Origin of the sequence: Aquabacterium parvum (assembly GCF_001447195.1) — a bacterium.
Classification (GTDB): Bacteria; Pseudomonadota; Gammaproteobacteria; order Burkholderiales; family Burkholderiaceae_C; genus Aquabacterium; species Aquabacterium parvum.
On sequence record NZ_LFRI01000386.1, the window covers coordinates 1 to 224,247 of the forward strand.

209 protein-coding genes, 1 other RNA gene and 2 pseudogenes (1 of these 212 only partly in view) are annotated in these 224,247 nt (G+C 66.5%); 116 read left to right on the forward strand and 96 right to left on the reverse strand.

Annotation, left to right across the window (positions count from 1 at the left end; all coding sequences use genetic code 11):
- Positions 1-215: 215 nt before the first annotated feature.
- On the forward strand, positions 216-806 hold the full coding sequence (locus tag ABG80_RS14115) for a TetR/AcrR family transcriptional regulator (protein ID WP_058088283.1): 591 nt from the start codon (positions 216-218) through the stop codon (positions 804-806).
- Between the two features lie 10 nt (positions 807-816).
- Here ABG80_RS14115 and ABG80_RS14120 read toward each other — a convergent pair whose 3' ends face one another.
- Together ABG80_RS14120 and ABG80_RS14125 are read right to left on the reverse strand one after the other, a co-directional pair.
- Complete coding sequence (locus ABG80_RS14120) at positions 817-2,079, reverse strand: putative Na+/H+ antiporter (RefSeq protein ID WP_058088284.1); 1,263 nt, start codon at positions 2,077-2,079, stop codon at positions 817-819.
- Positions 2,080-2,144: 65 nt separating this feature from the next.
- Positions 2,145-2,936, reverse strand: coding sequence for a 4-hydroxy-tetrahydrodipicolinate reductase (locus tag ABG80_RS14125; protein WP_083506119.1), 792 nt, complete (start codon positions 2,934-2,936; stop codon positions 2,145-2,147).
- 74 nt (positions 2,937-3,010) lie between these two features.
- Between ABG80_RS14125 and nhaR the strand changes: the two genes are divergently transcribed.
- Both nhaR and ABG80_RS14135 read left to right on the forward strand, forming a co-directional pair.
- The gene (gene nhaR, locus ABG80_RS14130) at positions 3,011-3,982 is read left to right on the forward strand and encodes a transcriptional activator NhaR (RefSeq protein WP_235513867.1); all 972 of its coding nucleotides are present in this window, start codon (positions 3,011-3,013) and stop codon (positions 3,980-3,982) included.
- 137 nt (positions 3,983-4,119) lie between these two features.
- On the forward strand, positions 4,120-5,403 hold the full coding sequence (locus tag ABG80_RS14135) for a pectin acetylesterase-family hydrolase (protein WP_160322551.1): 1,284 nt from the start codon (positions 4,120-4,122) through the stop codon (positions 5,401-5,403).
- Positions 5,404-5,432: 29 nt separating this feature from the next.
- Here the strand turns inward: ABG80_RS14135 and ABG80_RS14140 are convergent, their stop codons facing one another.
- The gene (locus ABG80_RS14140) at positions 5,433-6,155 is read right to left on the reverse strand and encodes a TetR/AcrR family transcriptional regulator (protein ID WP_058088286.1); all 723 of its coding nucleotides are present in this window, start codon (positions 6,153-6,155) and stop codon (positions 5,433-5,435) included.
- 329 nt (positions 6,156-6,484) lie between these two features.
- Here ABG80_RS14140 and ABG80_RS14145 point away from each other — a divergent pair, with 329 nt between their 5' ends.
- Positions 6,485-7,327 (forward strand): SDR family NAD(P)-dependent oxidoreductase, encoded by an 843-nt coding sequence (locus tag ABG80_RS14145; protein WP_058088287.1) that lies wholly within the window; start codon positions 6,485-6,487, stop codon positions 7,325-7,327.
- Positions 7,328-7,376: 49 nt separating this feature from the next.
- Complete coding sequence (locus ABG80_RS14150) at positions 7,377-8,360, forward strand: alpha/beta hydrolase (protein WP_058088288.1); 984 nt, start codon at positions 7,377-7,379, stop codon at positions 8,358-8,360.
- A gap of 532 nt (positions 8,361-8,892) precedes the next feature.
- Here the strand turns inward: ABG80_RS14150 and ABG80_RS14155 are convergent.
- A complete protein-coding gene (locus tag ABG80_RS14155) occupies positions 8,893-10,620 on the reverse strand; it encodes an AMP-binding protein (protein ID WP_058088289.1) in 1,728 nt (575 codons plus the stop codon).
- 249 nt (positions 10,621-10,869) lie between these two features.
- Between ABG80_RS14155 and ABG80_RS23840 the strand changes: the two genes are divergently transcribed.
- The 3 genes and pseudogenes from ABG80_RS23840 (at position 10,870) to ABG80_RS23845 (ending at position 12,234) form a co-directional block, all read left to right on the forward strand.
- Entirely contained in the window at positions 10,870-11,445 is a 576-nt protein-coding gene (locus tag ABG80_RS23840; protein ID WP_200964321.1) for an amidohydrolase family protein, read from the forward strand.
- Positions 11,446-11,513: 68 nt separating this feature from the next.
- Positions 11,514-11,750: pseudogene (locus ABG80_RS24085) on the forward strand (amidohydrolase family protein); the annotation flags it as partial.
- A 76-nt stretch (positions 11,751-11,826) separates the two neighbouring features.
- Positions 11,827-12,234, forward strand: a complete 408-nt coding sequence (locus ABG80_RS23845; protein WP_268760983.1) for an amidohydrolase family protein — start codon at positions 11,827-11,829, stop codon at positions 12,232-12,234.
- A 68-nt stretch (positions 12,235-12,302) separates the two neighbouring features.
- On the opposite strand, the gene ABG80_RS14165 is transcribed toward ABG80_RS23845, so the two are convergent.
- On the reverse strand, positions 12,303-14,123 hold the full coding sequence (locus tag ABG80_RS14165) for an acyl-CoA dehydrogenase C-terminal domain-containing protein (protein WP_058088290.1): 1,821 nt from the start codon (positions 14,121-14,123) through the stop codon (positions 12,303-12,305).
- A 425-nt stretch (positions 14,124-14,548) separates the two neighbouring features.
- Between ABG80_RS14165 and ABG80_RS14170 the strand changes: the two genes are divergently transcribed.
- From ABG80_RS14170 to ABG80_RS14235, 14 genes are all read left to right on the forward strand, one after another.
- A complete protein-coding gene (locus ABG80_RS14170) occupies positions 14,549-16,342 on the forward strand; it encodes a lipase family protein (RefSeq protein ID WP_058088291.1) in 1,794 nt (597 codons plus the stop codon).
- A 124-nt stretch (positions 16,343-16,466) separates the two neighbouring features.
- A complete protein-coding gene (locus tag ABG80_RS14175; protein WP_152987637.1) occupies positions 16,467-17,195 on the forward strand; it encodes a hypothetical protein in 729 nt (242 codons plus the stop codon).
- Positions 17,196-17,400: 205 nt separating this feature from the next.
- Positions 17,401-18,537, forward strand: a complete 1,137-nt coding sequence (locus ABG80_RS14180; protein ID WP_058088293.1) for a BMP family ABC transporter substrate-binding protein — start codon at positions 17,401-17,403, stop codon at positions 18,535-18,537.
- A 73-nt stretch (positions 18,538-18,610) separates the two neighbouring features.
- Positions 18,611-19,717 (forward strand): ABC transporter permease, encoded by a 1,107-nt coding sequence (locus ABG80_RS14185; RefSeq protein ID WP_152987665.1) that lies wholly within the window; start codon positions 18,611-18,613, stop codon positions 19,715-19,717.
- 38 nt (positions 19,718-19,755) lie between these two features.
- Positions 19,756-20,664 carry an ABC transporter permease gene (locus ABG80_RS14190; RefSeq protein WP_200964332.1) on the forward strand — a complete coding sequence of 303 codons (909 nt, stop codon included), beginning with the start codon at positions 19,756-19,758 and terminating at the stop codon, positions 20,662-20,664.
- A 27-nt stretch (positions 20,665-20,691) separates the two neighbouring features.
- Positions 20,692-21,762, forward strand: a complete 1,071-nt coding sequence (locus tag ABG80_RS14195) for a formamidase (protein ID WP_058088295.1) — start codon at positions 20,692-20,694, stop codon at positions 21,760-21,762.
- On the forward strand, positions 21,759-22,499 hold the full coding sequence (gene biuH / locus ABG80_RS14200) for a biuret amidohydrolase (protein ID WP_058088296.1): 741 nt from the start codon (positions 21,759-21,761) through the stop codon (positions 22,497-22,499). The genes ABG80_RS14195 and biuH overlap by 4 nt, the downstream gene beginning before the upstream one ends.
- A 78-nt stretch (positions 22,500-22,577) precedes the next feature.
- Positions 22,578-23,555, forward strand: a complete 978-nt coding sequence (locus tag ABG80_RS14205) for an ABC transporter substrate-binding protein (RefSeq protein ID WP_058088297.1) — start codon at positions 22,578-22,580, stop codon at positions 23,553-23,555.
- 4 nt (positions 23,556-23,559) lie between these two features.
- A complete protein-coding gene (locus ABG80_RS14210) occupies positions 23,560-24,339 on the forward strand; it encodes an ABC transporter permease (protein ID WP_200964323.1) in 780 nt (259 codons plus the stop codon).
- 427 nt (positions 24,340-24,766) lie between these two features.
- Complete coding sequence (locus ABG80_RS14215; RefSeq protein ID WP_058088624.1) at positions 24,767-25,564, forward strand: ABC transporter ATP-binding protein; 798 nt, start codon at positions 24,767-24,769, stop codon at positions 25,562-25,564.
- A 33-nt stretch (positions 25,565-25,597) separates the two neighbouring features.
- Positions 25,598-27,220 carry an ABC transporter ATP-binding protein gene (locus ABG80_RS14220; protein WP_058088298.1) on the forward strand — a complete coding sequence of 541 codons (1,623 nt, stop codon included), beginning with the start codon at positions 25,598-25,600 and terminating at the stop codon, positions 27,218-27,220.
- Positions 27,217-27,915 carry a cysteine hydrolase family protein gene (locus ABG80_RS14225; RefSeq protein ID WP_058088299.1) on the forward strand — a complete coding sequence of 233 codons (699 nt, stop codon included), beginning with the start codon at positions 27,217-27,219 and terminating at the stop codon, positions 27,913-27,915. The genes ABG80_RS14220 and ABG80_RS14225 overlap by 4 nt, the downstream gene beginning before the upstream one ends.
- Positions 27,916-27,985: 70 nt before the next feature.
- Complete coding sequence (hpxZ, locus tag ABG80_RS14230; RefSeq protein ID WP_058088300.1) at positions 27,986-28,411, forward strand: oxalurate catabolism protein HpxZ; 426 nt, start codon at positions 27,986-27,988, stop codon at positions 28,409-28,411.
- A gap of 7 nt (positions 28,412-28,418) precedes the next feature.
- A complete protein-coding gene (locus ABG80_RS14235) occupies positions 28,419-29,132 on the forward strand; it encodes a GntR family transcriptional regulator (protein ID WP_058088301.1) in 714 nt (237 codons plus the stop codon).
- Between the two features lie 33 nt (positions 29,133-29,165).
- Here the strand turns inward: ABG80_RS14235 and ABG80_RS14240 are convergent, their stop codons facing one another.
- The 3 genes from ABG80_RS14240 to ABG80_RS14250 form a co-directional block, all read right to left on the reverse strand.
- Positions 29,166-29,615 carry a hypothetical protein gene (locus tag ABG80_RS14240; RefSeq protein ID WP_152987638.1) on the reverse strand — a complete coding sequence of 150 codons (450 nt, stop codon included), beginning with the start codon at positions 29,613-29,615 and terminating at the stop codon, positions 29,166-29,168.
- Between the two features lie 112 nt (positions 29,616-29,727).
- Positions 29,728-31,017, reverse strand: a complete 1,290-nt coding sequence (locus ABG80_RS14245; protein ID WP_235513868.1) for an FIST signal transduction protein — start codon at positions 31,015-31,017, stop codon at positions 29,728-29,730.
- 20 nt (positions 31,018-31,037) lie between these two features.
- Entirely contained in the window at positions 31,038-31,730 is a 693-nt protein-coding gene (locus ABG80_RS14250) for a PhaM family polyhydroxyalkanoate granule multifunctional regulatory protein (RefSeq protein ID WP_235513869.1), read from the reverse strand.
- Positions 31,731-31,841: 111 nt separating this feature from the next.
- Here ABG80_RS14250 and ABG80_RS14255 point away from each other — a divergent pair, with 111 nt between their 5' ends.
- Positions 31,842-33,434: an alkaline phosphatase D family protein gene (locus ABG80_RS14255; RefSeq protein ID WP_058088304.1), complete on the forward strand. Its 1,593-nt coding sequence runs from the start codon at positions 31,842-31,844 to the stop codon at positions 33,432-33,434.
- Between the two features lie 25 nt (positions 33,435-33,459).
- Here the strand turns inward: ABG80_RS14255 and ABG80_RS14260 are convergent, their stop codons facing one another.
- Positions 33,460-34,026 (reverse strand): HNH endonuclease, encoded by a 567-nt coding sequence (locus tag ABG80_RS14260; protein WP_058088305.1) that lies wholly within the window; start codon positions 34,024-34,026, stop codon positions 33,460-33,462.
- A 289-nt stretch (positions 34,027-34,315) separates the two neighbouring features.
- Here ABG80_RS14260 and ABG80_RS14265 point away from each other — a divergent pair, with 289 nt between their 5' ends.
- The 7 genes from ABG80_RS14265 (at position 34,316) to ABG80_RS14295 (ending at position 43,223) form a co-directional block, all read left to right on the forward strand.
- Positions 34,316-34,984 (forward strand): TetR/AcrR family transcriptional regulator, encoded by a 669-nt coding sequence (locus ABG80_RS14265; RefSeq protein ID WP_058088626.1) that lies wholly within the window; start codon positions 34,316-34,318, stop codon positions 34,982-34,984.
- A 48-nt stretch (positions 34,985-35,032) separates the two neighbouring features.
- Entirely contained in the window at positions 35,033-36,823 is a 1,791-nt protein-coding gene (locus ABG80_RS14270; RefSeq protein WP_058088306.1) for an acyl-CoA dehydrogenase C-terminal domain-containing protein, read from the forward strand.
- A gap of 86 nt (positions 36,824-36,909) precedes the next feature.
- A complete protein-coding gene (locus ABG80_RS14275; RefSeq protein ID WP_058088307.1) occupies positions 36,910-39,309 on the forward strand; it encodes a 3-hydroxyacyl-CoA dehydrogenase/enoyl-CoA hydratase family protein in 2,400 nt (799 codons plus the stop codon).
- Between the two features lie 18 nt (positions 39,310-39,327).
- On the forward strand, positions 39,328-40,551 hold the full coding sequence (locus ABG80_RS14280) for an acetyl-CoA C-acyltransferase (RefSeq protein ID WP_058088308.1): 1,224 nt from the start codon (positions 39,328-39,330) through the stop codon (positions 40,549-40,551).
- A gap of 125 nt (positions 40,552-40,676) precedes the next feature.
- Entirely contained in the window at positions 40,677-41,525 is an 849-nt protein-coding gene (locus tag ABG80_RS14285; protein ID WP_058088309.1) for an alpha/beta hydrolase family protein, read from the forward strand.
- A 28-nt stretch (positions 41,526-41,553) separates the two neighbouring features.
- Positions 41,554-42,405, forward strand: a complete 852-nt coding sequence (locus tag ABG80_RS14290) for an alpha/beta hydrolase family protein (protein ID WP_058088310.1) — start codon at positions 41,554-41,556, stop codon at positions 42,403-42,405.
- A 41-nt stretch (positions 42,406-42,446) separates the two neighbouring features.
- A complete protein-coding gene (locus ABG80_RS14295) occupies positions 42,447-43,223 on the forward strand; it encodes an enoyl-CoA hydratase (RefSeq protein WP_058088311.1) in 777 nt (258 codons plus the stop codon).
- A gap of 27 nt (positions 43,224-43,250) precedes the next feature.
- On the opposite strand, the gene ABG80_RS14300 is transcribed toward ABG80_RS14295, so the two are convergent.
- Together ABG80_RS14300 and ABG80_RS14305 are read right to left on the reverse strand one after the other, a co-directional pair.
- A complete protein-coding gene (locus ABG80_RS14300) occupies positions 43,251-43,985 on the reverse strand; it encodes a 2OG-Fe dioxygenase family protein (RefSeq protein ID WP_058088312.1) in 735 nt (244 codons plus the stop codon).
- A gap of 12 nt (positions 43,986-43,997) precedes the next feature.
- A complete protein-coding gene (locus tag ABG80_RS14305) occupies positions 43,998-44,417 on the reverse strand; it encodes an acyl-CoA thioesterase (protein ID WP_058088313.1) in 420 nt (139 codons plus the stop codon).
- A gap of 90 nt (positions 44,418-44,507) precedes the next feature.
- Here ABG80_RS14305 and ABG80_RS14310 point away from each other — a divergent pair, with 90 nt between their 5' ends.
- Complete coding sequence (locus tag ABG80_RS14310) at positions 44,508-46,346, forward strand: ABCB family ABC transporter ATP-binding protein/permease (RefSeq protein WP_058088314.1); 1,839 nt, start codon at positions 44,508-44,510, stop codon at positions 46,344-46,346.
- Positions 46,347-46,388: 42 nt separating this feature from the next.
- Here the strand turns inward: ABG80_RS14310 and ABG80_RS14315 are convergent, their stop codons facing one another.
- From ABG80_RS14315 to ABG80_RS14330, 4 genes are all read right to left on the reverse strand, one after another.
- Positions 46,389-47,390: a DUF4394 domain-containing protein gene (locus ABG80_RS14315; protein WP_235513870.1), complete on the reverse strand. Its 1,002-nt coding sequence runs from the start codon at positions 47,388-47,390 to the stop codon at positions 46,389-46,391.
- Between the two features lie 61 nt (positions 47,391-47,451).
- On the reverse strand, positions 47,452-48,291 hold the full coding sequence (locus ABG80_RS14320; protein ID WP_058088315.1) for a prohibitin family protein: 840 nt from the start codon (positions 48,289-48,291) through the stop codon (positions 47,452-47,454).
- A gap of 85 nt (positions 48,292-48,376) precedes the next feature.
- Positions 48,377-48,934 (reverse strand): cohesin domain-containing protein, encoded by a 558-nt coding sequence (locus tag ABG80_RS14325; RefSeq protein ID WP_058088316.1) that lies wholly within the window; start codon positions 48,932-48,934, stop codon positions 48,377-48,379.
- Positions 48,935-48,987: 53 nt separating this feature from the next.
- Positions 48,988-51,663 (reverse strand): C25 family cysteine peptidase, encoded by a 2,676-nt coding sequence (locus ABG80_RS14330; RefSeq protein WP_160322552.1) that lies wholly within the window; start codon positions 51,661-51,663, stop codon positions 48,988-48,990.
- Between the two features lie 313 nt (positions 51,664-51,976).
- Between ABG80_RS14330 and pyrC the strand changes: the two genes are divergently transcribed.
- Positions 51,977-53,014 (forward strand): dihydroorotase, encoded by a 1,038-nt coding sequence (pyrC, locus tag ABG80_RS14335; protein ID WP_058088318.1) that lies wholly within the window; start codon positions 51,977-51,979, stop codon positions 53,012-53,014.
- A gap of 9 nt (positions 53,015-53,023) precedes the next feature.
- Here the strand turns inward: pyrC and ABG80_RS22035 are convergent, their stop codons facing one another.
- Together ABG80_RS22035 and cysK are read right to left on the reverse strand one after the other, a co-directional pair.
- Positions 53,024-53,809: an ion channel gene (locus ABG80_RS22035; RefSeq protein WP_235513871.1), complete on the reverse strand. Its 786-nt coding sequence runs from the start codon at positions 53,807-53,809 to the stop codon at positions 53,024-53,026.
- Positions 53,810-53,863: 54 nt separating this feature from the next.
- Positions 53,864-54,778 carry a cysteine synthase A gene (cysK, locus tag ABG80_RS14345; protein ID WP_058088319.1) on the reverse strand — a complete coding sequence of 305 codons (915 nt, stop codon included), beginning with the start codon at positions 54,776-54,778 and terminating at the stop codon, positions 53,864-53,866.
- Between the two features lie 170 nt (positions 54,779-54,948).
- Between cysK and dsbD the strand changes: the two genes are divergently transcribed.
- The 4 genes from dsbD to ABG80_RS14360 all read left to right on the forward strand — a co-directional run bounded on the left by dsbD (position 54,949) and on the right by ABG80_RS14360 (position 59,540).
- The gene (gene dsbD, locus ABG80_RS14350) at positions 54,949-56,613 is read left to right on the forward strand and encodes a protein-disulfide reductase DsbD (RefSeq protein WP_083506125.1); all 1,665 of its coding nucleotides are present in this window, start codon (positions 54,949-54,951) and stop codon (positions 56,611-56,613) included.
- Positions 56,614-56,616: 3 nt separating this feature from the next.
- Entirely contained in the window at positions 56,617-57,816 is a 1,200-nt protein-coding gene (locus ABG80_RS14355; RefSeq protein WP_058088321.1) for a multidrug effflux MFS transporter, read from the forward strand.
- Positions 57,817-57,825: 9 nt separating this feature from the next.
- An RNA gene (rnpB, locus tag ABG80_RS16225) (RNase P RNA component class A) lies at positions 57,826-58,263 on the forward strand.
- 119 nt (positions 58,264-58,382) lie between these two features.
- Positions 58,383-59,540 (forward strand): carbonic anhydrase family protein, encoded by a 1,158-nt coding sequence (locus ABG80_RS14360; RefSeq protein ID WP_058088322.1) that lies wholly within the window; start codon positions 58,383-58,385, stop codon positions 59,538-59,540.
- Positions 59,541-59,609: 69 nt separating this feature from the next.
- Here ABG80_RS14360 and ABG80_RS14365 read toward each other — a convergent pair whose 3' ends face one another.
- The 7 genes from ABG80_RS14365 to ABG80_RS14395 form a co-directional block, all read right to left on the reverse strand.
- A complete protein-coding gene (locus tag ABG80_RS14365; protein ID WP_058088323.1) occupies positions 59,610-60,176 on the reverse strand; it encodes a PEP-CTERM sorting domain-containing protein in 567 nt (188 codons plus the stop codon).
- A 115-nt stretch (positions 60,177-60,291) separates the two neighbouring features.
- Positions 60,292-60,846: a crossover junction endodeoxyribonuclease RuvC gene (ruvC, locus tag ABG80_RS14370; RefSeq protein ID WP_058088324.1), complete on the reverse strand. Its 555-nt coding sequence runs from the start codon at positions 60,844-60,846 to the stop codon at positions 60,292-60,294.
- A 60-nt stretch (positions 60,847-60,906) separates the two neighbouring features.
- Entirely contained in the window at positions 60,907-61,797 is an 891-nt protein-coding gene (locus tag ABG80_RS14375; protein ID WP_058088325.1) for an alpha/beta hydrolase family protein, read from the reverse strand.
- Position 61,798: 1 nt separating this feature from the next.
- A complete protein-coding gene (locus ABG80_RS14380; protein WP_058088326.1) occupies positions 61,799-62,254 on the reverse strand; it encodes a MarR family winged helix-turn-helix transcriptional regulator in 456 nt (151 codons plus the stop codon).
- 121 nt (positions 62,255-62,375) lie between these two features.
- Entirely contained in the window at positions 62,376-65,129 is a 2,754-nt protein-coding gene (metH, locus tag ABG80_RS14385) for a methionine synthase (protein ID WP_200964333.1), read from the reverse strand.
- Positions 65,130-65,368: 239 nt separating this feature from the next.
- A complete protein-coding gene (locus ABG80_RS14390; protein ID WP_058088327.1) occupies positions 65,369-65,605 on the reverse strand; it encodes a YdcH family protein in 237 nt (78 codons plus the stop codon).
- Positions 65,606-65,682: 77 nt separating this feature from the next.
- Complete coding sequence (locus ABG80_RS14395) at positions 65,683-66,816, reverse strand: patatin-like phospholipase family protein (protein WP_058088328.1); 1,134 nt, start codon at positions 66,814-66,816, stop codon at positions 65,683-65,685.
- A gap of 238 nt (positions 66,817-67,054) precedes the next feature.
- Between ABG80_RS14395 and recA the strand changes: the two genes are divergently transcribed.
- The 13 genes from recA (at position 67,055) to ABG80_RS14460 (ending at position 77,583) form a co-directional block, all read left to right on the forward strand.
- A complete protein-coding gene (gene recA / locus ABG80_RS14400) occupies positions 67,055-68,113 on the forward strand; it encodes a recombinase RecA (RefSeq protein ID WP_058088329.1) in 1,059 nt (352 codons plus the stop codon).
- A 130-nt stretch (positions 68,114-68,243) separates the two neighbouring features.
- Positions 68,244-68,702 carry a recombination regulator RecX gene (gene recX, locus ABG80_RS14405; protein WP_268760986.1) on the forward strand — a complete coding sequence of 153 codons (459 nt, stop codon included), beginning with the start codon at positions 68,244-68,246 and terminating at the stop codon, positions 68,700-68,702.
- Positions 68,703-68,896: 194 nt separating this feature from the next.
- The gene (sucC, locus tag ABG80_RS14410; RefSeq protein ID WP_058088330.1) at positions 68,897-70,057 is read left to right on the forward strand and encodes an ADP-forming succinate--CoA ligase subunit beta; all 1,161 of its coding nucleotides are present in this window, start codon (positions 68,897-68,899) and stop codon (positions 70,055-70,057) included.
- A gap of 20 nt (positions 70,058-70,077) precedes the next feature.
- Positions 70,078-70,971, forward strand: coding sequence for a succinate--CoA ligase subunit alpha (sucD, locus tag ABG80_RS14415; protein WP_058088331.1), 894 nt, complete (start codon positions 70,078-70,080; stop codon positions 70,969-70,971).
- A 115-nt stretch (positions 70,972-71,086) separates the two neighbouring features.
- Positions 71,087-71,785, forward strand: a complete 699-nt coding sequence (locus ABG80_RS14420; protein ID WP_058088332.1) for a TerC family protein — start codon at positions 71,087-71,089, stop codon at positions 71,783-71,785.
- Positions 71,786-71,800: 15 nt separating this feature from the next.
- Complete coding sequence (locus tag ABG80_RS23575; RefSeq protein WP_058088333.1) at positions 71,801-73,537, forward strand: serine/threonine-protein kinase; 1,737 nt, start codon at positions 71,801-71,803, stop codon at positions 73,535-73,537.
- 49 nt (positions 73,538-73,586) lie between these two features.
- Positions 73,587-74,387 (forward strand): Stp1/IreP family PP2C-type Ser/Thr phosphatase, encoded by an 801-nt coding sequence (locus ABG80_RS14430; protein WP_058088334.1) that lies wholly within the window; start codon positions 73,587-73,589, stop codon positions 74,385-74,387.
- Between the two features lie 42 nt (positions 74,388-74,429).
- Entirely contained in the window at positions 74,430-75,152 is a 723-nt protein-coding gene (locus ABG80_RS14435) for an FHA domain-containing protein (protein ID WP_058088335.1), read from the forward strand.
- Between the two features lie 31 nt (positions 75,153-75,183).
- Positions 75,184-75,993 carry an MBL fold metallo-hydrolase gene (locus tag ABG80_RS14440; RefSeq protein ID WP_058088336.1) on the forward strand — a complete coding sequence of 270 codons (810 nt, stop codon included), beginning with the start codon at positions 75,184-75,186 and terminating at the stop codon, positions 75,991-75,993.
- Between the two features lie 86 nt (positions 75,994-76,079).
- Entirely contained in the window at positions 76,080-76,370 is a 291-nt protein-coding gene (locus tag ABG80_RS14445; protein WP_058088337.1) for a nucleotidyltransferase family protein, read from the forward strand.
- Positions 76,367-76,738: a HepT-like ribonuclease domain-containing protein gene (locus tag ABG80_RS14450; RefSeq protein ID WP_058088338.1), complete on the forward strand. Its 372-nt coding sequence runs from the start codon at positions 76,367-76,369 to the stop codon at positions 76,736-76,738. The genes ABG80_RS14445 and ABG80_RS14450 overlap by 4 nt, the downstream gene beginning before the upstream one ends.
- A 4-nt stretch (positions 76,739-76,742) precedes the next feature.
- A complete protein-coding gene (locus tag ABG80_RS14455; RefSeq protein ID WP_160322553.1) occupies positions 76,743-77,075 on the forward strand; it encodes a hypothetical protein in 333 nt (110 codons plus the stop codon).
- Positions 77,062-77,583, forward strand: coding sequence for a DUF6036 family nucleotidyltransferase (locus ABG80_RS14460; protein ID WP_058088340.1), 522 nt, complete (start codon positions 77,062-77,064; stop codon positions 77,581-77,583). The genes ABG80_RS14455 and ABG80_RS14460 overlap by 14 nt, the downstream gene beginning before the upstream one ends.
- Positions 77,584-77,707: 124 nt before the next feature.
- Here ABG80_RS14460 and ABG80_RS14465 read toward each other — a convergent pair whose 3' ends face one another.
- On the reverse strand, positions 77,708-77,959 hold the full coding sequence (locus ABG80_RS14465; RefSeq protein ID WP_235513872.1) for a type II toxin-antitoxin system CcdA family antitoxin: 252 nt from the start codon (positions 77,957-77,959) through the stop codon (positions 77,708-77,710).
- Between the two features lie 308 nt (positions 77,960-78,267).
- On the opposite strand from ABG80_RS14465, the gene ABG80_RS23980 reads away from it, so the two are divergent.
- Positions 78,268-78,723, forward strand: a complete 456-nt coding sequence (locus tag ABG80_RS23980; RefSeq protein WP_058088341.1) for a pilin — start codon at positions 78,268-78,270, stop codon at positions 78,721-78,723.
- A gap of 60 nt (positions 78,724-78,783) precedes the next feature.
- Here ABG80_RS23980 and ABG80_RS14475 read toward each other — a convergent pair whose 3' ends face one another.
- The gene (locus ABG80_RS14475; RefSeq protein WP_058088342.1) at positions 78,784-79,839 is read right to left on the reverse strand and encodes a GSU2403 family nucleotidyltransferase fold protein; all 1,056 of its coding nucleotides are present in this window, start codon (positions 79,837-79,839) and stop codon (positions 78,784-78,786) included.
- 141 nt (positions 79,840-79,980) lie between these two features.
- Here ABG80_RS14475 and tkt point away from each other — a divergent pair, with 141 nt between their 5' ends.
- The 3 genes from tkt (at position 79,981) to ABG80_RS14490 (ending at position 85,258) form a co-directional block, all read left to right on the forward strand.
- Complete coding sequence (gene tkt / locus ABG80_RS14480; RefSeq protein WP_083506129.1) at positions 79,981-82,026, forward strand: transketolase; 2,046 nt, start codon at positions 79,981-79,983, stop codon at positions 82,024-82,026.
- 143 nt (positions 82,027-82,169) lie between these two features.
- The gene (gap, locus tag ABG80_RS14485; RefSeq protein ID WP_058088343.1) at positions 82,170-83,171 is read left to right on the forward strand and encodes a type I glyceraldehyde-3-phosphate dehydrogenase; all 1,002 of its coding nucleotides are present in this window, start codon (positions 82,170-82,172) and stop codon (positions 83,169-83,171) included.
- 227 nt (positions 83,172-83,398) lie between these two features.
- Positions 83,399-85,258 (forward strand): S8 family serine peptidase, encoded by a 1,860-nt coding sequence (locus ABG80_RS14490; RefSeq protein ID WP_152987640.1) that lies wholly within the window; start codon positions 83,399-83,401, stop codon positions 85,256-85,258.
- Here ABG80_RS14490 and ABG80_RS14495 read toward each other — a convergent pair.
- The 3 genes from ABG80_RS14495 to ABG80_RS14505 are packed head-to-tail and all read right to left on the reverse strand — an operon-like array spanning position 85,235 to position 87,536.
- A complete protein-coding gene (locus ABG80_RS14495) occupies positions 85,235-85,993 on the reverse strand; it encodes a hypothetical protein (protein WP_058088345.1) in 759 nt (252 codons plus the stop codon). The genes ABG80_RS14490 and ABG80_RS14495 overlap by 24 nt on opposite strands.
- 14 nt (positions 85,994-86,007) lie before the next feature.
- Positions 86,008-86,925 carry a biotin--[acetyl-CoA-carboxylase] ligase gene (locus ABG80_RS14500; RefSeq protein WP_058088346.1) on the reverse strand — a complete coding sequence of 306 codons (918 nt, stop codon included), beginning with the start codon at positions 86,923-86,925 and terminating at the stop codon, positions 86,008-86,010.
- 32 nt (positions 86,926-86,957) lie between these two features.
- Positions 86,958-87,536: an SET domain-containing protein gene (locus tag ABG80_RS14505; RefSeq protein ID WP_083506131.1), complete on the reverse strand. Its 579-nt coding sequence runs from the start codon at positions 87,534-87,536 to the stop codon at positions 86,958-86,960.
- Between the two features lie 140 nt (positions 87,537-87,676).
- Here ABG80_RS14505 and ABG80_RS14510 point away from each other — a divergent pair, with 140 nt between their 5' ends.
- Together ABG80_RS14510 and ABG80_RS14515 are read left to right on the forward strand one after the other, a co-directional pair.
- Positions 87,677-90,325 carry a DNA topoisomerase III gene (locus ABG80_RS14510; protein WP_058088347.1) on the forward strand — a complete coding sequence of 883 codons (2,649 nt, stop codon included), beginning with the start codon at positions 87,677-87,679 and terminating at the stop codon, positions 90,323-90,325.
- Between the two features lie 181 nt (positions 90,326-90,506).
- A complete protein-coding gene (locus ABG80_RS14515; protein WP_058088348.1) occupies positions 90,507-92,003 on the forward strand; it encodes an AMP nucleosidase in 1,497 nt (498 codons plus the stop codon).
- A gap of 142 nt (positions 92,004-92,145) precedes the next feature.
- Here ABG80_RS14515 and ABG80_RS14520 read toward each other — a convergent pair whose 3' ends face one another.
- The gene (locus ABG80_RS14520; protein ID WP_058088349.1) at positions 92,146-92,490 is read right to left on the reverse strand and encodes a HigA family addiction module antitoxin; all 345 of its coding nucleotides are present in this window, start codon (positions 92,488-92,490) and stop codon (positions 92,146-92,148) included.
- Between the two features lie 147 nt (positions 92,491-92,637).
- Here ABG80_RS14520 and ABG80_RS14525 point away from each other — a divergent pair, with 147 nt between their 5' ends.
- A complete protein-coding gene (locus ABG80_RS14525) occupies positions 92,638-93,432 on the forward strand; it encodes a Crp/Fnr family transcriptional regulator (protein ID WP_058088350.1) in 795 nt (264 codons plus the stop codon).
- Between the two features lie 48 nt (positions 93,433-93,480).
- Here the strand turns inward: ABG80_RS14525 and purT are convergent, their stop codons facing one another.
- From purT to ABG80_RS14555, 6 genes are all read right to left on the reverse strand, one after another.
- The gene (purT, locus tag ABG80_RS14530) at positions 93,481-94,713 is read right to left on the reverse strand and encodes a formate-dependent phosphoribosylglycinamide formyltransferase (protein WP_058088631.1); all 1,233 of its coding nucleotides are present in this window, start codon (positions 94,711-94,713) and stop codon (positions 93,481-93,483) included.
- A 50-nt stretch (positions 94,714-94,763) separates the two neighbouring features.
- A complete protein-coding gene (locus ABG80_RS14535; RefSeq protein WP_058088351.1) occupies positions 94,764-96,137 on the reverse strand; it encodes a sensor histidine kinase in 1,374 nt (457 codons plus the stop codon).
- Entirely contained in the window at positions 96,134-97,021 is an 888-nt protein-coding gene (locus tag ABG80_RS14540) for a helix-turn-helix domain-containing protein (protein WP_058088352.1), read from the reverse strand. The genes ABG80_RS14535 and ABG80_RS14540 overlap by 4 nt, the downstream gene beginning before the upstream one ends.
- A 320-nt stretch (positions 97,022-97,341) precedes the next feature.
- Positions 97,342-98,118 carry an ABC transporter permease gene (locus ABG80_RS14545; protein ID WP_058088353.1) on the reverse strand — a complete coding sequence of 259 codons (777 nt, stop codon included), beginning with the start codon at positions 98,116-98,118 and terminating at the stop codon, positions 97,342-97,344.
- Positions 98,115-98,951 (reverse strand): ABC transporter ATP-binding protein, encoded by an 837-nt coding sequence (locus ABG80_RS14550; RefSeq protein WP_058088354.1) that lies wholly within the window; start codon positions 98,949-98,951, stop codon positions 98,115-98,117. The genes ABG80_RS14545 and ABG80_RS14550 overlap by 4 nt, the downstream gene beginning before the upstream one ends.
- Before the next feature lie 49 nt (positions 98,952-99,000).
- Complete coding sequence (locus ABG80_RS14555; RefSeq protein WP_235513892.1) at positions 99,001-99,981, reverse strand: ABC transporter substrate-binding protein; 981 nt, start codon at positions 99,979-99,981, stop codon at positions 99,001-99,003.
- 260 nt (positions 99,982-100,241) lie between these two features.
- On the opposite strand from ABG80_RS14555, the gene ABG80_RS14560 reads away from it, so the two are divergent.
- Both ABG80_RS14560 and ABG80_RS21580 read left to right on the forward strand, forming a co-directional pair.
- The gene (locus ABG80_RS14560) at positions 100,242-101,324 is read left to right on the forward strand and encodes a porin (RefSeq protein ID WP_058088355.1); all 1,083 of its coding nucleotides are present in this window, start codon (positions 100,242-100,244) and stop codon (positions 101,322-101,324) included.
- A gap of 143 nt (positions 101,325-101,467) precedes the next feature.
- A complete protein-coding gene (locus ABG80_RS21580) occupies positions 101,468-102,193 on the forward strand; it encodes a 5'-methylthioadenosine/adenosylhomocysteine nucleosidase (RefSeq protein ID WP_235513874.1) in 726 nt (241 codons plus the stop codon).
- A 53-nt stretch (positions 102,194-102,246) separates the two neighbouring features.
- On the opposite strand, the pseudogene ABG80_RS23985 reads toward ABG80_RS21580, so the two are convergent.
- From ABG80_RS23985 to ABG80_RS14590, 5 genes and pseudogenes are all read right to left on the reverse strand, one after another.
- A pseudogene (locus ABG80_RS23985) lies at positions 102,247-102,828 on the reverse strand (response regulator transcription factor); the annotation flags it as partial.
- 36 nt (positions 102,829-102,864) lie between these two features.
- Entirely contained in the window at positions 102,865-103,620 is a 756-nt protein-coding gene (locus ABG80_RS14575) for a flagellar basal body L-ring protein FlgH (RefSeq protein WP_083506134.1), read from the reverse strand.
- A gap of 27 nt (positions 103,621-103,647) precedes the next feature.
- Positions 103,648-104,193 (reverse strand): hypothetical protein, encoded by a 546-nt coding sequence (locus tag ABG80_RS14580; RefSeq protein WP_058088358.1) that lies wholly within the window; start codon positions 104,191-104,193, stop codon positions 103,648-103,650.
- A 9-nt stretch (positions 104,194-104,202) separates the two neighbouring features.
- On the reverse strand, positions 104,203-104,613 hold the full coding sequence (locus tag ABG80_RS14585; protein ID WP_058088359.1) for a hypothetical protein: 411 nt from the start codon (positions 104,611-104,613) through the stop codon (positions 104,203-104,205).
- Positions 104,614-104,723: 110 nt separating this feature from the next.
- On the reverse strand, positions 104,724-105,380 hold the full coding sequence (locus ABG80_RS14590) for a winged helix-turn-helix domain-containing protein (RefSeq protein WP_160322554.1): 657 nt from the start codon (positions 105,378-105,380) through the stop codon (positions 104,724-104,726).
- 35 nt (positions 105,381-105,415) lie between these two features.
- Between ABG80_RS14590 and ABG80_RS14595 the strand changes: the two genes are divergently transcribed.
- On the forward strand, positions 105,416-106,549 hold the full coding sequence (locus ABG80_RS14595; RefSeq protein WP_058088361.1) for a HAMP domain-containing sensor histidine kinase: 1,134 nt from the start codon (positions 105,416-105,418) through the stop codon (positions 106,547-106,549).
- 19 nt (positions 106,550-106,568) lie between these two features.
- On the opposite strand, the gene ABG80_RS14600 is transcribed toward ABG80_RS14595, so the two are convergent.
- Together ABG80_RS14600 and ABG80_RS14605 are read right to left on the reverse strand one after the other, a co-directional pair.
- Positions 106,569-107,411, reverse strand: coding sequence for an SDR family NAD(P)-dependent oxidoreductase (locus tag ABG80_RS14600; protein WP_058088362.1), 843 nt, complete (start codon positions 107,409-107,411; stop codon positions 106,569-106,571).
- 40 nt (positions 107,412-107,451) lie between these two features.
- The gene (locus ABG80_RS14605) at positions 107,452-108,909 is read right to left on the reverse strand and encodes a flavin-containing monooxygenase (RefSeq protein ID WP_058088363.1); all 1,458 of its coding nucleotides are present in this window, start codon (positions 108,907-108,909) and stop codon (positions 107,452-107,454) included.
- Positions 108,910-108,993: 84 nt separating this feature from the next.
- Between ABG80_RS14605 and ABG80_RS14610 the strand changes: the two genes are divergently transcribed.
- Together ABG80_RS14610 and aqpZ are read left to right on the forward strand one after the other, a co-directional pair.
- Positions 108,994-109,689: a TetR/AcrR family transcriptional regulator gene (locus ABG80_RS14610; RefSeq protein ID WP_058088364.1), complete on the forward strand. Its 696-nt coding sequence runs from the start codon at positions 108,994-108,996 to the stop codon at positions 109,687-109,689.
- Positions 109,690-109,780: 91 nt separating this feature from the next.
- Positions 109,781-110,476: an aquaporin Z gene (aqpZ, locus tag ABG80_RS14615; protein ID WP_058088365.1), complete on the forward strand. Its 696-nt coding sequence runs from the start codon at positions 109,781-109,783 to the stop codon at positions 110,474-110,476.
- A gap of 99 nt (positions 110,477-110,575) precedes the next feature.
- Here the strand turns inward: aqpZ and ABG80_RS14620 are convergent, their stop codons facing one another.
- Both ABG80_RS14620 and ABG80_RS14625 read right to left on the reverse strand, forming a co-directional pair.
- Positions 110,576-111,169: an NnrU family protein gene (locus ABG80_RS14620; RefSeq protein ID WP_058088366.1), complete on the reverse strand. Its 594-nt coding sequence runs from the start codon at positions 111,167-111,169 to the stop codon at positions 110,576-110,578.
- A 34-nt stretch (positions 111,170-111,203) separates the two neighbouring features.
- A complete protein-coding gene (locus tag ABG80_RS14625) occupies positions 111,204-113,012 on the reverse strand; it encodes an ABC transporter ATP-binding protein/permease (RefSeq protein ID WP_058088367.1) in 1,809 nt (602 codons plus the stop codon).
- A 173-nt stretch (positions 113,013-113,185) separates the two neighbouring features.
- Between ABG80_RS14625 and ABG80_RS14630 the strand changes: the two genes are divergently transcribed.
- On the forward strand, positions 113,186-113,986 hold the full coding sequence (locus ABG80_RS14630) for a DUF4238 domain-containing protein (RefSeq protein WP_160322555.1): 801 nt from the start codon (positions 113,186-113,188) through the stop codon (positions 113,984-113,986).
- A gap of 234 nt (positions 113,987-114,220) precedes the next feature.
- Here ABG80_RS14630 and ABG80_RS14635 read toward each other — a convergent pair whose 3' ends face one another.
- The 5 genes from ABG80_RS14635 to gstA form a co-directional block, all read right to left on the reverse strand.
- Positions 114,221-114,829, reverse strand: a complete 609-nt coding sequence (locus ABG80_RS14635; RefSeq protein WP_058088369.1) for a DNA-3-methyladenine glycosylase I — start codon at positions 114,827-114,829, stop codon at positions 114,221-114,223.
- Positions 114,830-114,831: 2 nt separating this feature from the next.
- Positions 114,832-115,152 (reverse strand): YciI family protein, encoded by a 321-nt coding sequence (locus ABG80_RS14640; protein ID WP_200964324.1) that lies wholly within the window; start codon positions 115,150-115,152, stop codon positions 114,832-114,834.
- 11 nt (positions 115,153-115,163) lie between these two features.
- Positions 115,164-115,784 (reverse strand): TetR/AcrR family transcriptional regulator, encoded by a 621-nt coding sequence (locus tag ABG80_RS14645; protein ID WP_235513875.1) that lies wholly within the window; start codon positions 115,782-115,784, stop codon positions 115,164-115,166.
- Positions 115,781-116,881 carry an alkene reductase gene (locus ABG80_RS14650; protein WP_407638760.1) on the reverse strand — a complete coding sequence of 367 codons (1,101 nt, stop codon included), beginning with the start codon at positions 116,879-116,881 and terminating at the stop codon, positions 115,781-115,783. Before ABG80_RS14650 ends, ABG80_RS14645 begins: the two co-directional genes overlap by 4 nt.
- A gap of 366 nt (positions 116,882-117,247) precedes the next feature.
- Positions 117,248-117,805, reverse strand: coding sequence for a glutathione transferase GstA (gstA, locus tag ABG80_RS14655; RefSeq protein ID WP_235513876.1), 558 nt, complete (start codon positions 117,803-117,805; stop codon positions 117,248-117,250).
- Between the two features lie 110 nt (positions 117,806-117,915).
- Here gstA and ABG80_RS14660 point away from each other — a divergent pair, with 110 nt between their 5' ends.
- Positions 117,916-118,830, forward strand: coding sequence for a LysR family transcriptional regulator (locus ABG80_RS14660; RefSeq protein ID WP_058088370.1), 915 nt, complete (start codon positions 117,916-117,918; stop codon positions 118,828-118,830).
- A 104-nt stretch (positions 118,831-118,934) separates the two neighbouring features.
- Here ABG80_RS14660 and ssb read toward each other — a convergent pair whose 3' ends face one another.
- Complete coding sequence (gene ssb / locus ABG80_RS14665; protein WP_058088371.1) at positions 118,935-119,459, reverse strand: single-stranded DNA-binding protein; 525 nt, start codon at positions 119,457-119,459, stop codon at positions 118,935-118,937.
- 203 nt (positions 119,460-119,662) lie between these two features.
- On the opposite strand from ssb, the gene ABG80_RS14670 reads away from it, so the two are divergent.
- A complete protein-coding gene (locus ABG80_RS14670; RefSeq protein ID WP_058088372.1) occupies positions 119,663-120,418 on the forward strand; it encodes a class II glutamine amidotransferase in 756 nt (251 codons plus the stop codon).
- Between the two features lie 22 nt (positions 120,419-120,440).
- Here ABG80_RS14670 and ABG80_RS14675 read toward each other — a convergent pair whose 3' ends face one another.
- The 6 genes from ABG80_RS14675 to ABG80_RS14700 form a co-directional block, all read right to left on the reverse strand.
- A complete protein-coding gene (locus ABG80_RS14675) occupies positions 120,441-121,325 on the reverse strand; it encodes a class I SAM-dependent methyltransferase (RefSeq protein WP_058088373.1) in 885 nt (294 codons plus the stop codon).
- A 93-nt stretch (positions 121,326-121,418) separates the two neighbouring features.
- Positions 121,419-122,246 (reverse strand): MipA/OmpV family protein, encoded by an 828-nt coding sequence (locus tag ABG80_RS14680; RefSeq protein WP_058088374.1) that lies wholly within the window; start codon positions 122,244-122,246, stop codon positions 121,419-121,421.
- A gap of 92 nt (positions 122,247-122,338) precedes the next feature.
- Complete coding sequence (locus tag ABG80_RS14685; RefSeq protein ID WP_160322556.1) at positions 122,339-122,851, reverse strand: 3-hydroxyacyl-ACP dehydratase FabZ family protein; 513 nt, start codon at positions 122,849-122,851, stop codon at positions 122,339-122,341.
- Positions 122,852-122,880: 29 nt separating this feature from the next.
- Positions 122,881-123,516 carry a phosphatase PAP2 family protein gene (locus ABG80_RS14690; protein ID WP_058088376.1) on the reverse strand — a complete coding sequence of 212 codons (636 nt, stop codon included), beginning with the start codon at positions 123,514-123,516 and terminating at the stop codon, positions 122,881-122,883.
- Positions 123,516-124,784, reverse strand: a complete 1,269-nt coding sequence (locus tag ABG80_RS14695; RefSeq protein ID WP_058088377.1) for a beta-ketoacyl-[acyl-carrier-protein] synthase family protein — start codon at positions 124,782-124,784, stop codon at positions 123,516-123,518. The genes ABG80_RS14690 and ABG80_RS14695 overlap by 1 nt, the downstream gene beginning before the upstream one ends.
- The gene (locus ABG80_RS14700) at positions 124,781-125,071 is read right to left on the reverse strand and encodes an acyl carrier protein (RefSeq protein ID WP_058088378.1); all 291 of its coding nucleotides are present in this window, start codon (positions 125,069-125,071) and stop codon (positions 124,781-124,783) included. The genes ABG80_RS14695 and ABG80_RS14700 overlap by 4 nt, the downstream gene beginning before the upstream one ends.
- Before the next feature lie 215 nt (positions 125,072-125,286).
- On the opposite strand from ABG80_RS14700, the gene ABG80_RS14705 reads away from it, so the two are divergent.
- The 15 genes from ABG80_RS14705 (at position 125,287) to ABG80_RS14775 (ending at position 138,144) form a co-directional block, all read left to right on the forward strand.
- Positions 125,287-125,568, forward strand: a complete 282-nt coding sequence (locus tag ABG80_RS14705) for a phosphopantetheine-binding protein (protein ID WP_058088379.1) — start codon at positions 125,287-125,289, stop codon at positions 125,566-125,568.
- On the forward strand, positions 125,565-126,212 hold the full coding sequence (locus tag ABG80_RS14710) for a COG4648 family protein (protein WP_058088380.1): 648 nt from the start codon (positions 125,565-125,567) through the stop codon (positions 126,210-126,212). Before ABG80_RS14705 ends, ABG80_RS14710 begins: the two co-directional genes overlap by 4 nt.
- A 3-nt stretch (positions 126,213-126,215) precedes the next feature.
- Positions 126,216-127,655: an AMP-binding protein gene (locus tag ABG80_RS14715; protein WP_058088381.1), complete on the forward strand. Its 1,440-nt coding sequence runs from the start codon at positions 126,216-126,218 to the stop codon at positions 127,653-127,655.
- A gap of 1 nt (position 127,656) precedes the next feature.
- The gene (locus ABG80_RS14720) at positions 127,657-127,959 is read left to right on the forward strand and encodes a hypothetical protein (RefSeq protein ID WP_058088382.1); all 303 of its coding nucleotides are present in this window, start codon (positions 127,657-127,659) and stop codon (positions 127,957-127,959) included.
- Positions 127,956-128,885: an LpxL/LpxP family acyltransferase gene (locus ABG80_RS14725; protein WP_058088383.1), complete on the forward strand. Its 930-nt coding sequence runs from the start codon at positions 127,956-127,958 to the stop codon at positions 128,883-128,885. Before ABG80_RS14720 ends, ABG80_RS14725 begins: the two co-directional genes overlap by 4 nt.
- Positions 128,848-129,471: an outer membrane lipoprotein carrier protein LolA gene (locus ABG80_RS14730; protein WP_058088384.1), complete on the forward strand. Its 624-nt coding sequence runs from the start codon at positions 128,848-128,850 to the stop codon at positions 129,469-129,471. The genes ABG80_RS14725 and ABG80_RS14730 overlap by 38 nt, the downstream gene beginning before the upstream one ends.
- On the forward strand, positions 129,468-131,837 hold the full coding sequence (locus ABG80_RS14735) for an MMPL family transporter (RefSeq protein WP_058088385.1): 2,370 nt from the start codon (positions 129,468-129,470) through the stop codon (positions 131,835-131,837). The genes ABG80_RS14730 and ABG80_RS14735 overlap by 4 nt, the downstream gene beginning before the upstream one ends.
- A complete protein-coding gene (locus ABG80_RS14740; RefSeq protein ID WP_058088386.1) occupies positions 131,834-132,640 on the forward strand; it encodes a polysaccharide deacetylase family protein in 807 nt (268 codons plus the stop codon). Before ABG80_RS14735 ends, ABG80_RS14740 begins: the two co-directional genes overlap by 4 nt.
- 104 nt (positions 132,641-132,744) lie before the next feature.
- Positions 132,745-133,347, forward strand: a complete 603-nt coding sequence (locus ABG80_RS14745) for a class I SAM-dependent methyltransferase (protein ID WP_160322557.1) — start codon at positions 132,745-132,747, stop codon at positions 133,345-133,347.
- A 17-nt stretch (positions 133,348-133,364) separates the two neighbouring features.
- Complete coding sequence (locus ABG80_RS14750) at positions 133,365-134,591, forward strand: beta-ketoacyl-[acyl-carrier-protein] synthase family protein (protein ID WP_152987641.1); 1,227 nt, start codon at positions 133,365-133,367, stop codon at positions 134,589-134,591.
- The gene (locus ABG80_RS14755) at positions 134,588-135,445 is read left to right on the forward strand and encodes a beta-ketoacyl synthase chain length factor (protein WP_058088388.1); all 858 of its coding nucleotides are present in this window, start codon (positions 134,588-134,590) and stop codon (positions 135,443-135,445) included. Before ABG80_RS14750 ends, ABG80_RS14755 begins: the two co-directional genes overlap by 4 nt.
- Positions 135,442-135,876: a hypothetical protein gene (locus tag ABG80_RS14760; RefSeq protein ID WP_058088389.1), complete on the forward strand. Its 435-nt coding sequence runs from the start codon at positions 135,442-135,444 to the stop codon at positions 135,874-135,876. The genes ABG80_RS14755 and ABG80_RS14760 overlap by 4 nt, the downstream gene beginning before the upstream one ends.
- A 26-nt stretch (positions 135,877-135,902) precedes the next feature.
- Complete coding sequence (gene fabG, locus ABG80_RS14765) at positions 135,903-136,628, forward strand: 3-oxoacyl-ACP reductase FabG (protein ID WP_058088390.1); 726 nt, start codon at positions 135,903-135,905, stop codon at positions 136,626-136,628.
- 7 nt (positions 136,629-136,635) lie between these two features.
- Complete coding sequence (locus ABG80_RS14770) at positions 136,636-137,376, forward strand: lysophospholipid acyltransferase family protein (protein ID WP_058088391.1); 741 nt, start codon at positions 136,636-136,638, stop codon at positions 137,374-137,376.
- A gap of 3 nt (positions 137,377-137,379) precedes the next feature.
- The gene (locus tag ABG80_RS14775) at positions 137,380-138,144 is read left to right on the forward strand and encodes a glycosyltransferase family 2 protein (RefSeq protein ID WP_058088392.1); all 765 of its coding nucleotides are present in this window, start codon (positions 137,380-137,382) and stop codon (positions 138,142-138,144) included.
- Between the two features lie 16 nt (positions 138,145-138,160).
- On the opposite strand, the gene ABG80_RS14780 is transcribed toward ABG80_RS14775, so the two are convergent.
- The 7 genes from ABG80_RS14780 to ABG80_RS14810 all read right to left on the reverse strand — a co-directional run bounded on the left by ABG80_RS14780 (position 138,161) and on the right by ABG80_RS14810 (position 146,642).
- Positions 138,161-139,042 (reverse strand): metal-dependent hydrolase, encoded by an 882-nt coding sequence (locus tag ABG80_RS14780; protein ID WP_058088393.1) that lies wholly within the window; start codon positions 139,040-139,042, stop codon positions 138,161-138,163.
- A 114-nt stretch (positions 139,043-139,156) separates the two neighbouring features.
- Positions 139,157-140,335 carry an isovaleryl-CoA dehydrogenase gene (locus tag ABG80_RS14785; protein WP_058088394.1) on the reverse strand — a complete coding sequence of 393 codons (1,179 nt, stop codon included), beginning with the start codon at positions 140,333-140,335 and terminating at the stop codon, positions 139,157-139,159.
- Positions 140,336-140,386: 51 nt separating this feature from the next.
- Entirely contained in the window at positions 140,387-141,304 is a 918-nt protein-coding gene (locus tag ABG80_RS14790; protein ID WP_058088395.1) for a hydroxymethylglutaryl-CoA lyase, read from the reverse strand.
- Between the two features lie 8 nt (positions 141,305-141,312).
- On the reverse strand, positions 141,313-143,436 hold the full coding sequence (locus ABG80_RS14795) for an acetyl/propionyl/methylcrotonyl-CoA carboxylase subunit alpha (RefSeq protein WP_058088638.1): 2,124 nt from the start codon (positions 143,434-143,436) through the stop codon (positions 141,313-141,315).
- Between the two features lie 50 nt (positions 143,437-143,486).
- A complete protein-coding gene (locus tag ABG80_RS14800; RefSeq protein ID WP_058088639.1) occupies positions 143,487-144,308 on the reverse strand; it encodes an enoyl-CoA hydratase/isomerase family protein in 822 nt (273 codons plus the stop codon).
- A 10-nt stretch (positions 144,309-144,318) separates the two neighbouring features.
- Positions 144,319-145,926: a carboxyl transferase domain-containing protein gene (locus tag ABG80_RS14805; protein ID WP_058088396.1), complete on the reverse strand. Its 1,608-nt coding sequence runs from the start codon at positions 145,924-145,926 to the stop codon at positions 144,319-144,321.
- Positions 145,927-145,937: 11 nt separating this feature from the next.
- Entirely contained in the window at positions 145,938-146,642 is a 705-nt protein-coding gene (locus tag ABG80_RS14810; protein WP_058088397.1) for a TetR/AcrR family transcriptional regulator, read from the reverse strand.
- 174 nt (positions 146,643-146,816) lie between these two features.
- Between ABG80_RS14810 and ABG80_RS14815 the strand changes: the two genes are divergently transcribed.
- From ABG80_RS14815 to ABG80_RS14835, 6 genes are all read left to right on the forward strand, one after another.
- Positions 146,817-147,290 carry an acyl-CoA thioesterase gene (locus ABG80_RS14815; protein ID WP_058088398.1) on the forward strand — a complete coding sequence of 158 codons (474 nt, stop codon included), beginning with the start codon at positions 146,817-146,819 and terminating at the stop codon, positions 147,288-147,290.
- A 137-nt stretch (positions 147,291-147,427) separates the two neighbouring features.
- On the forward strand, positions 147,428-147,856 hold the full coding sequence (locus ABG80_RS21585) for a Tar ligand binding domain-containing protein (protein ID WP_083506137.1): 429 nt from the start codon (positions 147,428-147,430) through the stop codon (positions 147,854-147,856).
- Between the two features lie 24 nt (positions 147,857-147,880).
- Positions 147,881-148,996 carry a methyl-accepting chemotaxis protein gene (locus tag ABG80_RS14820; RefSeq protein WP_083506138.1) on the forward strand — a complete coding sequence of 372 codons (1,116 nt, stop codon included), beginning with the start codon at positions 147,881-147,883 and terminating at the stop codon, positions 148,994-148,996.
- A gap of 212 nt (positions 148,997-149,208) precedes the next feature.
- Positions 149,209-151,089, forward strand: a complete 1,881-nt coding sequence (recQ, locus tag ABG80_RS14825) for a DNA helicase RecQ (protein WP_407638761.1) — start codon at positions 149,209-149,211, stop codon at positions 151,087-151,089.
- Between the two features lie 239 nt (positions 151,090-151,328).
- Positions 151,329-152,357 (forward strand): porin, encoded by a 1,029-nt coding sequence (locus tag ABG80_RS14830; protein ID WP_058088399.1) that lies wholly within the window; start codon positions 151,329-151,331, stop codon positions 152,355-152,357.
- Between the two features lie 294 nt (positions 152,358-152,651).
- Entirely contained in the window at positions 152,652-153,743 is a 1,092-nt protein-coding gene (locus tag ABG80_RS14835) for a porin (RefSeq protein WP_058088400.1), read from the forward strand.
- 331 nt (positions 153,744-154,074) lie between these two features.
- Here the strand turns inward: ABG80_RS14835 and metW are convergent, their stop codons facing one another.
- Together metW and metX are read right to left on the reverse strand one after the other, a co-directional pair.
- Positions 154,075-154,680, reverse strand: coding sequence for a methionine biosynthesis protein MetW (gene metW / locus ABG80_RS14840; protein ID WP_058088401.1), 606 nt, complete (start codon positions 154,678-154,680; stop codon positions 154,075-154,077).
- Entirely contained in the window at positions 154,677-155,843 is a 1,167-nt protein-coding gene (gene metX, locus ABG80_RS14845) for a homoserine O-succinyltransferase MetX (RefSeq protein ID WP_058088402.1), read from the reverse strand. The genes metW and metX overlap by 4 nt, the downstream gene beginning before the upstream one ends.
- 317 nt (positions 155,844-156,160) lie before the next feature.
- On the opposite strand from metX, the gene ABG80_RS14850 reads away from it, so the two are divergent.
- Positions 156,161-157,816: an FMN-binding glutamate synthase family protein gene (locus ABG80_RS14850; protein WP_058088403.1), complete on the forward strand. Its 1,656-nt coding sequence runs from the start codon at positions 156,161-156,163 to the stop codon at positions 157,814-157,816.
- Between the two features lie 48 nt (positions 157,817-157,864).
- Here the strand turns inward: ABG80_RS14850 and ABG80_RS14855 are convergent, their stop codons facing one another.
- Positions 157,865-158,485 (reverse strand): glutathione S-transferase N-terminal domain-containing protein, encoded by a 621-nt coding sequence (locus tag ABG80_RS14855; RefSeq protein WP_058088404.1) that lies wholly within the window; start codon positions 158,483-158,485, stop codon positions 157,865-157,867.
- 220 nt (positions 158,486-158,705) lie between these two features.
- Here ABG80_RS14855 and ABG80_RS14860 point away from each other — a divergent pair, with 220 nt between their 5' ends.
- From ABG80_RS14860 to ABG80_RS14895, 8 genes are all read left to right on the forward strand, one after another.
- Positions 158,706-159,890, forward strand: coding sequence for a DUF898 family protein (locus ABG80_RS14860; RefSeq protein ID WP_160322558.1), 1,185 nt, complete (start codon positions 158,706-158,708; stop codon positions 159,888-159,890).
- Between the two features lie 37 nt (positions 159,891-159,927).
- Positions 159,928-161,310, forward strand: coding sequence for an adenylosuccinate lyase (purB, locus tag ABG80_RS14865; RefSeq protein WP_058088406.1), 1,383 nt, complete (start codon positions 159,928-159,930; stop codon positions 161,308-161,310).
- Between the two features lie 44 nt (positions 161,311-161,354).
- Positions 161,355-162,194, forward strand: coding sequence for an orotidine-5'-phosphate decarboxylase (pyrF, locus tag ABG80_RS14870; RefSeq protein WP_058088407.1), 840 nt, complete (start codon positions 161,355-161,357; stop codon positions 162,192-162,194).
- Between the two features lie 157 nt (positions 162,195-162,351).
- The gene (locus ABG80_RS14875) at positions 162,352-163,653 is read left to right on the forward strand and encodes an efflux RND transporter periplasmic adaptor subunit (protein WP_058088408.1); all 1,302 of its coding nucleotides are present in this window, start codon (positions 162,352-162,354) and stop codon (positions 163,651-163,653) included.
- Between the two features lie 9 nt (positions 163,654-163,662).
- A complete protein-coding gene (locus ABG80_RS14880; RefSeq protein ID WP_058088409.1) occupies positions 163,663-164,820 on the forward strand; it encodes an ABC transporter permease in 1,158 nt (385 codons plus the stop codon).
- A 149-nt stretch (positions 164,821-164,969) separates the two neighbouring features.
- Positions 164,970-167,774, forward strand: coding sequence for a parallel beta-helix domain-containing protein (locus tag ABG80_RS14885; RefSeq protein WP_058088410.1), 2,805 nt, complete (start codon positions 164,970-164,972; stop codon positions 167,772-167,774).
- Positions 167,775-167,875: 101 nt separating this feature from the next.
- On the forward strand, positions 167,876-169,054 hold the full coding sequence (locus ABG80_RS14890; RefSeq protein WP_058088411.1) for an ABC transporter permease: 1,179 nt from the start codon (positions 167,876-167,878) through the stop codon (positions 169,052-169,054).
- Positions 169,055-169,102: 48 nt separating this feature from the next.
- Complete coding sequence (locus ABG80_RS14895) at positions 169,103-169,981, forward strand: fumarylacetoacetate hydrolase family protein (protein ID WP_058088412.1); 879 nt, start codon at positions 169,103-169,105, stop codon at positions 169,979-169,981.
- A gap of 547 nt (positions 169,982-170,528) precedes the next feature.
- Here ABG80_RS14895 and ABG80_RS14900 read toward each other — a convergent pair.
- Positions 170,529-171,209: a TetR/AcrR family transcriptional regulator gene (locus tag ABG80_RS14900; protein WP_160322559.1), complete on the reverse strand. Its 681-nt coding sequence runs from the start codon at positions 171,207-171,209 to the stop codon at positions 170,529-170,531.
- 84 nt (positions 171,210-171,293) lie between these two features.
- On the opposite strand from ABG80_RS14900, the gene ABG80_RS14905 reads away from it, so the two are divergent.
- Both ABG80_RS14905 and uvrA (ABG80_RS14910) read left to right on the forward strand, forming a co-directional pair.
- A complete protein-coding gene (locus ABG80_RS14905) occupies positions 171,294-172,301 on the forward strand; it encodes an alpha/beta hydrolase (RefSeq protein ID WP_058088414.1) in 1,008 nt (335 codons plus the stop codon).
- Between the two features lie 139 nt (positions 172,302-172,440).
- Positions 172,441-175,356, forward strand: coding sequence for an excinuclease ABC subunit UvrA (uvrA, locus tag ABG80_RS14910; protein WP_083506191.1), 2,916 nt, complete (start codon positions 172,441-172,443; stop codon positions 175,354-175,356).
- A gap of 179 nt (positions 175,357-175,535) precedes the next feature.
- Here the strand turns inward: uvrA (ABG80_RS14910) and purH are convergent, their stop codons facing one another.
- The 3 genes from purH to dusB are packed head-to-tail and all read right to left on the reverse strand — an operon-like array spanning position 175,536 to position 178,478.
- Positions 175,536-177,125, reverse strand: a complete 1,590-nt coding sequence (gene purH, locus ABG80_RS14915) for a bifunctional phosphoribosylaminoimidazolecarboxamide formyltransferase/IMP cyclohydrolase (protein WP_058088415.1) — start codon at positions 177,123-177,125, stop codon at positions 175,536-175,538.
- Between the two features lie 44 nt (positions 177,126-177,169).
- Entirely contained in the window at positions 177,170-177,406 is a 237-nt protein-coding gene (locus ABG80_RS14920; protein ID WP_058088416.1) for a Fis family transcriptional regulator, read from the reverse strand.
- 7 nt (positions 177,407-177,413) lie between these two features.
- Positions 177,414-178,478 (reverse strand): tRNA dihydrouridine synthase DusB, encoded by a 1,065-nt coding sequence (gene dusB, locus ABG80_RS14925; protein ID WP_058088642.1) that lies wholly within the window; start codon positions 178,476-178,478, stop codon positions 177,414-177,416.
- 337 nt (positions 178,479-178,815) lie between these two features.
- Here dusB and ABG80_RS14930 point away from each other — a divergent pair, with 337 nt between their 5' ends.
- Both ABG80_RS14930 and ABG80_RS14935 read left to right on the forward strand, forming a co-directional pair.
- The gene (locus tag ABG80_RS14930) at positions 178,816-179,604 is read left to right on the forward strand and encodes an OmpW/AlkL family protein (protein WP_058088417.1); all 789 of its coding nucleotides are present in this window, start codon (positions 178,816-178,818) and stop codon (positions 179,602-179,604) included.
- 54 nt (positions 179,605-179,658) lie between these two features.
- Positions 179,659-180,174, forward strand: coding sequence for a YqaA family protein (locus ABG80_RS14935; protein WP_200964325.1), 516 nt, complete (start codon positions 179,659-179,661; stop codon positions 180,172-180,174).
- A 10-nt stretch (positions 180,175-180,184) separates the two neighbouring features.
- Here the strand turns inward: ABG80_RS14935 and ABG80_RS14940 are convergent, their stop codons facing one another.
- From ABG80_RS14940 to ABG80_RS14950, 3 genes are read right to left on the reverse strand one after another with little or no spacing between them, the layout of a single operon-like run.
- Positions 180,185-180,475, reverse strand: a complete 291-nt coding sequence (locus ABG80_RS14940) for a copper-binding protein (RefSeq protein WP_058088418.1) — start codon at positions 180,473-180,475, stop codon at positions 180,185-180,187.
- Positions 180,476-180,535: 60 nt separating this feature from the next.
- Entirely contained in the window at positions 180,536-182,005 is a 1,470-nt protein-coding gene (locus ABG80_RS14945; RefSeq protein WP_058088419.1) for a multicopper oxidase family protein, read from the reverse strand.
- A 1-nt stretch (position 182,006) separates the two neighbouring features.
- Positions 182,007-183,500, reverse strand: a complete 1,494-nt coding sequence (locus ABG80_RS14950; protein ID WP_160322560.1) for a TolC family protein — start codon at positions 183,498-183,500, stop codon at positions 182,007-182,009.
- A gap of 617 nt (positions 183,501-184,117) precedes the next feature.
- Here ABG80_RS14950 and argB point away from each other — a divergent pair.
- From argB to slmA, 3 genes are read left to right on the forward strand one after another with little or no spacing between them, the layout of a single operon-like run.
- The gene (gene argB, locus ABG80_RS14960) at positions 184,118-185,035 is read left to right on the forward strand and encodes an acetylglutamate kinase (protein ID WP_058088422.1); all 918 of its coding nucleotides are present in this window, start codon (positions 184,118-184,120) and stop codon (positions 185,033-185,035) included.
- Positions 185,036-185,042: 7 nt separating this feature from the next.
- The gene (locus ABG80_RS14965; protein WP_235513877.1) at positions 185,043-185,804 is read left to right on the forward strand and encodes a pyrimidine 5'-nucleotidase; all 762 of its coding nucleotides are present in this window, start codon (positions 185,043-185,045) and stop codon (positions 185,802-185,804) included.
- Positions 185,801-186,451, forward strand: coding sequence for a nucleoid occlusion factor SlmA (gene slmA, locus ABG80_RS14970; RefSeq protein ID WP_058088423.1), 651 nt, complete (start codon positions 185,801-185,803; stop codon positions 186,449-186,451). Before ABG80_RS14965 ends, slmA begins: the two co-directional genes overlap by 4 nt.
- A 57-nt stretch (positions 186,452-186,508) precedes the next feature.
- On the opposite strand, the gene ABG80_RS14975 is transcribed toward slmA, so the two are convergent.
- Positions 186,509-187,288, reverse strand: coding sequence for a PEP-CTERM sorting domain-containing protein (locus ABG80_RS14975; protein WP_058088424.1), 780 nt, complete (start codon positions 187,286-187,288; stop codon positions 186,509-186,511).
- A 177-nt stretch (positions 187,289-187,465) separates the two neighbouring features.
- On the opposite strand from ABG80_RS14975, the gene ABG80_RS14980 reads away from it, so the two are divergent.
- Both ABG80_RS14980 and ABG80_RS14985 read left to right on the forward strand, forming a co-directional pair.
- Positions 187,466-188,362, forward strand: coding sequence for an ATP-binding protein (locus tag ABG80_RS14980; RefSeq protein ID WP_058088425.1), 897 nt, complete (start codon positions 187,466-187,468; stop codon positions 188,360-188,362).
- Positions 188,355-188,828: an NUDIX domain-containing protein gene (locus ABG80_RS14985; protein ID WP_058088426.1), complete on the forward strand. Its 474-nt coding sequence runs from the start codon at positions 188,355-188,357 to the stop codon at positions 188,826-188,828. The genes ABG80_RS14980 and ABG80_RS14985 overlap by 8 nt, the downstream gene beginning before the upstream one ends.
- 42 nt (positions 188,829-188,870) lie before the next feature.
- Here the strand turns inward: ABG80_RS14985 and ABG80_RS14990 are convergent, their stop codons facing one another.
- The gene (locus tag ABG80_RS14990) at positions 188,871-189,098 is read right to left on the reverse strand and encodes a hypothetical protein (RefSeq protein ID WP_058088427.1); all 228 of its coding nucleotides are present in this window, start codon (positions 189,096-189,098) and stop codon (positions 188,871-188,873) included.
- A gap of 227 nt (positions 189,099-189,325) precedes the next feature.
- On the opposite strand from ABG80_RS14990, the gene ABG80_RS14995 reads away from it, so the two are divergent.
- On the forward strand, positions 189,326-190,204 hold the full coding sequence (locus ABG80_RS14995) for a crotonase/enoyl-CoA hydratase family protein (RefSeq protein ID WP_058088428.1): 879 nt from the start codon (positions 189,326-189,328) through the stop codon (positions 190,202-190,204).
- 149 nt (positions 190,205-190,353) lie between these two features.
- Here ABG80_RS14995 and ABG80_RS15000 read toward each other — a convergent pair whose 3' ends face one another.
- Positions 190,354-190,680: an SWIB/MDM2 domain-containing protein gene (locus ABG80_RS15000; RefSeq protein WP_058088429.1), complete on the reverse strand. Its 327-nt coding sequence runs from the start codon at positions 190,678-190,680 to the stop codon at positions 190,354-190,356.
- A 274-nt stretch (positions 190,681-190,954) separates the two neighbouring features.
- On the opposite strand from ABG80_RS15000, the gene ABG80_RS15005 reads away from it, so the two are divergent.
- Positions 190,955-192,217, forward strand: coding sequence for an NADH:flavin oxidoreductase/NADH oxidase family protein (locus ABG80_RS15005; RefSeq protein ID WP_058088645.1), 1,263 nt, complete (start codon positions 190,955-190,957; stop codon positions 192,215-192,217).
- 14 nt (positions 192,218-192,231) lie between these two features.
- On the opposite strand, the gene ABG80_RS15010 is transcribed toward ABG80_RS15005, so the two are convergent.
- From ABG80_RS15010 to ABG80_RS15075, 14 genes are all read right to left on the reverse strand, one after another.
- Positions 192,232-193,353, reverse strand: coding sequence for an alpha-hydroxy acid oxidase (locus tag ABG80_RS15010; RefSeq protein WP_058088430.1), 1,122 nt, complete (start codon positions 193,351-193,353; stop codon positions 192,232-192,234).
- 12 nt (positions 193,354-193,365) lie between these two features.
- On the reverse strand, positions 193,366-193,905 hold the full coding sequence (locus tag ABG80_RS15015) for a cytochrome b/b6 domain-containing protein (RefSeq protein ID WP_058088431.1): 540 nt from the start codon (positions 193,903-193,905) through the stop codon (positions 193,366-193,368).
- Positions 193,902-194,189: a PepSY domain-containing protein gene (locus tag ABG80_RS15020; RefSeq protein WP_160322561.1), complete on the reverse strand. Its 288-nt coding sequence runs from the start codon at positions 194,187-194,189 to the stop codon at positions 193,902-193,904. Before ABG80_RS15020 ends, ABG80_RS15015 begins: the two co-directional genes overlap by 4 nt.
- 13 nt (positions 194,190-194,202) lie before the next feature.
- Complete coding sequence (locus tag ABG80_RS15025) at positions 194,203-194,886, reverse strand: Fe2+-dependent dioxygenase (protein WP_058088432.1); 684 nt, start codon at positions 194,884-194,886, stop codon at positions 194,203-194,205.
- Between the two features lie 11 nt (positions 194,887-194,897).
- A complete protein-coding gene (locus ABG80_RS15030; protein ID WP_058088433.1) occupies positions 194,898-197,123 on the reverse strand; it encodes a TonB-dependent receptor in 2,226 nt (741 codons plus the stop codon).
- A 608-nt stretch (positions 197,124-197,731) separates the two neighbouring features.
- Entirely contained in the window at positions 197,732-198,700 is a 969-nt protein-coding gene (locus tag ABG80_RS15035; RefSeq protein ID WP_058088434.1) for a TerC family protein, read from the reverse strand.
- 261 nt (positions 198,701-198,961) lie between these two features.
- Entirely contained in the window at positions 198,962-199,768 is an 807-nt protein-coding gene (locus ABG80_RS15040; RefSeq protein WP_058088435.1) for a heme ABC transporter ATP-binding protein, read from the reverse strand.
- Between the two features lie 25 nt (positions 199,769-199,793).
- Positions 199,794-200,918, reverse strand: a complete 1,125-nt coding sequence (locus tag ABG80_RS15045; protein ID WP_058088436.1) for a FecCD family ABC transporter permease — start codon at positions 200,916-200,918, stop codon at positions 199,794-199,796.
- Positions 200,915-201,859: a heme/hemin ABC transporter substrate-binding protein gene (locus ABG80_RS15050; RefSeq protein ID WP_058088437.1), complete on the reverse strand. Its 945-nt coding sequence runs from the start codon at positions 201,857-201,859 to the stop codon at positions 200,915-200,917. The genes ABG80_RS15045 and ABG80_RS15050 overlap by 4 nt, the downstream gene beginning before the upstream one ends.
- Positions 201,856-202,983, reverse strand: coding sequence for a hemin-degrading factor (locus ABG80_RS15055; protein ID WP_058088438.1), 1,128 nt, complete (start codon positions 202,981-202,983; stop codon positions 201,856-201,858). Before ABG80_RS15055 ends, ABG80_RS15050 begins: the two co-directional genes overlap by 4 nt.
- Positions 202,984-203,019: 36 nt before the next feature.
- Positions 203,020-205,323, reverse strand: a complete 2,304-nt coding sequence (locus ABG80_RS15060; protein WP_152987644.1) for a TonB-dependent receptor plug domain-containing protein — start codon at positions 205,321-205,323, stop codon at positions 203,020-203,022.
- A 56-nt stretch (positions 205,324-205,379) separates the two neighbouring features.
- On the reverse strand, positions 205,380-206,081 hold the full coding sequence (locus tag ABG80_RS15065; protein ID WP_058088440.1) for a PEP-CTERM sorting domain-containing protein: 702 nt from the start codon (positions 206,079-206,081) through the stop codon (positions 205,380-205,382).
- 107 nt (positions 206,082-206,188) lie between these two features.
- On the reverse strand, positions 206,189-206,410 hold the full coding sequence (locus ABG80_RS15070) for a hypothetical protein (protein ID WP_058088441.1): 222 nt from the start codon (positions 206,408-206,410) through the stop codon (positions 206,189-206,191).
- 134 nt (positions 206,411-206,544) lie between these two features.
- Positions 206,545-208,221 carry a M48 family metalloprotease gene (locus ABG80_RS15075; protein ID WP_083506143.1) on the reverse strand — a complete coding sequence of 559 codons (1,677 nt, stop codon included), beginning with the start codon at positions 208,219-208,221 and terminating at the stop codon, positions 206,545-206,547.
- Between the two features lie 120 nt (positions 208,222-208,341).
- Between ABG80_RS15075 and moaC the strand changes: the two genes are divergently transcribed.
- Positions 208,342-208,827 carry a cyclic pyranopterin monophosphate synthase MoaC gene (moaC, locus tag ABG80_RS15080; RefSeq protein WP_058088442.1) on the forward strand — a complete coding sequence of 162 codons (486 nt, stop codon included), beginning with the start codon at positions 208,342-208,344 and terminating at the stop codon, positions 208,825-208,827.
- A 54-nt stretch (positions 208,828-208,881) separates the two neighbouring features.
- Here the strand turns inward: moaC and ABG80_RS15085 are convergent, their stop codons facing one another.
- The gene (locus ABG80_RS15085) at positions 208,882-210,726 is read right to left on the reverse strand and encodes a PglL family O-oligosaccharyltransferase (RefSeq protein ID WP_058088443.1); all 1,845 of its coding nucleotides are present in this window, start codon (positions 210,724-210,726) and stop codon (positions 208,882-208,884) included.
- 322 nt (positions 210,727-211,048) lie between these two features.
- On the opposite strand from ABG80_RS15085, the gene hpf reads away from it, so the two are divergent.
- The 3 genes from hpf (at position 211,049) to hprK (ending at position 213,214) form a co-directional block, all read left to right on the forward strand.
- A complete protein-coding gene (gene hpf / locus ABG80_RS15090; RefSeq protein ID WP_058088444.1) occupies positions 211,049-211,399 on the forward strand; it encodes a ribosome hibernation-promoting factor, HPF/YfiA family in 351 nt (116 codons plus the stop codon).
- Between the two features lie 305 nt (positions 211,400-211,704).
- Entirely contained in the window at positions 211,705-212,175 is a 471-nt protein-coding gene (locus ABG80_RS15095; RefSeq protein WP_058088445.1) for a PTS sugar transporter subunit IIA, read from the forward strand.
- Between the two features lie 73 nt (positions 212,176-212,248).
- Positions 212,249-213,214, forward strand: a complete 966-nt coding sequence (gene hprK / locus ABG80_RS15100) for an HPr(Ser) kinase/phosphatase (RefSeq protein ID WP_058088446.1) — start codon at positions 212,249-212,251, stop codon at positions 213,212-213,214.
- Positions 213,215-213,286: 72 nt separating this feature from the next.
- On the opposite strand, the gene fur is transcribed toward hprK, so the two are convergent.
- Positions 213,287-213,727: a ferric iron uptake transcriptional regulator gene (fur, locus tag ABG80_RS15105; protein ID WP_058088447.1), complete on the reverse strand. Its 441-nt coding sequence runs from the start codon at positions 213,725-213,727 to the stop codon at positions 213,287-213,289.
- A gap of 198 nt (positions 213,728-213,925) precedes the next feature.
- On the opposite strand from fur, the gene ABG80_RS15110 reads away from it, so the two are divergent.
- The 6 genes from ABG80_RS15110 (at position 213,926) to ABG80_RS15135 (ending at position 218,349) form a co-directional block, all read left to right on the forward strand.
- Positions 213,926-214,456, forward strand: a complete 531-nt coding sequence (locus tag ABG80_RS15110) for an outer membrane protein assembly factor BamE (RefSeq protein WP_235513878.1) — start codon at positions 213,926-213,928, stop codon at positions 214,454-214,456.
- Positions 214,457-214,530: 74 nt separating this feature from the next.
- Positions 214,531-215,361, forward strand: coding sequence for a 4-hydroxy-tetrahydrodipicolinate reductase (gene dapB, locus ABG80_RS15115; protein WP_058088449.1), 831 nt, complete (start codon positions 214,531-214,533; stop codon positions 215,359-215,361).
- Between the two features lie 14 nt (positions 215,362-215,375).
- Entirely contained in the window at positions 215,376-216,062 is a 687-nt protein-coding gene (locus ABG80_RS15120; RefSeq protein ID WP_058088450.1) for a MotA/TolQ/ExbB proton channel family protein, read from the forward strand.
- Between the two features lie 51 nt (positions 216,063-216,113).
- On the forward strand, positions 216,114-216,527 hold the full coding sequence (locus ABG80_RS15125) for an ExbD/TolR family protein (protein ID WP_321166060.1): 414 nt from the start codon (positions 216,114-216,116) through the stop codon (positions 216,525-216,527).
- 127 nt (positions 216,528-216,654) lie between these two features.
- A complete protein-coding gene (gene msrP / locus ABG80_RS15130) occupies positions 216,655-217,689 on the forward strand; it encodes a protein-methionine-sulfoxide reductase catalytic subunit MsrP (RefSeq protein WP_058088452.1) in 1,035 nt (344 codons plus the stop codon).
- A 12-nt stretch (positions 217,690-217,701) separates the two neighbouring features.
- Positions 217,702-218,349 (forward strand): protein-methionine-sulfoxide reductase heme-binding subunit MsrQ, encoded by a 648-nt coding sequence (locus ABG80_RS15135; protein ID WP_058088453.1) that lies wholly within the window; start codon positions 217,702-217,704, stop codon positions 218,347-218,349.
- A 57-nt stretch (positions 218,350-218,406) separates the two neighbouring features.
- On the opposite strand, the gene ABG80_RS15140 is transcribed toward ABG80_RS15135, so the two are convergent.
- Positions 218,407-220,467 carry a CocE/NonD family hydrolase gene (locus tag ABG80_RS15140; protein ID WP_058088454.1) on the reverse strand — a complete coding sequence of 687 codons (2,061 nt, stop codon included), beginning with the start codon at positions 220,465-220,467 and terminating at the stop codon, positions 218,407-218,409.
- A 211-nt stretch (positions 220,468-220,678) separates the two neighbouring features.
- Between ABG80_RS15140 and ABG80_RS15145 the strand changes: the two genes are divergently transcribed.
- On the forward strand, positions 220,679-221,704 hold the full coding sequence (locus ABG80_RS15145) for an AEC family transporter (RefSeq protein WP_058088455.1): 1,026 nt from the start codon (positions 220,679-220,681) through the stop codon (positions 221,702-221,704).
- On the opposite strand, the gene ABG80_RS15150 is transcribed toward ABG80_RS15145, so the two are convergent.
- Positions 221,705-222,631 (reverse strand): dioxygenase family protein, encoded by a 927-nt coding sequence (locus ABG80_RS15150; RefSeq protein ID WP_235513879.1) that lies wholly within the window; start codon positions 222,629-222,631, stop codon positions 221,705-221,707.
- Between the two features lie 108 nt (positions 222,632-222,739).
- Positions 222,740-224,247, reverse strand: partial view of an excinuclease ABC subunit UvrA gene (uvrA, locus tag ABG80_RS15155; RefSeq protein WP_058088456.1) — the end only. Its footprint extends 4,378 nt past the window's final position; only the last 1,508 of its 5,886 coding nucleotides appear in the window; its start codon lies off the right edge, out of view; it ends in the stop codon at positions 222,740-222,742.

Consider the following 224,247-nt stretch of genomic DNA (forward strand, 5'->3'; position numbering starts at 1 on the left):
ATCAGGCCGCCACCATGGCCGCCTTGAAGGTCAAAAAGCTCAGCAACGAACTCCAGTTATCCCTCCTGTAGTGGCACGCTGACTAGGTCAACCTAGTCAAATCAACCACTTACAGCATTTGGTGTCGAACTCGGGGTGCCCGCCTCACGCGTTATTGCGCAATGCAAAAATCGCGGGATGTTAGAGTTTCAGAACAAATGGTGGCTTGTCGTTAAGTGAAAAGACTGACCAGGTTTGAAAGCAAAGAACGCACGCGCTCGCTCTTACTGGAAGCGGCGCGCGCCTGCGTCGCCGAAAAAGGCTATGACGGCACCAGCGTCGCAGATATCGCCGATCGCGCCGGGTTTACCAAAGGGGCCTTCTTTTCGAACTTCGAGACCAAAGAAGATGCGTTCCTGGAGGTGTTGCGCATCGAGAAGACGCGTGACGCCGAGATGCTGCGAGAGATACTGAAAACCCCGGACCTCGCCGCGTTGTCTCAGATACTGAATGCCTACATCGATGGTTTGGGTGCAAATCGGGATTGCGCGATCCTCGACGTGGAAATGCAGTTGCATGCCTCCCGCACGCCGCATTTTCTGGAGCGCTATGAAACCCTTTCCGCAGAAATGCGGGGCACCCTTGGGCAGTTTGTGAGCAGCTTGTTCGCTCATGCCGGAAAACAGTCACCCATGCCAGATGAAGATTTGGCTGAACTGTTTTTGTCTCTTTTTCAGGGGCTCATGGTGCGAAGGGCAGCGCAGCCAGGCGAGCAGATCCGCCGGGTGCTGGATGCGTTGGTGGCAAGCGCGCCACAGCGGCCCTGAGGCGCGGCGTTCAAAGCAGCCTGAAAGCCGCCGCCGCCACACAGGTCGGCAACAGGGCGGCGGTGGCCAGCCCCAGTGCCGACACCGATTCCCCCTCGTAGTGGCGTTTGAGGATGGCGATGCCCGCCGGGTTCGGCGCGTTGGCGATGATGGTCAGGCCGCCGCCAGTGACGGCCCCGGCCACCAGGGCGAGCTTGAACTCATCGGACAGGCCGGGCACCAGCGAGCCCAGGTAGGTCAAGGCCGCGTTGTCGGTGAACGCCGTCAGCGCGGTGGCGCCATAGAACACCGCGTCGCTGCTCATGCCCATCAGCACGGGCTCGAGCCACCAGCGCTGCTGCCCGCCCAGCACCACCAGCCCGGCCAGGAAGAAGGCGACAAGCAGGCCTTCACGCAAGATGAGCCGCCCCTGGTGCTGCGGGTAGGCTGTGGCCACGCCCATGAACAGCAGGAACAGGCCCATGAACATGGCCGGGTGGTGCGCAAAAGCGACCACGCCTGCCAGCAGCAGCAAGTGAACGGCGGTCAGCGCCCAGGGCACAGGGGCTTCGTTCACCGAGCGGGCAGGGGGGCGCAAGTCGATCAGTTCCTTGCGGAACAGCAGCGTCACGCCCACGGCGTTCACCGCCACCGCGATCGCCGCCTTCCAGCCGAAGTTCTGCAGCATGAAGGGCAGGTCCCATCCCCATGCCCCGGCCACCATCAGCACAGGCGGAGCGGCATACGGCGTGAGCGTGCCCCCGATGGAGATGTTGACGAACAGCACGCCCAGCGTGGCGTATTTCAGCCGTTGGGACACGCGTTGTGACAGCACCCGCTCACCCAGGATCAAGGCGGCCAGCGTCATCGCAGCCGGCTCGGTGATGAAGGAGCCCAACAGCGGCACCAGCAGCATCACCGTGAGGTAAAAGCCCATTTCACCGGGCAGTGGCAACAGCCTGGCCACGAAGCCGATCAGGCCCTTGGCGGCCTGCAGCACCGCGCGCGTCGCCGCGATCACCATGATGGCGAAGACGAACAACGGTTCGGTGAAGTTGCGCGAGTCCACGTAGCCCACGGCCGCCTCGTGGCCGCCGAACGCGAACATGAAGCCCACCAGCACGATGGCCCAGAAGCCGAACACCACCTCGACCTCGGCCAGCAGGTGCCACACGCCTGCGTGACGCGGTCGGCTGTGGGCCAGGCGCTCGAAAAAGCCGGTGGCAAAGGTGTGGGCGATGGCCAGCGCGAACAGCGCTGCACCGATGAGTTCGATCTGGCTCGGGTGGGGCAAGTGGCGGTCTTTCTGTGGAGGGGGCGGGGGCGTGTTCGATGGCGAGGGGCGCGGTCAGGCCGGCGTCAAGCCGCCTGCAACTGTTCTCGCATCACCGTGGCGATCAGCTCTTCCATCGTGTAGAAGCCGGGGCCGCGCTGGTGCAGCTCGCGCAGCGCGAAGGCTGCGCCCGTGCCGAAGGCCTCGCGGCGGATGGAGTCGTGCGTCAGGCGCACCGTTTGGTGCGGAAAGCCGAACACCACCTCGTGGTGCCCGACGATGCCGCCCAACCGCAGCGAGGTGATGCGCGCCTCGTCGAGGTCGAGCGTGCTGGCCATGCGCCGCGCGGTGCCCGAGACCTCGGGTTTGTCACGGAAATGCTGCTCGATGATCTCGATGTCGGCCTGGGGCGCGATGGTGCGCAGCAAGCGCGCCGCCACGATCAGGAAGTTGATGCCCACGGTGATGTTGGGCGAGCACATGATGCGGCAGGCGTCGGCCAGCGAGCGGATCGCCGCCAGTTGCTCGGGCGTGTAACTGGAAACGGCGCTGACCAGCATCAGGCGATGCCGGCGCACGGCGCCAAGGTAGAGCTGCGCCGACTCAGCCGATGAAAAATCGACCAGTGCGTCGATGGGGCGTTGTGCGATCAGGGCATCCAGCGGCTCGCCACCCGTGGCGATGACGGGCACCTCGGTGCCTGGCAGCACGGTGGGGCTGCCCTGCGGCAACCGACGCCGTGCCACCCAGCGCAGGTCGATCTGCTCATCTGCCAGCAGGGCCTGGGCCACGGCCTGTCCGGCGCGGCCGTGACCGAGCAGTCCCACGCGGATGCGGTTGGGGCGGCGGCGGGGAGCAGGGTGAACTTGGGTCAGCATCCCCGCAGCTTAGGCGCTGGAGTCGATCAGGTAAAGTCGAATATACCGCTACAAATATTCGGCTGAGGTTGCGAATGGCAAGCCTGAACTTCAAGCACCTGCGCTACTTCCTGCAGGTGGCCGACACCGGCAGCATCGCGCGCGCCAGCGAACAGCTGCACATCAGTCCGCAAACCATCAGCGAGCAACTGCAGCAGCTCGGAGACCAGTTGGGCGGTGGTTTGTTCAACCGCCATGGCCGGCGCCTGGCGCTCACCGACAAAGGGCGCATGGTGCAGGGCTATGCCCGCGAGATCTTCACGCTGGGCACCGAGCTGCAGGCCAGTGCCCGCAACAAAGCCCAGGCGCAGCAGCGCATCGAGTTCCGCGTGGGGGTGGCCGACGCCGTGCCCAAATCGGTGGCCTTCAAGTTGTTGGCGCCGGTGCTGCGCATGGGTGAGCACGTGCACCTGGTCTGCCGCGAGTGGCGGCTCGACCGCCTGCTGGCGCAGCTCGCCTTGCATGAGCTCGACCTGGTCATCGCCGATGCGCCGCTGCCGCGCTCGGCCGGGGTGCGCGCCCAAAGCCACCCGGTGGGTGACGAGCCAGTGGGCTTTTTTGCCGCGCCGGCCTTGCTGGCCACCCAGGTTCGGCCCTTTCCAGATTGCCTGGACGGCGCGCCCATGCTGATGCCAGGTGAAGACGCGGTGATGGGGCACCAGCTGCGTGCCTGGTTCGACACACAGGGGGTCCACCCACGCGTGGTGGCCGAGCTCGATGACGCGGCGCTGACGCACGAGTTCGGCCGCAACGCTGAAGGCTATTTCGTGGCCCCCAGTGCCATGGCGGGCGAGCTCGCCAGTCGCCTCGGGGTGCAATGGGTCGGGCTGGCCGGGGGGGTGCGCGAGCAGTACCACGCCATCGCCGTGGCGCGACGCGTGCAGCACCCTTGCGTGGCGGTGCTGACCCGGGCGGCTCGCCCTGCTGGCGCGCAGGGGGCAGGCAAGGCCGTGCGCCCGGGCGCCGCGAAGCGAGCGCGGCCCGGGGGGCCGCCGCTCAACCCGTGACGCGACGCGATCGACCCCCGGGATCTTCCCGCCATGCATGTGGAGGGGCGCAGGGGTGCTCACCGGGTTAACGCGATTCATCCAATGGTGGGCGCGCAGGCACGATGGCGCGCAAACCAGAACATGGAGCCGCGTTCATGCGTCAAAGCTTTTTCCGCACCGCCTTGCTGGCCACCTTCGCCATGGGCTTGCCCGCACTGGCCCAGGCTGCTGTCGAGTACTACAAGTGGACCCCGGTGACCTTGCCGGTGTCGTCGGGCGCGTCCTGCGGCAACGGCACGCCTGCGCGGGTTTTCGTCAACCGCACGCCGATGACGACCAAGACGCTGGTGTATTTCGAAGGCGGTGGTGCCTGCTGGAACCAGAACGGCTGCCTGGGCAAAGGCAAGCTCACCGAGGTGGCCTCCAACCCGAATGGCGTGCCGGAGAACTACCTCAGCCAGGTCAATGCCGCCGTGTTCGGCATGGCCACGCCGCTGATCACGCGCACCGCGCTGCTCGGCAAGGTCTACACCCAGAGCTGGAACATCGTCTACGTGCCTTACTGCACGGGCGACGTGCACACCGGTGCCGCCGTGCAGACGTACAGCGACGCCGACCCGGCCAAGCCCACCGTCTACCACCACCGGGGTTACAAGAACGCCAAGGCCTTGGGCGACTGGATGGCCGCCAACATGCCTCAGCCTGAGCACCTGCTGGTGTCTGGCTCCTCGGCCGGCGGCGTGGGCGCGACGGCCAACTACGGCGTGCTGCGCCTGGCGCTCAAGCCCAAGAAGTCGGCCCTGGGTGCCGATTCCGGGCCCCTGTTCCCTGCGCCTCAGAACGGCACCTCGGCCCAGTACCCCTCGCTGCCTTTGCAGAACAAGGTGCGCAGCCTGTGGGGCGTCGACCGCCCGGACGGCGTGGCCTCCGAGCTGATCGCGATGTACCCCGAGGCAGGCGACGTATCCGACCTGTCGACGCTCAACACCGGCCTGCCCAAGGTCTTCCCCAAGGACCGCTTCGGCTACATGGCGTTCCAGGAGGACGGCATCTTCTCGGCCTTCTCCTACACGAGCTTCTACCCGGAGATCGCGGCGCTGAGCGGCAAGGCCAAGGACCAGGCCATCAACGTGCTGTGGCGCAAGGACATGGCCAACTGGCGAGCCCAGCTCGACAAGAACCCGGCAACCTCCGGCTACTACTTCCCGACCTGGCGCCCCTTCCTGAAGGCCCACACGCTGGCGCTGCTGGACTTCACCGGCACCGGCATCGAAGAGGCCAACATCATGAGCGTGGCCACCTTCTACGAGAACCTGATCGACGAGTCCAAGCCCGTCCTGCGCGTGCAGGAGCAAGACCAGGTGGGCGACCACAAGCGCGTGTTGTCGGTCAACCCACTGCAATGGCTGGTGGCGCTGCTCGAAGGCCTTTTCCTCTGATGCCTGCCCGGTGAACCCGGGCGCGGCGCTCAGGCGCTCTTGCGTGCCTTGAGCTGTGCCTGGTCCAGCTCTTCGAGCTGCACGCGGGCGTAGGCGATGCTGGCTTTGAACAGGCTCAGCAGGTTGCGCAGCACGTCTTCCAGCGGGGTGCTGCAGCGATCGGCCACCCACTGCGTGGCGATGCGGGTATTGGCGCCCACCAGGCCGTTGGACAGGATCAGGGCGTCCAGGCCCAGCTCGGACAGGCGCGGGAACATCTGCTGCATGAACCCGGCGATCAGGTGGGCGAAGTCCTTGGAGGCCTGCTCGGCCAGCATGTTCATGCCTTCGCCCGCGTTGACGGCGTCGATCAGGGCCACGCGCGCGCGGTGCGGATCGTCGCGGATGTACTCCAGGAAGGTGCGCAGCGCGGCCTCGGCGAGCTTTTCGGGCTCGGGCTGGCAGGCCGCCAGCGACAGGATCGTGGCCTGCATCAGGTTGCGGTTGACGTCGGTGTAGACGGAGCGAAAGAGGTCCTCCATGCTGCCGAAGGACTCGTAGAAATAACGCGAGGTGAGCTGGGCCTGGCGGCAGACGTCGCGCACCGTGGCCTGGTGGTAGCCGCGTTCCCCGAAAACGGCCAGGCCCGCTTCGATCAGGCGGGCGCGTCGTTGGCGCTGGCGCTCCTGCGAATCAACCCCGCCATAGCGGCGGCCCGTGGCCCCCGGGGTGGAGGGGGATTCGGGGTTAACCCTTTGTCTGGAAACGGACATTGTCAAATACCATTCTGAAATTGACGATTGTCAAAATGCGTCGATGCGAACCGTGACCCGAACCGGCCTGCGCCAGGTTCAGGCGCCACGGGTCGGGTCGGGGCAGCACCTCGGATTTTCTCATCGATGCGTGCTTGCGCGACAAAAAGGGCATCCGAGGCGACATTTTCGCTGGGAAGTGGCTTTCATGGTGCCCCAGTCCAGGGGGCGCGCCAAGGCGGAAAAGCGCCAGAGTGCGTCTGCCGAGGGCGATCAGGCGTCAGCCACGACCGATCCGACAACCAGGCGGTCCCGATGGGGCCGTTTTTTTGGGGCCACCCGAGGGCACGATGAAAGACTTCAAGAACAAGGTCGCAGCCATCACTGGCGCCGCATCCGGCATGGGCCGCACCCTGGCCCTCGAACTGGCTCGCCGCGGTTGCCACCTCGCTTTGAGCGACGTGAATGAAAAGGGCCTGGCCGAGACAGCCGCCCTGGCTGGCAAGTTCGGTGTCAAGGTCACGACCACCAAGGTCAACGTGGCCAACCGCGACGAGGTGTACGCCTGGGCCGATCAGGCCGCGCGCGACCACGGCAAGGTCAACCTGATTTTCAACAACGCCGGCGTGGCGTTGGGGGCCTTCCTCGAAACCGTCAAGGCGGAAGACTTCGAGTGGATCATGGGCATCAACTTCTGGGGCGTGGTGTGGGGCACGCAGGCCTTCCTGCCGCACCTCAAGCGCTCGGGGGATGGTCACATCATCAACACCTCGAGCCTGTTCGGCTTGCTGTCCATCCCCACCAACGGGACCTACAACGCCAGCAAGTTCGCGGTGCGCGGCTACACCGAGGCGCTGCGCCAGGAGCTCGACATGGCCGCTTGCGGCGTGAGCGCCACCTGCGTGCACCCGGGCGGCATCCGAACCAACATCGCTCGCACGGCCAAGATGGACGAGAGCATGGACCGAGCCACAGGTGGCAAGACCGAGCAGGCCCGCGCCAACTTCGACAAGCTGCTCAACACCACCACCGCCGAGAGCGCCGCGCTGCAGATCCTGCGCGCCGTGGAGGGCAACCAGCGCCGCGTGCTGGTCGGGCTGGACGCCAAGTTCCTCGACAAACTGGTGCGCGTGCTGGGCTCGTGGTATCAACCGCTGACCACGCTGTTCGCCAAGCGTGACCTGAAGGGCTGAGCGGGCGACTTGCCCGCGAGCGCTCGCCACCGCACCGCCAGGACTGCCCATGTCTGCCGTCATGAACAACGCACCCACTTCTTCGCCTTCGACCGCGCCGATTCAGCGCACCTATGAGCCGGTCCCCGGCCTGCAGGAAAGCATCGTCTCGTCGCTGATGCGCGCCAGCCTGCGCTTCCTGTTCAAGCCGGTCATCAAGCCGCCGATGCCGGTGGGCCTGCAGCGCGCCGTGCTGCACACGCTGTCGGTGTCGATGCCGCCTGGCGGTGGCGTGAAGGTCGAGCACGTGAAGGTGGGCAACATGACGGCCGAGCGCATCACGCCCAAGGCCACGCCTCAGCCGAAGCACGCCATGCTGTACCTGCACGGTGGTGCCTTCTGTGCCGGCAGCCCGCGCAGCCACCGCAGCATCACCTCGCGCCTGAGCCGCCTGGCCAACTGCGAGGTGCTGGCCATCCACTACCGGCGCGTGCCAGAGCACCCCTTCCCTGCGCAGATCGAAGATTCGGTCGAGGGCTTCAAGGACCTGCTCAAGCGCGGCTACAAGCCCGAGAACATCGCCGTGGGCGGTGACTCGGCCGGTGGCACGCTGACCTTGCTGGTCTTCAAGGCGCTGGAACTCGAAGGCCTGCCCACGCCCAAGTGCCTGGTGATGATGTCACCCGCTTTTGATGCCAAGCTCAACAGCGACAGCGTCAAGCGCTACAAGAAGCTCGACCCGATGATCAACATCGAGTGGGGCATGCAGGGCTTTGCCTGGTACCGCCCGCGTCACGACCACACGCTGGCCTTTCCCAAGCGCCAGGACCTGAGCACGCTGCCGCCAACGCTGGTGCAGGTCGGCGAGATCGAGGTGCTGCACGACGACTCGGTGTGGCTGCTGCACGCGGCCAAGCGCTTTGATCGGCACGTGGAGCTGGAGGTCTACAAGGGACGCTGGCATGTGTTCCAGATCCACGCTGGTTTGATGCCCAGTGCGACGAAGGCGCTTGAGCGGCAGGCTGCGTTCATGAAGCAGCATTGGGGTTGTTGAGTTTTGTGCGGCGGTTTGTGCGTGGTCCGGTGGGTGAGGGGCGTGTGAGCCGGCCCTGCGCGGGGCACCACCGAGCTTGACCTCGTTCACCCCTTGAACACCGACCAAGCGGTTGCCGAGCCATGACACCGCACATGTCGGGCCGGCTCAAACGCCCCTCACCCACCGAACCCGAACCACCGCGCACGGCGTGGGTGGTGGAAGAAGGGCGACGCAAAGCGTCGCCCTTCTTCCTTTCCGCATGCCACGTTGTGTCGCGGGCTGGGGGCCAGGGGGGGGCCTGCGCAGGGCCCATTCGCGGTGTCATGGCTCGGCAACCGCTTGGTCGGTGTTGAAGGGGTGAAGGTGGCGCCGCGCGGTGGTGCCCCGCGAGCGTGGTCCCGGAGCAGGCCCCCCTGGCCCCCAGCCCGTTGCTCAACCGTGGCAAATCACCCCACCCACCAACCCCAGCACCGCACCAACAAAAAAGCCACCCCGAAGGATGGCTTCTCAACCGGCTCGACGTCAGGCTGACATGAGGCCGATCAACCCATCAAGCCGCCTTCTTGCGCGCCTGAGCCGCCAGCCGCGCCAGCTCCTCGTCGCGCAGGTCCTTGCGCAGGATCTTGCCCACGTTGCTCATCGGCAGGTCCTCGCGGAACTCGATGTGCTTTGGCCGCTTGTAACCCGTGAGCTGCTCCTTGCAGTACTCGGCGATGTCGGCCTCGGACAAGCTGTAGTCCTTGCTCACCACGAACAGCTTGACCGCCTCGCCCGACTTCTCGTCCGGCACGCCGATGGCGCAGCACTCGGTCACACCCGGGTGCAGGCTCACCACTTGCTCGATCTCGTTGGGGTACACGTTGAAGCCCGAGACCAGGATCATGTCCTTCTTGCGGTCGACGATCTTGAACAGGCCGTCGGCCGACATCACGCCCACGTCGCCGGTGCGGAAGAAGCCGTCGGCCGTCATGACCTTGGCGGTCTCTTCGGGGCGCTGCCAGTAACCGGCCATCACCTGCGGGCCGCGCACCGCGATCTCGCCAGGCTCGCCTTGGGCCACGGGCTGGCCGTTGTCGTCGAGCAGGGCGATTTCGGTGGAGGGCAGCGGGTAGCCGATGGCGCCGTTGTAGCTGCGGTTGTCCAGGCGGTTGACCGTCACCACGGGCGAGGTCTCGGACAGGCCATAGCCTTCGACGATGGGCACACCGGTGATGCGCTGCCAGGCCTCGGCCGTCGACTGCTGCACGGCCATGCCGCCGCCGTTGCAAACCTTCAGGCGCGAGAAGTCGAGCTGCTCGAAATCGGGCTCTTCCACCAGCGCGTTGTAGAGCGTGTTGACCGCCGGGAACTGCGTGATCTGGAACTTCTTGAGCGTCTCGATCAGCTTGCCGATGTTGCGGGCGTTGTCGATCATGACGTTGAGCGTGCCCATGCGCGCGCTCAGGAAGAAGCACACCGTCAAGGCGAACACGTGGTAGAGCGGCAAGGCCACCACGTTGACCAGCTGGCCCTCGACTTTCGAGAGCTCAGGCTTGAACCAGGCCTCGCATTGCAGGATGTTGGCCACCAGGTTGCGGTGCGTGAGCGTGGCGCCCTTCGACACTCCGGTGGTGCCGCCGGTGTACTGCAAGAAGGAGACGTCGCTGCCGTTCAGTGCAGGGCGCTGGAAGGGCAGGGACTTGCCCTGCTTGAGCGCGGCCTTGAACGGCGTGACGCGGCAGCGGCCGTTGTCGGGCAGCTTGAAGTCGATGACGTGCTTGTCGACGTTGCGCGACTTGTAGGTGACCCAGGGGCCCTTGATGGCGCCGAACACATCGCCCAGCGAAGCCAGCAGGATGTGCTTGACCGGCGTGCGCTCAATCACTTCCTGAACGGTGGGGCCGAAGTACTCCAGCACGATGATGACCTCGGCGCCCGAATCGACCAGCTGGTGCTCGAGCTCGCGCGGGGTGTACATCGGGTTGACGTTGACCACCACGTGGCCGGCGCGCAGCACGCCGGCGATGGCCACGGCGTAGTGCGGCACGTTGGGCATCATCACCGCGACGCGGCTGCCTTTGGGCAGCTTCTGTGCTTGCAGCCAGGCGGCCAGCTGCAGCGACTGGCGGTCCACGTCGGCGAACGTCCAGCGCGAACCCAGGTAGGCCATCGAGTCGGCCTTGGCGTGGGTGCGGAAGGCTTCTTCGAGCAATTCGACCAGCGAGGGGTAGGCGTCGGGGTTGACCTCGGCCGGGACGCCTTGACCGTACTGCTGCAACCAGGGTTTGACGTTCGTCATGACACGTTTCCGAAAGAAAAGACGAGAATCTATCTGAAAACCTACCGTGTCATTTTGATGGCGGGACGGTATTTCGGCCATCCCTGGGTCGGGTGCGTTCGCGCGCGACGCTTTGTCGCTGATGCGCCCCATCGAGATTTCCCTGGTGTCAGATGAGCTGGCGCCTTGCGCGCCAGGGCCCGCCTGGGCAGACTCGGCCCTGGCGGGGCAGTTCCGCCCCGTCCTTCCTCTTCAAGAGGGACACACACGATGAACAGTCGAGCGATGTTGACGCGCGTGAGGCATGGCTTGGGTGCCTTGGCGCTGGCCGTGGTTTGCCCGGCGATGGCCGACGGCCCGGCGCCCGCGGCCCCCCCAGTCACCGCGCCGGCCACCGGCCTGCTGATCGACAACGTGCGGGTCTTCAACGGCACCGACGAGCGCCTGTCGCCACCCAGCCATGTGCTGGTGGTCGGCAACCGGGTGCGCACCATCTCCACCTCGCCGATCGCGCCACCGGCCGATGTCGCGCTCACCCGCATCGACGGCGGCGGGCGCACCTTGATGCCGGGCCTCATCGACGCCCACACCCACCTGATGTTCGCCACCGTTTCGCAGCAGGTGGCGCTGCTGGGGGACTTCGGCTTCGTGCAGATCGCGGCGGCGCGGGCCGCGCAGGACATGCTCATGCGCGGCTTCACCAGCGTGCGCGACCTGGGCGGGCCGGTGTTCGGCCTGAAGGCGGCCATCGACGCGGGCATCACCCCGGGGCCGCGCATCTGGCCATCGGGCGCCTTCATCTCGCAGACCGGCGGGCACGGTGATTTCGCCTGCCCAACGAGCTGATCGCCCGCCCCGGCGATCACTCCTACACCGAGCGCGTGGGCGCGGCGGCGATTGCCGACAACCCGGACATGGTGCGCCAGCGCACCCGCGAGCAACTGGCCCTGGGCGCTTCGCAGATCAAGCTGATGGCCGGCGGGGGCGTGTCGTCCCACTACGACCCGCTCGACGTCACCCAGTACACCGTGGCCGAGCTGCGCGCCGCGGTCGAGGCGGCCGAGAACTGGGGCACCTACGTGACGGTGCACGCCTACACGCCGCGTGCCGTGCGCCAGGCCATCGAGGCCGGCGTGAAGTGCATCGATCATGGCCAGTTGCTCGACGAGTCCACCGTCAAACTGATGGCCGACCAAGGCATCTGGTGGAGCCTGCAGCCCTTTGTCGATGACGGCCACTCGCCCCAACCGCATCAAGCAACTGGAGATGTACGGGGGCACCGACAAGGCCTACGCGCTGGCGAAAAAGCACAAGGTGAAGCTGGCCTGGGGCACCGACCTGCTGTTCAGCGCGACGAACGCCCGCCAGCAGGCCGCCAAGCTGGTGATGATGCAACGCTGGTTCACGCCGGCGCAGGTGCTGCGCATGGCCACGGCCGACAACGCGGCACTGCTGGCGCTTTCCGGCGCACGCTCGCCGTACCCGGGGCAGCTCGGTGTGGTCAAAGAGGGGGCCCTGGCCGACCTGCTGCTTGTCGATGGCGATCCGCTGAACAACCTGGGCCTGCTGGCCGATCCGGACAAGAACCTGCTGCTCATCGTCAAGGATGGGCGCATCCACAAGCGCAGCCTGTGAGCGCGGTCCTCAAAGCAAAACGCCCCCGCGTGAGGCGGGGGCGTTGAACAGGTGGACAGCGAGCTGGATCAGTTGAAGCTGAAGTGCTCGTTGTTCATCTGCATGACCGAGCTGGTCGACGACAGCATGGTCTTCTTGTGGCCGTCGGCGCGGGGCAGCAGGCGCTCGAAGTAGAACTCGGCGGTCTGCAGCTTGGCGGTGTAGAACTCCTTGGAGTCCTTGCCGCCCTTGGCCAGCTTCTCGTTGGCGGCAATCGCCTGCTTGAGCCAGAAGTGGCCCATCATCACGTAGCCCGAGTACATCAGGAAGTCGTTGCAGGCGGCCGAAACCACGTCGCGGTCCTTGTTGGCGCGCAGCATGATCTGCAGCGTCAGCCACTTCCATTGCAGGGCGCGCTTGAAGCAGGCGCGGGCCATCTTGCCAACCGGGCCGCCGTCCAGCAGGTGCGGCTTGGCCTGGGCGATCATCTCGTTGGTGAAGCTGAAGATGCACTTGCCACGCGATTGCAGCAGGGTCTTGCGGCCCAGCAGGTCGAGCGCCTGGATGCCGGTGGTGCCTTCGTACAGGGTCGAGATGCGCGCGTCACGGGCGATCTGCTCCATGCCGTGCTCCTTGATGTAGCCGTGGCCACCGAAGACCTGCATGCCGATGTTGGCGCACTCCAGGCCCAGCTCGGTGATGAAGCCCTTGAGGATCGGGGTGTAGAAGCCCAGGCGGTCGTCGTACTCTTCGTACTTGGCCTTGTTGCCCTCGGCCACACCGGCGACCATGTGGTCGGCCAGCTTGGCGGCGTGGTAGATCATGGCGCGGGCGCCTTCGGCAACGGCCTTTTGCGTCAGCAGCATGCGGCGCACGTCGGCGTGCCAGATCAGGGCGTCGTTGGGATGTTCGGCGTCCTTCTTGCCGGAGACGGCGCGCATGGAGCGACGCTCCTTGGCATAGGGCAGGGCGCCCTGGTAGGACAGCTCGGCGTGGGCCAGGCCTTGCACGGCGGTGCCGATGCGGGCGGTGTTCATGAACGTGAACATGGCTTCCAGGCCCTTGTTGGGCTCGGCGATCATGTAGGCGGTGGCCTCGTCGAAGTTCATGACGCAGGTGGCCGAGGCGCGGATGCCCATCTTGTGCTCGAGCGCGCCGGCGCGCACGGTGTTGCGCGCACCCAGGCTGCCGTCCTTGTTCACCAGGAACTTGGGCACGATGAACAGCGAGATGCCGCGGGTGCCCTTGGGGGCGTCCGGCAGGCGGGCCAGCACGATGTGGATGATGTTCTCGGCCAGGTCGTGTTCACCGGACGAGATGAAGATCTTGGTGCCGGTGAGCTTGTAGGTGCCGTCGCCAGCCGGTTCGGCCTTGGTCTTGACCTGGCCCAGGTCGGTGCCGCACTGGGGTTCGGTCAGGCACATGGTGCCGGTCCACTCGCCGCTGACCAGGGGGGGCATGTAGGTGTTCTTCTGCTCGGTGGAGCCGAACTGGAAGACGGTGTTCATGCAGCCCAGCGACAGGCCGGGGTACATGGTGAACGACCAGTTGGCCGTGCCCATCATCTCGGCCTTGAGCAGGTTCAGCGACATGGGCAGTTCCTGGCCGCCGTACTCCTTGGGGTGCGACAGGCCTTGCCAGCCACCGGCCACGTACTCCGCATAGGCTTCCTTGAAGCCCTTGGGCGTGGTGACTTCGCCGTCCTGGATGGTGCAGCCTTCCAGGTCGCCCGGCAGGTTCAGGGGCGCCAGCACTTCTTCGCAGAAGGTTGCGCAGCCTTCGAGGATGGCGTCGACCATGTCGGGCGAGGCCTCATCGCCGCCGGGCAGGCCCTTGTAGTGGCCTTCGTAGTCGAAGACTTCGTTGAGCAGGAAGCGCACGTCGCGCAAAGGGGCCTTGTACTGCGGCATATGTCACCTCGGTGTGGTCGGGGCAGGCGGCTCGTGGCCACTGCGGTCATGGATGGGAATTCGAACGATCGTTCATTTCAAACGTTCGTTTGAGACAGGCGGGTTTATACCCCAAGCCACCGAGCCTGTGTCAAGGATCTCCGTGGGGGTGGCGCGGTTTTCGCCCTTTGCGGGGGGCGTGCTCCCGTGAACAAGGGGTGTGTCGCCCTTCGTTCCCGCTTCGCGAAACGGGTTCTGCCTGGCAAAAAAGGGCGCTTTCCCAGGGCGCGCGCGCTGGAGCGGGGCGGGGTTAGCCCGTTCGTGTTGCGCACTCTCCCCATGGTGGTGAGCCGCGCCGTCTCAACAGAATGCGCCACCTGCGGATTAACGTTGAGCGTTCGATGCTCGTTCGGTTTGCGGGCCCATTCCTCAATCTGGAGAGAGACATGCAAACTGTTCCACGCTTTGTTCTTCGCGCCTTGCCCCTGGCGGCATTGGCCTGTGCCTTGGGCACGGCTTCGGCCGCCCCGGTGGAAGGCCCTGCCGACATGCGCTTTTATGACGCACCTGCGGCCCTGTCCGGCCAACATGGCGACCTGATTTCCTACCGCGGCACCTCGGTCAACCTCGGCAACGGGGCGCCTGACAACAAGGCCTGGAACGTGATGTACCAGTCCACCGACTCGCGCGGCGCGGCCAACGTGGTCACCGGCACCGTCATCGTGCCGACCACGCCCTGGACCGGTGGTGGCGAGCGCCCGGTGATCTCCTACGCCGTCGGCACCCACGGCCTGGCCCAGCGCTGCGCCCCCTCGCTGCAGCTCAGCCAGGGCAAGGACTACGAGGCCGCCAACATCTCGGCCGCGCTGAAGGCCGGCTACGCCGTGCTGGTGTCCGACTACCAGGGCTACACCAACGGCTCCACCCCGACCTACCTGGCCGGCGCGTCGCAAGGCAACGCCGTGCTCGACATCGTGCGCGCCGCCACGCAAGTGCCGCTCAGCGGCATCACCAGCTCGGCCAAAGTCGCCATCTGGGGTTACTCGCAAGGCGGCCAGAGTGCGGCCTGGGCCGCCCAGCGCCAAGCTGCCTACGCGCCCGGTGTGAAGCTCACCGCCGTGGCCGCTGGTGGCGTGCCCGCCGACTTCCCCACCACCGCTCGCTACCTCGATGGCAGCACCGGTGCCTCCTTCCTGCTCGGCGGCGTGGTGGGCCTGGCCCAGCAGTACCCGGAAGCCATCCCCCTGAGCACGCTGGCCAACGCCGACGGCCAGGCCACCATCGCTCGTGGCAAGCAGCAGTGCGTGTTCGAAGCCCTGTTCGACCTGCAGAACGACAAGCTGTCGCAGTACACCGTGGGCAACCAGTCGCTTGACCAGCTGCTGGCCGCCAAGCCCGAGATCAACGCCGTGGTGCAGGCCCAGAACCTGGGCGCCGACAAGGTCAGCGTGCCGCTGTACCAGTACCACGGCAAGGCCGACGAGTTCATCCCGCTGGCCCAGACCGTGGCGCTCAAGAAGAAGTACTGCGGCAAGTTCTCCAACGTCACGTTCGACACCTACCCCAGCGAGCACATCGCCACGCAGTTCCAGGCCGCACCGTACGTGCTGAGCTGGCTGGCCGACCGCTTTGCCGGCAAGTACACCTCGGGCACCTGCCTGACGCTCAACGCCGAGCCGAAGTCCACCGCCTACCCGCCGGGTGGCAACCTCGTGGTGGGCCTGGACAAGTGGCCGCTGACCGCCTCCGTGGGCCTCAAGACCCTGGGCCAGACGGTGAACCTGCCCAAGGAATCGACCTTCACGGCCGAAGCCGACGTGACCCAGCCGCGCCTGTCGGGCACCCTGAACGTGCCCAACTTCAAGCAGACCATCAAGATCATCGGCCTGCCCATCTCGGTGGGTTTGCAGATCACGCCGGTGGGCTCGGCCTCGGGCACGGTCAACCTCGACACCGAGGGCCAGCTGAAGATCCGTGGCAACGCACAGGCCAACATCACCATCACCTCGGTGCTGGGCATCCCGTTCGGCGAGTGCAAGACCGAGAAGCCGGTGGACTTCCCGCTGACCTTCGACGGCCCGGTCTCGTCGCTGGGCAATGGGGGCCTGACCTTCCAGGGCACGACCACCTTCCCGCAGATCAAGGGCTGCATGATCTCGGCCATCCTCTCGGCGCTGATGTCCGGCAGCGGTCAGGCCTACAGCTTCACGGTCGCACCGCCCGCACCCGTGCGTTATTGACGCGAAGGCGACAAACCCCATGCCGGTCATTCAGCTGAGTTCGGGTTTGTCGCAGAGCCCGTGGCCCCGCTCGGCGTGCACAGTGGCGCATGCCTCGGGCGGGGCCCGGGCTCAGGAGCTTGCCATGTCTCAAACCATCTCCACCGTGCGGCGCTCGGCGCCTGGGCGGATGAAGTGGCGCCTCGCCGGTGGCGCGGTGGTGGCCTTGCTGATCGGCGCCCTTTGGCGCGCCGAAGACGTCCCTCCCACGCCCAGCCACCCAGCGGTGGCCCTGACGGGTTCGGCCCCGGTCACCTTTGCCCCGCCGTCGGCGGGCACCAGCGATGGCTCGACCGACCTGACAGCCTTGAAGGCGGAGCTCGAAACGGCCGCCATGGCCATCGACCAGGCGCGTGACCTGGCGCCCGAAGGCCCGGTGCACACGCGCCCCGACTACGTCTCCCCCATGGAATGGATGGTGCTGCAAGGCGTGGCCAACCAGCACGCCAACGCCGAACGCGAACTCTCGCGCATGGTGCACTTCCTGCGATTCAACAAGCAACTCGAACGCTGGGAAGGGCTGAGCGCGGGCGGCGACCCGGCGCTGCGCCGCGCCCTGGCTTCCGCGCTCGTGACCGATTTGCCTGCCCGCGTGGGGCAGGGCGACCTCTCGGCCTCCGATGCGCGCACCTTGCTCATGCGCCTGCTGGCCGACGCCGAGCCCGATGCCACCCTGCGTGAGGCCCGAATGGGCGACACCATGGCCCGAATCGAAGCCGGCTCTCGTGCTGCCGCCCAGGCCCTGGCCGACAGCGGCAAGGCCGTCGTGCCCGTGGGTTCTGCCCCGGTCGGCGCGAACACCCCCACCCGCTGAGGCGCCTGACGCGCCTGGCGGTCCTTCCTCCTTCGTCTTTTCTCCTTCGCTGTCAGTCGGACGAGTCCGGGCTGGCCCCTGACCGAGCTCGATCAGGCACGCCTTGTGCTTGTATACCAGTCGGTACACCAAGACCGAGCGGCGCGTGCCTCGCGCCGGTGCAGTCGGGGTGACATCTGCAACTGACTGGTGCAAGGAGAAGCGCATGACCGTGGGCCAAGGCAATCGTTCGGGTTGGAATCGTCGTGACTGGATCAAGGGGGTGGGGGCTGGTGGTGCCGGCCTGGCCCTGGGCCCGCTGGGCCTGACGCAGGCTTTCGCACAGAAGCCGATCACCATCGGCATGATCTACGTCGGCCCCAAGGACGACTTCGGCTACAACCAATCGCACTACGAAGCCGCCATGGCCCTCAAGGGCTTGCCCGGCGTGAAGATCGTGGGCGAAGAGAACGTGCCCGAGACCCAGGCCGTGCAAAAGACCATGCAAGGCATGATCTCGCAAGACGGTGCCACGCTGTTGTTCCCGACCTCGTTCGGTTACTTCAACCCGCACATCCTCGAGGTCTCCAAGAAGAACCCCGACGTGCGCTTCTCGCACTGCGGCGGTCTGTGGGACGCGGCCAAGCACCCCAAGAGCGTGGGCAGCTTCTTTGGCTACATCGACGAGTGCCAGTACCTCAACGGCGTGATCGCCGGGCACATGACGAAGTCGAAAAAGATCGGCTTCATCGCGGCCAAGCCCATCCCGCAGGTGCTGCGCAACATCAACGCGTTCACGCTGGGCGCCAAATCGGTCAAGCCCGACATCACCTGCTCGGTCATCTTCACCGGTGACTGGTCGATGCCCGTGAAAGAGGCCGAGGCCACCAACAGCCTGGCCGACCAGGGTGTCGATGTCTTCACCATGCACGTCGACGGCCCCAAGGTGATCGTCGAGACGGCCGCCCGCCGTGGCAAGTTCGTCTGCGGATACCACGCCTCGCAAGCCAAGCTGGCTCCCAACGCCTACCTGACCGGCGCCGAGTGGAACTGGGTCACGCCCTACAAGCAGATCCTCGAAGCCGCCCAGACCGGCAAGCCGCACCCTAACTTCATGCGCGGTGGTTTGAAGGAAGGTTATGTGAAGACCTCGCCATACGGCTCGATGGTGCCGGAGGGCGCGCGCAAGCAGGCCGACGCCATCAAGGCCGCCATGCTGAAAGACGAGTTCGAGATCTTCAAGGGCGAGCTCAAGGACAACACCGGCAAGGTCATCATCCCCAAGGGCACCGTCATGAAGCAGACCGACGTGGCCCTGGAGGGCATGAACTACCTGGTCGAAGGCGTCATCGGCAAGATCTGAGGACGGCAAGAGCATGTCGGCACCCGCAGCTTCGGCCTCATCGTCCCACTGGGTCACGCTGTTCGACAACGTGATGCTGCCGGTGCTGGCCCTGGCCGGCAGCCTGCTGCTGTTCGGTGGCTTCGTCTGGCTGGGCGGGGCTTCGCCAGTCGAAGCGTGGGTGCTGCTGTTCAAGGGCGCCTTCGGCGACGCCTTCTCGTGGCAGAACACGCTGCAGCGCGCCGCGCCGCTGATGCTGACCGCGCTTTGCGTGGCGCTGCCTCAGCGCGCAGGACTGATGGTCATCGGTGGCGAGGGCGCCTTGGTGCTGGGTGGCCTGGCCTGCGCCGGGCTGCCTTACCTGTTCGCGGTGCCCGACAGCGCGGCGGGCACGTTGATGGTGCTGATCGCCTCGGCGCTGGCCGGTGCAGCCTGGATCGCGCTGGCGGGTGTGTTGCGGCAGTACCGCAGGGTCAATGAAACCATCAGCTCTTTGCTGTTGAGCTACCTGGCCATCGGTCTGTTCAAGCATTGGGTCGAAGGCCCGATGCGTGACCCGGCCAGCTTGAACAAACCCTCCACACAGCCGCTGTCCGAGGGCGTGCTGATGGGCTTGATCCCCGGCTACGAGGTGCACTGGGGGCTGGTGATCGGCGTGGTGGCCTGCGTGGCGGCAGGGCTGTGGTTGCATGGCTCCACGCATGGCTTTGCCACCCGCGTCGTGGGTGGCAACGCGCGCGCGGCCCGCCTGGTGGGCCTGCCCAGTCACCGATTGATCATCACGGCGTGTGCGCTCGGGGGGGCCGGGGCCGGGCTGGCCGGTGGCATCGAGGTGGTGGCTGTGCACACCTCGGCCAACGCTTCCTTGATCGTCGGCCTGGGCTACACGGGCATCCTGGTGTCCTTCGTGGCCCGTCACAGCCCCTGGGCCATCGTGCCGGTGGCCATCCTGTTCGGCGGCTTCGGTGCGGCGGGCAGTTTGCTGCAGCGCCGGCTTGATTTGCCCGATGCCTCGGTGATGGTGCTGCAGGGCTTTGCCTTCGTGCTGATCCTGGCGGCCGAAGCCTGGCGTGGTCGCCTGGGCGAATGGCTGCAGGCACGCGCCGCGATGGCGCCCAACCTGCCTGGTCACGAAACCAGCCGGCAGCGGCTGCAGCGCGAGGCCCTCAAGGCCCTGCGCCAAAACAAGGAGGCTGCATGAGCGCCGAAGTTGTCACCTTGGGGAATTCATTGGGCGGCATGTGGGGCGACGTGGCCCTGGCCGTGCTGGGCGGGGCCATCCGCGTGGGCACGCCCTTTCTGTTCGTGAGCCTGGGTGAGTGCCTCACCGAAAAATCCGGCCGCATCAACCTGGGCCTCGAAGGCGTGCTGGTGCTGTCGGCCATGACCGGCTTTGCCGGCAGCTACCTCACCGGCTCGGCCTGGCTGGGTGTGTTGCTGGCGGCTTTTGCAGGGGCGCTGCTGGCGATGTTGCACGGGCTGCTGTGCTCGCTGCCGCGCGTCAACGACATCGCAACGGGCATCGCCCTGATGTTGCTGGGCGCTGGCCTGGCTTTCTACCTGGGCAAGCCCCTGATCCAGCCGCAAGCAGCGCAACTTCCTGCGCTGGAGTGGGGCGCCTGGAGCGACTCGCCTCAGGTGCAGGCGGCGCTGCGCATCAATGCGTTGTTCCCCATCGGGGTGCTGCTGGCGGTGTTCCTGGCCTGGGCCTTGGCCAACACGCGCTGGGGCCTGATCGTGCGCATGGCCGGCGACAGCAGCGATGCCGCGCGTGCGCTGGGCTACTCGGTCAACGGCGTGCGCATCTGGGCGACGACGGCTGGGGGCTTCCTGGCCGGCATCGGTGGCGCGTCGCTGTCGCTGTACTACCCGGGCAGCTGGAACGAGGGGCTGTCGTCAGGGCAGGGCCTGATCGCCGTCGCCCTGGTCATCTTCGCGCGCTGGCGGCCGTTGGCTTGCCTGGGCGCGGCGCTGTTGTTCGGCGGGGCAGGGGCCTTGGGCCCGGCATTGCAGTCGGTGGGCATCGGCTGGGGCTACCACCTCTTCAACGCCATGCCCTATGCCTTGACCCTGCTGATCCTGATCTGGACCTGCAGCCCCAAGCGCTCGCTGCAAGGCGCGCCGATGGAGCTGGGTGTTTCTCGCTGACCTGTTGGTCAACCAAGGAGCCTGACGATGAGTGGACTCGGTGGCCTGAACAAGACGCCTTCGGGCATGGTGATGGGCCTGGTGCAACTGCAGCTGCCGGTGGTCGAGACCCCGGCGCAGCTGGCGTCGCAAACGCAACGCATCGTGGACATGGTGGGCAAGGCCCGCCGCAGCTACCCGGGCATGGACCTGGTGGTGTTCCCCGAGTACTCGCTGCACGGCCTGAGCATGAGCACGGCCGATGAGCTCATGGTCACGCTCGACGGCCCCGAGGTGGCCGCCTTCAAGGCTGCTTGCGTGGCCAACAAAATCTGGGGCTGCTTCTCGATCATGGAGAAGAACGCCGGCGGCAACCCGTACAACACGGGCCTGATCATCGACGACCAGGGCGAGCTCCAGCTCTACTACCGCAAGTACCACCCCTGGGTGCCGGTCGAGCCCTGGGAGCCCGGCAACATGGGCATCCCCGTCATAACCGGGCCCAAAGGCGTCAAGCTCGCGCTCATCATCTGCCACGACGGCATGTTCCCCGAGATGGCGCGCGAGTGCGCCTACCAGGGCGCCGAGCTGATGATCCGCACGGCCGGCTACACCGCGCCCATCCGCCACGCCTGGTCCATCACCAACCAGGCCAACGCTTTTCAGAACCTCATGGTCACGGCCAGCGTCTGCCTGTGCGGCAGCGACGGCACCTTCGACTCGATGGGCGAGGCCATGGTCTGCAACTTCGACGGCACCGTGATGGCGCAAGGCGGTGGCCGCCCTGATGAGATCGTGTGCGCCGAGGTGCGCGCCGACCTGGTCCGCGAAGCCCGTGTGCACTGGGGCGTGGAGAACAACATCCACCAGTTCTTCCACCGCGGCTACGTCGCCGTCAAAGGTGGGGCGCAGGACTGCCCCTACACCTTCATGCAGGACATGGTGGCCAGCCTCGCCCGCCTGCCTTGGGAGGACGAGGTGGTGCACACCGACGGCACGTCTTGCGGCTTTGTCGCGCCAACGCGGGTGTTCCGGGGCAGCGAGCCCAACCTGCTGTCCCCCACCGCGAAGCCTGACGTGCAACCCGACGAGCAACCCGACCTGAAGGACGCCGCATGAGCCCCACCACCTACGTCGACGCCCAGCCCTACCAGTGGCCCTACAACGGCGACCTGCGCCCCGCCAACACCGCGCTGATCATCATCGACATGCAGACCGACTTCTGTGGCGAAGGCGGCTACGTCGACAAGATGGGCTACGACATCAGCGCCACGCGCGCGCCCATCGAGCCGCTCAAGGTGTTGCTGGCCGAGGCCCGCCGCGTCGGCATGCTCGTCATCCACACCCGCGAAGGCCACCGGCCTGACCTGAGCGACCTGCCCGCCAACAAACGCTGGCGCTCGCGCCAGATCGGCACCAACGGCGTCGGCATCGGCGACGTCGGCCCGTGCGGACGCATCCTGGTGCGCGGCGAGCCGGGCTGGGACATCATCCCCGAGCTCTACCCCATCGATGGCGAGCCCATCATCGACAAGCCTGGCAAGGGCAGCTTCTACGCGACCGACCTGGAACTGGTGTTGCACACCAAAGGCATCCAGAACGTGGTGTTGACGGGCATCACCACCGACGTGTGCGTGCACACCACCATGCGCGACGCCAACGACCGCGGCTTCGAGTGCGTGATGCTGACCGACTGCACTGGCGCGACCGACCCGGGCAACCACGCCGCCGCCTTCTCGATGATCAAGATGCAGGGCGGCGTGTTCGGCGCGGTGTCGGACTCCAAAGCCCTGATTCGCGCCATGCAGGCCTGGCCATCGGTGGCGCCTGCAGCAGGCGTGGCCAGGGCGGCTTGATGGCCGTTTGGTGAGCTGCCCCACCCCGCTGAATCCTTCCTCCACGCCCCAAATCACCCCCACCCGAAAGCCGAACCCATGCGCACGTCTCGCCGTCAGTTCATCCAGACCTCCGCCGCTGCCCTGGCATTCGGTGCCAGCCTGCCTTCGGCGCGCGCGCAAGACGACAAGATCCTCATCGGCTACTGGCCCATTGCCTCGGGCCTGCCGCTGTACACGGCGCTCGAGCGCGGCTTCTTCAAGGAGGCGGGGCTGAACGTCGAGGGCGTGAAGTTCGCCAGCGCTCAGCAGGTGGCCGAAGCCATGATCGCCGGCCGCATCCATGGTTCTGCCAACGGCACGGCTTCGGCGGTGCTGGGCCTGGCCGAGATCACCTCGCCCAACCTGTTCAAGATCATCTGCTCCAACCCCTCGAATCACAAGCTGGTGCTCGACCAGTTCGTGGTGCCCAAGGACAGCCCGATCAAGTCCATCGCCGAGCTCAAGGGCAAGCGCGTGGCATCGGGCCCCGGCATCCAGAACGTGACCCTGGCCAAGATCATCCTGGAAAAGAACGGCATCCCGGATGCCAAGGTGGTCGAGCTGCCCATCGGTCAGCACGTGCCCGCGCTGGCTGCCGACCAGCTCGACGCGGTTTACACGCTGGAGCCCACAGGCACAGCCGGCCGCCTCAAGGGCCTCACGCGCGTGCTGGAGAACGGCGTGATCAGCAAGTACGTGCTGGGCGCGGCCGATGCGCCCTGGTTCGGCGGCTCGGCCAGCGTCACCACCACCTTCCTGAAAGAGCGACCGGCCGATGCCAAGAAGTACATCGCGGCCTACGCCCGTGCGGTGGACTTCGTGCGCAAGAACCCGGCTGAGGTGCGCAAGCACATCGACGGCTTCACCGCCATCGACCCGTCGCTGGTGCAGGAAGTGCCGCTGTCCGGCTTCACGCTCTACAACGAGTTCACGGCGTCCGACCTGGGCTACTTCCAGAAGTTCTTCGACATCTTCACCGAGCGCAAGATCTTCTCGCGCGCGGTGCCGGTCAAGCCCTTGATCTACGTGGGCTGAAGCCATGATCCCCAAGCCCCTGGACCGTCTGTTCGATGCTCGGCTGCTGCCGTTCATTGGCCCCTTGCTGCTGTTCGGTGTCTGGCAGCTGGTGATATCGGCCCAGTGGGTCAAGCCTGTGCTGCTGCCACCGCCCAGCGAGACCCTCGCGCACTTGTGGGAGGTGGTGGTCACCGGAGCCATCCGTGAAGACTTCATGTCGACCCTGGTGCGCACGCTCTCGGCCTTCGGCATCGCCGTGGTCATCGGTGTGCCGCTGGGTGTGATGCTGGGCAGCTCGGTCAACGCCTACCGCAGCGTCGAGTTCCTCATCGACTTCTTCCGCTCCACGCCTTCGTCGGCGCTGATCCCGCTGTTCCTGCTGATCTTCGGCATCACCGACGCGAACAAGATTGCGATCGCGGCGTTCGCGGCCGTGTTGCTGGTGCTGTTCAACAGCGCCTACGGCGTGATGAACGCCAAGAAGACCCGCGTGATGGCGGCGCAGATCATGGGTGTCTCACGCTGGCACGTGTTCAAGGACGTGATGCTGATGGAGAGCCTGGCGCAGACCTTCGTGGGTTTGCGCACGGGCGTGTCGATGTCGCTGGTGATCGTCATCGTGGCGGAGATGTTCATTGGCTCCGAGACGGGCTTGGGGCACCGCATCATCGATGCGCAGCAGGTCTTCAACGTCAAGGACATGTACACGTCGATCCTGATCACCGGTGCTTTGGGATATGCGCTCAACCTGGTTTTTTTGCTGATCGAGAAGAGGCTGGTTCACTGGAGTGGGAAAGCATGAGTGGTGCTCCGCTCGGTCCTGCCTTTGCTGTGCCGGCATTGGCGCGTGGGTGGCTGGCTCCGCTCATGTCCCCCGGGCGGGCTGCGCCCGCCCTCCTCCTTTACTTCGCTGCGCCAGCCACCCACGCGCCAATGCTGCGCGGCGCTCTGGCAGTGCCTTCGCTGCGCGAAGGCTGGGGGGTTGATTGCGGCAAACGCCGCAATCAACCCCCTTCCCACCACCTGCGCGGTGAAAGAAGCGGGCAGTGGGGTGCATGGCGCAGCGAAGTAAAGGGGGAGCCCAGGCGCAGCCTGGGCGGAGGACATGAGCGGAGCCGTGCGCCCCACTGCTCGCTTCGGTTTCACCGCCCAACCCCCAACCCAACAACAACCTCCAACCCACCCAGATCTTCTTTCAAAAGGACCACCCCATGAACGCCGCCGTCCTGATGAACGATGAACCGATGGCCCTTCATCAAGAGGCCACCAAGTCCCGCCCCCACGTCACCGTGCGCGGCCTGTGCAAATCCTTCGCCGGCGCCCCCCTCTACACCGACTTCAACCTCGACCTGCCCCGCAGCAAGATCGTCTCCATCTTCGGCCCCAACGGCTGCGGCAAGTCCACGCTGATGAACATGATCGCCGGCCTCATTCCGCTTGACGCTGGCGAAATCCTCTTCGACGGCAAGACGCTGAAAGAAACCAAGATCGGCTACGTCTTCCAGAACTACCGTGACGCGCTTTTTCCGTGGCTCACGGCCCGCGACAACATCGCCTACCCCCTGCGCAGGCAAGGCATGAAAGAGGCCGACGTGCAGGCCCGCGTGGAAGAGTTGATCAAGCTTTTCGAGATCCGATTCGACCTGTCACGCTACCCCTACGAGCTCTCCGGCGGCCAGCAGCAGACCGTGTGCATCATGCGCGCGCTCGCACCGCGCCCCGAAGTCATGTTCCTCGATGAGCCCTTCTCGGCGCTCGACTTCGAGATGACCCTCTTCATCCGCGAAAAGCTGCAGGAAGCCCACCTCGCCACCGGCACCACCATGGTCATCGTCTCGCACGACCTCGAGGACGCCGTTTTCCTCGCCGACGAGATCCTGCTGCTCACGCGCCGCCCCACCAGCATCGCCGAGATCGTGCCCTTCACACTGGCCCGACCCCGTGTGCCCGAGACCATGTCCGACCCCGAGTTCGTGCGCGTCAAGGCCCGCACCCTCGAAGTCTTCCGCCGCGAGATGGCCGCTTGAATCCACCATGAACTGAGCGAACAGGACCCGCCCATGACCGCCCCGCTCGACCCCACCCTGCAGCCCGCCCCCAAAACCGGTGCGCTGGCCTTGAGCACCTACCAGCTCACCAAGCGCTTCGGCGCCTTCACCGCACTCGACCACGTCGACATCGAGGTGCGCCCCGGCACCGTGCACGCCCTGCTCGGTGAAAACGGCGCAGGCAAATCGACGCTGGTCAAGGCCATCGTCGGCTACCACCTGCCCGACGAAGGCGCCGTGCTCATCGACGGCCGCGAACACGCCATCACCTCGCCCGTGGTGGCGCGCGAACTCGGCATCGGCATGGTCTACCAGCATTTCACCGTCGTGCCCGGCATGACCGTGGCCGAGAACCTGCTGCTGGCCAAGGGCGCACTGCCTGCCGTCATCCCGTGGAAGCAGGTGCGCGCCGAGCTCGAAGCCTTCATGTCGACCACGCCCTTCAAGCTCGACCTCGACGCCCGGCCGGTCGACCTGTCCGCCGGTGAGAAGCAAAAGCTCGAAATCCTCAAGCAGCTCTACCTCAAGCCGCGCCTGCTCATCCTCGACGAGCCCACTTCCGTGCTCACCCCGCAAGAGGCCGACGAGGTGCTGGGCGCCTTGCGCGACCGTGCGCACGCCGGCGACGTCAGCGTCATCATGATTTCGCACAAGTTCCGTGAGGTCATGGAGGTGTCGGACGACGTCAGCGTGCTGCGCCGGGGCAAGCTCATGGGCAGCCACCGCGTGGCCGACACCACGCCGCGCATGCTGGGCGCCGAGATGATGGGCCAGGCCGACTCGGCGAACTCGGGCGCCGCCATGGGCACGCTGGGCCAGGAACTCGAACGCACAGCACAACCTGCCGATGCCAGCGAACGCCTGCGCATCGAAGGCCTGCACGTTGATGGCGACCGCGGCGAACGCGCCGTGCGCGACTTCAGCCTGAGCGTCAAGGCCGGCGAAATCGTCGGCGTGGCGGGCGTCTCGGGCAACGGGCAGCGCGAGCTGATGGAAGCCCTGGTCGGCCAGCGCGACCGCGCCGGTGGACAGGTCTTCGTGGCCGGCGAGGCCTACCGCGCCACCCGCGCCCAGAACCAACGACTGAATGTGCGCAGCCTGCCCGAAGAGCCGCTGCGCAACGCCAGCGTGGGCGACCTCAGCGTGGCCATGAACATCGGCCTGCGCCGCTTCGACCAGGCCCCGGCCGCGCGCGGCGGCTGGCTGCGCGGCGGCGTGCTGCGCCAGCAAGCGCGCGAACTCATCGCCACCTACGGCATCAAGACCCAGGGCGAAAACGCCCCCATCCGATCGCTGTCGGGCGGCAACGTGCAGCGCGCCGTGCTGGCGCGCGAGCTCGACGGCCAGGTCGACGTGCTGCTCGTGGCCAACCCCGTCTTCGGCCTCGACTTCGCCGCCGTGGCCGAGATCCACTCGCGCATCATGGCTGTGCGCAACGCCGGTGGCGCCGTGCTGCTCATCAGCGAAGACCTCGACGAGTTGCTCAAACTTGCCGACCGCATCGTCGTGGTGAGCGAAGGCCAGGTGGTGCACAGTTGCGACGCGCGCGACGCCGATCGCCACGTGCTGGGCAGCTTCATGGGCGGACACCACCACGGGCCGAACGACCACGGCACACACCAGGAGGCCGCATGACCCGCACCGCAGCCCTGACCCTCAACGCCAAACCCTTCGACTTCGACTTCGACGTCGCGCACACCGCGCTCATCGTCATCGACATGCAGCGCGACTTCGTCGAGCCCGGCGGCTTCGGAGCCTCGCTGGGCAACGACGTCAATCTGCTGCGCGCCATCATCCCCACCGTGCGCCGAGTGATGGACGCCTGGCGCGCCGCCGGCGGCCTCCTCATCCACACCCGCGAAGGCCACACGCCCGACCTTTCAGACTGCCCGCCCGCCAAGCGCCTGCGCGGCTCGCCCAGCCTGCGCATCGGTGACATCGGCCCCATGGGTCGCATCCTCATCCAGGGCGAGCCAGGCCACGGCATCGTCCCCGAGCTGGCGCCGCTGCCCGGCGAGCCTGTGATCGACAAGCCTGGCAAAGGCTCCTTCCACGCCACCGGCCTGCAGGAGCTGCTCGCATCACGCGGCATCACGCACCTCATCATCATGGGCGTGACCACCGAGGTCTGCGTGCAGACCACCATGCGCGAGGCCAACGACCGCGGCTACGACTGTCTGCTGCTCGAAGATGGCACCGAAAGCTACTTCCCCGAATTCAAGGCCGCCACGCTGGCGATGATCCGCGCGCAAGGCGGCATCGTCGGCTGGACCGCACCCAGCGCCGAGTTGCTGTCGGCGCTGGCGCCGGTGGTGGCCACGCCGCTGTGAGCGGGCCGCAGGTGCCTGCCACCGGCATGACGATCACCCCCCATCTCACCACCCGTCTCCCATCGATCCCATGACCCTGCCACCCGACCAGGTCAACCGCCCCGATGTTGTCGCCGAGCTGACCGCGCTGTTCCTCGATTACGAGGCCGCGCTCATGGCCAACGATGCAGACGTGCTCAACGGCTATTTCTGGCAGCACGATGCCGTCACCCGCTACGGCATCGCCGACACGCAAAAAGGCCACGCGGCCCTGGTGGCCTACCGCGCCAGCGTGCCAGCCCCTGATTTCACGCGCGCCCTGCACGATGTGCGGATCACCACCTTCGGCGCCGACATGGCGGTGGCCATGTGCGAGTTCCGTCGCAGCGACACCCCTTTGCACGGTTTCCAGACCCAGACCTGGGTGCGCCTGCCATCGGGGTGGAAAATCGTGTCTGCTCACGTGAGCATGGTGCCCTTGGACAAAAGGGCGCCACCCGGATCTCCCCCGCGTTGAAGGCACCATGACCCTGGTTTCGGTTCTGTCTCCTGCTGACCTGCCCGCCGCCACCCTGGCCGAGCGGGCTTACGCCCAGATCAAGCAGTTGATCTTCGACTTTCACCTGCTGCCAGGTGACCGATTCTCGGAGGCCGACCTCACCCAACGCGTGCAAGTCAGCCGCACGCCTTTGCGCCAGGCCCTGCAGCGCCTGCAACGCGAAGGTTTCTTGCTCGTGTTCCCGAAAAGTGGCTGGCAGGTCGCGCCGCTGGACTTCGAGGCCTTTGACCAACTCTACGACCTGAGGATCCTGCTGGAGACCCACGCCGTGGCGCGCCTTTGCGAAGCCGAGGAGCGGCCCACGCTGCGCGAGCTGGCCGACACCTGGCTGGTCCCGGCGGAAGACCGCCTCAATCACCCGCTGCCTGTGGGGCAGATGGACGAAGAGTTCCACGCTGCCCTGGTTCGGGCGGTGGGCAACAGCGAGATGACCCGGGTGCACGCAGACATCACCGAGCGCATCCGCATCATCCGGAGGCTGGATTTCATCAAGCCTGCGCGCGTGGACCTGACCTACGACGAACACGCGCGCATCCTGAGGGCCATCACCAGGCGTCGCACCGACGAGGCGCAACGCCTGCTGCGCGCTCACGTCGAGCAAAGCAAGCTGGAGGTGCGGCACATCACGCTCGACATGCTTTACCAGGCTCGACAGCGGCTGGCCGCCGAGCTCGCCTGACCCGATGAGACCTGTGCCGATGGCGCAGCGGTCTCAGATGGACGCGGAGTGAATGCTCAGTTCGTTGAGGCGACCCAGCACCAGGCGGTCTCGGGGATCGATGGTGAGCGTGCAGCCCCGTCCTTCAAAGCGGTAGTGGTGCCCGGTGATCGATGACAGCACGCTGAGCGTGCCCTGCCCGTGGTAGACCGCGTGGCAGGACCCGCGCGGTGAGCGGGCGGCGTCGGGCGCCGCAACCGGGGCGGGCGATGCAGTGTGGTCGGGTTGGGGCTTGGCTGTGGCCAGCGAATGCTGCGGCGTGCCCGGCGTGGGGGTGCGTCCTGTGCTCGAGGTGTGGGCTGCGGCGTGCGGTGCCGCCAGCCAGCGAGAGCGCGTGCGGTGCTCGCGGCCTTCACGCGAGGCGACTGCCAGCGAGTGATCGGCCAGGGGAGGGAAGGGGGCGAATGGAATGGGGCCAGTGCGGCGAAGGGGACGGGCGATCACGGCGAACTCCTGCAGGTCGGACAACGGGCAGATGCCAGTTTCTAGATGGGAGCCTTCGCTGGAAATCCCCTTCGGTGGGGCCTTCTTTTGGGGGGAGGGTGAGGGGAAGGGCTCAGCGCCCGAACACCGTCAACACCCCTGTGTAGCCGTAAAGGTGGTGGCGGGCCACCTCACCTCCAGCGAAGAAACCGACGATGGGCAGGTTGCCCAGCGCATGCGAGACCAGTTCCATTTCCGCGTTGAGCCCGCCGAACTGTGCGCCACCACGGCCGGCGCAGCTGACGTAGATCGCCCCCACCGCTTCGCGACCGGGGTGCTCGTCGGGGTCGAACTCTTCGCGCACCTCGGCACAAGCGCGAACCAGGTCTTGCCGGGCTGCTTGCTGATGGCGCTGGCAAAAAGCCAGCTGCATCCCCTCTTCGATGTTGTCGGCCAGCGCCACACCTTGGCGCCCAGGGTCCAGTCCGATCAGGTGGCGCACGCGCGTGTCAGCGCCGAAATGTCGGCCGTGCTCCAGCAGGTCGCTGCCAGCGTCGGTCACCCCGGCGAGGGTGGCGCGCACCTTGGGCAGGGCCTGGCGCTGCCAGCCTTCGCTCGCGGTGGTGGCGGTCATGCCCAGGTCCTGGAGCAAACAAGACAGGGCGGGGCGGCCGTCGAGCTCATAGACCACGTTGCGTTCGGCTCGCGTCACCACCCGGCGGGGCCCCACCGGCGTGCAGCCCTGGCTGACGCGAGAGACCAGCCGCACGCCTGGCGAGAACGCCACACCCGACAGGCCACCGTGCCACACACCGCTGCTGGCCCATTCGGAGCCTGGCGTGGCTTCGGCAGACGCACCTGGTGACCAGGCCAGGTGCGGGCTGCCATGGCGACCGGCGCTGAGCCCGCCAAACAGGTAGCCGGTGTCGGTGCGCGCGGCCAGCTCCGTGATCAACTCGGCCAGCTCGGGGCTGCGCGCGTCGGCGTGAACCTGGGCGGTGTGGGCCCGCCAGCCGCCATGGGTTGGCAGACCGGCTGCCAAGGCTGGCAGCGGTTGGCGGCCATGAAAGAGTCTGAAATCTGCAGAGGGCAGGTTGCAGACCATCACCGCCAGCGCCGGCTCGTCCATGTATTCCACCCCGGTGGCCAGCACACCGACACCCACGGCGCCCACCCAGCTGACGCCAGGCATCCGCTCGTGCAAGGCGCGCAGCACCTCCTCGCAGCCGTGAGCCAGTTCGTCGGTCAGGTAACACCAGCCCAGCGTGGGCCCCATCTCTTCAACGCCCTGTGCGCTCAGCTGCGCCCACACGATTTCCACGGCCAGCTCGGGCAGGGGGTGGGTCGCGTGGGCGTGCAGGAAGCTCAGGGCAGAGGGGGGTGTCGCGGGGTGGGCGGGCGACGACGAGGGTGAATGGGGCACGCGGCGGCTCCGTCTGCGGCTCAGCCGGCGTCCGAGCCGCTGGCCTTGCGGGCGCTTCGAGGCTTGGCGGGGGTCTTGCGACGGGCGGCAGCCTTGCGCGCCGGCTGGCGAGCACTGGTTGATTTGGGGGGCGTGGCAGCCTGCTCGCCCATCATCTGCTCACCCATGGATTGCGCCGTCTGGGCCGTCTGCGATGCCAGGTGGGTGAACTGCTGGGTCAGGGTGTCCCACCAGCGCATGGGGTTGATCAGTTCGGCTTGTGGTGACGGCGTCTCGGTAGAGGCGGTCTCGGCCTTGGGCTCAGGGGCTGCGGGCGGCTCAGGGGCCGGGGCGGCAGCTTCGGTGGTGCGGGCCCGCAAGGCGTCGCGCACGGCGTCCATCGACACGTTCATGCCCTGCAGCGTGCTGAGGGTCATCTTCTGGACTTCCAGCCCCTGGATCGTCATGGCGATCATGCGGGCGTTCTGTTCCAGCCAGAACTGAACGGTGCGCAAATCCTGGATGCGTTTGTCGAGCTCTTGGGGGTCCAGCGTCGGCATGCTCCAGGCGGGCATGGCGCCAGACTGGGTGCTCGCGCCTTGCAGGTTGGGCAGGGCGCTGCCGGCGGCCTTGAGCCAGTCCTGGAAGAAGTCCAGGCCAGCCCCCAGGCCCGCGAAAGGTGGGCTGCTGGCGTTCGAGCCGGAGGGGTCCGGGCTGGTCGGTCGCGTGGGCATGGCCGTCTCCTTGGGGTGCCAGAGGCACCAGATGTGTTGAAACCATTGTGCACTCAAGCGCGAACGCTTGGCAGGGTGCGGACACCGCTCGCGCGCATAATCGGCGCCTCGATGCAACGCCGCGATCTCTTCCTTCACCTGACCCGCTTTGCCGCTGCCCTGGCCTGGCAGCAGGTGTTCTCGGCGGGCGCGCAAGCGCAGTCTCAGCCGGACGAGGCATGGGCGTCGCAAGACGATCCGTTTCCCTTGGGTGTGGCCAGTGGTGAGCCCTTGCCCGATGCCGTCGTGCTGTGGACCCGACTGGCGCCGCGCCCCCTGCAGGCCGATGGCGGCATGCCGCAAGCCGCGGTACCGGTGCGCTGGGAAGTGGCCGCCGACGCCCGGTTCACCCAGGTCGTGCGCCAAGGCGTGATCGTGGCCGAGCCCGCCGTGGCGCACAGCGTGCACGTGTTGGTAGAGGGGCTCGCGCCCGGCCGCACCTACCACTACCGTTTCGAGGCGGGTGGCCAGCGCAGCCCCGTGGGCCGCACCCGCACCGCGCCCGATCCGGCCGAGCCGGTCCGGCAGTTGCGCATGGCGCTGGCCTCGTGTCAGCACTATGAACACGGCTACTTCAACTCGCACCGCGAGATCGCTGCCAGCGACGTGGACCTGGTGCTGTTCGTGGGCGACTACATCTACACCACCCAGGCCCCGCACCACATCAAGGTGCGCAGCCATGTCCTCGAGATGGACCCCCACCCGGGTGGGCGCACCCTGGCCGACTACCGCATCCACCACGCCAGCTACAAGCTCGACGACGACCTGCGCGCCTGCCACGCGGCCCACCCCTGGTTGATGGTGTGGGACGACCACGAGGTCATGTCCGACTACACCGGTGACACCGCGCCGGGCGTTGACGATCAGCGCGCCTTCATCGCGGCGCGTGCGGCGGCCTACAAAGCCTACTTCGAGCACATGCCGGTGTCGCCGCGTCGCGTGCCCTTCGAAGCCAGCATGCCCATGCAGGGCCGATACCGCTGGGGCCAGTTGGCCGACCTGTGGACGCTGGACACCCGCCAGCACCGGGACGCCGCGCTGTGCAGCGAGTGGCCGCGCGCGCTCATGCACGGCAAGCTGCTTTGGCGCTGCGATGCCATCCAGGCCGATCAGCGCACGTTCCTTGGGCGGCAGCAGGAAGACTGGCTGGCCGCAGGCCTGGCGGGCAGCGACGCGAACTGGCGCTTTGTCGTGCAGACCACGCAGATCGCTCCCTGGCCGATCCGCTCACCGCTGGGGCCGCTGACCTACGCCGAAGGCTGGGACGCGTTCCCTGCCGCGCGGGCCCGCATCATGGAGGCCATCGCCCAGCCGCGGGTGCAGGACGTGGTCTTCCTGGGTGGCGATGTGCACCGTCATGTCGCCGCCAACCTGCGGCTCGATCCCCTGGACCGCTCATCGCCCATCATCGCCAGCGAAGTGGTGACCACCTCGGTCACCAGCAAGGGCATGAGCGAGGTGGCCAATGCGTGGGTGCGCGCAGGCAACCCCGATGTGCTGCACATGCGCAGCGACCAGCGCGGCCACGTGATGCTCGACGTCACGCCGCGCGAGGTGCGTTGCGTGTTCCGTGGCACGCCGCACCCGGCGCGACCGCAGTCGAAGCTGCGCACGCAGGCGACCTACGTGATCGAGCGGGGCAAGCCTGGCTTGAAAAAAGCCTGAGGCCTGGGCGGGGCCGCTCAGCGGATCAGCTCAGCTCTTGCCGCAGCCGGCTGTGCGCCGGCACGCTGGCGAGCAGGAACTCCATCTGGTCGGCCACGATGCGCCGCCCGCGCAGGATCATGTCCTCGTGCAGGCTTGGCACGTATGGCAGGTAGTACATCGACCAGCGCAGCTCGGACAGCGTGCGGTTGCCCTTGCGGCCATTGCAGCTGCGGCAGGCGGTGATGCAGTTCATCCAGGAGTCGACCCCGCCCCGTGAAACGGGCTGGATGTGCTCGCGAGTGAGGTCGTCGAGGGCGAAGTGGTGTCCGCAGTAGGCGCAGACCTGGCGGTCGCGGGCAAACAACTTGGCATTCGAGAGCGCCGGGCTTTGGCGCCACGCGCGGCTGGGAACCGCCCCATGCACCGCGACGATGGGGTGCAATTCCAGGCGCGATTGCATGCCCGTGAGGCGCTGAGTGCCTCCGCGCAGGACCATGAAGGGGTCGCCCAGCGTCCAGGCAACGCTGTCACAGGCATACAGGACCGCCGCTTCCCTGGCCGTGAGCCAGGCCTGCGGACGGCCTGACACATCAAGCTGCAGCACGTCCATTCGACCTCCACGAGGAGTGACTGCCCAAGAATAGAGCAGATTCCGTGCCGCGCTCAAGCTTTCGTGTGCACTCGCCGTGGTGCCTGACGCACGTCATCACGTCGTCACATGGTTGACCCGCAGGGCTTGGCGCGTCGGTTTGACGCCTTCCTGACAGAGTGCGCAAAAAAAATCACCCAACCCGCTACACAAGCCGCTGGATTTCTGCAAAATAGCACGACCGTTCGTTTTATTCGGAGGACCGCCCTTGTCAGATGTGCTGCCCCAGGACGCCAAACCCGCCGCCGAGGTGGCGCGCGAGCGTGGGCGCGAGCGTGGTGCACACAAGGGGCAGCAAACCCGGGCGGCCATCCTGGAGGCGGCGCTGAACCTGGCCTCGCAGATGGGCATCGAGGGCCTGTCGATCGGGGCGCTCGCCGAGGTCACCGGCATGAGCAAATCGGGCGTGTTCGCCCACTTCGGTTCGCGCGAAGAGCTTCAGATTTCGGTCATCCGCGAATACCATGAGCGGTTCGAGGAAGAAGTCTTCCGTCCCGCGATCCGGCAGCCGCGTGGCCTGCCGCGTCTGCGCGCGCTCTTTGACAACTGGGTGGCCAAAGTGGCCACTGAAATCGATTCCGGCTGCATCTACATCAGTGGTGCGGTCGAGTTCGACGACCGTCCGGGTCCTGTGCGAGATGCACTGGCCGGCATGGTGCTGTTGTGGCATGGTGCGCTGGGTCGCGCCATCCGCATGGCGGTCGAACTGGGACATTTGCGTGACGACACCGATCCCATGCAGGTGTTGTTTGAAATCCATGGCCTGATCTTGTCGCTGCACCACGACGCGCGCTTCTTGCGCTCGGCGGGGGCGGTGGATCGGGCCCGCACGGCGTTCGAGCGACTCATCCAGTACTACACGCTGGGTGCGCCGTCGTCGTCTGGACAGGTGGCGCCCGTGGGTGCGACCGCACATTGACCTTTACCTACAGTCAGTTCAACTGCTTTTTTACCGAGGAGCTTCACGATGCCTTCTTACACCCCTCCGCTGCGCGACATGCAATTCGTGATGCACGAACTGCTCGGCGCCGTTGACGAACTCAAGCAGATCCCCGCTTACGCTGATCTGGACGTCGACACCGTCAATGCCGTGCTCGAAGAGGGCGGCAAGTTCGCATCCAAGGTGCTGGCTCCCCTGAACCTGGTCGGCGACGTGCAAGGCTGCGTGCTGAACAAGGAAACCCACGAAGTCAAGACGCCCGATGGCTTCAAGGAAGCTTACAAGCAGTACACCGAAAACGGCTGGTCCGGTCTGTCGGCCGACCCCGAGTTCGGCGGCCAGGGCATGCCCCAGCTGGTCAACCAGGCCGTGTACGAAATGATGAACTCGGCCAACCAGGCCTGGACCATGTACCCCGGCCTGAGCCACGGCGCCCACGCTGCCCTGGAAGCCCACGGCACGCCCGAGCAAAAGGCCCTGTACCTGCCCAAGCTGACCAGCGGCGAGTGGACCGGCACCATGTGCCTGACCGAGCCGCACTGCGGCACCGACCTGGGCCTGCTGCGCACCAAGGCCGTCCCCCAAGCCGACGGCACCTACAAGATCACCGGCGCCAAGATCTTCATCTCGGCCGGTGAACACGACATGGCCGAGAACATCGTCCACCTGGTGCTGGCCCGCCTGCCCGACGCCCCCGAAGGCTCCAAGGGCATCTCGCTGTTCGCCGTGCCGAAGTTCAACGTGAACGCCGACGGCTCGCTGGGTTCGCGCAACGGCATCTACTGCGGTGGCCTCGAGCACAAGATGGGCATCCACGGCAACGCCACCGCCCAGATGGTGCTGGAAGACGCCGTTGGCACCCTGGTGGGCAAGCCCCACCGCGGCCTGCCCGCCATGTTCGTGATGATGAACGGCGCCCGCCTGGGCGTGGGCAACCAGTCGCTGGGCCTGACCCAAGTGGCTTACGAAAACGCCGTGAACTACGCCAAGGACCGCGTGCAGATGCGCGCCCTGTCTGGCGTCAAGCGTCCTGACCTGGCCGCCGACCCCATCATCGTGCACCCCGACGTGCGCAAGATGCTGCTGATCGCCCGTGCCTACGCCGAAGGCGCCCGCGCCCTGGTGTACTACACCGCCATCGAGCTGGACAAGGAGCACAACCACCCCGACGAGGCCGTCCGCAAGGAATCTTCCGACACCGTGGCGCTGCTGACCCCGATCGTCAAGGCCTTCATCACCGACAACGCCTGGGAAGCCACCCGCCACTGCCAGCAAGTCTTCGGTGGCCACGGCTTCATCCACGAGTGGGGCATGGAGCAGTTCGTGCGCGACGCCCGCATCAACATGATCTACGAAGGCACGAACACCGTGCAGTCGCTGGACCTGCTGGGCCGCAAGGTGCTGGGTGACGGTGGCGCCAAGCTGACCGCCTTCGGCAAGAAGATCGGCCGCTTCGTCAAGGAAAACGCCGACAACGAAGCCATGCAGGAGTTCACCAAGCCCCTGGCCGACCTGGGTCAGAAGGTGCAGGGCTTCACGATGGAAATCGGCATGAAGGGCATGCAGAACCCCGACGAAGTGGGCGCCGCCGCCGTCGACTACCTGCGCGTGGTCGGCCACCTGGTCTACGCTTACTTCTTCGCTCAGTCGGCCAAGATCGCCCTCGAGAAGCAAGGCTCCGGCGACACCTTCTACAAGGCCAAGCTGGCCACCGCCCGCTTCTACTTCGCCAAGCTGGTGCCGGAAGTCGAAACCGCCATGATCACCGCCAAGGCTGGTCTGAAGCCCCTGATGGAAATGGACGAAGCCCTGTTCTGATCGACAGGCTGTCACAGGAAGGTTGCACGCCAAGGGCAACCTTCCTTTTTTCCGTCTCCATTCACTGAGTTCCTCGAGGAGAGAACATGAGTCAATTCAATGTGCGCAAGGTGGCCGTGCTCGGCGCCGGCGTGATGGGTGCCCAGATCGCCGCCCACCTGGTCAACTGCAAGGTGCCGGTCGTCCTGTTCGACCTGCCCGCCAAGGAAGGCCCCAAGAACGGCATCGTCACCAAGGCCGTCGAAAACCTCAAGAAGATGAAGCCGTCGCCCCTGGGCGTGGCCGAAGACGCGGCGCTGATCCAGCAAGCCAACTACGAAGAACACCTCGAGGAACTGCGTGGCTGCGACCTGATCATCGAAGCCATCGCTGAGCGCCTGGACTGGAAGGAAGATCTCTACAAGAAGATCGCTCCCTTCGTGAACGACAAGGCCATCCTGGCCACCAACACCTCCGGTCTGTCCATCACGGCCATGGCCAACGTGCTGCCCGAGCAACTGCGTTCGCGCTTCCTGGGCATCCACTTCTTCAACCCCCCGCGCTACATGACGCTGCTGGAGCTGATCCCCACGCAGTACACCGCGCCGGCCGTGGTTGACCAGCTGGAAACGTTCTCGACCTCCGTGGTCGGCAAGAACGCCCTGCGCGCCTACGACACCCCCAACTTCATCGCCAACCGCGTGGGCGTGGCCGGCATGCTGCTGACCTTCCGCGAAGTCGAGCGTTCGGGCCTGGGCTACGACATCGTCGACGACCTGACCGGCAAGAAGCTGGGTCGCGCTTCGTCGGCCACCTTCCGCACCGCCGACGTGGTCGGTCTGGACACGATGGCCCACGTCATCAAGACCCTGCAGAACGGTGCCAAGGACGACCCCTTCAACGGCGCCTTCGAGACCCCCGTTTCGCTGACCAAGCTGCTGGAAAAGGGCAACTTCGGCCAGAAGACCAAGGCCGGCTACTTCAAGAAGGAAGGCAAGACCATCCTTCAGTTCAACGCTGAAACCGGCGAGTACGTGCCCGCTGGCGGCAAGGCCGACAAGGAAGTCACCGACATCCTCAAGAAGCCCGCAGCCGAGCGCCTGAAGGCCCTGCGTGAGTCGAGCAACCCGCAAGCCCAGTTCGTGTGGGCCATCCTGCGCAACGCCTTCCACTACGCCGCCGTGACGCTGGAATCGATCGCCGAGTCCGCTCGCGACATCGACTTCGCCATGCGCTGGGGCTTCGGCGCCAAACAAGGCCCCTTCGAGATCTGGCAAGAAGCCGGCTGGAAGCAAGTGGCTGAATGGGTCAAGGCCGACATCGACGCAGGCAAGGCCCTGTCGTCGACCCCGCTGCCCGCCTGGGTGTTCGACGGCCGCGACGGCGTCCACACTTCGGAAGGCTCCTGGGCCCCGAAGGCTGGCAAGTACGTGCCCGTGCGCGACCTGCCCGTCTACAAGCGCCAGTTCTTCCGCGAGAACGTGCTGGGCTCGAACGCTGCCACCGGTGCCACCGCTGGCAAGACCCTGTTCGAAGACGCCGCCATCCGCCTGTGGACCCTGGACGACGAAGTGGTCATCGCTTCGATCAAGTCCAAGATGCACACGATCTCGGCCGAAGTCACCGCTGGCCTGACCAAGGGCCTGGAGCTGGCCGAAGCCGGCTACAAGGGCCTGGTGATCTGGTCGCAAGACGGCCCGTTCTCGGCTGGCGCCGACCTGCAGTCCATGATGCCCGCCTTCATGGCTGGCGGCGGCAAGGCCATCGCCCCGTTCGAGAAGCAGCTGCAGGACTTCATGCTGTCGCTGCGCTACTCCAACGTCCCGACCGTCGCTGCCATGCACGGCCTGGCCCTGGGTGGCGGCTGTGAACTGGCTGTGCACGCCGCCAAGCGCGTGGCCGCCATGGAAACCTACGTCGGTCTGGTCGAAGTCGGCGTGGGCCTGATCCCCGGCGGCGGTGGCCTGGCTTACCAGGCTCGCCGTGCCGCTGAGCTGCTGGAAACTTCCAAGGGCGTGTCGGGCTCGACCCCGGTCGACCTGATGGCTTACGTCAAGGAGTACTTCCAGGCTTCCGCCATGGCCAAGGTCGCCACCTCGGCCATCGAAGCGCGCAAGTTCGGCTACCTGCTCGACAGCGACATCATCGTCCCCAACAAGGACGAGCTGCTGTATGTCGCCATCGCTCAGGCCAAGGCCATGTTCGAGTCGGGCTACCGCGCCCCGGCCAAGAAGCTCTTCCCCGTGGCGGGCCGCAGCGTCAAGGCCACGCTGCAGTCGTCGCTCATCAACATGCGTGACGGTGGCTTCATCTCGCAGCACGACTACCACATCAGCTCGTGCATCGCCGACGTGCTGACCGGTGGTGACGTCGACGCCGGCACCCTGGTGAGCGAGGAATACCTGCACGCCCTGGAGCGCAAGCACTTCTGCTCGCTGCTGGACAACCCCAAGACGCAAGAGCGCATCATGGGCATGCTGTCGACCGGCAAGCCTGTCCGCAACTGATCGATCGGAGACAAACACATGTCCAAGCAACTCCGCGACGTTTACGTCGTTGCCGCCACCCGCACCCCGATCGGCAAGTCTGGCCGCGGCGTGTTCAAGAACACCCGTCCTGACGACCTGCTGGTCGCCACCATCAAGAACGCCCTCAAGCAGGTTCCCACGCTGGACCCGGCTGCCATCGAAGACGCCATCGTTGGCTGCGCGATGCCCGAAGGCGAACAAGGCATGAACGTGGCCAAGATCGCCGCGCTGCTGTCGGGCCTGCCCAAGACCGTGGCCGGTGCCACCGTCAACCGTTTCTGCGCGGCTGGCATCACCGCCGTGTCGATGGCCGCCGACCGCATCCGCGTCGGCGAAGCCGAAGTCATGATCGCCGGTGGTGTGGAATCGATGTCCATGGTCCCCATGGGCGGCGCCAAGCCTTCGTTCAACCCCGATGTGGTCAACATCGACGAGAACTTCGGCATCGCCTACGGCATGGGCATGACGGCTGAGAAGGTCGCCCAGCAATGGCAAGTGACCCGCGAAGAACAAGACGCCTTCGCGACCGAATCGCACCGCCGTGCCATCGCCGCCCAGCAAGCTGGCTTCTTCGACGCTGAAACCACGCCGATCGAAATCGAAGTGCGCACGCCGAACCTGGAAACGGGCGAAGTGACGATCACCAAGAAGACGATCACCCGTGACGAAGGCGCCCGTCCTGACACCTCGGTGGAAGGCCTGGCCAAGCTGCGCCCGGTGTTCGCCGCCAAGGGTTCGGTCACCGCTGGCAACTCGTCGCAAACGTCCGACGGCGCTGGCTGCCTGATCCTGGCTTCGAAGGAAGCCTGCGAGAAGTATGGTCTGAAGCCGCTGGCCAAGTTCGTGGCCTTCGCGGTCAAGGGCGTGCCGCCCGAGATCATGGGCATCGGCCCGATCGAAGCCATCCCCAAGGCCCTCGAATACGCTGGCCTGAAGGCCTCCGACATGGACTGGGTCGAGCTGAACGAAGCGTTCGCTGCGCAATCCCTGGCCGTGCTGAAGGATCTGGACAGCAAGGGCCACGTGCTGGACCGTGCCAAGGTCAACCCGATGGGCGGCGCCATCGCCCTGGGTCACCCCCTGGGCGCCACCGGTGCCATCCGCGCTGCAACGGTCGTTCACGGCCTGCGTCGCACGGGCGGCAAGTACGGCATGGTGACGATGTGCATCGGCTCCGGCCAGGGTGCCGCTGGCATCTTCGAGCGCGTCGACAGCCTGTGATCGGCTGACGCCAGCGTTTGACGATTGAAAAAGCCCGCCACCGTGCGGGCTTTTTCTTCGGCCTTCGCCGATCTTGTCGCAGCCTTTTGATCACCTTTGCCTCAACCGACTCCAGGCCTGTTTCGATGGAATCGTTCCGCGTCCTCACCGCCGATGGCCACAGCCTGGCCGCACGTTGCTTCAAGCCGCAAGGCGGCGCGGCGCGGCGCGCGGTCATCATCGCGTGCGCCCTGGGCGTGCCGCAAAGCTTCTACACCCGCTACGCCACCTGGCTGACCCAGCAAGGCTGCGCGGTCTACACCTTCGACTGGCGCGGCATGGGCGAGTCCGCGCCCGACAACCTGCGCCAGTACCGGGCCAAGCTGATCGACTGGGCGCTGCATGATGCGCCCGCCATGATGGAGCTGGTCGCCCAGCGCCACCCGAGCCTGCCCATCAGCTGGTTCGGTCACAGCATGGGCGGCATCCTGTTCGGCGCCATGCCGCAGCACCCGCAGATCGACCACGTGGTCACGCTGGGCAGTGGCAGCGGCTACGTCATGCACCTGGCCAAGCCCTTGCGCTATGTCATCGGCGCGTTCTGGCACGTGATCGTGCCGCTGAGCGTGGCGCGCCATGGGTACTACGCCGGCAGCCGCATCAAGGCCGTGGGCGACCTGCCGCGCGGCATCGTGGCGCAATGGAAGCGCTGGTGCGCTTCGCCCAAGTTCGTGCTCAGCGAAGGCGAGCACATCCGCCAGGCCTATGCCGGCGTGAAGCTGCCCATCACGGCGGTGCTGTTCGCCGACGACACCATGGCCAGCCCGGACGGCATCGGCGCCGTGCACCAGGCCTACACCGGCACGAAGGTGGACTACGTTTTCCTGCGCCCGAACGATGTGGGGGCCGCCAGCGTGGGGCACTTCAACTTCTTCCATGGTCGCACCGGCCCTCAGGGCTGGCGCCACAGCCTGCCCTGGCTGGGCATGGCCTGATCCCCTCGGACACGGTCTCCCCGAAGCCATGAGCGAAGCCTTCGAGCCCCTGACGCTGCGAACCCCCGATGGCCATGAGCTGGCCGCGCGCGCCTACGTGCCTGCAGGCGAGGTGCGCCGCGCGGTGCTGATCGGCGCAGCCATGGGCGTGCCCCAGCGCTTTTATCAGGCCTTCGCTACCTGGCTGGCCACTCAAGGCGTGGCCGTGCTGACCTTTGACTGGCGTGGCACGGGCGAGTCCGCCCCGCGCAGCTTGCGTGGCTTCAAGGCCAGCATCACCGACTGGGCCACGCAAGACCTGCCCGCCGCCGCAGATGCCTTGTGCGCGCGCTGGCCCGATGCGCCGCGCACCTTCCTGGGCCACAGCCTGGGCGGCCAACTGTTCGGCTGGCTGGCTCAGCCCGAGCGCTTCGAGCGCGTGCTGACGGTGGCCAGTGGCAACGGCTACTGGCGCATGAACGCGCCGGCCGTGCGTCGCAAGGCACCGCTGCTGTGGTGGGTGCTCGCGCCCGTGGGCATCGCGCTGGCTGGCTACTTCCCGGGCAAGCGCCTGGGCGCCGTGGGCGACCTGCCAGCTGCGGCCATGTGGCAGTGGCGCCGATGGTGCCTGCACCCTGACTACGTGGGCTCCGAAGGGTCGGCGCTGCGCGAGCGCTACGCCAGCATTCGCCACCCCATCACCGTCGTGCTCATGGAGGACGACGAGCTGATCAGCCCCGAAGGCATTCGCGCGCTGTATCGCCTGTACGCTGGTGCCCAGCTTCGTTTCGAGTCCCTGCACCCCCATGCCCACGGGCTGAAACGGTTGGGCCATTTCGGCCTGTTCCAGCCCCATGCTTCGAAGCTGTGGCCGCAGGCGCTGCGCTGGCTCGAAGCCTGACCCCCTTTTGTCCCACTGCCTTTCACAACGAGGAGACACCCATGTCCAACGACATCCTGGCCCACCGCGAAGGCGGCATCCTGACGCTGACCTTCAACCGCCTCGACAAGAAGAACGCCATCACCACGGTGATGTACACCCGCCTGGCGCAAGAGCTGGAGCAGGCTTGCGAAGACGACGCGGTGCGCGTGGCCGTGATCCAGGGCGACGTGAGCTGCTTCACCGCCGGCAACGACTTGGCCGACTTCCTGAACAACCCGCCGAACATGGCCGCTGACGCAGAGCCGGCACCGGTGGTTCGCTTCCTCAACGTCCTGCGCACCTTCCCCAAGCCCATCATCGCCGCTGTGGCCGGCCCGGCCGTGGGCATCGGCACCACGCTGCTGCTGCATTGCGACCTGGTCTACGCGGGCGACAACGCCGCCTTCAGCCTGCCCTTCGTGAACCTGGGCCTGTGCCCCGAAGCCGGCTCGGCCCTGCTGCTGCCTTCGCTGGTGGGCTACCCGCGCGCCGCCGAGAAGCTGATGCTGGGCGAAGCCTTCTACGCCGAAGAGGCCGTGGAGATGGGCATCGTCAACCGCATCCTGCCGCCGCAGGAGGTCAACGCCTACGCGCAAGGCCAGGCCACCAAGCTGGCCGCCAAGCCGCTGGCCGCGCTGCGCGCCACCAAGGCCGTCATGAAGATGGGACAGGTGGGCTTGAAGGCCATCATGGACGAGGAGCTCAAGCTCTTCGGTGCGCTGCTGCGCGGCCCCGCCGCCAAGGAGGCCATCAGCGCCGTGATGGAAAAGCGCAAGCCCAACTTCCAGGGCATGTGACGAGCCCGGGGCCTGAGCCGGACAAGCTCAAGGCCCCTGAAAGCCGCCCTGGCGGAACGTCAGCACCAGGGTGTCGCGCCAGCCATGCTCGCCCAGCGGCTGGATGGGCGTGGACTCGTGGATCACGCGCTCGTCGTCGAGCAGCAGCGTGCTCCAGGGCTGGTCGAGCGTGAAGCGCACGCCTTGCGGGCCATCGGCCTCGAACACGCGCGTCTCGCCACCCTTGATGCCCTGGCGACCCAGCATGATCACGGCCACGAAGTCGACGCCATCGCGGTGCGCGCCTTCGGGCGTCGGGCGGCCGATGCCACCGGTGGTGTCGACTCGGAACTGGTGCGCCTCGATGTACCAGGCGGGCACGGGCTTGACGCCGGCCAGGAAGCCGCCGAGCTTGCTCAGCAGGGCTCGCCACATCGGGTGCTGCGCGATGCCGTCGGGCACGGGCTCGAACCAGCGCTCGAAACCGCCGTGCAGGGCGTTGTAAGTCACCGGTTGCCAGTGGGCCCGGTGCGGCGTCTGTGTGAGCGTTTGGGCCGCCGTGTCGTACACGAAGCAGCTGTGACGACGGAAGCGGTAGTGCCCGCCGTCGCGCAGGTGCGTGTCGGGCGGCAGGTCGTTCCAGCTGGCGTGCAGGGCCTCGGCTTGTGCCGCGTCAGCGGGCAGCCAGGGGTAGAGCAGCGTGGTGGGCAGCAGGGCCCAACCTTCGGCGGTCAAGGACGAAGAAACCTCGCCGAGGCTGGCGGGGGCAGCGATGGTGCGCATGGGCAAATGGGATCAGGCGGGCTGGGCCGGGCGAGGGCGCCCGTCGCGGTCGATGGCCACGTAGGTGACGTTGGCCTCGGTGACCTTCACCAGGATCGGGTCGGACGGGCGGCGTTCGGCCCAGACCTCGACGTGCACGGTGATGGAGGTGCGGCCGATCTTCTCGACGCGGGCGTAAAAACTCAGCAGGTCACCCACCGACACCGCATTGCGGAACACGAACTCGTTGACAGCGATGGTGGCCACGCGGCCGCGCGAGATGCGCGCGGGCAGCACGCAGGCGGCGAGGTCGACCTGCGCCATGATCCAGCCGCCGAAGATGTCGCCGTTGCCGTTGGCGTCTTTGGGCATGGGCATGACGCGCATGACCAGCTCCATCTCGGGATGCAGGTCGGGCGGGGTCATCAGGGCGGGGCTGGTCGGTTGGGTCATGGGCGTGCCAAAACTGGGTGGGCCAAAGCGGGGTGAGCCAAAGCCGTCGACAATGGACGGTCTCGTTTGTTGGTACGCCATTGTTCCAGAATGCGCCGATTCGCACAGGCTTCAAGTCAAACCCCTGTCACCTCAGGTCCCAACCCGGGGCCCGTCCGCAGTGACCGCGACACGCTCGCCCGGCTGTGGCCCTACCTGTGGGCCTACAAGTGGCGAGTGGTGGCGGCGCTGGCCTTCATGGTGGGCGCCAAGCTGGCCAACGTGGGCGTGCCCGTGTTGCTCAAGGACCTGGTCGACACGCTGGCGCCCAAGGCGGGCAGCGCCGAGGCCCTGTTGGCGGTGCCTGTGGGTTTGCTGCTGGCGTATGGTCTGCTGCGCCTGTCCACTTCGGTGTTCGCCGAGTTGCGCGAGCTGGTCTTTGCCAAGGCCACCGAAGGCGCGGCGCGCAGCATCTCGCTGCAGGTCTTCGGGCACCTGCACGCCATGAGCCTGCGCTTTCACCTCGAGCGCCAGACCGGGGGCATGACCCGCGACATCGAGCGCGGCACGCGCGCCGTGCACTCGCTGATCTCGTACTCGCTCTACAGCATCATCCCCACGCTGATCGAGGTCACGCTGGTGCTCTCGCTGCTGGCCATCAAGTTCGACATGGCTTTTGCGTGGATCACGCTGGCGGCGCTGGTGTTCTACGTGGTCTTCACGGTGACGCTGACGCAGTGGCGCACGCGTTTTCGGCGCGAGATGAACGAGCTGGACTCCAAAGCCCACACACGCGCCATCGACTCGCTGCTGAACTACGAAACCGTCAAGTACTTCAACAACGAAGCCTTTGAAGCGCGGCGCTACGACGAGGCGCTCGAACGCCTGCGCCGCGCCGGTGTCAAGTCGCAGCAGACGCTGTCGCTGCTCAACGCGGGCCAGCAGACCATCATCGCCATCGGCCTGATCGCCATGCTGTGGCGCGCCACCCAGGGCGTGGTCGAAGGGCGCATGACGGTGGGTGACCTGGTCATGGTCAACGCCTTCATGATCCAGCTCTACATCCCGCTGAACTTCCTGGGCGTGATCTACCGCGAGATCAAGCAGTCGCTGACCGACCTCGACAAGATGTTCACGCTGCTCGAGCGCGAGCGCGAGGTGGCCGATGCGCCCGATGCGCGGCCGCTGCTGCTCAAGGGCCCGCCGTCTGTGCGCTTTGATCACGTCGATTTCGCCTATGACCCCGAGCGGGCCATCTTGCACGACGTGAGCTTCGAGATCCCGGCGGGCAAGACGGTGGCGGTGGTCGGCCCATCGGGCTCTGGCAAGTCGACGCTGGCGCGATTGCTCTACCGCTTCTACGACGTGCAGGGTGGGCGCGTCACCATCAACGGCCACGACCTCACCAGCATCACGCAGGACAGCCTCAGGCGCGCCATCGGCATCGTGCCGCAGGACACCGTGCTGTTCAACGACACCGTGGCCTACAACATCGCTTATGGCCGGCCCGAGGCCTCGCAGGACGAGGTGATCCAGGCCGCGCAGGCGGCGCACATCCACGGCTTCATCGCGGCCACGCCCAAGGGCTACGACACCATCGTCGGCGAACGAGGCTTGAAGCTCTCCGGAGGCGAGAAACAGCGCGTGGCCATCGCGCGCACGCTGCTCAAGGACCCGCCCATCCTGGTGTTCGACGAGGCGACCTCGGCGCTGGACTCGGCCAACGAGCGCGCCATCCAGGCCGAGCTGGCGGCGGTGGGCGAGGGCAAGACGGTGCTGGTGATCGCGCACCGCCTCTCGACCATCGTGAACGCGCACGAGATCCTGGTGATGGAGGCAGGGCGCGTCATCGAGCGGGGCACCCACCCGGTGCTGCTCGCGGCCAACGGACGTTATGCGCAGATGTGGCGCTTGCAGCAGGCCTCGGGTGATGCAGCAGGGGCGGTTTGAGCTCAGCCCTGTGCGCGCGCAGGTGCTGTGCGCCGCCTTGGCTCACGGTTGAATGGCCATGCCCAGCACGGTGCCCAGGCGGTCGCGCTCGCGCGCGGGGCCGATCAGGCAGATGAGCTTGGCTTGCCCCGTCTTCAGGTCGATGGTGTAGAGGCGCGAGGTGGTCGAGCCGATGCGCCCGGTCACCAGGTAGGCGTTGTTCTTGACGTCGTCTATGTCCAGCGAGGCGTGGTCGAACGAATGCACGCCCAACGGGCCCACCGTGCGCAGCTCGCCCGTGTTGGGCGAGACCACCGGGGTGGCGCCCTCCGGTGAGCCCTGCATGACCAGGTGGCCTGCCCGCGCGTCGATGGCGTAGTTGGTGGTGATCTTTTCGTTGTCCTTGTTGTAGGTGTAGCCGGCTGCCACGATGCGAGGGGCGCTGCCGGCTTGCTCGTCGCCATCGGCGTAGCGCAGGGCCCCGTCAGGTTGCACGCCGTCCACGTCGGGCTGGCCATCGACCTGTGCACCCGTGTCTGGGTGCAGGCGCAGGTTGTCGCCCCGGTCGCCGACCACGCGGATGCGGTCCACCGTCGGGTTGAAGTCGAAGCCGAAGGTGCGTGCCTGCGGCAGCTTCACGCCCGACCCAATGGCCTGGACCTCGCCGCTGTCCGGGTTGATTCGCAGCAGGCGCCCACGCGTGCTCAGGGCAAACAGCTCTCCGCGTGCGACCCGGAAGTCCATGCCCAGGATGCTCTCGCCGGGCAGCAGGCCTGTCAGGGGCACGCGGCTGAGCAACTCTTCGGGGCGATCGGCCTGGAAGCTGATCAGGCGGTGGCTGGCGGTGATGGCAAGCAGTCGCTCCTGGCGGGGGGTGGCATCGGCCCGGACTTCTTGAGGCTGCTGGGCCTGGGCGCGGGCGGAGGGCTCTGCAGGCTCGCCTTGAAGCCAGCTGGGCAACCATGCGCAGCCACCCAGGCACAGCGTGCCCAGCAAGCTGGCGGTGATCATCAGCGCACGAGCGCGAGGGTGTGGCTGAAACGGTGTTGGCGACAGATCATGCATGGTGTTCCTCGATGAGGTGGGCATCGGCGGTGTGGCGATCAGGCGGCGATGCCTTCGGCCTTCAGGGCTTGGCCGGGTTCAGCTGGATGAAGGGCGTGGCCCCACCTGTGACCTGCGGCAAGTTGCCATCCCATTTGCGGATGGCCTCGCGTTCGTTCTCGATCTTGCGCAGGGCCAACAGGTCGGGCGTGATCTGCTGGCGTTGCAGGGCCAGGGCGTCTGCTTCGGCCTTGGCGCTGGCAACCTTCTGTTTGGCCTCGACCTCGATGCGCTGCAGGTCGCGTTCGGCCTTGAGCTTTTCCTGCTCGGCCTTGACCTTGGCCTCGATGGCTTCCGAGAACGAGCGCGAGAAGGCGAAGTTGACGATGGCGAATTCGTCGAGCACCAGGCCGTGGCGGATCATTTTTTCGCGCAACAGCGCACCGATGGCGTCACGCACCTCGGTGCGGCGCGTGACCAGCTCTTCGGCGGTGAAGCGCGCCGTGACGGCTTTGACGGCCTCTTGCGCAGCCGGGATGATGATGCGGTCGGCCGCGATGTCGGTGGTCGGTCCGATGTTGCGAAAGACCTCGACCGCGTGCTTGGGGTCGAGGTGGTAGTTGATGGCGATGCGGGTGTGCACCGACTGCAGGTCGCGCGAAGCGGCATCGCCTTCGCCCTCGCCTTTTTGCAGGCGCACGTCCATCACGTGCATGGTCTGAGCCAGCGGCACCTTGAAGTGGATGCCGGGCTCGTAGACGGCGTCATCGGCTTTGCCGAAGGTGGTCTTGATGCCGCGCTCACCGGCGGAGATGACGGTGATCGGGTTGAGGGCCGACAGCAGCACCACGGCGGCAACGCCGAGCACCGCGAACTTGATGACCCGCGACGCACCGGACGCGGGTTGGCCGAAACTGGACATGGATCCTCCCGGGGAACATGGCTTGTGCGGCCATGCTACCCCAGGGGATCCGGCGCCGGATGCCCGGCAACCAGGCGCTTGTGACTCAGCTGCGACGCGAGCGCAGGCGGGTCATGGCCAGGCAGCCAGCCAGCATCAGCGCCAGGGCGCCGGGCTCCGGCACGGCCACGGTCACGGTGGCGAACTTGTAGGCCGGCAGGGTGACCTCCAGGGCGCCGTCTTCAACGAAGGGCTGCAGCGTGTTGGCCAGGGGCGTGACCAGGCTCTGGCCCACGTTGAGCGCGGTGAAGTTCAGCGTGGCCAGCTTGACGTCCCCAGGCACCGGGTTGTTGGTGGCGAAGTAGGCGTCGCTGAGCGTGCCCGAGGCGTTGTCGATCAAGCCGCCGTTGCGGGCGAACTCCCAGCTGGCCGGGATGACGACGCTGTCCAGGCGCAGCACGGCCGGATCGAAGCTCAGGCCGAAGCCCCCGCCCAGAACGGCCTCGGTGAAGCCCGATGCCATGAGGTTGAGCGAGAACGTTTCGCCCGGCGCCACGGTCAGGGCGTCGAGGTCGAACGACACACTCTGGGCCTGGGCGGTGCTGCAAGCCAGTGCGACGCACAAGGTGGACGCGGCGGTGGCGATGGAACGGATGGCGGTCATGTGGACTCCTGATGGTGTGGTTGAACGTGTGAAAGAGGGTGGCATTGGTGGGTTCAGCGACCGCTGGTGTGCCAGGCCGAGGGGCCGGGGCGCGTGGCAAAGAGGCGGCGCACGGCGCTCAGGTCCAGGCTGTTGACGATGCCGTCGCCGTTCTGGTCGCCGGCTCGCCCGCTGGTGCCGAAGTCGCGCCGAACGATGGACATGTCGATGGTGTTGACGATGCCGTCGTTGTTGAGGTCGGCATCACAGGCATCGCCATAGCCGTCGAGGTCGGTGTCGCGCTGGTTGGCGTTCTTGACGCTGACGCAGTTGTCGCGGCTGTCGGCCACGCCGTCGCCATCGGTGTCTGTTTCGGTGCTGGCTACCTGGTCTGCCGTGCCCTCGCCGGCCGCAGCGCGCACGATCACGTTCTTGGGTGGGTTGTCCCCCAGGTCGATGCTGGCGTTGCCGCCTTCATCGGCCACCCCGCGACCAACCACCGTGCCCTTGACCGGGTCGATGGCGACGACCGTGACCCAGTCACCCTCTGGAATCGGCCGGTCGTTCGGCTTGAGTCGCACACGCAAGAACTTGCCTTCCAGAACAGCCTGGCTGATGCCCACAGGCCAGGGCAGCAGGCCTTGTGGGCTGACGCGCAGCTTGACGGTCGGGTCGCCCAGCAGGTTGTAGATGTTGAGCTCGTGGCGCAGGGTGGCCACACCGGGCTGGGTGCCGCTCGAGTTCAGCGGGTGGCTGTTGGCCGCCGAGCCCGCTGCGACCTGCTTGATGTAGGTCTTGGCGTAGTTCAGCAGGTCGCCCAGGCGCTTGGACGGCGCTGCGCTGCCATAGGGAAGCAGGCCGGGGAAGATGCCATCGAACAAGCCCAGCGTCATGTGGTTGTTGGCCGTGGTGCTGCTGATGCGGGTGTCACCGATGACGGCCAGCGCCCCGTCCGACTTGCGCAGCAGCGCTTCGGCGAAGTAGGTGCTGAGCATGCTCGGGCCATAGCCGGGGGCGACGAACTGCGGCGCCAGGTCCACCGTTTCGTTGTCGAAGATGCCCGAGGCGCAGTTGATGCTCAGCACCACCGGGAAGCGGTTGCCGGTGACGGACACCGAGGCCACGTCGGTGGTGCTGAAGCCCGGGTGCGACCAGCCTGTCCACCAGCCGTGGTCGCGGTGGTAGACCAGGGCGCTGCCGGCGTTGATGCTGGCCACCACATCGGCGCTGTTGGCGTTCCAGGGGAAGCCGGGCTTGCGCAGGGCGGCAGGGATGGCGGCGCCGCTGTTGTAGAAGCGCGGGTCGGAGCCGTTGGGGGCCCAGTACAGGCGTGCCACGTTGTAGCCCAGCGAGTTGGCGTGGTTGCGCACGATCTCGCTGGTCTCGACGAACCAGCGCTCGTCCTTGATGCCGCTGTCATCGGCCTGAAAGTGCGAGGCGAAGGTCAGCCGGTTGTAGAAGTCCGAGCCGATGATCGGGTTGACCGGCGGGAACAGCTCGTAGGACTTGACCTTGGAGACGATGGTCTGGGCCTGTGCCAGCGTGTCCACCGGCAGGCGCCCGATGCCGAAGGGCGGCACGGTGAACGCGTCCGAACCCGGCGCGAACTGGCCGTACCACATGTCGCCAGCGCTGCGGGCGTGCTCCGGGAAGACCGGGTCGGCGGAGAAGGGGCTGATCTCGTCGTAGTTGGTCGGAATGAATTCCGCGTCACCCATGAACAGCACCCACTTGGGCCGCACGATGTGGGAGTTGTAGAAGTTGGCGATCCAGTTGCGGATCTGGGTGCGCGTGGCCGTCGGGCTGGCGCCAGTGATCTCGCTGGTGGTCACCACGCGGGTCGAGATGCCAAGTGCCTGCTTGTGGGCCTTGAGGTCGTTGGCCGCGTCCAGGAAGTTGGGGTGCGTGACGATGAGAAAGCGCGCGCCGAAGAAGTTCGGGTTCAGCGTCAGGCCCGGCGGCACGCAACGCAGCTCGGCCGCGATCTGCTTGTTGAGCGCGAAGCGCATGGCCGGTTGCGGCAGCGCCTCGATGCGCTGGTCGATCGGGTCGAACCCCTTTTCCTGGCGCGTGGTGACCCATTCCTTGTTGAGCAGGCGGTCGTAGGTGAAGCAGCGGCCCGGGTGCTTGATGGTGACGAGGTAACTGGGGTACCAGCTCAGCACCTGGTTGGACGGGTCGTAGCCATACGGGGCCAGGCGAAAGCCCTCGACGCGCACGTCGCCCTGGCCGATGGGCAGGTTGCCGCGCGACTGTCCGGGCTTGAACACGCCCTTGCCCCAGGTGTCGGGGTTGAAGACGAAGGGGATCTTGGCGTCTTCTTCTTTCTCGCGCGAGTGCTCGGGCGGCTGCACCGGGTAGATGCGCGCGCTCAGGCGTTGGATGCCGCCCTCGGGCACGATGCTGACGTCGGGCGACTCCTTGAGGTCAAGCGGCAAAGCGGCCGAGAAGCCGCCTGCTGGCAGCTCGGGCAGGCCAGGTTGGCTGTTGTCGACCGCGAAGCCACCTTCACGCAAGGAAAAGCGCTGGAAGGCACCCGAGTCGGTCTGCACGGTCTCGAGCACGGGTTTGGGCACGGTGATCCGCACCACAGTCTGGTCGGCGTTGCTGGAAATCAGCTGCACCAGCGAAGCGGTCTGGGCGTGGGCGGCCCAGGGCAGGGCCAGGCTGGCGGCCAGGGCGATGGGGCGCCAGGTCAGCGCACGTTGGTGGCGGCGGCTCGAGCGGGCCGACTGAGAGGGGCTGGGCATCATGAGGTCCTCGTCTGCGTTGGGTGGACCCGGCCGAGAGGGGGGCGGCGGGTGTGTGCAGACTAGGGCTTCATCCTTTTGGCTGATAGCCCCTGCTCCCTAGCCCTTGGGGTGCGAATTCGCTTCGACTGACGGACCTAGGGGGGCCGAATGGGGGAGGTTTGGCGCGTTGGGTCTTTTCTGGGATTGAGGCCGTGTCCACGACGGGCCATCGCCAGGCACCTCGCTTGCGGCGAAAATCGGGGATTCCTGGCCTCTGGCACCCAACGTGTCAGCGCCCTTGCTTTTTGGCTCCCCCTTGTTCCCCACGACCATGACGAACCTCGCCCAGCTCACCCTGACCCGCCCCGACGACTGGCACCTGCACCTGCGCGATGGCGCCGCCATGGCCTCGGTGGTGCCCGCCACCGCCAAACAGTTCGGCCGGGCCATCGTCATGCCCAACCTGCGCCCGCCCGTGACCACCGCCGAGCAGGCCGTGGCCTACCGCGACCGCATCCGCGCGGCCGTGCCCGCCGGCGTGAAGTTCGAGCCGTTGATGGTCCTGTACCTGACCGACAACACGCCCGTGGACGAGGTCAAGCGAGCCAAGGATGCGGGTGTGGTGGCGTTCAAGCTCTACCCTGCAGGCGCCACCACCAACAGCGATGCCGGCGTGACCGACCTGCGCAAGACGCACCAGGTGCTCGAGGCCATGCAGCGCGAGGGCCTGGTGTTCTGCGTGCACGGCGAGGTCACCGACAGCGAGGTCGATGTCTTCGACCGCGAGAAGGCCTTCATCGACGACAAGCTGATCCCACTGCGCCGCGACTTCCCCGAGCTGAAGGTGGCGTTCGAGCACATCACCACCAAGGAAGCCGCGCAGTACGTGACCGAGGCCGACCGCTTCGTGGGCGCCACCATCACCCCGCAGCATTTGCTCTACAACCGCAACGCCATCTTCATGGGCGGCGTGCGCCCGCACTACTACTGCCTGCCCATCCTCAAGCGCGAAGAGCACCGCGTGGCGCTGGTCAAGGCGGCCACCAGCGGCTCGTCCAAGTTCTTCCTGGGCACCGACAGCGCGCCGCACGCCTCGCACCTCAAGGAGCACGCCTCGGGGTGCGCGGGTTGCTACACCGCGCCTTGTGCGCTGGAGCTGTACGCCGAAGCATTCGAAGCCGCAGGTGCGCTCGACAAGTTCGAAGCCTTCGCCAGCTTCCACGGCCCCGACTACTACGGCCTGCCTCGCAACACCGACACCGTCACGCTGGTGCGCGAGGACTGGGTCGTGCCCGAAGAACTGCCCTTTGGCGAGACCGTCATCAAGCCGCTGCGGGGCGGTGAGACGCTGCGCTGGAAGATGCGCTGAGTCCTGCGGTCACTCGGAGCGATCGCTGGCAGATGCCTGGATGGAGGTGGTCGTCTCCTCGTCACCATCCCGGCCTCGTCGGTCTGCTCGCAGCTCCTGCCGCAACTTGTCGATCTCCTGCCGCAGGGACTGCATCTCGCGGTGCATGTCGCGCAGGATCTCGCGCTCGACCTTGCGCTCCTGGGAGCCGACGAACATCGCAGCCACCGATGCCGTCACCAGCGACAGCAGGCCATAGCCCAGCAGCACCACGAACACGGCGAAGATCCGCGACGCGGTGGACGTGGGCACCATGTCACCGTAGCCCACGGTGGCGGCCGTGGAGAACGCCAGCCACAGCCCATCGTGCAGGGTCTTGACTCCGGGGTCGAGCCAGTAAAAGCCGATCCCGCACAGCACCAGCACGCTGGCGCCCATGGCCAGCAGGCGAGCCAGACCGGTTTCGGTGAAGTGCGGCTGGCTGATCTTGAGCAGGCGGTAGAGCATCAGCACCGCGATGACCAGCCGCCAGATCAGCGCCGGCTCCGACTCGTTGCTCTGAGGCAGCACGGCATTGGCCAGCAGGGCCGCGCCCAGGAACCAGTCCAGCTTGAGCTGCATGGGGTGCTCGCCCCAACTGCCGGAATGGGCCCGGCTCGGCTCGTGGGCACGTTGGTGCAGGCTGCGCTGCACCCGCCAGGCCGATGCCAGCAGCACCAGTCCGCTGACCAGGTACATCCACGTCGCCCACGTGGCGGGCGTGGGCATCATCGAGTCGTAGAAGGCCGGCACGCTGGCAACCAGCGCGATCAACATGGGCCAAGGCGAGTTCGCGGCGTCTGAGTGACGGTGCCTCATGCGCTGTGAGCCTCAGGCGGGCAGGTAGCCTTCGACCGACAGGTAGCGCTCGCCCGTGTCGTAGCAGAAGCCCAGCACGCGGCTGCCGGCGGGCAGCTCGGGCAGCTTCTGCGCGATGGCGGCCAGCGTGGCGCCCGACGAGATGCCGACCAGCATGCCTTCTTCGCGTGCGGCGCGGCGGCCGAACTCGCGCGCGTCTTCGGCGTCGACCTGGATCACGCCGTCGAGCAAGTCGGTGTGCAGGTTGGCCGGCACGAAGCCGGCGCCGATGCCCTGGATGGGGTGGGGCGCCGGGCTGCCGCCCGAGATCACCGGCGAGGCCTTGGGCTCGACCGCGTACACCTTGAGCTGCGGCCACTTCGCCTTGAGCACCTTGGCGCAACCCGTGAGGTGACCACCGGTGCCCACGCCGGTGATCAGCACGTCCAACCCTTCAGGGAAGTCGGCGAGGATTTCCTGCGCCGTGGTGCGCTCGTGCACCGCGATGTTGGCCGGGTTCTCGAACTGCTGCGGGATCCAGGCGCCGGGGGTTTGTGCGGCCAACTCTTGCGCGCGGGCGATCGCGCCCTTCATGCCCTTCTCGCGCGGGGTCAGGTCGAAGGTGGCGCCATAGGCCAGCATCAGGCGGCGGCGCTCGATCGACATGCTGTCGGGCATCACCAGCACCAACTTGTAGCCCTTGACCGCGGCCACCATGGCCAGGCCCACGCCGGTGTTGCCAGACGTCGGCTCGATGATGGTGCCACCCGGCTTGAGCACCCCGCTGCGCTCGGCGTCTTCGATCATGGACAGGGCGATGCGGTCCTTGATGGAGCCGCCAGGGTTCGCGCGCTCGGCCTTGATCCACACCTCTGCCGAGCCGAACAGGCGGTTCATGCGGACGTGCGGGGTCTGGCCGATGGTCTCGAGGATGTTCTGGGCTTTCATGTCTGGATTCCGGTTTGACGCAGAGGAAGATCGTCGAAATGGGCTCGAATCAGCAAGGATACGCCGCCCCGGGTCAGAATAGCCGGATGACGCTGAACAACTCCAACAAGCTTGCATGGACTGCCCGACCGCATGCTCGGGCAGACAGATCGCCAACCGCTTGGCGGTTCATGGCGATGGCCTGGTTGATGCTGTGCACCCTGGTCGCCTTGTTGCTGAGCACGCTGGCACAGGCCCAGACCTTCCTGCCGCCTGACCAGGCGTTCAGGGTCGAGGTGCAAGCCTCGGGCCCCCGGTCCGTAGAGGTGCGTTTCACGCTGGCGCGGGACGTCTACCTGTACCGAGAGCAGATGAAGGCCTCGCTGCAACCCGCAGGGGGCGTCGAGCAGCCCCTGACCTGGGACCTGCCGCCTGGCGAGACCAAGTACGACCCGACGTTCGACAAGGAGCTCGAGGTCTACCACGCTGACGTGGCCGGCGGCTTGAGCCTGCCTGCCGGGATCCAGGGCGAGGCCGTGCTGACCATCGGCTACCAAGGCTGTGCCGATGCGGGCTTGTGTTACCCGCCGCAGGCGCGACGCCTGCGTGTGGTGATCGATGACGCGGGGGCCATCGCCAGCATCGAACCCCTGGCGGGCGCTGGAACCGGTCAAGCCGGTCAGGGCGGTGTGGCGCTCGGTGGGGCCTCATCCATTGGTGGCCTGGACGCCGCAGCCGGCTCCGACCGAATCCGCCAGGCCCTGGACTCGGGGCAGCTCTGGACGGTGGTGGGCGTGTTCTTCCTCGCGGGCGTGCTGCTGTCGCTGACGCCTTGTGTGCTGCCCATGGTGCCCATCCTGTCGTCGATCATCGTCGGCCAGAAGGACCGCGTCACCCGGGGGCGGGGCTTTTTGCTGGCGCTGTCCTACTCGCAAGGCATGGCCCTGGTCTACACCTGCCTGGGCGTGGCCGCAGGCCTGCTGGGGCAAGGCCTGGCCGCCTACCTGCAACACCCCTGGGTGGTGCTCGCGTTCGCGGCGCTGATGGTGCTGCTGGCGCTGTCGATGTTCGGCCTGTACGAGCTGCGCCTGCCTGTGGCCGTGCAGAGCTGGCTGGGCGAGGGCAGCAACCGCCTGCCTGGCGGTAAGTTCGTCAGCGTGTTCGCCATGGGCGTGGTCTCGGCCCTGATCGTCAGTCCCTGCGTGTCGGCGCCGCTGGCCGGGGCCCTGCTCTACATCAGCCAGACCCGCGACGTGGTGCTGGGCGCAAGCGCCTTGTACGCCATGGCCTGGGGCATGAGCCTGCCCCTGCTGCTGGTGGGCGTGTCGGCGGGCAGCCTGCTGCCGCGCGCCGGTGCCTGGATGACGGCGGTCAAGGCCCTGTTCGGCGTGCTGATGCTGGGCATGGCCGTGTACGTGGCCCAGCCCGCGTGGCCCTACCTCAAGACCCAGGTGCTGGGGCTGGAGGCCTCGGCCTCGGCGCACCGCAGCGTGCTGCCGTTCAAGCGCGTGCGTTCGGTGGCCGAGCTCGACGCAGCCCTGGCCCAGGCCCGAGCCGACGGCCGCGCCGTGATGCTCGACTTCTATGCCGACTGGTGCGTCTCATGCATCGAGATGGAGCAGGGCACCTTCACCGACGCGCTGGTTCAGTCGCGCCTCAAGGGCGTGGTGCTGCTGCAGGCCGACGTGACCCTGAACTCGGCCGACGACCGCGCTTTGATGGCGCGCTTTGGCCTCTTCGGGCCGCCCGGCATCCTGTTCTTCAACCCGCAGGGGCAGGAGCAAGCGGGCGCGCGCGTCATCGGCTATCAGAACGCCCAGGACTTCCTCAAAAGCCTGCAGAAAGCGGGGCTCTGAGCCGTGCACCCGCAAGCCGATCAGCTCTGGAAGGGGCCGCGCTGGACCATGTCCGTGTTGCTGGCGGCGCTCGGCATGCTCGGGCCCTTTGCCATCGACACCTACTTGCCGGCGTTCTCCGGCATCGCCGCCGACCTGCGCGCCACGCCGATCGAAATCCAGCAGACGCTGTCGGCCTACCTGTTTGCCTTCGCCTTCATGAGCCTGTTCCACGGCTCCTTGTCGGACAGCTTCGGGCGCCGCCCGGTGGTGCTCACGGGCATCGTGGTGTTCACCATCGCCTCGGCCGGGTGCGCGCTGTCGCAGACCATCGGCCAGCTGGTGTTCTTCCGTGCGCTGCAGGGCTTGTCGACCGGGGCGGGCATCGTGGTCTCGCGCGCCGTCATCCGCGACCTCTACCCGCCGGCTCAGGCCCAGCGCGTGATGTCGCAGGTGACGCTGTTCTTCGGGGTGGCACCGGCGGTGGCGCCCATCATCGGCGGCTTCCTGTTCGTGCACGCGAACTGGCACGCGGTGTTCTGGTTCCTCACGGGCGTGGGGGTGGTGCTGCTGGCGGCCAACGCCTGGTTGTTGCCCGAGACGCTGCACCCCTCTCAGCGCCAGCCTTTCGAGCTCAAGCACCTGATGCGCGGCTACTGGCAACTGGGTTCCAACCCGCGGTTTTTGCTGCTGGCGCTGGCCAGCGGCGTGCCTTTCAACGGCATGTTCCTGTACGTGCTGTCGGCGCCGTCTTTCCTGGGTGACATCCTGCACCTGGCGCCCACGCAGTTCTTCTGGTTCTTTGTCTGCACCATTGGCGGCATCATGGGCGGCGCGTGGATCAGCGGGCGCCTGGCCGCCAGCATCGAGCCGGCGCGGCAGATCCGCATCGGCTTCACCGTGATGCTGGTGGTCTCGGTTCTCAACTTGCTGGCCAACGTGTTCTTCACCGCGCACGTGAGCTGGGCACTCTTTCCCATCGGGCTTTACGCCCTGGGCTGGGCCATGATGACCCCGGTCGTCACGCTCATGGTGCTGGACATCGACCCGGCGCGCCGGGGCATGGCCGCATCCATGCAGGCCTTCGTGGGCAGCGCTTCCAACGGTGTCGTTGCAGGTGTGCTGGCGCCGATGGTGATGCACGGCGCCGTCAGCCTGGCGGTGGCCTCGCTGTTGCTGATGCTGGTGGGCCTGTTCGCCTGGGCCTGGCTGCAGCGGCGATAATGGCGCCGTGAAGTCAGCCAGACCGCCGCTGGTGCAAGGCCCGAAAGGGCGCACTGGAGGAAGGTCCGGACTGCACAGGACGGCGCAGGAGGTAACACCTCTCCACCGCGAGGTGAGGATCAGAGCAACAGAGACGAGTTCGGCCGGGTCCGGTCGGGGTGCTCAGCGAAGCGTCGGCGCAAGCCGACGGCCCATGCGAAAGCAGGGGCTCGCGCGAAAGCGCGAACTGAGCTGCACCTCGGGCGGGCAAAGCCCGGCCGAGGTGAAACGGGCAATCTCTGCGCGCAGCAACACCAAATAGGCACACGTTGACCTGGTTCCGGGGAGTGTGCGGGTAGGTGGCACCGAGCCGCTCTGGCGACAGGCGGCCCAGAGGAATGGCGGTCACGGCTTGGCGTCGCAAGGCGCGGGGCTGCACAGAATCCGGCCTATCGGCTGACTTCACACTTTTCATCGGCCCTGCATGCCGCGGGGCCTGCTGCGCCCTCGCGGGCGACGGCGCACGCCTGAAAGGGTCAAGTTTTTCGCATCGTGGCCGATGAGGTGGGTTGATGCGGAGACCGACCATGACCCTGCCCCCCTTCCCCTTGTTTGCAAGCTGCCTGGTTTTGGGCCTGGGCCTCGCCCTGGGGCCTGCCATGGCCTCGGATCCGCCAGCCAAGGCCGAAAGCAAAACCGACAGCAAGACCGAGGGCAAGGGTGAGATCAAGATCGACCTCAAGCCAGACCTGAGCAAGGCCAAGGTCGAGCGCCGGACCGAACCTGAACCGGAGGCCGAGCCCAAGGGCAAAGCCAAAGCGGAAGCAAAGGCCGGTCCCAAGCCTGAGCCCAAGGCAGAGCGAAAGCCGGAACAGAAGCTGGAGCCCAAGCCCGAGTCATCCGCTGAGCCCAAGCAGCCCGTCTCGATGGGTGAGTTGCGCGACATGATCGAGAGCAAGATCAGCGAGGTGCGCGCCACCCGAGGCCCAGCTCCCGTGGTTCGCGTTCAGGCCAAGGGGGGCACACGGCAGGCTGGCAAGGCCCAGGACAAGCACGCCAAGGCGGCAGGGCACGGCCATTGGTCATACCAAGGCGACACCGGCCCGCAGCACTGGCACGAGCTCAATCCGGAGTTCAAGCAGTGCGGCCTGGGCGAGCGCCAGAGCCCGATCGACATCCGCGAGGGCATCCCAGTGGAGCTCGACCCCATCCAGTTCGACTACAAGCTGTCAGCGTTCCGCGTCATCGACAACGGACACACGGTCCAGGTCAACGTCGAGCCGGGCAACCGCATCGTCGTCAATGGCCGGCGCTACGAGCTGGTGCAGTTCCACTTTCACCGCCCCAGCGAAGAGCGGCTCAACGGCCGACAGTTCGAGATGGTGGCCCACCTGGTACACAAGGACCTCGAGGGCAAGCTGGCCGTGGTGGCCGTGCTGATCGAGGAGGGAAAGGGGCACCCGATCGTCCAGCAGGTCTGGAACAACCTGCCCCTGGAAAAGCGCGTTGAACAAGCCGGTTTGCAGGGCCTGGACCTCCTGCAGCTCTTGCCGGAGGACCGCCGCTACGTGACCTACATGGGGTCGCTCACCACGCCGCCTTGCACCGAGGGCGTCTTGTGGATGGTGCTGAAAAAGCCGGTGAGCGTCTCAGCCCAGCAAATTGCCATCTTCTCGCGCCTCTACCCCATGAATGCGCGCCCCGTCCAGCCCCAGCGCGATCGGCTGATCAAGGACGGACAATGAAAAAGACCAGCCGAAGCTGGTCTTTGTTCTGGCCGCCAACACGTGGCGGCTGCGAGATCGCTTGAGCGATCAGGCCTTGCGGCTGCGACGGGCGGCAACGCCACCGACCACGGCCAAGCCGGCCAGCGCCAGGGCGAAGGATTCGGCTTCCGGCACAGGCGACAGCACGGCCGACACGTCAGGGGTGTTGCCAACCTTGGCAAAGGTACCGGTGTAGGTGCCGCCAGTGGTCACGGCGGTGACGGTTGCACCGATGAAGTCCAGGCCCGTGGCGCCGTAGGAGCCGCTGATGGCCGAGTCCGGATCCCACTTGAACTTGAAGGTGTCAAACGTGTTGAAACCGGTGAAGTTGAAGCCGAACACTGCGCCGCTGCCGAAGAACGTGGCGGTGCCGCCTGCGGGGGCGGTGATGCTCAGGGGCGAGCCGTCGATGACGATGTTGCTGGCGTCAACGGTGGTGGTGCCGGAGAAGTCGAAGGTCAGCTGCGTGATGTCGTAGCTGGAGCCGTTGAAGGCCAGGGTTTCGATGTTGAAACCATCGACACCGGGTTCGGTGATGATGATCGAGGCGAAAGCCGAAGCCTGGGCACCGAGGGCCAGGGCTGCGGCGAGGGCTGCTTTGCGGAATTGCTTCATGGTTTGTCCTGCTTGAATTGGGCGGCGGCCGGAACGAGCCACACTCACTGACACATTAGTGACTTTGTTCGCATCCGGCAACCGTGTGTCGGCTTGCTTCCCCAATTCAAGGGGGTCAATAAACGCGACCGGCCTTGATTTGGGCATGTGTGCGACGGTTCAGCTCGGTTTTTTTGGCAATTTGCGCCATCAAGCTGCCCGCGTGGGCGTGGCAGATGGCCAACCCCAGCGCGTCGGATGCGTCGTTGTTGGGCTCGCGAGGCAGCTCCAGCAGGCGCATCACCATCTGGCGAATCTGTGCCTTGGCGGCGTGACCATGTCCCACCACGGCTTTTTTCATCTGAAGCGCGGTGTATTCACTCACGTGTGGCGAGGTGCTCAGCGACAGCAGCCCGGCGATCGCGGCGCCGCGCGCCTGCCCCAGCAGCAGCGTCGACTGCGGGTTCACGTTGACGAACACGATCTCGACCGAGGCCTCCTGAGGCTCGTAGCGGGTGACCACCTCGCGCACGCCTTCGTAGATGATTTTCAGCCGCGTGGGCAGGTCACCTTGCGCGGCTTCGCGGGTCTTGATGGTGCCGCTGGCCACGTAGTGCAGGCGCGGGCCATCGGTTTCGATGACGCCAAAGCCGGTGGTCTGCAGACCGGGGTCGATGCCTAGGATGCGCATCCCCGAGAGGATACCCGGCGCCTGCGCTGCCAACGGCGTCGGCTGCGGCCGCCGGCGGTTTCAGGTTGGCTCGCGCAGGGCCTGTGCCAGCAGGGGCCACAGCGCCTGGTGCGAGCTGCGGAACCAATCGATGTGGCCAATGGACTTGAGCCCGTGTTCGCCTGGCGCGATGTGGCGCACCTGCTTGCGCGCGGCGGGGAAGGTGCGCATCAGGTCGGCCACGGTGGTGGGGGTGGCGATGTCGTCGTCGGTGGCATGGAAGACGGTGATGGGGATGCGGATGTCACCATGAAAGTCCAGCTGCGGCCTGCCTTTGACGGCGTTGGTCGCGTAACCGCCAGCCGTGCACCACTGGCCCCATTGCCGGGCAACGGCCGCTGGCAAGTCTTCGCCCAGGCCAACGGCCGCCGTTGGCGCGTAACCCTTGATGAGCGTGCCCAGCGGCACCAGGCAGCGCAGGCCCAGCCGAGCCTTGAGGCGAAAGCTCGGCTTCATGCCGCGGAACCAACCGGTCGACGCGGCCACGCCCACAAGTCGGCTGACGTGGCGGTGGTTGGGCAGCAGGCCGATCATCTGGCCGCCAGCACTGTGACCGATGAGCAGGACCTGATCGTGGCCCGTGTGGCGCACCAGCCAGTCGAGCGCGGCAACCTGGTCCTGTTGGCCCCATTCGGCCAGCGTGGCACGGCTGTCTTGGAGCTTGCCCTGCAGCGACAGGCCGATGCCACGGTAGTCAAAGACCAGCACGTCGTGGCCCTGGGCGGCCAGCCAGGTGGCAAAGCGCAGGTAGAAGTGTTGCTTCACGCCCGTGGCTGGGCACAGCAGAACCGGGGCGTGCGTGGCCGCCTGCACACCTGCGTGCGCGGGCAGGAAGTGGCCCTTGAGCAGGGTGCCGTCCTGGCAGGTGATGTCGATGGCCTGCATCGCATCCGTCGGGGTGTGGGTGGACATCTCAGGTTTCCGGTTGATCGATTTGGTCGAGTCGCTGAACGTGGGTGAGCCAGCGAGCGACCGTCTGCAGTTCGGCCTCGGTGAAGCCTTGCGCGAGGCGTGCATTGATGCGGCTGGTGGCCTGCCGGAGCAAGGGCATGAGCTGTTGTCCTGAGGGGCGCAGCCAGACGCGCTGCGTGCGACCGTCATCCGGGCAGGGGTGGCGGGCCACCCAGTCGAGCGCTTCCATGCGCTGGATGAGGCCTGACACCGCCGAGGGCGCGAGATCGAGCGCCTGAGCGAGTTCGCCCATGGTGGCGCCATCGGCCTTGGCCAGGGCGAAGAGCACACCACTTTGCGTTGGCGTGGGGGCTTGCCGATCCGGGTGGCTCGCGGCCTCGGTTTGCTGGGCCATCCACTGCTGCAAGTGGCGCTGGGCGCTGTTGAGCAGGAAGATCAGGCGTGGTTTGTTTTGCATGCGAAACAGTTTACCGCATTTGCTTCGTGTGTGAAATAAATGATGGCCAGGTTTCAGCGCATGGCAGGCGCAAAAAAAGCGCTCCATCGGGAGCGCTTCCAGGGGCCGAGCTGATCAGGCGTCAGAGCAAAGGCGCCAGCGCCCGTTCGGCATCGGTGAGGCTCAAGCCGGTGCGCTGCGCCCAGTCTTCCAACTGGTCGCCCGCGATCTTGCCCACGTTGAAGTAGGCCGCCTGCGGGTGCGCCAGGTAGAAGCCGCTCACGCTGGCCGCCGGCATCATCGCCAGGCTCTCGGTCAGGTGCATGTGGATGTCGTGGGCCTCCAGCACCTTGAACATGTCGCGCTTGACGGTGTGGTCGGGGCAGGCCGGGTAGCCCGGTGCCGGGCGGATGCCACGGTACTGCTCCTTGATGAGTTGGGCGTTGTCGAGTGATTCGGCCTCGGCGTAGCCCCAGAACTCCTTGCGCACGCGCTCGTGCATGCGTTCGGCGAAGGCCTCGGCCAGGCGGTCGGCCAGGGCCTTGAGCATGATGGCCGAGTAGTCGTCATGGTGGGCCATGAACTCGGCTTCCTTCTTCTCGATGTTCAGGCCCGCGGTCACGGCAAACATGCCGACGTAGTCCTTCTTGCCGCCCGCATCGGGGCGCGGGGCCACGAAGTCGGCCAGCGAGCGGTTGGGGCGCTTGGCCCCATCGACCACCGGGCGCTCGGTCTGCATGCGCAGCGGGTGCCAGCGCAGCAGTTCGCTCGTGCGCGATTCATCGGCATAAAGCACGATGGCGTCGTCGTCCACCGTGTTGGCCGGGTACAGGCCGATCACGCCGTTGGCCACCAGCCAGCGGCCTTCGACGATCTTCTTGAGCATGGCCTGGGCGTCGGCGTAGACCTTCTTGGCCTCCTCTCCCACCACGGCATCGTCCAGGATGGCGGGGAAGGCGCCGTGCAGGTCCCAGGTCTGGAAGAACGGCGCCCAGTCGATGTAGGCGGCCAGCTCACCCAGGTCGTAGTTCTTGAACACGCGCCGGCCGATGAACTTGGGCGCATCGGGCGGGTGGCTGTCGAAGTCGACCACGGCCTTGTTGGCGCGTGCTTCGGCCAGCGTCACCATCGGCGTGGCCTTCTTGTTGGCGTGCAGCTGGCGCACCTTCTCGTAGTCGGCGTTGAGCTCGGCGATGTAGGCGGCTTGGCGCTCCGTGCTCAGCAGCTCCGAGCACACGCCCACGGCGCGCGAGGCATCGGGCACGTAGACCACCGGGCCGCTGAAGTTCGGCGCGATCTTGACGGCGGTGTGCACGCGCGAGCAGGTGGCGCCGCCAATCAGCAGCGGCGTCTGGCGGCTGCGGAAGTACTCGTCGCGCTCCATCTCGGCGGCCACGTACTGCATCTCTTCCAGCGAAGGCGTGATCAGGCCCGACAGGCCGATGATGTCCGCACCTTCTTCCTTGGCCTTGTCGAGGATGTCCTTGCACGGGACCATCACGCCCATGTTGACCACCTCGAAGTTGTTGCACTGCAGGACCACGGTGACGATGTTCTTGCCGATGTCGTGCACGTCGCCCTTGACGGTGGCGATCACGATCTTGCCCTTGCTGCGCACGTCGCCGCCGGCCAGCTCCAGCAGGCGCTTTTCTTCTTCGATGTAGGGCAGCAGGTGGGCCACGGCCTGTTTCATCACGCGGGCGCTCTTGACCACCTGCGGCAGGAACATCTTGCCCGCGCCGAACAGGTCGCCCACGGTGTTCATGCCGGCCATCAGCGGGCCTTCGATCACGTGCAGCGGGCGCCCGCCTCCAGCCTTGATCTTCTGCCAGCACTCTTCGGTGTCGGCGGTGATGAAGTCGGTGATGCCGTGCACCAGGGCGTGGCTCAGGCGCGCTTCCACCGTGGCGGGCTGCTCGGCCGTGCCGCGCCAGGCCAGCTTGGCGCTGTCGTCCTTGGCGGTGCCCTTGACCTGCTCGGCGATCGCCAGCAGGCGCTCGGTCGGCGTCAGGCTGGTGTCTTCACCTTCTTTGTAGGCGGGCTTGCGGTTGAGCACCACGTCTTCGACCAGCTCGCGCAAGTGCGGATCGAGGTTGTCGTACACGCCGACCATGCCGGCGTTGACGATGCCCATGTCCATGCCCGCCTGGATGGCGTGGTAGAGGAACACGGTGTGGATGGCCTCGCGAACCGGCTCGTTGCCGCGGAAGCTGAACGACACGTTCGACACGCCGCCGCTGATCTTGGCGCCTGGCAGGTTCTGCTTGATCCAGCGCGTGGCCTCGATGAAATCGACCGCGTAGTTGTCGTGCTCCTCGATGCCGGTGGCCACCGCGAAGATGTTGGGGTCGAAGATGATGTCTTCCGGCGGGAAGCCGATCTCGTCGACCAGGAAGCGGTAGGCGCGCTCGCAGATCTCGATCTTGCGCGCGAAGGTGTCGGCCTGGCCCTTCTCGTCAAAAGCCATCACCACGGCGGCGGCGCCGTAGCGCTTGACCAGCTTGGCCTGGTGGCGGAAGTTGTCCTCGCCTTCTTTGAGCGAGATCGAGTTGACGATGCCCTTGCCCTGGATGCACTTGAGCCCGGCTTCGATGACTTCCCACTTGGAGGAGTCGATCATGATCGGCACGCGCGCGATCTCGGGCTCACCGGCGATCAGGTTCAAGAAGCGCACCATCGACGCCTTGGCGTCGAGCATGGCCTCGTCCATGTTGATGTCGATGACCTGGGCACCGTTTTCGACCTGCTGGCGCGCCACCGACAGCGCGTCCTCGAAGCGACCTTCGAGGATCATGCGCGCAAAGGCCTTCGAGCCCGTCACGTTGGTGCGTTCGCCGACGTTGACGAACAACGTGCCTTCGCCAATGAGCACCGGCTCCAGGCCGGACAGGCGCATGGGGGCGACGTGGTAGGCGGAGGCTGGCGTGGTGGTGGCGGGAGGCTGGGAAGGGGAGGTCATCCCGCCATTTTAGTTGGCCGGCCACCTCGTGCCGGGCTGGGGCCAAGGTGGGTGACCGACGGCCACAATAGGAAAGGGCCCGGCGCTTGTGGTGCAGGGCCCCGAGGCGCAGACGCCGCACCCAGGTCAGGGTGAGCGCTGCAATGCCTTGCTCGGTGGTGTGGGGGACGAAGGCCTCAGGCCTTGAGCAGCGCGTAGAGCTCGTCCTTGAGGCTCACGCGGCGCTGCTTCTTGCCTTCCAGGTCGGCAGATGAAGCGTGTTCGACGCCGGTTTCCAGCCGCACGATCTCCTTGTCGAGATCTTCGTACTCCCGCTCCAGGCGCACGAAATGCGCGCTGCTGGTCTTGAGTGCGTGGATGCGGTCCTTCAGCTCGGGGAAGTCCTTGGCCAGCGGGTGGTGTTCTTGGATCATGCGGCTCCTCTCAGTGCTCAACGGGTCTTTCAGGACTTCATGTTGACGCCGATCGGGGCTCGCGGCCTTGCGTCAGATCAAGCCTGCCGTTTGCGCCCCAGGAAGCTTTCCTCGATGTGCAAGCTGCTGCGCACCCCCACGTCGGCGCGGTGGTCCTTCAGCCAGCGGTCTGCCGCAGCACGCCCGAGGTCTCGCAACTGCTCCAGGAAGACCCATTCGGTGTTGAACTTGGTCGAAGGGCCAAAGCCGTTCATGCCTTCGTCGTCGGAGACCATGTGCATGTGCAGCTGCTTGTAGCGCCCCGGGTCCAGCTTGTTCTCGCGCAACAGGCGGCCCACGAAGGCGATGGCCCGCATCTCGCCGATCAGGCTGGCATTGAAGGTGATTTCGCTGAGCCGGTCCATGATGTCCACGCTGCGCGTCGGGGTGCCCTCGCGCTCCAGCGGGTTCAGTCGCACCAGCAGGATGTCGTTGAGCTCGGTGCGGTAGATCAGCGGATACAGCGCCGGGTTGCCGGTGTAGCCGCCATCCCAGAAGGGTTCATCGTCGATCTGCACAGCCTGGAACAGGAAGGGCAGGCAGGCCGAGGCCAGCAAGGCGTCGATGCTCAGTTCCTCGGCGCTGAAGACGCGCGCCTGGCCGGTGCGCACCGAGGTGGCAGTCACGAACAGGGGGATGCCGCAGCGTGCGCAGCCCTCGTGCAGCGACTCGACCCGCACGTGCTTGGCCAGCACGTCCTTGAGTGGGTTGAGGTTCAGCGGGTTGAACTCGTAGGGGCTGAACGAGCGGGTCAGCAGGTTCCCCCACTGCATCAATGCACTGGTGCCCAGGCCAAACGGGCCCAGCATGGCGTCCAGCCCTTGTGTGCCGAAAGGGTTGCTGAACGGGTTGCTCAATGGGCTGAACAGCGAGCCGTGGTGACTGACATCGCGCCAGAAATCGTGCAAGGCCTGCTGGGCCTGGCGTCGGGCCTGTTGGGGCCCGCCTGCTTCGTGCCCATCCACGTAACCCGACAGCGCGACCGCGCCATTGAGGGCCCCGGCGCTGGTGCCGGAGATGCCCGAGATGTCCACGCCATCGTCGTCGAGCAGCCGATCGAGCACGCCCCAGGTGAAAGCCCCGTGAGAGCCGCCGCCTTGCAGCGCCAGGTTGAGTCGGGGGCGGGCGGCGGGGCGGGGGCGCGATTTGGCGCGGGGGCGGGCGGCGGTCATGCGATCCAGTCTAGATGATTTTTGCTGCAGCGCAGCATGGGTGCGGCGGTGTGGCTGTCATCAGCGGGTCCCACCTTGCTCGTTCAGGATGGGCTGCAGGGCCGGCACGACGACCCACCTCAGGGGGCGTGAATCAGGGGGGCGAAAATTTGCGAGCAGGGTACTGTACAAACATCCAGTCTTTGCCATAATCACGGCATTCACTGTCATCACACAGGCCCCGCGCCGGAGATCACCCATGGAACCCAAGTCGACCCTCAGCACCGAAAAGGCCAAGGCTCTGCAGGCCGCCCTCGCCCAGATCGAAAAGCAGTTCGGCAAGGGCTCCATCATGCGTCTCGGTGAAGGCGAGGCCATCGAAGACATCCAGGTCGTCTCCACCGGTTCCCTGGGCCTGGACATCGCCCTGGGCGTTGGCGGCTTGCCCCGTGGCCGTGTCATCGAAATCTACGGCCCTGAATCTTCCGGCAAGACCACGCTGACCCTGCAGGTGGTCTCCGAAATGCAGAAAATTGGCGGTGTTTGCGCCTTCATCGACGCCGAACACGCGCTGGACGCCCAATACGCGCAAAAGCTCGGCGTCAACCTGCAAGACCTGCTGATCTCCCAGCCCGACACCGGCGAGCAGGCCCTCGAAATCGTCGACGCCCTGGTGCGCTCTGGCTCGGTCGACCTGATCATCGTCGACTCGGTGGCTGCGCTCACGCCCAAGGCCGAACTCGAAGGCGAAATGGGCGACGCCCTGCCGGGCTTGCAGGCCCGCCTGATGAGCCAGGCCCTGCGCAAGCTCACGGCCAACATCAAGAAGACCAACTGCACCGTCATCTTCATCAACCAGATCCGCATGAAGATCGGCGTGATGTTCGGTTCGCCCGAAACCACCACCGGCGGCAACGCCCTGAAGTTCTACGCCTCGGTGCGCCTGGACATCCGCCGCACCGGCTCCATCAAGCGCGGTGACGAGGTGGTCGGCAACGAAACCAAGGTCAAGGTTGTCAAGAACAAGGTCTCGCCCCCCTTCAAGACCGCCGAGTTCGACATCCTCTACGGCGAAGGCATCAGCCGCGAAGGCGAAGTCATCGACCTGGGTGTCACCGCCAAGGTGGTCGACAAATCAGGCGCCTGGTACGCCTACAGCGGTGAAAAAATCGGCCAAGGCAAGGACAACGCACGCGAATTCCTGCGTGAGAACCCCGACCTGGCGCGCGAAATCGAAAACAAGATTCGCGACTCCCTGGGTGTGGCCCAGCGCCCGCCCGCAGCCGCCAACGACGAGTACGACGACAAGGCCGCTTGATCCGCCTTGGTGACGTCGTTCCACACTGACTGAGCTTTGCGGGTGCCCCATGACGGACGAAGATGATTTTTCGCCCGATCTCCCGCAAGCGGCCGAAGCAGGTGGGGCGGCTCGCCGAGGCCGCCCGGGTTTGTCTCTGAAAGGGCGGGCCCTCAAGCTGCTCTCCATGCGCGAACACTCCCGTGTGGAGTTGCGCCGCAAGCTGGCGCCGCACGCGGAGTCGCCCGAGCAACTGGAAGCCGTGCTCGATGACATGGCGGCCAGGCGCTTTCTGTGCCTGGAGCGGTTCGCCGAATCAGTCGTGCATCGCAAGGCCGCGCGATTTGGCTCGGCCCGCATCAAAGCCGAGTTGGCGCAGCACCAGTTGCCCTGCCACGTGGCCGAGGCCGTGGTGCGCAGCCTGCGGGACACCGAGCTGGAGCGAGCCCACGAGCTGTGGGCTCGGCGTTTCGGCGAAGTGGCTGCAAGCCCGCAAGAGCAAGCCCGCCAGGCCCGGTTCCTCATGGCCCGGGGATTTGCCGGAGACGTCGTTCGAAGGGTCGTCCGAGGCGACGGGTTCCCGGACCCCGACGAAGAGTCGCTCGGCTGACGCCTCATCTCCGTGCAAACCCGAGTCTTGCCGAGGGGGCACCCCACCGCATCCGAGGGGTGGCGGTGCTATGCTGACTGCTGCAGTGCAACCAGGCCCAACCGGCCCCGCGCTTGCACCCGCCACTGCCCGATCGGCGGTGGTGGGTTCTGTCATGTTCGACCCGAACGCATCACCCACATCGCGAGATCCCCATGAAGATTCATGAGTACCAAGGCAAAGAGATCCTGAGCCGTTTTGGTGTGCCGGTCCCAAGAGGCATTCCGGCGTTTACCGTAGAAGAAGCCGTCGCAGCGGCTGAGAAACTCGGCGGCCCCGTCTGGGTCGTCAAGGCCCAGATCCACGCCGGTGGCCGTGGCAAGGGCGGCGGCGTCAAAGTGGCCAAGAGCCTGGACGACGTCAAGAAGCTGGCTGGCCAGATCCTGGGCATGCAGCTCAAGACCCACCAGACCGGCCCCGAAGGCCAGAAGGTCAACCGCATCTACATCGAAGACGGCGCCGACATTCAGAAGGAATACTACGTGTCCGTGGTCACCGACCGCGGCACCCAGAAGATCGCCTTCATCGCCTCCAGCGAAGGCGGCATGGACATCGAAGAAGTCGCCCACAGCACGCCCGAGAAGATCATCACCGTCTTCATCGACCCGCTGGCCGGCCTGACCGACGCGCAAGCCCAGCAGATCGCCGACGGCATCGGCATGCCCGCTGATTCGCAAGCCCAGGCCAAGGACATCTTCAAGAAGCTGTACCAGTGCTACATGGAGACCGACGCGTCGCTGGTCGAGATCAACCCGCTGAACCGCGACAGCAAGGGCAACGTCATCGCCCTGGACGCCAAGTTCAACTTCGACAGCAACGCGCTGTTCCGCCACCCTGAAATCGTCGCCTATCGCGACCTGGACGAAGAAGACCCAGCCGAAGTCGAGGCCTCGAAGTTCGACCTCGCCTACATCCAGCTCGACGGCAACATCGGCTGCCTGGTCAACGGCGCCGGCCTGGCCATGGCCACCATGGACACCATCAAGCTGTTCGGCGGCGAGCCGGCCAACTTCCTGGACGTGGGCGGCGGCGCCACGGCAGAGAAGGTCACCGAAGCCTTCAAGATCATGCTCAAGAACCCCGACGTCAAGGGCATCCTGGTCAACATCTTCGGCGGCATCATGAAGTGCGACACCATCGCCGATGGCGTCATCACCGCCTGCAAGGCCGTGAACCTGAACGTGCCGTTGGTGGTCCGCATGAAGGGCACCAACGAAGACCTGGGCAAGAAGATGCTGGCGGACTCCGGTCTGCCCATCATCAGCGTCGACACGATGGCCGAAGCGGCCACCAAGATCGTCGCCGCCGTCAAGTAACGCCCCAGGAAAGAGACATCATGAGCATCCTCATCAACAAGGACACCAAGGTCATCACCCAGGGCATCACGGGCAAGACCGGTCAGTTCCACACCCTCGGCTGCCAGGCCTACGCCAACGGCAAGAACGCTTTCGTGGCGGGCGTGAACCCCAAGAAAGCCGGCGAGAAGTTCTCCGACATCCCCATCTACGCCTCCGTCAAGGAAGCCTCGCAGCAAACCGGCGCCACCGTGTCCGTCATTTACGTGCCGCCCGCTGGCGCCGCTGACGCCATCTGGGAGGCCGTTGAAGCCGACCTGGACCTGGTGATCGCCATCACCGAAGGCATCCCCGTGCGCGACATGCTGATGGTGCGCAACAAGATGAAGGCCAAGGAAGCGGCTGGTGGCAAGAAGACCTTGCTGCTGGGCCCCAACTGCCCCGGCCTGATCACCCCCGAAGAGATCAAGATCGGCATCATGCCCGGTCACATCCACCGCAAGGGCCGCATCGGCGTGGTCTCGCGCTCCGGCACGCTGACGTACGAAGCCGTGGCGCAGCTGACCGAGCTCGGCCTGGGCCAGTCCAGCGCCGTGGGCATCGGCGGTGACCCGATCAACGGCCTCAAGCACATCGACGTGATGCGCGCCTTCAACGACGACCCGGACACCGACGCCGTCATCATGATCGGCGAGATCGGTGGCCCGGACGAAGCCGAAGCCGCACAATGGTGCAAGGCTCACATGAAGAAGCCCATCGTCGGCTTCATCGCAGGCGTCACCGCCCCCCCGGGCAAGCGCATGGGCCACGCCGGCGCGCTGATCTCCGGCGGTGCCGACACGGCCGACGCCAAGCTGGCCATCATGGAAGAGTGCGGTTTCAAGGTCACGCGCAACCCGTCCGAGATGGGGCGCATCCTGAAGTCACTCATCTGACGCGAACCTGAACTGCGTGAACACCCGTGTGCCTGCGCGCACACGGTGCCACTCGAAGGCCCCCCGGGGCCGCCTCTCAGCCCCTACACTCAGGGGCTGATTCCTTTTTTGAGACATGGAAGCTTTCCTGACCCCCGAGTTCTGGCTCGCCGTCGGCCAGATCATCATGATCGACATCCTGCTGGGTGGTGACAACGCCATCGTCATCGCACTGGCTTGTCGCAACCTGCCGCCCGAGCTGCGCCGCAAGGGCATCCTCTGGGGCACGGCAGGCGCCATCGTGCTGCGGGTGATCCTGATCTTCTTTGCCATGTCTTTGCTGGCGCTGCCCTACCTCAAGCTGGTGGGGGCCGCCTTGCTGATCTGGATCGGCATCAAGCTGCTGGTGCCCGAAGACGATGAACACGGCGACCTCCAGGCCAGCGACAAGCTGCTGGGCGCCATCAAGACCATCATCGTGGCCGACTTCGTCATGAGCGTGGACAACGTCATCGGCATCGCCGGGGCGGCCCAGACGGCTGGCCACGAAGGCCACCAGATGCCGCTGGTCATCTTTGGCCTGCTGGTGAGCATCCCCATCATCGTGTGGGGCAGCAGCGTGGTGCTCAAGCTCATGGACCGCTTCCCGGTCATCATCGTCGCGGGCGGCGCCCTGTTGGGCTGGATCGCTGGCACGCTCGCGGTGGGTGACCCGGCCATTCAGGGTTACCTGCCCGCAGGTGACTCGCTGCGTTACCTCGCCGGTGGGCTGTGTGCCCTGCTGGTGGTGGCGGTGGGCAAGGCCCTGGCGGCCCGGGCCCCCCAGGCAAGCTGAGGCGGAGGCCGAACGATGTCGCCGGTGGTCGGATGGATCCTCCTGCTGGCGGTCTGCGTGATGGGCGCAGGCTGGTGGTTCACGCGCCGCCGCAACGGTGGCCGTGGGGGTGATCGCTCCGCTGGCGGTGCGCGCAGCACCCAATGGGCCGATTTTTCCGACACCTCACCCCTGGCCGACAGCGCAGCCGAGCTGCAGCGGCGCAAACGCCAGGCCTTGCAGGACTTCGTCGACTCGCGCGACGACAACCGCCCCCCCTCTCGGTTTGCCGACACCAGCCCGGTCGCGTTCCACCCGCGCTTTCAGCGCTCCGGCCCGGTGCCCTTGTCTTCCGCGCCCGAGGTGGTGCCCATCGCCTCCATGCCGGCGCCCACGCCGCCCAAGGCCCCTGCGGTGACCATCCAGTTGCCCTCTGACCCGGGTCGCCCGAGCGGGCGACCACCGCTGGACAGCTGGTTCGACGACATGACGGCGCCGGCCTCCATCACGTCGCCGCTGAACACCTTGCCAGGCGACGTGGTGTCGGCCCTGGGCGCCGAGGCCGCCGCCGCAGACGACCCGGTTGCCGACCCCAACGCCGAGCGCATCCACCGCGCCTTGCTGACCCTGGGCGATGGGCCCGTGGACCAGGCGTGGGAGGCCCTGCGCGGACACCTGCCCCCCGAGGGGCTGAAGGTCGCCACGCTGGAAACCTGTGACTTGATCGCGGCCGCTTTCGAGGCGGAGCAACGGTTCGATGCCGCCCGCAACGTGTATGAGCACATGGCCGACCTCGACCCATACTGGCGCGACGTGCGCCAGCGCCTGAGCCGCGCACGTGGCAAAGCGCAGGTCCAGGCGGTCGAGTCCTGGGGCTCGGTCGAAGCGCGGCCTGCGGCACATGGCGGCCTGTCGATGCTGGGCAAGTTCGTGCTCGACAAGCAACTGGGCCAGGGCGCGATGGGCGCCGTCTACCTGGCGCACGATCCCGCCACGGGTCAGCACGTGGCCATCAAGACCATGGCCCTGGCGCGCGAGTTCACGGGCGACGACCTGGTCGACGCCCGCAGCCGATTCCTGCGTGAAGCCGACATGGCCGGTCGCCTGCAGCACCCCGACATCGTTCAGATCCTCGATGCGGGCGAAACCGATGGCCTGGCCTGGATTGCCATGGAGCTGATCGATGGCACCGACCTGGGGCAGCACACCCAGCCGAACCGCCTGCTGCCGCTGCCCGTGGTGCTGCGAGCCATCGCCCGGGTGGCCGATGCCCTGGCTTATGCCCACACCCGAGGCGTCACGCATCGCGACATCAAGCCCGAGAACATCATGATCGACCTGCCCCGCGAGGGCGTGAAGGTGATGGACTTCGGCGTGGCGCGCCTGGCCGACGCCTCGCGCACCCGCACGGGTGTCATCCTGGGCACGCCCACCTACATGTCGCCCGAGCAGCTCTCCGGTCAGCACGTCGACGGCCGCACCGACCTGTATTCCCTGGGCGTGACCCTCTTTCAGCTGCTGACCGGCCGCCTGCCCTGCGAGGCCGACTCGCTCGGCGCCCTGATGCGCGCCATCGCACGTGAAACGCCGCCCAATGTGTGCGAGCTGCGCCCCGAGTTGCCCCCTGCGCTGGGCGACGTCGTGGCCCTGGCGCTGCAGAAACACCCGGCCACCCGCTACAGCTCGGGCGAGCAGATGGCCGAAGACTTGCGTGCGGTCTTGAAGATGCTGCCTGATGCTGGGTCCCCCGGCGTCGACATCTCCCTGGCCTGACGACATCCCTGTGCCCGCCCCCTGACCAACCCGGCGACAATTTCCCCCCATGGAGTTCGAGTTCTACAGCCAGACCGACACCGGTCGCGTCCGCAGCAACAACGAGGACAACGTCGCCATCGACACGTCCTGCTCGCTGGCGGTGCTCGCTGACGGCATGGGCGGTTACGCGGCCGGCGAAGTCGCCAGCGGCATGGCCTGCGAGTTCATCAGCGCCGAGCTGGGTCGCTGGCTGAACGAGGCCGCGCCCCAGGCCAGCGACGGCGACGTGCGCCGCGCCATGGACATCTGCGTCGACAACGCCAACCGCGCCATCTTCGGTGCGGCCAACTCCAACCCGATGTACGCCGGCATGGGAACGACCCTGGTGCTGGGCGTCTTCCGCTCGGGCCGGCTGTTGCTGGGGCACATCGGCGACTCGCGCGGCTACCGGCTTCGCGCGGGGGTGTTGCAGCAGGTCACGAAAGACCATTCGTTACTGCAAGAGCAGATCGACGCTGGCATGCTGACACCCGAGCAGGCGCAATTTGCCGCCAACAAAAACCTCGTCACCCGCGCCCTGGGCGTCGAGGACATGGCTCAGCTCGAAACCCACCAGCACGAAATCCAGTCGGGCGACATCTACCTGATGTGTTCGGACGGCCTGTCCGACATGCTCCGAGACCACCAGATCGCCGAAGTCATGGCCCAGCATCAAACGCTCCCCGAGATGGGCGCCGCCCTGGTCGCGGCCGCCAACGAGGCGGGCGGGCGGGATAATATTGCGGTCGTGCTGGTGCGCGCCCAGGGAGTGGCGGATCCTGCACCCAGATCCTGGTGGCCTTTCAGGCGCTTTGCTGGGCTGGGCTGAACGTCTCAACACACACACAAGATCCATAAGCAGAGGTTCCGCATGGGAAAACTGGTCGTCTCACTCGATGGCGTGGTGATCAAGGAGGTCCAGGTCACGAAGGACCGCACCACCCTCGGTCGTCGCCCGTACAACGACATCGTGATCGACAACCTGGCCGTCAGTGGTGAGCACGCCGTGTTGCAGCTGCTCAGCGGCAGCGTTTTCATCGAAGACCTCAACAGCACCAACGGCACCTACATCAACGGCAAGGCCGTCAAGAAGCAGCTGCTGCAGCACAACGACACGGTCGAGATCGGCAAGTACAAGATCAAGTTCCTGGCGGACGAAGGCTCCGACTACGAAAAGACGATGATCATGCGGCCGGGCACGCCGCTGCCGACGGCGCTGGGCGCGCAAGCCCACGCGGCTGCAGCCACCCCGACCGGCCCTTCCACCACGCCGGGCGCTTTCGGTGCTGCCATGGCCCAGGGCCCCAGCGGCTTCGGCAGCCTGCCCAGCCAGAGCCCGGCCTCCATCAAGGTGCTCAACGGTGCCGCAGCCGGCCGCGAGGTCGCACTGACCAAGGTCGTCACCACGGTGGGCAAGCCTGGCGTGCAGGTGGCCTCCATCACCAAGCGCCCGGGTGGCTACGTCTTCGCCCACGTCGAAGGCTCGGCCCGTCCCACGGTCAACGGCGCGCCCGTGGCGGCCGACCCCGTCCACCTCAAGAGTGGTGACGTGATCGAGCTGGCCGGTACCCAGATGCAGTTCGTTCAGGCCTGAACGAACGGGCTCAACCCCACGAGCCAGCACCATGATCCGCGTCCTCGGCTGCTTCGGCTCGATCGCGGCGCGCTGCCACACCACCGCCTTTCTGCTCGACGACGACATCCTCATCGACGCGGGCAGCGGCGTGGGCGAGTTGCGCCTGGACGAGCTCGCCCGCATCGACCACGTCCTGATCACGCACAGCCACCTGGACCACGTGCTCAGCATCCCGCTGCTGGCTGACACGGTCATCAAGCTGCGCATGGGCGCGGGCCTGAGCAGCTTGCGGCCCATCCACGTCCATGCCCTGCCCGAGACGCTGGCCGCGCTGCGCGGCCACATCTTCAATGGCGTGATCTGGCCGGACTTCACGCGCCTGCCCAGCGCCCAGCACCCGATCCTGGTCTTCCACGAGTTCGCGGTGGGCGAGGTGCTGCGCTTTCCGGCGCGTGGCGGCGTGGACGACCGGCTGGTGCACGTGCTGCCGGCGGCGCACACGGTGCCAGCGGTGGGCTTTGGCATCGAGACGCCGCAGGGCTGGTGGGTGTTCACGGGTGACACGGGCCCCAACCCGGCCTTGTGGCAGGCGCTGCAGGGTGAGCGCATTGCTCAGTTGGTGATCGAGACCGCCTTTGGCAACGAAGAGGCGCACCTGGCCAACATCAGCGGGCACCTGTCGCCGCAGACGCTGGCGCAAGAGCTGGCGCAGCTAGACGGTGAGGTGAGTGTCTACATCACCCACCCCAAGCCCGGCGAAGTGCCGGCGGTGCTGTCGCAGGTGAGGGCGCTGGACAGCCGGCACCGGATCGAGCCGCTGCGCGAGGGCTTGCGGTTTCATGCGCCGGCGGAGGATTGAGGCGTTCCGTTTGCCCTCCCCCGGGGTTTTCGTCGTTGGCCCCTGGGTCGTATCATGGACACGAGATCCGATGTGAAAGGAAAGCCATGCGACCGTCCATTGCGCTCGATATGAAGCGAAACGCTGTGCGCGAAGCGGTGAACCGTTTCCGCGCGGCAAACCCTCGCATTTTTGGATCGGTGCTGCATGGCACTGATCAGGACGGCAGTGACCTTGATCTGCTGGTTGACGCGCTGCCTGGCGCCACGCTGCTGGACTTGGGCGATTTGGAAGCAGAGCTGAAATCGCTGCTTGGCGTGGACGTTGATTTGCTGACACCCGGCGACCTGCCGCCAAAATTCCGCGCCAAGGTGCTCGCGGAGGCTCGTCCGGTATGAGGGCGAACCGATTGCCGGACTACGTGGGCCACATTCAACAGGCTGCGACTGATGCGTGCAGCTTCGTGGAAGGGATGGACAAGGATGACTTCCTGGCTGACAGGCGCACTCAGCAGGCCGTCATCATGAGTTTGATCGTCATTGGTGAGGCCGCTACAAAGGTGATGGATTCGAGTGCCGGCTTTACCCAGGCGCATGCGGAAATACCGTGGCGCAGCATGCGTAACATGCGCAATCGCATGGCCCATGGGTATTTCGACATCAACCTTGATGTGGTTTGGGAAACGGTTCAAGAATGGTTGCCAGAACTGCTCAAGCAACTGCCCGCCGCGAGACAGGATGCTGAACACTTGGACTGCTCGGACTGAAACCATGCCTTTGCAGCATTCAGACCTAGACCGTCGCAGCTTGGCCATGCACCGGCTGGCCGTGGAAAAGCTTGAGCGTGAACCGGCGCTGCTGGAGCGCGCGCGCGCGATTCTGGCTCGCTGGCGCGCAGCTTCGTCTGCGCGCACGGCCCCCGCTCTGGATGAGTGGCAACACCTGCTGGACGCCGACGGTGGCCGGGGCGGGCTGGCGGTGGCCCTGGAGGACACCGAGCGTGCAGCCTGGCTGCGCCAGAGTTCGCCCCTTGCCTGCCTGCTGACTTCGCAGGAACGGTTTGCGATCATCAAGCAATGGCGGATTTCGCATGCAAAGGCATGAGTTGGAGCACCTGATCCGGGCGGCGTCAGCCATCACCAACGACTATGAGGTGGTCGTGGTGGGCAGCCAGTCGATTCTCGGTGCAGTACCCAATCCGCCCGATTCGCTGACGGTCTCGATGGAGGCCGACATCTACCCGGCCAACATGCCTGAGCTGGCGGATTTGATCGATGGCGCCATCGGCGAAGGCTCGCCATTTCACGAACGCTTTGGCTACTACGCTCAGGGCGTGGGGCCGGAAACCGCTGTGCTGCCTGACGGCTGGCAAGGGCGCTTGGTCCGACTGCAGAACCAGAACACCGACTTGAAAGTCGGGTTGTGCCTGGACCCAGCTGATTTGTGCGCGGCCAAGCTGGCTGCTGGGCGCGACAAGGACTGGGTGTTCGTGCGTGAGGCCATGAAGCACGGCATCGTGAATGCTGAAACCTTGGCAGCGCGGGTTCGCGCATTGCCGATCGAACCCGGCCAGCAAACGCGCTTGCTGGCGTGGGTGTCGGCGCAAGGCTGATCAAACCTCCTGGAACAGGCAATCGAGCGCAGCGACCACGTGTTAAGAGCGGTGAGCAGGTTGGGCCGCACGTCCATCAGGTAGCCGGGGCCTTCCGGGTTGGCTTAGACCGAAAACCGGGCCATCAGAACTGCCTGTGCCGGGCGAGGGGCAGCCTGTTGCGTTCCACGTGGGCGTTGGAACTCTCAAGCGCTTCGAGGTTGGCCTGCAGCCACAACTCGGCGCGTTTGGCGGCCACCGCCTGACTCAGGCCCGCTTCCGCCGCCTGGGAAATGTTGATGCGCAGCGCCTTGGCTTCGGCCAGCAGGTTGGCGCCCAAAGAGACGTTGGTGGCCTTGCGGGTGGATGGGGGTGAATCAACAACGGTCATGCGCATGATGTGTCTCCATGAAGCATGCGCAAATGTTAGCGGGGGTGCGCTTGATGGGCAAGCCTCAGCAAAGATGACGAAAATTGTCAGCTCAGACCTTTGGGTGACGTTTTTGGGCTGACGCCTTGAAACACATCCGACCAAGCGTGTTGGTTGGGTGGGGTGGGTCGAGGGAAACCGAGCAGGAAATCACGTTTTTTCGGGCTCTGAAAGCTGGCACGCAGGCTGCACCATGTCTGGCGTGCGGTCGGCGAAGTCGGTCGCTGACTGCAAACCGTTTTTACCAGTGGCCCCGTGAGGCCGAGGAGTTCAACATGAAGCGCGTTCAACAAGGTTTCACCCTGATCGAACTGATGATCGTCGTGGCGATCATTGGTATTTTGGCGGCTGTGGCGATTCCGCAGTATCAAAACTACATTCGTCGCGCCGCATATACCGAAGTGATCGCAGCCGCTGCGCCCTACAAGGCTTCCATTGAAGAATGCTTCCAAACGACTTCAGACCTTCAGCTTTGCGGTGCTTCCACTGCCGTCGTGCCAACTGATGTCCCGGCCGTGCCTGCGGCAACGACGACGGGCGCTTTCAACAGCATGGCGATCGCAGCCGCAGCCGCAGCCGCTGGCCCGATCAACATCGTGTTGACGCCTAACGCCTACAAGGGCATCCTGGCGGCGGACACATGCACCATGGCCGGCGCGCCTGATGTGTCGGGCCGATTGACTTGGGCGTACTCCGGCGTGTGCGTGACCAAGGGTTTCGTCAAGAATTGATAGTTGAACATCGTCTGAATGGGGCGCATTGCGCCCCATTTTCATTGCGCTCGGATTGGTTTATCTCTCTTCAGTTGTATCGAGCATGTGAGCGATGTTTGGTGCCACGTGCTCAAGCGCCTTGCGTCCCTCCAACGCCCGCTTCCGCCACCCCGGCCCCCTGCTCAACGCATCGGCCCATGCCTCCTGCAAGGCCTCCGGGTCGTTGGCCGCAAAGTAGCTCATCAAGGCCGCCGCCTGCGCCAGGTCTTTGCTGATCTTGGCCTTGAACGCCCCAGCGCGCTCGCCGATGATCAGCAACTTGTGCACGGCGTAGCGCTCGGGTGCCGGCAGGTTGACCACCACGCAGCGCCCAGTCGAGTCGAACAGCGTGGTTTGCTGAACGCCTTCCAGTGAATACTCCATGAACCGCAGCGGCTGCAAGGCCACGTCGAGGTTGTCGATGTGAATGGGCTCTTCGCTGTCGGAGGTTCGCGTCGTCAGGAAGTCAACCTGAAACTCGGGCTCGTCTTTGTGCTTGTACGACGCGCCTGCGCTGCCTCGGTACTGCACCAGTGGCAAGAAGCCGCCTTCCATCGTGGTGAGCGCCGAGTGGGGTTGAGCGTCAATCGTGGCGGGCAAGGCAATCGACACATTGCGCCCTGCATGGGCAAAGTCGATGTCCGAGGTCTGGTCGGGGCTGTTCCAGCGCACACCCAACTGGTTGGCGTGGGCCAAGAAGGCATGTGTGCCGATGAGCACGCCGCCTGCCCTGAAGAAACCAAACTCGTTGAGCCGCAGGATGACGCTGAGGTGTTTGCGTTGGATGGGCGCACAGCCCAAGGCCAGCGCGGATTTGGCCAGTGGCTTGAGTTTTTCGAGCGGGGCTTGCTGGCGCGCTCTCTCGATCACGTGCTGCACTTCTTCGTTGTCCGGCCCCACGTAGATCTGCCTGACCGAGTGGGTGTTCTCGCGGTAAGCGAAGTACCACTGCCGGGTCCCTTTCACCACCTTGGTCGAAAAGCTGCCTTGCAGGTGCGAAACGTCTCGGGCCAGTTCAGCCGCCATGGCGGCGGTTTGCAGTTGTGCGAACGCCGTGGCGGCGGAGACGGGCAGGTCGGTGAAGTGCTCAGGCATGCGGAGTTATACAACATTTTTATTTTTGTTGTATAGGCCGCATCAGGAAAGCCTGCCAACCGTTTGGCAGGCCCAGCCATGTCGTCGTCCACACCAAGCTAAAATCCAAGGTTTCCCGCAGCCCAACCCCCTCTGCCCGCCATGTCCCACTCCACCAAAAACATCACCGCCATGGCCAACGCCATCCGTGCGCTGGCCATGGACGCCGTCCAGCAAGCCAATTCCGGTCACCCTGGTGCACCGATGGGCATGGCGGACATGGCCGTGGCCCTGTGGAGCCGCCACCTGCGCCACCACCCGGCGCAGCCGAACTGGTTCGACCGCGACCGCTTCGTGCTGTCCAACGGTCACGCTTCGATGCTGATCTACGCCCTGCTGAACCTGTCGGGCTACGACCTGTCCATCGACGACCTCAAGGCCTTCCGCCAGATGCACAGCAAGACCCCGGGTCACCCCGAGGTCGGCATCACCCCGGGCGTCGAGACCACCACCGGCCCGCTGGGTCAGGGCATCACCAACGCCGTGGGCATGGCGCTGGCTGAAAAGCTGCTGGCCGCCGAGTTCAACCGCCCCGGCCACGACATCGTCAACCACCACACCTACGCCTTCCTGGGCGACGGCTGCCTGATGGAGGGCATCAGCCACGAGGCCGTGGCCCTGGCTGGCGCCTGGAAGCTGGGCAAGCTGATCGCCCTGTACGACGACAACGGCATCTCGATCGACGGCCAGGTCGCGCCCTGGTTCATCGACAACACGCCCCAGCGCTTCGAGGCCTGCGGCTGGAACGTCATCGGCCCGGTCGATGGCCACGATGTGGATGCCGTCGATGGCGCCATCGTCAAGGCCAAGCTGTCTGCTGACAAGCCGACCCTGATCGTCTGCAAGACCCACATCGGCAAGGGCTCGCCCAACCGCGCCAACACGGCCAAGGCCCACGGCGAGCCGCTGGGTGGCGACGAGATCAAGCTGACGCGCGAAGCCATCGGCTGGTCGCACGAAGCCTTCGTGATCCCCGAAGAAGTCCGCGCCGACTGGGACGCCCGCGCCGACGGCGAGCTGCTGGTGGCCGACTGGAACCAGCGCTTCGAGGCCTACAAGGCCCTTTTCCCCGCTGAAGCCGCCGAGTTCGAGCGCCGCATGAAGGGCGAGCTGCCCGCCAACTTCGCCGAGATCGCCGTGCAGGCCGTGGCCTCTGCCCACGACAAGGCCGAGACCGTGGCCAGCCGCAAGGCCAGCCAGATCGCGCTGGAGTTCTTCACCGCCGCCTTGCCCGAAATGCTGGGCGGCTCGGCCGACCTGACCGGCTCGAACCTGACCAACACCAAGAGCACGCTGGCCTTCCGCGTGGGCGACGACGGCAAAGTGGTCACCACCGATGGCAAGCCCGGCCGCCACATCAACTACGGTGTGCGCGAGTTCGGCATGGCCGCGATCATGAACGGCGTGGCCCTGCACGGTGGCTACATCCCCTACGCCGGCACCTTCCTGACCTTCAGCGACTACAGCCGCAACGCCATCCGCATGGCCGCGCTGATGAAGCAGCGCGTGATCCACGTGTTCACGCACGACTCCATCGGCCTGGGTGAAGACGGCCCGACCCACCAGTCCGTCGAGCACGCCGCCAGCCTGCGCCTGATCCCGGGTCTCGACGTCTGGCGCCCGGCCGACACGACCGAAACGGCCGTGGCCTGGTCCATGGCCCTGGCCAACAAGAACCGCCCGTCGGCCCTGCTGCTGTCGCGCCAGAACCTGCCCTACGCGCCCAAGTCGGACGCCGACGTGATCACCCAGGGTGCTTACGTGCTGGCCGAGCCGTCGGAAGTGGGCCTGAAGAAAAAGGCCGTGGCCGTGATCGTGGCCACCGGCTCCGAGGTGCAGCTGGCCCTGCACGCGCAGCAAAAGCTGGCCGAGATGGGCGTGCCCGTGCGCGTGGTCTCCATGCCTTCGACCACCGTGTTCGACCGCCAGGACGTGGCCTACAAGAAGTCCGTGCTGCCGGCCAACCTGCCTCGCGTGGCGGTGGAGGCCGGCGTCACCGATTTCTGGTGGAAGTACGGCGTGGACGCGGTCGTCGGCATCGACACTTACGGCGAGTCGGCCCCGGCCGGCGTGCTCTTCAAGCACTTTGGCTTCACCCCCGAGAACGTGGTGGCCACCGTGCTGAAGGTGCTCAAGAACCGCGCCTGAAGCCTAAAATCACGGGCTGCCCGCCGCGCCTGGGTCACCACCTGGGCGCCGCACAGGCCGGGCCTGCCCCGCCACACCCGCTGAGCAGACTTCGTTTCCAGCCTTTTCAAACCTCTTAAACCTTCACAAAAGGTCTTTCCATCATGGCGATCAAGATCGGTATCAACGGCTTCGGCCGCATCGGCCGCATGGTGTTCCGTGCAGCAGTCCAGAACTTTGCCAACGACGTCGAAATCGTCGGCATCAACGACCTGCTCGAGCCCGACTACCTGGCCTACATGCTGAAGTACGACAGCGTGCACGGTCGTTTCAAGGGTGAAGTCGCCGTCGAAGGCACCAACCTGATCGTCAACGGCAAGAAGATCCGCCTGACCGCCGTCAAGAGCCCGGCCGAGCTGAAGTGGGACGAAGTCGGCGCCGACGTCGTCATCGAGTCCACCGGCCTGTTCCTGACCAAGGAAACCGCCGAAGCCCACATCAAGGCGGGTGCCAAGAAGGTGATCATGTCGGCCCCCTCGAAGGACGACACCCCGATGTTCGTCTACGGCGTCAACGACAAGACCTACGCCGGCCAGACCATCATCTCCAACGCTTCGTGCACCACGAACTGCCTGGCCCCCGTGGCCAAGGTGCTCAACGACACATTCGGCATCAAGCGCGGCCTGATGACCACCGTGCACGCCGCCACCGCCACGCAAAAGACCGTGGACGGCCCGTCGAACAAGGACTGGCGCGGCGGCCGTGGCATCCTGGAAAACATCATCCCCTCGAGCACGGGCGCCGCCAAGGCCGTGGGCGTGGTGATCCCCGAGCTGAACAAGAAGCTGACCGGCATGGCCTTCCGCGTGCCCACCTCTGACGTGTCCGTCGTTGACCTGACCGTCGAGCTGAACAAGGAAGCTTCGTACGAAGACATCTGCAAGGCCATGAAGGCCGCTTCGCAAGGCGCCATGAAGGGCGTGCTGGGCTACACCGAAGACAAGGTCGTGGCCACCGACTTCCGTGGCGAAGTCTGCACCTCGGTGTTCGACGCCGAGGCCGGTCTGGCCCTGGACAGCACCTTCGTGAAGGTCGTGTCCTGGTACGACAACGAGTGGGGCTACTCCAACAAGTGCCTGGAAATGGCGCGCGTCATCGCCAAGTGATCGCTGCCGCCATGGCGTGACCTTTTTCACGTCAGGTCGGTGGCTTCGGTGGTTTTGTCTCCCGGATCCGTCGACTTGTGCCGCTCAAGGCCCCTTCATGGGGCCTTTTTCATTTGATCCGATGTGCAACAGTGCCGACAACAGGTTGCTGAGTTCGTCTTGTCGCTGCGGTGCCGGGGTGGCGTCGAACCATAATCACTTTTCCGGATCTGGTGCAGGAGCACGGCGTGAACGCTTACAAGAAGGCGATTGATCAAGCTCATCGGGCATCGCGGCTCGTTCGATTCACACGCAGCCTTGCGTCTGCAGGTCTAGGCATTGCCTTGGTCGGCGGTGCGTCGGCAGCCAATCAGCAGCCAGACTTGGCTCTCGGTTTGATAGTCAAACTCAAGGAATCCACCCCACAGTCTGTGGTGCGTCTCTCTGCCAGCGTTCGACCGTCGGACGGCGAGCGCGCACAGCGGCAACGTTTGTACAGCGCTTCTGCCAGGATGCGGGTAGGTTTCACGTCACAAAAGCAAACGGCTTTCGGTGCGCATGTGATCCATTCCGGCCGGATTACCACATTGGCAGAGGCTGAGGCAGAAGCCGAGCGATTGCGCCAAGACCCGGATGTGGAATGGGTGGTCGTCAACCAATTTGAGAGACCCGCTGCCGTGGCGCGGGTTGACTCGGTGACTCCGTCGATCAATGCGGCGTATGGTGACCAGTTCTGGCTCAAGGACAAGGTCACGGGTGGAGACGGGGTGGCTGGCTTCAAGACCGCCTGGGATGCGATCAACGCCTCCGGGCGGAAGCTGGGTGCCGTGGTGACGGCTGTACTGGATACGGGGGTCTTGTCGGCAGCACCGGAGATTCAGAACCGTCTGGTTTCCCCGGGTTTTGACTTTGTCTCGCAGGTTAGCAGCTCCAATGACAACGACGGTGTTGATCCGGATCCCTCCGACCCGGGCGACTACAACACCAACGCTGCGGCCTGTGATGTGGAGAACAGCTCCTGGCACGGCACCATGGTGACCACGATCTTGACCTCTCCAGCCAACAACAACCGATTTGGCCCAGGGGTCTTGTCTGTGTTGCCGGGAGAGGTTGTTCTGCCCGTTCGAATTGGCGGTGCTTGTGGCGCAGTGGTCAGTGACATTGTCGAGGGGATGCTTTGGGCGGGAGGGGTTGACTATCAAGGTGCTCCTTCAACGCAAAACACGCATCCGGCTAGGGTGATCAACTTGAGTTTCGGCGGCCGAAACAGTTGTGATGCATCCACTTCAACGGGGGCGTTGTATCGCAACACCATTGCCGTGCTGAAACAAAAAGGCGCAGTGGTGGTCGGATCCGCTGGGAACGGGACCGGTCTGCCAGGCACCGTTGGCTACACAACGCCCAGTCGGCCGGCTAACTGCGAGGGCGCGGTGGCCGTCACAGCCTTGCGGGCCAATGGCACCAAGGCAACGTACGCTAACTTGGTAAATGGGAACGTTGGCAGTGCTGGCTACGTAGGATTGGCCGTTGCCGGTGGCGACTCGGATGCGTGGATGCGGGTGCTGGCCAACACCGGCACCACGACACCAACGGCATCGTTTCAGCTGTACCTGGAAGGCGGGACCAGTTTTGCTGCGCCTCAGGTTTCTGGCTTGATCGCGCTGATGTTTGCCATCGATCCCAGTCTGACTGCGGATCAAGCAGTTAACCTTGTTAGGAACAACGTCACGGCGTTCCCGAATCCCGGTGGTTTGCCCGCTTGCTCAGCAGACACCGCAAACTGCGTTTGCGATCAAAACACATGCGGTGCGGGGGTTGTCGATGCAGGAGCCGCGGTCGCTGCTGCCCTCGCTGGTGTCAGCGGCCGAGTTGACACGGACACTTCCTTGGATTTCATTCCCCCCGCGCTGTACGCTGGTTTCTTCACGCCGGATCGGGTCTTGTATGCCGAGCGGGAGCGTCGCGGCAGTGGTGGTGGTGGCGCCAGTGACGTGGGCATGCTGGCACTGTTGGCCGCCCTAGCCGGCTGGATGCTGGGGGCGGCGATGTGGCCTTGCCTTAAGATCCGTTATGCCAACGTGCAGTCAAGACCGGCAAGCGGTGAATGACTTGCCTTGGGGCAGCTTGAGCCCCGAGAGCGTCACCTGCATCGACTCGTTGGCTTGTGCCACGCGCAGGTAATGCACTTGACCGGCCGGGCGGATCGTCACCACGCGGGCGGTGCGGATGCCGCGTTGTTTGAGGCCACCCAAGCGGGTTTCGGCATCGGCTTCGCTGGCAAAGCGGCCCAATGACAGGCCGCGCGCGTAGGTGCCGTTGCGCACTTCGTCAAAGTTCAGCCCCTTGATGCGCTTGAGCTCCGTGACCTTGCGGTCATACAGCTCTTCGTCGTTGTAGGGGCCCATGTAGACCATCCACTGCCCGCCGATGGCGATGCTCTGGCGCGTCCAGCTGCCTGTCTGCAGCAAGGGCCGCAGGGTCTTGTCGACGGCGGCGGCGTCTTCCGGGTTGAACGGGCCGGCCTCGACGCACAGGGCCGGGGTGGCTGCAGCCTGCTGCGCGGTGGCGCTGGATGCCGCAGAGGTGGCTTCGGCCGCGCTCGCTGCGCTGTCCGGGGTCGATGCGGCTTCGGCTGGCGGCGTGCGGCGGCGCAGCGCGTGGTTTTGCGCTGTGTCACCCGGCTGCAGCACCTCGATTTGCTCGGCGTGCAGCTGCGCGCTCAGGCGCTGAGGCTCGCGTTGCCCCTCGGCGGGCATGCCTGCCCAGGCCTTCAGCCAGCCGTGGGTCCAGGCAAAAAAGCCAAGGTTGACGATCAACAGGGCGAGCACCAGGGAGCGGAGCATGGGGCGTGCAGGGGTCAGGTGAGGGGGGCTGCAAGGGCAGGGCGCACGCTGACTTCACCACTGCTCCAGCGTTGCAGGCCGCCTGCAGTATGCACGAGCAGTGCACCCGACTCGTCCACGCCTTGGGCCGTGCCGCTGGCGTCGGGGGGCGTCTGGGCGTCGGGCAGGTGGCCGGGCCGGGTCCACAGCGACACCTCCTGGCCTTTGAGCACATCGCGGTCAGACCAGGCCGTCAGCAAGGGGGCGAAGCCCGTGGTCTCAAAGCGGTGCACGGTGTCCAGCAGGTCGGGCAGGACCCATGACCAGGCTTCGCCAACGCCGAGCGGGTCGTCTGCGTTGCGGGACAGCCATGCCGAGCCTGCGGGTGCCTGGCCTGGCCGCACGTTGATCCCCACGCCGATGACGACCCAGCGGCTGCCGTCGGCGTCGTCTTTACCGCCCGGCAGGCCCGGAGCGGGTGTGGCCTCGATGAGGATGCCGCCCAGCTTGCGGGACCCGAGCCACAGGTCATTGGGCCATTTCAGGCCGATGGGGGGCAGGGCGGTGCCCAGGCCACTGGCGTGACGCGCTTGCAGGGCGCGGTCGAGCGATTGGGCCAGGCTCAGGCCCACGGCCAGCGACAAGGCGCTGCCACCTCCGGGCACGCCGCCGAGTTGCAAGGGCAGGCCCAGCGAGAAGGTGAGGGTGTCGCCAGGGTGGGCGGTCCAGCTGCGGCCTCGGCGTCCCCGGCCGGCGGTTTGGCTGGCGGCGACCAGCGCCGTCGGCCAGGTCTGACCGCGACGGCCGCGTTCCATGAGCTCGGTGTTGGTCGAGCCCACCTCGGGCAGCACGTCCAGGCTCAAGTCGGGCCAGCGGGGGGAGCAGGCCTCCCAGATGCGCTCGGCCGCAGCGTTCAGGTCGGCCAGGACCGGATCGATCGGGGGCGTCTGCATCCCGGGCCTTGTCGGTGAGTCGAGCGAAGGCTTCAGCGGCCTCGGCCCTTGGGCGCCAGCATGGTGCCTCGGCAGCTCGCCGCACCGCACCAGCACGCGTATTCCTTCTTGAGCTTGGCGGTCATGCGCTCGTCGATGACCAGGCCGTAGTCGAAGAAGAGCTCTTCTTCGGGCTCGATGTCGCGCAGGGCCATCAGGAAGACACGCTTGCCCACCTGCTCGGCTTCGAGGTTGGGCTCGCAGCTGTGGTTGATCCACTTGGCCGAGTTGCCCTGGTGCTTGCCGTCGATGACATGGCCGTCGTCGAGGTGGAAGTAAAAGGTGTGGTTGGGCTGGCTGGGGTCGTGCGGGTGGCGGCGCAACGCTTCCTTCCAGGTGATGATCTCGCCCTTGTACTCCAGCACCTTGTCGCCGGCGCGCAGCGGGCGGATGGCGTAGACGCCCTTGCCGTGCACGCCCGATTCACGCACCTGGGTGCGGCGGCCGCTGCTGGGTGCTTCGGCGTGGGGGCGGGCAGTGCGCACAGCCGGGCCGTGTGACGATGAGGGGACCGGGGCCGACTTCGGTGAAGCTGGGGCGGAAGTCCGGGTTTTCTTGGCGGCTTGCGTCATCGGCCAGTTTGGGTACATTGAATTGGTGGGCGCGCGCGTGTGCGTGTGCGCACCCGTGTGCACGCATGTGTGTGCGCGCGAGAGGCCGATTGTAGTGACGAACCCGGCCAACCTTTTCGACAAGACATCAAACATCGCTCATGAGCAAAGCCCTGGTCATCGCAGAGAAGCCCTCCGTGGCCCAAGACATCGTCCGCGCCCTGACGCCCGTCGATGGCAAGTTCGAGAAGCACGACGAATACTTCGAGTCCGAGCACTACGTGGTCAGCTCGGCAGTCGGCCACCTGGTCGAGATCAAGGCCCCCGACGAGTTCGACGTCAAGCGCGGCAAGTGGAGCTTCAACAACCTGCCCGTCATCCCGCCGCACTTCGACCTCAACCCGATCGACAAGAGCAAGGGCAGGCTCAACGCCCTGGTCAAGCTCATCAAGCGCAAGGACGTCGAGACCCTGATCAACGCGTGTGACGCGGGGCGCGAGGGTGAACTGATCTTCCGCCTGATCGTGCAGTACGCGGCCGACAGCACGGCCACGACGCGCGCCAAGGGCCTGGGCAAGGGCGTCAAGCGCCTGTGGCTGCAGAGCATGACGCCTGCGGCCATCCGCGACGGCTTCGAGCAGCTGCGTTCCGATGAGCAGATGACGCCGCTGGCTTCGGCGGCACGTTGCCGCTCCGAAGCAGACTGGCTGGTGGGCATCAATGGCACGCGAGCCATGACGGCGTTCAACTCGCGCGATGGCGGGTTCTTTTTGACCACCGTGGGCCGGGTGCAGACGCCGACGCTGTCCATCGTGGTCGAGCGCGAAGAGAAGATCCGCAAGCACGTCTTCCGCGACTACTGGGAGGTGCGCGGCACCTTCGGCGCGCAGGCCGGCTCGTACGAAGGCAAGTGGTTCGATCCGAACTTCAAGAAGGACAAGAACGCTGCCGAAGGCTCGGCCGAGGCCGAGTTCAAGGCCGACCGCATCTGGTCGGCCGCCGAGGCGCAGGCGATTGCCGACGCGGTGCAGGGCAAGCAGGGCACGGTCACCGAAGAATCCAAGCCCAGCACGCAGGCCAGCCCGCTGCTGTATGACCTGACCACGTTGCAGCGCGAGGCCAACTCGCGCTTTGGTTTTTCTGCCAAGACCACGCTGGGCCTGGCCCAGGCTTTGTATGAAAAGCACAAGGTCCTGACCTACCCCCGTACCGACTCGCGCGCGCTGCCCGAGGACTACATCCCCGTGGTCAAGCAGACCATGGAGATGATCGCCGATGACGACCTGCCCGGGCCGCTGCGCGAGTTGTCGCAGCACGCGCGCAAGGCGGTCAACGACGGCTACGTCAAGCCGACCAAGCGCGTGTTCGACAACACCAAGGTGTCGGACCACTTCGCCATCATCCCGACGCTGCAGGCGCCGCGCAGCCTGACCGAGGCCGAGGCCAAGCTCTACGACATGGTGGTCAAGCGCTTCATCGCGGTGTTCTACCCCTCGGCCGAGTTCCAGGTCACCACGCGCATCACCAAGGTACCCGCCGCCGGCAAGGAACACTGCTTCCAGACCAACGGCAAGGTGCTGGTCAAGCCGGGCTGGCTGGCCGTCTATGGCAAGGAAGCGGCCGAAGAGGGCGATGACGCCCACCTGGTGCCCGTGGAAGCCGGCGAGTCGGTGGCCAACGAAGACATCGCGGTGTCGGCCCACAAGACCAAGCCGCCCGCCCGCTACACCGAAGCCACGCTGCTCAGCGCCATGGAAGGCGCCGGCAAGCTCATCGACGACGAAGAGCTAAAGGCCGCGATGCAGGAAAAGGGCCTGGGCACGCCAGCCACGCGCGCGGCCATCATCGAAGGCCTGCTGACCGAGAAGTACATGCTGCGCGAAGGCCGCGAGCTGATCCCCACGGCCAAGGCCTTCCAGCTGATGACGCTGCTGCGCGGCCTGGGCGTGGTCGAGCTGACCAAGCCCGAGCTGACCGGCAACTGGGAGCACCAGCTGTCGGAAATGGAGAAGGGCCGCCTGAGCCGCGAGGCCTTCATGGCCGAGATCGCCGCGATGACGCAGCGCGTGGTGCAAAAGGCCAAGGAGTACGACCGCGACACCATCCCTGGTGACTACGCGACCCTGAAGACGCCCTGCCCGAACTGCGGTGGCGTGGTGAAAGAAAACTACCGCCGCTACACCTGCACCGGCTCGGACGGCCAGGGCGAAGGCTGCGGCTTCAGCATGACCAAGATCCCCGCAGGCCGCAGCTTCGAGCTGGGCGAAGTCGAGACGCTGCTGAGCAAGCACAAGCTCGGCCCGCTGGAGGGCTTCCGCTCGAAGGCGGGTTGGCCCTTCACTGCTGAGCTCAAGATGGTCAAGGACGCCGAGCTCAACAACTGGAAGATGGAATTCGATTTCGGCGAAGACGCCAAGAAGGACGAAGAATCCGGCGAGGCGGTGGACTTCAGCAACGCGACCACGCTGGGCGCCTGCCCCAAGTGCGGCGGCAGCGTCTACGAGCATGGCGCGAACTACGTGTGCGAGCACACGCTGGGCGCGGGCAAGGCCAAGTGCGACTTCAAGAGCGGCAAGATCATCTTGCAGCAGGCGATCACGCCCGAGCAGTTCGGCAAGCTGCTGGAGACCGGCAAGACCGACCTGCTCGATGGCTTCGTGTCCAACAAGACGCGGCGCAAGTTCAAGGCCTTCCTGAGCTGGGACGTCAAGGCGGGCAAGGTGGGCTTCGAGTTCGAGCCTCGGGCGCCCAAGGCTCCGGCTGCCAAGAAGGCTTCCGCGAAGAAGGTGGCTGCCAAGAAGGCGGCTTGACATCGGTCGGGTGCGTGAGCGGGCGCACATCCGTGCACCGCTTGCTTCCCTGCCCGATGCGCGAGGGTGGCCAAAGCCCAGAACAAGGGGCCTGACGCGGCATGGATGCGACAGCGCCCCCCTGGCAATGGGCGCACAATGGTTTGCAAGCTGACTGCCGGCAGACTTGCCCAGACCTCACATGGCCGCCCCGAAGTTCACCACCCAGCGTTTCGACCAGGCCGACGCGGCCCTCGCGTACGTCACCCAGCTCTACGACACGAACATCGCGTACCTGCGAGACAGCTTGCAGCGCTTCGTGGCCGGCGAGAACTTCCGTCACCCGGTGCGCGCCAAGTACCCCTTCGTGCGCGTGCACACCGAAACCGTGGCCCGGGCCGATTCGCGCCTGTCCTACGGCTTTGTCGCGGGCCCTGGCACCTACGAGACCACGCTGACGCGGCCCGACCTCTACGCCGACTACTACCGCGACCAGTTCCAGCTGCTGCTGGACAACCACGGCGTGGCGCTGGAGATCGGCCTGGGTGGCGAGCCCATCCCTGTGCACTTCAGCCTGGACGAGCACCAGCACCTCGAAGGCCAGCTCACGCCCGAACGCCGCATGCTGCTGCCCGACTTCTTCGACCTGCCTGACCTGGCGCGCATGGACGACGGCATCGCCAACGGAACCTACGAAACGCGTGGCGGTTCGCGACCGCTGGCGCTGTTCACGGCGCCGCGCGTGGACTACTCGCTGCACCGCCTGCGTCACTACACCGGCACCACGCCCGCGCACTTCCAGAACTTCGTGCTGTTCACGAACTACCAGTTCTACATCGACGAGTTCGTGCGCATGGGCCACGAGCTGATGCAGCGCGCGCCCGACCCGGCCAACCCGCGTGACGACGACGACTGCATCGCCTTCGTCGAGCCAGGCAACGTGGTCACGCGGCGCGTGGGCCAGAGCGCCGAGCCGCTCGACGCCCTGGGTGCCGTGCCGCCGCGCCTGCCGCAGATGCCGGCCTATCACCTCATCAGGAAGGACCGCACGGGCGTGACGATGGTCAACATCGGCGTGGGCCCGGCCAATGCCAAGACCATCACCGACCACATCGCGGTGCTGCGCCCGCACGCCTGGATCATGCTGGGCCACTGCGCTGGCCTGCGCAATTCGCAACAGCTGGGCGACTACGTGCTGGCCCACGGCTATGTGCGCGAAGACCACGTGCTCGACGAAGACCTGCCGCTGTGGGTGCCGATCCCTCCGCTGGCCGAAATCCAGCTGGCGCTCGAGGGCGCTGTGGCCGAGGTGACCCAGCTGCACGGCTACGAGCTCAAGCGCATCATGCGCACGGGCACGGTCGCGTCGACCGACAACCGCAACTGGGAGCTGCTGCCCCAGCGCGAGCCCGAGCGGCGCTTCAGCCAGAGCCGCGCCGTGGCGCTGGACATGGAAAGCGCGACCATCGCGGCCAACGGTTTCCGATTCCGGGTGCCTTACGGCACGCTGCTGTGCGTGAGCGACAAGCCGCTGCATGGCGAGCTCAAGCTGCCGGGCATGGCCAATCAGTTCTATCGCGAGCGCGTGGACCAGCACCTGCGCATCGGGTTGTGCGCCATCGAGCGCTTGCGCAGCAATGTGCAGGGCCAGTTGCACAGCCGCAAGCTGCGCAGCTTCGCCGAAGTGGCCTTCCAGTGACCTGCCAAGGCAGGTGTCTGAGCGGGCGCAAGGAATGTTGAACGCCAATCAGTGATCGGCTGGCGTCTTACCCTTGTGGGGGGTGGGTCGGGCGGACGCAATCAGGCGAATCGGACACGCCTGTGTCCACCCGGGATGTGCTTCAGGCTGCCGCCAGCACCGGTGTGGAGGCCGCAGTGCCCGCCTTCGGGGGCAAGGATTGCAGCGTGGCGATCTCGCGGCGGATCTGTTCACCCGCTTGCTCTTCGGCCACGCGCAGGTCGTAGGCCGTTTGCAGGTCCATCCAGTACTGGGCGGTGGTGCCGAAGAATCGGGCCAGACGCAAGGCAGAATCGGGGCTGATGCCACGGCGCTCGCGCACGATGTCGTTCACGCGGGGGGCGGGCACGTGCAGGCGGATGGCCAGGCCACTCGCCGACAGGCCGTTGCGTTCCATGAACTGGGTGCGCAGGATGGCGCCGGGATGGACTGCTTGGCTCGAGCTCATAGGACGATGTGGGTTGTCGTGAACAATGTCCGAATCGTAGGACGTGTGCGGCCATGATATTGTCAACAAACAGACAGTTGTACGTGCCGCATCTAACCCATGTGGGGGGTGTCGCCCCTTGCTGCCTTATTTTTTGCCCGATGACACATGTCCCGTCGCGTTGACGCCACCCCAGCAGCCCTCCTGCCAGCCCTGCGCACCCACGTCTGGTTTGGCGCTTGTCCGACCGTCATGCAGGAGGCGCTGGTGGAGCGCGCCCGCTTGATTCACCTCGCCGCCGGGGAGCCGCTGCGCGACGACGCGCAGGACGGGCTGTGCTGCGTCATCGCCGGGGCCCTGTGCATGGGCTCGACCCACCCCGAGCACGGCACACAGCGCCTGACCTGGTATGTCGAGCCATATCACTGGTTCGGCGAGGTCAGCCTGATCGACCGCATCCCCCGGGGCATGGCGGCCGTGGCCGACACCGACAGCACCGTGATGAGCGTGCCCCGCTCGCTCATCGAGCCCTGGCTGGATGCCAACCCGGTCCATTGGCGCGACCTGGCTCGGCTGGCTTGCGGTCAGTTGAGGGTGGTCACGACCGCTTTGGAGGACAGCGCTTCGCTCACCCTGCAGCAACGTTTGTCGCGCAGGCTCTTGTTCGCGGCGGTGAACTACGGGCAAAGCGCCAAATCAGGGCTGCGCAGGCGCTTGCGGCTGCCCCAGGACTACCTGGCGCAGATGCTGGGGGTGTCGAGGCAGACGGTGAACAAGGCGCTGCGCGACCTCGAGCGTGAGCAGGTGCTGTCGCTGCACTACGCGGAAATCGAGCTGCTCTCGCTGGAAGGGTTGCTCGCCCGCGCGGGCCGGCTCGATGCGCAGTTGCGCTTCATGCTGGCGGGCACCGCCCCGATCCTGCTGGCCGCCCACAACGAAGCGCAGGCCGGCGGCGGGACTTGAGCTGCGCCAGTGTGGCCGTTCGGGGCGGTCCAGGGCGGTTCAGGGCCCTCAGCTGCGGGCGCGCACCGTCACCTTCGCTGCGGCCTCGCGAGCCTTGGCGCGTGCGCTGTCGACGTCGGTGCTGGTGGCCACGGCCACGCCCATGCGGCGCTTGACGAAGCTCTCGGGCTTGCCGAACAGGCGCAGGTCGGTGCCGGGCTCGGACAGGGCCTCGGCCACGCCTTCGAACCGCACGTCCTGCGTGTCGACGCCACCGTAGATCACGGCCGAAGCACCCACCTGGCGCAGCGTGGTGTCCACCGGCAGGCCCAGGATGGCGCGCGCGTGCAGCTCGAACTCGCTTTGCACCTGGGTGCTCAAGGTGACCAGGCCGGTGTCGTGCGGGCGAGGGCTGACCTCGCTGAACCACACCATGTCGCCCTTGACGAAGAGCTCCACACCAAAGAGGCCCTGACCGCCCAGGTTGTCGGTGACGGCCTTGGCGATCTCGCGTGAGCGCTGCAGCGCCACTTGTGACATGGGTTGGGGCTGCCAGCTCTCGACGTAGTCGCCGCTGACCTGCTTGTGACCGATGGGTTCGCAGAACTGGGTGACCACCTCGCCCAGCTGGGCACCCTGGCCGGCTGCGCGCACGGTCAGCTGCGTGATCTCGTAGTCGAAGTCGATGAAGCCTTCGACGATGACGCGACCATGGCTGACGCGGCCACCTTCCATCGCAAAAGCCCAGGCCTTGGCGACGTCGGCGGGGCCGTCGATCTTGCTTTGGCCCTTGCCCGATGAGCTCATCACCGGCTTGACGATGCAGGGGTAGCCGATGCCTGCGTCGATGGCGGCTTGCAGCTCGGCCAGCGAGTCGCAGAAACGATAGGGGCTGGTGGGCAGGCCGAGTGTTTCGGCGGCGAGGCGGCGGATGCCTTCGCGGTCCATGGTCAGGCGTGCAGCGCGCGCCGTGGGGATGACGCGCACGACACCAGCGGCCTCGAGCTCTTCGAGCACGGGCGTGGCGATGGCCTCGATCTCGGGCACGACGAGGTGGGGCTTTTCGGCTTCGATGAGGGCGCGCAATTGGGCCGCATCGCTCATCGTGATCGTGCGGCTGTGGTGCGCCACCTGCTGGCCCGGGGCGTTCTCGTAGCGGTCGACGGCGATGGTCTCGACGCCCAGGCGCTGCAGGGCGATCAGCACTTCTTTGCCCAGCTCACCCGAGCCCAGCAGCATGACGCGCAAGGCCGATGGCGACAGGGGGGTGCCGAGGGTGAGGGTCTGGACGGGGGTGCTCATGTTGGCCTGCAGGTGGGGGGGCGAGTGGGGTGGGTGGGGCGTGGCAGCGCTCATTGTGGCGCGGTCTGCGAGGGGCTTGCCTGTGGGCCCGATCCAGGTGTAGGGGGCGGAGGTTGCACGGGCAGCCTGACCAGGAAGCGCGAGCCTCGGTCCGGGGCGCTCTCAACGGCCATCTCGCCACCCAGGCGGTCGACCAGGCGGCGGACCACGGCCAAGCCCAGGCCGCTGCCTTCGGTGCGGGGGAGTTTGCGGTCTTCCAGGCGCACATAGGGCTCGAAGATGTGCGGCATGGCCTCGGTGGCGATGCCCACGCCGGTGTCGATCACCTCCAGCTCCAGCCACGAAGGCTGCAGCGGGGTGGCTGCATCGTGTGATTCGGACCGGGACGCCAGCCGCACGGTGATCTGGCCCTGAGGCGTGTACTTCAGGGCGTTGTTGAGCAGGTTGTCGAGCACCTGGCGCACCCTTTGGGGATCGATCTCGACCTCGCGCAAGTGGGGGCTGTCGTCGATCTCGACCACGAGGTTGAGTCCTTTGGCGCGGATGCGCGGCAGGTGCTCGTCGCAGATGTCTTCCACCAGGCTGGCCAGGTCGATCCACTCTGGCTGCAGGCGCCAAGCCGGGTTGTCCATGCGGGCGTACTCGGTCAGGTCGCGCAGGTGAGCGGTGAGCTGGTTGGCGATCTGGCGCAGGCGGTCGACGGCGCGCCGCTCGCCACCACCATGCACGCGCAAATCGAGCAGGTCGATGGAGCCCAGCATGCCTTGCAGCGGTGTGCGGATTTCGTGCGAGAGCATGGCCAGGAAGCGCTCGCGCGAGGTGTGCACCTCGACCTCGGCGCTGTTGAGCCGCGTGTGCAGCACGCTGACGTAAGACAGCGCCAGGATGAAGATCGGGTGGGTGATCAGCAGCATGAACCAGAAGTGCCCGATGTGGTCACCACCTGGTGCGCCATCGGCCCCATACAGCCACAGGTAGGACAAGGCGGTGGCGACGTAGGTCAACCAGCTCAGCCGCGCCGCGCCCCGCGTCATGGTGACGAAGGCACTCAGGTAGAGCAGGGGCATGAACTGCGCGTTGGAGGCCACCTCGTACAAGCCGTCCGGCCCGCCAGCTTCTGTGGTGGTGATCAGCGAGCCGATGAAATAGGTTGCCACCGAGGCATTGCACAGCGCCGCAGCCTGGTTGTGCCGGTGAGGGCGAAGCCAGATCACGAGACCGCCCAGCACCAACCCGGCGGCGATGATCGGCACGGCGACCGTTGCCCAGGCGCTGTTGAGGCCATGGGAGCCGTCGTACCACCACACCAGCATGCAGGCGATGGCCGACAGCGCGGCCAGCCACAGCGTGAGCCGCCGGCGCGTGGCTTGGAGGGCCGAGAAGGGCTCGGTCTCTTCCGGTGGCGGGACACGGTAGAGGCTCATGCCGCCGGCTTGAGCTGATCCAGGCTGTTCTGGATCGCGGCGGTGATCATGACCGGGCGGACCGGTTTTTCGAAGAAGGTGACGCGGTGGGTGCGCAGCAGCGCGGCCAGCGTGCTTTCGGATGCTTTGCCGTCGCGCAATTGCCCCGTCAAAAGGACAATGGGGGCGTCAGGTTGCTGACGCCGGATGCGCTCGACCATCGCCTGCGAGGTCTGGCCGCCTGAGAGCACGAGGTCGAGCACGTAAGCGTCGAAGCCTTGGGGCAGGTCTTGTTCCAGCGACTCGGCTCGGGTGTAGCCCTGCGCGAAGTAGCCGAGTTGCTCGAACCAGTCGACCAGCGCTTGAGCCGCCGATTCGTCGTCGTCGAGCACGGCGATGCGGGCGGCGGCCGGAGGCTCGGGTGGGGTGGTCTGCAGCAGCTCGACCAGGTGGCGCGTGCCGGTGGCACCGAGGGCGTCCAGGCGCGCGGCGGTGCCGACCAGCCAGCGTTCACCCACGCGGGTGGTCAGCAACGCCGAGGCTTCGCCCGAGGCAGGCGGGCAGATGGCGCCGGCGCGAACCTGGCAGGGCAACTCCAGGCCGTCGATGAGCAGCACGCCGGCTTGCCCCGGTGCGCCAGGGCCGTGCTCGGTGCCGAAAACCGCTTCGAGCGACTCGCCGTGGTGGCGGCACAAGGCCAGCACCTCGTTGAACAGCCAGACGGCGCCGCGCAGTTTGCGCCGGGCTTGGCTGACAGAAATCGCGCAAATTTGCGCGATTGCAGTGGCTTGGTGGCGTGGCGGGACCCCATGGCGCGACATCAGGCTGGCGACGCAGGCGGCCACCCACGAGCCGCTGGCGTCGTAGGGGATGCTGTCATCATCCTGTGAAAAAGAGGCGTCCATGGAGCGCAATCAATCGGGGAGAGTGGGGGCGAGTAGAGACCCGTCTCAAATCGTAACAACGGGTCATATTTGATCGTCCGTGCAATTATGCACGTTACAATCTGTCGGTGCGCTCGATCCGTGTCAACGGATTGTCCAACCAACATCACTCCGCGCCGCTCAGGGATTTCTTCACTCAAGCAGCGATGTCGTTTTGCGGCATCGCACAACCGCCGGTCTTGAGCCGGTGGTTGGTGCCGCAAGGCTTTACCAAACCACCCCCCGGGGTGGTTTGTTTTTGGTGGGTGCCGAGGGCGTGTTGACAGGGGCTCGGCAAGGACTCAATGCCCCTGGCTGCCGCGGTGGGCCCAAACGGTGGTGCGCTTCTTGATGACCGAGAACAACTCGTACATCACCATGGCCATGGCGCCCACGACCACGAGGCCGCCAAAGGCCAGCCCCATCTGCATGGACGAGCCAGCGCTGATGAGCAGGTAGCCGATGCCTTCGTTCGAGGCCGTCATCTCCGACACCGTGGTGCCGACGAAGGCCAGCGTGATGGCGACTTTCAGCGAGCCGTAGAAATAGGGCATGGAGCGCGGCAGGCCGACCTTCACCAGCACGTCCCAGCGCTTGGCGCCGAGCACGCGCAGCACGTCTTCGAGCTCGGGCTCCAGCGTGGCCAGGCCGGTGGCGATGTTGACCGTGATCGGGAAGAAGCTGATGAGGAAGGCCGTGAGCACGGCCGGCCCCACACCGATGCCGAACCACACCACCAGGATCGGGATGAAGGCGGCTTTGGGCAAGGCGTTGAAGGCCGTCATCAAGGGGTAGATGGCCGCGTAGGCCAGGCGTGAGCTGCCGATCAGGAAGCCCAGCAGCACGCCCACCACGATCGCGATGCCAAAACCCACCATCGTCACCCACAGCGTGCGCCAGGCGTGCTTGAGGATCTCGGCGTGGAACTCCACCAGTTGCTCGGCGATGCGGGCCGGGCTGGGGAAGATGTACTCGCTGACGTTGAAGGCGCTGCAGACGGCCTGCCAGATCAGGATGACCAGCAGCAGCAGGCCCCAGGGGGCCCAGCGTTCGAGGTGCTTGGTGTGGCTCGTGCTCATTGGGCGATCTCCACGGGGGCGCCCAGCGTGGTGGGCTTGCGCAGCGCACCGATGTGGCCGCGCAGCTCGTGCACGACGGCGGTGAACTCGGGGGTGTAGGTGACTTCGAGGTCGCGCGGGCGGGGCAGTTCGGCCTCGCTGATTTCTCGGCGCGCGAGGATGCGGCCCGGGCTCTTGCTCATCACGTAGACGGTGTCTGCCAGGAACACCGCTTCGCGCAGGTCGTGCGTGACGAGGATGACGTTGAAGCCGCGCGCGGCCTGCAGGTCGCGCAGCGCGCACCAGAGTTCTTCGCGCGTGAAGGCGTCGAGCGCGCCGAAGGGCTCGTCGAGCAGCAGCATCTGCGGCTCGTGGATGAGGGCGCGGCAGATGGAGGCGCGCTGCTGCATGCCTCCGGAGAGCTGCCAGGGGAACTTGTCCTCGTAGCCGCCCAGGCCGACGCTTTGCAGCAGGGCGCGCGCCTTGGCTTCGTACTCGGCGCGCTTGGCCTTGAAGGTGGAGCGGTAGGGCTCGACGATCTCCAGCGGCAGCAGCACGTTGTCGACCGTGGTGCGCCAGGGCAGCAGCGACGGGGCCTGGAAGGCCATGCCGGTGATCTTCAAGGGGCCGGTCACGGGCTGGCCGGCGATGGTCACCTTGCCTTTGGAAGGCATCTTCAGCCCGGTGGTGAGCTTCATGAAGGTGGACTTGCCGCAGCCCGAAGGCCCGACGATGGCGACGAATTCGCCCTGGCGCATGGTCAGGCTCAGGTCTTCGACGGCGAACTGCCCATTGGTGAGCAGCTCGTCGTTGTAGGCCAGCCAGACGCCCTGGAAGTCGACGTAGGCATCCATGGTGTGGTGTTCCTCAGCGGTGGTGGGTCTCAGCGTGTGCGTTGCCGATTCACTTGGCGGGCGGCAGCACGTTGAGTTCGGCCGCCGTTGGCAGGAAGCTGCCGTTCCACACCGCGCTCGGGTTGATGCGGGTCTTGGTGGCGTAGGCGTCCGACACCTGCGAAGCCATCAACGACAGGCGGCCGGCGTTGACCTGGCCAAAGCCTTCGGCGCGCGCGTCCGGGCTGGCGACCACTTGCTCGATGGCCATCTTCAGGCGGCGGGTTTCGAGGTCGACGTTGATGATGCCGTCGCGCGCCTTGACCGCGGCGATGCCGACGGCGGGCTGGGCCAGCACTTCCTTGGCGCCCTTGGCGAAGGCCTTCAGAAAGGCCTTGACCGCTTCGGGGTTCTCCTTGAGCAGCTTGGGCGAGGCGATGATGGCGTTGCCGTAGAGCTTCACGCCGAACTGGGCGTAGGGGAACATCACCACGTCGGCCGGCTTGGCGCCGCGCGCTTCGAGGTTGAGCAGCGAAGTGAACGAGAAGCCGGTGATGCCATCGACGTCGCCTCGAACGGCCATGGTCTCGCGCAGCGGCGGGTCCATGCTGACCCAGGTGACGGGGCCGATCTTGTTGGCCTTGGCAAACAGCGTCCAGGCCTTGCGACCGGCGTCGAACACGGGGGCGCCCATCTTCTTGCCGGTGAAGTCGGCCGGGGTCTTGATGCCGCTGGACTTGAGCGCGAAGGCCGCAGCCGGCGTGTTGTTGTAGACCATCATGATGGCCACGGGCTTGTTGGGCGCGTCGGGGTTGTTGGCGTGGAACTCCATCAACGCGGCCATGTCGGCAAAGCCCAGGTCGTAGGTGCCCGAGGCAACGCGCGTGACGGTGCCGCCCGAGCCGCTGCCGGCGTCCAGCGTGACGTCCAGGCCGGCCTGCGTGAAGTAGCCCTTGGCGATGGGGTGCAAAAAGAGACCGGCCGGGCCTTCGAAGCGCCAGTCGAGCTGGAACTTGATGGGCGTGGCGGCGTGCACCGACATGGGGGTCATGGCGCACAGGGACAAGGCGGTGGCGGCGGCGATGCGCGCGAAAACGGTGCGGCGGGTGGGCTTCTTGGGAGGCATTTGGGTGGACATGCGAGCGGGCTCCTGTTGCAAAACTGTATGCAAATCAGCTGTAAAACTGTATGCAGTATTGCAATGAACGCAAGAAGCGTGCGCGCTTGAAAAGGGCGGTGTGGGCATGGAACCTGCAATCGAGGGCCGCTGTTTTCAACAACAGGTGCCGATGCACCAAACCTGGAGTGCCCATGTCCATTCGCAATTTCGCACTGTCTGTGCTGGCGCTGTCCGCTGCAGCCGCCGCGCAGGCCCAATCCAGCTACAACGTCTATGGCGTCATCGACCTGAGCGTCGGTTCGATGCAGTTGAGCGGCCTGCCCACCGCGGCCGCCAACAAGCGCATCACCAAGGTCGATGGCAACAACATGGTGAACAGCTACCTGGGCTTCAAAGGCCTGGAAGACCTCGGCGGTGGCCTCAAGGCCGGCTTCGTGCTGGAAGCGTTCCTGCGTCCTGACACGGGCGCCTCGGGTCGCAGCGATGCGAACGGCGCGGTACCGGCTGACAACTTCTGGGGCCGTGCCGCCAACGTCTACCTGCAGAACGACTTCGGCAAGCTGACCATCGGTCGCCAGGGTAACCTGCTATTCTCGCACGTGGTGTCGTACAACCCGTTCGCAGGTTCCTTCGGCCTGTCGCCCGCCGTGCGCCTGACCTTCCAGCCGGCGTGGGGCAACGACCGCGGAGATTCGGGCTGGAGCAATGCCATCACCTACGCCACGCCTAACCTGGCTGGCTTCACCGGCTCGGTTTCTTACCAGGCTGGTGAGGACACCACCCAGTCCGAGCGCAACAGCTACGCCCTGAGCCTGAACTACGCCAACGGCCCCTTCGCCGTGGGCGGTGCCTGGCAGACCGTTCGTTCGGCCGAGGCCCCCAAGGTCAACCTGACCCAAGGCCAGCGCCAGAACTTCGGCATGGTCAGCACCAGCTATGACTTCGGCGTGGTCAAGCTGTTCGGTCAGTACGGCGAGTTCGCCAACAGCGGTTACGCCGCCGGCCTGCGCATCGACACCAAGCTGTACCAACTGGGTGCTTCGGTGCCGGTCACCAAGGTCAGCAAGGTGCTGCTGTCGTACGGCGAGAGCAAGGAATCGCCAGTGCAAGGCGGCACCACGCCAGTGACCAAGCACCGCATCACCACGCTGGCCTACGATCACTTCCTGTCCAAGCGCACCGACGTGTACGCGGCCGTGATGGTGGACAAGGAGCAACTGGCCAACTTCGAGTCGGGCACCAGCGTGGTGTTCGGCCTGCGCCACGCGTTCTGAGCCCAGGCGCTGGGCGTCGGTGGGATGATGGCGGGATGTGCCCCGCTTCATCCCTCGACGCTGTGGTGTCACCGGTCTCCTCGAGCCGGTCTCATCGCGCAACCGACCCAGGCCCTGTCGGGCCGATCGGCCTGATGGCCGCCATGCCGCAGGAACTGCAGGCCCTCATCGACTTGATGCCCGATGAGACCTCGGTTCGCTGCGGCGCTCGCGTTTTCTGGCGAGGCCACCTGCATGGGCGCGAGGTGGTGGTGACCCTCTCAGGCATCGGCAAGGTGGCGGCAGCCATCACGGCCACCTTGCTGGCCGATGCTTTCGGGGTCTCGCAGATCTGGTTCACCGGGGTGGCCGGTGGCCTGGGAGCCGAGGTGCGCGTGGGCGATGTGGTGGTGGCCGACGCCCTGGTCCAGCACGACATGGATGCGTCGCCGCTGTTTCCTCGGCACGAGCTGCCAGGGCTGGGGCGCAGTCGCCTGCACCCGCCTGCCGAGTTGACCGAGTGGGTGCACCAGGGCGTTGAGCGAGCGCTCGTCGACGTGCACCAGCACGTTCCCTTGCGTGCACTGGGGCTGCCCCAGCCCCGTGTGCACCGGGGGCTGATCGCCAGTGGCGATCAGTTTGTGGCCTCGGCGTCGGATGCCGAGACCTTGCGCCATCACCTGCCCGACGTGTTGGCCGTGGAGATGGAAGGGGCGGCGGTGGCCCAGGTCTGCGATGCGTTCGGTCTGCCCTTTGTGGTGCTTCGCACCATCTCGGACCGAGCCGATGCGTCGGCGCACCTGGACTTCACGCGTTTTGTGGAGCAAGTGGCCAGCCCGTATTCGCTGGCCATCGTTTCGGCGCTGCTCAAGGGCGCCGCCCAGCGGTAACCGCGACCCCGCTCCGTCAGCAGGGGCACCCGCGTCACACCGGCGTCGTGCAGCTTGCGCCGCAGTCGTGACACGGCCAGGTCCACCACATTGAGGTGGCAGCCCTGCTGACCCAGCTTCGAGCGAGCCATCAGCTCGGCTCGAGACATCACTGCGCCTGGCTGCGCCATCAAGGCCTGCAGCACCAGGCTTTCGCTGCGCGAGAGTGGCACGCTCAAGGGGCCGTGTTGCAGGCGTTGCGCGGACTCGTCCAGCTCCCATTGGCGTTGGTTGCCATGCGTGGGTTTCCTCCTGAGCAGCGCTCGCAGGCGCGCTTCGAGCTCTCGTTCGCTGATGTGATGGGGGTCGACCACGGCGTCGGCGCCCCAGGTCAGGGCCAGCACCTGGTCAACCGCCTCAGGCTTGTCCATGAAAACCACCACGCGGGCGTTCCAGGCCTGGCGGGCCGCTTCGCACACCTGAAGCTGTTCGCGATCGGCATGGCGCACACGCGCGAGGACCAGGTCCACGCCCGGGCCGGCGAGCACGGCGGGCAGGCGGCTGGTGCGGGCCACAGACAGGGACAGCCTTTGCAGGCTGCGCGCGATGGCCTCGTGCAGGTGGCCTTCGGGGTCGATGATCAGGCAGTCACTCATGGTGGCGCTTTAGGTTGGGGAGGGGGCGCAAGGGCTTCACCAGACGGTCAGGGTTTTGGTCAAAACGCCTTGCAACCACGAGCGCGAAGCGGCTTCGGAGATGTCGCCTTCGCCGGCCGTCTCCAGCCGAGCGTTGACCACGTCGGACGAGGCCACGAGGTTGCCGGCACGGATGTCGCTCGGGCTGACCACGCCTGAAAAACGCATGCGCGTCACGCCCCGGTTGAAGGCCACCGCGCGCTCGCCGGCGATGACGAGGTGTCCGTTGGGCAGCACGTTGATGACTTGCACGGCGATCTGGCCGGTGAACTTGTTCGACTGTTCGGTGTTGCCATCGCCCTTGAAGCCGTCGCTGCCTGCGGCGCTGGCGTTGAGGTCGAGCAGCTCGCCGAAGAAGCCCCCCACCGACTTCGCGCCTTGCCCGGGGCCTTTGCTGGCCACGGCGTTCTCGCGGCTGTGATCGGTGGCGACCTTGCTCTGGCTGGCGAAGGACTCGGCGATGTCGACCTTGAGTTTGTCTCCCACTTGCCTGGCCAGCTTCTGACCCGAAAACAACGAGGCGACGGGCGCATCGGGCTGGAACAGCGAGCCCGGATTGGTGCGCTCTAGGTAGCTGGGGGGCATGACAGGCGGCACGCTGAGCGGCCCTTGCACGATGCTGGGCGGGGTGTTGCAGCCAGCCAGGCTCAGCCAGCAGGCCAGTTGGGTGGTGAGCGCGATCGAACGTGCGGCGCCGCGTGGCGCGCGCGCGGCGTGCTGACCATGCCTTGGAGATGAAGCGGTGGCTTTCATGAATCGTGTCCTCCTTGGGATGGCGCGTCAGCCACCGAAGCCAGTCAGCAGGGCCTGAACCACCGGCGAGAGCTTGTCCTGCGTGGTGGCCCATTTGCTCGACTCGAAAAGCCCATCGATGCCATAGGCGCTGTTGGCCAGCACCTCGCCGTGCATCGAGCGAAGCGTCAACTGGGCCGATGCCAGGTAGGCGCGTTGTTCGCTGCGAAACGGTGGTGCGTCCCAGGTGACGGTGCCGCTGTAGAGCAGCCAGACGGGACAGGCCAGCGGTGTGGTGTCGGCGGCGTAGACGCGGCTGCTGACACCCGCTTGCGCCAAGGCGGTTTGCAAGGCGGGCACCACCTCGCTGGACGGCACCATGGGGTTGTGCGAGATGCACACCGCACTGGGGCGCGGCCCCGAGTGGTGCACGGTGTCGCTGGCGCGGCCTGGGGCCGTCGAGACCACGTGGCTGACCGCCAGGCCGCCGGCTTTGACCAGCTCCATCGCGGGCTCAAAGCTGAACAGCGCGCAAGCGCTCAGCGCCTGGCTGAGGCCAACCGCGGTCAGCAGGGGCAAGGTGCGGGCGTGCATGGCTTGGCCTCACAGCAAGGAGGCGATGGTCTGCGCGCCGGCTGTGAGCCCCGAGCGCACGCTGTCTGCGGCGTCGCTCAAGGCGTCACCCACCTGGTCGATCGCGTCGTCGGCCAGCTGGGCGCCCTGGTTCGCATAGCGCGCACCAGCCTGGATGAGTTGGCTGATGTCATCGACCACGTCACCCACGGCTTCGACGCCTTCTTGTGCGGTGCTGCCCAGGCTGGAGAGGGCCTGGCCACCTGCCGATGCGGCATCAGTGATCACGTCGGTGGCCGCGTCGGCGATGCCGATGACCGATGCGGCCACGGGCCCGAAGGCCGCCGAGTTCTTCTCAAACTGACTGCGCGGTGCTTGTTGACACAGCTTGCGATCGATCGCGTGGTGGCTTGAAGCGCTGGGAATACCGATGTTGCTCATGGTGGACCTTTCGGAGATGGTGTGAGCCCATCGTAGGCAGGCCGGTCGCTGGTCATGACCCCGAAGATCGCGACTGAATCGGCCTTGCAAGCCTGTCCCGGTTTGATCGTTCATGTCGGCTGTGTGTCGATGGCCGACAGGTCGAGCCGATACCCTCGCCCGCGCACCGTCTGGATCAGGGGCTGAAAGGGGTTGCGGGCGTGCAGCTTGTGTCTCAAACGCGAGACCAACAGGTCCACGGCCCGGCTGTCGGTGGCACGATCGCGCAGGGGCAAGGCCGCCGTGAGGTCCGCGCGTGAGAGCAGTCGGCCGGGTTGGCTCAGCAAGGCCTGAAGCAAGCGGCACTCGGCCCGTGTCAGCGGCACCGGGGGCTCGCCATGCGCTTGCAACTGCTGTCGCAATGCATCGAACTCCCAATGACCGAGGCGAGCTTGATGGCGAGGTGCCGGGCTGGGTGGTCGCATGCGCCGGATGGCGGCGCGGATGCGCGCGGCGACCTCGCGCGCGTCCGATGACTCGTCCACGCAATCGTCGGCGCCACTCTCCAGCGCCAGGTTGCGGGTGGTGTCGTCGCCGTTCGGGGTCAGGGCCAGGATGGCCGTTTGCCCCTGCTCATGCAGCCAGCGGCACATCCGCAGCACAGGCTCGCAGGCATCGAAGCTGGCAATGAGCACCGCAGCCACGTCGTGTTCTCGCACGGCCACTTCGAGTTCATGTTCTCGGACAAGGCAACGCAGGTCGATGCCATGCCGGGGCAGTTGCGCCACCACCCCCTTGGCCTGGCACCCTGCCTTCGGTCCCGATGGTGGTCCCTGGTGAGGCCCCGGGTGCGGCATCGGGCATGGCCTCGAGCGGGCCTGCGAGTGCCACGTCCGTCGCCCCTGATGCGCCCGGCACCCATTGGCCATCGCCCGGCGTGCGGCCCAGGCCGCCTGGCCCACCGCCACCAGGCCCGGGCAGCCGCTACTTCTTCCTGGTGCCCATCGTCTCTGGCGTGGTCAGCAGCCTGCTGGCCAGCCTGGCGCTGGCCTGGTACCTGACCAAACCTTTGCGCCAGCTGCACTGGGGCGTGGACCGCGTGGCCGCTGGCCGATTTGACACCCGCATCCGCACGCTGATGGGCCGTCGCAGCGACGAGATCGTTGACCTCGCCGATCGCTTCGACCGCATGACCGAGCAGCTGCAGCAGCTCACCGAAGCGCGCACGCGCCTGTTTCACGACCTGTCACACGAACTGCGCTCGCCGCTGGGGCGCATGCGCGCAGCCATGGGCCTGCTGCGCCAGGACCCGAGCGAGGCGGGCGCCATGGTCGAGCGCATCGACCGAGAAATCGAGCGGCTCGATGGCCTGGTCAACGAACTGCTGACGCTGCACCGCTTGGAGGCCGGCGCCAGCCATCAGCGCAACGACCACATCGACCTGATCGAGCTGCTGCAAGGCATTGCCGAGGACGCCAGCTTCGAAGCGGCCTCGGCTGGCAGGCGCCTGGTGCTGCAAGCACCAGGGCGCTTTGTGGCGCAGGTGGATGGCGAACTGCTCTACCGTGCCTTTGAAAACGTGGTCCGCAACGCCATCAAGTTCACCGCACCTGACACGGCGGTCGAGGTCAGCGCCAGCGCCTGCACAGACGAGACCGGGCGGCGCCTGAAGGTGAGCGTGGCCGACCGAGGGCCGGGCGCATCGGATGCCCTGCTCAAGGCCATGTTCGACCCCTTTGTGCGCGGCGACAACGGCACCCAGGGCGTGGGCCATGGCCTGGGCCTGGCCATTGCGCGGCGGGCGGTGCGTGCACACGGTGGCGACATCGCCGCGCGCCGCCGAGAGGGCGGTGGGCTGGTGATCGACATCGTGCTGCCGCAAAGCATCAGCGGCCACGACCCTGGCGACCAGTCAGGCTCAACCGGGGGCACCGGCGTGCCGCCTCAGCCCGCCTGAGCCAGCGCCACGCCCTGCTTCAGCCCTTCATCAACTTGGCCGACAGCCACACCGAGCCCGGTTGGTACCACGAGCCCAGCAAGCGCACGAAGAAGTCCATGATCTTCGCGTCAGGGCCCACCAGCACGCGGCGCTGGTTGCCCTCGACTGCGCGCAGGATCTGCAGCGCCGCGCTCTCGGCGGTCGTCACGTTGAGCATCTTGTCAAAGCGCGAACGCGCGGCTTCGGCCTGACCGCCGGTGGCCTTGTTCATGCTGTCGTCCATCTTGGCCGCGCGCGCGATGTTCGTGCGGATGCCGCCCGGGTGCACGCAGGTGGCGCTCACGCCGCAGGCGGCCATGTCGAGCTCTTGTCGCAACGCTTCGGTGTAGCCGCGCACCGCGAACTTGCTGGCGTTGTAAGTGCCTTGCGTGGGCGAAGCCAGCAGGCCGAACAGGCTGGACGTGTTGACGATGTGGCCCTCACCGGCGCGCTTGAGGTGCGGCAGGAAGGCCTGCGTGCCCCACACCACGCCCCAGAAGTTGATGCCCATGATCCACTCGAAGTCTTCGGGTTTGACGGTCTCGACGAAGGCACCCAGCGCCACCCCCGCGTTGTTGAAGATCAGGTTGACCTTGCCGTGGTCGCGCACCACCTCGTCGGCCCAGGCGAAGACGGCTTCGCGGTTGGCCACGTCCAGCTTCTTGGTCGTCACCTTCACGCCCAGCTTGGTCGCCAGCTGCGCTGTCTCGGCCAGGCCCTTCTCGTTGACGTCGCTGATGGCCAGGTGGCAACCACGGCGCGCCAGTTCCACCGCCAGCGTGCGGCCCATGCCCGATGCGGCGCCCGTGATGGCCGCGACCTTGTTCTGGAAGTCCTTCATGCTTGTCTCCTCGTTCTGCTTGTGTGTCGATCAGGTCGCTTCAGCTGAAGCGGTGGTGGCCCGGCTTGAAGGCCTTGGCCATCTGGCGGAAGGTGAATGAAAAGCCAGGGAACATGGCGATCACGTGGCCGCTCTTGCTCTGGTACCAGCTGTGGCAGCCACCCGATTGCCACACCGTCTGCTTCATCTCGCGGTGGATCATGCCGGTGTAGTCGGCCTCTGCTTCGGACTTGACCTCGATGGCCTTGGCGCCTTGCTTCTGCGTGGCCGAGATGGCGCGGCGGATGTACTCCATCTGCGCCTCGATCACGAAGATGGCCGAGGTGTGGCCAATGCCGGTGTTCGGCCCGGTGACCACGAACAGGTTGGGGAAGCCCGGCATGGTCGTGCCCAGGTAGGCGCGCGGGAACTCGGCCCAGATGTCCTGCACCGACTTGCCTCCCTTGCCGATGACCGGGTAGGAGATCACGCCGTCGGTGGCGTCATAGCCCGTCGAGTACACGATGCAGTCCAGGTCGACCTGCTCGCCCTTGGCGGTGAGGATGCCGCGCTCGTTGATCTCGGCGATGCCATCGTCCTTGGGGTGCAGCTTCACGTTGGGCCGGCACAGGGCCGGGTACAGCGTGCTCGACAGGATGATGCGCTTGCAGCCGATGGTGTAGTCGGGCGTGACGGCGGCGCGCAGCTTCGGGTCGGCGATCTGCTTCTTGATGTGGTGCTCGGCCTCGCGCTGCGCCACCAGCTTGAGCATGGTCTGTGAGTACTTGAAGCCGATCACGCGGCTCTCCAGGCCCCAGTAGATGGCCGTGCGCAGCAGCTTGTAGAGCAGCTTGGACTTGAGCAGCGCGCGCTGGAAAGGCGTGAACTTGCGGTCGGGGCGCGGCAGCACCCAGTGCGGTGTGCGCTGGAACACGTGCAGCTGCTTCACATCGGGTGCGATGGCCGGGATGACCTGCGCCGCGCTGGCCCCGCTGCCGATGATGGCCACGCGCTTGCCGGCGTGCTGGTAGTTGTGGTCCCAGCTGTTGGTGTGGAAGGTCTTGCCCTGGAAGGTGTCGCGGCCCTTGAAGTTGGGGATGACCGGCGTGCTCAACGGGCCCGAGGCGTTGATCAGGTACTTGGCCAGCAGCGTGTCACCGCCTTCGAGGCTGACCTGCCAGAGCTGGCGTGCCTCGTCCCACTGCACCTTGGTCACGTTGGCGTTGAGCCGCGTCTGCTCGCGCAGGCGGTACTTGGCCAGCACGTGGTTGGTGTACTCGACCAGCTCGTCCTGCTCGGCGAACATCTGCGACCAGGGGTAGGGCTCGAAAGACAGCGAGTACAGCGGCGACTGCACGTCCACCGCAGCGCCGGGGTAGCTGTTCTGGCTCCAGGTGCCGCCCATCCAGGGGCGACGCTCCAGGATCAGGAAGTCGTCGATGCCGATGCGCCGGAGGTTGACGGCGGCGGCCTGACCGCCGAAGCCGCTGCCGATGATGATTGCGGTGAACTGCTGCATGGTGGAGGGGAACGCCTGTGGCGCACCAAGTGAAGATGGTTGTCGTCAGTTTGCAAGTGAAGACGATTGTCGTCAAATACGGGGATGACCCGATCCTTTTCCGAACTCGCCGACGCCGGCGCACCTGCCTCGGGTGGTGCCCCGGCTGGCCGCGCCTACGCGGGCGAAAGCCAGCTCGAACGCGTCGCCCGGCGCCGACTGCAGTTCCTGGACGCCGGCCTGCAGGTGTTCGGCACCACCGGCTACCGAACCGCGACCGTGCGGCAACTGTGCCGCCAGGCCGAGCTGACCGACCGATATTTCTACGAGTCCTTCGAGAACACCGAAGACCTGCTGGTGGCCGTCTACGAGCGCGAGTTCGACCACCTGCAGCAGGCGGTGCTGGCCGCCCTGGCCGATGAGGCCGCGCTGCGCGACCCCATGGTGGCCGTCGAGCGCGCCTTGAACGCCGTCTTCGAGATGGCGTCCGAGCCCCGCGTGGCCCGGGTGTGCTGGTTGGAGGTGCTCGGCGTGAGCGACCGCGTCAACAGCGTCTACACCCGCAACATCGAGCGCTTTGCGGCCATGGTGGTGGCCTTTGCGCGTCGGCAATTCAGCACCGAAGAGATCGACGAGACCGAGTCGCGCATGCTGGGCATCGCGATGATCGGTGCGGTCAGCCAGCCGATCGCGCACTGGCTGCTGGGTGGTTACCGCGAAGACCGCGCCAAGCTGGTGGCCGCCACGTCGAGGGTGTTCCGGGGCGTCATCGACGGCTTGCCCTCCGAGCCAGGCGTTTGATCCGTCGGGTTGACACCCGCGTGACGCGTGCCAAGAATGCGTCACACCCGCATGCGAACATGCGGCATCAAAACGATGGGAGCGTCGATCCATGAAAGCGTCATTGGCTGAATTCCTGGGCACCTTCTGGCTGGTGCTGGGCGGTTGTGGCAGTGCCGTGCTGGCGGCCGCATTCCCAGGCGTGGGCATCGGCCTGCTCGGCGTGTCGCTGGCCTTTGGCCTGTCGGTGCTGACCATGGCTTACGCCGTGGGGCCGATCTCGGGTGGGCACTTCAACCCGGCCGTGTCGGTGGGCCTGTGGGTGGGCGGGCGCTTTCCCGCCGCCAAGCTGCCTGTCTACGTGGTGGCGCAGGTGCTCGGTGCGGTGACCGCCGGCGGCGTGCTTTACGTCATTGCGTCGGGTGCCCCGGGTTTCGAGCTTGCCAAGGGCTTTGCTTCCAATGGTTATGGGCCGCACTCGCCCGGTGGCTACAGCATGCTGGCCGGCGTCATCACCGAGGTCGTGATGACCGCGTTCTTCCTGATCATCATCCTGGGCGCCACGGCGGCCTACGCGCCCAAAGGCTTTGCCCCGATCGCCATTGGCTTGGCGCTCACCCTCATCCACCTGGTCAGCATCCCCGTGACCAACACCTCGGTGAACCCGGCGCGCAGCACCGGTGTGGCCGTTTACGTGGGTGGCTGGGCCATGTCCCAGTTGTGGGTGTTCTGGGTGGCGCCGATGGTGGGCGCGGTGCTGGGGGCTGCGGCCTACAAGTTCATGGGCCGAGATCAAGCACCGGTTTGACATCGCTTCGCCACAGAGACCTGCTCATGCGCACCTGACGCACCTGGACCGTTTCAGCCTGCCTGCTCGCGCAAGCACGTGCGCATCTGGTGAGCTGGCTCAAGCCCCAGCAGCAGGCGTCATCGCGAAGGGCCGCACACCGATGAGGGCCGCGTGGCCCCACATCGCGAACGCGGCCCAGGCGCTCAGGCCGATGGCCACGGTCAAGGCGGTGGCCAGGGGTGAAGCTGGCCCCGCCGCAGGTGCCACCTCACGGCGCCGGGCCGAGCGGAAGCTCAAGATCGCCCAGGCCAGGAAGCTGCCGAACAAGACCACGTCGGCCAGCGTGCCATTGGCCAGCAGGTGAGCCAGGGCCCACACCTTCACGCCCAGCACCATGGGGTGCTTGAGGCGCAGCTTGATCGCGTTGCCGGGCACGTACGCTGCGGTCAACAGCACAAAGGAAAACAGCGTGAGCAAGGCCGCCAGGTGCGCCGCCCAAGTCGGGCTGACCCACAGCAGCGTGGGCGACAGGCGAGCCTCGCCGTAGCCCTTGACGATCAGCACCAGCCCGATCAGCGACACCACCGAGTAAACGCCCTTCCAGGCCAGCTCACCCATGGCGGCCAGGCGCGCGTTGCGCCAGCCCTCGGCAAAGATGCGGACGGAGTGAACGCCCAGGAAGATCGCCAGGCCAAGGATCAGGAGTTGCATGGGGTGCGCTCGGGTGTGGGGAGGTGCCGGCATCTTAGCCAATGGGCGCAGCCGAGTGGGCAGGTGTGGCTTGCACCTCCCAGGCGCGCTGGCGTGATGGGTCGCCGCTGAGTTGCCATTGCCACTCATGGAAGGCCGCCACACCCGGGCGGTGCGCGATCGAGATCAGCGCGCCGTTCTGCGCGGCCACCAGCTCACGCAAGCGCTGGTACAGCACGCGCTCGGCCTCTTCGTCGAGCGCGCTGCTGGCCTCGTCCACGAACAGCCAGCGCGGCTGCTTGAGCAAGGCCCGCGCGATGGCCAGGCGCTGCTGCTCGCCGCCCGAGAGCTTCTGGCCCCAGGCGTCCTCGCGATCGAGTTGCTCAACCAGTTGCGGCAGCAGGGCGTCGCGCAGGGCCTGCTGCATCTGCGCCTCGGTGTAGCGGTCGGGCGTGGCGGGGTAGGCCAGGGCCTCGCGCAGCGAGCCGTTGGGGAAGTAGGGCCGCTGCGGCAGGAACATGGCGCGCTGCTCGAAGTCGGCCGGGCGGGCCAGCTTGGCGCGTGCCCACGGCCAGATGCCCGCCAGCGTGCGGAACAGCGTCGACTTGCCCGAGCCCGACGGGCCCTTGACCAGCACGTGCTGACCGGCGTGCAGCACCAAGCCCTGGACGTGGATCAGCGGTGTGCCGTCGGGCAGGTTGATCTCGGCTGAGTCGATCAACACCGAGTCGGCATCGGGGCTGGGGTGCCACTCGGTGGTGCCGCCCGCATGCCGAGCCAGCGCCGTGAAGCTCTCTTCGAAACTGGTCAGGCGGTCGGTGGTGGCGCGCCAGGCGGCCAGGCTGTCGTAGTTCTCGACGAACCAGGACAGCGAGTCCTGCACCCGGCCAAAAGCCGAGGCCACCTGCATCAGCTCACCCAGTTGAATCGCACCGCTGAAGAACCTGGGCGCCGCCACGATGAAGGGAAACACCACCGCCGCCTGCCCGTAGCCCACGGTGAACCAGGTCAGCGCCTTCTGCCGCTTGAGCAACTGAAGGTAGTTGGCCAGCACCTCGCCAAAGCGCAGCCCGATCTGCTGGCGCTCCACCGGCTCGCCCTGGTCCAGCGCGATCGACTCGCTGTACTCGCGCACCCGCACCATGTGGTGGCGGAAGTCGGCCTCGACGCGCTGCTGGCGGAAGTTCAGCCCGATCAGCGAGCGGCCCACGTAATGCGCGATCACGCTGCCGGCCAGCGCGTAGGCCACCGCCATCCACACCATGAAGCCGGGGATGACGTACGCCTGCCCGTCGAAGTGAAAGCCGAAGCTGCCCGACAGCGACCACAAGATGCCCACGAAGCTCGCCAGCGTGACCACGGCGTTGAGCAGGCCCATGGTCAGCGTCACCGAGTAGCTGGTGAACTGGTTGACGTCTTCGGCGATGCGCTGGTCGGGGTTGTCGGGGATGGCGCCGTCGTGCCGGGAAAAGCGCGCCAGCTCCAGGTGGTAGAAGGCCTTGTTGGCCAGCCAGCGGTCGAGGTAGTGCGCCGTCATCCAGGCGCGCCAGCGCACCTGCAAAAGCTGCGTCAGGTAGAAGCGGTAGACCGCGATGACGATGAAGCCGAACGCCAGGTAGGTGAAGCGCCCCAGCTCGTGCCAGAAAACCTTGGCGTCCTTGTTCTGCAGCGCGTCGTAGAAGACGCGGTTCCAGTCATTGATGAGCACCAGCATGTAGACCGCGCCCAGGTTGAGCGCCACGATGGCGGCCAGCAGGGCCCGGGCCTTCCATTTCTCTTCAGAGCGGAAGTAGGGCAGGGCCAGCGCGGCCACTTTGCGCACGAAGAGCTGGAAGCTGCGGAGTTTGGAGGTGGGTGCGGTCATGGTGGGGGCCCTGGTGTGACCACTGATCTTATCGGGGTGGCTTGGAGGTTTTGGGGGCCGGTTGGCGGCGGGTTTGCAGCGATGGCAAAAGCGCAGCGGCGAAGCTCGGATCGTCTGATCGTGCGACCATGCACGTTGTATCGTCACCTCCCCCCTCACCAGCCCGACACCTCATGAGTGGACTCACCCGCCGACAGCACTATGTACCTCGTGTCTACTTGGGCCGCTGGGCACCTGATAAGACAAATCTGCTGGTCACCGACAAAGAATCGGGGGACACCAAGCAGATGAGCATACGAGATTCAATGGTGCAAAGCTGGTACTACGAGAATCCCAACGAAGAGCGCAACAACGAGCTGGAGAGGGCGTTTCATGAGTACGAAGGCCCATTTGCTAGCGTCATGAACCTGTGGGATTTCGTTCTGGGAAACACCGCCCAGCTTCAACAAGATCCGGTGGAGACCATGACAAGCATGCTCACGGCGCTTGAGGCTCGGCGTGAGCAGCTCGCCCGATTCGCGGCAACTCTCTATTTCCGAACGCCGGGTGCGCTGGAGGCCAAGCGGCGCGAGGTGCAAGCAGCGAGCACATCTCTTCCGGGCCTTGGCGCCGCTGTGCGGAACGCCTACGAGTTCAATATGGAAGGTTTTAACTCGACGATCATCGCTCGGCTGATGGCGATGAGACTGAGCCTGATCCACAGTGCCACAGGGTTCATCACATCCGATCGTCCCTGCTTCGACCTCGAGCGTCGGCTTGCTCGCGTTCCACGTCTAGGAGATGAAATCGGCGTCCATGAAGACGTGGTCTGCTTGATGCCGCTCACTCCGCAATGGTTGGCCTTGTTTATCCCCGTGCACAGTGAAGGGGGAGGCGAGTCCGTCCGCGGCATGCAACTTGATGCTCCGCAGACTCAAGCCTTCAATGAACTCATCCGAGAAAACGCGCACCGCTGGATAGTCGAGCTCCCATGATGTAGCCCATGTGGTGAGCATCAGGCGCCCGCGCGGACGCCTGCTCTGCAGCGGGTGCGGCCTATCGGCGAGCTATCCACGAGAGTCCTCTCTCGGCCAGGAGCAGTCGTCTACAGGCGGCAGCTTTCGGGGTATCTGCAGGTGACGGAGCGTCAGCCCCGCATCTCGGCCTAGATCCGGCAGAGGGGCGCGCCCGCGCGGGCCATTGTCTGCGTCCGGGTCGATAGGAGCAGCCTAGTCTGGGACCTGGAAGGCCCTGCGCGCTTGAGCCACGCGGTTCGCCACCATGCAGCCGACGACATGGTCGTTGACCAGGCCCATGGCCTGCATGAAGGCGTAGGCTGTTGTTGGCCCGACGAACTTCCAACCGCGTATCTTCAGATCCCTTGACAAGGCCACGGCCTCGGGTGCGGACGACACCGTCTGGGGCCGTGCGGCATGGGCCGGATCCACTTCGAATTGCCAGAAGTAGGCCGCAAACGATCCGACCTCGGCTTGCAGGGCGATGGCCCGGCCTGCGTTGTGGATGACGGCTTCGATCTTGCCTCGGTGGCGGACGATGCCATCATCCCGCATCAGGCGTTCGACCTGCTTCTCGTTGAAGCGCGCCACGCGGTGAAAGTCGAAGCCGGCGAAGGCCCGCCGAAAGTTTTCGCGCTTGGCCAGAATGGTCCGCCAGCTCAGGCCAGACTGGAAACTCTCCAGACAGAGCTTCTCGAACAGGCGGACATCATCGGCAACCGGGAAGCCCCATTCCAGGTCGTGATAGGCCTCGAATTCAGGCGCGGCTGCGCACCAGCGGCAGCGAGGCTGGCCGTCACTTCCGATCACCGTCTGGTCCATGCTCACAACGCGTTCTGCCCAGCCTGGCTGCGCCGCATCAGCGACGCCAAGTCCTCTGACATCAGCGACGGGGCGACGGCATGGACTTCAGCAGACACGACGCCGTGAATCACGAAGGGGTCTTGTGCGACCCTCGCATGGAGCGCGTTGCTATCCTGACCTGCGGCGATCACCACGCCGCCCTGGGCATTGTCGAGCGAGCCCGCCATCAGGAAGCTCCCGTCGGCGATGCCATCTTGTATCCACTGCTTGTGCCCGGCCATCCACTGGCCAGCTTGGGATCGATTCGGACCGAACCTTAGGAAGACAAAAAACAGGGTCATACCGGTGTGAGTCATGGGGTGTTCCTTCGACGCAGTCGCTGCGCAACGACCGCCTTTGGAGCGAGTGAGACCAGCCAAGTACCAATCAGATCGACTTCACGGCGGATGAAGGATTCGTCGTGAAAGGCATGGGCCAGCGCGGCGATGCCCTGGCTGCGCGAAAGAAGGTGCATCGCCAGGGTGTCAGCTTGCTCGCCCTGGCCCATGGACTCGAACTGGGCACGCAGCCACTCCCGGAACTGGCCGAAGATCATGCTGGCGCCCCCTTGAGCGGGGTGATTCAACTTGGCAAGTTCGGCGCACAGCGTCCCCACTGGGCAGCCGTAGCGTTGGATCTCCTGGCGGTTCTGGATGAGCATCTCTGCAAAGCACTGCAGTCTCGCCATCGGCGTAGTGGCGTTACGCGCCCATGCCTCCAACATTGACTGCGTGCGCGCAGCCCGAAGGGCTATCACCGCAGCGAGGATGGCATCCTTGGTCTTAAAGTGGTAGTAGAAGTTGCCCCGCGAAAGTTGGACGGCATCAGCAATGTCTGCGAACGAGGTCTTCTCAAAGCCCTGTTGGTAGAACAAGGCATCCGCAGCTTCGACGATACGGTCACGCGTGCTGGGCTCGGCCACAGGATTTGTCATGTTGTATGCGCATTGGCAGCTTCATGGATGGCGTAGTCGGTGTATCCGGTCTCGCCACCGACGTAGAAGGTTTGGCCATCCGGTGCGGTCAATGGCCAGTCGTTCCGAAGGCGATCGACCAGATCCGGGTTGGCGATGAAGGCCGTACCAAACGCGATCAGATCGGCATCGCCGCTGCCCAGCGCAGCGTTGGCACGGGCTTTGTCATAGCCGTTGTTGGCGATATAGATCCCACCGTAGCGCCGGCGCAGCGCTGCGTAGTCCACTGCGCTGGTACGGGTCATCATGTCGCCCTCCAACACATGCAGGTAACCCAGACGGGCACGCCTCAGCTCAGCGGCAAACCCACCGAAGTGGACCGCCGGGTCGCTGTCCGCCATGTCGTTGAAGCGGTTCTCCGGGCTAAGCCGAACGCCGATACGATCCCGAGGCCAGACCTCGGCAACGGCATCGATGACCTCCATCAACAGCTTCAGCCGCTTCATTGGCGAGCCCCCATAGGTGTCCGAACGATGGTTGCTCCCATCGCGTAGGAACTGGTCGATCAGGTAGCCGTTGGCGCCGTGAATCTCCACGCCGTCGAAACCCGCCGCCTTCGCCTGCCGTGCGGCGTACCGGAACTGATCGACCACGACCACAATCTCTTCCGGCTGCAAGGCACGAGGCGTGACGAAGTCCTGCATGCCCGCGTAGGTGACGGCCTGTCCAGCCGGGCGGATCGCCGACGGTGCGACCGGCAGCTGACCGTCGGGTTGAAGACTGGGATGCGATATCCGGCCACAGTGCTGCAGTTGGGCAAAGATGCGCCCTTCTCTGGTGTGAACAGCCTCTGTCACCAACCGCCAACCGAGCATCTGACGCTGCTCGTGTAGCCCCGGTGTGCATGGGTACCCCACGGCTTGGGCAGAGATCGGTGCGGACTCTGACACGATCAAGCCTGCGCCGGCCCGCTGGCCGTAGTAGCTCGCCATCAGGGCTGTCGCGACTCCTTGGTTGTCAGCGCGATTGCGTGTCATCGGCGCCATGACGACGCGGCTGGAAAGCAGTAGATCGCCAAGGGTCAGCGGGTCGAAAAGTTGAGTCACAGAGATGTCCAATGCTGATTAGGTCAATCGTCCTAAGTAGTATAGGACGCTTGACCTATCGTTGGCAACTGCTCTCGTGTTGACGTTTGCACCTGTGCCATTGAAGGCTGGCACCATTCCCGCGGCTGTCTCTTGCATGGCCACTGGGCTGGCGGGATCGCCTGTGCCCGAGCGCTGAAGGTCAGCTCCTCGGGAACGAAATCAGGTTGGCGTATGTCGGTTCAGGGTCGATTGCAGGCGCTCGTTGCGCCTGACCTTTCGGATTGCTCCCAGCCTGAAAGGCCCATCCAGCCCACACCACTCACCCCCTGAACACCCGAACCTCCTCATCCCAGTGAAAAACCTTGGCAATGACCTGCCAGCGACCATCCACGTGAATCAGGGCGTGAGGAAGGCCTGCAGGTGCGTCAGGTGCGCGATGTCGAGCTTCACGAATCGGGCCCAGCCCAGCACGACAAACAGGTAGGCGTCGGCAGCGGTGAAGGCCTCGCCGGTGAGGTAGGGGCCGCGCGCCAGCTGCCCGTCAAGCCAGGTCAGCTTTTTGATCAGCACGGCAGCCAGGGCTTGCTTGGCGTTCGCGTCGACGTCGTCGTGAAACAGCGGTGTGAAGGACTTGTGCAATTCGCTGGCGATGTGGTTTTGCCAGGCCATCACTCGGTAGCGCGCCAGGGTGCCGGCTGGGGGCATCAGCGAGCTGGCACCCGCCTTGTCAGAGATGTACTGCGCGATCACAGGCCCTTCGGTCAGGCGCTCGCCGTCATCGAGTTCGAGCACGGGCACCTGGCCCTTCGGGTTCACTGCGTAGAAGTCACCACCATCGGCCGTGAGGTGGCGGTGGGTGTCGACCTTGGCGAGTTCAAAGGTCAGGCCTGCTTCGCGCAACACGATGTGTGGTGCGAGCGAGCATGCAGCGGGGGCGTAGTAGAGCTTCATCATCGGGAGTCCTCTGGCGCGGAGCGCGTGTTGGGGTTCGATGGAATTTATTGAGGATGTGAAGCGCAATAAACTGGCTGTCGTTCAATTCATTGTTTACATGGAAGTAGCCAATGCCCCGCCAGTTCAGCGACCTGCAGCTCGGCAGCATCGAGTTGTTCTGCCTCACGGTGCAACACGGTGGCTTCACGGCCGCTGCCAAAGCCGCGGGCCTGACCGCAGCGGCCGTGAGCCGCTCGGTGGCCAGGCTGGAGACGCGTCTGGGTGTGCAACTGTTGATGCGCACCACGCGTCACGTGCGGCTCACCGATGCGGGCCAGCGTTACCACGAGCAGTGCCGCCAGGCCTTGGGTCAGTTGATCGAGGCTGAGCGGGAAGCTTCGGGCCAGCAGCAAACACCGTCGGGACAGGTTCGCGTCAGCCTGCCCACGTCATACGGTCACCACCGCGTGTTGCCCTTGCTGCCAGCGTTCGCCAGGAAGTACCCCGCCATCGAGCTGGATTTGCAGCTGACCAACCGCAACGTCGATTTCACCGCAGAGGGCTTCGACTTGGCTGTGCGCGCCCGCACACCACCCGACTCGGGGCTGGTGGCCCGCAAGCTCGAAGACGCAGCGTTGGTGATCGTGGCGTCGCCCGCTTACCTGCGCGGCCGGCGCAAGCCTCGAACTGCCGAGGACCTGAAGCTGCACGAGTGCCTTCCCTTCGTGCAGCCCAACACCGGTCAGCCTGTGCCCTGGTTGGTTTGCCAGGATGGCCAGATCGTCGAATTGGCGATCACCGGCAGGCTGCGCTGCACGGACGACGTCCTGGGTCCGGTCACGCTGGCCCGCGCAGGCGCAGGCGTGTTGCAGACCTACCGGTTCCTTGTCGAGGACGATCTGCGTGAAGGCCGCCTGGTGGAGCTGTTGCCAGAGTGGAGCGGGCCATCGAGGCCGTTCTCGCTGCTGTATTCTGCCGACCGCCACAAACCCCTGCGGGTGCGCGTGCTGATCGAGTACCTGGTGGCGAAGCTGTCGACCCGGTGAGGCATTGCTTCGTCACAGCCCCCGCGTTCGGCAGAAAAAAAGCCCCAAGGCGACATGCGCTTGGGGCTTTTCTTTCTCCTGAGTCACCTCAGGAAGCATTCAGATCAAAACGGAATGTCGTCATCCATGTCATCAAAGCCGGTGGCGGACTTCGGTGCCGGGGCCGGAGCAGGCCGCGGAGCCGGTGCGGGGCGCGGTGCCGCAGCACGCGGGGCGGCTGAGCGGGCTGCCGGAGCTTCACCGAATTCGTCGCCACCAGCGGGGGCGCCGTAGCCACCACCGCCGCCGCCACCTTCGCGGCCACCCAGCAGTTGCATCTGCTCGGCCACGATTTCGGTGGTGTAGGTGTCCTTGCCGTCCTTGTCTTGCCACTTGCGGGTCTTCAGGCGGCCTTCAACGTAAACCGAGCGGCCCTTCTTGAGGTACTCGCCAGCGATTTCGGCCAGGCGGTCATAGAAGACGACGCGGTGCCATTCGGTTTCTTCGACCTTGTCGCCCGAGTTCTTGTCCTTCCAGTTGCGCGTGGTGGCAACGGACACGTTGCAGACGGCGGCGCCGTTGGGCGTGTAGCGGACTTCGGGGTCGCGGCCCAGGTTGCCGATGAGGGTGACTTTGTTGACGGAGGCCATGGCAGGGTTCCAGAAAAAGAGATGGTTGGTTAAAAAGGGTGCCGTTTGTTAGCGGTAGCGATTATGACCTCCGCCAACCCGGCCGGCCAGCCGCCTGAACCCCCATCGCGAACGCCTCCTCCCGGGGGATGAAACCCGCCCGGCGCCTACACTCGGGGGCTGCGTGCTCGGACCTTTTCGGCGCAGCCTTTGCGGAGTTTTCCATGTGCCAGCTGTTGGGCATGAGCGGCAACCAGCCCACCGACATCGTTTTCTCGTTCTCCGGTTTTGCCACGCGCTCGGCCGAACACGCCGACGGCTTCGGCATCGCGTTTTTCGAGGGCCGGGGCCTGCGTCATTTTGTCGACCACCTGCCTGCGGCCGAGTCGCCTGTGGCCGACCTGGTCAAGCGCTACCCGATCAAGAGCAAGCAGGTGATCGCGCACATCCGCAAGGCCACGCAGGGCGAGGTGCGGCTGGAGAACTGCCACCCCTTCGTGCGCGAGCTGTGGGGGCGCTACTGGGTGTTCGCGCACAACGGCAACCTGGTCGACTTCAACCCGAAGCTGCACGCGGCCTTCAGGCCCGTGGGCGACACCGACAGCGAACGTGCCTTTTGCTGGCTGATGCAGGAGCTGGCCAAGAGCCACGCCAGCCTGCCCGATGTGGACGAGCTCACGCGCACCCTGGGCGAGCTGGTGCCCCAGGTGGCGAAGCACGGCACCTTCAACTTCCTGCTCAGCCAGGGTGACGCGCTGTGGGCGCATTGCAGCACGCACCTGCACCACCTGGTGCGCCAGCACCCCTTTGGCGTGGCGCGCCTGCAGGACCAAGATGTGGAGGTCGATTTCGCCGAGCAGACGCAGCCGGGTGACCGTGTGGTCGTCATCGCCACGCAGCCGCTGACGCATGGTGAGCCCTGGGTGGCGATGGCGCCCGGCCAGTTGCTGGCTTTCGTCGACGGCTTGCCGCGCGGTTGAGCGAGCAGGCCCACGGGCCCATTCAGCGGCGCAGCGACATCGGCAGGGGCAGCCCCGCCGCCTGGAACCAGTTGGCCAGGGCCAGCAGGTCACGCTGGTGCGAATCAGACATGGCATGGAAGGCCTGCCGGATGGCGTTCATCGTGCGGGCGCGCGAGGTTTCATCGCTGATCCGCCTGCGCAGGATCACCATGAATGGCGCGAGCGCCGTGACATGGGTCAGCACGTTGCGGCCCAGGCTGGAGGTGGCCTGCTCCAGCTCACGCAGGCTGAAAGCCGCCTTCAGCGAGTTCATGTAGTCCTGCGTGAACAAGGGGCTCTGCTCAGACTCCCGGTCGTGCACGAGGAAGTCCAGCGTGGCCTGGCGCCGCAGGCGTCCGAAGTCGGCGAGGAAGACGCCGCCGTCCGCCCGCAGCACCCGGCTTGCCGAGCGGGTGGCCTGGCGCAGGTCTTCCACGGTTGGCAGGTGATGCAGCGACAGCGTCGAGAAGACGCCATCGAAACTGGCGTCATCGAAGCCTTCGAGCATGCGCATGTCGCCCTGGATGAGCTGCACATTGCGCACGCCTTGCTGGTCCAGTGTGTGGCGGGCCTGGTGGAGCATGGTCTCGGACAAGTCCAGCCCGATGAATTCCGTCTCGGGGTGCAGGCGCGCCAGCAGCGACAGCTGGTTGCACGGACCGCAGGCCAAGTCCAGCACGCGGCCACCCCGGCGGATGGTGCAGGATGCCTGCATCGCCAGGTACAGGTAGATCGGCATCAGCGGGCCGTTGTCCGCGCCGGAGCTGGCGAACGCCAGCACTTGCGTCGGTTCGTCCATGACCAGGTCGGGCTCGGGTTGCCGCGCCCGTTCGCGCGGCGTCAGCCGATCCAGCAGCATGTGCATCACCATGCGTGGCGCGGACATGCGGTGGCCCTTTCCTTCTCTGCGTGGTGGTTGCGCATGGCTTGCGTATGGACTGCGTTCTGACTGCGTCTCAGGTCGCGTCCATGGCTGCCGTCAGCGCATCAGATCCTGCGGGACCATCTCCTGGGACTTCTGGAAGACCCAGAACAGGGCGATCCCGCCGAAGAAGTTCTGCTTGCGTTCGACCAACGGGCTGTCGATGAACCGCGCCCCTTGCAACTGCGCGGTGCCCACGAAAGCGCCCGCCACGATCTGGTCGAAGCGCGCCAGCAGGCCCGTGCTGATCGTGGTTCCCGCGTAACCTGCGCCGGTGCGGTAAGCGGGGCGCGTGGCGGTCGCTTCGTCGCTGCGAACCTGGTAGTAGTAATTGTTGAAGGTCGCGCTCTGGAACTTCACGCCCACATCGAGCCCGAAGTCGACGCGGACCCCACCGATGTGCATCGGCTCGATGATGCGCAGGGTCGGGTCGCTGATCCAGCCGGCCTGCTCCATGCCATGGCGGTCGACGCCCATCGCATGCCTGATCGGCCAATGCAGGCCCCAGTAGCGGCCGTTCTCGCGGATGAGGCGGTACTTGAGCGCGGGCCCGAATTCGACGATGGGAGGCAGGTCGCGCATGCCTTCGCGCGCGGTGCCGGAAGACTTCACCGGCAGCACGCCGTTGAGCGATAGGTCGAGGCGCAGCTTGTCGGTGTCGATGAGGCCGAGGCCCACGCCTTCACGGTTCGCGCGCAGGCGCTCGCCCCGGTAGATGAAGTAGGGCAGGGGCGCCACGTGGGTGCGTTGCACCGACGAGCCGAGGTAGGCCGGCGCATGCACGACGCCGACGCCCAGCCCCCATTCCCAGCGTGGCAGCTCCGTCGGGGCGGCCTCATTGGCTTCATCGGCCTGGGCGGCGCTGGCACTGGCACAGGCCAGCATGGCCGCGCCAGCGCAAACAGAGACGCATGAAGCGCGGCTGAAAATGCGGCGGGGAAGGCTGCCGGCAACGCGGCCTGGAACTGCGGATCGCATCATGGTTGGGGGTTTCCTTCCTGTTCTTGCAATTGCTTGAGCACGTCCTCGCGCGGCAGGTTGACGACCAGTATCTCGATGGACGCGATCTCCTTGCCGTCGACGCGCAATTCGGCGCTCACCTGGGCGGCGGTGGGCGACATCTGCCTGGACTTGACCTCGACGTCGACCCACTGTTCGGGCCGCACGGGCAGCTTGAACGAGCACTTGCGGATGCCCGCGAGCATGCCGATGTGGTCGGCACCCATGCTGCGGGCATACGGGTCTCCGGCGAACATGCCCGCGCCCGCCACCTGCGCGGTGGCTTCGACCAGCAGCGCACCGGGCACGACCGGCATGCCGGGGAAGTGGCCTTGCAGGATCGCCAGGTCTCGGCGCCACCTGACGCAGCCGATGTAGTGGTTGTGCGCGAGAACCCGCACGCTGTGCACGAACTGGATCTCACCCCGGTGGGGCATCAGCGCCAGGATGTCCGACCGCTGGAGCTCGAAGGGGTAGGTCAGGTCGTTCATGGAATCGGCGGGTGCTGGCATGGCGGAGGTCAGCCTCTCAACAGCTGCCTGGGGCGCGTCAGCCAGGCGATGGCCAGGCCCAGGCCGGCGCCAGCACAAACATCGATGAAGACATGCTGTCGCGTGCTGACCGTCGAGTACGCGATGGCGATGCACCAGGCCACGCTGGCCAGACGCCAGGGCCAGCCGCCGCCCGTCCAGGGCGTCATCCAGTGCAGCCAGATGCCGGAGAACACGGCGGTGGCGACGTGCAGCGAAGGGCAGGCATTGCCTGCCGCATCCACGCCCTTGAGGATGCCCATGCCCGGATGCTGTGACCAGTCCACGTGCGTGGGCGGCACGGCGGTGGGCCAGACCAGGAAGGTGCCCAGGCCCAGCAGGCACAGCGCCCCGATGCTCAGCCCGTAGCGGACAATGTCTTCGCGCGAGGTCATCAGCGCCACGGGCAGCGAGACGTACACCCACAGCGAGACGTAGACCCACACCGTCCACGGTTGCAGCGGGATCCATGCATCGACCGGCGTGAGCGGCATCTCGGTGACCGCGCCGCTCGGGTTCTTCAGGATGTGGAGGTAGGCCGTGAAGAACAGGCTCATGAAGGCGGTCGAGCTCACCGCCTTGAACCAGAAATGTGGCCAGAAGCGGGCCAGGCCTCGTGCCGACATCAGGGGGCGGCCCGCCGCGCGATGAGGCAGGCATTGCTGCCGCCGAAGGCGAAGGAGTTGGACATCACCGCGTCGAGGTGCTGCCCGGTGCGGGCGGTCAGGGCCACGTGATCGAGCTGGCAGCGCGGATCAGGCTGGTGCAGGTTGGCCGTGGGCGGGATGCTGCCCTGCTGCATGGCCATGATCGCCATGCCGAATTCCACCGCGCCACCGGCGCCGATGAGGTGGCCGTGGACGGCCTTGGTGGAGCAGACGGGCAGCGAGTCGGCTGCATCGCCGAAGACGGCGCGGATCGACTCGGCTTCGGTCACGTCGCCCGCATCGGTGGCGGTGCCGTGCGCGTTGATGTGGTGGATGTCGGAGGGCGCCATGCCGGCGTGCGCCAGGGCTTGGCGCATGGCTGCGACCTGCCCGCCCACCGCCGGGGCCGTGAGGTGGTGGGCGTCGCTGCTGGTGCCGTAGCCGGCCAGTTCGGCCAGCGCGGGCGGGGCCTGGCGACGGCGTGCGTGAGCTTCGCTTTCGAGCACGAGGGCGGCGGCACCTTCGCCCAACACGAAGCCATTGCGTTCAACCGAGAAGGGCTTGCAGCTCGCGGCCGGGTCTGCAGGGTCGGGGCGCGCCATCACGCGCAGGGCGTTCCAGGCCACCATGCAACCCGCCGTGAGCATCGACTCGGTGCCAACCACGAGGACGGCATCAAGGTGGCCGTGGGCGATCGCGCGGGCGGCCTCACCCAGCGCGATGGCCGAAGAAGCGCAGGCCACGGCGTAGGTGTTGGTGGCGCCGCGCAGCCCGTGCCGCATCGACAGCGCCGCAGCGGGGGCGTTGGCCATCATGCGCGGCACCGAGAGCGGGTGCATGACGGTGGCGCTGCGCCCGGTTTTCTCGGCGTTGGCCAAGGCCTGGAAGTAGCGCGAGTACATGGCGTCGAGCGTGTGGGCCCCTGCGAAGCCAACGCCCGCGTGCACGCCAAAGCGCAGTGGGTCGGGCACCTGCGTGCCATGGCCCAGGCCAGCCTGGGCCATGGCTTCCTGGGCGGCCACGAGGGCGAGCAGGGTGGCGCGGTCCAGCCCGGCGAACTGGCGATCCAGCAGGCTGAGCGGGTCGGTGTCGATGCTGGCCGTCAGCAGGTTCGGCAGGCCCGCGCAGATCTCGGCGGCAGCGGGGCGGACGGCGCTTCGGGCGGCCAAAGCGGCCGCGAAGGTGGTGTCGCGGTCAAGGCCCAGAGGGGTGATCATCCCCAGGCCGGTGACGAACACCTTGTTCATGCCTGGCCAGCGGTCAGGCCCATGCTGCTGAGGTCAGGCATCTGCCCGCCATGGTGTTCGCGGATCTCGGCCTCGATGGCGGCGACCATGTCGGAAAATCCCATCTCGCGAAAACGCATGGGGTCTTCGATCTGGAAACCGCAGCGGTCCTCGATCTCGAACAGCATTTCAACCAGACCCAGCGAGTCCAGAGAGAGGTCGGCCACCTTGAGATCGGCCTGTTCGAAAAGCGCGGGATCAGCTTTGGCGTTTTGGATCAGGTAGTCGCGGATGAGGGTGCTCAGCATGGCCAGCCCTGCCGGGTCTGCAAAAAATCGAACTGAAAATCGTAGCACATGCCCTGGGTGAGGGGGGCGGTTTCGAAGGCCGATGCCCCCATTGAAGGGGCTGCGCAAGCCTTCTCGCCGATACAATCGTGCGTTTGACACCGGTTCGCCCAGGGAGGCGAGCGCGAACCGTCTCCGGCGCCCCTGCGCTGCGGTTCCACCCGATTCATCACACCATGACAGCAGAGCAAGCCGCCTTTGACCTCGCTTTGGAAGCCGAGGTCGCCAGCCTGATCGTTTCCTCGCTCAACCTGGAGGTGTCGGCCCAGGACATCGACCCCCTGGCCCCCTTGTATGGGGAAGGCCTGGGTCTGGACTCCATCGACATCCTGGAGATCGCGCTCGTGATCTCCAAGAAATACGGCTTGCAGATCAAGGCGGGTGACAAGGACAACGTCCGCATCTTTGCTTCCTTGCGCAACCTGGCCGTGCACATCTCGCAGCATCGCCAGCCATGATCATCACCGGCAAGGGGGTGGCTTGGGTGGCGGGCGGTGCCGTGGCGACGGCCTACCTGTACCTGTGCTTCCTCGTTGCCGCCGCCCCCCAGCCGCCTGGCTGGGCGGTGCTGATCGGCTTGTTGCCCATGGCCGCGTTGATGTTGCTGCAGGCCTGGCACGTGCGTTGGCGATGGCTGGCCCTGGCCGGCTGCGCGGCCTTGTTCGTGGGGGCCTTCATCGGCTGGGAGATGGTCCGCTCGCACGTGGCCTGGGTGTACTTGGCGCAGCACGTGGGGGCCATGGGCGCGCTCGGGCTGATGTTCGGCATGACGCTCATGGGCCGACATGCCGACGCCTTCTGCTCGCGCATCGCGGCCTTCATCACGCCTGAGCCGCTCGATGCGGCCTACCTGCGCTACACGTGGCGGGTCACGCTGGCCTGGACGGTCTTTTTCTTGCTCATGTTGTTGTCCTCGTTGCTGCTGTTTTTCTGGGGGCCCATCACCTGGTGGTCTTTCCTGGCCAACCTGCTGACGCCGGTGCTGACGGGCGCGATGTTCGTTGCCGAGTACCTGGTGCGCATCCGCGTGCTGCCCGGCCGCCCGCACATGAGCGTGGCCGGCACGATCCAGGCGTATCAGCGTTTCCGCCAGGGGTCCTGAACGATGTGCACCGAGGTGAACCTGCCGCTGCTGCCGGACCGGGGCGCGTCGCACGTCGTCGCCTGGCGCGATGGCCGCGCCGTGAGCCAGGCCGAATTGCTGCGCGATGTCCTGGCCCTGTCTCAGGCGCTGTCACGGGTGCTTTCACCAGCCCTGCCGCCCGCCTCGGCCGACGCGCCCGCCGCCATCAACCTCTGCCTTGATCGGTATTGGTTCGCCGTGGCGTTCCTGGCTTGTGCGCACCGGGGCGTGGTCAACCTCCTGCCGAGCTCCAACGCGCCTTTGCACCTGGCCCAGTTGGTCGAGCACAACCCGGGTGTCATCGCCCTGGGAGACCAGCCCGAGGCCTTGATGGGCGGTTGCCCCTGGCTGGATGTGGCCCAGGTCGTGTCCAGCGAGCTGGCGTTGGTGGGCGAGGCGGGGCGCGATGTGGCGCCCGATGCGGCTGTTGCTTCCCTGCATGAGATGCCCACGGTGTCGGCTGAGCGGGTGGTCGCGCGATTCCACACCTCGGGCTCAACCGGGGCGCCGCAGGCTTGCGACAAGCGCTTCGGCCTGCTGTTCGCGGGGCACCAGGCGGCGGCATCGGCCATCCTGGCGGTGACCGGCGGGTCATGTCCCGTGGTTGGCACTTCGAGCTTTCGGCACATGTTCGGCTTCGAGGCGACCGTGTTGCTGCCCCTGTGGGCGGGCGGCTCGCTCACGGGTGGGACCCCCTTTTTTCCGGCTGACGTGGCCAGCGACCTCGCGGCCCAGCCTTCGCCCGCGCTGCTGGTGACCACGCCGTATCACCTGCGCAAGATGCTGGAGGCGGACATTGAGTTTCCCGCCTGCGCGGGCGTGTTGTCCGCCACGGCGCCGCTCTCGCCGGATCTGGCGAAGGCCGCCGAGGCGCGGTTGCGCGCGCCCCTGCTGGAGATCTACGGGGCGACCGAACTCGGCATGCTGGCCACCCGCCGCACGAGCGAGTCCGCCACCTGGACGCTGTTGCCCGGCTTCAGTCTGGCCTCTGAGGAAGGCGGTTTCATCGCGAGCGGGCCGTCGCTGGCCCAGCCTCAAGCCTTGCACGACCTGGTCGAGCCCCAGGGTGAAGCCTGCTTCAGGCTCATCGACCGCAGCAGCAACCTGATCAACGTGGTGGGCAAGCGCAGTTCGCTGGGCTTCCTCAACCAGGTGCTGCAAAGCCTGCCTGGCGTGCACGACGGCGTGTTCTGCGTGCCGCCCGATGTGGCCCACCACGATGTCACGCGGCTGGCGGCCTTCGTCGTGGCGCCCGGCCTGACGTCTGCCGACGTGCTCGCGGGACTTCGGCCGCACATCGATCCGGTGTTCCTGCCGAGGCCCATCGTGATGCTCGACGCCCTGCCGCGCGACGCCAACGCCAAGCTGCCGGCGGCCGCCCTGCGGGCCCTCCAGGCGGAGCACCTGCAACGCAAGGGATGACATGAACAGGCTGCCCCTTGTCATCGCCGTGGACCACCCTGCCTTCGCCGGCCACTTCCCGGGTCGGCCGATCGTGCCCGGGGTGGTCTTGCTCGACCTTGCGCAGTGCGCCATCGAGGCGGCGGCGCAGGTCCGCATCACCGGCGTGGCGGTGGGGAAGTTCCTCAGCCCGGTGAGCCCGGGTGAACCGCTTGAACTTGCCTTCGAGTGGGTGGATGCAGGGGTTCGCTTCCAAATTCAGTCGGGCGGGCGGCCCGTGGCCAACGGGCGTTTCGCCATCGAGGCATCGGGAGCGGTGTCATGAGCGACGTGAGCGAGGTGAGCCCAGCGGGCGCCGCGCCGGTCTGGCTGCAACGCAAGGAGCGCGGCAGCATGTGGCTGATGCGCCTGATGTCGTGGTTGTCGCTGACGCTGGGCCGGCGGCTGACCCGCGTGATCGTGCATGCGATCGCGCTGTATTTTTTGCTGGCCGTGCCCGCGTCCCGCCGGGCTTCGCGCGCTTACCTCGCGCGTTGTCTGGGCCGCCGCCCGAGCTGGCTCGACCTCTACCGGCACATGCTGACCTTCGCCACGACGGTTCACGACAGGCTTTACCTGCTCAACGACCGGTTCGACCTGTTCGACGTGCGCTTCGAGGGCGAGGTGCCGGGGCAGGGGGCGGAAGAAGGTGCCTTCCTGTTCGGCGCGCACCTGGGCAGCTTCGAGGTCTTGCGCACGCTGGCGCGCAAGCAGGCCACGGGTCGCGTCTGCGTGGCCATGTACCCCGACAACGCGCGCCAGATCAACGCCATCCTTGCGGCGATCAACCCATCGGCGGTGGCCGACATCATCGCCCTGGGAGAGATCGACTCGATTTTCCAGATCCACGAGCGCATCGAGCATGGTGACATGGTGGGCATCCTGGCCGACCGCGCGATCAGGGATGAGCGGCAGGTGGCCATGCCCTTCCTGGGCGCGCCCGCCGATTTCCCCCAGGGGCCTTTCCGGCTCGCGGTGGCGATGCGGCATCCGGTCTACTTCATGAGTGGGCTCTACCTGGGGCATGGGCGCTACGAGCTGCGATTCGAGCGGCTCACCGATGGCGGCGCGGCGACGCGGGATCGGCAGGCCTGCGTCGAGGACTTGATGCAAAAATACGTTGATGCACTGGAGCGCCACTGCCGACGCGCACCCTACAACTGGTTCAATTTCTATGACTTCTGGCAAACCCGAAGCAAGGCATCCGCGTGAGCGCCTGAGGCGTTGGGGCTGGCTGGCCGGTGTGGTGTGCGGCCTGTGCATCGCCTTGCCGGGGCAGGCCCTGGCCTGGGGGCTGCCCGAGCTCATGCAGGCCCTGTCGCAAACCCGCTCGGCCAAGGCCACCTTCGTCGAGAAGAAGTACATCGGCTTCATCGATCAGCCTGTCGAGTCCTCCGGCGAGCTGAGCTTCACCGCGCCGGACCGCCTGGAAAAGCGCACCCTCAAGCCACAGCCCGAGCTCGTGCGCCTGACGGGCACGCGCCTGATCGTGGAGCAGCCCGGTCGGCGCCAGATGGCGCTGGAGCTGGGCGGCCGGCCCGATGCCATGGCCTTCATCGAGAGCATCCGTGGCACGCTGGCCGGTGACCGGGAGGCCCTGGAGCGCTATTACGTTCTGGAACTGCAAGGCCGCCCCGAGGCCTGGAAGCTGACGCTCACGCCCCGCTTCGACAACATGAGCAAGGTGGTCACCCGCATCCGCATGGAAGGCAGCCAGTCCGTGGTCACCCTCGTCGCGTTCGACCAGGCGGACGGCGACCGCTCAGAGATGCGCATCACGCGCCTGCCTTCGCCGTGAACGGGCGCCGCGTCCTGGCGCTGGCGGCCTGGCTGGTTTCGCTGTGCGCATGCCTCTTCGTTGTCTGGCGCACGCCGGTGATCGCAGACCTGTCGGCCTTCATGCCGAAGATGCCGACCGCGCGCCAGCAACTGCTGGTCGACCAGTTCAAGGACGGCATCATCGCGCGCTTGATCATGGTCGGCATCGAGGGGGGCGATGAGTCGGAACGCGCGCGCCTGTCGACCGGGCTGGCGCGCCAGTTGAGACAGGACAGCGCCTTCCTCACCGTGCAGAACGGCGATGCGGAAACCGGTGAACGCGACCAGGCGCATTTCTTCGAGCAGCGCTACCTCTTGAGTCCCGAAGTGCGGGCCGAGCGCTTCACGGCGGAGGGCCTGCGTGGCGCCATCGACCAGGCCGTGCAGGGCCTGTCGGGCAGCGCGGGGCTGATGCTCAAGAAGCTGTTCCTGCGCGACCCCACGGGCGAAACGCTGGCGATGCTCGACATGTTCACGGGCGACAGCCAGCCTGCGCAGGTCGACGGAGTGTGGGCCTCGAAGGACGGCAGCCGTGCCATCTTGCTGCTGCAGACGCGCGCGCCGGGCTCCGACACCGACGCGCAGGCCGTTGCGATCGAGCGCATCCGTGGGGTCTTCGCCAGTTTGCGAGATCAGCGCCATGACACGCGCCTGGTGATGAGCGGCACGGGGGTGTTCTCGGTGTCGTCGCGGGCGGTCATCGAGCACGAAGTGAAGGTGCTGGCCACGGCCAGCACGGTGCTGGTGGCCGGCATGCTGCTGCTGGTGTACCGCTCGCTCTCGCTGCTGTTGCTGGGGCTGGTGCCTGTCGTTTCGGCAGCGCTTGCGGGTGTGGCGGCGGTGGGCCTGTGGTTCGGCCATGTGCATGGGCTGACCCTGGCCTTCGGCACAACACTGGTCGGCGAGGCGGTTGACTACGCGATCTTCCTGTTCATGCAGCGGGCCTCTGGCGAGCCTTCGGTGCATTTCTGGCGCACCGTTCGCCTGGGCGTGCTGACCTCCCTGGCCGGCTTCGCGGTGTTGATGGCCTCGGGCTTTCCGGGGCTGGCGCAATTGGGCGTGTACTCCGTGGCGGGGCTGATCGTGGCAGCGCTGGTGACGCGCTTCGTGTTGCCGCTGTTGTTGCCGGCCCGGCTCGCGGTGCGTGACCTCAGCCGGGTCAACGCCGGGCTGGATCGCCTGATTTCAGCAGGTCGGCGCCTGTGGTTCGTGCCTGCCTTGCTCTCCGTGCTGGCGCTGGCCTGGCTTAGCTGGCACCACGATGGCATCTGGAGCCGCCAGCTCTCGGCGCTCAACCCCGTCTCCAAGGCCGATCAGGAGCTCGATGTCTCGCTGCGCAACGACCTGGGCGCGCCCGACATGCGCTACATCGCCAGCATGACGGCGCCCGATGCCGAGTCGGCCCTGCGCCGCGCCGAGCAGGTGGCCCTCGTGCTGCGGCAGGCGGTGCGCGACGGCGAACTGGGTGGGTTCAAGTCACCCGCGATGGTGCTGCCCAGCGAGGCGACACAGCGTTCACGCCAGGCCGCCTTGCCAGAGGCCGGCGTGCTGCGTTCGCGCCTTCAGTCGGCGCTCGAAGGGGGCGTGGTCAAGCCCGATCGCCTCGATGGCTTCGTGGCGGATGTCGAGCGGGCAAGGGGCGCACCGCTGCTGACCCGGGCCAGCCTGGAGGGCACATCCGCAGCGATGCTGGTCGATTCTCTGCTGATCCCCCGCGCCCACGACCACCTGGTCCTGATGCCCTTGAAGGCGCCCGGCTCCGGGCCGCATCCCGACGAAATCGACACCGAGTCCCTGCACAAGCGCCTGCGTGCCGCAGGACTGGCGGACGTGACCGTGATCGACATCCTGAGCGAGACGACCTCGGTGTTCGACAGCTACCTGCGCGAGGCGCTGACGCTGTCGGGTGCTGGCGCGCTGGCCGTGACGTTGCTGCTGGCCGCCAGCCTGAGGTTGGCGCGGCGGACCTGGCGGGTGCTGGCGCCGCTGGCGGCGGCGGTGCTGTGCGTGATGGCGGGCCTGGTGGCCCTCGGCCATGAGCTGACCATCTTGCACGTGGTGGGGCTGCTGTTGGTGGTGGCCGTGGGCTCGAACTACGCCCTGTTCTTCGACGCGGCCATGGCGGGGCGGCCGCAGGCCGAGCGGTTGCGCACGCAGGGCTCGCTGGTGCTGGCCAACCTGTCCACGGTGGGCACCTACGGCATGCTGGGCCTGTCGACCATCCCGGTGCTGTCGGCCATCGGGGGCACCGTCGCGGTGGGCACTTTCCTGTCGCTGCTGTTCGCGGCCTGGATGGCGCCCGCGCCGGTGCCCGCCCCCATGACGGAGCCAGGAGCTCAGACGTGAAGAAGCCCTGGCGCCCGTCCGCGTTGATCGTGGCCAGCCTGGCTTGCCATGCGCTGGCCTTGCCCGTGGTGTGGCTGGATCCGACCACCTGGCCGGTGGTGCTGGCTTGCCTGGCGGCCAACCACCTGCTGGTCATGGGCCTGAGCCTGTGGCCGCGCAGCCAGGTGCTGGGGCCCAACCTGTCGCGGCTGCCCGAGGCGGCGGTGTCGCGGGGTGAAGTGGCCATCACCATCGACGATGGCCCCGACCCCGAGGTCACGCCCCAGGTCTTGCGCGTGCTCGCGGCGCAAGGTGTGCCGGCCACGTTCTTCTGCATTGGAGAGCGCGCCCGCGCGCACCCCGATTTGTGCCGGCAGGCGTGCGCCGAAGGCCACGATGTCGAGAACCATGGCCAGCGGCACCCTGTGCTCGCGTCGCTGATGGGGCCGGGCGGCTGGCGTCAGGAAGTGGGGGGCGGTGCGCTCACGCTCGAAGCCATCACCGGGCGTCGCCCCCGTTTCTACCGGGCCGTGGCCGGCTTGCGCAACCCCTGGCTGGACCCCGTGCTGCATCGCCTGGGGCTGAAGCTCGCGAGCTGGACGCGCCGGGGCTTCGACACCCGCGCGCAGGACCCGGACGTGGTGCTGCGCCGCCTCACCACGAACCTTCAAGCGGGTGACATCCTCTTGCTGCACGATGGGCACGCGGCTCGCACGCGCGATGGCCTGCCTGTCATCGTCGAGGTGCTGCCGCGCCTGATCACCGCCATCCGTGCGCAAGGACTCACCCCCGTCACCTTGTCTCAAGCATGCAAGCAGCGCTGAAAAAAAGGATCCTCCAGGCCGCCTGTGCCCCCTACCGCCCTGTTGGCATTGCCCATCACCAGTGGGCGCGCGGCAAGATGGGCTTCGACCCCGTTTTCGCCGGGATGTTGACCCATGCCCTCATCCCCGATCAGTCCGTGGTGCTGGACCTGGGCTGCGGCCGGGGCTTCATGGCCTCCTGGCTGCTGAGCGCCGAGCAGGTGGCTGCCCAGGGTTCATGGCGAGGCGCAGGCGCGCCGCCGCGTGGCATGCGTTTCCATGGTGTCGAGCTGGTCGCCGACGAAGTGGAGGCCGGCAACCGGGCTTTGCGCCCCCTGCATGGCGACCGCGTGAGCCTGGTGGCCGGTGACATGCGCACCGCCGAGATCCCCGCCGACGTGAACGTGGTGACGATGTTCGACGTGTTACATTACGTGCCCCACGCCGACCAGGATCGACTGCTGGATCGCATCCGCCACGGGCTTGCGCGAGGAGGGCTCTTCATCACGCGGGTGGGAGATGCGCAAGGCGGCATGCGCTTTCGCATCAGCCAGGTCGTGGATCGATTCGCCTCTTTCGTTCAGGGGCACCGCCTCCCGAAGATGTGGTGCCGCCCGCTGCCGCAGTGGGTTCAAGCGCTCGAAAGCCGAGGTTTCGTGGTTCGAGCGCTGCCCATGAACGAGGGCACCCCCTTTGCCAACGTGCTCCTGGTGGCACGCGTGCCGTGAACCCAGGAGCCCGAGCCGTGACCCCTCCGCGACTTGCCCCCCTGCTCATCCGAGCATCGACGTTGACCAGCGCCTTGGGCGCGGGCTCGTTTGCCCACTTGCAGGCATTGCGTGAACGCCGCAGCGGCGTCCGCCCGATGAGCTGGGAAACCGTTTCGGACCTGCCGACCTGCCTGGGCGAGGTCGATGGCGTCGATGAACAAAAACTGCCCGAGCCGCTGGCGCGTTTCGATTGCCGCAACAACCGCCTGGCCTGGCTCGCCATGCAGCAGGACGGCTTCATGCAGCAGGTGCGCGGCGCCGTCGAACGGCATGGTCCGGCGCGCGTGGGTGTCTTCATGGGCACGAGCACCTCGGGCATCCTCACCACCGAGCAGGCTTATCGGCGCCGTGACCCTGCAACGGGTGCGCTGCCCGCGAACTTCGATTACCGCCACACTCACAACAGCTTCTCGCTGGCTGACTTCGTGCGGACCGGCTTTGGCCTGCAAGGCCCGGCCAGCGTGGTGTCGACCGCGTGTTCGTCGAGTGCCAAGGTGTTTGGTGTGGCGCAGCGGATGATCGCCGCCGGCCTGATCGACGCAGCGGTGGTGGGTGGCGTCGATTCGTTGTGCCTGACCACCCTCTATGGGTTCAACTCGCTGCAATTGCTCTCAGGCCAACCTTGCCGGCCTTTCGATGTCGAGCGCTGCGGCATCAACATCGGCGAGGCGGCGGGGTTCGCGCTGGTCGAGCGGCTGGATGGCGGGCAAGGCAGCCATCCTGAGCCGGGCGACATCCTGGTGTCTGGGGTGGGCGAGTCGAGCGACGCGCACCACATGTCGGCGCCGCATCCGCAAGGCCTGGGTGCTCGCCTGGCCATGGGGCAGGCGCTCACCCAGGCGGGCCTGACGCCGCAGGACATCGGCCACGTGGTGCTGCATGGCACCTCCACGCCAAGCAACGACGCGGCCGAGAGCCTGGCCGTGGAGGCGCTCTTTGGCCTGGAGACACCGTGCAGTTCCATCAAGGGCCACACCGGCCACACCCTGGGCGCGGCGGGCGTGCTCAACGCGTTGGTGGGTGAGCTGGCCTTGCGGCATGATTTCGCGCCAGCCGGCGTGGGCACGCAGGTGGTGGACCCGGCGCTGCGTTGCCGCTACCTCACCGAGAACCTGCCTCGGCCCATGCGCCACGTGATGAGCAACGCGTTCGGGTTCGGCGGCAGCAACTGCAGCCTGGTCTTGTCGAAGGTGATGCCATGAGCCTCTTGCGTCCCTCGCATTCCTTGGTGGTGCACGTGCAAGGCGTGGGCGTGTTCGGCCCGGGCCTGTCTGGCTGGGAGCACGCATCCGCCGTCTTGCGCGGTGAGCAGGACTGGAGCGCCGCACCGCTGCAACTGCCTGCGCCCGAGGCTTTGCCGCCGGCCGAGCGCCGCCGCGTCGGCCTGGCCTTGAAGCTGTCGATGGCGGTGGGCTTCGATGCCGTGCGGCAGGCGGACCTCGATCCGGCGTCGCTGGCCACGGTCTTTTCCTCGACCGGGGGCGACTGCGACAACTGCCATCAGATCCTGGAGACGCTGGCCTCAGACGACCGCGCCGTCTCGCCCACGCGCTTCCACAACTCGGTGCACAACATGCCTGCGGGCTACTGGAGCATCGCCACCGCCTGCATGGCGCCATCCACCAGCCTGTGCGCCCACGACGCGACCTTCACGGCTGGCCTGCTGGAGGCGGCCACGCAGGTGGTGTGCCATCGGCAGGAGACCTTGCTTGTGGCCTTTGACACCTTCTACCCCGAGCCGCTGAGGGCGCACCGGCCCATTCCCCACGCCATGGGCGTCGGGCTTGTGCTGACGCCTGAACGCACGGCCCGCACCCTCGCGAGCCTGGCGCTGTCCCTCACGGCACAGGCCCCCGACACGCTCAGCGACCCGGCGCTCGAGGGCTTGCGCCAGTCGGTGCCAGCTGCGCGCGCGCTGCCTTTGCTGAGGCTGTTGGCGGCGGGGCGCACCGGAGCATCGACGGCATCAGCCTGCGCAGTCGGGTTGGCCGAGGCAGCCCGGGTGGTGCTCGAGCAATTCGACGGTGCCCACCTGGCCGTGGCGGTGCAGGCATGACGACGCACGACCGCGACTGGATCGCCGCACACATCCCGCACCGGGGCGACATGTGCCTGCTCGATGGCGTGCTGCATGCCGACGAGCAGCGCATCGTCTGTCGCGCGCTCAGTCACCGGGATGCGAGCCACCCCTTGCGCCACGCCGGGCGCCTGGGCATCGCCGTGGGCATCGAGTACGCGGCCCAGGCGATGGCCGTGCATGGCGCCATCCTCTGTGGCGGAGAGCCCGGGCGCAGCGGCTACCTCACCAGCGTGCGCGAGGCGAGCTGGTGCGTGAGCCGGCTCGATGACCTGCCAGGGCCGCTCGAGGTGCATGCCGAGCGCCTCTCCGGCACCGACAACAACGTCCTGTATGCGTTCAGCCTGCGGGACGGCGAGCGGGAGTTGATGGGCGGTCGCGCCACCGTCATCCTCAACACCGATCATTGACCCTTTCCCTCCTATCCTGAACGACCATGTCGAAACGACGCGCGCTCATCACCGGGGGCAGCGGGGCCATCGGTGCGGCCATCTGTCGCCAGTTGGCGGCCGACGGCTGCCATGTCATCGTCCACGCCAACAGCGGCATCGCCCGTGCCGAGGCGCTGTGCGCAGCGCTGCTGGCCGATGGGTTCAGTGCCGAGGCCGTCCAGTTCGACGTGACCGATGCGCAGGCCACTTCGGCGGCGCTGGAGCGCCTGCTGGAAGGCGGCGCCATCCAGGTGGTGGTCAACAACGCCGGCATCCACGATGACGCGGCCTTCCCGGGCATGTCGGCCGAGCAGTGGCACCGCGTCATCGACGTGTCGCTGCATGGCTTCTTCAACGTCACCCAGCCGCTGACCATGCCGATGGTGCGCACGCGCTGGGGCCGCATCATCACCATCTCGTCGGTCGCCGCGATCATGGGCAACCGGGGCCAGGCCAATTACGCAGCGGCCAAGGGCGCTTTGCACGCTGCCACCAAGACCTTGTCGATCGAGCTTGCCAGCAGGGGGATCACGGTCAACGCCGTGGCGCCAGGCATCATCGAGTCGGAGATGAGCGAAGGCGTGTTCGACGCCCAGCACATCGCCCAGGTGGTGCCCGTCAAGCGGGCGGGGCGCCCCGAAGAGGTCGCCAGCCTGGTGGCCTTCCTGGCTTCCGAAGGCGCCAGCTACATCAGCGGTCAGGTGATCGCTGTCAACGGTGGCATGTTCTGAGCTGGCCATGAAGCGGCTCGGGCAGATCCTGTGCTTCTACCTGATGCTGCTGTGGCTCGGGGCCATGCTGCTGCTGGGCAATGTCGCCAGCCTGCCGCTGTGGCTGCTGCCCAGGCGCTGGCGCGAGCCCTTCATGCGCGACATGATGGGTCGCACCTTTCACCTCTTCCTCAGCGGCTGCGAGCTGTGCGGGTTGATAGAACTCGACCTGCGCGAACTGGATGCGCTCCAAGGCCAGCGTGGGCTGGTGATCGTGGCCAACCACCCGAGCATGATCGACGTGTTCCTCGTGGTTTCGCGGGTGCGGCAGGTGCTGTGCCTGATGAAGTCGAGCCTGGCGGGCAACCTGTTCCTGGCGGTGGGGGCGCGCCTGGCCGGCTACATCCCCAACCGGCACATCGATGTGATGATCCGGCAGGCGGCCCAGGCCGTGGCGCAGGGGCAGATGCTGCTGGTCTTCCCCGAAGGCACGCGCACCGAGGTGCACCCCCTCAACGAGCTCAAGAGCGGCGCGATGCTGGTGGCGCGGCGCGCGCACGCGCCCTTGCAGGTGGTGGTGCTCGAAGCCAGCTCCGCGTACCTGGGCAAGGGCTGGCCGATCTGGCGACCGCCCGCTTTCCCGATGCGCTACCGCGCGCGCCTGGGCCCCAGGCTCCAGGTCACCGGCTCGCTGCCCGAGACGGCGACCGCCCTCCAACAGACTTTCATGCAGGAGCTGCGCGACGTGCCGGCTCCTTCGCAGCGTTGATCCATGAGCTTCTCTCCTTCTCCCTCCGCCACGCACCTCGTCCTCATCCCCAGCTACAACCCGGGGCCGAAGGTGTTCGAGACCGTCGCGGCCGCGCGTGCTCGCTGGGCGCCTGTGTGGGTGGTGGTCGATGGCAGCACCGATGGCACGCCCGAGGCGCTGCGCAAGATGGCCAAGGAGGACGCCCAGCTGAAGGTGCTGGTGCTGCCCGAGAACCAGGGCAAGGGGGCTGCGGTGCTGCATGGCATGGACGAAGCGGCGAAAGCCGGTTTCACGCATGTGCTGTGCATGGACTCGGACGGCCAGCACCCGGCCGACCTGATTCCGTACTTCATGGCCGCTTCGGCGCGGCAGCCCGAGGCCATGGTGCTGGGCGTGCCCGTGTTCGACGAACATGCGCCCGCCTTGCGCGTCAAAGGCCGCAAGATCTCGAACTGGTGGGCCAATCTGGAGACCCTCTGGGTGGGCATCGGGGACTCGCTGTATGGCTTTCGCGTCTACCCGATCGAGCCGTTGCGCCGCATCATGCATGCCCAGCGCTGGATGCGCCGCTTCGACTTCGACCCCGAGGCCGTGGTGCGCCTGGCCTGGTCAGGCGTGAAGCCGGTGAACGTGCCCGCCCCCGTGCGCTACCTGAAGGCAGAAGAGGGCGGGGTCTCGCACTTCAACTACCTGCGCGACAACAAGCTGCTGACCTGGATGCACATCCGCCTGATGTTCGGCTTCGGACTGCGGCTGCCGATGCTTTTGTGGCGCAAGCTGGCGTGAAAAGCGCCCTTCGCCGTCAGTGCGCAGCCTGGTACAGCGCGGCGCCTGCCACCATCGGGTCGCCCGTGCGGTCGTAGGCTTCGACCCAGGCGTCGTAGTTGTGGATGGCTTCTTGCTGCCAGGGGTGGAACCCGGGCTTGAAGTAGGCCAGCAGCGTGCCCAGGTGGCTGGAGAGCACGCCCTTGTAGCCGAACAGCCACCAGCGCGACTTGGCCATCATCCACATGCGTTGACCGAACGAGAAGCCGTCGTTCTTGAGCAGGCGGTTGGTGAAGCGCATGGTCAGCAGGCTCAGGAACAGGATGACGTGCACCATGGCCGCGCAACGCTTGAAGTAGCCCACCTTGGCGACCTGCTGCATCACGTCGTAGGCCACGGCCTTGTGCTCCATCTCTTCGACCGCGTGCCAGGCCATCATGGCGCGCAGCTTGGGATCAGCGTTGGCCATGGTTTCCTTCTTGACGAAGAAGATCTCGGCCAGCATGGCGGTGAAGTGCTCGAAGGCGGCGGTCAGCGCCAGGTTGTATTCCTTGGAGAAATACTTGGTGTGGAACGCGTTGTTGTCGTTGATGAAGTCGACGATGGCGTCGATGTCCATGCCCTGCTCGCGCAGGCGCTGGTTGTACTTGGAGTGCACGATGCCGTGCTGGCCTTCCTGGCGGATGAAGGTCTTGATCTCGGCCAGCAGCTTGGGGTCGGAGGTTTGCTCGCGGAAGGCGCGCACGCACGAGATGAAATAGCGCTCGCCATCGGGGAAGGCCGCTTGCAGGGCGTCGATCAGGCGCGACTTGTAGGGGCTGTTTTCGTACCACCAGCGGGGCAGGTCACCGTCGAGGCCGAAGTCGAGTTTCTCGCGGGCAACCAGTTCCTTGGCGTTGTGCAGGGCTTGTTGGCTCATGTCTGTCTCCGTGTCGCGGACCCGTTGTGGGTGCCAGATTTGATCTGGGTCGGATCCTAGGGGGTTGCGGGGCACCCGGAGGGCACCCTGCGCGACAGGAAGGCAGCCAAGGCGTCATGAAGTGGCATTGAACAGCTCTCGGCCGATCAACATGCGTCGGATTTCGCTGGTGCCGGCCCCGATTTCGTAGAGTTTGGCGTCGCGCCACAGGCGCCCGAGCGGGTAGTCGTTGATGTAGCCGTTACCCCCGAAAATCTGGATGCCTTCGCCGGCCATCCAGGTGGCTTTTTCGGCCGTCCACAGGATGAGGGCGGCGCAGTCCTTGCGCACGTGGCGGGCATGCTGGCTGCCCATGGCGTCGAGGTTCTTGGCCACGGTGTAGGCCAGCGCACGACCGGCCTGCTGCACGGTGTACATGTCGGCGAGCTTGCCCTGCAGCAGTTGGAACTCGCCGATGGCTTGGCCGAACTGCTTGCGCTCGTGGACGTAGGGGATCACGTGGTCCATCACGGATTGCATGATGCCCAGCGGGCCGCCCGAGAGCACGGCGCGCTCGTAGTCCAGGCCGCTCATGAGCACCTTGGCGCCGTTGCCTTCGCCGCCCAGCACGTTGTCAACAGGCACCTCGCAGTCCTCGAAGAACAGCGGGTAGGTGTTGGAGCCGCGCATGCCCAGCTTGTCGAGGTGTTGGCCTTTGCTGAAGCCCTTCATGCCCTTTTCGATGAGGAAGGCGGTCATGCCTTTGGCGCCGGCATCGGGCTCGGTCTTGGCGTAGACCACGAGCACGTCGGCGTCACCGCCATTGGTGATCCACATCTTGCTGCCGTTGAGCACGTAGCGGTCACCCTTCTTGTCGGCGCGCAGCTTCATGCTCACCACGTCGGAGCCGGCGTTGGGCTCGCTCATGGCCAGCGCCCCGACGAAGTCGCCGCTGATGAGCTGGGGCAGGTATTGGCGCTTTTGCGCTTCGCTGCCGTTGCGGTGGATCTGGTTGACGCACAGGTTGGAGTGCGCGCCATAGCTCAGGCCCACCGAGGCGCTGCCGCGGCTGACCTCTTCCATGGCCACCATGTGGGCCAGGTAGCCCAGGTTGGTGCCGCCGTATTCTTCGGACACCGTCAGGCCGTGCAGGCCGAGGTCGCCCAGCTTCTTCCACATGTCGGCGGGGAAGAGGTTGTCGCGGTCGATGTCGGCGGCGCGGGGCGCGAGCTCTTTGTCGACGAAGGCGCGAACGGCTTCGCGCAAGGCATCGATGTCTTCACCCAGGTGGTGGTTCAGGCCGGGCAGGGTCATGGTGGGTCTCCTCGGTTTCTTCGAACGGTGATCGGTCTGCGATGGGTGGGGTCAGGCGGCGCGTGCGCGCTTGGCCAAGGTGGCGCGGGCCACGCGCGAGGCCGTGGGCCGGCCCAGCGCCTGCGAGATGAACGCACCCGCGTCCACCAGCTTGTCCAGATCGATGCCGGTCTGAATGCCCAGCCCGTGCAGCAGGTAGACCACGTCTTCGGTGGCCACGTTGCCGGTGGCGCCCTTGGCGTAGGGGCAGCCGCCCAGGCCGGCCACGCTGGCATCGAAGGTGTGCACGCCCAGTTGCAGGCAGGCCAAGATGTTGGCCAGCGCCTGGCCGTAGGTGTCGTGGAAGTGGCCGCTGAGCTCGGCCAGGGGCACGCGCTTCAAGGCGGCTTCCATCACGCGCTGAACCTGGCCGGCCGTGCCCACGCCGATGGTGTCGGCGATGCCGATGTGGTGGCTGCCAATGTCTTGCAGGCGTTGCACGACGTCGTCCACCGCCTCGATGCTGACTTCGCCCTGGTAGGGGCAGCCCAAAGCGCACGACACCGCCGCACGCACCTTCATGCCGTTGGCACGTGCGGCCTCGGCCACGGGGCGAAAGCGCTCGATGGATTCGGCGATCGTGCAGTTGATGTTGCGCTGGCTGAAGGCCTCGCTGGCGGCCGCGAAGATGACGACTTCATCTGCCTTGGCGGCCAGTGCGCCTTCGAAGCCTTTCATGTTGGGCGTGAGCACGCTGTAGCGCACGCCGGCCTGGCGCGTGATGCCGGCCATGACCTCGGCGTTGTCGCCCATCTGCGGCACCCACTTGGGGCTCACGAAGCTGGTGACCTCGATCTCGCGCAGGCCGGCCGATTGCAGGCGGTGAACGAGCTCGATCTTGGTGGCCGCGGGCACGGGTTGGGCTTCGTTTTGCAGGCCGTCGCGCGGGCCGACATCGACGAGGGTGACGTGGGTGGGCAAGGTGCTCATGGCGGTTTTCAGTCGGATTCGATGCGCAGCAGCTCGGCGCCTTCGGGCACCTGGTCGCCGACGCGGCACAGCAGCTCGGCCACGCGGCCGTCGCGCGGGGCCGTGAGGGTGTGTTCCATTTTCATGGCCTCGGTGACGACCAGTGGCTGGCCCGCTTTGACCTCGTCGCCGATGTTGACGAGCAGGGCCACCACCTTGCCGGGCATGGGCGCGGTGACCTGGCCCGCGTGGGCGGCGTTGTCATCTTGTTGCTGCAGCGGGTCGAGCCAGCGCAGCGTGGCGTGGCCATGCGCGGTGAAGGTGTCGAAGGTGTTGCCGTGGCGATCGACGTTGGCTTGCCAGCGTGGGGCATCGGCCGGGTTGAACGTGTCTGCGCTGTTGGACGCAGGGCGGGCTGCGTGCCGACCGCCGTTGCGCTCCAGTGTGATGAGGTGCGGGCGCTGCGGGTCGGGGCGCAGATGCCCCAGCTCGCGTGCATGCTTCAGCGCAGCGGGCGCTTCGTGCCAGCGCAGTGACAGCTGGCCGCCTCGCTGCTGCGTGATCGACACCGTGGCGGTTTCATCGCCGAGCTCCCAGCGGAGCAAGCGGGCCTGCGTGCCGTGCAAGGCCCACCCATCTGCGCGCGACCACGGCTCAGGGTGCGATGTTTGCGATGCGGCAACGTGGTCCTGCCACCAACGCAGGCTGGCTGCAGTGAGGGCATCCAGTCGCGTGGCATCGGCATGGTGAGGCGCTGCGCCGAACAGCACCCCGTGCTCGCGCTCGATCAACGCGGTGTCCAGCCGAGCCAGGCTGAACGAGTCGGTGCGCACGAGCTTGCGCAGGAAGGCCACGTTGTGGTGCAGCCCGGTGATCTGCAGCTCGGCCAGCGCCTGGCTCATTCGGGCCAGCGCCTGCTGGCGATCGGCGCCGTGCACGATCAGCTTGGCGATCATCGAGTCGTAATGCGGCGAGATGGCGTCACCCTCGGCCACGCCGCTGTCGATGCGCACCGGTGCGATGCCGAAACGCGCGGCATCGGGTGTGCGCAGCGTGCGCAGGGTGCCGATCGCGGGCAGGAAGCCGGCTTCGGGTTGTTCGGCGCAGATGCGCGCCTCGATCGCGTGGCCGGTGAACTTGATCTGATCCTGCTTGAGCGGCAGGGGCTCGCCAGACGCCACCCGCAGTTGCCACTCGACCAGGTCCAGGCCGGTGATGGCCTCGGTCACCGGGTGCTCGACCTGCAGGCGCGTGTTCATCTCCATGAAATAGAAGGCCGAGACGCCTGCACCACCCACGCCGGCGCCACCCGCTTGTTCACAGATGAACTCGACCGTGCCCGCGCCCACATAGCCCACGCTCTGGGCGGCGGCCACGGCGGCGGCGCCCATTTGTGCGCGCAGCTCGGGCGTCATGCCGGGGGCCGGTGCCTCTTCCAGCACCTTCTGGTGGCGGCGCTGCACCGAGCAGTCGCGCTCACCCAGGTGCACCACGTTGCCGTGTGCGTCGGCGAAGACCTGGATCTCGATGTGCCTGGGCTGCGTGACGTAGCGCTCGATCAGCACGTGCTGGTCGCCGAAGCTGGCTTGGGCTTCACGTTGGCACGAAGCCAGCGCAGCCGCGAACTCATCGGCCTGCCGCACGATGCGCATGCCCTTGCCACCACCGCCCGCGCTGGCCTTGATCAGCACCGGAAAGCCGATGGATTGGGCCTGTGCGAGCAGGAAGTCGCTGTCTTGCCTGTCACCGTGGTAGCCGGGCACCAGGGGCACGCCGGCCTTTTCCATCAGGGCCTTGGCGGCCGACTTGCTGCCCATGGCCGCGATGGCCGAAGGCGGCGGGCCGATGAAGGCGATGCTGGCGTTGGCGCAAGCTTGGGCGAAGCCTTCGTTCTCCGAGAGGAAGCCGTAGCCGGGGTGCACGGCCTGTGCGCCGGTGGCTTGGGCCACTTCGAGGATGCGGTCGGCGCGCAGGTAGCTCTCGCGTGGGCTGGCCGGGCCGATGCAGACGGCTTCATCGCAGGCCAACACATGGCGCGCGTGGGCGTCGGCCTCGGAGTGGACGGCAACGGTGCGGATGCCCAGGCGGCGTGCGGTCGCGGCCACTCGGCATGCGATTTCGCCTCGGTTGGCGATGAGGATTTTGGTGAACATGGTGCCTCGGGCTCGGTCGTGCGGGGTGGGCGTCGGCGCGGGAGTGGTGTTCACTTCGCCTCAGGCGCCACCACCCACGGCGGCGTGCCGCGCGTGAGGAAGGCGTTCAACCCTGCCTTGCCCTCGTCGCTGGCGCGCACGTCGGCGATGCGGCGGGCGGTCACGTCGCGCAGCTCGTGCGTGATCGGGCGGCTGCCGATCTCGCGCACCAGCGTCTTGCACTCGCGCACGGCGTTCGGGCCGTTGCGCAAGATGGCGTCGACGATGCCTTGCGTGGTCGCGCTCAAGGCATCTGGCGCCACCACCTCGTGCACCATGCCCATGGCCTGCGCTCGCTCGGCCGAGAAGCGCTCTGCCGTCACGAAGTAGCGCCGCGCGGCCCGCTCGCCAATCGCGTGGATCACGTAGGGGCTGATGGTGGCCGGGATCAGGCCCAGCTTGGCTTCCGACAGGCAGAACTGAGCGGACTCGGCCGCCACCACCACGTCGCAGCAAGACACCAGGCCCACGCCGCCGCCGTAGCAGTCGCCCTGCACCTCGGCGATCACGGGCACGGGGCAGCAGGTCAGCGTCCACAGCATGTTGGCCAGGCGCGAGGCGTCGCGGTGGTTGTCCACCCAGCTGTAGTCGGCGGTCTGGCGCATCCAGTTCAGGTCGGCGCCCGAGCAAAAGGCCACGCCCGTCGAGCCCAGCACCACGGCGCGCAGCTCGGCATCGTCCTGGAACGAGGCGAAGACCCGCGTGAGCTCGGCCACCGTGTCGGCGTGGAAGGCGTTGCGCACATCCGGGCGGTTGAGCCGGACGGTGGCCATGGGACCCTGGCGGTGAACGTCCAGGTGCTGCAGCGACGAAACATCCAATGAAGCGCTCATGCGCATCTCCTCACATGCGGAAGACGCCGAAACGCGTCTCGGGGATGGGGGCGTTCAGGCTGGCGCTCAAGGCCAGGGCCAGCACGCGGCGGGTGTCAGTGGGGCGGATCAGGCCATCGTCCCACAGGCGGGCGGTGGCGTAGTAGGGGTGGCCTTGCGCTTCGTACTGTTCGCGGATCGGGGCTTTGAAAGCGGCTTCTTCGTCGGCGCTCCACTGCCCGCCCTTGGCCTCGATGCCATCGCGCTTGACGGTGGCCAGCACCGACGCGGCCTGCTCGCCACCCATCACGCTGATGCGCGCGTTCGGCCACATCCACACGAAGCGCGGGTTGAAGGCGCGGCCGCACATGCCGTAGTTGCCCGCGCCGAAGCTGCCACCGATGACGACGGTGAACTTCGGCACCTGCGCACACGACACGGCCGTCACCATCTTGGCGCCGGCCCGAGCGATGCCCTCGTTCTCGACCTTTCGGCCCACCATGAAGCCGGTGATGTTCTGCAAGAAGACGAGGGGCACCTTGCGCTGGCAGCACAGCTCGATGAAGTGCGCGCCCTTGTTGGCCGACTCCGAAAACAGGATGCCGTTGTTGGCCACGATGCCCACGGGCATGCCTTCGATGTGGGCGAAGCCGCAGACCAGGGTGGGGCCGTAGCGGGCCTTGAACTCGTCGAACTCGGAGCCGTCCACCAGGCGGCCGATCACCTCGCGCACGTCAAAAGGCTTGCGCGTGTCCGTCGGGATCACGCCCATCAGCTCGGCGGGGTCGAGCAGGGGCGGGCGGGGCGTGACCAGCGACAACTCGGGCACCTTGCGCCAGTTCAGACGCGCCACGCATTGCCGAGCGATGGCCAGCGCGTGCTCGTCGTCGCGCGCCAGGTGATCGGCCACGCCCGACAGCCGCGTGTGCACGTCGCCGCCACCCAGGTCCTCGGCCGTGACCTCTTCGCCCGTGGCGGCTTTGACCAGGGGCGGCCCGCCCAGGAAGATCGTGCCCTGGTTGGCAACGATGATGGTCTCGTCGCTCATGGCCGGCATGTAGGCGCCACCGGCCGTGCACGAGCCCATCACCACCGCGATCTGAGGGATGCCGGCCGCGCTCATGTTGGCCTGGTTGTAGAAGATGCGGCCGAAGTGGTCGCGATCCGGAAAGACCTCGTCCTGGTTCGGCAGGTTGGCACCGCCCGAGTCGACCAGGTAGATGCAGGGCAGGCGGTTCTGCTGTGCGATCTCTTGAGCGCGCAGGTGCTTCTTGACGGTGAGTGGGTAGTAGGTGCCGCCTTTGACGGTGGCGTCGTTGCACACCACCATGCATTCCACGCCAGCCACCCGGCCGATGCCAGCGATCACGCCCGCGCAGGGCGCCGCGTTGTCGTACACGTTCAAGGCGGCCAGCGGGGCCACTTCCAGGAAGGGCGATCCGGCGTCGAGCAGCTGCGCCACGCGGTCGCGCGGCAACAGCTTGCCCCGGGCCAGGTGCTTGGCGCGCGGGGCCTCACCGCCGCCCAGGGTGACGACGTCCAGTTGGCGTTCCAGGTCCTCGACGAGGGCCTGCATCGCGGCGGCGTTGGCCAGGTGGGCCTCGCTGCGCGGGTTGAGCTGGGTGTTCAGCACGGGCATGGGGTCTCCGTTCAGCGTGTGGACGGCGGGGTTTCGGTTTGTCGCAAGGCCGCCGCCACCTCGTCGCGCAGGCGCCGCAGGGCTTCCAGCGAGGTGTCGCGCGGCATCACGGCCGACCAGATCAGCTCGGTCAGCTGCTCGGCCGTGGTGTCGATGCGCGGGCGCTTCTGGGTGGTGATGGCGTCCCAGAGCACGTGCTCCATCGAGCCGTAGACCAGGTCGCGCAGCAGGCGCAGCGGCATGTCGGCTCGCACGTCGCCCGAGGCCTGGCCTTCTGCCAGGGCCTGCATCAGCGGTGCGGTGTAGCGGCGGCGGCACTCGGCCAGCACGGCGGCGAGTTCGGGGTCGGCGGCGCGGCCCTCGCTGAGCACCAGGGCGCACAGCCCCGAGCCATCGGCCAGCAGGGTCACCAGGTGGGCGCGCACCACGTGGGCCAGCTTGGCGTGCACGCCTTGCAGCTGGGGCAGGTCGCGCTCGAGCTCGGTGCTGATCTCGTCATACCACTCGGTGATGACCTGGATGCACAGCTCTCGCTTGCCCGGGAAGTAGGTGAAGACGGTGGCCTCGGACACCCCGGCCAGCTCGGCGATGTGGGCCATGGTCGCGCGCTGGAAGCCCTGCGCCGAAAACACCTGGCGGGCGGCAGAAAGGATGGCCTGCACGCGGTGGGCGGAGCGGGCCTGTCGGGGTTGGTGGCGTTGCAGCGTGGCGCTCATGTTGAGTCCGACTCAAGAATGGCGCCATCATGCCACCCGAATGGCCAGACGTGAGTCGGGTGTTCTCAGGGTTTGACCGGATGATTTGTCAAGTTCAACTCAAGATGTTGGCCGGGTGGGGCGCATCGCGGTGGCATCATCGGCCCCTGCCACCCCAACCGCGATCCGCGCCACATGTCTGCCAACGACCTGAGCACCTTGAGCAACCTGCCCTGGGACCGCCCGAACCCGCACACCCTGGTGGTGACGGTGTCGCCCGAGCACATCGACCTCATGCGCCACACCAACAACGTGGTCTACCTGCAGTGGCTCGAAGACATCGCCTGGGCGCATTCCACCGCGCTGGGCCTGGGCCCGGCCGAGTACGAGGCCCTGGGGCACGGCATGGTGGTGCGGCAGCACGAGCTCAACTACATCCAGGCCACCCGCCTGGGCGAGCGCATCGTGCTGGGCACCTGGTTGACCGGGGCCGACAAACTCACCTTGCAGCGCCACTACCAGTTCATCCGAATCGACGATGGCCAAACGGCTTTTCGGGGCCGCAGCGAGTTCGTTTGTGTCGACATCGCTCAGGGCAAGGTGCGCCGCATGCCCCCCGCTTTTGTGCAGGCCTACACGAATGCAGTGGTGCCAGCCCAGGCAAACTGAGACCAGTTGATCCGTTCGGCCCCTCAAGCCGAGGGGTCTTCATGCCGAAAAGCTGACATCCCCTTTGCCGGGGCGGCGCAGCAGGATCGCGGCCGGGGGCCGGCATCGATTGCCGAGCCTGTCCACCGGAGGGATCCATGTCGCTCAACCAAATCTCCATCGGCGCGCGCATCGCCGCGCTCGCCGCCTTGCTGCTGCTCATCACCTTGCTGGTGGGCGGGCTGGGCTGGATGGCGATGCGCAACAGCACGCACCACATCGAACAAGCCCACGCGATGTCGCAGGAGCACGCCCGCGCCATCGACCTCGCCCGCAGCGCTCAGGTCAGCTTCAAGATCCAGATCCAGGAGTGGAAGAACCTGCTGCTGCGAAGCCACCAGGCCGAAGCGCATGACAAATACCGCAAGGCCTTTGAAAAGGAGGGCGGCGAAGTGGCTGCCCGCCTGACCGACTTGGAGGCGCTCTATGGCCAGATGGGCCTGGACACGGCGCCGGTCAAGGCCTCGCGCGAGTCGCTCGCCGCCTTGCAGCAGACCTACCTCGCGGCCTTGCAGGCGTTTGACTAGGCGGACCCCTCGGGCAGCGCCCAGGTGGTCGACAAGGCCGTCAAGGGCAAGGACCGCGAGCCCACCGCGCAGCTGGACAAACTGGTTGCCGCCGTCTTCGAGCTCAGTCAGCAAAGGGAGTTGGCTGCCCAGGAGCGCGCGCAGGCTGCGTCCTCGCAGGTGCTCTCAGGCATTGCCTTGCTGCTGGCCATCGGGCTGGCGGTGGGGGCGGCGGCCAGTTGGCTGATCCTGCGCAGCATCACCCGCCCGCTGAGCGAGGTGCTGCACGCCGCCGCCGACGTGGCCGCCGGCCGGCTCGATCGCCAGCTCAATGCTCAGGGTCGCGACGAGCTCAGCCACCTCGTGTCCACCGTCATCCGCATGAACGAAAGCCTTCGCGGCGTGGTCTCGCAGGTGCGCACCTCGGCTGAAACCGTGGCGCACGCGTCCACCGAGATCGCCGTGGGCAACCAGGACCTGTCCTTGCGAACCGAGCAACAGGCTTCACGCCTGCAGGAAACCGCCGCCTCGGTCGAGCAGCTCAGCGCGGGCGTGCAGCAGTCGGCCAGCCACGCCGCCCAGGCAGGACAGCTGGCCGATCAGGCCACCGTGGTCGCCGAGCGGGGTGGTGCGGTCGTCGGCCAGGTGGTCGAGACCATGGGCGCCATCCACGCCAGCTCGCGCAAGATCGCCGACATCATCAGCGTGATCGACGGCATTGCCTTCCAGACCAACATCCTGGCTTTGAACGCCGCAGTGGAGGCAGCCCGCGCAGGCGAGAACGGCCGTGGTTTTGCGGTCGTGGCCTCTGAAGTGCGAGCTTTGGCGCAACGCAGCGCCACCGCTGCGCGCGAAATCAAGGACCTGATCCAGGGCAGCGTCAGCAACGTCGAGCGTGGCAATGGCCTGGTGGCCGAAGCCGGCCAGACCATCCAGGACGCCGTCGAGGCGGTGCGCCGCGTGCAGCAGGTCGTCGCCGAGATCACCTCTTCGGCGCGCGAGCAGGCCACCGGCATCGGCCAGATCAGCGAAGCCGTCAGCGCCATCGACGAGACCATGCAGCAAAACGCCGCCATGGTCGAAGAGGCGGCTGCGGCGGCGGCCTCCTTGCGGCAGCAGTCGGAGAGCTTGCGCGGGGCGGTGGCCTTCTTCCAGGTCTGATCAGGGCCTGCCTTTCGAGGATGAGGTCGGCGCCCCTCCGCGGGTTGGGCGCTTGCGGGCCACATCCCCCCACGGCGCGCCTTCTGACGAGGGAAGGCAGGCCCGTGCGCCAGGGGGCGCACAGCGGCGACAATCGGGGGTCTGTCTGAAGCAGGCCCGCCGTGGCCGCTGGTGTGCGGACAGCCCCTTGTCTGCCTGTTTGTCCTGTCCGCGTGTCCGCCCTGCCCGAATCCCTCTCAGCCTCCCCGTCGGCCACCTTGTCCGCAGACCCCTTGCGCATCCTGCAAGAGGTCTTCGGCTACCCGGCTTTCCGAGGCCAGCAAGCCGCCGTCGTCGAGCGGGTGGCTTCGGGTGGCGACGCCCTGGTGCTCATGCCCACGGGTGGCGGCAAGAGCCTTTGTTATCAGGTGCCGGCCATTTCCCGCCACCGCCGGGGGCTGGGCGTCACCGTCGTCGTCTCGCCGCTGATCGCGCTCATGCATGACCAGGTCGGCGCCCTCGAAGAAGTCGGCGTGCACGCGGCCTTCCTCAACAGCACCCTGAGCAACGACGAGGCCCAGCACATCGAGCGCGAGATGATGTCTGGCCGCCTGGTGATGCTCTACGTGGCACCCGAGCGGGTCACCCACCCGCGTTTTCAGGCCCAGCTGGCCAGCCTGCACGAGCGCGGCCTGCTCAGCCTGTTCGCCATCGACGAGGCCCACTGCGTCAGCCAGTGGGGCCATGACTTCCGCGAAGACTACCTGCAGCTGAGCCTGCTGCACGAGCGCTACCCCGACGTGCCGCGCGTGGCGCTGACCGCCACCGCCGACGACCAGACCCGCGCCGACATGGTCACGCGCCTGGACCTGCACGCCGCCAGCGTCTTCCTCAGCAGCTTCGACCGCCCCAACATCCGCTACGCCCTGGTCGAGAAGGACAACCCCCGTCAGCAGCTGCTGCGCTTCATCCGCGACGAGCACGAGGGCGAGGCCGGCATCGTCTACTGCCAAAGCCGCAAGAAGGTCGAAGACACCGCCGAGTGGCTCAAAGAGCAGGGCATCTCGGCCCTGCCGTACCACGCAGGCCTGGATTCGGCCGTGCGCCAGCGCCATCAAGACCGCTTCCTGCGCGAAGACGGCCTGGTCATGGTGGCCACGGTGGCCTTCGGCATGGGCATCGACAAGCCCGATGTGCGCTTCGTGGCCCACCTCGACCTGCCCAAGAACATCGAGGCCTACTACCAGGAGACGGGTCGTGCCGGCCGCGACGGCGCCGAGGCCGAAGCTTGGCTGGCCTATGGCCTGGCCGACGTGGTCAACCAGCGCCGCATGATCGACGAAAGCCCGGCGCACGACGATTTCAAGCGCGTGCAGCGCGCCAAGCTCGACGCCCTGCTGGCCCTGGCCGAGGCCCACGACTGCCGCCGCGTGCGCCTGCTGGCCTACTTCGGCGAAGCCAGCCAGCCCTGCGGCAACTGCGACAACTGCCTGCACCCGCCCCAGACCTGGGACGGCACCGAGGCCGCCCGCAAGCTGCTCAGCGGCATCTACCGCTTCTGGCAGCACGGCCAGCAGCGTTTTGGTGCCGGCCACCTGATCGACGTGCTGCGCGGCCGCCGCACCGACAAGGTGGCGCAATACGGCCACGAATCGCTCAGCACCTTCGGCATCGGCGCCGACCTGTCGGAGGCGCAATGGCGCGCCGTGCTGCGCCAGCTCATCGCCCTGGGTCACGTCGTGGCCGAGGGTGAGTTCAACACCCTGGGCCTGAGCGCCAGCGCCCGCGCGGTGCTCAAAGGTGAGGTCGGCATCGTGCTCAAGCAGGCGGCCGAGCCGGGTTCGCGCAGCAAACCGGCGCGGGGCAAGGCCTCGGCCCCGCCCATCCCGCTCGACGGCGACGCGCTGGCCCGCTACGAACTCCTCAAGGCCTGGCGCGCCCAGGTCGCGCGCGAGCACAACCTGCCGGCCTACGTCGTTTTCCACGACGCCACGCTGGCCGAGATGGCCCGCCTGGCGCCCACCTCTCTGGGCGAGTTGGCCACGATCAGTGGGGTGGGGGCCAAGAAGCTCGAGGCCTACGGAGAGCAGATCCTGGCCGTGTGGGCTCGTTGAGCTTGTCCGGAATCTTTCGGGTGCCCCAGTGTGGTGTGTCCGCAACTATTTTGGTGCGAATGCACCCCATAAGGGGGTAAACCTTCGTTTCTCTTGAGGTTTCGTCCTGAGTTTTGCCCGCTGATCCAACACAATCGGCAGCAGCTCGGCGATGTACCGCCTGACTTTCCGGACGCCTGACGGCGTTTGGTTGTCCTGGATGCACATTGTTGGTGCAAAAACCCTGAAGGAGAATCTGAATGAAAAAGCACTTGATCGCTCTGGCCGCTCTGGCTGCCGCCACCTCCGCCTTTGCCCAATCGTCCGTGACCCTGTACGGCAACCTGGACGTGTCCATCGGACGCGACCAAAACAAGCCCTACGGCGCCCAGTCGAGCACCGTCACCAACATCGAATCGGGTCGCATGACCGAGTCGTACTTCGGCCTGCGTGGCACCGAAGACCTGGGTGGTGGCCTGAAGGCTGTCTTCAAGCTGGAATCTGAAATCGCCGTGGACAGCGGTGCTGCCTCGGGCGGTTCCTCGAACTTCTTCGGTCGCAACGCCTACGTTGGCCTCGCTGGTGACTTCGGTGCCGTGCACGCTGGCCGCCGTGAAAGCCTGTTCAAGGAAGAAACCACCAAGTTCAACCCCTTCGGCATCTCTGGTGACTTCGCTTTCCTGAGCGTTGGCAGCGACAGCTGGTCCAACAGCCTGACCTACGTCTCGCCCAGCCTGTCCGGCCTGACCCTGTCGGCTCAAACCAGCCTGAAGGAAGCCAACGGCTCCACCGCCACCAACTACCGCTCGGGCGGCAACGCCGTGTCGGCCAACTACACCAACGGCCCCCTGGCCGCTTCGCTGGTGTATGGCGACGTGCGCAACACCCAAGGTGCTGCCACCAACCAGAAGCAAACCGGCTACCTGCTGGGCGCCAGCTATGACCTGACCGTGGCCAAGGTGTTCGCTCAGTACCAGAACGCCAAGATCTCGGTCAAGAACATCGACGGCGACGCCAAGACCCGTGACTTCCAACTGGGCGTGTCCGTGCCTGTTTCGGCCAACGGCGCTGTCCTGGCTTCGTTCGGTTCCGGCAAGCTGACCGTCGATGACACCGAAGGTGCAGACAAGTCCCGTCAGTACTCGCTGGGCTACACCCACAGCCTGTCCAAGCGCACCAGCGCTTACGCTGCCTACACCCGCGAGACCTACAAGGAAGGCATCGCCATCAACCCTGACCAAAAGTCCAGCCGCAACCTGCTGGCCGTTGGCCTGCGTCACGCTTTCTGAAGCATGACACCTGACCGCTGAACGCGGTCACCTTGTTTGAACCAGACTTGAAAGCGCCCCCTCGGGGGCGCTTTTTTTTGCCTCAAAACACCTGGCCTGGAGCTTGCTTATTGGCAGCCGGTCGTCCGGCCTCGCAAGTTGCGTAGATGCAACACACGGGGGTTCAAGTGAGCATGATTCTTGCTTAAATGATCGGCGAGGACAGTTTGTCCCAACAAGTTCCTCGGCACAGCTTGGCCTCGATTGCCTGCGGTGCAGAGATAACAACCTTCTTCCCATTGCTAGGAGAACCTGATGTTTGCAAAGAAGAACCTGGTGGCCGCCGCCGCCCTGCTGGCCCTGGTTGGCGCCGCCCAAGCCCAGTCCAGCGTCAAGCTGTACGGCTCGCTGGACGTTTCTTTTGGCTCTTACAAGCCCGTTGACATCGTCAACAACGAGCCCAAGTCGACGACCCGCGTTCAAAGCGGCGACATGATGACCAGCTTCATCGGCTTCTCCGGCGTGGAAGACCTGGGCGGTGGCCTGAAGGCCGAGTTCGCCCTGGAGTCCTTCATCGGTGTCGACAGCGGTTCGAACGTTCCCAACCAGGCTGGTCAGTTCTGGAGCCGTGCCTCGTGGGTCGGCCTGAGCGGTGGTTTCGGTAAGGTCATCCTGGGTCAGTACGACAACGCCATCTTCACCTCGGGCCTGCTGTACAACCCGTTCGGTAGCTCCATGACCTTCTCGCCCACCATGCGTCATTTCTATGACCTGGGCTCGACCAGCAGCGGCCTCAACAATGGCGTGTTCATCAACAGCAACTACACCGACACGGGCTTGGTGAACTCCATCACCTACGAAACCCCGGTGTTCGCTGGCTTCAGCGGTTTGCTGCAGTACTCGCCCAAGGAAAGCGCCGCCGCCGGCACCTCCAACAGCTACACCGTCTCGCTGGCCTACAACAATGGTCCCCTGAGCGCCATGGTGGTGTACCTCGACGGTGGCGTGACGCCCGCTGCGGCTTCTGCTTACCCTGGCGAATACAAGGCCATCAACTTCGGCGCCAGCTACGACTTCGGCGTGCTGAAGGCCTTTGGCCAGTACACCAACTTCAAGTACGAAGACACCAGCCTGCTGCTGGGCGCATTCGACAAGTCTGACGTGCTGCAAGTCGGCGTGTCCGTGCCTGTTTCCGCCTCCGGCTCCATCCTGGCTTCCTACGGCCAAGCCAAGTGGAAGCTCGCCGACATCTTCGTGGGTGACGACGCCAAGAGCCGCATCTTCAGCCTGGGCTACGACCACTACATCAGCAAGCGCACCGACGTGTACGTCGCCTTCTCCAGCGAAAAGCTGTCCGACCTGAAGGGCGGTCGCACCTTCGCAGTGGGCGTCAAGCACGCTTTCTGATCGGGCTCGAGCGGGGGCTGCATCGCCAGTCCCTCGCACCGGACCACACAAGGCGCCTTCGGGCGCCTTTTTCATGTGCGTGCCATCTGTGCCCGATGCGCATGACCCGCATCAAGCAAGCTGGCACGCCAAATGCATATCCTCATGCGGGTTCGCTGATTGGTTCTCTCAGCTGGCGCCCGCCAGACACGAGCCAGGCAGCACGAGGGGCCTGCGGCTTTCGAGCCGTTTGTTTGACCAGAGCGTTTGGGCGATCCCTTGGCGGGGAGCGCCCCTTTTTTTGCCCGTTCAGGGCCCGTGAGCGATCGGTGAATGGCCCGATCGCAGCCGCTCAGGCTCGCTCGAACTGGAACACCGCCGAGCTGGCCATCAGGTTGGGCCAGGTGCGCACCACTTCGCCCTCGTGCAGCCCGAACGACTCCACGATGCGCAAGCCGTTGCGGCGCGCCAGCACCTCGAAATCGGCAAACGTGGCCACGCGGATGTTGGGCGTGTCGTACCACTGGTAGGGCAGTGCACGCGTGACGGGCATGCGCCCGCGCAACACACTGAGTCGGTGCGGCCAGTGCGCAAAATTGGGGAAGCTGACCAGGCCCACGCGGCCGATGCGCGCGGTCTCGCGCAGCATGGCCTCGGTGTTGCGCAGGTGCTGGAGCGTGTCGAGCTGCAGCACCACGTCGAAGCTGTTGTCCTCGAACAGGGCCAGGCCTTCTTCGAGGTTGTGCTGGATGACGTTGATGCCGCGCGCCACGCAGGCCATCACCTGGGCGTCGTCGAGCTCGATGCCGTAGCCGCTGCAGCCGCGTTCGTCGCGCAGCAGGGCCAGCAGCTCACCGCTGCCGCAGCCCAGGTCGAGCACGCGCGAGCCTTTGGGGATCAGATCGGCGATGGTGCGGTGAAAGCGTTGGCGCGAGGCCTGCAATTGCACGGCGTTCATGCGCGCACTCCTTGGACTTCCTGCGCAATGCGCTCGAAGTAGGCGCGCACCACCCCGTGGTAGCGCGGGTCGTCGAGCAGGAAGGCGTCGTGGCCGTGCGGCGCGTCGATCTCGGCGTAGCTCACGTCGTGGCGGTTGTCGACCAGGGCCTTGACGATCTCGCGCGAGCGCGCCGGCGAGAAGCGCCAGTCGGTGGTGAAGCTGATGACCAGGAACTTGGCCAGCGCTTTGGCCATGGCCGCCGCCAGCTTGCCGCCATGCGTGCGGGCCGGGTCGAAGTAGTCCAGCGCGCGCGTGATCAGCAGGTAGGTGTTGGCGTCGAAGTAGTCGCTGAACTTGTCGCCCTGGTAGCGCAGGTAGCTCTCGACCTGGAACTCGATGTCCTGGGTGCTGTAGCTGGGCGCGTCGCCGATGGCGCGGCCCACCATTTCGCGGCCGAACTTCTCTTCCATCACGTCGTCAGACAAGTAGGTGATGTGGCCGATCATGCGGGCCACGCGCAGGCCGCGGCGCGGCACCACGCCATGCTCGTAGAAGTGGCCGCCGTGGAAGTCGGGGTCGGTGACGATGGCGCGGCGCGCCACCTCGTTGAAGGCGATGTTCTGTGCCGAGAGCTTCGGGGCCGTGGCCACGGCCACGCAATGGCGCACGCGATCGGGGTGCTGCAGCGTCCAGCTCAGGGCCTGCATGCCGCCCAGGCTGCCGCCCAGCACCGCCGCCAGTTGCCTGACGCCCAAGGCATCGAGCACGCGCGCCTGGGCGTTGACCCAGTCTTCCACCGTCACGACGGGGAAGTCGGCGCCGTAGGGCTTGCCCGTGTCCGGGTTCGTGTGCATCGGGCCGGTCGAGCCAAAGCAGGAGCCGGGGTTGTTGATGCCGATGACGAAGAACTTGTTGGTGTCGACGGGTTTGCCCGGGCCGATCATGTTGTCCCACCAGCCCTGGCTTTTGGGCAGAGGCTGACCATCGGGGCCCGCGTGCAGGCCGGCGACGTGGTGCGAGGCGTTGAGCGCATGGCACACCAGCACGGCGTTGCTGGCGTCGGCGTTGAGCTGGCCGTGGGTTTCGTAGGCGAGGGAGTAGTCGCGCAGCTGCGCACCGCTTTGCAGGTGCAGCGGTTCGCTGAAGTGCAGCGTGGCAGGCGTGACGATGCCAAGTGACATGGAGCAGGGCCCAGGAAAAACAAAACCGGCCGCGCAAGAAGCAGGGGCCGGTGGCAGCGACCTCTTTAGCGGCATTTTTAAAGCGCCCGCAATTCGGAACCGTCGTGAGCCCGGAGACATCGCTCCTGGCCAGGACAAATCGGCGCTGGTCAAAAGTGTAGCCGCATTTCGCCCGCTTGGCCAAGGCGATGCATGTGCCGTTCATCCCTGGGGCTGCTCCCCGAAACCCGGTCTTTCTTCTCGAATGCCTTGCCGTCGATTGGCTAGAGTGCTTGTGTCGAGGTTGCGCGCCCCGTGCAAACAGGCCGGAGGAGACCATGCCACGCTGGTTGATTCGACTCAATGAACACGTGCCCATCCGCTACGGTGTGTGGGCGTTTGCCTGGTTCCTGTTCGCTTGGGGCCTGTGCCGCTGGGCGCGGGTGCCTGGTTGGAGCGCGGCCTTCCTGAGTGCCGCAGGTGGCGGGCTGGTGCTGCTGGGCTTGAACGATGTCCGGCAGACTTCGCGCTCGGTGCTGCGCAACTACCCGGTCATCGGTCACCTGCGCTACCTGCTGGAGTTCATCCGGCCGGAGCTGCGCCAGTACTTCATCGAGAGCGACAACGAGGCGGCGCCGTTCTCGCGTCAGCAGCGCTCGCTCGTCTACCAACGCGCCAAGGGTGAGCCCGACAAGCGCCCCTTCGGCACACAAAAAGACGTCGGTGCCAATGGCTACGAATGGCTCAGCCACTCGGTCAGCCCGACGCACCTGCCTTCGCACGATTTCCGCGTGACGATCGGTGCCGGCGGCTCGTCCTGCACCCAGCCGTACAGCGCCAGCCTGTTCAACATCTCGGCGATGAGTTTCGGTGCCCTGAGCGCCAACGCGATCCTGGCGCTCAACACGGGCGCCAAGCGCGGGGGCTTTGCGCACGACACCGGCGAGGGCTCCATCAGTCGCTATCACCGGGGGCCTGGTGGTGACCTGATCTGGGAGATCGGCTCGGGCTACTTCGGTTGCCGCAGCGCCGATGGCCGTTTTGACGAGGCGCGTTTTGCCGCCAACGCGAGCGAGCCGCAGGTCAAGCTCATCGAGCTCAAGGTCAGCCAGGGGGCCAAGCCCGGGCACGGCGGCGTGTTGCCGGGCCCGAAGGTCACGCCCGAGATCGCCGAGGCGCGCGAGGTGCCGGTGGGCCAGGACTGTGTCTCGCCAGCCAGCCACAGCGCGTTCTCCACGCCGATCGAGATGATGCAGTTCATCGAGAAGCTGCGCCAGCTCTCCGGTGGCAAGCCGGTGGGATTCAAGTTCTGCATGGGCCACCCCTGGGAGTGGTTCGCCATGGTCAAGGCCATGCAGAAGACCGGTCTTTGGCCGGACTTCATCGTGGTCGACGGGGCCGAAGGCGGCACGGGCGCGGCGCCGCTGGAGTTCACGGACCACGTGGGTGCGCCGCTGCAGGAGGGCCTGCTGCTGGTTCACAACACGCTGGTGGGCCTGGGTGAGCGGCACCGCGTCAAGATCGGCTGCGCTGGCAAGGTCATCAGCTCCTTTGACATCGCGCGCATGATGGCGCTGGGCGCCGACTGGTGCAATTCGGCGCGGGGCTTCATGTTCGCGCTGGGTTGCATCCAGGCGCAGGCCTGCCACACCGGGCATTGTCCAACGGGCGTGACCACACAGGACCCGATGCGCCAGCGCGCGCTGGTGGTGCCAGACAAAGCCGAGCGTGTGCTGCGTTATCACCGCAACACCTTGCATGCCCTGCAGGAGCTGGTTCAAGCGGCAGGCCTGAGGCACCCCAACGAGATCACCGCCGACCACATCGTGCGGCGGGTGTCAGGGGTGGAGGTCAAGCGGCTGTCGAACCTGCTGCCCTACATGAAGGCCGGAGAGCTGCTGGCCGCCGAGCGCGGTGCCGTGCCATGGAGCCAGCCTGTGTTCGAGCAGTACTGGTTGCGCGCTCGCGCCGAGTCGTTCGAGCTGACCGACTGAGCCGAGCGCCAGATCAAGCGGCCCCGTGCGAGTCACGGGGCCGGGTGTTCAAGCCTTGGGCGGCGCCGTGTCGGCGAAGCCGGGGCGTTGCGCCAGCTTCTCGAACAGGCGGGCCAGGTTGGGGTGGTCAGCGCGCCAGTCGATTTCCGGGAAGCGGAAGTCGAGGTAGCCCAGCGCGCAGCCGACGCAGATGTCGGCCAGGCTGTGGTGGATGCCGGTGCACCAGGCGCGGTCGCCCAGGCCCTGGCTCATGGCCTTGAGGCTGGTGTGCACCTTGCTGAGTTGGCGGTCGATCCAGGCCTGGCTGCGTTGGGCTTCCGTGCGGCCAACCCAGGTGGCTTCCATGCGGGCCAGGATGGCGGCGTCGAGCATGCCGTCGGCCAGGGCTTCCCAGGTGCGCACTTCCACGCGCTCGCGGCCGCTCAGGGGGATGAGCTTGCCCACGGGCGAGAGGGTGTCGACGTATTCGACGATCACGCGTGAGTCGAAGACGGCCTCACCGCCTTCCATCACCAGGCAGGGCACCTTGCCCAGCGGGTTGGACGTGGCGATGGTGGTGTCGGCGGCCCACACGTCCTCCACCTCGAACTTGTAGTCGAGCTTTTTCTCGGCCAGCACGATGCGTACCTTGCGGACGAAGGGGCTGGTCAGGGATCCGATCAGTTTCATTCTGTGTCGCGATGTGTGTTTGCGTCGGATTTTATCTGCCGAGTGACCGCCTGTCCGGAACCCCTTTGAACTCCCCAGGGAACCCGCCCAAGAGGGGGGCTCCAGCGAGGCTGCGAGAATCAACCCATTACATTTGTCGCAGTTGAGAACATCCTGGCGTTGCCCTTGCTGGGAGCCTGTTCACCGTTTCGATCCCAAGGGGCCTTCGTTGTCTGCCGCCTTGTCGCCTTTTTCCGAGTCAGAGACCTCGACCGCGCCCTCTTCGTCGGTGGTGGGGCTGCGGCGTGGCCTGCCTCGCCTGCCCAAGCGTGGCGTTGACACCTGGCCGGTGCAGTTCACCTCCCACGCCGACGACTACGCGTCGACCTGGCTGCAGGGTGCGCTGTTCACCCTGTTCACGCTGAGCCTGGGCCTGCCTTGGGCGCGCTTGCGTTGTCGTCGCCACCTGCTGCAGCACACGCAACTGGGAGGGCAGGGGCTCGATGATCACGCTTCGCCCTGGGCGATGCTGGTGCGCCAGCTGTTGGTCATGGCCCTGCTGTTGGGCGGCGGGCTGGCAGCGCTCGACAGCCCCTGGGCGGGCCTGGCGGGTCTGACCATCGCGGTGATGAGCTGGCCCATGTTGTGGCTGGCCGCCGTGTCACACCGCGTCAACCGCATGAGCTGGGGGCGCCGTCCCCTGGCCTGGCAGGGCCGGGTGTCAGAGGCGTGGCGGGCGGCGGCCGCGCCCTTGGTGTGGCTGCTGGGCAGCGTCTGGCTGGTGGCGGCCTGGCTGGCACTGGGGCGCCCGCCGAAGGTGACTTGGGCGGTGGGTGGCGTTGCCTGGGCCTTGTTGGGGGTGTTGCTGCTGTCCGAAGGTGCCTGGCGTCTGGCCGGGCTTCGGCAGTCGGGCGCCAGGGTGGGGCCTTTGCGGCTGCGTTGGCAGGCCCGCCGTGCCGAGGTCCGCCAGGCTTGCCTGAGGCAGTGGGTGCAGACCGCCTGGCTGGGGGCTGCCCTGGGTGGACTGGCGCTGGTCGCTGTGTGGGCGGTGCAGGCCTTGTCGCCCGCCTGGGGGCAGATGGGTGCGGTGCTGGTGGGTGGGGCGATCGCCCTGGTCTGGGTCCTGACGAGCTGGTGGCAATGGCAGGCTCGTTTGTTCTGCCTGGTGTGGGATCAGACGGGCAACCGCAGCCTGCGCTTTCGGTGTGTGCTCTCGGCCCGGTCCTTGTTGGGTGAGCACCTGCTGCAGGCTTGCCTGGTTGTGGGCACCGGCGGCATCTACCTGCCATGGGCCCAGCACCGTGCTTGGGCGCTTCGCGCCCGGTCGGTCACCCTGCGCTCGAGGGTGGCGTTGCACAGCGTGATGCGTCATTGGCCGGCTCGTCACGCCCGGGTGGAGGTGGCCATGGAGTGGGGCAGCAGGTAAAATCGCGGGTTTGCCTGATGTCACCTGGGACCGAGCCATGAACCCCTCTGCACTTTCCGCCTTGACCGCCCTCTCGCCGCTGGACGGCCGCTATGCGCCCAAGGTCGCAGCCCTGCGCCCGCTGCTGTCCGAGTTCGGCCTGATGCACCGCCGCGTGCAGGTGGAAATCGCGTGGTTCATCGCCCTGTCTGACGCCGGCCTGCCCGAGCTGGCACCGCTGTCCGAGGCCGCACGCGGCTTCCTGCGCGGCCTGGTGGCGCGTTTCGCCGAGGCCGATGCCCAGGCCATCAAGGACATCGAAAAGACGACCAACCACGACGTCAAAGCCGTCGAGTACTGGATCAAGCAGCGCTTTGCCGGGCAGCCCGAGCTGGAGAAGGCCGGTGAGTTCGTGCACTTTGCCTGCACGTCTGAAGACATCAACAACACCAGCCACGGCTTGATGCTCAAGGCCGCACGCGAGCAGGTGGTCCTGCCGGCCATCGACGGCCTGATCGGCACGCTCAGCGGCATGGCGCACCAGTTCGCTGCCATCCCCATGCTCAGCCGCACCCACGGCCAGACCGCCTCGCCCACCACCGTGGGCAAGGAGATCGCCAACGTGGTGGCCCGCCTGGCGACCGCCCGTGAGCGCATCGCCGACGTCAAGCTGCTGGCCAAGATGAACGGCGCCGTGGGCAACTACAACGCCCACCTCTCGGCCTACCCCGAGAAGGACTGGGAAGCCTTCAGCCAGTCGGTGATCGAGAACCAGCTGGGCCTGACCTTCAACCCCTACACCATCCAGATCGAGCCGCACGACTACATGGCCGAGCTGTTCGACGCCGTCACGCGCACGAACACCATCCTGATCGACTTCTCGCGCGACGTGTGGGGCTACATCAGCCTGGGCTACTTCAAGCAAAAGACCAAGGCTGGCGAAATCGGTTCGTCGACCATGCCGCACAAGGTCAACCCGATCGACTTCGAGAACGCCGAAGGCAACCTGGGCCTGGCCAACGCGGTGCTGACCCACCTGAGCCAGAAGCTGCCCATCAGCCGCTGGCAACGTGACCTGACCGACTCGACCGTGCTGCGCAACATGGGTGTGGCGCTGGGTTACGCCCTGCTGGCCTACGACAGCCTGGCACGTGGCCTGGGCAAGCTCGAAGTCAACCCGCAAGCGCTGGCCGACGACCTCGACAGCTCCTGGGAAGTGCTGGCCGAGCCCATCCAGACCGTGATGCGCCGCCATGCCCTGCCCAACCCGTACGAGCGCCTGAAGGAACTCACACGCGGCAAGGCCATCACGAAGGAGTCCATCCTGGCCTTCATCGAGACGCTGGAGCTGCCCGAGGAAGAGAAGGCCCGCCTGCGCGCCATGACCCCGGGCAATTACATCGGCAAGGCCGTGGAATTGGCTCAACGCATCGGCAAGTGAGCGCCGTTCAGGCAGCACCCGGTCGCACCAGACGAGGCCCCCGCATGATCTTCACCGAGCAACTGCTGCGCGCGCAGCAACTCAACGACTCCCTGCTTTGCGTGGGCCTGGACCCCGAGCCCTCGAAGTTCCCGGGTGCCTGGAAGGGCCAGCCCGACCGGATCTACGACTTCTGCGCGGCCATCGTGGACGCCACGAAGGACCTGGTCTGTGCCTTCAAGCCGCAGATCGCTTACTTCGCGGCCCACCGCGCCGAAGACCAGCTCGAACGCCTGATGGCGCACATGCGCCGCGCGGCGCCCAACGTGCCCGTCATCCTCGACGCCAAGCGCGGCGACATCGGCTCGACCGCCGACCAGTACGCGCACGAGGCCTTCACGCGCTACCAGGCCGATGCCGTGACGCTGTCGCCTTTCATGGGCTTCGACACGATGGAGCCCTTCCTGAAATACCCGGGCAAGGGCGTGATCCTGCTGTGCCGCACCTCCAACCCGGGTGGCTCCGACCTGCAGAACCTGCGCCTGGCCGACATCGAAGGTCAGCCGCGCGTGTACGAGCACATCGCAAGCCAAGCGCAAGGCCCCTGGAACACCAATGGCCAGATGGGCCTGGTGGTGGGCGCGACCTTCCCCGAAGAGATCGCGCGGGTGCGCGAGCTGGCACCGACGCTGCCTTTGCTGATCCCCGGTGTGGGCGCACAAGGCGGTGACGCCGTCGCCACCGTCAAGGCGGGCCTCAAGACCGATGCGAGTGGCGCCATCACCGGCACCATCGTGGTCAACAGCTCTCGCGCCGTGCTGTATGCCAGCAGCGGCGACGACTTCGCCAGCGCTGCGCGCCGCGTGGCCCAGCAGACGCGCGACGCGCTCAACGCCGCACGCTGAGGCACAGCGCAAGGCCTCGGGGGTGTCTCCGGATCGCCTTTGTGTCGGCGGCGACGTGGGAGCCGTCCAGGTCGGGCGCTCGCCAAAAGCCGATGGATGGTGGCGAGTGGGCATGCGCCACAATGCGTGATCCTTCCGACACAGGACCACGCCCGCCATGTCCGCCGCGCCCGAACCCTCTCCTGACACCGCCAAGCCTTCGGTCAGCGCACTGAGCCAGCTGCGCATCGACCGGGGCCACAACGGGGCCGCCGCACCGCGCCGCAACTGGTGGCCGGTGGCGCTGGCCGCCGTGGTGCTGGTGGGCGGTGTCGCCTGGTGGCTGGCGCCCAAGCCCGTTGCGGTGCAAACGGCCGCCGTGGTCACCAGCACGCCGTCGCAGCAGTTCGTGCAGCTCACGGCCTCGGGCTACGTGGTGGCGCAACGCCGTGCGGCGGTGGCGTCCAAGGCCACGGGTCGCTTGATCGAGCTGAACGTGCGCGAGGGCTCGGTGGTCAAGCAAGGTGCGCTCCTTGCGAGGCTGGACGCGAGCGACGTGCGCGCAGCCATCGTGGCGGCGCAAGCGGGCGTGCGCCAGGCCGAAGCCGGGGTGCGCCAGGCCGAGGTCGAGCTGGCCAACGCCGAGGCCGAGCTGGTGCGCAGCCAGGGCTTGCAGGCGCAAGGCTTCATCTCGCCGCAGGCGGTCGATGCCGTGCAGACCCGCGCCAAGGCAGCGCGCGCTGCGGTGTCGTCGGCCAAGGCCACGCTGGAAGTCGCGCGAGCGCAGGTGGGCGTGCAGCGCGTGGCCGAAGATTTCACCGAGATCCGCGCGCCCTTTGACGGCGTGGTGCTGGTCAAGAACGCCAACGTGGGCGACATCATCACGCCGCTGTCGAGTGCGGCCGGCACGCAGGGCGCGGTGGTCACCATGGCCGACATGCGCACGCTGGAGGTCGAGGCCGATGTGTCCGAAGGCAGCCTGTCGAAGGCCCGCGTTGGCCAGCCCGTCGAGATCATGCTCGACGCCTTGCCGGGTGTGCGCTTCATGGGCGAGGTGGGTGGCCTGGTGCCCACGGTGGACCGCGCCAAGGCCACGGTGACGGTGAAGGTGCGCTTTGCCAAGCTCGATGAACGCATCCTGCCCGAGATGAGCGCGAAGGTGAACTTCCTGTCGCAAGCCATCACGGTGGCCGATCAGCAACCGGTGCTGGCGGTGCCGACCAAGGCCTTGCACGAGGTCGGGGGGCGCACGGTGTTGTGGCGCGTGAAGGCCGCTTCGCCCGAAGGCGGCTCGGCCGGTTCGCTGCAACTTGAAGCCGTGGCGGTCAAGGCAGGGCGCACCTTGGGCGATGTGCGCGAGGTGCTGCCGGCAGAGCCTGCCGCGTCGTCGGCCGCTTTGAAAGCCGGTGACAAGGTGGTGACCGGGGCGCCGCGTGCTTTGAAGGCAGGAGACTGGGTCAAGGCCGCCGAGGGCGAGTGAGGCGAACGCATGTTCCTGCTGCGCCTGCTGCTCAAAAACGCCTTCCGGCACCGCCTGCGCACCCTGCTCACCATGGTGGGCCTGGTCGTGGCCATCTCGGCGTTCGGCCTGCTGCGCACCATCGTCGATGCCTGGTACGCGGGCGTGGACGCCACCTCGAGCACGCGCCTGATCACGCGCAGCGCCATCTCGCTGACCTTTCCGCTGCCGCTGAACTACGCCGAGCGCATCCGATCGGTCGAGGGCGTCAGCGGTATCTCCTGGGCCAACTGGTTCGGCGGCATCTACATCACCGAGCGCAACTTCTTTGCGCAGTTCGCGGTGGACCCGCCCAGTTACCTGGCGCTGTACCCCGAGTTCAAGCTCACCGATGCCGAGAAGCAGGCCTTCTTCCGTGATCGGCAAGGCGCCGTGGTGGGGCGCAAGCTGGCCGCCAAGTTCGGCTGGAAACTGGGCGACACCGTGACCCTGCGCGGCACCATCTACTCGGGCAACTGGCGCTTCACCATCCGTGGCATCTACCAGGGCGCCGACGCCAAGACCGACGAGCAGCAGATGTTCATCCACTGGCAGCGCGTGGCCGATTCGGTGCGCGCGAGGCTGGGCAACAAGGCCGACTTCGTGGGCGTTTACATCGCACGCATCCACGACCCCGATCAGGCGCCGCAGGTGTCGCAACGCATCGATGCGCTGTTCGCCAACTCGCTCGCCGAGACGCTGACCGAGACCGAGAAGGCCTTTCAGCTGAGCTTCGTGTCGATGAGCGAGGCCATCTTGCTGGCCGTGCAGGCCGTCAGCTTCATCATCATCCTGATCATCATGGCCGTGATGGCCAACACCATGACGATGACCGCGCGCGAGCGCCTGGCCGAGTACGCCACGCTCAAGGCCCTGGGCTTTCGGCCCGGCTTCGTGGTCAAGCTCTTGTTCGGCGAGAGCCTGCTGATCGCGCTGATCGGTGGGGGCCTGGGCATCGCGCTGACCTTCCCCATGGCCGAGGCCTTCGTGAAGGCGGCTGGCACGCTGTTCCCGATTTTCCGGGTCTCGGAGCTGACGGTGGCGATGCAGGTGCTGGCGGCGCTGGTGGTCGGCGGCGTGTCTGCCGCCTGGCCTGCGTGGAAGATGTCGCGCATCGACATCGTGCAAGGGCTGCGCCACGTGGCGTGATGCGTCAGCCTGTTCGGGGCTGAACCCCCCGGTGTTTGCAGGATTACCCGGGTCTGTCGTGCAGCCGACAGTTGTCCTTTGCCTTGCCTCCTAGCCTGCAGGTCCCAGCAGGGGTGTCCGCCCTGCATTCAGGACCCAGGAGGAAACCGATGACCCACCCTTGCTCCCTGGCCTTGCAGGCCTGTCGATGGGCGATGGCCTGTCTGTTGATGGCACTGGCCTGTGTGCAAGTGGCCCATGCTGCGGCACCCAAGGTGTTTCGCATCGAGCCCGGCGCCAACGCCGCAGCCGAAACGCTCAAGGCCATCTTCTACGCCAGCGAGGGGGACACGGTCGAGTTCGCGGCGGGGACCTTCAACTTTCCCAGCGGCCTGATCATCCACGGCAAGCGCGGTTTGACCATCCGTGGCGCCGGCAAGGACAAGACCCGGCTGAGCTTCCTGAACAGCAACACGGCCGAGGGCATCAACGCTTCGCATTGCGAGGGCATCACGGTCGAGGACCTGGAGGTCATCGACACCCCGGGCAACGGCATCCGCATCTACCGCTCGAAGTACGTGACGTTGCGGCGCATCAAGGCCGGCTGGAGCGATGCGGACCCGGTCGCGGCGGGCTACCAGGTCAAGCCGAGCAATGGCTTCTACGCCATCTACCCGGTGATGGTTCAGCAGCTGCTGGTCGAGGACACCTACTCATACGGCTCGGTCGACGCGGGCCTGTACGTGGGTCAGTCCAGCGATGTGATCGTGCGCCGCAATGAGGCCCGCTACAACGTGATCGGCATCGAGCTGGAGAACGTGCAGCGCGGCCTGGTCGAGCAGAACCTGGCCACCGAGAACACCGCGGGCTTCCTGGCCTACGACCTCGAAGGCTTGTCGCAGTACGGCGATGGCAACGTGGTGCGCCACAACCGCTTCATCAACAACAACACCAAGAACTTCGGGGCGGCTGGTTTCGTCAAGGACGCGCCGCCGGGCACAGGCGCCATCATCGCCGCGCAGGACAACCTCGAGTTCTACGGCAACGAGATCGCCGACAACCGCACCTCGGGCCTGCTGGTGGTGAACTACGGCTTCGTCAACTTCAAGGCCACCGACAAGAAGCTGGACTGGTTCAACGAAGCGCTCAACATCCACCACAACACCTTCCGCCACAACGGCTACAAGCCGCCGATGCTCGACATCAACGACGCGTCCACCACGATCACGGCGCTGATCTGGCTCAAGGGCGGCGGCATCTCGGCGCACATCCTGACCGATGGCCAGGTCGACAAGCTGGGCGACTGCGGCGCCTACCCGGTCGACAAGGACGGCATCTCGCTCAAACTCGCCAACCCCGGCGAGAAGGACCGCGTGAACCCGCGCCAGACCACGCTGGGCGGCCCGAACTACGGGCTCAGTGACCCCATGCCCGGTTGCCACCACACCGACTGGAAGTTCAACATCAGCTACAACTGGCTGCTGGGCAAGCAGGGCGCGCTGCGCGACGAGCTGCGCGTGTGCATCACCGACAACCAGTTCGACCTGTCGACGCTGCCTTACCTGAACGCCAACGTGAAGAACAGCGACTTCACCGACCTGGCCAACTTCAAGCTCGGTGACCGCAACCTGTTGCGCCACCAGTGCAAGCTCAAGAGCGTGCCGCTGCCTGTGCTCAAACTGCCCTACGTGCTGCCGGGTGATGCGGTGACACAGCCCACGCAGGAAGAATCCCAGCAGGCTTGCGCCGCCTCGCCCAAGACGGCGGTGAACTTCGAGCTGGCCGGGCGCCACAACTGCCCGACGCTGGACGCTTACGGCCTGTTCAGCAACGAGCAGGATCCGCGTGACCAGCCGCGTGGCAATGGCATGCACTACGAGCTGACCTCGACGCTGTTCACCAATCACGCGAGCAAGTACCGCTTCATCTTCATCCCACCCGGCAAGGCCGCGCAGTACCGCGACGGCAAAACCGGCTTCAAGACCACGCAGCCTGCGGGCGCCGGCACGGGCAACTGGTACCCCGCCGCCGACGTGCCGGCCGAGAGCCTGGCCACGCTGGCCTTCCCCACCGGCACCATCATCGCCAAGACCTTCACCTTCCGGCGCGAGGACGCCGCGGGCAAGCTGTTGGCCGAGGACATCCTCGAGACCCGCCTGCTCATCAAGCGCGAAGGCCCTGATGGCCCCTTCTGGATGGGCCTGCCGTATGTTTGGGAGAAGGACACGAGCGGGCGCATGGTGGCCAAGCTGACGCCACAGGGGCGCGAGCTCTCCGGTCGCTACGACTACCTCGATCAAGACCCCGATGTCCGAGACGCCAAGGGTCAGCGCGTGCGCTACACGGGCGACGTGCCGCAGTACAGCGTGCCCTCGGCCATGGCCTGCGTGGTCTGCCACGGCTCCGACCGCTCGGGTGAGGGCGGGGCGGTGCCCATCGGTCCCAAGGTCCGCTTCCTCAACCGCCTGAACCCGCGCCTGGGCAACCAGAACCAGCTGCAGTACATGAAGGCACAGGGCTTCTTGACCGGCCTGCCCAGCTCGATGGCGGCGGTCGAGCGCGCGCCGAAGTGGAACGTGCCGGGTGACAGCGGCCAGCCAGCGGGCACCGCGGCCGACATCCAGGCCCGTGCGCGTTCGTACCTCGAAGCCAACTGCGCGTCCTGCCACAACCCCGGAGGCGAAGCCGCCAACTCGGGCCTCTTCCTGCAGCTTTCTGGGCCGCTGACCCAGCAAAGCGGGGTCTGCAAGAAGCCGGTGGCCGCAGGTCGGGGCGCGGGTGGCATCCAGCACGACCTGGTGCCGGGCAAGCCGGAGGCGTCCATCCTGCTGTACCGCATGGCCTCCAGCGAGAACGGCGTGCGCATGCCGACGCTGGGGCGCTCCATCCAGCACGCCGAAGCGGTCACCTTCATCAGCGAATGGATCAAGGTCATGCAGGTGGAGGACGCGGCCCTTGCCAAATCGTGTCAATGACCTGCTGAGCGAGGCCAGGCGGCGTTGACCAGCGCACTTGGCCCATCAGCCAGGTCCGCAGCCGCGGGCTTGGTGCGCGCGGGCTGGCGCACAATGCCGCCATGCCCGCCCTGCGCAACCTGCCCCTGAGCTACATCGCCCGCAACCTCTGGGTGCGGCGCGTGACCACCTTGCTCACGGCGGGCGGCATGGCGCTGGTGGTGTATGTGTTCGCCACGGTGTTGATGATGAGCGAGGGCATTCGCGCCACGCTGGTGGCCACCGGTCAGCCCGACAACGTCATGGTGCTGCGCAAGGGGGCCGGGGCCGAGATCAACTCCGGCATCACGCGCGCCCAGGCTGCCATCGTCGCCAGCCTGCCGGGCCTGGCCACCGACGGGCAGGGCCGGGCGCTGATCAGCCGCGAGCCGGTGGTGCTCAACACCTTGCCCAAGCGGGACAGCGGCAAGCCCAGCAACGTCACCGTGCGTGGCACGTCCGACATCGGCCTGATGCTGCGCCCGCAGGTCAAGCTGCTGAAAGGGCGCATGTTCACGCCAGGCACTTCGGAGATCGTCACCGGCACGGCCGTGGCCAAGGGCTTCGCCGGTGCGGGCCTGGGCGAGACGCTGCGCTTTGCCGGACGCGATTGGCGCGTGGTCGGCGTGTTCGATGGGGCGGGCAGCGCCTTCGACTCCGAGATCTGGGGCGACAGCGAGCAGATGATGCAGGCCTTTCGCCGCCAGAACTATTCCAGCGTGGTGCTGCGCCTGGCCGATGCCGAAGGCTTTGACACGCTGCGCGCCGGCATCGAAGACGACCCGCGCCTGACGCTCGAAGCCAAGCGCGAGGTGCGCTTCTACGCCGAGCAGTCCGAAGCTCTGGCCACCTTCATCCGCTTGCTCGGCCTGGCGCTTTCGATCATCTTTTCCATTGGCGCCATCGTGGGCGCGATGATCACCATGTTCGCCTCCGTGGCCTCGCGAACGGGCGAAATCGGCACCTTGCGTGCCCTGGGTTTCCGGCGCAGCGCGGTGCTCACGGCCTTCTTGGGCGAGGCCTTGCTGCTGGCGCTGGTGGGCGGCATCATGGGGCTGGCGGGCGCCTCTCTGATGCAGTCGGTGGACATCTCCACCGTCAACTTCCAGACGTTTTCGGAGCTGGCTTTCCGCTTTCGCTTGACGCCGGCCATCGCGGTTCAGTCCATCGCTTTCGCGCTGCTGATGGGCCTGGTCGGTGGCTTCATCCCGGCCTGGCGCGCTGCGCGCATGAAGATCGTCGATTGCCTGCGCGCTGCCTGATGCCCGCGCTGTCTGTTCAAACCTTCGCACCCTTCAAGGATTGCATCGATGCACCTCTGCACCTTTGACCAACAAGGCATCACCCACGTGGCCCTGGTGCGTGGCAAGGACCTTGTCACGCTCGACGACAAGCTGGGGCTGGCCGCCCACCAACCGATGATCGACCTGATCACGCGCTGGTCCGAGCTCAGGCCCCAGGTGCAAATGCTCGCCGATGCACCGGCCGATGCCTCGCTCGACGAGGTTCACTTGCAAGCGCCGGTGCCACGCCCGGGCAAGGCCCTGGCCATCGGCTTGAACTACCTCGATCACGTGCAGGAAAGCATCGTGGGCGAGGCGCGCACCGTGCCCGACCATCAGGTGTGGTTCCCCAAATTGCCCAATGCCATCCACAGCCCGTTTGACGACATCGTGCTGCCGCGTGTGTCGCAGATGACCGACTACGAGGGCGAGATGGTGGCCATCATTGGCCAGCGCTGCCGGCATGTGCCGGCCGAGCGTGCGCACGAGGTGGTGTTCGGCTACGCGGTGGGCAACGACGTGTCGGTGCGCGACATCCAGAAGCGAACCTCGCAGTGGACGCTGGGCAAGGGCTTTGACACCCACGCGCCTCTCGGGCCGTGGATCACGACGGCCGATGAGGTCGATGACCCGCACGCGCTGGAGCTGCGCTGCTGGGTCAATGGCGAGCTGCGTCAGCACAGCAACACGAAGCTGATGATCCACAACGTCTGGGCGCAGATCGCGCAGCTCACGCAGGTGATGACGCTGGAGCCTGGGGATGTGATCTTCACGGGCACGTGCGCGGGCGTGGGCGCAGCGTTTTCTCCGCCGAAGTTCCTGCGCGATGGGGACGTTGTTCGCATCGAGATCGAGGGCCTGGGGGCGATCGTGGCGCATTGCGTGGACGAGGCGCCGTTGGCCTGAGTTTTTTGCTTGCTGCCTGCCTGCGCATCCGTTGATGTTGTGGAGCAGGAGTGGCTCGGTTTTGGGGTGTTGCCACGGTTGAGCAACGTTCAGGGGGCGAGGGGGGCCTGCTCCGGGACCACGCTCGCGGGGCACCACCGAGCGCTGCATTCGTCCCCCCTTGAACACCAGCCAAGTGGTTGCCGAGTCAGGACACCGCGAATGGGCCCTGCGCAGGCCCCCCTCGCCCCCTGACCGCGACGCAACGTGGCAGGCTGAGATGCAAGAAAGAAGGCGACGCTTGCGTCGCCTTCTTTCTTGCGCCCCTCTAGCCCGTGCGCGGTGGTTCGGGTTCGGTGGGTGGGGTGGGTGTGAGCCGGCCCGACATGTGCGGTGTCCTGACTCGGTAACCACTTGGTCGGTGTTCAAGGGGGGACCGCAGCGAAGCTCGGTGGTGCCCCGCGCAGGGCCGGATCACACCCACCCCACCCGCCGGACCACGCACCACCCGACGCACACCACACCAACCAACACCACCCCGCACAAAGCGTTTGAGCCCAGCCAGTGCTCAGCCCACCGCCACATCCGGCATCAACGACTGCAACACCGCCCTCACGAACTCGCTGATGGTCGGCTGAAGCTCGACCAACCGGTCCGCCCGGTCCTCCTCGATGGCCTGCACGATCAGTTCGTTGATGCCGCCCACCGTGGCCGTGGCCAGCGCCGGTGACAGCGGCCGCTTGCCCGGCTCCTTCAGCCTCGACAGCTCCACCTGCATCATCAGAAACTGCGTGAAGCGCTCGCTGATGCGGCGCCGCATGGCCAGGCCTGCGGGCCCCAGTGTCAGCATCTCCAGGTAGAGCGCTCGCACCAGGGCAGGCCGCTGCTGCAGGTTTTGCAGGTAGGCGGAGGTGATCTTCTCGAGCTCCTGCACCCAATCGCCCTCGGGGTCGTAGCCGGTGGCGATCAAGGCCAGCACTTCTTCGCTCAGGCGCTCGCACAGGGCCAGCAGGCAGGCGTCCTTGCCGTCGAAGTGTTCATAGAACGTGCGGCGTGACACGCGGGCGGCCGCCACCACGTCGGCGATGGTCAGGTCGGCGTAGGCGCGCTCACCCAGCACCTGGGCCAGGCCGTCAAGCAGCCGCTGGCGGGGGGCGCGTTGGTGCACGGAGCCGGTCTCGGTGGGCGTGGGGGACACGTGATTGAAGGGGGGAGACAAGGGTTGGTACTTGACAGTACCGGTGCGCAAGTCTAATCTCCGCTCCGCTGGTACTTGAAAGTACCAACTGAAATTGATTGACATCAGATTCGGCTTGAACCGAGGAGACATCTCATGACCCGCCACCTCGTTGCCGCCGCTGCGGCACTCCTGTCTGTCCAGATGCTGGCGCTGGCCCTGGCGCCAGGTGGCGCCACCGCTGCGCCCGTGGTCACCGCCGCCGCCGTCGGCACCGTGCAGCCCGTGACCTTCGCCTGCCAGCAGGTCACTTGCGACGGCGAGCTCTGGTTGCCCGCCGCCCGCGCCGACGGCAAGAAGCCGCCGGTCATCGTGATGGCCCACGGCTTCGGCGGCCTGCGCGACTGGGGCCTGGGGCCCTTCGCCGAGCGCTTCGTCAAGGCCGGCTTCGCCGTGCTGCGCTTTGACTACCGTGGCTTCGGCAAAAGCGGTGGCCAACCCCGCCGCGTGGTCGATGGCAAAGAGCACGTCAAGGACTGGCTGTCGGCGCTGGACGCCGTGGCCAAGCGCAGCGACATCGACCCGCAGCGCATCGGCATCTGGGGCACGTCCTACAGCGGCGGGCAGGTGCTGGTGGTGGGCGCCGAGCGGCCTCAGCAGGTCAAGGCGGTGAGCGCCCAGGTGCCTTTCGTCAGCGGCCTCTCCAGTGGTTTGCAGTTCCCCCTCAAGTACCAGCCGCTGGCCACCTGGTATGCCCTGCGTGACCTGATGCGTGGCGATGACGAAGAGCCGGTTTACGTGCCCACCATCGCGCCCAATGCCTTCTCGGCCCTGGTTTGCGCCGAGTGCAACGAGGGCTACAACAAGCTCGTGCCAGCCGGTCAGGAAGATCAGAACAAGGTGGCCGCCCGTGTGTTCCTGAGCCTGCCGTTCTGGTTCCCGGGCGACAGCGCGCCCAAGGTGCAGGCGCCTGCGCTGGTCATCGCGGCCGCCAAGGATGGCCTGATCCCGGTGGCCAAGGTTCGCGATGTGGCCAAGTCTCTGCCCAAGGGCGAGTACCTCGAGTTGCCCGATGCCGATCACTTCTCGCCCTACAGCGGCCCGGCCTTCGAGCAGGTGGTGAGCAGGCAGACGGCGTTTTTCGTCAAGCACCTGAAGCCTTGACCGCCTGGCGCCATCTGCGGGGCGCTGGTGCCCTGAGCTCCCCCTGGACACAGGAGGCCCCCGGTCAGGAAACTGGCGCAGGCGGCCCCTGGCGACGTATCATGGTCGATTGTCCTGATCGCGCCAGATGTCCCGCCAGATGCCTCCCCCGAACGAGTTGACCGCTCCCACCGCCGTGGCCCAGGCCACCGCCCGGGCGGTCAGCGACCCATCGCTGATTCAGATCCGCGGGGCCCGCACCCACAACCTCAAGGACATCGACCTCGACCTGCCGCGCAACCAGCTGGTGGTCATCACCGGGCTGTCGGGTTCGGGCAAGTCCAGCCTGGCTTTTGACACGCTGTACGCCGAGGGCCAGCGACGCTACGTCGAGAGCCTGAGCGCCTACGCGCGGCAGTTCCTGCAGCTCATGGACAAGCCCGACGTCGACCTGATCGCAGGCTTGTCGCCGGCCATCAGCATCGAGCAGAAGGCCACCAGCCACAACCCGCGTTCCACCGTCGGCACCGTCACCGAAATCCACGACTACCTGCGCCTGCTCTACGCCCGCGCCGGCACCCCGTTCTGCCCCGACCACCACCTGCCGCTGCGCGCCCAGAGCGTGAGCCAGATGGTCGATGCCGCCCTGGCCCTGCCAGAAGACACCAAGCTGATGATCCTCGCGCCCGTGGTGCGCGACCGCAAGGGCGAGTTCGCCGACCTGTTTGCCGACATGCAGGCCCAGGGCTACGTGCGCTTTCGCATCAACGGCGAGGTGGTCGAGGTCGCCGACCTCAAGCCGCTGACCAAGAACGAGAAGCACGACATCGACGTGGTGGTCGACCGCCTGAAGGTGCGCCCCGACATGCAGCAGCGCCTGGCCGAGAGCTTCGAGACCGCGCTGCGCCTGGCCGACGAACGTGCCATCGCGCTCGAAATGGACTCGGGCGAAGAGCACCTGTTCTCGGCGCGCTTCGCCTGCCCGGTGTGCAGCTACTCGCTGTCCGAACTCGAGCCGCGCCTGTTCTCGTTCAACTCGCCGGTGGGCGCCTGCCCGACCTGCGACGGCCTGGGCCACGTCATCGCGTTCGATCCGCAGCGCGTGGTGGCCTTTCCCTCACTGAGCCTGGGCAGCGGTGCCGTCAAGGGCTGGGACCGGCGCAACCCTTACACCTACAGCCTGATCGAATCCCTCGGCAAGCACTACGACGTCGACATCGAGCAGCCCTTTGAAGAGTTGCCTGAGCGGGTGCAACAGGTGCTGCTGTACGGCTCGGGCGACGAAGAGATCGAGTTCGTCTACGAGTCGGATGGGCCTGCCGGCAAGAAGCGCAAGGTCAAGCGCTCGCACCCCTTCGAAGGCATCATCCCCAACTTCGAGCGCCGCTTCAAAGAGACCGACTCCGCCGCCGTGCGCGAAGAACTCGGCCGTTACCAGCAGCCCCGCGCCTGCCCCGACTGCCACGGCACCCGCCTGCGTCGTGAGGCCCGGCACGTCAAGCTGCACGACGCCGTCACGGGTGACACCCGCGCCATCTTCGAGATTGGCCACGCCACGCTGGCCGAGGCCCATGCCTACTTCGAGCAACTGCAGCTGCAAGGCGCCAAGGCCGAGATCGCGGCCAAGGTGGTCAACGAGATCCGTTCGCGCCTGCGCTTCCTCAACGACGTGGGCTTGAGCTACCTCAGCCTCGACCGCAGCGCCGACACGCTCTCGGGCGGCGAGGCGCAGCGCATCCGCCTGGCCTCGCAGATCGGCTCGGGCCTCACGGGCGTGATGTACGTGCTCGACGAGCCCAGCATTGGCCTGCACCAGCGCGACAACGACCGCCTCATCGGCACGCTGCAGCACCTGCGCGACCTGGGCAACAGCGTCATCGTGGTCGAGCACGACGAAGACATGATCCGCGCCGCCGACCACGTGGTCGACATGGGGCCGGGCGCCGGCGTGCACGGTGGCCGCGTGATGGCGCAAGGCACGCCCGCCGAAGTCACCGCCTCACCCGACAGCCTGACGGGGCGCTACCTCGCCCAGGCCCTGCGCATCGAGGTGCCCACGCAGCGCCGCGCCTTCAACGATGAAACACCGCGCCTGCGCGTGGTCAACGCGCGCGGCCACAACCTCAAGGGCGTGACGGCCGAGTTCCCCGTCGGCCTGCTCACCTGCGTGACGGGCGTCTCGGGCTCGGGCAAGTCCACGCTCGTCAACGACACGCTGTACGCGGCCGTGGCCCGCAAGCTCTACCAGGCCCACCTCGACCCCGAACCGCACGACGAGATCGAAGGCCTGGAGCTGTTCGACAAGGTCATCAACGTCGACCAGTCGCCCATTGGCCGCACGCCGCGCTCCAACCCCGCCACGTACACCGGCCTGTTCACGCCGATTCGCGAGCTGATGGCCGACGTGCCAGCGGCGCGCGAGCGCGGCTACAACGCCGGCCGCTTTTCTTTCAACGTGGCCGGTGGCCGCTGCGAGGCCTGCCAGGGCGACGGGGTCATCAAGGTCGAGATGCACTTCCTGCCCGACGTGTACGTGCCCTGCGACGTCTGCCAGGGCAAGCGCTACAACCGCGAGACGCTGGAGGTGCTCTACAAGGGCAAGAACATCCACGAGGTGCTCGACCTCACCGTTGAGGATGCGCTGGCCTTCTTCCAGGCCGTGCCCAGCATCGCGCGCAAGCTGCAGACGCTGATGGACGTGGGCCTGGGCTACATCCGACTGGGTCAGAGCGCGACCACGCTGTCAGGCGGTGAAGCGCAACGCGTGAAGCTGGCCCTGGAGCTGAGCAAACGCGACACCGGTCGCACGCTCTACATCCTCGACGAGCCGACCACGGGCCTGCACTTCCACGACATCGCCTTGCTGCTCAAGGTGCTGCACCAGTTGCGCGAAGCGGGCAACACCATCGTCGTCATCGAGCACAACCTCGACGTCATCAAGACAGCCGACTGGCTCATCGACATGGGCCCCGAAGGTGGCTCGGGCGGTGGGCAGGTGCTGATCGCCGGCACGCCCGAAGACATCGCCGCCTGCGAGGACAGCCACACGGGGCGTTACCTCAAGCCGCTGCTGTGATGGCGTGGCGTTGAACTGATCGGGACGGCGCGAAAGGCCCCGTGCGAGCGGCGTGCGCCTTGAATCCGCGGGGGCGCCACGCTGCCTGACCGCGGTCAAGGCACATGAAAAAGGGGCTCCGCAGGGAGCCCCTTTTGTCTGGCATCGGCATCACCTCGTCAGAGGCAACGCCCACCACATCAGTGACGGAAGTGGCGCGTGCCGGTGAACACCATGGCGATGCCACGTTCGTCGGCCGCAGCGATGACCTCGTCGTCGCGCATCGAGCCACCCGGGTGGATGACGCAGGTCGCACCCGCATCGACGACCACATCCAGGCCATCGCGGAACGGGAAGAAGGCGTCAGACGCCACGGCCGTGCCTTGCAGCGTCAGGCCAGCGTGACCGGCCTTGATCGAGGCGATGCGGGCCGAGTCCAGGCGGCTCATCTGGCCGGCGCCCACGCCCATGGTCATGCCGTCCTTGCAGAACACGATGGCGTTGCTCTTGACGAAGCGGGCCACCGTCCAGGCGAACAGCAGGTCTTGCATCTGCTGGGCAGTGGGTTGCAGCTTGGAGACCACCTTCACATCACCGACGATGTCGATGTTGTCGGCCGATTGCAGCAGCATGCCGCCGCCCACGCGCTTGAAGTCCAGCGCGTTGCCCAGCTTGCGCGAAGCCTCGTCCAGCGGCACTTCCAGCAGGCGCACGTTCTGCTTGGCGGCGTAGGCGGCGCGCGCGGCGTCGGTGAACTTCGGCGCGATCACGACTTCCACGAACTGCTTGTTGGCGTTGATGGCTTCGATCACGTCGGCGTCGACCACGCGGTTGAAGGCCATGATGCCGCCGAAGGCGCTGGTCGGGTCGGTCTTGAGGGCCTTGGTGTAGGCCTCGAGCGGGCCGGCGCCCACGGCCACGCCGCAGGGGTTGGCGTGCTTGATGATCACGCAGGCAGGGGCTTCGAAGGCCTTGACGCATTCCCAGGCGGCGTCGGCGTCGGCAATGTTGTTGAAGCTCAGCTCCTTGCCTTGGATCTGGGTCCAGTTGGCCAGGGTGCTGACCACGGGCTTGGCTTCGCGGTAGAAGGCGGCCGACTGGTGCGGGTTCTCGCCGTAGCGCATGCCCTGCACCTTGTGCAGCTGCAGGTTGTAGACGGCGGGGTACTCTGCCTTGGCGGGCACGGATTCGGTTTCGAGTTCCGAGCCGGCTTCCAGGCTGGTCAGGTAGTTGGTGATCATGCCGTCGTAGGCGGCGGTGTGGGCGAACACCTTTTTGGCCAGCATGAACTTGGTCGTGCGCGTGATGGCGCCGGCCTTCATTTCCGACAGCACCTGTTCGTAGTCCACCGGGTCGATGATCACGGCGACGTCCTGCCAGTTCTTGGCGGCCGAGCGCAGCATCGTTGGGCCGCCGATGTCGATGTTCTCGATGGCGTTGGCCAGGGTGCAGTCGGCCTTGGCCGTGGCTTGCGCGAAGGGGTAGAGGTTGACCACCAGCAGGTCGATGGTGTCGATGCCGTGTTCCTTCAGCGCGGCCATGTGTTCGGGCAGGTCGCGGCGGGCCAGGATGCCGCCATGCACGCGCGGGTGCAGGGTCTTGACGCGGCCGTCGAGCATTTCCGGGAAGCCGGTGATCTCGGCGACTTCGGTGACCGGCAGGCCCTTGTCTGCCAGCAGCTTGGCGGTGCCGCCCGTGGACAGCAGGCGCACGCCTTGTGCATGCAGGGCTTGCGCGAATTCAACGATGCCGGTCTTGTCGGACACGGACAGCAGGGCGGTCAGGGCCATGGGGTCTTCCTTCAGTTCAAAGATCGAGGGTGTTCAAAACAGGTTCACTTGATGAGCTTGTGCTCGAGCAGCTTGCGGCGCAGGGTGTTGCGGTTGATGCCCAGCCACTCGGCGGCCTTGGACTGGTTGCCTTCGGCGCGGTGCATCACGACTTCGAGCATGGGGCGCTCGACGGCGCTCACGACCATGTCGTAGACCGCGTGCGGCTCGGCGCCGCGCAGGTCGTGGAAATAGCCTTCGAGGTTGTCCTTGATGCAGTCCTGGATGGTCTTCTTGCTCATGGGTGTGTCAGTTCGCCATGCAGGAGTGCGGCTCCTGCTCGGCGGTGTCGGTGTCATCCAGCTCGCGTGCGTCTGCCTCGGGCAGGCGGTCGTGGGTCTGGCTGAGTTGTTCAAAAAAATCGCTCACGGCCCGCACCTGTTCATCGATGCGGTCCAGGGTGTTCATGTGCTGGCGAAAGGCCTCGCCGCCGGGCAGGGCGCGCACGGCCCAGCCGATGTGCTTGCGCGCGGTGCGCACGCCCGCGAATTCGCCGTACAGGCTGTGGTGGTCGTGCAGGTGCTCGATCAGCCACTGGCGTGCCTGCAGCGTCAGCGGCCGGGCACGGCGCTGGCCGTGGGTCACGTAATGCGCGATGTCGCCGAAGATCCAGGGCTGGCCCTGGGCGGCGCGGCCGATCATCACAGCGTCGGCACCCGTCAGTCGCATCACCTCGACGGCTTTTTCGGGGCTGGTGATGTCGCCGTTGGCCACCACCGGCACGCGCACCGCGGCCTTGACGGCGGCGATGGTGTCGTATTCGGCGTGGCCCTTGTAGCCCTGCTCGCGGGTGCGGCCGTGCACGGTCAGCATGGCGATGCCGGCCGATTCAGCGGCGCGCGCGATGTGTTCGGCGTTTTTGTTCTGCTGGCTCCAGCCGGTGCGCATCTTCAGCGTCACGGGCACGTTGTGCGGCGCGCAGGCGGCCACCACGGCCTCGATGATCTCCAGCGCCAGGGGCTCGTCCTGCATCAGCGCCGAGCCTGCCCACTTGTTGCAGACCTTCTTGGCCGGGCACCCCATGTTGATGTCGATGATCTGGGCGCCACGGTCGATGTTGTAGGCGGCGGCCTCGGCCATCATGGCCGCGTCGGTGCCGGCGATCTGCACCGAAATCGGCGCGGTCTCGCCATCGTGGTTGGCGCGGCGCGAGGTTTTCAGGCTGTGCCAGAGGTCTTTGCGCGAGGTCACCATCTCACTGACCGCGTAGCCCGCGCCCAGCTGCTTGCACAGCATGCGGAACGGGCGGTCCGTCACCCCGGCCATGGGCGCCACGAAGAGGCGATTGGGCACCGTGTGGGGGCCAATCGCCATCGGGGTCGCCAGGGTGCTGGCCAGGGGGTGAAAAGGGGACATGCGGACCGCGCGTCAGGCTGCAAAAGACAGAACAGCCCCGAGCGACGCGTCGTTCAGGGCTGCTTAAAAAGGAGGCAGAGTATAGCCCCGGGGTGGCCGCCTGGGTAGGCCCAAGTCGGGCATTTTTTGACGCGGATCGCGACCAGGGCGGGCAGCGGGTCTTCTTTTGTCATGCGCAAAACCCTCTGACTGCGGTGGGTCGTTCGAGACCCGAAAGTTCAGCAATGTAACCGTTGCAGTTACACTGCAATCGTTACGCGCTGGTGCGTCTCTTGATCTTTTCTGTCATCCCGCCATGTCTGCCCGCTACGCCCTGATCACCTCCCTGGTCTCCTTCGCCGCACTCGGCGCATCCTCTGCCGCCCAGGCGCAATACACCATCAAGCTCGGTGGCGCCCACATCAACCCGCATGCGACCAGCGAGCCCCTGCGCGGTGGCGTGGCCGTGCCTTCGCCCCTGAGCGGCAACCTGGTGCTCAACGACGGCGTGGCGCTGCAGGTGCAATCCAAGAGCACCCTCATCTTCACGATCGAGCGCGCGCTGGACGAGCGCTGGAGCGTCGAGTTCGTGCTGGGCGCGCCCCCCAAGCACGACGTGACCCTGAAGGTGGACAACCCGCAGATCGACGCCTCGCGCGTGTCGCCTTCCGTCGCGCAGACCGCCGCCACCAACGGCTTGAAGGCCAAGCTGGCGGCTCAGAACGGTCAGGTCATCTCCACCGTTCGCCAGTGGGCCCCGACTGTGTTCTTCAATTACAAGTTCCTGGAGCCTTCGTCGGCGTTCCGCCCCTTCGTGGGCCTGGGCATCAACGTCACACGTTTCAAGGCCCGCACCACGGCCGCCGGCGACACGCTGTACGCCGACGGCGCCAAGCCCGAGATCAGCCTGTCCGACTCGATCGGCCCGGCCATCCAGCTGGGTGCCTCCTACAAGCTGGACCAGCACTGGTCGATCAACGCCAGCGTGGCCACGGCCAAGGTCAACAACAAGCTGACCATCGTGACCAAGTCCGGCCTGCGCCAGGAGTCGGCTTTCCGCTTCAACCCGACGGCCTTGACGGCCACGGTGGGCTACAGCTTCTGAGCTGATTGAGCCTGCGGGCCCGTGGCGGTGACTGGAGCCGCCACAATCTCGGTCATGGACGTCAATTGGATGGCGGGCGTGAACGCCCTTCTCGGTTGGCTGGCCCTGCCCGAGATCGGGCTCGGAGCAGTCTTCATCGTGTCGCTGGTGTCGGCGACTTTGCTGCCCATGGGCTCGGAGCCCGCGGTGTTCGGCCTGGTCACCTTGCGACCCGACCTGTTCTGGCCGGCCGTGCTGGTGGCCACCGCCGGCAACACCATCGGCGGCGGCATCAGCTGGTGGATGGGCTACGGTGCCCACTCGGCCGCCAACCGCATTCGCCACACCCGTCGGGAAGACGAGTCAGCGGACCCCGAACACGCCACGCGCGCCGACCAGCGCGCACTGAACTGGTTGCGCCGCTTCGGCGCCAAGGCCTGCCTGCTGTCGTGGCTGCCCGTCGTGGGTGACCCGCTGTGCGCCGTGGCCGGGTGGTTGCGCCTGCCTTTCTGGCCATGCGTGTTCTACATGGCCATCGGCAAGTTCGCACGCTACGTGACGATGACGGCGTTCCTGGTCTGGGTGACCTGATCGCGCCGGCTCACTTGACCACAGTGATGGCCGTGACCGTGAACTGGCCATTGACCTTGGCCGCATCGAACTTGACCTTGTCGCCAACCTGCAGGGTTTGCAGCCACTTGGGGTCGGCCACGCGGAAGGCCATCTTCATCGGGGGCATGTCGATGCTCTTGATCTCGCCGTGGCGCAGCGTGACCTTGCCGGCTTCGGCGTCGATCTTCTCGACGGTGCCGTCAACGCTCTGGGCGACGGCCGATACGCTCAGCAGCAGGCCGGCGGCGAAGGTGGTCAGGGATTTCAAAGTGGTGTTCATGAGGGTCTCCTTGTTTCGATGAGGCGGGCGCTCAGGCGAGCACGCCGAACGCCCAGGGGCTCAGTGCTGGCCGTGGTCCATGTGGCCATGATGACCGGGTTTGCGAACCGTCAGCTCGACCTCGCCTCCAACAAGGGGGGCGTGGCCGGTGTGCGGTGAGGCGGGGGCGCGGGTGGCATCGGGCAAGGTTTCTCCTTCACCGATCAAACGCGCCAGCGTGCCTTTGGGATGACGATGCCAGCCCGGGTCCTTGTGGCCGCCGGGGTGCGAGGCAGGCGGCTGGTCTTTGCGAACCTTTACCGTGGTGAACATGCCGCCCATGCCGATGGGGCCGAAGGGGCCCGTGCCGGTCATCATCGGCAGGGTGTTGTCGGGCAGGTCCATCTCCATCTCGGCCATCTCGTGCATGCCGGTTTCGCCCATGGCCATGTAGCCGGGCACCAGGCGGTTGATCTCGCGCGCCAGGTCGTCCTGCTTGACGCCGATCATGTTGGGCACGTCGTGGCCCATGGCGTTCATGGTGTGGTGGCTCTTGTGGCAATGGAAGGCCCAGTCGCCCAGCTCGTCGGCGATGAACTCGACCTGGCGCATCTGGCCCACGGCGATGTCGGTGGTGACCTCGGGCCAGCGCGCTGACCTGGGCACCGGCCCGCCATCCGTGCCCGTGACCTCGAACTCGTGGCCATGGATGTGGATCGGGTGGTTGGTCATGGTGAGGTTGCCGATGCGCAGGCGCACGCGGTCGCCTTGTCGCACGTTGATGCTGTCGATGCCGGGGAAGGCGCGGCTGTTCCAGGTCCACAGGTTGAAGTCCAGCATGGTGTTGACCTTGGGGGTGCTGGCGCCGGGCTCGATGTCGTAGGCGTTGAGCAAAAAGCAGATGTCGCGGTCCACCTGCGCGATGTGCGGGTGGGGCTGCTTCGGGTGCGTGACCCAGAAACCCATCATGCCCATGGCCATCTGCACCATCTCGTCGGCGTGCGGGTGGTACATGAAGGTGCCGGGGCGGCGCGCCACGAACTCGTAGACACAGGTTTGCCCGACGGGGATGGCGGGCTGCGTGAGGCCCGAGACACCGTCCATGCCGTTGGGCAGGCGCTGGCCGTGCCAGTGCACGCTGGTGACTTCGGGCAGCTTGTTGGTGACGTAGATGCGCACGCGGTCGCCTTCGACGACCTCGATGGTGGGGTCGGGGCTCTGGCCGTTGTAGCCCCACAGGCGGGCCTTCATGCCGGGCGCGATCTCGCGCACCACGGGCTCGGCAACGAGGTGGAACTCCTTGACGCCGTCTTTCATGCGCCAGGGCAGGGTCCAGCCGTTGAGCGTGAGCACGGGGCGGTAGGGACGGCCGTTGGGCGGCGTGAGCGGGGCCTGGGTGTCGGGCGTGCTTTGCAGCACGGGCTCGGGCAGGCCGAGCAGGCTGCCGGGGCGCACGCGTTCGGCGGCCAGCGCCGCATGAGTCGCGGCGTTGGTGGCGGTGAGGGCGGCGCCACCCAGGGCGCCGCGCAAAAAGAGTCGACGGGTGCTCATGTCAGTGGCTCGCTTCGGTGTTGGTGGGGGCGTTGCTCGATGAGCGATTGGCGCCTGCATCGGGGCCATCCAGCCCGTCGATGGCGGCGACCAGCGCGGCATCGGCCAGCCAGAAGTCGCGTTGCGCGTCGAGCGCGGTGAGCACGGCGGCCACGTGTGCACGGGCTTCGTCGATGAGCTCGAAGGGGCCGATGAGCATGCCGTTGTATTGCTTGAGGCGCTCGTCCAGCAGGCGCTTGCGAACGGGACCCAGCACCTTGGCGGCCTGCTGGGCGGTGGCCAGCGTGGCCTGGTGGTCGGCGAAGCGCTCGCGCAGTTGCGACTCGGCGTGCAGGCTGGCTTGCTGCCATTCGGCCAGCGCGGCTTGTTCGTCCAGGCGCGTGGCCTGGCGCCGCGCGGCACCGAAGTCGATGGACACCAGGCGGATGCCCAACTCGGGGCCTTGCTTGACGGGAGCTTCGTTGGAGGTGTCGCGTCGGTAGGCGGCTTCGAGGTCGATGACGCTGCGGAAGGTGCCATCTCGGCGATCGCCTTGGGCGGCTTGCCAGCGGGCCTCGGCCAGGCGCACATCGAGCCTGCGCTGGCGTGCTGCTTCTTCGACGCTCTGGGGCGTCCATGCCGAGGCTTCGGGCACGGGTGGCAGGCGATCGGGCAGTTGCAGGCGAGCGGCTTCTTCTCGGTTCAGTCCGAGCAGGCGCACCAGGGCTTCGCGCGCGGCGAGGGCCTGGCGCTGGGCCTGTGCCTGGGCCAGCCGGGCTTCGACCTCGTTGGCTTCATGCCGAGCGGTTTGCGCGGCGCTGAAGTGACCGGCCTGCTGCATGCGGCGGGCCAGCTCGCCCGCGGTGGTGCCGGCGCGCAGCACGTCGGCCTGGTAGGCCAGCCGCTGCTGGGCGGCCACGGCCTGCACCCATTGCGCGCGCACGTTCTGCACGTGCTGCAAAACCTGGCGCGCGAGGCGCTGCTGCTCGGCGTCGATGCGGCGTTCGGCCGCCTGGTGGCGCCAGGGCCAGCTCAGCAGGTCGAACAGGCCCAGGCTCCAGGTGCGGCCGATCTCGACCTCGTCGCCCTGGTTCAGGCGCTCGATCGAAAAGCCGATGAAGCCGGGGCGGGCCTGGCTGCGTTCTCGTGCCGCCTGGGCTTCGCTGCGCGCCAGCAAGGCGGCGAGCGACGGGCTGCGCTGCAGCGAGAGGGCGACGGATTGGTCCTGGCCAAGGGGGCCGTTGGGCAGGGTGAAAGAGGTGGTGCCGGGGGAAGGGTGGGCCGGACTGGCCATTGCGGGGGCACTGGCGTCCGAGGCGCCCGGCCACGGCAGGCTGGGTGCATCGGGCACGCGCTCTTTCAGCCAGGTGTTGGCGGGGTGCGGGTCTTGTGCGGTGGTGGTGGCGGCGCAGCCGGCCAGCGCGATCGCAGGCATCAGTGCGAGCCAGGAGGGCAGTCGCCAGGTCAGGACGGCATGCAGCCGCCCCGGGCGTTGGCCTGGGCGTGGTTTGATCATGGTGTGGTGCGTCGGCCAGTTCATGGCGACGGATCTCGTTGGCAAGGCCCTGTGCCGGCGCATGGTGCGCAGGCGAGGGGTGTCAGGGGGAGATCAGGCCCGAGGTGGACGGAACAGGCCGTCGATGTCGTCGCGGCCGTGGGGCGTGTTCACGGCCCAGCTGGGCGGCGAAACCGGTGGCGCATCGTGAAACCAAGCCCAGCTTGGTGGCGACATGACACCGGCGTGGCAGAGGTCGCACAGGGAGCAGGTGTGGGTGGGTGTGGGGGTGTGGCCGGCGCTTCCCTGGTCCGGGTCAACCGAGGCTTGGGGGCCATGGCAGGGCGCCGAGTGTTCGGCTGATTGCTCAAACGAGGCGGCAGCAGGTGCGTGAGCGCTGTGCAGGGCGTGCGGGGTGGCCTGGCCGGACGCGATGCGGGCATCGTGATCCGGCACCGGCATGGGCATGACCGCCAAGCCCAGCCGCGCAGGGGCAGCAGGGCGATGAGCAGGGTCAGCAATGCGACACGCCAGAATCGGGTCATGCGGTGAAGTGTAGCGGCTGCTCTTTTAGAATGCAGCCTGCCAGAAGCCTGGCGCACCCCTTCGCGCTCCTTTCTACCCACACCCCGCCTGCCATGCCCCACTCTCCCGCTCCGGCCGATGCCGATCCCGTTGCCCACATCGCACCGCGTGACAAGGCAGAAATCCTGGCTCAGGCGCTGCCCTACATCCGGCGCTTTCACGGCAAGACCATCGTCATCAAGTACGGCGGCAACGCCATGACCGACCCCGAGCTGCAGGCCGACTTCGCCGAAGACGTGGTGCTGCTCAAGCTCGTGGGCCTGAACCCGGTGGTGGTGCACGGTGGCGGCCCCCAGATCGACGCCGCGCTGAACAAGGTCGGCAAGAAAGGCCAGTTCATCCAGGGCATGCGCGTGACCGACGAAGAGACCATGGAAGTGGTGGAGTGGGTGCTTGCCGGTGAGGTGCAACAAGACATCGTCGGCCTGATCAACGCCGCCGGTGGCAAGGCCGTGGGCCTGACCGGTCGCGATGGCGGGCTGATCCGCGCGCGCAAGCTCAAGCTGCTCGACCTGGCCGACCCCAGCAAGGAACACGACGTGGGCCAGGTCGGCGAGATCGAGTCGATCGACCCCAGCGTGGTCAAGGCCCTGCAGGACGACCAGTTCATCCCCGTCATCAGCCCGATCGGTTTCGGCTCCAAGAACGAGAGCTACAACATCAACGCCGACCTGGTGGCCTCCAAGCTGGCCCAAGTGCTCAATGCCGAGAAACTGGTGCTGCTGACCAACATCAAGGGCGTGCTCGACAAGCAAGGTGCGCTGCTGACCGACCTGACCGCCCGCCAGATCGACGAGCTGATCGAGGACGGCACCATCAGCGGCGGCATGATTCCCAAGATCGAAGGTGCCATCGACGCGGCCAAGAGCGGTGTCAACGCCGTGCACATCGTCGATGGCCGCGTGCCCCACGCCATGCTGCTGGAGATCCTGACCGATCAGGCCTACGGCACCATGATCCGCAGCCACTGACCGCAACGTGCGCCCCCCAGCTCGTCGCTGCGCGCCTTCGCAGCCCCCCGAGGGGGAGGCGGCCGACCTTGGGGCAGCCCGGCGGCAGGACCCTCCGATCTGGCTGTTCGACCTCGACAACACGCTGCACGACGCCAGCCGGGCCGTTTTCTGGCGCCTCAATGGCGCGATGACGGACTACATCGAGGCCGAACTCCAGGTCAGCCGCGAAGAGGCCGACGCCCTGCGCCTGCATTACTGGCGGCGCTACGGGGCCACGCTGATGGGCCTGGAGCGGCACCACGGCATCCGCGCCGCGCATTTCCTGGCCCAGACGCACACGCTGCCCGGCCTGGAGCGCGACCTGCACATGCCGCCTTCGCACCGCGCTGCGCTCAAGCGCCTGCGCGGGCGCAAGATCCTGCTGACCAACGCGCCAGCCGAGTACGCCAAGCGCGTGCTGACCGCGCTTGACCTGAGTGACTGCTTTGAGGCCGTGGTGTCCATCGAAGGCATGCGCGTTTTCGGCGAGCTGCGCCCCAAGCCCGATGCGCGCAGCCTGCGCGTGGTGCTGGCGCGCCTGAAGCTGCCGTCGCACCGCTGCGTGCTGGTCGAAGACACCGTGGCCAACCTGCGCAGCGCGCGCCGCCTGCGCATGCGCACGGTCTGGATGCAGCACTACCTCAAGGACAACCCGCACGGGCCAGAAGCCGGCCTGGCGTTGCATGGCAAGCCCAGTTGGGTGTGTGCCAGAATCAGGTCACTGCGGTCGCTGCACGCCTGGACATGACGACACCACAAGCCCCGGATCTCGTTGCCGACCCCGCAGCCGCAGCAGCGGCAACCAAGCGCACGCGCCCCAAGCCGGGCGAGCGCCGCATCCAGATCCTGCAGGCCCTGGCGGCCATGCTCGAGTCACCCGCCAGCGAACGCGTCACCACCGCAGCCCTGGCCGCCAAGCTCGATGTCAGCGAGGCCGCGCTCTACCGTCACTTCGCCAGCAAGGCGCAGATGTTCGAGGGCCTCATCGGCTTCATCGAAGACAGCCTGTTCACGCTGGCCAACCAGGTCATCGAGCGCGAAGCCGATCCAGCTTCGCAGATCGCTCGCATCGTCGCGGCGGTGCTGCAGTTCGCCGAGAAGAACCCGGGCATGGGCCGGGTCATGGTGGGCGATGCGCTGGTGCATGAGCACGAGCGGCTGCACGCGCGCATGAACCAGCTTTTCGATCGATTGGAGTCGACCTTGCGCCAGCCCGCCCGCAAGCTGGCTGAGTCTCGGGGTTCGCCAACGCCGACGGTGGACGCGCAAGCCCTGGCTTCAGCGGCCATCAGCCTGGTGCTCGGGCGACTGCACCGCCATGCACGCACAGGCTTTCAACGTCAACCCACCGAGCACCTGGATGCGACCTTGCGGATCCTGCTCCAGGGGGGATGACCGGCTGGCCTGAAGGCGCGCTGGCCCGCCCGAGTGGGTGGCCAGGGGTGACGTGCCTCAGCCTCGAGCGCGACGTCGAAGCCATCCCAGTGCGCCACAGGCGATCAGGCCCGACAACCCCAGTCCCCACGTCGTGGGTTCGGGCACGGGCGTCACCGTCACGCCCTGGATGGCCAGGGCCGTCGAGGTTGACGTGTCGCCGCGATCGACCACGCCCACGGCCAACTCGATGTGGTTGAGCGCCAGCGGCCCGGCGTCATCGGCGAAGGTGTGCGTGAAGGTGAGCCAGCCGCTGCCATGCTGAAAGCCGCCAAAGCCCTGCAGGTCGGCGATGCGGGGCGTGCCCAGCTCGAACAAGCGACCACCGATGGTGGCGAACGCCAGGTCGGGCAGGCCTGCAACCGGGTCTTCGTTGCTCAACAGCTGCCAGCGAAAGCTCAGCGTGTCGCCCGCGCGGACCGACACGGTGCGCGATGCGACCGAGCCTTCCAGCGCCTGAAGCAGCGCGCCATCGGCGCTGGTGTCGAGTGCACCGATGTTCAGCCCGGCCAGCTCTTCCACGCCACGTGGCTGTTGCGCCGCGATCGCTCCGCTGCCCACCACGGCCGAGCCAGCGATGTCGTCCGAAGCATCGAAAGCGGTGGTCAGCAGCAAGATGGTGTCGCTGGGTGCCGATGCATCGCCAGAGACGCTCCAGCCGTCAAAGGCCGGTGAAACGGGCTGCACGCCAACGATCGTCAACTCGGCAGCTTGGGTGACGATGACCGATGCCTGGGCGGTTGCCGACAGGGTGGCCCCCAGGGCCAGGGCAGCAAGTGATGGAGCGATGCGATGCATGTCGAAGTTCCGGCAGGTGGGGCGATGACGATGGACGCACTCTATGGATGTGCGATGACACCCCTGCGTGCCAGTTGGCCTGGGCTTGAGGTCTGATCGGATCAGGGTTGACGAACCTGCGTCGTTCGAAGCCCGTTCGCCATGCGGGCCAAGTGCTGCCGCGTAAACTCCGCTCCCATGCAAGCCCCCGATCTGCCTTCCTTCCTGCGGCGTGCCGAGCGCACGCTGGACCTGCTGGACAACTGGCTCAGCCCGCACCTGGCCGCCCCCGACTGGTCGGCCGCCGTGGCTTGGCGTTATCGGCGTCGTGCTGCAGGGCAGCGCTCGCTGGACCCCATCGCGAGGTTGGACCCCATTGCCTACGATGACCTCAAAGAGGTCGACACGCAGAAAGGCCGTTTCGCGCGCAACCTCGCGCAGTTCGTGGCGGGCCGCACCGCCAACAACGTGCTGCTGTCGGGTGCGCGTGGCACGGGCAAGTCCTCGCTGGTCAAGGCGGGCTTGCACGCACACGCATCGCAAGGCTTGTGTCTCATCGAGGTCGACAAGGCCGACCTGGTGGACCTGCCCGATCTGGTCGAGCTGGTGAGCGAGCGCCCCGAGCGCTTCATCATCTTCTGCGATGACCTCAGCTTCGATGAGGGGGAGCCCGGCTACAAGGCGCTGAAGTCGGTGCTCGACGGCACCGTGGCTGCGCACGGCGACAACGTGCTGGTGGTTGCCACCTCCAACCGCCGGCACCTGCTGCCCGAGTACCACTCGGACAACAAAAGCTACTCGCGTGGCGACGATGGCGAGCTGCACCCCGGCGAGGTGGTGGAAGAAAAAATCTCGCTGTCCGAGCGTTTCGGACTGTGGGTCAGCTTCTACCCGTTCAGCCAGGACGAGTACCTGGCCATCGTGGCGCAGTGGTTGCGGCACCTGGGCCTGAACGACGAGGCCATTGAGGCCGCCCGTCCTGAAGCGCTGGTGTGGGCCATTGAGCGCGGTTCACGCTCGGGTCGCGTGGCGCAGCAGTTCGCACGCGACCACGCTGGCCGCGTGGCCGGGCAAGGCGAGGCAGGTCATGTCTGAGCGCAAGTCCTATCACGTGATGGACGCGACCGACCGCGTGCCGGTGGACGTGGCCGTGGGCGTGCTCATCGAGCGCGATGAGAGCGGGCACGAAGGCCGCTTCCTGTTGACCTCGCGTCCGCAGGGCAAGGTCTACGCGGGCCACTGGGAATTCCCGGGCGGCAAGTTGGAGCAGGGTGAGACGGTGGAGCAGGCGCTGCGCCGCGAACTGCACGAAGAAATCGGCATCACCATCGCGGCAGCCGAGCCCTGGAAGGTCGAGCTGATGGACTACCCCCACGCACGCGTGCGCCTGCACTTCTGCAAGGTGTTTGCGTGGGAGGGAGAATTCGAGATGCGCGAGGGCCAGCAGATGGCGTGGCAGTCGCTGCCGGTGCAGGCTCAGCCGGTGCTGCCCGGCACCATCCCGGTGCTGCAGTGGCTGGCTCAGGAGCGAGGCCACACGGGCCTCACTCACCTGGGTTGATGCGAGGGCCGGCCGCGCGATGCGACCTGGGCCCTTTTCACCTCACTGCGAAGCGCCGCTGGCGGCTTCAGACGCGGCAGCAGCCACCGGCGCGGCTTCGCTGGCGGGCAGGCTGGCGGCGGGCGCGGGTGCACTGCCGTGCGCTTCTTCGGTGTGGCCGGCATCGATGCCGTGCTTTTCTCCGCTCATGTCGATGTCACCGCCGCTTTTCATCAGCACGAACATCGCGAGGGCCGCGAAAGCCACGAAGGCCACAACAATCTTCCACATGGGGATCTCCAGTCGGGATGTGAACAAACAAGGCGCCTGTTGGACGCCATCGAGCCGGCACGGGTGGCGCGGCGCAGGCATCGTAGGCGCGAATGGGCATGCTGCCCCCTCCGGACTGACCCGAGGTTGATGCAAAGCAGCTCCCGCCCGTGTCGGATCTGACGGACACGCTGCGTTATGCTGAGCCGCGTTCCGACACCCCCAGACCCACACAGAGCGAGACAACCATGAGCTACCAGACCCTGAGTTACGCCGTCGGTGACGACGGCGTGCTGCTGCTGACCCTCAATCGCCCCGAGCAACTCAACGCCTTCACGGTCGAGATGGCCAACGAGCTGGTCGATGCCTTCACCCGTGCCAGCGACGACGACGCCGTGCGCGCCATCGTCGTCACCGGGGCTGGCAAGGCGTTTTGTGCCGGCATGGACCTCAGCGTGGGCGGCAACGTCTTCGGCCTCGACGAGTCTCAGCAGCCCACGCTGGCCGACATGCGCGAGCGCCTGACGGACAAGGCCATCCACGAGGGTGTGCGCGACACGGGCGGGCGCGTGGTGCTGTCCATCTTCAACTGCAAGAAGCCGGTGATCGGCGCCATCAACGGCGCGGCCGTGGGCATTGGCGCCACCATGACGCTGCCCATGGACATCCGCATCGCGTCAGAGAAGGCGCGCATCGGCTTCGTGTTCGGGCGCATCGGCATCGTGCCCGAGGCCTGCTCGAGCTGGTTCCTGCCGCGCATCGTGGGCATCTCGCAAGCGCTGGAGTGGACCTACATGGCCGACATCTTCGATGGCCACGAGGCCCAACGGGGCGGGCTGGTCAAGTGCGTGGTGCCGCCTGAGCAGTTGCTGGAAGAAGCGATGAAGATCGCGCGGCGCATCGCGTCGGAGCGCTCGGCCGTGGGCATCGCGCTGACGCGCCAGATGATGTACCGCAACTCGGCGCAGCCGCACCCGCTGGCCGCGCACGAGGTCGATTCGCTGGCGATGTTCTACACCAGCATTGGCGACGGCAAGGAAGGCGTGCAGGCCTTCCTCGACAAGCGGCCTGCCCAGTTCAAGGGTAAGGCCTCGGAGATGCCGCCGTTTTACCCCTGGTGGGAATGAGCGCGGGGCTCGGCGGCATCCCGCCCCGAGCCTTTGCCTGAGCCCGGCAGCAAAGGAGAGGCCCGGCCATGAAAAAGCCCGGCACAAAGGCCGGGCTGTCGAGGTCCTGTGGCTTGCTGTTCGTCAACAGCAGGCTCGGGACGTGAGCATCAGCTCAGGTGTTCGCTCACGAGCTTGGTCAGCTCGAACATCGTGACCTGCGGCTTCTTGAAGATGGGCTTCAATTTGTCGTCGGCGTTGATGTTGCGCTTGTTGGCGGCGTCCTGCAGGTTGTGCTTCTTGATGTACTCCCAGATTTTCTTGGTCACCTCGGTGCGAGGTGCCGGTGCGGCGCCGATCACGGCGGCCAGCACGGGGCTGGGGGTCAGCGGCTTGGCGAAAGCCGCGTTGGGGGCGCGCTTGGCAGCGGCCTTCTTGGCTGCAGGGGCCTTGGTGGCCGCGGCCTTGGTGGCCGGGGCTTTCTTCGCAGTTGCCATGTGAATTCACTCCAGAAGTCAGTCAGATCTGATGCGGTTGTGGGCGTTCGATGTGTCCCGAACGTCTCGCGTCAACCGACAGCACGCATGGTACTGCTTTCTCTAGCGCAAAACCATGGCCTTGCAAGACCTTTTGTGAGGGGATGTCGCCCGATGGCATCGCGCAAGGCCCTGTGTTGGCGCCATCTGCATGAGGGCTGACACCAAGTGCCGTGCAAGGTGAGGGTGCTTTGGTGTCCAATGCCCGCTTGTGTCTGCTTTGATGGAGCTGTGGATGTCGCCTCAAGCCGTGTTGGCCCAACCCTTCACCCTGCCCGCCGGGGCCGTGGTCAAGAACCGCCTTTTCAAGTCCGCGATGAGCGAAGCGCTGGGCACCCGTGAAGGTGCTGCGACGCCGGAACTCGTGCGCCTCTATGGTGCATGGGCCGATGGCGGCATCGGCTTGTGCATCACCGGCAACGTGATGGTGGACCGCCGCGCCTTGGGCGAGCCGGGCAACGTCGTCATCGAAAGCGATCGCTTCCTGGCCGAGCTCACGGCCTGGGCGCAGGCGGCCACGCGCAATGGCACGCAATGCTGGGTGCAGCTCAACCACCCCGGCAAGCAGGCGCCCAAGGGCCTGAACAAAGAGAACATCGCGCCATCGGCCGTGCCCTTCCGCGCCGAGATGCAGGCGTTCTTTCCGACCCCGCGTGAGATGACCGAGGCCGAAATCAAGGAGGTCATCGAGCGCTTTGCGCGCGCGGCCGAACTGGTCAAGCGCGCGGGCTTCACGGGCGTGCAGATCCACGGTGCGCACGGCTACCTGGTCAGCCAGTTCCTGTCGCCGCACCACAACCGCCGCACCGACGACTGGGGCGGCACGCCCGAGAAGCGCCGTCGCTTCGTGCTGAGCGTGCTGGCCGCCATGCGCGAGAAGGTGGGCCCCGGCTTTCCGATCGGCATCAAGCTGAACTCGGCCGACTTCCAGCGCGGTGGCTTCACCGAAGAAGAGTCGCTCGACACCATCCGCGCCTTGTCGGATGCCGGCATCGACCTGATTGAAATTTCCGGTGGCACTTATGAGGCCCCGGCCATGACAGGCGTGAAGAACAAGGCCGAGCCGGCGAAGGCGAGCACGAAGCAGCGCGAGGCCTACTTCCTGGAGTTCGCCGAGAAAGCGCGCAAGGCCGTCAAGACACCCCTGGTGGTCACCGGTGGCTTCCGTTCGCTGCAGGGCATGGCCGACGCCATCACCTCGGGGTCGGTGGACTTTGTCGGCGTGGCGCGGGTGCTGGCGATCGAGCCCGATGCACCCAACCGCCTGCTGTCTGGTCAGCAGACGCGCCACCAGGTGCGCCCGCTCAAGACCGGCATCGGCTACATCGACAAGATGGGCATGATGGAGGTGGTCTGGTACACGGGCCAGCTCAAGCGCATTGGCCGTGGTGAGCCGCCCAAGCCGGGCGAGATGCCGCTGTGGGTGTTCGTCAAGTACATCGCCAAGCAGGCGGGGCTGGGGCGCAAGAAGGGGCCGGCGAAGTTGCGGGCGAGTTGAGGACGGCGCCTCGCTCAATCATCGGCGAGCAGCGCCGGGCCGATGTCGGCCAGCGTGGCGCAGCCGGTCAGGGCCATGGCGGCCTCGAGTTCGTCGCGCAACAAGCGGATGGCGTGCGCCACACCCAGGGCACCGGCCGTGGCCAGCGCGTGAACCGCAGGTCGGCCGATCAGCACGGCTCGCGCGCCCAGCGCCAGGGCTTTGAGGACGTCGGTGCCGCGTCGGATGCCGCCATCCACCAAGACAGGCACGCCGGGTCCGACGGCCTCCACGATGGGCGGCAAGGCCCTGGCCGTGGTGATCGTGGTGTCCAGGGTGCGCCCCCCATGGTTGGAGACGATGATGCCTTGCACACCTGCCTGGACCGCGAGGCGAGCGTCATCCGGGTGAAGCACGCCTTTGAGAAGGATGGGCAGTCGGGTCACCTGTTTGAGCCAGGCGATGTCGTCCCAGGTGGGGGCGTGGTGCAGCAAGCCATCAAAGAGCGCGCTTTGCTCCGGCGACAGCGTTGGTGACGGTGGGGTGCTCATGCCCCGCAGGTTGACGGCCGAGACGCCTTCAGGCAGCCGAAAGCCTGCGCGCCTCTCGCGGTCGCGAACGCCGCTGGTGGGGGCATCAACGGTGAGCACCAGGGCTTCGTAGCCAGCCGCCTCCGCGCGCTTGATCAGCAGCCGAGTGAACTCGCGGTCGGGCTGAAGATAGAGCTGCATCCACAAGGGGCCGCGCAGGTGATCGAGAGCGGTCGCGTCGGCGATGTCTTCAAGGGCGGTGCTCGATTGGGTGCTCAAGACGTAGCCAGCCTCCTGGGCGGCTGCCGCCAGCGCCGAGCCGATTTCACCTTCGGGGTGTGCAAGCAGCTGGTAGGCGATCGGCGCCAGCATGAGAGGGTGGGCCATGGTACGGCCGAATAGCTCGGTTCGCGTGTGGCCACCAGCTGTGCGCCTGAGCACACGCGGCACGAGTGAGATGGCTTGCCAAGCGCGTGCGTTGGCCTGCAGCGTGTGCTCGTCCGCGGCACCACCTTGCAGGTAAGCCCAGGCGCCGGCCGGCATGTTGTGCGAAGCATGCCGTTCGTAATCGGCGAGGCTGAAAACGTCGGGCGGGATGGCGTGCAGGTCAGGGGATGGGGTTTGCATGGGCAGGCGAGCTCAATCGATGTCGCCTTCAGCGGGAGGTCGCTTGCGGCCATGGATCATCGAATGCACGAGATTCTCGCGCTGATGCACGCTGGTCAGCAACACACCCACCACATGCAGCCCGATCAGTGGCAGCAGGGCCCAGGCCAGCGTGGTGTGCACGACCTCCAACGTTTCGGAGCCCCAGTAACGATCGGTGGTCTGCAGCCAGCCCACGAAAGTCAGGCTGGCCACGGTCAGCAGCAGGCTGAGCACCATCCAGGCCCCCAAGGGGTTGTGACCGATGTGCCGAGGCGCCTGACCGCGCACCACCTGGCTGGCGTAGGACCAGGTTGATCGGGCGCCTCTGATGAAAGAGGCGAAGCGGGCGTGTCGGGGGCCGACGAAGCCCCACAGCAGACGCAGCGCCACGCAAGCCATGGCGACAAAGCCGGCCGTCTCGTGCCAGCTGCCTGGCACACCCATGTGCAGCGTGCTGGTCCAGGCGATGGTGATCGCACCAAGCAAGGTCCAGTGCAGCGTGCGCACGAGGGGGTCCCAGACGCGGGTCATTTCTGGCCGGCGTCGCCGATCAGCTCCAGCGTTCTCGGGTTGAAGTAGGCCTCGCGGCGCTTGCCTTTGCCGTCAAAGCCGTAGACCTCGTAGCAGCCGTTGTCGATCTTGATTTTGCGCACGTCCCAGCCATCCGCCTGGAGTTTGTCGGAAAGGTCTTCGCGCAGTTTCCATTCCTTGCTGGGTTCGTTGCACTTGAAGTCACCATGGGCCATGGCGACCTGGTTGGCCAGGCCCATGCCGAGGCAAAGGCAGATCATCTGGAGGGTTTGACGGAATTGCATGGTGTGTCGGGGCTCAGACGTCGGCCCACATTCGCAAGAGGTTGTGATACGTGCCAGTGAGCGCGACCAGAGCGTCATCGTGATCGTGTTGTTCGCGCAATTTGGTCAGGTTGGTGTCGAGGTCGAACAACAGGCGGCGCTGTTCATCGCTGCGAACCATGCTCTCGACCCAGAAGAAGCTGGCAAGGCGGTGGCCTTTCGTCACAGGCTCGACGCGGTGCACGCTGGTACCAGGGTAGATGACCATGTCGCCTGCGGCGAGCTTGACGCGCTTTTCACCGTAGGTGTCTTCGATCACGAGGTCGCCGCCATCGTATTCGTGTGGCTCGGCCAGGAACAAGGTGGCCGAGATGTCGGTGCGCACGCGTTGACCGATTTCGTTGTTGACGCGGATGGCGTTGTCGACGTGGTTGCCGTATTGGGTGTGAGTGCCCCCGTATCGGTTGAACAGCGGTGGAACGATGCGCCGCGGCAGCGCGGCGGAGAAGAACAGCGTGTTGCGGTCCAGCGCCGGCAGGATCAGGGCCCGCAGGCGCTTGGCGTGTTCACCTTGCTGCGCCAGTTGCTCGTTGTCTTTGACCAGGGCGGCTTGGCGCCCGGCGGTGACCTGACCGAGCACCCAGGGTGCATCGGCCAGGACCTCGCGGGCTTGTCGCAGCTCTTCAGGCGTGAGGACCTGAGGGATGTGCAGCAGCATGGCGATGTGGCTCAGAACTTCGCTGTCAGCGTGACTTGCACCAGTCGACCTGCACCCGGCACGTAGTGGCCACGATAGACCTGATCGGCGTAGAGCTTGTTGGCGATGTTGGTGACGTTGGCCTTGATCGAATAGGCCTGGCTGGGTGTGTATTCGGCCATCAGGTCCACGGTGCCGTAGCCCGGCGCATAGAACTGTTGTCCGCCGTTGGCCGTGCCGACGTCTGCCGGCGATTGCTTGGTGCGGAAGTTCACGCCCAGACCGGCGCGCCACTTGGGCAGGAACTTGTAGGTGTTCCAGATGGTGCCGCTGTGGCGAGGCGTCAGGCCAGGGCGGTCGCCCTTGCGGTTGCCGAAGGACGTGGCGGACTTCTCGTCCACTTCTGCTTCAGGGATCCAGGTGTAGGAGCCGTAGATTTCCCATTCGTCGGTGATCTGGCCGGTGATGTCCATGTCAAAGCCCATGGCGTGGCGCTTGCCGGAGAGTTCGAACTGCGTGGCGGCGCTGTCGACGTCGGTGTTGCGCTCATGAAGCTTGGTGGCGCGGAACAGGGCCAGTCGGGTGCTCATGCGGCCATCTTCGGAGTCGAGCTTGGCGCCCAATTCGAGGTTCTGGCTGGACTCTGGCGGCACGTTGACGCTCAGGGGCGAGTACGAATAGGTGTCGCCCGAGGTGTTGAACGAGGTGCCGTAAGAGAAGTGATACGACTGCAGGGCATTAGGCTGGAACAGGACGCCCAGGCGCTTGCTGAGCTTGTCGATGCTCTGCTTGTACTTGGCGCTTGGCAGGTTCGCGGCGTTGCTGGTGTTGTAGACGGTGTAGTTGCCGTTGAAGTAGTCGTAGCGCAGGCCGCCCAGCAGCTTCCACATCGGCGCGATGTGGACGAGGTCCTGCACGTAGACGCCCAGGCCTTCGGCGGTGAATTCGTTGCCGCGACGCAGGATGCGGCGGCTCTCGTCGATCCAGGCGCCATCGTCCGGGTTGCCCGCGGTGATGTTCGGCTTGCCGAGGGTGATGCCACCGTTGTTGCCGTTCGGTGCGGCCGTCACCTGGCGCTTCTCGCGCGAGAAGTCCACGCCGGTGGTGATCTCGTTCTTCAGGCCCAGGATCTGGTGCTTGCCGGTGTAGTCGCTCTGTGCCTGCAGCACGTCGACCTTCTGGATCTTCAACACGCTGCCGCGGGTGAACACCGTGTTGTTGCTGAAATTGCCCAGGTCCGTCCCCGACCCGTTGGGGAACCGGATCGTGCTGGCGCGCTGGTCGCGTTCGAATTCACCTCGGCGGATCACGCTCTTGAGCTCCGAGCCTCCGCCCAGCTTCAGCGTGTTGGTGTAGCTCAGCACCTTGCCTTGGCTCTGCGCAAAGTCGCTGGCCGTGCCGTAGTAGCGGGCCGGGTCCAGCTTGTCGTTGACCGTGTTGTAGGCGGCGGACTGGCTGGCGCTGGGCTTGATCCAGGGCAGGCCGTAGTTGATGCCGTTGTCGTTGTTGATGTAGTACAGGCTCACCAGGTGTTCGACCTTCTTGCCGATGCCTGCACGGTAGGCCAGGGCCAGGCCTTCTTTGTCGATGCTGGAGCCCGCACCGTTGTTGTTGGCGGTGGTGCGCATGGCGTTGATGCGCAAGGCCGAGTCCTCACCGGTCACGATGTTGAAGTCTCCGGTGCCGCGCACGTAGGAGTGGCTGCCCGCCGTGAGCGAGACCTCGTTGGACTTTTCCAGGAAGGGGGTCTTGGTGACCTGGTTGACGGCGCCTCCGGTGGAGCCGCGCCCGAACAGCATCGAGGCGGAGCCGCGCAGCAGCTCGAGCCGGTCGAGGTTGAAGGTGTCGCGGTCGTAGATGGCCGGGTCGCGAACGCCGTCCAGGAAGATGTCGCCGGTTTGCTGCAGCGAGAAGCCGCGCAGGCGGATGTCTTCCTCGCCGCCCTCGGCTGCCATGAAGGTGATGCCCGCAGTCTGGCGAAGCACATCTTTCATCGTGTCGAGGTTGCGGTCAACGATCAGCTTTTCGGTGACCACCGTGATCGATTGCGGGATGTCGCGCAGGGCTTGCTTGCCCTTGCCGATGGTGGTGGTGGTGGCCTGGTAGGTGCTTTTGGCTTCGGGCTTGGGGTCTGCCTTGCCCGTCACAGAAACGGCTGGCAGCGTGGCTTCCGGCGTGGGTGCGCCCTGGTTCTGAGCCACCGAGACCGAGCTCAACAGGCTCAACCCCATGCCTGCGGCGAGGGCGCCCAGCGGCATCACCACGGGGCGAGCTGCGGCTGGTTTGGAGGGGGGGGGACGATCGGGACATGGACGGCTCCGGAAAGGGCGATGCCTGCTTGGGCGGGCAACTGACATGGTTGTTGTGGCAGGTGCGATGGCGCACTCAATAATCTAAATGATAACAATTCGCGATAGCATTGTTAGGGGGTGTTGCTGGCAGCCACCAGAACGCGGGGTTCGGCGCCTGTTGGTCAGGCGAGCACAAGAAGGGGACTGAAAGCGAAACAGGCGCGACCTCTCCCGAAGCCGCGCCTGTCCTTTTCTGTGGTTCAAACAAAAAAGCGTTTGCCGCCAGACCCTGTCTGCCACCTTCTCGGCCCCCACAGCCAATCAGGCGACATCCCCACCACGGTCTGCCCGGCAGGCCTCAGGTCCCGCCGGCTTGTCAGACAAGGTCTGTGCGACAAACGCGTAGCCATATTAACGATAATCATTCGCATTAGCAAGATGCCATGAAGCGCTCATGGGCATGACGGGAACGGGGCTCGCAAGCACGGGGCGAGGCTGTGTGCCGCGCCCACGAAAAAGGGCTCCCCGCAGGGAGCCCTTGTCGCGGCCGAGGCCGCTGGCGCAACGCGCTGGTGTCAGCCGGCGGTCTTGCTGGCGCCGATCTTGGGCGCGGTCTTGACGCTCCAGATCATCGTGATGGCCAGGATGCCGATCACCACACCCAGCGACACCATCACCGGGATCTTGTAGATGTCGATCAGCATCATCTTCGTGCCGATGAACACCAGGATCACGGCCAGGCCGTAGCTCAGCAGGTGGAACTTGGCGGCCATGGCAGCGAGCAGGAAGTACATCGCACGCAGGCCCAGGATGGCGAAGATGTTCGACGTCAGCACGATGAAGGGGTCGGACGTGATGGCGTAGATGGCGGGGATGGAGTCGACCGCGAAGATCACGTCGGTGAAGCCCACCAGGGCGACGACCAGCAGCAGCGGGGTGGCGACCTTCACGCCGTTCTGCACGGTCCAGAAGTTCTCGCCGTCGAAGTTCTTGCTCACGGGCATGACCTTGCGCAGGAACTTCAGGGCCGGGTTGCCTTCGAGGTCGGGCTCCTTGTCAGCCGCCCACCACATCTTGACGCCGGTGAAGAACAGGAATGCGCCGAAGACGTAGAGGATCCAGTGGAACTGGCTGATCAGCCAGCCGCCCACCAGGATCATCACCGTGCGCAGCACGATGGCGCCGATGATGCCGATCATCAGCACGCGCTTCTGGTAGGCCGGGGGCACCGCGAAGTACGTGAAGATCATCAGGAAGACGAAGATGTTGTCCACCGCCAGCGACTTCTCGATGAGGTAGCCTGTGAGGAACTCGAGCGCCTTGGTGTTGGCCACCGCCGTGCCCAGCTCTTGCTGGTAGGCCCACCACAGCAGGCCGTTGAAGGCGAACGACAAGGCCACCCAGATGGCGGACCACTTGATGGCTTCGGGGACGGTGACCTCGTGGGCGCCCTGTTTTTTCAGGACGACGAAGTCGACGAAGAGCGCCACGATGACGATGGCGACAAAGATGACCCACAGCCAGGTGGGAACGGTGCTGAACATGCAGTTGACTCCGGTGAACAAACATCACGCGGCCCTGGACGAGGGCCGCGCGCCTGTGCACCGAAAGGTCTTGCGAGGCGGGCCTGGCGGCCTGCCGTGTCACCCGGGTCAGGGACCATTGCGGCCCCCGCCGTACTGACGGGTCGACACCAACCGGGTGAGCGGAGAGCTACTCCCCCTTCGGACCTGCGAAGTTTACACAGGCCGAGCAAGCCCTGGCGAGTTTTGTGGGCATTGAGGTGAAGGGAGAGGCGATCGTGCTCAATCCGTCACGGCCGAGGCCATGGCGGACAGCGCCAGCCAGCTGCCAGGCTGACCGGGGCGGGGCAGGCGTTCGCACAGCACGCCCCAAATGCGCTGGATCAGCGTGGGTTGCAGCACCTCGTCGCAGCGCCCCATGGTGTCGAGTCGGCCGTCGCGCAGCACCAGGGCCTGGTCGGCGTAGGCCTCGGCCAGGTTGAGGTCGTGCAGCACGACGAGCACGCCGTGTCCCTGTGCTGCCAGCTGACGCATCAGCCTCATCACGCTGTGCTGGTGGGCCAGGTCGAGCGCGGCGGTGGGTTCATCCAGCATCAGCCAGCGGGGCGTGTTGTCATCTGGGTGCGGCGTGACCTGGGCCAGCACGCGTGCCAGCTGCACACGCGCCTTTTCGCCGCCAGACAGGCCCGCGTGCAGGCGGTCGATCAGGTGCAGGGCACCGACGGTGTCCAGGCATTGCTCGACCAGCTCGCCTTCGAGCGGATGCGGGCAATGGGCATGCGGGTGGCGGCCCATGCGCACGATGTCACGCACGCTGAAGTCAAAAGGCACCTGAAGCTCTTGAGAGAGCAAGGCGCGGTGGCGGGCGAGCTCGACCGTGTCCCATTCGGACAGCAGCCGGCCGTTCAGGTGCACGCGCCTGGCGCTGCCGCCTTCCAGCCCGCAAAGGGCGTGCATGAAGGTGGACTTGCCCGCGCCATTGGGGCCGAGCACGGCGTGCACCAGGCCGGCTTGCAGTTGCACGAAGGGCACGTCGAGCACGCGGCGATCGCCGTGGCGCACCAGCAGGTCGTGGGCAGACAGGCTCATCTCAGGCTCCTTGTGTCAGGCGATTTCAAAACGAAGCAGAACGGTGGGCGCGCCCCCGCAGCAACCACAGGAAGGTGGGCGCACCAATCAAGCCGGTGAGCACGCCCAGTGGCATCTCGGCCGGCGCCAGCGCCGTGCGCGCGGCGGTGTCGGCCAGCAGCACCAGGCTGGCACCCAGCAAGGCCGAGCCCGGCAGCACCGCGCGGTGCGATGGGCCGCACAGCAGCCGCACCAGGTGCGGCGCGAGCAGCCCGATGAAGCCCACCATGCCGATGACCGCGGTGACGGCGGCCACGGCCAGCGCGGCCAGGGTCACGCAGCGGCGCTGCAGCGAGGCCACGTTGACGCCCGACAGCGTGGCCTGCGCTTCACCGAGCGACAGCGCGTCGAGCGGTGCGGCCAGGCGGGGAGCCAGCACACATGCCCCCAGCACCGCCGGCAGCACGCAGGCCACGGCCAGCCAGTGGCTGGGCGCCAGGCTGCCCAGCATCCAGAAGGTCAGGGCGCGCAATTGGGTGTCGGTGGCGAAGTGGGTCAGCAGGCCCAGCGCCGAGCCCGCCAGGGCGTTGACGGCCACACCCACCAGCAGCAAGCGCGTGACGGCGACATGGCCATGCTGGCGTGCCAGCCGCCAGACGATGGCGGTGGTCAGCAGGGCCAGCGCGAAGGCGCCCAGCATGGTGCCGCTCACGCCCAACCAGCCCGTGTGAAAGCCCGCCACCGTCCAGCCTGCCAGCGGCAGCAGCACGATGAAAGCGGCGGCCCCCAGCGCGGCACCGGCCTGCACACCGATGAGGCCCGGGTCGGCCAGCGGGTTGCGGAACAGGCCCTGCACCATGGCGCCCGAGACGCCCAGCGCCGCGCCGGCCAGCAGGCCCATGGCCAGGCGCGGGGCGCGGATGTGCCAGAACACCTCGGTACCCGAGACATCGCCCACCTGGCCGCTGCCCCACTGCAGCGCGTCGCGCCAGCCCAGTGCAAAGGGGCCGTTGCTGGCGGCCACGAGCAGGCTGATCAAGAGCAGCGTGCCCGCGCTCAACAGCGTCATGTGGGCGGACAGCAAACGGCCCGGTGCCGCACGCCAGCGCCGGGCCACTTGCCCGGTTGCCGAAGGCGCGCTGGCGGGTGTCGACGGCAGCACGGCGCTCATGCCAACCCCTGCTGCAACGCTTGCAGCGTTTCAGGCATGCGCGGCCCGAAGCCCAGCAGCGCCATGGTGTCGAAGCTGAGCACGCGTTGCTGGCGGCCGGCCGGTGTCAGGGCCAGGCCGGGCAGTTGCCAGAATTTTTGCAGGCCACCCAATGCGCTCACCGATTCCTGCGTGGTCACGATCCAGTCCGGGCGCGCCTGCACGGCGCTTTCGGCGTTGAGTGAGCGCCAGCCTTGCACCTCGGCCATGGTGTTGCGAGCGCCGGCGTAGGCCAGCATGGCGTGGGCACCGGTGTCGGCTCCCGCCAGCATCGCAGCCGGTCCGTGGGCCATGATGAACAGCACACGCGGACCGGTGCTGCCGGAAGCTGCGGCATTGCGACGCGCGACCCTTTGCTGCGTTGCCTGCCAGCGGTTTTGCAGGTCGGCCGTCAAGGCTTGCGCAGCAGATGGCCGCCGCGTGGCTTCACCCACCAGCTTGACCTTCTCGATCAGGTCCTCGAATCGGTGCTTGACGCTCACCAGCTGCAGCGGCACCCCGGCCTGTCGCAGCTGCGCCAGCACCGCAGGTGGGCCGGCCTCGTCGGTGCCGAGCACGGCGTTCGGCTTGAGCGACAGCAGGCCCTCGGCCGAGAGTTGGCGCAGGTAGCCGACCTTGGGTGTTTGGCTGGCTGCAGCCGGGTGGGTGCTCGTGGTGTCGGTGCCCACCAGCATGTGCTGGGCTCCCAGCAGGTAGACCACCTCGGTCAGGCTGCCGTGGATGCAGACCAGGCGCGGCTCGGCGGATGCCTCACGTGGTGGTGTTGCCGCGAAGGCCTGTCCCGTCACGCCCCAAGGCATGGGCAGTGTCGCGATCCCGCCCAGCCCACCGATGGCTTGCAGCAGGCGGCGACGGTGCATGCCTTCCTCCACACGAGATGGTTGGTCGTCGCGGTGGTTCATGCGGCTTCCTTGTGCGAGCCGGCCGAGCCCAGTGGGCGTTGCGTGTTGGGTGGCGTGCCCCCCACCAGCGAATGCGCCAGCTCGCGCCAGGCTGGCAGCTCAGGCTTGCCCGGTTTGCGTTCGCCAAAGAACATGGCGATGAGTTCGCCGCTTTCATCGAACAGCTCGATCGAAGTCACCGGGCCGTCGTCCGTTGGTTTGCTCACCAGCCAGCTTTCGTGCACGGCGTCGCCGCGCAGGTGCAGGTTGAAGCCTTCGTCGAGCACGTTCAGCCAAGGACCCATGGGCTCGATGCGTTGCACCGCGCCGGTGTGGATCTGGATGCAGCCCGGGTTGCCCACGAAGACCATGATCGGCAGGCCCGAGGTGGCTGCTTCGTTGAGCAGCCAGTCCACCGCCAGCAGCGGCGTGCGGCGCGTGTGCACGCCTTCCATCAGGCGCAGGGCCTGGCGGCGACCGACCTGAAAGCGCTTGAGCAGCTCGAAGAACTCGTGCGTGTCGTGCATGGCCGACCAGGCTTCACCCAGGCCCAGGCAGTCGATCTCGCTGTCGGGTCGGTCGGTGGGCGGCGTGACGCGGCCGGGTGTGAAGCTCACGTCGCGCGCTGGGTCGGCGTGGCGCTGCACCAGGTCTTCGAGGGCGGGCAGAGATGTTTGCGCTCGGGCATGGACCTTGTGAACGGCCTGGCCATGGCGGTCGAAGAACTGCAGGCTGTGCTGTTCGCCCTTGTCCGTGCGCTCGACGACGTGAAAGCCGGCATGCCAGTGGTTCAGGAACAGGCGCAGGTCGATCTCGGGCCCGATGGCCAGGCCCACCGGGCCCCTGGCACTGACGTTGCGGTACACGCCGACCTTCTCATGCACGATGTGCTCGTTGCGCGTGAGGGCCATGACCGGGCCCACGGCTTCGAGGCCTTGCAGGATGGCGACCCAGTCACCGTTCAGTGGCACGGTGGCGAGCAGGCTGTCGGCGCCGGCCTGTGGCGACATCTGGCTCACAGCATGGGCAGCCAGCACCTCGCCTTCCGAGAGTTTGAGGCGTGCCGCGGCGTCGCGTGCCCGCAAGCCTTGAGCGCGAAGCTCGGCGAAGGACGAGCGCAAGGGGTTGAGAGAGGTCTTGGTCATCTTTGGGCTCCATGTCGGTTGCAGGGGAGGGTGGTTTCAGTGGCGTGCCGAGATGGACACGCGCAGGTTGCGGCCAGCACCTTCGACGCCTTCGCTGGCGAAGCCGTTGTCCAGTCGGTAGGTTTCGTTGGCCAGGTTCTCGGCCGCGAGGTCGAGGGTGATGTGCTGGTTGATGCGCCATTGCGCCCAGGCACCCAGCAGTCGGTGGCTGGGTTGACGGCCCGTGCGGGTATGCGTGTTGTCTTGGAAGTACTTGCGTGCCCAGACTTGTTGCCACCGCAGACCGATCTCGCCCCAGGTCTGACGCCAGCCCAGGCTGAGTTGCAGGCGGTCGGCGGGAACGGTCAGCAGGTCGCGTTCGCTCAGGCCGTTGAAGGTGCGGCCTTGCATGCGGTGGCCGCTGAAACGGGCCTGCCAGTCGTGCCATTGCAGGCCACCCTCGAGCTCCAGGCCCCAACGGTGCTCGGTGCCGGGTTGCACGAGCTCACCACTGCCGTCGGTCGAGGCCATCAGGGTTTCGAGCAATTGCTCGGTTCGGTCGTTGAAGGCCGTGAGCTTGGCGTCGAAGGCACTGCGGGCACCCAGCCCGAGCACACCGCGCTGGTGGGTCTGCACGCCTGCTTGAACGGAGCGAGACAGCTCTGGCTCGTAGAAGTTGGCGCAGATGCCGCTGCTGGGGGCCACGCGGGCGGTGGCGCTGTAGCCGGGAACGCGGACCCCGTCTCCGTTTGTGCGCAACAGGCTGAGGTTGTTGCAACGGCCATAGCTGGATTTGGCGAAGGCCTCGTCGAGCAAGGGCGGGCGGAATGCGCGAGCCACCGTGCCGAACACGGTCCAGCCTTGCGGGGCCCAGCTGTGCGAGAGGGTGAAACTGGGCGAAGCCCTCTGCGCGGTGATCGTGTCGGGCTGCCCTGCCGCGAGCAAGGCCGTGGCGTTGGCGCCGACCACGCGGGTCGTGAAGCGGTCCCAGCGGATGCCTGGCAAGGCTTGCCAACCGCCTCGTTTCACGTCGAGCTGCAGGTAGCCACCGATGCGATCTTGTGAGCCGGACGGCTGGGCGGGGTTGTAGCCATCGGCGTACTGAGGGTTGGCGTTGCTGGTGGCGCGGCGCGAGGTGCGTTCGCTGTTGCCACCTTGCAAGCCCATGTGCAGGCTCATGCGCCATGGGTTCGTGTCGGTGGAATCAGTCCCCGCAGCGGATGCCGCATCGCCTGACAGGGGCGGGCCCATCAAAGGCAGGGTGGCGCGCGTGTCGTAGGTGGTGTGCTGGTGATCGACGTCGTCATCGACCGTGCCCAAAGCGCTGAAGACGGACCACTTTTCCTCCATGTGATCGCGCACGCGTGTCTGGCTGCGGCCCAAGGTGGCCTGCCATTGAGCGCCACTGGCTTCGTCGGCCCACTTCGTCTGCACAGAGATGGTGTCGTCGTCGATGCGGCGTTGCACCTTGCCGAATGCGCCCGGGTCGCCGCCCGTTGTGTCATAAGGTTGCAGACCCTGATCCTGGTAGCGAACCCAGCTCAGCGCGGCCTTCCACTGGTCGGTCAGCCACCAGCTGCTTTTGACGAGGCTGCTGCCGGCATCGGTGTCGGAGAGTTCAAGCCGCTCGCCATCAGGGCGGCGGATGTCGTTGCTCTGGCGGCGCGATTGCGCGACCACGAGGTCGGTGCGTTCGCTGGGGCGACCATAGACGGCCACGAAGGCCTGCGTCTCGTCGTTGTTGCTGGCGTGGCCGATGCGCGTGCGTGCGCCCCATCGCTGGCCGGGTCGAAGCAGGTCGGCGGCATCTCGCGTCTGAGCGCTCACGGTGCCGCCCAGAGCGCCTGCCGGGCTCTCGACCTGGGCGCCTCGGCGGACCTCGATGGACTTGAGCAGCTCCGGCTCGATGAAGGTGCCGCCGAAGCGGTATTTCTCGAAGCCTTTGCCGACGCCGTCGAGCTCGATGCGCACGTCCTCGCCGTCGGTGTAGCCGCGGATGTTGAAGCCCATGCCGCTGCTGCGCGGCCCGCCTTGCACGGCCACGCCGGGCACCTCGTCGAGCACCTCGAACACCGAATCAGGCTGGCGCTGGCGCAGCACCGACTCCCCGATCGTCGTTGTCGATCGCGTGGTGTCGGCCTGCACAGCGGGCCGCTGACGCGTGGCTTGCACGCGCACTTCGGGCAACACGGTCATGTCGGACTCGAACTTGGGCTCAGGGAGTTGGGCGGGCGCAGGGGGCGCGGGCGCGGCGCCGTCCTCGGCTGCGAGGGCCGCGCCGCACAAGGCGAGCAACCAGCAACCGGTGGCGGCGACCGCCGACCGGCGCTGGCGCCAGGAACGGGGGGTACTGCAAGGCATGGCCAATCACAGGCCGCGTCGGCGCGACCTGTGTCCTTCATTGCTGTGTCACGTGGTCAGCGGACCTGACGGCGGCGGCGAACCATGGCCATGGCACCCAGGCCGGCGCCGAGCAAGGCCCAGGCCTGGGGTTCGGGCACGGCGGTCTGCACCGCGTAAACCGCCACCTGGTCCAGGCTCATGTGAGCGGCCGTGGCACCGAAGTTGAAGACCCAGTCGCCTGTGCCGGCCAGGGTCCACTTCCACAGGCTTTCCTGCTCGGCGCCACCAAAGCCGCCGGTGATGGCGTTGTCGTAGGTCAGCACGCGGGTGGCGCTCACGCCGTTGAGCGTGGCCTCTTCCAACGCGATCGAGCCTTGGGTGCCCACGCGCAGGTAGACCTCCCACAGGCCGGTGGTCGAGCCAGCCAGGTCAACCTGGAAGCTGGTCGGGCCGCCCAGGCCATAGATGTTGCCGCCGCTGGTCGGGAAGGCGCCGCCGGTCAGCTCGGTCAGCGTGCCAGCGCCGGCGATGTCGGGCGTGTTGTCCGTCGGGTAGCTCAGGATCACGTTCCACTCGGCGTAGCTGCTGCCGGCGTCGGGGGTGGCGATCCAGGCGTTGGCGCTGTTGCTGCCGTTGCCGCTGTGACCCAATGCGGCGGAGTCCCAGACACCAGCGGTGGCGTGGGCGCTGCCTTGTGCGGCCATCAAGGCCATGGCGGCGAGGGCCAGCGAGCGCAAGGACGAAGGGATGGACTGGGAGAAGTGAGAAAGGTGCATGTCAACCTCGGAGGGAGGAAATCAACAGCGTTCCTTCCCCACGAAGGCAACACGTCAGGATGGCGATGATTCAGTCGGGGACGGGCCCCACCCAGGACGCCTTGTCCTCAGGCAGCTTCGTGCGCGCCCGGGCTCGAACCCGGGTGGTTCACCACGAAGCGGTACTGCTTGCCGCAATCGACGATGACCTCTTTCTGGCCTTTCTTGAGCAGCCGCACATCCACCTTGATCGAGCCGTAGCCATCGTGGGCGATCACCTCGTCCAGCAACTGGAGCAGGCGGGCCTTGACGGGGGCAACGGACGGGGTAGAAGGGCTGCGATCGGACATGGAGGCTTTTCGTTTGCGACAGTCAGCATCTTAATGAGAATTATTCGCAAATGAATGATGCCCCCTTCAAACCCGGGGGCTTGCCGCCTGATCGGTTCTGCAGGGCCGACTGCACCGCCAGGTGCCGCGTCGACTCAGCGGCCGCCGTCTTCGCGCATGTCCTCGCGCAACTGGCGCTGCCAATCCTTGAGCCGCGCGTCGAGCACGCTCAGCTCGACGATGGCCGCCGCATCCGGTTGGCGGAAACGTTTGCGCCCGCCTTCTGCTCGGTCGATGGCGCCGGGCAGGTCGCCCTCCGCTGCGGCGGCCTCGGCTTCGGCGCGCACCGCGCGAATCGGCTGGCCGAGTTGTTGCCACAGGCTGGCCAGCAGCGACCAGGCCGTGCTGTCGTGCGGGTGCACGCTCAGGTGCGTCTGCAGGCGAGCGGCGGCGTCTGACCAGGCGGCGTTGCGTTCGCTCGATGGTGGCAAGGCCAGCGCCAGGCGCGACGCGTAGATGAGTTCCGGGCGCGCCGACAGCTTCACGACCGATGGCCGACCTGGGCCCATCAGCTCACGCAGGCTGGCGGCCGCAGCGTCGTGCTGCTGGGCCAGCAATTGACCTTCGATGGCGCTGATGAGCAGCACGCGTTGCGCCAGAGCCTGTTGACCAGCGGGCAGCTGCGGCAGCAGCGAGCGGGCTTCACTCAGCGCTTGAGCCGCTCGCGCATGACCGTTGCTGCGCTGCCAGGTCACGGCGCGCGTGTAGTGGGCGGCGATGGCATCGAGCGGTGAGGCGTCAGGAGGCGGGCGCAGGTTGCCGAGTGCCTCCAGCGCCACGCTGCGCGTGTCCATCAGGACCCTGGCGCGCGCCGCCATTAGCACATGCCAGGCCCATTGTTCGCTGGCGTCGGGTCGCAGCGCAGCACGCGTGTCCCATGATTTCGCCCCCAGGCGGGCGCGCGCCTCGCCGATGCGCTCGGTGGTCAGGGGGTGGGTTCGCAGGTAGGGAAAACTGCCGTCGTCATTGAGGCGCGAGGCTTGCTGCAGCGTCTCGAACATCAAAGCCATGCCGCTGTCGCGAAAGCCGGCCTCCGACAGCAGGCCAAAACCAACGCGGTCGGCCTCGCGCTCCATGTCCCGCGAGAAGTTGAGCTGGCCCTGGATGGCTGCCGCCTGTCCCCCGTAGATCAGCGCTTGCGCTGCGGCCGGGTTGGCACTGGCGGCCAGCACGCCGAGCAACAAGCTGGCGATGCCGATCCAGGAGGTGCGGCTTTGTTGCCCGATCATGCGCGCGATGTGCCGCTGCGTCACGTGCGACAGCTCGTGCGCCAGCACCGATGCGAGCTCGTCCGGCGTGCGCGTGACGGCCAACAGGCCCAGGTGCACCCCGATGTAGCCGCCCGGCAGCGCGAAGGCGTTGACGCTTCGGTCCTTGACCAGGAACGCGTCCCAGGCCAGCACCTGATCGAGCTCGGCTGTGATCTCGCCCCGCTGCCGAGCGGCCAGCAGCAAGCGCTGCCAGACCTGGTCGATGTACTCGAGCACCAGCGGATCGTCGATCACCGCCGGGTCGCCCAGGATGGCGCGCATGATGCGATCACCCAGTTTGCGTTCGGCCGCAGGCGAGAGCGCCTGCGCGCTGCTGTCACCCAGCGCTGGCAGCGAGATGACGGGGGCTGGCGTGTAAGGCTCGGTGTGGGCGAATCCGGGGGGGGGCGCGAGCAGGCTGGCGCACACCGCCGAAAGGATCAGCCGACGGCCATGGGCCGACCAAGTTGAAAAGGCCTTCGGGGCGGCCTTCGAGCGCGAGGGCTTCGGGGACAATCGCACGGTCTCTCAAGATCACGGTGAGCGAGGCGCACAGTATGCGTCCGTGCGCGCGCCAGCCCGGCGCCTTCACCCAACTTGACACCCCTGTCACCGCCTCGTCACCTGTCAGGCCCCGACCCCATGAGCGAACTCACCCACTTCGATGCCCACGGCCAGGCCCACATGGTCGATGTCTCAGCCAAGGTGCCCACCGTGCGCGTGGCGGTGGCCGAAGGCCGAATCCGGATGCAGCCCGGTACCCTGGCCCTCATCAAAGAAGGGCGTGCTGGCAAGGGCGATGTGCTGGGCGTGGCCCGCATCGCGGCCATCCAGGGCGCCAAGCGCACCTCGGACCTCATCCCCTTGTGCCACCCTCTGCCGCTGTCGAAGGTGGCTGTCGAGTTCGAACTCGAAGAGGCTGCATCCGCCGTGCGGTGCCAGGTGACAGTGCAGACCCTGGGACCCACCGGTGTCGAAATGGAGGCCCTGACCGCTGTGCAGGTGGGCCTGCTGACCATCTACGACATGTGCAAGGCCGCTGAAAAAGGCATGCGCATCACGGACGTGCGTCTGCTGGAAAAGCTGGGCGGCAAGTCCGGCCCCTGGCGCGCCGATGCCGCTGACTGACCAGGCCGCCTGACAACGCCGGCTGGCAGCGGCCTTCTTTCGCGCGCGAGTGGCTCAGGGCTCCATGTCCCGCCAGGTGTAGCGACCTTGTGGCGCATCGCACTGGAAGGGCAGTGGCTCGCCCTTGGTCGCTTCCGCCTCGCACACCTGGAACCACGGTTTGGCTCGGGCGTTGCGGAACTCGCTCAGGCGCTGCGCCACGTAACGCGCGTGGTCCACGCGACCGTGCTCGGCCAGCGAGCGCGCATACGCCATCATCAGCCGGGCGTCGAGCAGGACGTGCGTGGTTCGGCGGAAGGCTTCGGGCGGCAGGCTGGGCTCGTCGTCGTCGGGCAGGTTCACCCAGGCGTAGTCGGCCTGGTGTCCCCACCATGGCATTTGCCGACCGAAATCGATGCGTTCGCGCAGGCCCGCCGGGCAGATGCGGCTCAGCCATTGGGGTTGGTTCGCCGAGGCCTGGGCGCACGGCCTGGGCGCGTAGATGTTGGCTGCCGACTGGTAGTCCAGGGCACACCAAATGCCCAGCGCGGCCATGAGCAGGCCCGCCAGTGCGCCAACGGACGAGGGTTGGTTTGTGCCCGAGCTGGATTCGATCGACGCGGAGGCCCCCGAGCTCGCAGGCTCGGCCCGAGTCGACAGCCCCAGCCCGAAAGCAAAGGCCGTCGGCAGCAGAAAATAGGCGTACCAAAGCGGGTACTCCAGCAGGCTGTGCAGGCCGGCCGCTGCCACCATCACCGCCGCGGCCCCAGCCAGCCCCACCTGGTCGTCAGCCACAGCTCGGTTTGGGCGCACCAGCGTCACGAAGGCCGCCAGGCTCAGCAGCAACAGCAAAACGGCCAGCGGCAGACCGAACTCCACCGCCCACTGCAGCAGGATGTTGTGGGTGTGATCGAAGAAGGCCACCGGTCGGCCAGGGAAGGGCGTCATCGTCCAGGCGAAGTTGAAGCGCCCGTAGCCCACGCCGCTCCACGGTTGCTGCGCGATCAGGCTCAGCACGTTCGACCAGATCCCGAAGCGCGAGCTGGAGATGTCGCTGCCGTCATGCAGGCGGGCCTCGGCCGCGAACGCCACCGACTGATCGGCGTGCGACCACAGCCACATGCCGCCCCAAGCCAGGCCGTACAACACGGGAGCGCCCACCAGGGTCAGGCGCAAGCGCGTGGGCAGCCGCCGATCGAACACGCCCCAGGCGCTCAGCAGCAGCATGGCCAGCATGCCGGTGCGCGACGCCGTGAGCACGATCACGCCGATGAAGGCCGCCAGCCCGGCGCTGGCCAGGCCCACTGACAAGCGCCCCCGCGCGCCCAGCCAGGCCACGCCGACACAGGCGAAAACCATCAGGGTGCTGAAGTGGTTGGGTTGCCTCAGGTTGCCCACCGCGCGGCCGGCCATGGTCGGGATGGCGACCCAGCGGCCGTCTGCCCAACCCGGGTGAAAGACCTGCACCAGCGCCAGCAAGGTGCCAGCGACGCCGGCCACGGCCAAGCCGCCAAAGAAGAAGGCCGACAGCGTGTCGCGCTCGGGGCTGCCGCCGGCCCGCCAGCCTGACCAGGCCGCCAAGGCCGCGGCCAAGGCCATGCCGCCGCCCATCAGACCCAGTCCCAAGGGCAAGGGGCTGAACACGCCCGCCCACAACGCCATGCCTGCCTGGGTGAGCAGCACCGCACAGAGTGCTTGTAAAGCGGTGCGACCTGGCCCCTGCAGCGGGGCATTCGGGCGTCCGCCCAGCCAGCTCAGCCACAGGCCCCAGCCGAGCACGGCCAGCGCCTGGTTGTAGAAGGTCACGGAGGGCGGGTCGTGCGGTGCGACGAGTGTCGGGGCCGCCAGGGCCAGCAGGGCCAGGGCCCAACCACCCACCGGCCAGGTGCCCACGTTGCGGGCAGGGGAAATCGTTGTCATGGCTCGTATTGTCGTGCCATCAAGGGCGCGCATTCGGCCGGGCGCCCAGAGGTGGCTCAGGGTGCAACAACGGCGTTTGACAACAGGCTGATCGGCGAAATTCTGACCTGTTTCAAAGCTTTGTTCACACCCCGTGGAAGCCCGATGTAAAAGCTGGTGTCACGCCCTTGTCACATCGGCCGGATGGGCGCACACTGGTCTTCCGGTTGACGATTTTGGAGGCCTCGGTGCCCCGTCTCAGACAGCCAGCAGCGAGTGTCCCTTGCGCCCACCGGATGTGCTTGAAGTGTGTGCAACGTTTCTGCTCTCGAAAGGAGGCAGTATGAATGTGACGATCAGTGGCCATCACCTGGAAGTGACCCCCTCGCTGCGTGAGTATGTGCTCACAAAGCTGGAGCGAATCACCCGCCATTTTGATCAGGTCGTGGACATCACGGTCTTGCTCAGCGTTGAAAAGCAAAAGGAAAAGGACCGTCGCCAGAAGGCCGAAGTCAACCTCCACGTCAAGGGCAAGGACATCTTCGTTGAAACCTCCCACGAAGACCTTTACGCCGCCATCGATCAACTGATGGACAAGCTCGATCGACAAGTCTGCCGCCACAAGGACCGCGTGCAGAACCACCAACATGACTCACTCAAGCGTGCCTCGGGCGCCTGGGACATGGCGTCCTGAAGTCCCTCGCCAGCAAACCGCGTCGGTGCACTCGGCACCGAAGCCCCTCGGTCGATCCTGATTGCGGGTCGCCAGCGCAGGCAAAACCGAGTTGACGGCCCTTCGGGGCCGTTTTTCATGGGAACAAATGCCGCCTGATCGGCGAAAGTTGGCGCCATGCCCCTTTGTGTGGCGCGCCAGCGAGGCATCGGTCATTCAGGGTCTTGCTGCGGTGCAGCAGAGGGTGCAGAATCTCCGAAGGTCCCTATAATCCGCCCTCTGCCCGCCCGGTGGGTGGCGTCCCGACAGTCGCTTTGCGTCACACCATGAACCGTCTCTCAGCCATCCTTCCCGCCAGCCAGGTGCTGGTGGACGTGGACGCCAGCAGCAAGAAGCGCGTCTTCGAGCACGCGGGTTTGCTGTTCGAGAACCACCACGCCATCGCGCGCGCCACGGTGACGGACAACCTCTTCGCGCGTGAGCGGCTCGGCTCCACCGGCCTGGGGCATGGCGTGGCCATTCCCCATGGCCGCATCAAGGGTTTGAAGAACCCGCTGGCTGCGGTCATCCGCCTGAGCCAGCCCATCCCCTTCGATGCGCCCGACGAAGAGCCCGTCGGCCTGCTCATCTTCCTGCTGGTGCCCGAAGCAGCCACCCAGCGCCACCTCGAAATCCTCTCCGAGATCGCCGAGTTGCTGTCCGACCGCGAATTGCGCGAGCGGCTCAAGACCGAAGGCTCGGCCGCCGAGGTCCACGAGTTGATCGAGCGCTGGCAGCCACTGAAGTCGGTGGCTTGAGCGCCAGGGCGGTTCCGCCTTCAGGCATGATGTCCGGAAATCGCCTGCCACCGCACCTGCTGCCGCACCGTCTGTGAGCCTCAAAGACCTCGCCATCATCAGCGCCGAAGCGCTGTTCGAGTCCAACCGCGCTGCTTTGCGCTGGGAATGGATCGCCGGCCACGCCAACCCCGAGCGCCATTTCGACGAAGAGGCCGTCAAGTCGGCTCAGTCGGCTGCCGACCTGGTGGGCTACCTGAACTACATCCACCCCTACCGGGTGCAGATCGTGGGGCGCCGCGAGTCGGCCTATTTCACCAACTCGACGCCCGAGGACCAGGAGCGCCGCATCCAGCGCATCGTGACGCTGGAGCCGCCGGTGGTGGTGGTCGCCGATGGCGTGCCGCCTTCGGACAAGCTGGTGGCCATGTGCGGCCGCGCCGGCATCCCGCTGTTCGTGACGGCCGAATCGGCCGGCCACGTCATCGACGTGCTGCGCAGCTACCTGACGCAGCACTTCGCCGAGCGCATCACCCGCCACGGCGTGTTCATGGACATCCTGGGGCTGGGCGTGCTGCTGACGGGCGAGTCGGGCCTGGGCAAGAGCGAACTCGGCCTGGAGCTGATTTCACGGGGCCATGGCCTGGTGGCCGATGACGCGGTCGATCTGTACCGCGTCTCGCGCACGGCCATCGAAGGCCGCTGCCCCGAGCTGCTGCAGAACCTGCTGGAAGTGCGCGGCATCGGTCTGCTCGACATCAAGGCCATCTTTGGCGAGACGGCCGTGCGACGCAAGATGCGCCTCAAGCTCATCGTGCACCTGGTGCGCAAGGAAACCATGGAGCGCGAGTTCGAGCGCCTGCCCTACGAGCCCCTGTTCGAAGAGGTCATGGGCGTGCCGATTCGCAAGGCGGTGATCGCGGTGGACGCCGGCCGCAACCTGGCCGTGCTGGTCGAAGCCGCCGTGCGCAACACCGTGCTGCAGCTGCGCGGCATCGACACCTACCGCGAGTTCATCGAACGCCACCAGCGCGCGATGGAACGCGGCGGCGGGCACTGAAAACAAAAGCCGGCTTCGGTAAGCCGGCTTGTTGGGTGGGCGCCGAGCGCCGAACGGCGCGCAGGCTTGCGGTCAGCCCTTGTGCCCTGCAGCCTTGCCTGAGCAGCCCTCGCGGTTGCACACCACGTACAGCGACAGCGCGTGATCGTGCAGCTTGTAGCCGCGCTCGGCGGCGATCTGTTGCTGGCGCTTCTCGATTTCGGCGTCAAAGAACTCTTCCACCCGGCCACAGCTGATGCACACCAGGTGGTCGTGGTGCTTGCCTTCGTTGAGCTCGAAGACGGCCTTGCCTGCCTCGAAATGGTTGCGCGCCAGGATGCCCGCCTGCTCGAACTGCATCAGGACGCGGTAGACGGTGGCCAGGCCGATGTCCGATCCTTCGGTCAGCAGCAGCTTGTAGACGTCTTCAGCCGTCAGGTGGCGCTGGGTAGACTGCTGGAACAGCTCCAGGATCTTGATGCGTGGCAGGGTGGCCTTGAGCCCGCTGCTTTTGAGTTCTTCGACATTGGTCATGGAGGCTCCACAGTGCGAACAGGCTCGTGCGGCCGCCGCTAGAATGCCCAATGATAATGAGTTGGCGCCTTGATCGCACCTGACCGGGGGTACACCCCTGCTGTCTGGCGGCCCATTCCTGACGCCACTGACGCCAAACCCGAGCTCGCGCTCTGTTCAACGACCCGACACCTCCGTGGTGTTCAACCTCTGCCCATGATGCCGACCCCGATTCGCCGTGCTGCCCTGGTCCTGGCCTCCGCAACCTTGCTGTCGGGCTGCGGCAGCCTGAGCAACCCGGAAACGCTTTTTGGCCTGCTGACGCCTTACCGCATCGACGTGGTCCAGGGCAACGTCGTCACCCAGGAGGTGATGGCGCAGGTCCAGCCTGGCCTGGGCCGGCTGCAGGTGCGCGAGATCCTGGGCACGCCGTTGCTGGCCGATCCGTTTCACGCCGATCGCTGGGACTACGCTTTCACCATCCGCCGCCAGGGTGTGCCGGATCAGCAGCGCCGCGTGACGGTGTTCTTCCGCAATGACGTGGTCGAGCGCTTTGAAACCGATGCCTTGCCCTCCGAGCGCGAATTCGTCGCGGCCATCGACCGCCCCCTGGGTGGCAACGAGCCCAAGCTGCAAATGACGCCCGAGCAGGTCGCTGCGCTGCCTGTGCCGCCCAAGACCGAGGTGATTCGCAAAGCACCTCAAGGCGCCGCCCGCGACTACCCCCCGCTGGAAGCTGGCAGCCGCTGAGCCCGCCTGCCCGCTTGCCCGCCCGAGCGGCTGGCCTTGTCACCGAACCTGAACTTCTGCCACTGGATTTCTGCATGAGCGCCACCCCGACTTCCGCCTCCGAGCCCCTTGCCATCGCCATCGCCGGGGCATCCGGCCGCATGGGCCGCATGCTGATCGAGGCGGTCCTGCAGTCGCCCGATACCCGCCTCGCGGGCGCGCTCGACATCGCGGGCAGCCCTGCACTGGGCATCGATGCCACGGCCTACATGGGTTCGCGCAGCGGCGTGGTCATCACCGATGACCTGCATGTCGGCCTGAAGGACGCGAAGTACCTGATCGATTTCACCCGCCCTGAGGGCACGCTGGCGCACCTGAAGGTCTGCCGCGAGCTCGGTGTCAAGGCCATCATCGGCACCACCGGTTTCACGCCCGAGCAGAAGGCCGAGATCGAAGACGCCGCGCGCGACATCGCCATCGTCCTGTCGCCCAACATGGCCGTGGGCGTGAACGTCGTCTTCAAGCTGCTGGCCCAGGCCGCCAAGGCCCTCAAGGACGGCTACGACATCGAGATCATCGAGGCCCACCACCGCCACAAGGTCGATGCCCCCAGCGGCACCGCCCTGAAGATGGGCGAGGTGGTGGCCGAGGCCGTCGGGCGTGACCTCAAGACCTGCGCCGTCTACGGCCGAGAAGGCGTGACAGGCGAGCGCGACCCCAACACCATCGGTTTCGCCACCGTGCGCGGCGGCGACGTGGTGGGCGACCACACGGTGCTGTTCGCCGGCATCGGTGAGCGCATCGAGATCACGCACAAGTCTTCCAGCCGCGTGCACTACGCGCAGGGCAGCCTGCGTGCCGCGCGTTTCCTGGCGCGTCAGCCGCACGGGCTGTTCGGCATGGACGACGTGCTGGGTCTGAAGTGAGCCGCTGAAGCACCATGGACAGCCTGATTCAGTACTGGGTGCAAGGCGACGCCATCGGTCGTGCGGTGGCCGTCATGCTGCTGATCATGTCGATCGGCGCCTGGGTGGTCATCTTCTGGAAGGGCTGGATGCTCACGCGAGCCAGGCGTGACCTGGTGCTGGGCGCGCAGGCTTTCTGGCGTGCCGCCGACCTGCCCTCTGCGCGTCTGGCGCTCAAGGACGTGGACCGCGAGCAGGTGCTGCTGCCCCTGGTCGAAGCCGCAGCCGAGCCCGTGGCCGCTGGCACGATGGAGGCACGCGCCTTGCCCGAGGCCCAGCTCACGCGCCGCCTGCGCGACAGCCTGCACGAAGTCATGCAGCGGCTCAAGGCAGGGCAGGTGTTGCTGGCGTCGGTGGGCTCGGTCTCGCCTTTCGTGGGCCTGTTCGGCACCGTCTGGGGCATCTACCACGCGATGATGGGCATCGCCAACGAAGGCTCGGTGAGCATCGACAAGGTGGCCGGCCCGGTGGGCGAGGCGCTGATCATGACGGCCGCTGGCCTGGCCGTGGCCATACCGGCGGTGCTGGCCTACAACGTGTTCGGCAAGCTGGTGTCGGCCTGTGAAGCCGACCTCGAGGGTTTTGCGCACGACCTGCGTGAGGCGCTGATGGGTGCGCGATCGCCTGAGTCGCGTGGTCAGCGCGACCACCAGGAAGGCTGAGGCAGCACGATGGCGTTTGGTCGGCTGGAGCGTCCACAGGGCAGCGAGCCCATGAGCGACATCAACATGACGCCGCTGATCGACGTCATGCTGGTGTTGCTGATCATTTTCATGATCACGGCGCCGATGATGACCTCGCGCTTGAAGCTCGACCTGCCGCGCGCCGAAACCCAGGCCCCTCCGCCGGTGCCGCCTGCGGTGATCACGATCGCGCTGACGGCCGATGGGCGCACGCACCTGGACGACCTTGCTGTGGACGCGGCCGCGCTTGAGGCACAGGTCCAGGCGCAAGCCAAGTCCAAGCCCGACACCGAGGTGCAGCTGCGTGCCGACCGGGTCGTGCCTTATGAGCGCGTGGCGCAGCTGATCGGTGTTCTGCAGAAGGCGGGGCTGACGCGCATCGCTTTCGTGACCGAGGCTTCGGAGGCCTCGGGTGCACCGGCAGCTCCCGCCGGCCAGCCCTGAGCTGGCTCCCAGAATGACCTGCTTCGCCCACGGGGCAGGCGGGCTCCCGCAAAATCTTTGCTTTGGAACCTGTCAGGTTCCACCAGCCTGATGCGACACAAGGGCACTCAGCCCCACGGAGCCCGACATGGCCTTCATCCGCACTTCTCGCCACACGCTTCACCCCGACAGCGGTTTGATCCTGCCGGAGCACGAGGTCACCCCTCGGGCCGTGTACGAGGACCGCCGCAACCTGCTCAAGGGCCTGGCAACGGGTGCCGCCGGTCTGGCCGCCACAGGCCTGGGCCATGGGTTGGCATTTGCCCAGCCCAGCCAACAGGCAGGCCTGGTGCAGCGCCCTGGCAAGCTCGCAGCCCTGCCCGCCACGCGCAGCACGGTGCCTGGCGCCTACGTGATGGACAAGCTCACGCCCTACGGTGACGTGACCACGTACAACAACTTCTACGAGTTCGGCACCGACAAGTCGGACCCGGCCGAAAACGCCCACACGCTCAAACCCCGCCCCTGGACGCTGGTGATCGATGGCGAGGTTGGCAAGCCTCAGAAGCTGGGCCTCGATGACCTGCTCAAGGTGGCGCCAATGGAAGAGCGCATCTACCGGATGCGTTGCGTCGAAGGCTGGTCGATGGTGATCCCGTGGGTGGGCTGTTCGCTCTCGGCCCTGATCAAGCGGGCCGAGCCCACAGGCAAGGCCAAGTACGTCGAGTTCGTCTCCCTGGCCGACCCCAAGCAGATGCCCGGCGTGCGCTCGTCGGTGCTCGACTGGCCCTATGTGGAAGGCCTGCGACTGGACGAGGCCATGCACCCGCTCACGCTGATGGCCTTTGGGCTGTACGGCGAGGTGTTGCCCAACCAGAACGGCGCGCCGCTGCGCCTGGTGGTGCCCTGGAAGTACGGCTTCAAGAGCGCCAAGTCCATCGTGCGCATTCGCCTGCTGGAAAAGCCCAACACCCCGAGCTGGGTCAAGGCGGGGCCGCAGGAATACGGCTACTTTTCCAATGTGAACCCGAAGGTGGACCACCCGCGCTGGAGCCAGGCCACCGAGCGCCGCATTGGCGAAGGCGGGTTCTTCGCGCCCAAAAAGCCCACCCTGATGTTCAACGGCTATGAGGCCCAGGTGGGGCAACTCTATGCAGGCATGGACCTGCGCAAGTTTTTCTGAACCACAACACCCATGAGCACCGCATCCGATCTCGCCAACACCCTCAACAGCTGGCTGATGAAGCCTTGGGCCAAGCCCCTGTCCTGGTTGGTGTGCTCGGTGCCGCTGCTGGTGTTGGTGGCCGCTGCAGCGGCGGACAGGCTGGGCGCCAACCCGGTCGATCACTTCATCAAGGAGACCGGCGAGTGGTCCTTGCGTTTCCTGTGGCTGACGCTGGTGATCACGCCCTTGCGAGACCTGGCCGGGTTGCCAGGCTTGCTCAAGCACCGGCGTGCGCTGGGTGTCACCGCCTTCACCTATGCGCTGGTGCATGCGTTGACTTACGCGTGGCTGGATCAGGGCTGGGTGATCGACGACATCGTGGCCGATGTGCTCAAGCGCAACTTCATCCTCGTGGGCTTCATTGCCTTGGTGGTGATGTTGCCGCTGGCGCTGACTTCGTTCAACGCAGCGATCAGGGCCATCGGCGGGCGCCGCTGGCAGGCGCTGCACAAGCTGGTCTACGCCGTGGCTTTGCTGGGCCTGTTGCACTTCTACCTGAAGAAGGCCGCCAAGAACGACCTGGCGGAGGTTGGCGTTTACGCGGCCATCCTGGCGGCTTTGCTGGGTTGGCGCGTCATGCGCAAGGGCGGGGTGTTGGCGATGCTGCGGGTGCGCTGAGCACTTGTGGTTTGCCTGTCGGGCAGGGAAGGCGTCGCCCCCCGCTGCCCGAGCTCATCACTTGAGCGCACTGCGCGGCACCACCGGCAGCACGATGCTGCTGGGGTAGGCCTGGCTGCTCAGGATGGTGCTGACGTTGCCATCGGCTTCGGCCTGGCGGTCGAGCGACCAGATGCCTTGGGCCTGGTTGCTGGCGCTGATGGCCACGCGCAGCTTCTGGCCGGCGCGGATCAGCGCAGCGGTCGGGAACACCTCCACCGGCACCAGCATGGGCTGGCCGGGCACCACAGGCTGGATCGACGCCTGGGTGAACGGGTGCCAAGGCTGGATCATCACGCCGTTGACATACCGCGATCGGCTCGTGTCCACCGCGCGGAAGGCGGCCGACTGCAGGCCGTTGGTCAGCGGCTTGACCGTGCCGGCCGACGGGTCCACCACGTCCACGCGCACCGACACGGCGGCTTGCGTCTTCGAGGCGCGCATCCACACATCGGCCTGGATGGGGCCGTTGAGGTACATGTCGCTGGTCAGCGGGGCGCTCTCGTAGACGATCGAGCCCTGGGCATCTTCGACCTGGCGGCTGTCCTTTTGGCAGTCCTTGGGCAGCAGGCCGCTGATGCCCAGCGTCCACTGTGCATGGCTGTTGGAGCAGTCGGTGCTGTCGCGCAGCGTGACCTTGGCCTGGGCCACGGTGCCGCCCAGGATGGTGGATTTGGTGACCGTGGGCGCCGGCGGCTCGATGACGATCTGGTTCTGGTCTGCAGCAGCCGGGGCATCCTGGCGCAGCACGCGGTCGCCACGCAGGTACCAGCGCTGCGGGTTCATCTGCGGGTGGGGCCAGTCGGTCGAGATGGCGTAGCGCGACTTGCCGTTCTCGCCGTAGCCATCGACGTGCTGGGTCACGTTGGGCAGATTGTCGGCGCCGGCGGGCAGGCCCATCACGTGCTGATCGAACCACTGAAGCAGCAGGGCGGCCGATCCGGGCGAGCCCTGTTCGGTGGCGTTGTTGTGGTCCTTGGTGGCTGTCAGCACCGACTGCAGGTGGTAGCCGGGGAGCACGACCAGCTTGGTGGCGACGTTGCGCTTGAGCTGCTCGTAGATCAGCGGCTCGTCCCGCTGGAAGATGTCGGCGCTGGCGCCGATCACGAAGGTGGGCACCTTGATCTGCGGCGTCTTCTCGATGGGCGAGCGCACCGACCAGAAGCTGCCGTCGTCGGTGGCGATGCCGACCTTGCCGGCCAGGCCCGCGTCGATGGTCGGGAAGTACCAGGCGTTGATGGCGGCGACGTGGTCCTTGGTGGCCTTGCCGATTTGCGTGGCGTGCTGCGGGTGCAGCAGTTGGGCGGGCTGGTTGGTGACCGACAGCGTCTGCGTCAGCGGCAGCCAGGTGGCCAGGAACTGCGCGTTGAGCAGACCGCCCGTGCCCACGGTGCCGCGGAAGGCATCGCCCATCGGCACCTCGGCGAACGCGGCCTTGATGGCGGGGTGGCCCTGGCCGGCGGTCAGCAGCGAGGTGATGCCCAGGTACGAGGTGCCGGCCACGCCGATGCTGCCGTTGAACCAGGGCTGCTTGGTGATCCAGTTGACGGTTTCGCCGTAGGCCTTTTGCTCCTCTTCGCCGAGCAGCTCGGTCACGCCCTCGGACATGCCGGTGCCGTACGAGTCAACGGCCACGGTGATGTAGCCGCGCTTGACCATGAACTTGTCCAGGCCGCCGATGAGCAAGGTGGTGTCACCCGGCGAGACCACGCCCATGAGCTGCGACATGTCGATGCGGTAGGCGGTCTGCGTGAGCACGACGGGGAACTTGCCCGAGGCCGCCATGCCCAGGGCGTTGGCCGGCAGCGAGACGTACACGCCCAGCTTCTTGCCGCTGCTCAGGGTGATGAATTGAAGTGGCAGGGTCTTCGCGCCTGCGTACCGCTCTGCGCGGGTGTAGGCCTGCCAGGTGGCGTCGCCATTGCTGGTGATGGCCGGGTTGGGCTGGCTGGTCAGGCCGCGCGTGCCCAGCGTGGTGGTCTGGGCGTGGGCGGCGCCGAAGGTGGTCAGGGCCAGGCCGATGGCCACGGCGCATGGGGCCATGCGGTGGAGGCGGTGGGGCAAGGTGAGCGTGGACATCGGTGTCTCCGGGTGTTTGGAATGGGGGGAGCGGTGCGGGCCATCGTAGGCAGCGGCGTCCAAATGAGGATTGGCAGCACTGACCACTTTGTTGTCCGAACGCGCACCCCACCGGGTAAACCACGGGGCGTTCTCAAGACGCGGGCCCCGTGCTTACCCGTTTGCGCGGCCCGTTCGCGGCAACGGCGTCCCGGGGCGAGAATCCCGTCCCATGACCGATCTGTTGTGGCTGTTTGTTCCCTTTTTCCTGCTGGTGCTGTGTGGCTGGGGAGCGGTGCGCGCCGGCCTGGTGGACCCGGGCGGCATCGGCGCGCTCAATGGCTTCGTGCTGTTCTTCGGGCTGCCGGCGATGCTGTTTCGGCTTGGGGCCAGCGGGGCGCTGGTGCAGCCGGGTTTGCCGGGCCTGCTGCTGGCCTATGGCGTGGGTGGCGCCACCGTCACGGCGCTGGCGCTGTGGCTGGGGCGGCGCTCGCGCTGGTCGCACCGCGACACGGGGCTGGTGGCGCTGGCGGCGGCTTTTCCGAACACGGGCTTTTTGGGGCTGCCCTTGCTGACGGGCTTGCTGGGCGCGCAGGCGGCCGGGCCGGTGGCGGCCACGCTCATCATCGACGTGCTGCTGCTGAGCTCGCTGTGCCTGGCCTGGGCGCACCGGGGTGCGTCGGGCTCGTGGTGGGGGCTGTGGGTGGCGCCGCTCAAAGGCGCCTTGCGCAACCCGCTGCTGTGGTCGATGGCCTTGGGCGTGGCGTGGTGGGCCAGTGGCTGGCAGATGGTGCGTGCGTTCGATGACACGCTGCGGCTGCTGGCCTTGGCCGCGTCACCGGCGGCGCTGTTCACGCTGGGGGCCATCCTGGCGCGGGCGCAGTTGAAGGCGGGGGCAAGGGTGGCAGGTGGTTCACCCCTTGCTGCGCAAGGCGCCAGCCCCGGTGTCGCGCACGGTGCTGGGCACGGGTCGCTGTCCGTCCTGGTCGTGGCCAAGCTGCTGCTGCACCCGTTGCTGGTGCTGGCGGCGGGCGAGCTGGTCCACGCCCTGGGCTGGCCACTTTCTGGCCTGGGCTTGAGCACGCTGGTGATGGCCGCGGCCCTGCCATCGGCGAGCAACGTGTCGATGCTGGCCGAGCGCGAAGGCGCCGACACCACGCGCGTGGCGCGCCTGATCATGTGGACGACGGCGCTCTCCTGGCTCACGCTGGCGGCCTGGGCCGCTTGGCGTGGTGCCGCGCTGCCCGCCTCGGGCTGATCAGACCGACATGCCCACCGTGATGGTGGCCACGTAGCCGCTGCCGACGTCGCCGGTGATGCTCAGCATCTGCGAGTCGTGGCCATCGGAGAAGACGTTGTCGCTGGCGAAGCTGATCTGCGCCAGATTGTTGACGCTGGCGCTGTAGCCGCCGGCCGTGTCGTAGACCGCCTCGCACACCTCGGTGGGGAAGGCCATCTGCGAGGTCAGCAGCTTGTTGTCGGCGCTGGTCGCCGTGTTGACGCTGCGGTAGACCTCGAAGTGGATGTGCGGCATGCGCCCGCTGTAGCACCCCGGGAAGATGGTGGTGAAGGTGGCCGTGCCGCTGCTGTCGGTGGCCTGCACACCGCGCAAGTAGTTCTCGCCGGTGACGCCGCTGGAGTAGAGCGAGTACTTGCCGTCGCGCGTGCAGTGCCACAGGTAGATGGCCCAGCCCTCCAGCGTGGCGCAGCTGGCGTTGACGTTGACCAGGCGCACGCGCAAGGTGAGCGGCACGCCGGCCGCGGTGCCCGACGCCGAGCCCACGCTGGTGCGGATGTCGCTGCGCACGATGCCCGAGAGCATCAGCGCGTTGACGATGCTGCCGTTGGCGCTGTTGGAGCCGTCGCCGGGGTAGGGGCCTTGTGTTTCTGTGGGGATGACGCTGCAGACCTCGCCGCTGGAGCTGGTGGCCGTCACGGTGCTGCTGCCGTTGGTGCTGCTGGAGGTGGCGGCGTCGCCACCGCCTCCGCAAGCGGCCAGGCCGGTGGTGCCGAACAGGGCGCTGCCGCCCAGGGCACCGAGCCAGCCGAGGGTGCGGCGGCGGTCGGTGCGCTGTTGTTCAACCATGCGCTGGGCGTCGGCCTGCAGGCCTGCGCTGCCGAAATCGGTGTCGCCCAGGTGATGGGGGTGATCGGCGTGGTGGGTGTCTTGGGTGTCGTGGGGCATGGCGGTCGGCGAGCTGGGTCGCGAGCGGTGTTGGTCACCGCATGCTGCTCGCCGTGCCTTGCTGGGCTGCGACCCCGCCGTATCAGCGGCCGACAGGAACGATTTGTTTCATCGTGTCAGCACGCCCTTCAAGGCCACGCCGGTGTGCGTGCCCTTTTCCACCAGCTTCTCGGGCGGGCCTTCGGCCACCACCTTGCCACCGCCCGAGCCGCCTTCCGGCCCCATGTCGATGACCCAGTCGGACTCGGCGATGAGGTCGAGGTCGTGCTCGATGACGACGACGCTGTGGCCACCATCGACCAGGCGGTGCAGCACGCGGATGAGCTTTTCGACGTCGGCCAGGTGCAGGCCCACGGTGGGCTCGTCGAGCACGTACAGCGTGTGCGGGGCCTTCTGGCCGCGGCGGGTGATGTCGTCGCGCACCTTGCTGAGTTCGGTCACCAGCTTGATGCGTTGCGCTTCACCACCCGACAGCGTCGGCGATGGCTGGCCGAGCGTGAGGTAGCCCAGGCCGACGTCCTGCAGCAGTTGCAGCGGGTGCGCGATGGAGGGCATGGAGCCGAAGAACTCGACGGCTTCGTCGATCTCCATCTTGAGCACGTCGCCGATGTGCTTGCCGCGCCAGGTGGCGGCCAGCGTCTCGCGGTTGAAGCGCATGCCGTTGCAGGCGTCGCAGTGCACCTTCACATCCGGCAGGAAGGCCATCTCGATGGTGCGGATGCCCTGGCCTTCGCACTCGGGGCAGCGGCCTTCGCCGGTGTTGAAGCTGAAGCGGCCTGCGCCCCAGCCGCGCGCACGGGCTTCAAGCGTGTCGGCGAACAGCTTGCGGATGGTGTCCCAAAAGCCGATGTAGGTGGCCGGGCACGAGCGCGGCGTCTTGCCGATGGGCGTCTGGTCGACTTCGAGCACGCGATCGACGGCGCCCCAGCCTTCGAGGCTTTCGCAGCCATGCCAACTGGGCGTGGTGTTGGCGCGTTCCTTGAACGGGATGGCCACGGCCGCCTGCACGTTGGCCAGCAGCACGTCGCGCGCCAGCGTGGACTTGCCCGAGCCCGACACGCCGGTCACGCCCACCAGCCTTTGCAGCGGCACCTTGACGTTGACGCCCTGCAGGTTGTGCAGCTTCGCGCCTTGCAATTGCAGCTGTGGCGTGTTCTTGTCCACCTTGCGTCGGCCAATGGGCTTGCCATCGTCGTCCACGCGCAGCGGGTGCTGCATGGGTGAGCGCAGGCAGCGGCCGGTGACCGATGCTTCGCTGGCCATCACGTCGGCCACCGTGCCTTCGGCCACCACGGTGCCACCGCGCACGCCGGCGCCGGGGCCGATGTCGATGACGTGCTCGGCGCGGCGGATGGTGTCCTCGTCGTGCTCGACCACCACCAGCGTGTTGCCCGACTGGCCCAGCGTGTGCAGGGCGTCGAGCAGCAGCTGGTTGTCGCGCGGGTGCAGGCCGATGGTGGGCTCGTCGAGCACGTAGCAAACGCCTTGCAGGTTGCTGCCGAGCTGCGCGGCCAGGCGGATGCGCTGGGCTTCACCGCCGGACAAGGTCGGCGCGGCGCGGTCCAGGCTGAGGTAGCCCAGGCCCACCTGTTCCATGAAGGCCAGGCGCGACTTGA

Coding starts and splice junctions, on each gene's coding strand:
- ABG80_RS14720 (WP_058088382.1), top strand. CDS start 127,657: ATGAACAGGCTGCCCCTTGTCATCGCCGTGGACCACCCTGCCTTCGCC.
- ABG80_RS14635 (WP_058088369.1), bottom strand. CDS start 114,829: ATGGACCAGACGGTGATCGGAAGTGACGGCCAGCCTCGCTGCCGCTGG.
- tkt (WP_083506129.1), top strand. CDS start 79,981: ATGTCCCACTCCACCAAAAACATCACCGCCATGGCCAACGCCATCCGT.
- ABG80_RS14515 (WP_058088348.1), top strand. CDS start 90,507: ATGGCCGCCCCGAAGTTCACCACCCAGCGTTTCGACCAGGCCGACGCG.
- ABG80_RS15065 (WP_058088440.1), bottom strand. CDS start 206,081: ATGCACCTTTCTCACTTCTCCCAGTCCATCCCTTCGTCCTTGCGCTCG.
- ABG80_RS15025 (WP_058088432.1), bottom strand. CDS start 194,886: ATGCTGCTGCACATCCCTCAGGTCCTCACGCCTGAAGAGCTGCGACAA.
- metH (WP_200964333.1), bottom strand. CDS start 65,129: ATGCGCCTGTCCGGCCTGGAGCCGGTGCTCATTGGCGAAGGCACGTTG.
- ABG80_RS14540 (WP_058088352.1), bottom strand. CDS start 97,021: ATGGACGCCTCTTTTTCACAGGATGATGACAGCATCCCCTACGACGCC.
- aqpZ (WP_058088365.1), top strand. CDS start 109,781: ATGAAAGCGTCATTGGCTGAATTCCTGGGCACCTTCTGGCTGGTGCTG.
- hpf (WP_058088444.1), top strand. CDS start 211,049: ATGAATGTGACGATCAGTGGCCATCACCTGGAAGTGACCCCCTCGCTG.
- ABG80_RS14685 (WP_160322556.1), bottom strand. CDS start 122,851: ATGAACGACCTGACCTACCCCTTCGAGCTCCAGCGGTCGGACATCCTG.
- ABG80_RS14835 (WP_058088400.1), top strand. CDS start 152,652: ATGTTTGCAAAGAAGAACCTGGTGGCCGCCGCCGCCCTGCTGGCCCTG.
- ABG80_RS15055 (WP_058088438.1), bottom strand. CDS start 202,983: ATGACCAAGACCTCTCTCAACCCCTTGCGCTCGTCCTTCGCCGAGCTT.
- ABG80_RS14140 (WP_058088286.1), bottom strand. CDS start 6,155: ATGTCCGTTTCCAGACAAAGGGTTAACCCCGAATCCCCCTCCACCCCG.
- ABG80_RS14945 (WP_058088419.1), bottom strand. CDS start 182,005: ATGAGCACCCGTCGACTCTTTTTGCGCGGCGCCCTGGGTGGCGCCGCC.
- ABG80_RS15095 (WP_058088445.1), top strand. CDS start 211,705: ATGAACCGTCTCTCAGCCATCCTTCCCGCCAGCCAGGTGCTGGTGGAC.
- ABG80_RS14890 (WP_058088411.1), top strand. CDS start 167,876: ATGCCCGCCCTGCGCAACCTGCCCCTGAGCTACATCGCCCGCAACCTC.
- ABG80_RS15140 (WP_058088454.1), bottom strand. CDS start 220,467: ATGTCCACGCTCACCTTGCCCCACCGCCTCCACCGCATGGCCCCATGC.
- ABG80_RS14850 (WP_058088403.1), top strand. CDS start 156,161: ATGCCACGCTGGTTGATTCGACTCAATGAACACGTGCCCATCCGCTAC.
- nhaR (WP_235513867.1), top strand. CDS start 3,011: ATGGCAAGCCTGAACTTCAAGCACCTGCGCTACTTCCTGCAGGTGGCC.
- ABG80_RS14175 (WP_152987637.1), top strand. CDS start 16,467: ATGTCTCAAACCATCTCCACCGTGCGGCGCTCGGCGCCTGGGCGGATG.
- ABG80_RS14795 (WP_058088638.1), bottom strand. CDS start 143,436: ATGTTCACCAAAATCCTCATCGCCAACCGAGGCGAAATCGCATGCCGA.
- ABG80_RS23575 (WP_058088333.1), top strand. CDS start 71,801: ATGTCGCCGGTGGTCGGATGGATCCTCCTGCTGGCGGTCTGCGTGATG.
- ABG80_RS14520 (WP_058088349.1), bottom strand. CDS start 92,490: ATGAGCTCGAGCCAAGCAGTCCATCCCGGCGCCATCCTGCGCACCCAG.
- ABG80_RS14805 (WP_058088396.1), bottom strand. CDS start 145,926: ATGCCCGTGCTGAACACCCAGCTCAACCCGCGCAGCGAGGCCCACCTG.
- ABG80_RS15005 (WP_058088645.1), top strand. CDS start 190,955: ATGTCGCCTCAAGCCGTGTTGGCCCAACCCTTCACCCTGCCCGCCGGG.
- ABG80_RS14435 (WP_058088335.1), top strand. CDS start 74,430: ATGGGAAAACTGGTCGTCTCACTCGATGGCGTGGTGATCAAGGAGGTC.
- ABG80_RS15000 (WP_058088429.1), bottom strand. CDS start 190,680: ATGGCAACTGCGAAGAAAGCCCCGGCCACCAAGGCCGCGGCCACCAAG.
- ABG80_RS14770 (WP_058088391.1), top strand. CDS start 136,636: ATGAAGCGGCTCGGGCAGATCCTGTGCTTCTACCTGATGCTGCTGTGG.
- ABG80_RS14790 (WP_058088395.1), bottom strand. CDS start 141,304: ATGAGCACCTTGCCCACCCACGTCACCCTCGTCGATGTCGGCCCGCGC.
- ABG80_RS14560 (WP_058088355.1), top strand. CDS start 100,242: ATGTCCATTCGCAATTTCGCACTGTCTGTGCTGGCGCTGTCCGCTGCA.
- ABG80_RS15110 (WP_235513878.1), top strand. CDS start 213,926: ATGCCGACCCCGATTCGCCGTGCTGCCCTGGTCCTGGCCTCCGCAACC.
- ABG80_RS15060 (WP_152987644.1), bottom strand. CDS start 205,323: ATGCCTTGCAGTACCCCCCGTTCCTGGCGCCAGCGCCGGTCGGCGGTC.
- ABG80_RS14475 (WP_058088342.1), bottom strand. CDS start 79,839: ATGCCTGAGCACTTCACCGACCTGCCCGTCTCCGCCGCCACGGCGTTC.
- ABG80_RS14855 (WP_058088404.1), bottom strand. CDS start 158,485: ATGAAACTGATCGGATCCCTGACCAGCCCCTTCGTCCGCAAGGTACGC.
- ABG80_RS14365 (WP_058088323.1), bottom strand. CDS start 60,176: ATGAAGCAATTCCGCAAAGCAGCCCTCGCCGCAGCCCTGGCCCTCGGT.
- ABG80_RS14695 (WP_058088377.1), bottom strand. CDS start 124,784: ATGAACAAGGTGTTCGTCACCGGCCTGGGGATGATCACCCCTCTGGGC.
- ABG80_RS14575 (WP_083506134.1), bottom strand. CDS start 103,620: ATGAAAGCCACCGCTTCATCTCCAAGGCATGGTCAGCACGCCGCGCGC.
- dusB (WP_058088642.1), bottom strand. CDS start 178,478: ATGGCGATTGGCCCCCACACGGTGCCCAATCGCCTCTTCGTGGCGCCC.
- ABG80_RS14390 (WP_058088327.1), bottom strand. CDS start 65,605: ATGATCCAAGAACACCACCCGCTGGCCAAGGACTTCCCCGAGCTGAAG.
- ABG80_RS15070 (WP_058088441.1), bottom strand. CDS start 206,410: ATGTCCGATCGCAGCCCTTCTACCCCGTCCGTTGCCCCCGTCAAGGCC.
- ABG80_RS14395 (WP_058088328.1), bottom strand. CDS start 66,816: ATGACCGCCGCCCGCCCCCGCGCCAAATCGCGCCCCCGCCCCGCCGCC.
- ABG80_RS14300 (WP_058088312.1), bottom strand. CDS start 43,985: ATGCGCACCATCGCTGCCCCCGCCAGCCTCGGCGAGGTTTCTTCGTCC.
- ABG80_RS14940 (WP_058088418.1), bottom strand. CDS start 180,475: ATGAACACCACTTTGAAATCCCTGACCACCTTCGCCGCCGGCCTGCTG.
- ABG80_RS14330 (WP_160322552.1), bottom strand. CDS start 51,663: ATGCCCAGCCCCTCTCAGTCGGCCCGCTCGAGCCGCCGCCACCAACGT.
- ABG80_RS14150 (WP_058088288.1), top strand. CDS start 7,377: ATGTCTGCCGTCATGAACAACGCACCCACTTCTTCGCCTTCGACCGCG.
- ABG80_RS14775 (WP_058088392.1), top strand. CDS start 137,380: ATGAGCTTCTCTCCTTCTCCCTCCGCCACGCACCTCGTCCTCATCCCC.
- ABG80_RS14280 (WP_058088308.1), top strand. CDS start 39,328: ATGTCCAAGCAACTCCGCGACGTTTACGTCGTTGCCGCCACCCGCACC.
- ABG80_RS22035 (WP_235513871.1), bottom strand. CDS start 53,809: ATGTTGATCGCGCTGGTTGCCAGCGTGCCGGCCTTCTACGACTCGATG.
- ABG80_RS14710 (WP_058088380.1), top strand. CDS start 125,565: ATGATCATCACCGGCAAGGGGGTGGCTTGGGTGGCGGGCGGTGCCGTG.
- ABG80_RS14325 (WP_058088316.1), bottom strand. CDS start 48,934: ATGACCGCCATCCGTTCCATCGCCACCGCCGCGTCCACCTTGTGCGTC.
- ABG80_RS14455 (WP_160322553.1), top strand. CDS start 76,743: ATGCCTTTGCAGCATTCAGACCTAGACCGTCGCAGCTTGGCCATGCAC.
- ABG80_RS15120 (WP_058088450.1), top strand. CDS start 215,376: ATGGACAGCCTGATTCAGTACTGGGTGCAAGGCGACGCCATCGGTCGT.
- ABG80_RS14935 (WP_200964325.1), top strand. CDS start 179,659: ATGGACGTCAATTGGATGGCGGGCGTGAACGCCCTTCTCGGTTGGCTG.
- ABG80_RS14465 (WP_235513872.1), bottom strand. CDS start 77,959: ATGCGCATGACCGTTGTTGATTCACCCCCATCCACCCGCAAGGCCACC.
- ABG80_RS14705 (WP_058088379.1), top strand. CDS start 125,287: ATGACAGCAGAGCAAGCCGCCTTTGACCTCGCTTTGGAAGCCGAGGTC.
- ABG80_RS14190 (WP_200964332.1), top strand. CDS start 19,756: ATGTGGGGCGACGTGGCCCTGGCCGTGCTGGGCGGGGCCATCCGCGTG.
- ABG80_RS14800 (WP_058088639.1), bottom strand. CDS start 144,308: ATGAGCGCTTCATTGGATGTTTCGTCGCTGCAGCACCTGGACGTTCAC.
- ABG80_RS21580 (WP_235513874.1), top strand. CDS start 101,468: ATGCCGCAGGAACTGCAGGCCCTCATCGACTTGATGCCCGATGAGACC.
- sucC (WP_058088330.1), top strand. CDS start 68,897: ATGAAGATTCATGAGTACCAAGGCAAAGAGATCCTGAGCCGTTTTGGT.
- pyrF (WP_058088407.1), top strand. CDS start 161,355: ATGATCTTCACCGAGCAACTGCTGCGCGCGCAGCAACTCAACGACTCC.
- metX (WP_058088402.1), bottom strand. CDS start 155,843: ATGTCACTTGGCATCGTCACGCCTGCCACGCTGCACTTCAGCGAACCG.
- ABG80_RS14275 (WP_058088307.1), top strand. CDS start 36,910: ATGAGTCAATTCAATGTGCGCAAGGTGGCCGTGCTCGGCGCCGGCGTG.
- ABG80_RS14660 (WP_058088370.1), top strand. CDS start 117,916: ATGCCCCGCCAGTTCAGCGACCTGCAGCTCGGCAGCATCGAGTTGTTC.
- ABG80_RS15040 (WP_058088435.1), bottom strand. CDS start 199,768: ATGAGCCTGTCTGCCCACGACCTGCTGGTGCGCCACGGCGATCGCCGC.
- ABG80_RS14580 (WP_058088358.1), bottom strand. CDS start 104,193: ATGCACGCCCGCACCTTGCCCCTGCTGACCGCGGTTGGCCTCAGCCAG.
- ABG80_RS14375 (WP_058088325.1), bottom strand. CDS start 61,797: ATGTCCACCCACACCCCGACGGATGCGATGCAGGCCATCGACATCACC.
- ABG80_RS14205 (WP_058088297.1), top strand. CDS start 22,578: ATGCGCACGTCTCGCCGTCAGTTCATCCAGACCTCCGCCGCTGCCCTG.
- ABG80_RS14895 (WP_058088412.1), top strand. CDS start 169,103: ATGCACCTCTGCACCTTTGACCAACAAGGCATCACCCACGTGGCCCTG.
- ABG80_RS15035 (WP_058088434.1), bottom strand. CDS start 198,700: ATGTTCAGCACCGTTCCCACCTGGCTGTGGGTCATCTTTGTCGCCATC.
- dsbD (WP_083506125.1), top strand. CDS start 54,949: ATGGCGATGGCCTGGTTGATGCTGTGCACCCTGGTCGCCTTGTTGCTG.
- ABG80_RS14255 (WP_058088304.1), top strand. CDS start 31,842: ATGCAACGCCGCGATCTCTTCCTTCACCTGACCCGCTTTGCCGCTGCC.
- ABG80_RS14595 (WP_058088361.1), top strand. CDS start 105,416: ATGGTGGTCCCTGGTGAGGCCCCGGGTGCGGCATCGGGCATGGCCTCG.
- ABG80_RS14195 (WP_058088295.1), top strand. CDS start 20,692: ATGAGTGGACTCGGTGGCCTGAACAAGACGCCTTCGGGCATGGTGATG.
- ABG80_RS14270 (WP_058088306.1), top strand. CDS start 35,033: ATGCCTTCTTACACCCCTCCGCTGCGCGACATGCAATTCGTGATGCAC.
- purB (WP_058088406.1), top strand. CDS start 159,928: ATGAACCCCTCTGCACTTTCCGCCTTGACCGCCCTCTCGCCGCTGGAC.
- ABG80_RS14670 (WP_058088372.1), top strand. CDS start 119,663: ATGTGCCAGCTGTTGGGCATGAGCGGCAACCAGCCCACCGACATCGTT.
- ABG80_RS14545 (WP_058088353.1), bottom strand. CDS start 98,118: ATGAGCACGAGCCACACCAAGCACCTCGAACGCTGGGCCCCCTGGGGC.
- ABG80_RS15030 (WP_058088433.1), bottom strand. CDS start 197,123: ATGCCGCTGGGCGCCCTCGCCGCAGGCATGGGGTTGAGCCTGTTGAGC.
- ABG80_RS23980 (WP_058088341.1), top strand. CDS start 78,268: ATGAAGCGCGTTCAACAAGGTTTCACCCTGATCGAACTGATGATCGTC.
- recA (WP_058088329.1), top strand. CDS start 67,055: ATGGAACCCAAGTCGACCCTCAGCACCGAAAAGGCCAAGGCTCTGCAG.
- ABG80_RS14305 (WP_058088313.1), bottom strand. CDS start 44,417: ATGACCCAACCGACCAGCCCCGCCCTGATGACCCCGCCCGACCTGCAT.
- ABG80_RS21585 (WP_083506137.1), top strand. CDS start 147,428: ATGTCGCTCAACCAAATCTCCATCGGCGCGCGCATCGCCGCGCTCGCC.
- ABG80_RS14135 (WP_160322551.1), top strand. CDS start 4,120: ATGCGTCAAAGCTTTTTCCGCACCGCCTTGCTGGCCACCTTCGCCATG.
- ABG80_RS14420 (WP_058088332.1), top strand. CDS start 71,087: ATGGAAGCTTTCCTGACCCCCGAGTTCTGGCTCGCCGTCGGCCAGATC.
- slmA (WP_058088423.1), top strand. CDS start 185,801: ATGACGACACCACAAGCCCCGGATCTCGTTGCCGACCCCGCAGCCGCA.
- ABG80_RS14755 (WP_058088388.1), top strand. CDS start 134,588: ATGAGCCTCTTGCGTCCCTCGCATTCCTTGGTGGTGCACGTGCAAGGC.
- ABG80_RS14290 (WP_058088310.1), top strand. CDS start 41,554: ATGAGCGAAGCCTTCGAGCCCCTGACGCTGCGAACCCCCGATGGCCAT.
- ABG80_RS14610 (WP_058088364.1), top strand. CDS start 108,994: ATGACCCGATCCTTTTCCGAACTCGCCGACGCCGGCGCACCTGCCTCG.
- ABG80_RS14640 (WP_200964324.1), bottom strand. CDS start 115,152: ATGACCCTGTTTTTTGTCTTCCTAAGGTTCGGTCCGAATCGATCCCAA.
- ssb (WP_058088371.1), bottom strand. CDS start 119,459: ATGGCCTCCGTCAACAAAGTCACCCTCATCGGCAACCTGGGCCGCGAC.
- ABG80_RS14225 (WP_058088299.1), top strand. CDS start 27,217: ATGACCCGCACCGCAGCCCTGACCCTCAACGCCAAACCCTTCGACTTC.
- uvrA (WP_083506191.1), top strand. CDS start 172,441: ATGCCTCCCCCGAACGAGTTGACCGCTCCCACCGCCGTGGCCCAGGCC.
- ABG80_RS14920 (WP_058088416.1), bottom strand. CDS start 177,406: ATGAGCAAGAAGACCATCCAGGACTGCATCAAGGACAACCTCGAAGGC.
- ABG80_RS15150 (WP_235513879.1), bottom strand. CDS start 222,631: ATGCCCCACGACACCCAAGACACCCACCACGCCGATCACCCCCATCAC.
- ABG80_RS14990 (WP_058088427.1), bottom strand. CDS start 189,098: ATGTGGAAGATTGTTGTGGCCTTCGTGGCTTTCGCGGCCCTCGCGATG.
- fabG (WP_058088390.1), top strand. CDS start 135,903: ATGTCGAAACGACGCGCGCTCATCACCGGGGGCAGCGGGGCCATCGGT.
- ABG80_RS15135 (WP_058088453.1), top strand. CDS start 217,702: ATGAGCACCGCATCCGATCTCGCCAACACCCTCAACAGCTGGCTGATG.
- ABG80_RS14500 (WP_058088346.1), bottom strand. CDS start 86,925: ATGCAGACGCCCCCGATCGATCCGGTCCTGGCCGACCTGAACGCTGCG.
- ABG80_RS14680 (WP_058088374.1), bottom strand. CDS start 122,246: ATGCTGGCCTGTGCCAGTGCCAGCGCCGCCCAGGCCGATGAAGCCAAT.
- purH (WP_058088415.1), bottom strand. CDS start 177,125: ATGGCCCTGACCGCCCTGCTGTCCGTGTCCGACAAGACCGGCATCGTT.
- ABG80_RS14185 (WP_152987665.1), top strand. CDS start 18,611: ATGCTGCCGGTGCTGGCCCTGGCCGGCAGCCTGCTGCTGTTCGGTGGC.
- ABG80_RS14525 (WP_058088350.1), top strand. CDS start 92,638: ATGTCCCGTCGCGTTGACGCCACCCCAGCAGCCCTCCTGCCAGCCCTG.
- ABG80_RS14715 (WP_058088381.1), top strand. CDS start 126,216: ATGTGCACCGAGGTGAACCTGCCGCTGCTGCCGGACCGGGGCGCGTCG.
- ABG80_RS14430 (WP_058088334.1), top strand. CDS start 73,587: ATGGAGTTCGAGTTCTACAGCCAGACCGACACCGGTCGCGTCCGCAGC.
- biuH (WP_058088296.1), top strand. CDS start 21,759: ATGAGCCCCACCACCTACGTCGACGCCCAGCCCTACCAGTGGCCCTAC.
- ABG80_RS23840 (WP_200964321.1), top strand. CDS start 10,870: ATGAACAGTCGAGCGATGTTGACGCGCGTGAGGCATGGCTTGGGTGCC.
- ABG80_RS15045 (WP_058088436.1), bottom strand. CDS start 200,918: ATGAGCGCCGTGCTGCCGTCGACACCCGCCAGCGCGCCTTCGGCAACC.
- ABG80_RS15050 (WP_058088437.1), bottom strand. CDS start 201,859: ATGAACCACCGCGACGACCAACCATCTCGTGTGGAGGAAGGCATGCAC.
- pyrC (WP_058088318.1), top strand. CDS start 51,977: ATGACGAACCTCGCCCAGCTCACCCTGACCCGCCCCGACGACTGGCAC.
- ABG80_RS14260 (WP_058088305.1), bottom strand. CDS start 34,026: ATGGACGTGCTGCAGCTTGATGTGTCAGGCCGTCCGCAGGCCTGGCTC.
- ABG80_RS14675 (WP_058088373.1), bottom strand. CDS start 121,325: ATGTCCGCGCCACGCATGGTGATGCACATGCTGCTGGATCGGCTGACG.
- ABG80_RS23845 (WP_268760983.1), top strand. CDS start 11,827: ATGACGGCCACTCGCCCCAACCGCATCAAGCAACTGGAGATGTACGGG.
- ABG80_RS14460 (WP_058088340.1), top strand. CDS start 77,062: ATGCAAAGGCATGAGTTGGAGCACCTGATCCGGGCGGCGTCAGCCATC.
- ABG80_RS14620 (WP_058088366.1), bottom strand. CDS start 111,169: ATGCAACTCCTGATCCTTGGCCTGGCGATCTTCCTGGGCGTTCACTCC.
- ABG80_RS14535 (WP_058088351.1), bottom strand. CDS start 96,137: ATGAGCCTCTACCGTGTCCCGCCACCGGAAGAGACCGAGCCCTTCTCG.
- ABG80_RS14155 (WP_058088289.1), bottom strand. CDS start 10,620: ATGACGAACGTCAAACCCTGGTTGCAGCAGTACGGTCAAGGCGTCCCG.
- moaC (WP_058088442.1), top strand. CDS start 208,342: ATGAGCGAACTCACCCACTTCGATGCCCACGGCCAGGCCCACATGGTC.
- ABG80_RS14315 (WP_235513870.1), bottom strand. CDS start 47,390: ATGCATGATCTGTCGCCAACACCGTTTCAGCCACACCCTCGCGCTCGT.
- ABG80_RS14980 (WP_058088425.1), top strand. CDS start 187,466: ATGCAAGCCCCCGATCTGCCTTCCTTCCTGCGGCGTGCCGAGCGCACG.
- ABG80_RS14450 (WP_058088338.1), top strand. CDS start 76,367: ATGAGGGCGAACCGATTGCCGGACTACGTGGGCCACATTCAACAGGCT.
- ABG80_RS14600 (WP_058088362.1), bottom strand. CDS start 107,411: ATGAAGGACTTCCAGAACAAGGTCGCGGCCATCACGGGCGCCGCATCG.
- ABG80_RS14725 (WP_058088383.1), top strand. CDS start 127,956: ATGAGCGACGTGAGCGAGGTGAGCCCAGCGGGCGCCGCGCCGGTCTGG.
- ABG80_RS14905 (WP_058088414.1), top strand. CDS start 171,294: ATGACCCGCCACCTCGTTGCCGCCGCTGCGGCACTCCTGTCTGTCCAG.
- ABG80_RS14690 (WP_058088376.1), bottom strand. CDS start 123,516: ATGTCGGCACGAGGCCTGGCCCGCTTCTGGCCACATTTCTGGTTCAAG.
- ABG80_RS14950 (WP_160322560.1), bottom strand. CDS start 183,500: ATGATCAAACCACGCCCAGGCCAACGCCCGGGGCGGCTGCATGCCGTC.
- ABG80_RS14180 (WP_058088293.1), top strand. CDS start 17,401: ATGACCGTGGGCCAAGGCAATCGTTCGGGTTGGAATCGTCGTGACTGG.
- ABG80_RS15020 (WP_160322561.1), bottom strand. CDS start 194,189: ATGCAATTCCGTCAAACCCTCCAGATGATCTGCCTTTGCCTCGGCATG.
- ABG80_RS15145 (WP_058088455.1), top strand. CDS start 220,679: ATGACCGATCTGTTGTGGCTGTTTGTTCCCTTTTTCCTGCTGGTGCTG.
- ABG80_RS14645 (WP_235513875.1), bottom strand. CDS start 115,784: ATGACAAATCCTGTGGCCGAGCCCAGCACGCGTGACCGTATCGTCGAA.
- ABG80_RS14700 (WP_058088378.1), bottom strand. CDS start 125,071: ATGCTGAGCACCCTCATCCGCGACTACCTGATCCAAAACGCCAAAGCT.
- ABG80_RS14745 (WP_160322557.1), top strand. CDS start 132,745: ATGTTGACCCATGCCCTCATCCCCGATCAGTCCGTGGTGCTGGACCTG.
- ABG80_RS14210 (WP_200964323.1), top strand. CDS start 23,560: ATGATCCCCAAGCCCCTGGACCGTCTGTTCGATGCTCGGCTGCTGCCG.
- ABG80_RS14235 (WP_058088301.1), top strand. CDS start 28,419: ATGACCCTGGTTTCGGTTCTGTCTCCTGCTGACCTGCCCGCCGCCACC.
- ABG80_RS14625 (WP_058088367.1), bottom strand. CDS start 113,012: ATGACCGCACCCACCTCCAAACTCCGCAGCTTCCAGCTCTTCGTGCGC.
- ABG80_RS14440 (WP_058088336.1), top strand. CDS start 75,184: ATGATCCGCGTCCTCGGCTGCTTCGGCTCGATCGCGGCGCGCTGCCAC.
- ABG80_RS14875 (WP_058088408.1), top strand. CDS start 162,352: ATGTCCGCCGCGCCCGAACCCTCTCCTGACACCGCCAAGCCTTCGGTC.
- gstA (WP_235513876.1), bottom strand. CDS start 117,805: ATGATGAAGCTCTACTACGCCCCCGCTGCATGCTCGCTCGCACCACAC.
- ABG80_RS14495 (WP_058088345.1), bottom strand. CDS start 85,993: ATGCTCCGCTCCCTGGTGCTCGCCCTGTTGATCGTCAACCTTGGCTTT.
- ABG80_RS14145 (WP_058088287.1), top strand. CDS start 6,485: ATGAAAGACTTCAAGAACAAGGTCGCAGCCATCACTGGCGCCGCATCC.
- ABG80_RS14760 (WP_058088389.1), top strand. CDS start 135,442: ATGACGACGCACGACCGCGACTGGATCGCCGCACACATCCCGCACCGG.
- cysK (WP_058088319.1), bottom strand. CDS start 54,778: ATGAAAGCCCAGAACATCCTCGAGACCATCGGCCAGACCCCGCACGTC.
- ABG80_RS14830 (WP_058088399.1), top strand. CDS start 151,329: ATGAAAAAGCACTTGATCGCTCTGGCCGCTCTGGCTGCCGCCACCTCC.
- argB (WP_058088422.1), top strand. CDS start 184,118: ATGCCCCACTCTCCCGCTCCGGCCGATGCCGATCCCGTTGCCCACATC.
- ABG80_RS14320 (WP_058088315.1), bottom strand. CDS start 48,291: ATGTCCAGTTTCGGCCAACCCGCGTCCGGTGCGTCGCGGGTCATCAAG.
- ruvC (WP_058088324.1), bottom strand. CDS start 60,846: ATGCGCATCCTAGGCATCGACCCCGGTCTGCAGACCACCGGCTTTGGC.
- ABG80_RS14215 (WP_058088624.1), top strand. CDS start 24,767: ATGAACGATGAACCGATGGCCCTTCATCAAGAGGCCACCAAGTCCCGC.
- ABG80_RS14550 (WP_058088354.1), bottom strand. CDS start 98,951: ATGGATGCCTACGTCGACTTCCAGGGCGTCTGGCTGGCCTACAACGAC.
- ABG80_RS15085 (WP_058088443.1), bottom strand. CDS start 210,726: ATGACAACGATTTCCCCTGCCCGCAACGTGGGCACCTGGCCGGTGGGT.
- ABG80_RS14285 (WP_058088309.1), top strand. CDS start 40,677: ATGGAATCGTTCCGCGTCCTCACCGCCGATGGCCACAGCCTGGCCGCA.
- ABG80_RS14985 (WP_058088426.1), top strand. CDS start 188,355: ATGTCTGAGCGCAAGTCCTATCACGTGATGGACGCGACCGACCGCGTG.
- ABG80_RS14810 (WP_058088397.1), bottom strand. CDS start 146,642: ATGAGCGCCACGCTGCAACGCCACCAACCCCGACAGGCCCGCTCCGCC.
- fur (WP_058088447.1), bottom strand. CDS start 213,727: ATGACCAATGTCGAAGAACTCAAAAGCAGCGGGCTCAAGGCCACCCTG.
- ABG80_RS15015 (WP_058088431.1), bottom strand. CDS start 193,905: ATGACCCGCGTCTGGGACCCCCTCGTGCGCACGCTGCACTGGACCTTG.
- dapB (WP_058088449.1), top strand. CDS start 214,531: ATGAGCGCCACCCCGACTTCCGCCTCCGAGCCCCTTGCCATCGCCATC.
- ABG80_RS14730 (WP_058088384.1), top strand. CDS start 128,848: ATGACTTCTGGCAAACCCGAAGCAAGGCATCCGCGTGAGCGCCTGAGG.
- ABG80_RS14250 (WP_235513869.1), bottom strand. CDS start 31,730: ATGCCCACGCGACCGACCAGCCCGGACCCCTCCGGCTCGAACGCCAGC.
- ABG80_RS14445 (WP_058088337.1), top strand. CDS start 76,080: ATGCGACCGTCCATTGCGCTCGATATGAAGCGAAACGCTGTGCGCGAA.
- ABG80_RS14585 (WP_058088359.1), bottom strand. CDS start 104,613: ATGAGCAACATCGGTATTCCCAGCGCTTCAAGCCACCACGCGATCGAT.
- msrP (WP_058088452.1), top strand. CDS start 216,655: ATGGCCTTCATCCGCACTTCTCGCCACACGCTTCACCCCGACAGCGGT.
- ABG80_RS14380 (WP_058088326.1), bottom strand. CDS start 62,254: ATGCAAAACAAACCACGCCTGATCTTCCTGCTCAACAGCGCCCAGCGC.
- purT (WP_058088631.1), bottom strand. CDS start 94,713: ATGAGCACCCCCGTCCAGACCCTCACCCTCGGCACCCCCCTGTCGCCA.
- ABG80_RS14630 (WP_160322555.1), top strand. CDS start 113,186: ATGAGTGGACTCACCCGCCGACAGCACTATGTACCTCGTGTCTACTTG.
- metW (WP_058088401.1), bottom strand. CDS start 154,680: ATGAACGCCGTGCAATTGCAGGCCTCGCGCCAACGCTTTCACCGCACC.
- ABG80_RS14555 (WP_235513892.1), bottom strand. CDS start 99,981: ATGACCCCCATGTCGGTGCACGCCGCCACGCCCATCAAGTTCCAGCTC.
- ABG80_RS14505 (WP_083506131.1), bottom strand. CDS start 87,536: ATGACGCAAGCCGCCAAGAAAACCCGGACTTCCGCCCCAGCTTCACCG.
- ABG80_RS15010 (WP_058088430.1), bottom strand. CDS start 193,353: ATGCAAACCCCATCCCCTGACCTGCACGCCATCCCGCCCGACGTTTTC.
- ABG80_RS14605 (WP_058088363.1), bottom strand. CDS start 108,909: ATGCAGCAGTTCACCGCAATCATCATCGGCAGCGGCTTCGGCGGTCAG.
- ABG80_RS14310 (WP_058088314.1), top strand. CDS start 44,508: ATGCGCCGATTCGCACAGGCTTCAAGTCAAACCCCTGTCACCTCAGGT.
- ABG80_RS14125 (WP_083506119.1), bottom strand. CDS start 2,936: ATGCTGACCCAAGTTCACCCTGCTCCCCGCCGCCGCCCCAACCGCATC.
- sucD (WP_058088331.1), top strand. CDS start 70,078: ATGAGCATCCTCATCAACAAGGACACCAAGGTCATCACCCAGGGCATC.
- ABG80_RS15125 (WP_321166060.1), top strand. CDS start 216,114: ATGAGCGACATCAACATGACGCCGCTGATCGACGTCATGCTGGTGTTG.
- ABG80_RS14220 (WP_058088298.1), top strand. CDS start 25,598: ATGACCGCCCCGCTCGACCCCACCCTGCAGCCCGCCCCCAAAACCGGT.
- ABG80_RS14785 (WP_058088394.1), bottom strand. CDS start 140,335: ATGACCCTGCCCGGCCTGAACCACCACCTGGGTGAAGACATCGATGCC.
- ABG80_RS14815 (WP_058088398.1), top strand. CDS start 146,817: ATGTCTGCCAACGACCTGAGCACCTTGAGCAACCTGCCCTGGGACCGC.
- ABG80_RS14170 (WP_058088291.1), top strand. CDS start 14,549: ATGCAAACTGTTCCACGCTTTGTTCTTCGCGCCTTGCCCCTGGCGGCA.
- ABG80_RS14780 (WP_058088393.1), bottom strand. CDS start 139,042: ATGAGCCAACAAGCCCTGCACAACGCCAAGGAACTGGTTGCCCGCGAG.
- ABG80_RS14165 (WP_058088290.1), bottom strand. CDS start 14,123: ATGCCGCAGTACAAGGCCCCTTTGCGCGACGTGCGCTTCCTGCTCAAC.
- ABG80_RS14930 (WP_058088417.1), top strand. CDS start 178,816: ATGTCTGCCCGCTACGCCCTGATCACCTCCCTGGTCTCCTTCGCCGCA.
- ABG80_RS14995 (WP_058088428.1), top strand. CDS start 189,326: ATGAGCTACCAGACCCTGAGTTACGCCGTCGGTGACGACGGCGTGCTG.
- hpxZ (WP_058088300.1), top strand. CDS start 27,986: ATGACCCTGCCACCCGACCAGGTCAACCGCCCCGATGTTGTCGCCGAG.
- ABG80_RS14975 (WP_058088424.1), bottom strand. CDS start 187,288: ATGCATCGCATCGCTCCATCACTTGCTGCCCTGGCCCTGGGGGCCACC.
- ABG80_RS14510 (WP_058088347.1), top strand. CDS start 87,677: ATGAGCAAAGCCCTGGTCATCGCAGAGAAGCCCTCCGTGGCCCAAGAC.
- ABG80_RS14360 (WP_058088322.1), top strand. CDS start 58,383: ATGACCCTGCCCCCCTTCCCCTTGTTTGCAAGCTGCCTGGTTTTGGGC.
- ABG80_RS14880 (WP_058088409.1), top strand. CDS start 163,663: ATGTTCCTGCTGCGCCTGCTGCTCAAAAACGCCTTCCGGCACCGCCTG.
- ABG80_RS14295 (WP_058088311.1), top strand. CDS start 42,447: ATGTCCAACGACATCCTGGCCCACCGCGAAGGCGGCATCCTGACGCTG.
- gap (WP_058088343.1), top strand. CDS start 82,170: ATGGCGATCAAGATCGGTATCAACGGCTTCGGCCGCATCGGCCGCATG.
- ABG80_RS14885 (WP_058088410.1), top strand. CDS start 164,970: ATGACCCACCCTTGCTCCCTGGCCTTGCAGGCCTGTCGATGGGCGATG.